Origin of the sequence: Streptomyces tendae (genome assembly GCF_014650435.1) — a bacterium.
Classification (GTDB): Bacteria; Actinomycetota; Actinomycetes; order Streptomycetales; family Streptomycetaceae; genus Streptomyces; species Streptomyces tendae.
Genome location: NZ_BMUY01000002.1, coordinates 390,689 through 621,374, shown reverse-complemented (window position 1 = coordinate 621,374; position 230,686 = coordinate 390,689). Strand labels below are relative to the sequence as shown.

Annotated in this window: 205 protein-coding genes, 4 tRNA genes and 1 pseudogene (2 of these 210 cut by a window edge); 114 read left to right on the top strand and 96 right to left on the bottom strand. The window is 70.9% G+C overall.

What is annotated here, in order from left to right; translation table 11 throughout:
• The 3 genes from IE258_RS07780 to IE258_RS07770 all read left to right on the top strand — a co-directional run.
• Positions 1-633, top strand: the final stretch of a protein-coding gene (locus IE258_RS07780; protein ID WP_189740594.1) for an AICE element replication initiation protein. It extends 843 nt beyond the left edge of the window; 633 of the gene's 1,476 nt are visible here — the last part of the coding sequence; its start codon lies off the left edge, out of view; it ends in the stop codon at positions 631-633.
• 448 nt (positions 634-1,081) lie between these two features.
• Positions 1,082-1,270, top strand: coding sequence for a helix-turn-helix transcriptional regulator (locus tag IE258_RS07775; protein ID WP_150217502.1), 189 nt, complete (start codon positions 1,082-1,084; stop codon positions 1,268-1,270).
• A gap of 60 nt (positions 1,271-1,330) precedes the next feature.
• A complete protein-coding gene (locus IE258_RS07770; protein WP_189740591.1) occupies positions 1,331-2,746 on the top strand; it encodes a tyrosine-type recombinase/integrase in 1,416 nt (471 codons plus the stop codon).
• A 137-nt stretch (positions 2,747-2,883) separates the two neighbouring features.
• On the opposite strand, the gene IE258_RS07765 is transcribed toward IE258_RS07770, so the two are convergent.
• The 4 genes from IE258_RS07765 to IE258_RS07750 form a co-directional block, all read right to left on the bottom strand.
• Positions 2,884-2,970, bottom strand: a tRNA-Ser gene (locus tag IE258_RS07765).
• A 158-nt stretch (positions 2,971-3,128) separates the two neighbouring features.
• Complete coding sequence (locus IE258_RS07760; protein ID WP_189740588.1) at positions 3,129-3,560, bottom strand: RNHCP domain-containing protein; 432 nt, start codon at positions 3,558-3,560, stop codon at positions 3,129-3,131.
• Between the two features lie 26 nt (positions 3,561-3,586).
• Positions 3,587-3,955, bottom strand: a complete 369-nt coding sequence (locus IE258_RS07755; protein ID WP_159324878.1) for an RNHCP domain-containing protein — start codon at positions 3,953-3,955, stop codon at positions 3,587-3,589.
• A gap of 318 nt (positions 3,956-4,273) precedes the next feature.
• The gene (locus IE258_RS07750) at positions 4,274-4,870 is read right to left on the bottom strand and encodes a TetR/AcrR family transcriptional regulator (RefSeq protein WP_189740585.1); all 597 of its coding nucleotides are present in this window, start codon (positions 4,868-4,870) and stop codon (positions 4,274-4,276) included.
• Between the two features lie 71 nt (positions 4,871-4,941).
• On the opposite strand from IE258_RS07750, the gene IE258_RS07745 reads away from it, so the two are divergent.
• A complete protein-coding gene (locus IE258_RS07745) occupies positions 4,942-5,835 on the top strand; it encodes an NADP-dependent oxidoreductase (protein WP_189740582.1) in 894 nt (297 codons plus the stop codon).
• A 167-nt stretch (positions 5,836-6,002) separates the two neighbouring features.
• On the opposite strand, the gene IE258_RS07740 is transcribed toward IE258_RS07745, so the two are convergent.
• Positions 6,003-7,628 carry a S1C family serine protease gene (locus IE258_RS07740; protein WP_189740579.1) on the bottom strand — a complete coding sequence of 542 codons (1,626 nt, stop codon included), beginning with the start codon at positions 7,626-7,628 and terminating at the stop codon, positions 6,003-6,005.
• A gap of 262 nt (positions 7,629-7,890) precedes the next feature.
• Here IE258_RS07740 and IE258_RS07735 point away from each other — a divergent pair, with 262 nt between their 5' ends.
• The 3 genes from IE258_RS07735 (at position 7,891) to IE258_RS07725 (ending at position 10,750) form a co-directional block, all read left to right on the top strand.
• Complete coding sequence (locus IE258_RS07735) at positions 7,891-8,718, top strand: glycerophosphodiester phosphodiesterase (RefSeq protein ID WP_159324881.1); 828 nt, start codon at positions 7,891-7,893, stop codon at positions 8,716-8,718.
• A gap of 127 nt (positions 8,719-8,845) precedes the next feature.
• Complete coding sequence (locus tag IE258_RS07730; protein WP_127896169.1) at positions 8,846-9,484, top strand: ATP-binding protein; 639 nt, start codon at positions 8,846-8,848, stop codon at positions 9,482-9,484.
• Positions 9,485-9,784: 300 nt separating this feature from the next.
• On the top strand, positions 9,785-10,750 hold the full coding sequence (locus IE258_RS07725; protein WP_087808448.1) for a DUF5926 family protein: 966 nt from the start codon (positions 9,785-9,787) through the stop codon (positions 10,748-10,750).
• A 245-nt stretch (positions 10,751-10,995) separates the two neighbouring features.
• On the opposite strand, the gene IE258_RS07720 is transcribed toward IE258_RS07725, so the two are convergent.
• Positions 10,996-11,790, bottom strand: a complete 795-nt coding sequence (locus IE258_RS07720; RefSeq protein ID WP_229891974.1) for a hypothetical protein — start codon at positions 11,788-11,790, stop codon at positions 10,996-10,998.
• Positions 11,791-11,845: 55 nt separating this feature from the next.
• A complete protein-coding gene (locus IE258_RS07715) occupies positions 11,846-12,511 on the bottom strand; it encodes a bifunctional DNA primase/polymerase (protein ID WP_189740576.1) in 666 nt (221 codons plus the stop codon).
• A gap of 648 nt (positions 12,512-13,159) precedes the next feature.
• Between IE258_RS07715 and IE258_RS07710 the strand changes: the two genes are divergently transcribed.
• A complete protein-coding gene (locus tag IE258_RS07710) occupies positions 13,160-14,593 on the top strand; it encodes a PP2C family protein-serine/threonine phosphatase (RefSeq protein WP_189740573.1) in 1,434 nt (477 codons plus the stop codon).
• Between the two features lie 134 nt (positions 14,594-14,727).
• Positions 14,728-16,203: an aminopeptidase P family protein gene (locus IE258_RS07705; protein ID WP_189740570.1), complete on the top strand. Its 1,476-nt coding sequence runs from the start codon at positions 14,728-14,730 to the stop codon at positions 16,201-16,203.
• Between the two features lie 146 nt (positions 16,204-16,349).
• Here the strand turns inward: IE258_RS07705 and IE258_RS07700 are convergent, their stop codons facing one another.
• On the bottom strand, positions 16,350-16,814 hold the full coding sequence (locus IE258_RS07700; RefSeq protein ID WP_159324886.1) for an ATP-binding protein: 465 nt from the start codon (positions 16,812-16,814) through the stop codon (positions 16,350-16,352).
• A gap of 241 nt (positions 16,815-17,055) precedes the next feature.
• Between IE258_RS07700 and IE258_RS07695 the strand changes: the two genes are divergently transcribed.
• The 9 genes from IE258_RS07695 (at position 17,056) to IE258_RS07655 (ending at position 27,176) form a co-directional block, all read left to right on the top strand.
• On the top strand, positions 17,056-17,898 hold the full coding sequence (locus IE258_RS07695) for a hypothetical protein (RefSeq protein ID WP_189740567.1): 843 nt from the start codon (positions 17,056-17,058) through the stop codon (positions 17,896-17,898).
• A gap of 129 nt (positions 17,899-18,027) precedes the next feature.
• Positions 18,028-18,789 carry a YcnI family copper-binding membrane protein gene (locus IE258_RS07690; RefSeq protein ID WP_189740564.1) on the top strand — a complete coding sequence of 254 codons (762 nt, stop codon included), beginning with the start codon at positions 18,028-18,030 and terminating at the stop codon, positions 18,787-18,789.
• Between the two features lie 131 nt (positions 18,790-18,920).
• Positions 18,921-19,571 (top strand): SCO family protein, encoded by a 651-nt coding sequence (locus IE258_RS07685; RefSeq protein WP_159324889.1) that lies wholly within the window; start codon positions 18,921-18,923, stop codon positions 19,569-19,571.
• Positions 19,572-19,615: 44 nt separating this feature from the next.
• Positions 19,616-20,107 (top strand): copper chaperone PCu(A)C, encoded by a 492-nt coding sequence (locus tag IE258_RS07680; protein WP_189740562.1) that lies wholly within the window; start codon positions 19,616-19,618, stop codon positions 20,105-20,107.
• Between the two features lie 13 nt (positions 20,108-20,120).
• Positions 20,121-22,172, top strand: a complete 2,052-nt coding sequence (locus IE258_RS07675) for a copper resistance CopC/CopD family protein (protein ID WP_189740559.1) — start codon at positions 20,121-20,123, stop codon at positions 22,170-22,172.
• Between the two features lie 8 nt (positions 22,173-22,180).
• Positions 22,181-23,485, top strand: coding sequence for an iron uptake transporter deferrochelatase/peroxidase subunit (gene efeB / locus IE258_RS07670; RefSeq protein WP_189740556.1), 1,305 nt, complete (start codon positions 22,181-22,183; stop codon positions 23,483-23,485).
• Between the two features lie 80 nt (positions 23,486-23,565).
• A complete protein-coding gene (gene pheA / locus IE258_RS07665) occupies positions 23,566-24,498 on the top strand; it encodes a prephenate dehydratase (protein WP_127892772.1) in 933 nt (310 codons plus the stop codon).
• A gap of 561 nt (positions 24,499-25,059) precedes the next feature.
• Positions 25,060-26,337 (top strand): serine--tRNA ligase, encoded by a 1,278-nt coding sequence (gene serS, locus IE258_RS07660; RefSeq protein ID WP_159324893.1) that lies wholly within the window; start codon positions 25,060-25,062, stop codon positions 26,335-26,337.
• A complete protein-coding gene (locus IE258_RS07655; protein ID WP_189740553.1) occupies positions 26,334-27,176 on the top strand; it encodes an HAD family hydrolase in 843 nt (280 codons plus the stop codon). Before serS ends, IE258_RS07655 begins: the two co-directional genes overlap by 4 nt.
• 240 nt (positions 27,177-27,416) lie before the next feature.
• Here IE258_RS07655 and IE258_RS07650 read toward each other — a convergent pair whose 3' ends face one another.
• The 4 genes from IE258_RS07650 to IE258_RS07635 are packed head-to-tail and all read right to left on the bottom strand — an operon-like array spanning position 27,417 to position 30,916.
• Positions 27,417-28,136 carry an ABC transporter permease subunit gene (locus IE258_RS07650; protein WP_127892775.1) on the bottom strand — a complete coding sequence of 240 codons (720 nt, stop codon included), beginning with the start codon at positions 28,134-28,136 and terminating at the stop codon, positions 27,417-27,419.
• Between the two features lie 11 nt (positions 28,137-28,147).
• Entirely contained in the window at positions 28,148-29,059 is a 912-nt protein-coding gene (locus tag IE258_RS07645; RefSeq protein ID WP_102932619.1) for an ABC transporter ATP-binding protein, read from the bottom strand.
• Positions 29,056-29,964, bottom strand: a complete 909-nt coding sequence (locus tag IE258_RS07640; protein WP_189740550.1) for an ABC transporter permease — start codon at positions 29,962-29,964, stop codon at positions 29,056-29,058. Before IE258_RS07640 ends, IE258_RS07645 begins: the two co-directional genes overlap by 4 nt.
• Complete coding sequence (locus tag IE258_RS07635; RefSeq protein ID WP_189740547.1) at positions 29,954-30,916, bottom strand: ABC transporter ATP-binding protein; 963 nt, start codon at positions 30,914-30,916, stop codon at positions 29,954-29,956. The genes IE258_RS07640 and IE258_RS07635 overlap by 11 nt, the downstream gene beginning before the upstream one ends.
• Before the next feature lie 279 nt (positions 30,917-31,195).
• On the opposite strand from IE258_RS07635, the gene IE258_RS07630 reads away from it, so the two are divergent.
• The 6 genes from IE258_RS07630 (at position 31,196) to IE258_RS07605 (ending at position 36,819) form a co-directional block, all read left to right on the top strand.
• Complete coding sequence (locus IE258_RS07630; RefSeq protein ID WP_189740544.1) at positions 31,196-32,047, top strand: M24 family metallopeptidase; 852 nt, start codon at positions 31,196-31,198, stop codon at positions 32,045-32,047.
• On the top strand, positions 32,044-33,801 hold the full coding sequence (locus IE258_RS07625; RefSeq protein WP_189740541.1) for an SDR family oxidoreductase: 1,758 nt from the start codon (positions 32,044-32,046) through the stop codon (positions 33,799-33,801). The genes IE258_RS07630 and IE258_RS07625 overlap by 4 nt, the downstream gene beginning before the upstream one ends.
• 110 nt (positions 33,802-33,911) lie before the next feature.
• Positions 33,912-34,460: an RNA 2'-phosphotransferase gene (locus IE258_RS07620; RefSeq protein WP_189740539.1), complete on the top strand. Its 549-nt coding sequence runs from the start codon at positions 33,912-33,914 to the stop codon at positions 34,458-34,460.
• A gap of 6 nt (positions 34,461-34,466) precedes the next feature.
• Positions 34,467-34,925 (top strand): hypothetical protein, encoded by a 459-nt coding sequence (locus IE258_RS07615; RefSeq protein WP_159324899.1) that lies wholly within the window; start codon positions 34,467-34,469, stop codon positions 34,923-34,925.
• A gap of 52 nt (positions 34,926-34,977) precedes the next feature.
• On the top strand, positions 34,978-35,883 hold the full coding sequence (locus IE258_RS07610; protein WP_189740536.1) for an LLM class flavin-dependent oxidoreductase: 906 nt from the start codon (positions 34,978-34,980) through the stop codon (positions 35,881-35,883).
• 48 nt (positions 35,884-35,931) lie between these two features.
• Positions 35,932-36,819, top strand: coding sequence for an HAD family hydrolase (locus IE258_RS07605; RefSeq protein WP_189740534.1), 888 nt, complete (start codon positions 35,932-35,934; stop codon positions 36,817-36,819).
• 46 nt (positions 36,820-36,865) lie between these two features.
• Here IE258_RS07605 and IE258_RS07600 read toward each other — a convergent pair whose 3' ends face one another.
• The 6 genes from IE258_RS07600 to hisC form a co-directional block, all read right to left on the bottom strand.
• Complete coding sequence (locus tag IE258_RS07600) at positions 36,866-37,915, bottom strand: M23 family metallopeptidase (RefSeq protein WP_189740531.1); 1,050 nt, start codon at positions 37,913-37,915, stop codon at positions 36,866-36,868.
• 122 nt (positions 37,916-38,037) lie between these two features.
• Positions 38,038-39,720, bottom strand: a complete 1,683-nt coding sequence (locus IE258_RS07595; protein WP_189740528.1) for a sensor histidine kinase — start codon at positions 39,718-39,720, stop codon at positions 38,038-38,040.
• 92 nt (positions 39,721-39,812) lie between these two features.
• Complete coding sequence (gene cydD / locus IE258_RS07590) at positions 39,813-43,331, bottom strand: thiol reductant ABC exporter subunit CydD (RefSeq protein WP_189740525.1); 3,519 nt, start codon at positions 43,329-43,331, stop codon at positions 39,813-39,815.
• Positions 43,332-43,411: 80 nt separating this feature from the next.
• Positions 43,412-44,416: a cytochrome d ubiquinol oxidase subunit II gene (cydB, locus tag IE258_RS07585; protein ID WP_159324905.1), complete on the bottom strand. Its 1,005-nt coding sequence runs from the start codon at positions 44,414-44,416 to the stop codon at positions 43,412-43,414.
• Between the two features lie 20 nt (positions 44,417-44,436).
• Positions 44,437-45,942, bottom strand: coding sequence for a cytochrome ubiquinol oxidase subunit I (locus tag IE258_RS07580; RefSeq protein WP_189740511.1), 1,506 nt, complete (start codon positions 45,940-45,942; stop codon positions 44,437-44,439).
• Between the two features lie 290 nt (positions 45,943-46,232).
• Positions 46,233-47,312, bottom strand: coding sequence for a histidinol-phosphate transaminase (hisC, locus tag IE258_RS07575; protein ID WP_159324907.1), 1,080 nt, complete (start codon positions 47,310-47,312; stop codon positions 46,233-46,235).
• Positions 47,313-47,730: 418 nt separating this feature from the next.
• On the opposite strand from hisC, the gene IE258_RS07570 reads away from it, so the two are divergent.
• The 3 genes from IE258_RS07570 to IE258_RS07560 all read left to right on the top strand — a co-directional run bounded on the left by IE258_RS07570 (position 47,731) and on the right by IE258_RS07560 (position 51,388).
• Positions 47,731-48,843, top strand: a complete 1,113-nt coding sequence (locus tag IE258_RS07570) for a LacI family DNA-binding transcriptional regulator (protein WP_087808419.1) — start codon at positions 47,731-47,733, stop codon at positions 48,841-48,843.
• Between the two features lie 383 nt (positions 48,844-49,226).
• Positions 49,227-50,333, top strand: coding sequence for a Ser/Thr/Tyr protein phosphatase SppA (sppA, locus tag IE258_RS07565; RefSeq protein WP_268256313.1), 1,107 nt, complete (start codon positions 49,227-49,229; stop codon positions 50,331-50,333).
• A 182-nt stretch (positions 50,334-50,515) separates the two neighbouring features.
• Entirely contained in the window at positions 50,516-51,388 is an 873-nt protein-coding gene (locus IE258_RS07560) for a hypothetical protein (protein WP_189740505.1), read from the top strand.
• Positions 51,389-51,412: 24 nt separating this feature from the next.
• On the opposite strand, the gene IE258_RS07555 is transcribed toward IE258_RS07560, so the two are convergent.
• Positions 51,413-52,900 carry a VWA domain-containing protein gene (locus IE258_RS07555; protein ID WP_189740502.1) on the bottom strand — a complete coding sequence of 496 codons (1,488 nt, stop codon included), beginning with the start codon at positions 52,898-52,900 and terminating at the stop codon, positions 51,413-51,415.
• A gap of 80 nt (positions 52,901-52,980) precedes the next feature.
• Complete coding sequence (gene thiC, locus IE258_RS07550; RefSeq protein ID WP_229891973.1) at positions 52,981-54,795, bottom strand: phosphomethylpyrimidine synthase ThiC; 1,815 nt, start codon at positions 54,793-54,795, stop codon at positions 52,981-52,983.
• Positions 54,796-55,048: 253 nt separating this feature from the next.
• Between thiC and IE258_RS07545 the strand changes: the two genes are divergently transcribed.
• Entirely contained in the window at positions 55,049-56,578 is a 1,530-nt protein-coding gene (locus IE258_RS07545) for a YibE/F family protein (RefSeq protein ID WP_189740499.1), read from the top strand.
• Between the two features lie 51 nt (positions 56,579-56,629).
• Here the strand turns inward: IE258_RS07545 and IE258_RS07540 are convergent, their stop codons facing one another.
• The 4 genes from IE258_RS07540 to IE258_RS07525 form a co-directional block, all read right to left on the bottom strand.
• Complete coding sequence (locus tag IE258_RS07540; RefSeq protein WP_127891967.1) at positions 56,630-57,067, bottom strand: SsgA family sporulation/cell division regulator; 438 nt, start codon at positions 57,065-57,067, stop codon at positions 56,630-56,632.
• Positions 57,068-57,167: 100 nt separating this feature from the next.
• On the bottom strand, positions 57,168-57,893 hold the full coding sequence (locus IE258_RS07535; RefSeq protein WP_159324913.1) for an IclR family transcriptional regulator: 726 nt from the start codon (positions 57,891-57,893) through the stop codon (positions 57,168-57,170).
• A gap of 317 nt (positions 57,894-58,210) precedes the next feature.
• Positions 58,211-58,423 carry a DUF5326 family protein gene (locus tag IE258_RS07530; RefSeq protein WP_007388908.1) on the bottom strand — a complete coding sequence of 71 codons (213 nt, stop codon included), beginning with the start codon at positions 58,421-58,423 and terminating at the stop codon, positions 58,211-58,213.
• Positions 58,424-58,576: 153 nt separating this feature from the next.
• Positions 58,577-58,894 carry a cupin domain-containing protein gene (locus tag IE258_RS07525; protein WP_003975009.1) on the bottom strand — a complete coding sequence of 106 codons (318 nt, stop codon included), beginning with the start codon at positions 58,892-58,894 and terminating at the stop codon, positions 58,577-58,579.
• 59 nt (positions 58,895-58,953) lie between these two features.
• Here IE258_RS07525 and IE258_RS07520 point away from each other — a divergent pair, with 59 nt between their 5' ends.
• The 6 genes from IE258_RS07520 (at position 58,954) to IE258_RS07495 (ending at position 63,607) form a co-directional block, all read left to right on the top strand.
• Complete coding sequence (locus tag IE258_RS07520; protein WP_127891969.1) at positions 58,954-59,331, top strand: phage holin family protein; 378 nt, start codon at positions 58,954-58,956, stop codon at positions 59,329-59,331.
• Positions 59,332-59,336: 5 nt separating this feature from the next.
• Positions 59,337-59,831: a low molecular weight protein-tyrosine-phosphatase gene (locus IE258_RS07515; protein ID WP_189740497.1), complete on the top strand. Its 495-nt coding sequence runs from the start codon at positions 59,337-59,339 to the stop codon at positions 59,829-59,831.
• Positions 59,828-61,006, top strand: a complete 1,179-nt coding sequence (locus tag IE258_RS07510; protein ID WP_189740494.1) for a cystathionine gamma-lyase — start codon at positions 59,828-59,830, stop codon at positions 61,004-61,006. The genes IE258_RS07515 and IE258_RS07510 overlap by 4 nt, the downstream gene beginning before the upstream one ends.
• Positions 61,007-61,204: 198 nt before the next feature.
• Positions 61,205-62,110 carry a LysR family transcriptional regulator gene (locus tag IE258_RS07505; protein WP_189740492.1) on the top strand — a complete coding sequence of 302 codons (906 nt, stop codon included), beginning with the start codon at positions 61,205-61,207 and terminating at the stop codon, positions 62,108-62,110.
• Positions 62,111-62,179: 69 nt separating this feature from the next.
• The gene (locus IE258_RS07500; RefSeq protein WP_127891972.1) at positions 62,180-62,662 is read left to right on the top strand and encodes an NUDIX domain-containing protein; all 483 of its coding nucleotides are present in this window, start codon (positions 62,180-62,182) and stop codon (positions 62,660-62,662) included.
• Positions 62,663-62,740: 78 nt separating this feature from the next.
• On the top strand, positions 62,741-63,607 hold the full coding sequence (locus IE258_RS07495) for a GNAT family N-acetyltransferase (protein ID WP_189740489.1): 867 nt from the start codon (positions 62,741-62,743) through the stop codon (positions 63,605-63,607).
• Between the two features lie 37 nt (positions 63,608-63,644).
• On the opposite strand, the gene IE258_RS07490 is transcribed toward IE258_RS07495, so the two are convergent.
• Together IE258_RS07490 and IE258_RS07485 are read right to left on the bottom strand one after the other, a co-directional pair.
• Positions 63,645-64,064, bottom strand: coding sequence for a GlcG/HbpS family heme-binding protein (locus IE258_RS07490; RefSeq protein ID WP_159324918.1), 420 nt, complete (start codon positions 64,062-64,064; stop codon positions 63,645-63,647).
• Between the two features lie 118 nt (positions 64,065-64,182).
• Positions 64,183-65,391, bottom strand: a complete 1,209-nt coding sequence (locus tag IE258_RS07485; protein WP_189740484.1) for an MFS transporter — start codon at positions 65,389-65,391, stop codon at positions 64,183-64,185.
• Between the two features lie 139 nt (positions 65,392-65,530).
• On the opposite strand from IE258_RS07485, the gene IE258_RS07480 reads away from it, so the two are divergent.
• The gene (locus IE258_RS07480) at positions 65,531-65,995 is read left to right on the top strand and encodes a MarR family winged helix-turn-helix transcriptional regulator (protein ID WP_159324920.1); all 465 of its coding nucleotides are present in this window, start codon (positions 65,531-65,533) and stop codon (positions 65,993-65,995) included.
• A 26-nt stretch (positions 65,996-66,021) separates the two neighbouring features.
• Positions 66,022-66,474: a GNAT family N-acetyltransferase gene (locus IE258_RS07475; RefSeq protein ID WP_189740481.1), complete on the top strand. Its 453-nt coding sequence runs from the start codon at positions 66,022-66,024 to the stop codon at positions 66,472-66,474.
• 81 nt (positions 66,475-66,555) lie between these two features.
• On the opposite strand, the gene IE258_RS07470 is transcribed toward IE258_RS07475, so the two are convergent.
• Both IE258_RS07470 and dnaB read right to left on the bottom strand, forming a co-directional pair.
• Positions 66,556-67,941: a serine hydrolase domain-containing protein gene (locus tag IE258_RS07470; RefSeq protein WP_189740478.1), complete on the bottom strand. Its 1,386-nt coding sequence runs from the start codon at positions 67,939-67,941 to the stop codon at positions 66,556-66,558.
• 91 nt (positions 67,942-68,032) lie between these two features.
• Positions 68,033-69,508: a replicative DNA helicase gene (dnaB, locus tag IE258_RS07465; RefSeq protein ID WP_189740475.1), complete on the bottom strand. Its 1,476-nt coding sequence runs from the start codon at positions 69,506-69,508 to the stop codon at positions 68,033-68,035.
• A 459-nt stretch (positions 69,509-69,967) separates the two neighbouring features.
• Here dnaB and IE258_RS07460 point away from each other — a divergent pair, with 459 nt between their 5' ends.
• Positions 69,968-71,305, top strand: a complete 1,338-nt coding sequence (locus tag IE258_RS07460) for an MATE family efflux transporter (protein ID WP_189740472.1) — start codon at positions 69,968-69,970, stop codon at positions 71,303-71,305.
• A gap of 155 nt (positions 71,306-71,460) precedes the next feature.
• Here the strand turns inward: IE258_RS07460 and rplI are convergent, their stop codons facing one another.
• The 4 genes from rplI to rpsF all read right to left on the bottom strand — a co-directional run bounded on the left by rplI (position 71,461) and on the right by rpsF (position 73,173).
• Entirely contained in the window at positions 71,461-71,907 is a 447-nt protein-coding gene (gene rplI / locus IE258_RS07455) for a 50S ribosomal protein L9 (RefSeq protein WP_003975023.1), read from the bottom strand.
• An 18-nt stretch (positions 71,908-71,925) separates the two neighbouring features.
• Complete coding sequence (gene rpsR / locus IE258_RS07450; protein WP_003949403.1) at positions 71,926-72,162, bottom strand: 30S ribosomal protein S18; 237 nt, start codon at positions 72,160-72,162, stop codon at positions 71,926-71,928.
• Positions 72,163-72,208: 46 nt separating this feature from the next.
• The gene (locus IE258_RS07445) at positions 72,209-72,805 is read right to left on the bottom strand and encodes a single-stranded DNA-binding protein (protein WP_109029143.1); all 597 of its coding nucleotides are present in this window, start codon (positions 72,803-72,805) and stop codon (positions 72,209-72,211) included.
• 77 nt (positions 72,806-72,882) lie between these two features.
• A complete protein-coding gene (gene rpsF, locus IE258_RS07440) occupies positions 72,883-73,173 on the bottom strand; it encodes a 30S ribosomal protein S6 (protein WP_003975025.1) in 291 nt (96 codons plus the stop codon).
• 275 nt (positions 73,174-73,448) lie between these two features.
• Between rpsF and IE258_RS07435 the strand changes: the two genes are divergently transcribed.
• From IE258_RS07435 to IE258_RS07425, 3 genes are all read left to right on the top strand, one after another.
• Positions 73,449-73,754, top strand: coding sequence for a hypothetical protein (locus IE258_RS07435; RefSeq protein WP_127891980.1), 306 nt, complete (start codon positions 73,449-73,451; stop codon positions 73,752-73,754).
• Positions 73,755-73,892: 138 nt separating this feature from the next.
• Positions 73,893-75,014 (top strand): peptidoglycan bridge formation glycyltransferase FemX, encoded by a 1,122-nt coding sequence (gene femX, locus IE258_RS07430; protein ID WP_003975027.1) that lies wholly within the window; start codon positions 73,893-73,895, stop codon positions 75,012-75,014.
• 59 nt (positions 75,015-75,073) lie between these two features.
• A complete protein-coding gene (locus IE258_RS07425) occupies positions 75,074-76,105 on the top strand; it encodes an alanine racemase (protein ID WP_061443657.1) in 1,032 nt (343 codons plus the stop codon).
• 79 nt (positions 76,106-76,184) lie between these two features.
• Here the strand turns inward: IE258_RS07425 and IE258_RS07420 are convergent, their stop codons facing one another.
• On the bottom strand, positions 76,185-77,684 hold the full coding sequence (locus IE258_RS07420; protein WP_189740470.1) for a glycosyltransferase family 87 protein: 1,500 nt from the start codon (positions 77,682-77,684) through the stop codon (positions 76,185-76,187).
• Positions 77,685-77,818: 134 nt separating this feature from the next.
• On the bottom strand, positions 77,819-80,206 hold the full coding sequence (locus IE258_RS07415; protein WP_189740466.1) for a transglycosylase domain-containing protein: 2,388 nt from the start codon (positions 80,204-80,206) through the stop codon (positions 77,819-77,821).
• Positions 80,207-80,866: 660 nt separating this feature from the next.
• Here IE258_RS07415 and IE258_RS07410 point away from each other — a divergent pair.
• From IE258_RS07410 to IE258_RS07395, 4 genes are all read left to right on the top strand, one after another.
• Positions 80,867-81,544, top strand: coding sequence for a PadR family transcriptional regulator (locus IE258_RS07410; protein WP_019324689.1), 678 nt, complete (start codon positions 80,867-80,869; stop codon positions 81,542-81,544).
• 44 nt (positions 81,545-81,588) lie between these two features.
• Positions 81,589-82,671: an inositol-3-phosphate synthase gene (locus IE258_RS07405; protein ID WP_007388938.1), complete on the top strand. Its 1,083-nt coding sequence runs from the start codon at positions 81,589-81,591 to the stop codon at positions 82,669-82,671.
• Positions 82,672-82,750: 79 nt separating this feature from the next.
• Entirely contained in the window at positions 82,751-84,028 is a 1,278-nt protein-coding gene (locus tag IE258_RS07400; protein ID WP_189740463.1) for an MFS transporter, read from the top strand.
• Positions 84,029-84,059: 31 nt separating this feature from the next.
• The gene (locus tag IE258_RS07395) at positions 84,060-84,662 is read left to right on the top strand and encodes an LppU/SCO3897 family protein (RefSeq protein ID WP_127896306.1); all 603 of its coding nucleotides are present in this window, start codon (positions 84,060-84,062) and stop codon (positions 84,660-84,662) included.
• A 74-nt stretch (positions 84,663-84,736) separates the two neighbouring features.
• Here IE258_RS07395 and IE258_RS07390 read toward each other — a convergent pair whose 3' ends face one another.
• Entirely contained in the window at positions 84,737-86,182 is a 1,446-nt protein-coding gene (locus IE258_RS07390) for a CCA tRNA nucleotidyltransferase (RefSeq protein ID WP_189740456.1), read from the bottom strand.
• Positions 86,183-86,407: 225 nt separating this feature from the next.
• Between IE258_RS07390 and IE258_RS07385 the strand changes: the two genes are divergently transcribed.
• The 7 genes from IE258_RS07385 (at position 86,408) to trxA (ending at position 96,291) form a co-directional block, all read left to right on the top strand.
• Positions 86,408-88,813, top strand: coding sequence for a DUF6049 family protein (locus IE258_RS07385; protein ID WP_189740453.1), 2,406 nt, complete (start codon positions 86,408-86,410; stop codon positions 88,811-88,813).
• A 44-nt stretch (positions 88,814-88,857) separates the two neighbouring features.
• Positions 88,858-91,350: a murein biosynthesis integral membrane protein MurJ gene (murJ, locus tag IE258_RS07380; RefSeq protein ID WP_189740450.1), complete on the top strand. Its 2,493-nt coding sequence runs from the start codon at positions 88,858-88,860 to the stop codon at positions 91,348-91,350.
• Positions 91,351-91,489: 139 nt separating this feature from the next.
• The gene (locus IE258_RS07375; protein ID WP_189740447.1) at positions 91,490-93,187 is read left to right on the top strand and encodes a protein kinase family protein; all 1,698 of its coding nucleotides are present in this window, start codon (positions 91,490-91,492) and stop codon (positions 93,185-93,187) included.
• Positions 93,188-93,215: 28 nt separating this feature from the next.
• Complete coding sequence (sigM, locus tag IE258_RS07370; RefSeq protein WP_189740444.1) at positions 93,216-93,926, top strand: RNA polymerase sigma factor SigM; 711 nt, start codon at positions 93,216-93,218, stop codon at positions 93,924-93,926.
• Positions 93,923-94,792: an anti-sigma factor family protein gene (locus tag IE258_RS07365; protein WP_506417431.1), complete on the top strand. Its 870-nt coding sequence runs from the start codon at positions 93,923-93,925 to the stop codon at positions 94,790-94,792. The genes sigM and IE258_RS07365 overlap by 4 nt, the downstream gene beginning before the upstream one ends.
• 158 nt (positions 94,793-94,950) lie before the next feature.
• Positions 94,951-95,919 (top strand): thioredoxin-disulfide reductase, encoded by a 969-nt coding sequence (gene trxB / locus IE258_RS07360; protein WP_189740441.1) that lies wholly within the window; start codon positions 94,951-94,953, stop codon positions 95,917-95,919.
• Positions 95,920-95,958: 39 nt separating this feature from the next.
• The gene (trxA, locus tag IE258_RS07355; RefSeq protein ID WP_159324936.1) at positions 95,959-96,291 is read left to right on the top strand and encodes a thioredoxin; all 333 of its coding nucleotides are present in this window, start codon (positions 95,959-95,961) and stop codon (positions 96,289-96,291) included.
• Positions 96,292-96,390: 99 nt separating this feature from the next.
• Here trxA and IE258_RS07350 read toward each other — a convergent pair whose 3' ends face one another.
• From IE258_RS07350 to rpmH, 9 genes are all read right to left on the bottom strand, one after another.
• Positions 96,391-97,008: a GNAT family N-acetyltransferase gene (locus IE258_RS07350; RefSeq protein ID WP_159324937.1), complete on the bottom strand. Its 618-nt coding sequence runs from the start codon at positions 97,006-97,008 to the stop codon at positions 96,391-96,393.
• Positions 97,009-97,319: 311 nt separating this feature from the next.
• Positions 97,320-98,426 (bottom strand): ParB/RepB/Spo0J family partition protein, encoded by a 1,107-nt coding sequence (locus tag IE258_RS07345; protein ID WP_159324938.1) that lies wholly within the window; start codon positions 98,424-98,426, stop codon positions 97,320-97,322.
• Entirely contained in the window at positions 98,423-99,496 is a 1,074-nt protein-coding gene (locus IE258_RS07340) for a ParA family protein (protein WP_161379662.1), read from the bottom strand. The genes IE258_RS07345 and IE258_RS07340 overlap by 4 nt, the downstream gene beginning before the upstream one ends.
• A 261-nt stretch (positions 99,497-99,757) precedes the next feature.
• Complete coding sequence (rsmG, locus tag IE258_RS07335; protein WP_189740438.1) at positions 99,758-100,477, bottom strand: 16S rRNA (guanine(527)-N(7))-methyltransferase RsmG; 720 nt, start codon at positions 100,475-100,477, stop codon at positions 99,758-99,760.
• Between the two features lie 125 nt (positions 100,478-100,602).
• Positions 100,603-101,115 (bottom strand): Jag family protein, encoded by a 513-nt coding sequence (locus IE258_RS07330; protein ID WP_159324940.1) that lies wholly within the window; start codon positions 101,113-101,115, stop codon positions 100,603-100,605.
• A gap of 15 nt (positions 101,116-101,130) precedes the next feature.
• Positions 101,131-102,438 (bottom strand): membrane protein insertase YidC, encoded by a 1,308-nt coding sequence (gene yidC, locus IE258_RS07325; RefSeq protein ID WP_189740435.1) that lies wholly within the window; start codon positions 102,436-102,438, stop codon positions 101,131-101,133.
• A 3-nt stretch (positions 102,439-102,441) separates the two neighbouring features.
• Positions 102,442-102,816 (bottom strand): membrane protein insertion efficiency factor YidD, encoded by a 375-nt coding sequence (yidD, locus tag IE258_RS07320; RefSeq protein ID WP_189740432.1) that lies wholly within the window; start codon positions 102,814-102,816, stop codon positions 102,442-102,444.
• Positions 102,813-103,184: a ribonuclease P protein component gene (rnpA, locus tag IE258_RS07315; RefSeq protein ID WP_037922188.1), complete on the bottom strand. Its 372-nt coding sequence runs from the start codon at positions 103,182-103,184 to the stop codon at positions 102,813-102,815. The genes yidD and rnpA overlap by 4 nt, the downstream gene beginning before the upstream one ends.
• 21 nt (positions 103,185-103,205) lie before the next feature.
• Positions 103,206-103,343: a 50S ribosomal protein L34 gene (rpmH, locus tag IE258_RS07310; RefSeq protein ID WP_003975051.1), complete on the bottom strand. Its 138-nt coding sequence runs from the start codon at positions 103,341-103,343 to the stop codon at positions 103,206-103,208.
• A gap of 377 nt (positions 103,344-103,720) precedes the next feature.
• Here rpmH and dnaA point away from each other — a divergent pair, with 377 nt between their 5' ends.
• The 9 genes from dnaA to IE258_RS07265 all read left to right on the top strand — a co-directional run bounded on the left by dnaA (position 103,721) and on the right by IE258_RS07265 (position 116,601).
• Entirely contained in the window at positions 103,721-105,712 is a 1,992-nt protein-coding gene (dnaA, locus tag IE258_RS07305) for a chromosomal replication initiator protein DnaA (RefSeq protein WP_189740429.1), read from the top strand.
• 869 nt (positions 105,713-106,581) lie between these two features.
• A complete protein-coding gene (gene dnaN / locus IE258_RS07300; RefSeq protein WP_052836777.1) occupies positions 106,582-107,712 on the top strand; it encodes a DNA polymerase III subunit beta in 1,131 nt (376 codons plus the stop codon).
• Between the two features lie 195 nt (positions 107,713-107,907).
• On the top strand, positions 107,908-108,783 hold the full coding sequence (gene gnd, locus IE258_RS07295) for a phosphogluconate dehydrogenase (NAD(+)-dependent, decarboxylating) (protein WP_159324944.1): 876 nt from the start codon (positions 107,908-107,910) through the stop codon (positions 108,781-108,783).
• 32 nt (positions 108,784-108,815) lie between these two features.
• Positions 108,816-109,937, top strand: coding sequence for a DNA replication/repair protein RecF (gene recF, locus IE258_RS07290; RefSeq protein ID WP_159324945.1), 1,122 nt, complete (start codon positions 108,816-108,818; stop codon positions 109,935-109,937).
• Entirely contained in the window at positions 109,934-110,536 is a 603-nt protein-coding gene (locus IE258_RS07285; RefSeq protein WP_189740426.1) for a DciA family protein, read from the top strand. The genes recF and IE258_RS07285 overlap by 4 nt, the downstream gene beginning before the upstream one ends.
• A gap of 434 nt (positions 110,537-110,970) precedes the next feature.
• Positions 110,971-113,031 carry a DNA topoisomerase (ATP-hydrolyzing) subunit B gene (gene gyrB, locus IE258_RS07280; RefSeq protein WP_189740422.1) on the top strand — a complete coding sequence of 687 codons (2,061 nt, stop codon included), beginning with the start codon at positions 110,971-110,973 and terminating at the stop codon, positions 113,029-113,031.
• Between the two features lie 42 nt (positions 113,032-113,073).
• Positions 113,074-115,668, top strand: a complete 2,595-nt coding sequence (gene gyrA, locus IE258_RS07275) for a DNA gyrase subunit A (protein WP_189740417.1) — start codon at positions 113,074-113,076, stop codon at positions 115,666-115,668.
• A gap of 18 nt (positions 115,669-115,686) precedes the next feature.
• A complete protein-coding gene (locus IE258_RS07270; protein ID WP_189740414.1) occupies positions 115,687-116,412 on the top strand; it encodes a DUF3566 domain-containing protein in 726 nt (241 codons plus the stop codon).
• Between the two features lie 112 nt (positions 116,413-116,524).
• A tRNA-Ile gene (locus IE258_RS07265) sits at positions 116,525-116,601 on the top strand.
• A gap of 55 nt (positions 116,602-116,656) precedes the next feature.
• Here the strand turns inward: IE258_RS07265 and IE258_RS07260 are convergent.
• From IE258_RS07260 to IE258_RS07220, 9 genes are all read right to left on the bottom strand, one after another.
• Entirely contained in the window at positions 116,657-117,814 is a 1,158-nt protein-coding gene (locus tag IE258_RS07260; protein WP_189740411.1) for a tyrosine-type recombinase/integrase, read from the bottom strand.
• Entirely contained in the window at positions 117,814-118,002 is a 189-nt protein-coding gene (locus IE258_RS07255; protein WP_007453452.1) for a helix-turn-helix domain-containing protein, read from the bottom strand. The genes IE258_RS07260 and IE258_RS07255 overlap by 1 nt, the downstream gene beginning before the upstream one ends.
• The gene (gene repSA, locus IE258_RS07250; protein ID WP_308434132.1) at positions 117,999-119,390 is read right to left on the bottom strand and encodes a replication initiator protein RepSA; all 1,392 of its coding nucleotides are present in this window, start codon (positions 119,388-119,390) and stop codon (positions 117,999-118,001) included. Before repSA ends, IE258_RS07255 begins: the two co-directional genes overlap by 4 nt.
• A 4-nt stretch (positions 119,391-119,394) precedes the next feature.
• Positions 119,395-119,574 (bottom strand): hypothetical protein, encoded by a 180-nt coding sequence (locus tag IE258_RS07245; RefSeq protein ID WP_189740408.1) that lies wholly within the window; start codon positions 119,572-119,574, stop codon positions 119,395-119,397.
• A gap of 92 nt (positions 119,575-119,666) precedes the next feature.
• Positions 119,667-119,963 carry a hypothetical protein gene (locus IE258_RS07240; RefSeq protein ID WP_189740405.1) on the bottom strand — a complete coding sequence of 99 codons (297 nt, stop codon included), beginning with the start codon at positions 119,961-119,963 and terminating at the stop codon, positions 119,667-119,669.
• 15 nt (positions 119,964-119,978) lie between these two features.
• Positions 119,979-120,161 carry a mobile element transfer protein gene (locus IE258_RS07235; RefSeq protein WP_052836926.1) on the bottom strand — a complete coding sequence of 61 codons (183 nt, stop codon included), beginning with the start codon at positions 120,159-120,161 and terminating at the stop codon, positions 119,979-119,981.
• 14 nt (positions 120,162-120,175) lie between these two features.
• Positions 120,176-120,835 (bottom strand): DUF2637 domain-containing protein, encoded by a 660-nt coding sequence (locus tag IE258_RS07230; protein ID WP_189740401.1) that lies wholly within the window; start codon positions 120,833-120,835, stop codon positions 120,176-120,178.
• 20 nt (positions 120,836-120,855) lie between these two features.
• Positions 120,856-122,190, bottom strand: a complete 1,335-nt coding sequence (locus IE258_RS07225; RefSeq protein WP_189740398.1) for an FtsK/SpoIIIE domain-containing protein — start codon at positions 122,188-122,190, stop codon at positions 120,856-120,858.
• Between the two features lie 2 nt (positions 122,191-122,192).
• Positions 122,193-122,522 carry an SCO3933 family regulatory protein gene (locus tag IE258_RS07220; RefSeq protein WP_052836754.1) on the bottom strand — a complete coding sequence of 110 codons (330 nt, stop codon included), beginning with the start codon at positions 122,520-122,522 and terminating at the stop codon, positions 122,193-122,195.
• A 157-nt stretch (positions 122,523-122,679) separates the two neighbouring features.
• Between IE258_RS07220 and IE258_RS07215 the strand changes: the two genes are divergently transcribed.
• The 4 genes from IE258_RS07215 to IE258_RS07200 all read left to right on the top strand — a co-directional run bounded on the left by IE258_RS07215 (position 122,680) and on the right by IE258_RS07200 (position 126,560).
• Positions 122,680-123,474, top strand: a complete 795-nt coding sequence (locus IE258_RS07215; RefSeq protein ID WP_189741167.1) for a GntR family transcriptional regulator — start codon at positions 122,680-122,682, stop codon at positions 123,472-123,474.
• Positions 123,471-124,136 (top strand): YdcF family protein, encoded by a 666-nt coding sequence (locus IE258_RS07210; RefSeq protein ID WP_189740395.1) that lies wholly within the window; start codon positions 123,471-123,473, stop codon positions 124,134-124,136. Before IE258_RS07215 ends, IE258_RS07210 begins: the two co-directional genes overlap by 4 nt.
• A 589-nt stretch (positions 124,137-124,725) precedes the next feature.
• Positions 124,726-125,379 (top strand): hypothetical protein, encoded by a 654-nt coding sequence (locus IE258_RS07205; RefSeq protein WP_189740392.1) that lies wholly within the window; start codon positions 124,726-124,728, stop codon positions 125,377-125,379.
• Between the two features lie 41 nt (positions 125,380-125,420).
• Positions 125,421-126,560 (top strand): helix-turn-helix domain-containing protein, encoded by a 1,140-nt coding sequence (locus IE258_RS07200; RefSeq protein ID WP_189740389.1) that lies wholly within the window; start codon positions 125,421-125,423, stop codon positions 126,558-126,560.
• 437 nt (positions 126,561-126,997) lie between these two features.
• On the opposite strand, the gene IE258_RS07195 is transcribed toward IE258_RS07200, so the two are convergent.
• Entirely contained in the window at positions 126,998-131,092 is a 4,095-nt protein-coding gene (locus IE258_RS07195; RefSeq protein WP_189740386.1) for an NACHT and WD repeat domain-containing protein, read from the bottom strand.
• A 439-nt stretch (positions 131,093-131,531) separates the two neighbouring features.
• Between IE258_RS07195 and IE258_RS07190 the strand changes: the two genes are divergently transcribed.
• Together IE258_RS07190 and IE258_RS07185 are read left to right on the top strand one after the other, a co-directional pair.
• Positions 131,532-131,738, top strand: a complete 207-nt coding sequence (locus tag IE258_RS07190) for a ferredoxin (RefSeq protein ID WP_189740383.1) — start codon at positions 131,532-131,534, stop codon at positions 131,736-131,738.
• Positions 131,739-131,806: 68 nt separating this feature from the next.
• Positions 131,807-132,682, top strand: coding sequence for an FkbM family methyltransferase (locus IE258_RS07185; RefSeq protein WP_189741164.1), 876 nt, complete (start codon positions 131,807-131,809; stop codon positions 132,680-132,682).
• A gap of 23 nt (positions 132,683-132,705) precedes the next feature.
• Here IE258_RS07185 and IE258_RS07180 read toward each other — a convergent pair whose 3' ends face one another.
• Both IE258_RS07180 and IE258_RS07175 read right to left on the bottom strand, forming a co-directional pair.
• Positions 132,706-133,545: a glycosyltransferase family 2 protein gene (locus IE258_RS07180; RefSeq protein WP_229891969.1), complete on the bottom strand. Its 840-nt coding sequence runs from the start codon at positions 133,543-133,545 to the stop codon at positions 132,706-132,708.
• Between the two features lie 219 nt (positions 133,546-133,764).
• A complete protein-coding gene (locus IE258_RS07175; protein WP_189740380.1) occupies positions 133,765-134,136 on the bottom strand; it encodes a DUF6344 domain-containing protein in 372 nt (123 codons plus the stop codon).
• 338 nt (positions 134,137-134,474) lie between these two features.
• Here IE258_RS07175 and IE258_RS41110 point away from each other — a divergent pair, with 338 nt between their 5' ends.
• On the top strand, positions 134,475-134,603 hold the full coding sequence (locus IE258_RS41110; RefSeq protein WP_003999697.1) for a DLW-39 family protein: 129 nt from the start codon (positions 134,475-134,477) through the stop codon (positions 134,601-134,603).
• Between the two features lie 164 nt (positions 134,604-134,767).
• Complete coding sequence (locus IE258_RS07165) at positions 134,768-136,129, top strand: hypothetical protein (protein ID WP_189740377.1); 1,362 nt, start codon at positions 134,768-134,770, stop codon at positions 136,127-136,129.
• A gap of 20 nt (positions 136,130-136,149) precedes the next feature.
• Here IE258_RS07165 and IE258_RS07160 read toward each other — a convergent pair whose 3' ends face one another.
• Positions 136,150-138,078 carry a serine/threonine-protein kinase gene (locus tag IE258_RS07160; RefSeq protein ID WP_189740374.1) on the bottom strand — a complete coding sequence of 643 codons (1,929 nt, stop codon included), beginning with the start codon at positions 138,076-138,078 and terminating at the stop codon, positions 136,150-136,152.
• A gap of 86 nt (positions 138,079-138,164) precedes the next feature.
• The gene (locus IE258_RS07155; RefSeq protein WP_087808365.1) at positions 138,165-138,713 is read right to left on the bottom strand and encodes a helix-turn-helix domain-containing protein; all 549 of its coding nucleotides are present in this window, start codon (positions 138,711-138,713) and stop codon (positions 138,165-138,167) included.
• Between the two features lie 180 nt (positions 138,714-138,893).
• Between IE258_RS07155 and IE258_RS07150 the strand changes: the two genes are divergently transcribed.
• Positions 138,894-138,966: transfer RNA gene (locus IE258_RS07150), tRNA-Ala, on the top strand.
• Positions 138,967-139,364: 398 nt separating this feature from the next.
• Positions 139,365-140,141: an isoprenyl transferase gene (locus tag IE258_RS07145; RefSeq protein ID WP_159324957.1), complete on the top strand. Its 777-nt coding sequence runs from the start codon at positions 139,365-139,367 to the stop codon at positions 140,139-140,141.
• A gap of 101 nt (positions 140,142-140,242) precedes the next feature.
• Here the strand turns inward: IE258_RS07145 and IE258_RS07140 are convergent, their stop codons facing one another.
• A complete protein-coding gene (locus IE258_RS07140; RefSeq protein ID WP_159324958.1) occupies positions 140,243-140,944 on the bottom strand; it encodes a DUF5324 family protein in 702 nt (233 codons plus the stop codon).
• Between the two features lie 320 nt (positions 140,945-141,264).
• Between IE258_RS07140 and IE258_RS07135 the strand changes: the two genes are divergently transcribed.
• Both IE258_RS07135 and IE258_RS07130 read left to right on the top strand, forming a co-directional pair.
• Entirely contained in the window at positions 141,265-141,798 is a 534-nt protein-coding gene (locus IE258_RS07135; RefSeq protein ID WP_127893121.1) for a peptidylprolyl isomerase, read from the top strand.
• A gap of 104 nt (positions 141,799-141,902) precedes the next feature.
• Positions 141,903-142,811, top strand: coding sequence for a rhomboid family intramembrane serine protease (locus IE258_RS07130; protein ID WP_189740371.1), 909 nt, complete (start codon positions 141,903-141,905; stop codon positions 142,809-142,811).
• Positions 142,812-143,089: 278 nt separating this feature from the next.
• Here the strand turns inward: IE258_RS07130 and crgA are convergent, their stop codons facing one another.
• Positions 143,090-143,344: a cell division protein CrgA gene (gene crgA, locus IE258_RS07125; RefSeq protein ID WP_003975080.1), complete on the bottom strand. Its 255-nt coding sequence runs from the start codon at positions 143,342-143,344 to the stop codon at positions 143,090-143,092.
• A 151-nt stretch (positions 143,345-143,495) separates the two neighbouring features.
• Between crgA and IE258_RS07120 the strand changes: the two genes are divergently transcribed.
• From IE258_RS07120 to IE258_RS07100, 5 genes are read left to right on the top strand one after another with little or no spacing between them, the layout of a single operon-like run.
• Positions 143,496-144,275 (top strand): DUF881 domain-containing protein, encoded by a 780-nt coding sequence (locus IE258_RS07120; RefSeq protein ID WP_189740368.1) that lies wholly within the window; start codon positions 143,496-143,498, stop codon positions 144,273-144,275.
• Between the two features lie 45 nt (positions 144,276-144,320).
• A complete protein-coding gene (locus IE258_RS07115; RefSeq protein ID WP_189741210.1) occupies positions 144,321-144,518 on the top strand; it encodes a hypothetical protein in 198 nt (65 codons plus the stop codon).
• Positions 144,515-145,153: an aminodeoxychorismate/anthranilate synthase component II gene (locus tag IE258_RS07110; RefSeq protein WP_127893123.1), complete on the top strand. Its 639-nt coding sequence runs from the start codon at positions 144,515-144,517 to the stop codon at positions 145,151-145,153. Before IE258_RS07115 ends, IE258_RS07110 begins: the two co-directional genes overlap by 4 nt.
• Entirely contained in the window at positions 145,150-146,223 is a 1,074-nt protein-coding gene (locus IE258_RS07105) for a class E sortase (protein ID WP_189740365.1), read from the top strand. The genes IE258_RS07110 and IE258_RS07105 overlap by 4 nt, the downstream gene beginning before the upstream one ends.
• A 13-nt stretch (positions 146,224-146,236) precedes the next feature.
• Complete coding sequence (locus IE258_RS07100) at positions 146,237-147,010, top strand: class E sortase (protein WP_189740361.1); 774 nt, start codon at positions 146,237-146,239, stop codon at positions 147,008-147,010.
• 98 nt (positions 147,011-147,108) lie between these two features.
• On the opposite strand, the gene IE258_RS07095 is transcribed toward IE258_RS07100, so the two are convergent.
• A complete protein-coding gene (locus tag IE258_RS07095) occupies positions 147,109-148,131 on the bottom strand; it encodes a restriction endonuclease (protein WP_189740358.1) in 1,023 nt (340 codons plus the stop codon).
• Between the two features lie 602 nt (positions 148,132-148,733).
• On the opposite strand from IE258_RS07095, the gene IE258_RS07090 reads away from it, so the two are divergent.
• The 3 genes and pseudogenes from IE258_RS07090 to IE258_RS07080 form a co-directional block, all read left to right on the top strand.
• Positions 148,734-149,309 carry a helix-turn-helix domain-containing protein gene (locus tag IE258_RS07090; protein ID WP_189740355.1) on the top strand — a complete coding sequence of 192 codons (576 nt, stop codon included), beginning with the start codon at positions 148,734-148,736 and terminating at the stop codon, positions 149,307-149,309.
• The gene (locus tag IE258_RS07085; RefSeq protein ID WP_229891967.1) at positions 149,222-149,860 is read left to right on the top strand and encodes a transposase; all 639 of its coding nucleotides are present in this window, start codon (positions 149,222-149,224) and stop codon (positions 149,858-149,860) included. The genes IE258_RS07090 and IE258_RS07085 overlap by 88 nt, the downstream gene beginning before the upstream one ends.
• Before the next feature lie 199 nt (positions 149,861-150,059).
• Positions 150,060-150,289, top strand: a pseudogene (locus IE258_RS07080) (class E sortase); the annotation flags it as partial.
• 1,914 nt (positions 150,290-152,203) lie between these two features.
• Here IE258_RS07080 and pknB read toward each other — a convergent pair.
• From pknB to fhaA, 6 genes are all read right to left on the bottom strand, one after another.
• Complete coding sequence (gene pknB / locus IE258_RS07075) at positions 152,204-154,225, bottom strand: Stk1 family PASTA domain-containing Ser/Thr kinase (protein WP_189740352.1); 2,022 nt, start codon at positions 154,223-154,225, stop codon at positions 152,204-152,206.
• A 190-nt stretch (positions 154,226-154,415) separates the two neighbouring features.
• Entirely contained in the window at positions 154,416-155,888 is a 1,473-nt protein-coding gene (locus tag IE258_RS07070; protein WP_189740349.1) for a peptidoglycan D,D-transpeptidase FtsI family protein, read from the bottom strand.
• On the bottom strand, positions 155,885-157,321 hold the full coding sequence (locus tag IE258_RS07065) for an FtsW/RodA/SpoVE family cell cycle protein (RefSeq protein ID WP_189740346.1): 1,437 nt from the start codon (positions 157,319-157,321) through the stop codon (positions 155,885-155,887). The genes IE258_RS07070 and IE258_RS07065 overlap by 4 nt, the downstream gene beginning before the upstream one ends.
• Before the next feature lie 27 nt (positions 157,322-157,348).
• Positions 157,349-158,896, bottom strand: a complete 1,548-nt coding sequence (locus tag IE258_RS07060; RefSeq protein WP_159324966.1) for a Stp1/IreP family PP2C-type Ser/Thr phosphatase — start codon at positions 158,894-158,896, stop codon at positions 157,349-157,351.
• Positions 158,897-159,037: 141 nt separating this feature from the next.
• The gene (fhaB, locus tag IE258_RS07055) at positions 159,038-159,556 is read right to left on the bottom strand and encodes an antibiotic biosynthesis regulator FhaB (RefSeq protein WP_003975090.1); all 519 of its coding nucleotides are present in this window, start codon (positions 159,554-159,556) and stop codon (positions 159,038-159,040) included.
• Between the two features lie 10 nt (positions 159,557-159,566).
• Positions 159,567-160,436 (bottom strand): antibiotic biosynthesis regulator FhaA, encoded by an 870-nt coding sequence (gene fhaA, locus IE258_RS07050; protein ID WP_189740343.1) that lies wholly within the window; start codon positions 160,434-160,436, stop codon positions 159,567-159,569.
• Between the two features lie 525 nt (positions 160,437-160,961).
• On the opposite strand from fhaA, the gene IE258_RS07045 reads away from it, so the two are divergent.
• Positions 160,962-161,048, top strand: a tRNA-Leu gene (locus IE258_RS07045).
• An 86-nt stretch (positions 161,049-161,134) separates the two neighbouring features.
• On the opposite strand, the gene IE258_RS07040 is transcribed toward IE258_RS07045, so the two are convergent.
• Positions 161,135-162,031, bottom strand: a complete 897-nt coding sequence (locus IE258_RS07040) for a carbohydrate-binding protein (RefSeq protein ID WP_189740340.1) — start codon at positions 162,029-162,031, stop codon at positions 161,135-161,137.
• A gap of 410 nt (positions 162,032-162,441) precedes the next feature.
• On the opposite strand from IE258_RS07040, the gene IE258_RS07035 reads away from it, so the two are divergent.
• The 6 genes from IE258_RS07035 to IE258_RS07010 all read left to right on the top strand — a co-directional run bounded on the left by IE258_RS07035 (position 162,442) and on the right by IE258_RS07010 (position 168,531).
• Positions 162,442-163,977 carry a DUF2252 domain-containing protein gene (locus IE258_RS07035; RefSeq protein ID WP_189741155.1) on the top strand — a complete coding sequence of 512 codons (1,536 nt, stop codon included), beginning with the start codon at positions 162,442-162,444 and terminating at the stop codon, positions 163,975-163,977.
• A gap of 71 nt (positions 163,978-164,048) precedes the next feature.
• Positions 164,049-164,864 (top strand): hypothetical protein, encoded by an 816-nt coding sequence (locus tag IE258_RS07030; RefSeq protein WP_159324969.1) that lies wholly within the window; start codon positions 164,049-164,051, stop codon positions 164,862-164,864.
• A 52-nt stretch (positions 164,865-164,916) separates the two neighbouring features.
• Positions 164,917-165,246, top strand: a complete 330-nt coding sequence (locus tag IE258_RS07025; RefSeq protein WP_159325151.1) for a rhodanese-like domain-containing protein — start codon at positions 164,917-164,919, stop codon at positions 165,244-165,246.
• Positions 165,247-165,440: 194 nt separating this feature from the next.
• Positions 165,441-166,430: a DUF5819 family protein gene (locus tag IE258_RS07020; RefSeq protein ID WP_189740337.1), complete on the top strand. Its 990-nt coding sequence runs from the start codon at positions 165,441-165,443 to the stop codon at positions 166,428-166,430.
• A complete protein-coding gene (locus IE258_RS07015) occupies positions 166,427-167,731 on the top strand; it encodes an HTTM domain-containing protein (RefSeq protein ID WP_189740334.1) in 1,305 nt (434 codons plus the stop codon). Before IE258_RS07020 ends, IE258_RS07015 begins: the two co-directional genes overlap by 4 nt.
• On the top strand, positions 167,728-168,531 hold the full coding sequence (locus IE258_RS07010) for a TrmH family RNA methyltransferase (protein ID WP_189740331.1): 804 nt from the start codon (positions 167,728-167,730) through the stop codon (positions 168,529-168,531). Before IE258_RS07015 ends, IE258_RS07010 begins: the two co-directional genes overlap by 4 nt.
• 29 nt (positions 168,532-168,560) lie before the next feature.
• Here IE258_RS07010 and paaN read toward each other — a convergent pair whose 3' ends face one another.
• Positions 168,561-170,252: a phenylacetic acid degradation protein PaaN gene (paaN, locus tag IE258_RS07005; RefSeq protein ID WP_189740328.1), complete on the bottom strand. Its 1,692-nt coding sequence runs from the start codon at positions 170,250-170,252 to the stop codon at positions 168,561-168,563.
• Positions 170,253-170,411: 159 nt separating this feature from the next.
• On the opposite strand from paaN, the gene IE258_RS07000 reads away from it, so the two are divergent.
• Both IE258_RS07000 and IE258_RS06995 read left to right on the top strand, forming a co-directional pair.
• On the top strand, positions 170,412-171,926 hold the full coding sequence (locus IE258_RS07000) for a 3-hydroxyacyl-CoA dehydrogenase (RefSeq protein WP_189740324.1): 1,515 nt from the start codon (positions 170,412-170,414) through the stop codon (positions 171,924-171,926).
• Complete coding sequence (locus tag IE258_RS06995; RefSeq protein WP_159324974.1) at positions 171,923-172,525, top strand: TetR/AcrR family transcriptional regulator; 603 nt, start codon at positions 171,923-171,925, stop codon at positions 172,523-172,525. The genes IE258_RS07000 and IE258_RS06995 overlap by 4 nt, the downstream gene beginning before the upstream one ends.
• Before the next feature lie 114 nt (positions 172,526-172,639).
• On the opposite strand, the gene IE258_RS06990 is transcribed toward IE258_RS06995, so the two are convergent.
• Entirely contained in the window at positions 172,640-173,143 is a 504-nt protein-coding gene (locus IE258_RS06990; protein WP_127895338.1) for an Lrp/AsnC family transcriptional regulator, read from the bottom strand.
• 189 nt (positions 173,144-173,332) lie between these two features.
• Between IE258_RS06990 and pdhA (IE258_RS06985) the strand changes: the two genes are divergently transcribed.
• The 6 genes from pdhA (IE258_RS06985) (at position 173,333) to IE258_RS06960 (ending at position 180,562) form a co-directional block, all read left to right on the top strand.
• Positions 173,333-174,499, top strand: coding sequence for a pyruvate dehydrogenase (acetyl-transferring) E1 component subunit alpha (pdhA, locus tag IE258_RS06985; RefSeq protein ID WP_189740321.1), 1,167 nt, complete (start codon positions 173,333-173,335; stop codon positions 174,497-174,499).
• Positions 174,496-175,500, top strand: coding sequence for an alpha-ketoacid dehydrogenase subunit beta (locus IE258_RS06980; RefSeq protein WP_127895337.1), 1,005 nt, complete (start codon positions 174,496-174,498; stop codon positions 175,498-175,500). The genes pdhA (IE258_RS06985) and IE258_RS06980 overlap by 4 nt, the downstream gene beginning before the upstream one ends.
• Positions 175,500-176,966 (top strand): dihydrolipoamide acetyltransferase family protein, encoded by a 1,467-nt coding sequence (locus IE258_RS06975; protein WP_189740318.1) that lies wholly within the window; start codon positions 175,500-175,502, stop codon positions 176,964-176,966. Before IE258_RS06980 ends, IE258_RS06975 begins: the two co-directional genes overlap by 1 nt.
• A 124-nt stretch (positions 176,967-177,090) precedes the next feature.
• A complete protein-coding gene (locus tag IE258_RS06970; protein ID WP_189740315.1) occupies positions 177,091-178,092 on the top strand; it encodes an NTP transferase domain-containing protein in 1,002 nt (333 codons plus the stop codon).
• On the top strand, positions 178,092-179,468 hold the full coding sequence (locus IE258_RS06965) for a molybdopterin molybdotransferase MoeA (RefSeq protein ID WP_189740312.1): 1,377 nt from the start codon (positions 178,092-178,094) through the stop codon (positions 179,466-179,468). The genes IE258_RS06970 and IE258_RS06965 overlap by 1 nt, the downstream gene beginning before the upstream one ends.
• On the top strand, positions 179,465-180,562 hold the full coding sequence (locus IE258_RS06960) for a potassium channel family protein (RefSeq protein WP_123625314.1): 1,098 nt from the start codon (positions 179,465-179,467) through the stop codon (positions 180,560-180,562). The genes IE258_RS06965 and IE258_RS06960 overlap by 4 nt, the downstream gene beginning before the upstream one ends.
• 17 nt (positions 180,563-180,579) lie before the next feature.
• Here the strand turns inward: IE258_RS06960 and IE258_RS06955 are convergent, their stop codons facing one another.
• On the bottom strand, positions 180,580-181,428 hold the full coding sequence (locus IE258_RS06955; protein WP_189740307.1) for an ABC transporter permease: 849 nt from the start codon (positions 181,426-181,428) through the stop codon (positions 180,580-180,582).
• Positions 181,425-182,447 (bottom strand): ATP-binding cassette domain-containing protein, encoded by a 1,023-nt coding sequence (locus IE258_RS06950; protein ID WP_189740304.1) that lies wholly within the window; start codon positions 182,445-182,447, stop codon positions 181,425-181,427. Before IE258_RS06950 ends, IE258_RS06955 begins: the two co-directional genes overlap by 4 nt.
• 142 nt (positions 182,448-182,589) lie before the next feature.
• Between IE258_RS06950 and IE258_RS06945 the strand changes: the two genes are divergently transcribed.
• A complete protein-coding gene (locus IE258_RS06945) occupies positions 182,590-183,570 on the top strand; it encodes an NAD(P)H-quinone oxidoreductase (RefSeq protein ID WP_189740301.1) in 981 nt (326 codons plus the stop codon).
• Between the two features lie 46 nt (positions 183,571-183,616).
• Here the strand turns inward: IE258_RS06945 and IE258_RS06940 are convergent, their stop codons facing one another.
• On the bottom strand, positions 183,617-184,378 hold the full coding sequence (locus IE258_RS06940; RefSeq protein ID WP_189741207.1) for a hypothetical protein: 762 nt from the start codon (positions 184,376-184,378) through the stop codon (positions 183,617-183,619).
• Between the two features lie 172 nt (positions 184,379-184,550).
• Here IE258_RS06940 and IE258_RS06935 point away from each other — a divergent pair, with 172 nt between their 5' ends.
• Entirely contained in the window at positions 184,551-185,090 is a 540-nt protein-coding gene (locus tag IE258_RS06935; RefSeq protein WP_052836664.1) for a bacterial proteasome activator family protein, read from the top strand.
• A gap of 86 nt (positions 185,091-185,176) precedes the next feature.
• Here the strand turns inward: IE258_RS06935 and IE258_RS06930 are convergent, their stop codons facing one another.
• The gene (locus IE258_RS06930) at positions 185,177-186,841 is read right to left on the bottom strand and encodes a Stk1 family PASTA domain-containing Ser/Thr kinase (RefSeq protein ID WP_189740298.1); all 1,665 of its coding nucleotides are present in this window, start codon (positions 186,839-186,841) and stop codon (positions 185,177-185,179) included.
• A gap of 346 nt (positions 186,842-187,187) precedes the next feature.
• On the opposite strand from IE258_RS06930, the gene IE258_RS06925 reads away from it, so the two are divergent.
• Complete coding sequence (locus IE258_RS06925; protein WP_189740295.1) at positions 187,188-188,813, top strand: protein kinase domain-containing protein; 1,626 nt, start codon at positions 187,188-187,190, stop codon at positions 188,811-188,813.
• A gap of 88 nt (positions 188,814-188,901) precedes the next feature.
• Here the strand turns inward: IE258_RS06925 and IE258_RS06920 are convergent, their stop codons facing one another.
• Both IE258_RS06920 and IE258_RS06915 read right to left on the bottom strand, forming a co-directional pair.
• Entirely contained in the window at positions 188,902-189,309 is a 408-nt protein-coding gene (locus tag IE258_RS06920; RefSeq protein WP_189740292.1) for a pyridoxamine 5'-phosphate oxidase family protein, read from the bottom strand.
• 160 nt (positions 189,310-189,469) lie between these two features.
• Entirely contained in the window at positions 189,470-190,126 is a 657-nt protein-coding gene (locus IE258_RS06915; RefSeq protein ID WP_127896312.1) for a response regulator, read from the bottom strand.
• 323 nt (positions 190,127-190,449) lie between these two features.
• Between IE258_RS06915 and pdhA (IE258_RS06910) the strand changes: the two genes are divergently transcribed.
• The 3 genes from pdhA (IE258_RS06910) to IE258_RS06900 are packed head-to-tail and all read left to right on the top strand — an operon-like array spanning position 190,450 to position 194,144.
• Positions 190,450-191,724, top strand: coding sequence for a pyruvate dehydrogenase (acetyl-transferring) E1 component subunit alpha (gene pdhA / locus IE258_RS06910; RefSeq protein WP_189740289.1), 1,275 nt, complete (start codon positions 190,450-190,452; stop codon positions 191,722-191,724).
• 1 nt (position 191,725) lies between these two features.
• The gene (locus tag IE258_RS06905; protein WP_159324987.1) at positions 191,726-192,706 is read left to right on the top strand and encodes an alpha-ketoacid dehydrogenase subunit beta; all 981 of its coding nucleotides are present in this window, start codon (positions 191,726-191,728) and stop codon (positions 192,704-192,706) included.
• Between the two features lie 10 nt (positions 192,707-192,716).
• The gene (locus IE258_RS06900; RefSeq protein WP_189740286.1) at positions 192,717-194,144 is read left to right on the top strand and encodes a dihydrolipoamide acetyltransferase family protein; all 1,428 of its coding nucleotides are present in this window, start codon (positions 192,717-192,719) and stop codon (positions 194,142-194,144) included.
• Between the two features lie 76 nt (positions 194,145-194,220).
• Here IE258_RS06900 and IE258_RS06895 read toward each other — a convergent pair whose 3' ends face one another.
• The 4 genes from IE258_RS06895 to IE258_RS06880 all read right to left on the bottom strand — a co-directional run bounded on the left by IE258_RS06895 (position 194,221) and on the right by IE258_RS06880 (position 197,798).
• Positions 194,221-195,198 carry a BRO-N domain-containing protein gene (locus tag IE258_RS06895; protein ID WP_189740283.1) on the bottom strand — a complete coding sequence of 326 codons (978 nt, stop codon included), beginning with the start codon at positions 195,196-195,198 and terminating at the stop codon, positions 194,221-194,223.
• Between the two features lie 147 nt (positions 195,199-195,345).
• Positions 195,346-196,335 carry a DUF1648 domain-containing protein gene (locus IE258_RS06890; RefSeq protein WP_189740280.1) on the bottom strand — a complete coding sequence of 330 codons (990 nt, stop codon included), beginning with the start codon at positions 196,333-196,335 and terminating at the stop codon, positions 195,346-195,348.
• On the bottom strand, positions 196,332-196,679 hold the full coding sequence (locus IE258_RS06885; RefSeq protein WP_127895128.1) for a GntR family transcriptional regulator: 348 nt from the start codon (positions 196,677-196,679) through the stop codon (positions 196,332-196,334). The genes IE258_RS06890 and IE258_RS06885 overlap by 4 nt, the downstream gene beginning before the upstream one ends.
• A gap of 183 nt (positions 196,680-196,862) precedes the next feature.
• Complete coding sequence (locus IE258_RS06880) at positions 196,863-197,798, bottom strand: D-alanyl-D-alanine carboxypeptidase family protein (RefSeq protein ID WP_189740277.1); 936 nt, start codon at positions 197,796-197,798, stop codon at positions 196,863-196,865.
• A gap of 220 nt (positions 197,799-198,018) precedes the next feature.
• On the opposite strand from IE258_RS06880, the gene IE258_RS06875 reads away from it, so the two are divergent.
• Entirely contained in the window at positions 198,019-198,669 is a 651-nt protein-coding gene (locus IE258_RS06875; RefSeq protein ID WP_189740274.1) for a GntR family transcriptional regulator, read from the top strand.
• The gene (locus tag IE258_RS06870; protein ID WP_159324992.1) at positions 198,666-199,976 is read left to right on the top strand and encodes an MFS transporter; all 1,311 of its coding nucleotides are present in this window, start codon (positions 198,666-198,668) and stop codon (positions 199,974-199,976) included. Before IE258_RS06875 ends, IE258_RS06870 begins: the two co-directional genes overlap by 4 nt.
• 140 nt (positions 199,977-200,116) lie before the next feature.
• Here the strand turns inward: IE258_RS06870 and IE258_RS06865 are convergent, their stop codons facing one another.
• A complete protein-coding gene (locus tag IE258_RS06865) occupies positions 200,117-200,941 on the bottom strand; it encodes a maleylpyruvate isomerase family mycothiol-dependent enzyme (RefSeq protein ID WP_189740271.1) in 825 nt (274 codons plus the stop codon).
• A gap of 181 nt (positions 200,942-201,122) precedes the next feature.
• Here IE258_RS06865 and IE258_RS06860 point away from each other — a divergent pair, with 181 nt between their 5' ends.
• Together IE258_RS06860 and IE258_RS06855 are read left to right on the top strand one after the other, a co-directional pair.
• A complete protein-coding gene (locus IE258_RS06860; RefSeq protein WP_189740268.1) occupies positions 201,123-201,920 on the top strand; it encodes a carbon-nitrogen family hydrolase in 798 nt (265 codons plus the stop codon).
• Positions 201,921-201,986: 66 nt separating this feature from the next.
• A complete protein-coding gene (locus tag IE258_RS06855) occupies positions 201,987-202,451 on the top strand; it encodes a DUF2867 domain-containing protein (RefSeq protein ID WP_189740265.1) in 465 nt (154 codons plus the stop codon).
• Between the two features lie 49 nt (positions 202,452-202,500).
• Here the strand turns inward: IE258_RS06855 and IE258_RS06850 are convergent, their stop codons facing one another.
• On the bottom strand, positions 202,501-202,995 hold the full coding sequence (locus tag IE258_RS06850) for an LURP-one-related/scramblase family protein (protein WP_127892544.1): 495 nt from the start codon (positions 202,993-202,995) through the stop codon (positions 202,501-202,503).
• Positions 202,992-203,996 carry a helix-turn-helix domain-containing protein gene (locus tag IE258_RS06845; RefSeq protein WP_189740262.1) on the bottom strand — a complete coding sequence of 335 codons (1,005 nt, stop codon included), beginning with the start codon at positions 203,994-203,996 and terminating at the stop codon, positions 202,992-202,994. Before IE258_RS06845 ends, IE258_RS06850 begins: the two co-directional genes overlap by 4 nt.
• Positions 203,997-204,047: 51 nt before the next feature.
• Between IE258_RS06845 and IE258_RS06840 the strand changes: the two genes are divergently transcribed.
• Positions 204,048-204,452, top strand: coding sequence for a cupin domain-containing protein (locus IE258_RS06840; RefSeq protein WP_189740259.1), 405 nt, complete (start codon positions 204,048-204,050; stop codon positions 204,450-204,452).
• A gap of 59 nt (positions 204,453-204,511) precedes the next feature.
• Here IE258_RS06840 and IE258_RS06835 read toward each other — a convergent pair whose 3' ends face one another.
• The 3 genes from IE258_RS06835 to IE258_RS06825 all read right to left on the bottom strand — a co-directional run bounded on the left by IE258_RS06835 (position 204,512) and on the right by IE258_RS06825 (position 208,101).
• Positions 204,512-204,763 carry a DUF6458 family protein gene (locus IE258_RS06835; RefSeq protein WP_189740256.1) on the bottom strand — a complete coding sequence of 84 codons (252 nt, stop codon included), beginning with the start codon at positions 204,761-204,763 and terminating at the stop codon, positions 204,512-204,514.
• Positions 204,764-204,877: 114 nt separating this feature from the next.
• Positions 204,878-206,176 (bottom strand): M18 family aminopeptidase, encoded by a 1,299-nt coding sequence (locus IE258_RS06830; protein ID WP_189740253.1) that lies wholly within the window; start codon positions 206,174-206,176, stop codon positions 204,878-204,880.
• Positions 206,177-206,274: 98 nt separating this feature from the next.
• Positions 206,275-208,101: an acyl-CoA dehydrogenase gene (locus IE258_RS06825; RefSeq protein ID WP_159324997.1), complete on the bottom strand. Its 1,827-nt coding sequence runs from the start codon at positions 208,099-208,101 to the stop codon at positions 206,275-206,277.
• A gap of 149 nt (positions 208,102-208,250) precedes the next feature.
• On the opposite strand from IE258_RS06825, the gene IE258_RS06820 reads away from it, so the two are divergent.
• The 3 genes from IE258_RS06820 to IE258_RS06810 all read left to right on the top strand — a co-directional run bounded on the left by IE258_RS06820 (position 208,251) and on the right by IE258_RS06810 (position 210,715).
• Positions 208,251-208,721: an SseB family protein gene (locus tag IE258_RS06820; RefSeq protein WP_003975142.1), complete on the top strand. Its 471-nt coding sequence runs from the start codon at positions 208,251-208,253 to the stop codon at positions 208,719-208,721.
• A gap of 75 nt (positions 208,722-208,796) precedes the next feature.
• Positions 208,797-209,558, top strand: a complete 762-nt coding sequence (locus IE258_RS06815; RefSeq protein WP_229891966.1) for a pirin family protein — start codon at positions 208,797-208,799, stop codon at positions 209,556-209,558.
• 65 nt (positions 209,559-209,623) lie between these two features.
• Positions 209,624-210,715, top strand: coding sequence for an AI-2E family transporter (locus IE258_RS06810; RefSeq protein WP_189740250.1), 1,092 nt, complete (start codon positions 209,624-209,626; stop codon positions 210,713-210,715).
• Here IE258_RS06810 and IE258_RS06805 read toward each other — a convergent pair.
• Positions 210,640-212,811: a SpoIIE family protein phosphatase gene (locus tag IE258_RS06805; protein WP_189740247.1), complete on the bottom strand. Its 2,172-nt coding sequence runs from the start codon at positions 212,809-212,811 to the stop codon at positions 210,640-210,642. The two genes, IE258_RS06810 and IE258_RS06805, sit on opposite strands and share 76 nt — an antisense overlap.
• Before the next feature lie 195 nt (positions 212,812-213,006).
• On the opposite strand from IE258_RS06805, the gene aspS reads away from it, so the two are divergent.
• Positions 213,007-214,770 (top strand): aspartate--tRNA ligase, encoded by a 1,764-nt coding sequence (gene aspS, locus IE258_RS06800; RefSeq protein ID WP_189740245.1) that lies wholly within the window; start codon positions 213,007-213,009, stop codon positions 214,768-214,770.
• 241 nt (positions 214,771-215,011) lie between these two features.
• Here the strand turns inward: aspS and IE258_RS06795 are convergent, their stop codons facing one another.
• The 3 genes from IE258_RS06795 to IE258_RS06785 all read right to left on the bottom strand — a co-directional run bounded on the left by IE258_RS06795 (position 215,012) and on the right by IE258_RS06785 (position 218,687).
• Positions 215,012-215,377, bottom strand: a complete 366-nt coding sequence (locus IE258_RS06795) for a PH domain-containing protein (RefSeq protein ID WP_052836613.1) — start codon at positions 215,375-215,377, stop codon at positions 215,012-215,014.
• Positions 215,378-215,484: 107 nt separating this feature from the next.
• The gene (metG, locus tag IE258_RS06790) at positions 215,485-217,101 is read right to left on the bottom strand and encodes a methionine--tRNA ligase (RefSeq protein WP_189740242.1); all 1,617 of its coding nucleotides are present in this window, start codon (positions 217,099-217,101) and stop codon (positions 215,485-215,487) included.
• Positions 217,102-217,217: 116 nt separating this feature from the next.
• Entirely contained in the window at positions 217,218-218,687 is a 1,470-nt protein-coding gene (locus tag IE258_RS06785; RefSeq protein WP_189740239.1) for a VWA domain-containing protein, read from the bottom strand.
• 263 nt (positions 218,688-218,950) lie between these two features.
• On the opposite strand from IE258_RS06785, the gene IE258_RS06780 reads away from it, so the two are divergent.
• A complete protein-coding gene (locus IE258_RS06780) occupies positions 218,951-221,029 on the top strand; it encodes a PhoX family protein (protein WP_189740236.1) in 2,079 nt (692 codons plus the stop codon).
• A gap of 44 nt (positions 221,030-221,073) precedes the next feature.
• Here IE258_RS06780 and IE258_RS06775 read toward each other — a convergent pair whose 3' ends face one another.
• The 4 genes from IE258_RS06775 to IE258_RS06760 form a co-directional block, all read right to left on the bottom strand.
• Positions 221,074-222,117 carry an endonuclease/exonuclease/phosphatase family protein gene (locus tag IE258_RS06775; RefSeq protein ID WP_189740233.1) on the bottom strand — a complete coding sequence of 348 codons (1,044 nt, stop codon included), beginning with the start codon at positions 222,115-222,117 and terminating at the stop codon, positions 221,074-221,076.
• A gap of 144 nt (positions 222,118-222,261) precedes the next feature.
• Positions 222,262-222,633, bottom strand: a complete 372-nt coding sequence (locus IE258_RS06770; RefSeq protein ID WP_189740230.1) for an ADP-ribosylation/crystallin J1 — start codon at positions 222,631-222,633, stop codon at positions 222,262-222,264.
• 45 nt (positions 222,634-222,678) lie between these two features.
• Positions 222,679-223,608, bottom strand: a complete 930-nt coding sequence (locus IE258_RS06765) for a hypothetical protein (protein WP_189740227.1) — start codon at positions 223,606-223,608, stop codon at positions 222,679-222,681.
• Between the two features lie 72 nt (positions 223,609-223,680).
• Entirely contained in the window at positions 223,681-224,202 is a 522-nt protein-coding gene (locus IE258_RS06760; RefSeq protein WP_189740224.1) for a hypothetical protein, read from the bottom strand.
• A gap of 90 nt (positions 224,203-224,292) precedes the next feature.
• On the opposite strand from IE258_RS06760, the gene IE258_RS06755 reads away from it, so the two are divergent.
• The 3 genes from IE258_RS06755 (at position 224,293) to IE258_RS06745 (ending at position 228,394) form a co-directional block, all read left to right on the top strand.
• Complete coding sequence (locus tag IE258_RS06755; protein WP_189740221.1) at positions 224,293-225,552, top strand: PP2C family protein-serine/threonine phosphatase; 1,260 nt, start codon at positions 224,293-224,295, stop codon at positions 225,550-225,552.
• Between the two features lie 65 nt (positions 225,553-225,617).
• The gene (locus IE258_RS06750) at positions 225,618-226,697 is read left to right on the top strand and encodes a hypothetical protein (protein ID WP_189740218.1); all 1,080 of its coding nucleotides are present in this window, start codon (positions 225,618-225,620) and stop codon (positions 226,695-226,697) included.
• 347 nt (positions 226,698-227,044) lie between these two features.
• Entirely contained in the window at positions 227,045-228,394 is a 1,350-nt protein-coding gene (locus IE258_RS06745; protein WP_159325016.1) for a helix-turn-helix domain-containing protein, read from the top strand.
• A 19-nt stretch (positions 228,395-228,413) separates the two neighbouring features.
• Here IE258_RS06745 and IE258_RS06740 read toward each other — a convergent pair whose 3' ends face one another.
• Positions 228,414-229,331, bottom strand: coding sequence for a hypothetical protein (locus IE258_RS06740; protein ID WP_229891965.1), 918 nt, complete (start codon positions 229,329-229,331; stop codon positions 228,414-228,416).
• A gap of 133 nt (positions 229,332-229,464) precedes the next feature.
• Positions 229,465-230,686 carry the 3' portion of a glycoside hydrolase family 13 protein gene (locus IE258_RS06735; RefSeq protein ID WP_189740216.1) on the bottom strand. It continues 461 nt past the right edge of the window, so 1,222 of the gene's 1,683 nt are visible here — the last part of the coding sequence; its start codon lies beyond the right edge, outside the window; the stop codon is at positions 229,465-229,467.

Sequence of the window (230,686 nt, the reverse complement as noted above, 5' to 3'; positions counted from 1 at the left end):
CGCCGCCCCCTGCTCCTGACCGGCATCGACGTCGGCGTCATCCGCCCCGACCTCGCCGAACGCCTCCTGCCGCTCCGCCTCGAACGCCCGAAGGTGCGGCGCACCGAAGCGGAGCTGTGGGCGGAGTACGCGGAAGCCCTGCCCGTCATGCTCGGCTCCCTGCTGGACCTGACCGTCACGGTCCGCGCCGCCACCGCTGAGACGCCGACCGACCTGCGGATGGCGGACTTCGCCCACCTGTGCGCGCAGCTCGACGAGGCCATGGGCCTCGGGGCGCTGGCGGCCTACCGGGCCGGACTGGACGACCTCAACGACGACGTCATCGAGGGCGACCTGCTCGCGCAGACCGTGCTCCAGTACGCCGCCGGCATGGAACCCGGGGCACAGGAGCGGATGACGTCCGCGGAGTGGCTGCACCTCCTCACCCGGCTCTACAGCGGCGAGGACTGCCGCCCGCTGCCCAAGGGGTGGCCGACCACCGGCAAGGTGCTCTCCGACCGGCTCAAGCGCCTACAGCCCACCCTCGCCGCCCGCGGCCTGGTCGTGGACTGGGGACGCACCCGCGAGGCCCGCTACATCGAACTCACCGAACCCGCGCCGGCACCCGGCCCGCAGCAGGGGGCCGCGTTCTGAACGCGAGGTCACCGCACAACGGCAAGAAGAGCACCCGGGGCGACGCGGCACTGGGTGCTCCTCTTGCCGTTCGGTGCGTAGCACCGCCCGAAGGACGTGCCGCGCAGCGGCTCCTTCTTCGCGCTCTGAGCCGCGCACAACAACAGACACCACCCCCTCTCTTTCCTAAGTAGGGGAACGCTGCGTCACCTGCGTCACAAGCGACGGAAAACGGCCCCTGACCAGCTAGAAGGAGCGTGACGCAGAGCCGGTCCGTCTGCGTCATCGTGCGTCACCTGCGTCACGCCACCGTGACGCAGGTGACGCGGCAGTGACGCACCCCCATCGTGCTGTGTCACGCATTCCCCCAGGTCAGGGCCCTGAATGACGCAGGTGACGCTGTGACGCAGAAATCCGAACCTCGGACAGGTGCCAGCCCGCCATGCCCAGAGCCTCGAAGGAGTCGACCGTGGCACGCCCTCAGATGCTCAAGCTCCCCGAAGTCCTCGCAGAGATCAAGATGAGCCGCGCCGCCTTCTACCGCATGCGCGCCCGCGGCCAAGCCCCCCGCCTCCGCAAACTCCCCAACGGCCAAGTCCGCGTCAGCCGCGCCGACCTTGATGCCTGGTGGGAGCGCTGCGAGCAGCACGCCGCATAGATCGAACCGCTTCACCGGGGCCCGCGCTGAGCGCGGGCCCCTCGTCACGTCTGGAGAGACATGCTCACGTACGACGTCGATATCTGGTCCATCCGCAAGCGCGCCGGCCGTCCCAAGCCGTGGGAACTCCGCTGGAGGGTTGGCGAGCGTCCCCACTCCCGCAGTTTCAAGCTGAAGCCGCAGGCAGATGGGCGCCGGGCCGAGTTGATGGCGGCCTTGCGGGATCAGCAGCAGTTCGACGAGGAAACGGGCCTGCCCGCACGTGAGTTGATGGCTCTGACCTCTCCGTCCTGGTATGAGCACGTGACGGAGTACGTACTCATGAAGTGGCCCCGCGCTGCAGCCAAGCACCGGGCAAGCATCGCGGAGTCCCTCGCAGTCGTGACGCCCGCGCTTGTCACGACCAAGCGGGGGGCACCCCGCCCCTCAGTGCTGCGTGACGCGCTCTACCAGTGGGCATTTCGCGCAGTTCGAGGGCCGGAGGGCACTTGGGTCCCGCGCCACGTAGCCGAGGAACCACCGGCGGAGATCCTTACTGCACTGGAATGGGTCGCCGCCCGCTCCATCAAGGTCAAGGACTTGGAGGACCCCGCCCTCCTCCGTCCCGCCCTTGAAGCCCTCTCCTTCCGTCTGGACGGTGGGAAAGCCGCGGAAAACACTGCCCGTCGTAAGCGCATGGTGCTGAGCAACGTTCTTCGCTACACAGTCGAGGAGAAGGGCCTACTCGCCTCCAACCCTCTCCCGCGAGTGGATTGGACCCCGCCCGAGAGTGACGACGAAATCGACTTCCGGTACGTACCGGACCCACGGTTGGCGCGAGCCCTGCTCGGGGCAGTCCGCGACTCTGGCCCCCGCGGCCAGCACCTCCACGCATTCTTCGGATGCCTCTACTACGCCGCCATGCGTCCTGGTGAAATCGTCGCGCTCACCGAATCCGACTGCACCTTGCCGCCTAACTCGCCCGACGCCGTGCAGGAGTGGGGCGAACTCCTGCTCGGAGAGAGCCGTCCGGAAGTCGGCGGCGGCTGGACGGATGAGGGCACGTCGTACGAGAAGCGGGGGCTGAAGCGACGTAAGCGGGGAGCGACGCGGACCGTGCCCATTCCGCCCGTTCTCGTGCACCTCCTTCGTCAGCACATCGAGCGCTACGGCACGGCCGACGACGGCCGGCTGTTCCGGGCCTCGCGGGGAGGGCGCGTCCCGTCCACCGAGTACTGCGACATCTGGGAGAGAGCGCGAAAGGTGGTCCTCACGCCCCGTGAGGTGAAGTCGGACCTCGCCGCCGTGCCGTACTCCCTTCGGCACGCGGGAGTCTCCCTCTGGATCAAATCGGGGGTGGACCCCGCGGAAGTCGCCTCGCGCGCCGGCCACAGCATCGCCGTGCTCTACCGCTTCTACGCAAAGATCCTTAAGGGCGGTCAGCAGCACTCCAACGACCTAATCTCCCGCGCGCTCGACGAAGGGGAAGGGTCCTGACCCTGGCCCACAGATGGCCCATACGTACTGGTTAACGCTGGGATATGGGCGAGAAAGGGTGAGACAGGGTCCATGCAGAAGGGGTGCCGCTCCGGAGAGTGGCACCCCTTCTGACCTGCTAGGTCTCTGACCTGCTGCGGTGGGTGTGGGATTTGAACCCACGGTGACATCGCTGCCACGACGGTTTTCAAGACCGTTCCCTTAGGCCGCTCGGGCAACCCACCTGTGCGCCGTCCACCAGGGGCGGAGCGGGTACAGCGTACCGGGCCGGGGCGCCGGGCGGGGTCTGTGGTCACCACCTGGTGCGCAGCCCCGGGACAACGGCCCGGGGCTGCGCCGGCTCTGCTGTTCCGGGATCTTCAGTGCCGGGGTTCCCTTTCTGTCACAGGGTGATCAGGGCGCGGCCGGCGTGTTTGGGGTCGGCCAGGGGTCTCAGCGCCAGGCGGACCAGGGCGAGGGGATTGTCGTCGCCGGCTATGCGGTTGGCGCTCAGCTCACCGCAGGAGGCGCACTGGTGGATGATCATCCACTCGCCGTCGGTGCGGACGGACAAGCCCAGCGCCTCCATGCGCCCACGGCAGTCCGCGTCGCGGTCCCCCGGTGTCTTCCGGTCGACGTGCAGGCTGGTCAGACAGTTCGGGCAGTGGTTGCGGTGCGCGGTGCCCGGGGCGTCCGGGGAGACGTCGAGGCGGCAGGACGTGCACCGGAAGTCGTTGGCGCGGTGGCCGCCCTGGGTGTGCAGGACGTCCTTGTGCCGCTGCGGACGCCGGCGCTGTTGCTGCTGCCCGCGGCTGCTGTGGTTGTTGCGTGGCATGGTGCCGCTCCTTTCCTGTCGGGCGGTCAGAGGGTTCCGAACGCTTCGAGCGGGAAAGGGGGTTGGGCCAGCGGGCGGACCGCCATGCGCATCAGGATGAGCTGGTTGTCGTCGGTGCGGACCGGGTTCGAGGTCAGTTCGTCGCAGCGCACGCAGCGGTGGATCACCATCCAGTCACCGGTGCGGAGCACGGCGATGGCGATCGGGGACATCCGGCCCTCGCAGTCGCTCGGGCCGCCCTCGACGTGGTCGAGAACGTGCCGGGAATGCAGGCAGGAGGGGCAGTGGTTGCGCGGCGCGCCGTCGGCGGCGTACGCGGACACGGTCAGCCCGCACCAGGCGCAGGCGAAGGTGCCGAGGTTGAGAGTGTTGTTGTTGGTGGTGTGGCTGGACACCCGGGTGCTCCTTGCTGGGAAGTGATCGAGACAGCAAGAGCAGGCCGAGTGGCCTCGTCAGAAGGCAGCCCGATGGCGCCGCAGGTCGGCGCACGGGCAGGTCAGAGCACCGGAGGAGACGTCCGGCAGCCGCCAGTGGAAGCGGGCGGCGAAAGGCGGCGGACGGTCACGCGGTGTGGCGAGGCGCACTCGGCGCGGGCCGGGTCATCAAAACACCCTCTTCTGGGGCGCAGGGGCCCATAACGAATCAGAACGATCAGCTGAAGTTAACAGGGCACCTTCCGGCGGCGTCAACGCATTATTCCGCCCGTGCGGGGCTCAGGTGTGGGTGTGGTGTGAGGGGCGGGCCGCGGCCCAGGCGGCCTCGATCATCGGGAAGATCTCGTCGAGGGCGGCCTCGGGATCGGGGGACTCGCGGGACAGGGAGTAGGCGTCGATCACGAACCTCGCGAGGGTGCGGGCGACGGTTTCGCTCCGGGTCAGGGCGGGGTCGGCGGCGATGGCCGCGGCCAGGGCCTCCGCGTGGCGCAGGCGGACCGTCTCGTCGTACTTCCGCAGGGCGGGAGACGCGTCGATCATGCGCCAGATCGGGGCGGCGCTGTCCGCGGTGCAGTGCCGGACCAGGGCCAGGACCTCGCGGCGCAGCGCGGGGATGAGCGGCTCGTTCGGGGCGCGGTCGGTGACCGCGCGCGTGAGGCGGTGCTCGAAGTCCTCGTCCTGCTCGAAGACCAGGGCCTCCTTCGACGCGAAGTGGGAGAAGAGCGTGGTGACGGCCACGTCGGCCTCGGCGGCCACGTCACGGATGCCCACCGCGTCGTATCCGCGTTCCAGAAAGAGCCGCAGCGCGGTGTCGGCGATCTTCTGGCGGGTCGCGGCCTTCTTGCGCTCACGGCGGCCCGACTGCTGCACGGTCATGAGCCGCAGGCTAGCAGGTACGAAACCATAACCGTTATGAAACGCTATCCGTTAGTGCTACGTTCGGCGGCATGAGGAAAGTGAGCTTCGCCGAGTTCGGCGGTCCGGACGTTCTGCAGTTGATCGACGCCGAGGAGCCCCACGCGGGTCCCGGCCGCATACGCATCGCCGTGCGGGCGGCGGGCGTGAATCCCGTCGACTGGCGGGTCAGGGAGGGGCAGGTGCTCGGGGCCCATCCGATCGAGTTGCCCTCCGGGGTCGGGCTGGACGCCGCCGGAGTGGTGGACGAGGTCGGCGAGGGAGTCACCGGGGTCGAGGTCGGAGACCGGGTCTTCGGCGAGGGCTCCAGCACCTACGCCGAGTTCGCCGTGCTGGGGGCCTGGGCGCGGATGCCGGAGGGGCTGTCGTTCGAGGAAGCCGCCGGGTACCCCTCCGTGGTGGAGACCGCGCTGCGCGTCATCCGCGAGGTCGGCGTGCGGCCGGGGCAGACCCTGCTGGTCAGCGGGGCATCGGGAGGAGTCGGGTCGGCGGTGCTGCAGATCGCCCGCGACCGGGGCATCAGGGTGATCGGTACGGCCGGTGCCGCCAACCAGGAGTACTTGCGCGACCTCGGTGCCGTCGCCACGACGTACGGCGAAGGCTGGGTCGAGCGGGTGCGGCGGCTAGGCGAGGTCGACGCGGCTCTCGACCTGGCCGGTTCTGGGGTGATCCGCGAGTTGGTCGAGCTGACCGGGGCGCCGGAGAAGGTCGTCAGCATCGCCGATCTGGGTGCGCCCGAGTTCGGCGTCCGCTTCTCCGGTGTGGCCGGGAGCGTGCCGGTGGCGCTCGCCGAGGCCGTCGACCTGATCGTGCGGGGGAAGCTGCACATCCCGGTCGAGAAGTCGTACGCGCTCACCGAGGCCGCGGCCGCGCACGTCGACAGTCAGGCCGGTCACACGCGCGGGCGCCGGGTCGTCGTCATCTGAACATCTGAACACCTAACCGATGGCCCGAGTCGGGCCCCCGGCCTCCCCGCCTCCTGAACGCACTTCGCCACCGGGCTGTCCCCGGTGGCGAAGTGGACGGTTCCTCACGGGCGTCCCGACGGGCTCGCGACGAGCGTCCTGACGGGCGCGGAGCGGCGGAGCGAGGGTCAGTCGTCGCCGAGCTTCGAGCCCAGGGTGACCTCGGTCGTGTGCTGCTTGCCGCCGCGCTCGTAGGTGACGGTGACCTCGTCGCCGGGCTTGTGGGTCCAGATCTCGCCGATCAGGGTCGGACCGCTGTCGATCACCCGGTCGTCGAGCTTGGTGATGACGTCACCGGGCTTGAGGCCCGCGTCGTCGGCGGGGCCGCCCTTCTCGACCGGGTCGGAGCCGCCCACGCCCTGCTCGGTGAGCTTGGCGCCGTTCGTCGTCTCCTCCAGGGAGACGGAGGCACCGATCTTCGCGTACACCGGCTTGCCGGTCTTGATCAGCTGCTGGGCGACGAACTTCGCCTGGTTGACCGGGATCGCGAAGCCCAGGCCGATGGAGCCGGCCTGGCCGGTGCCGAAGCTGCCGTTGCTGGACGACTGGATCGCGGAGTTGATGCCGATGACGTTGCCCTGCGCGTCCAGCAGCGGGCCGCCGGAGTTGCCCGGGTTGATCGACGCGTCGGTCTGCAGGGCGCTCATGTAGGACGCCTTGCTGTCGGCGCTGCCGTCGCTGGAGGCCACGGGGCGGTTCTTGGCGCTGATGATGCCCGTGGTCACCGTGTTGGACAGACCGAAGGGGGCGCCGATGGCGATCGTCGAGTCGCCCACGGCGACCTTGTCGGAGTCGCCGAGGGGGAGCGGGTTCAGGTCCGAGGGGGCGTTCTCCAGTTTGATGACCGCGACGTCGTAGCCCTGGGCGTGGCCGACCACCTCGGCGTCGTACTTCTTGCCGTTGGGGAAGGTCGCGCTGAGCTTGCCGCCGTCGACCGCCTCCGCCACCACGTGGTTGTTGGTGACGATGTGGCCTTCCTTGTCGAAGACGAAGCCGGTGCCGGTGCCGCCCTCGCCGTTGCTCCCCTCGGCCTGGATGGTGACCGTGCTGGGCAGCGCCCCGGCGGCCACACCGGCGACGGTGCCCGTGTCGCGCTTGACGGAGCCACCGGTGTCGGAGGCGGAGACCGTGGTGGAACCGCCCTCGTCGTTGTTCTTGGCCAGGGTGTAGCCGAGCCCGCCGCCCAGGCCGCCCGCGACCAGCGCGGCGATCAGGACACCGGCGACCAGACCGCCCCGACCGCGGCCCGGCTTCGGCGCGGGCTGCTGGTACGAGGCGCCCCAGCCGCCCGCTCCCCCGCCGGCCCCGTCACCGGGGCCGCCGTCGCCGAAACCGTAGCCGTAGCCATTGCCGGCGCCGTTGCCATTGCCGTTGCCGAAGTCGCTGCCGAACCCGTTGGGGCCGCTTCCGCCGTACGTCGGGGTCTGGGCGGCCGGGTTGCCCGGCGACGCGGGCGGGGGCCACGAGGCGTCGGGAGTCGTGGAGCCGTGCGGGGCCTCGCCGCCCGGCGGGACCGCGCCGCCGCCCTGAGGCACCTCGCCGCCCTGGGATGCCTGGTGGCTGTGCGGCGACGCGTCCTGCGGCGCGGCCGGGGCCTGGGCGGGGGGAGCCGCCGGGGCCTCGGGAGTGGAGGCGGGTGCCTGGTCGGGGGCGGGCGGCGCGGGAGGCTGGGCGGAGGCAGCGGGAGCATCCACCGGCACAGGAGGTGCGGACGGGGCCGGGGGTACCGCGGTGCCCTCGTTCTCGGTGCTCACAGCTTCTCTCCTCGTTCCACGGCTGTTGGTCGCCCACCCTGGTCGCGCTCAGCGACGCTCCCGCGCTGCTCCACGGTCCGGCGCGATGCGGATGCGCTGGTGATTTTGTATGCCATCAGCTTTTCCCACGGGCCGTCAGAGCACCATAAGCGGTTGCTGTGGGTCCCCGACCGTCCTTTACACAGGTCATCCAAGACTAAACGGACACGTTGCCGTTTCCGCCGATGGCACGTCTACCCGCCCACGGTGGCACCATGACGCGGTGACCCACGCACGACAGCACCGGATTCAGGTCGTCGCCCACCGGGGCGCCTCCGAGGATGCCCCCGAGCACACCCTGGCCGCGTACCGGAAGGCGATCGAGGACGGGGCCGACGCCCTGGAGTGCGATGTGCGCCTGACCGCCGACGGCCACCTCGTCTGCGTCCACGACTGGCGCGTCAACCGTACGTCGAACGGTCGCGGCGCGGTGTCCGCGCTGGAGCTCGCCGACCTCGCCGCGCTGGACTTCGGCGCCCGCCGGACCCGGGAGTTCTGGCGCACGCGCGACGAGCAGCCCGACTGGGAGCACCGGCCCGAGGACCGGGAGGAGACCTCCGTCCTGACCCTGGAGCGGCTGCTGCAACTGGTCGCCGACGCGGGGCGGCGCGTGGAGCTGGCCATCGAGACCAAGCACCCCACGCGCTGGGCGGGGCAGGTGGAGGAACGGCTGCTGCTGCTCCTGAAGCGGTTCGGACTCGACGCCCCGGCCTCGGCCGAGGAGTCCCCGGTGCGGGTGATGAGCTTCTCGGCCCGGTCGCTGCACCGGGTGCGGGCCGCGTCGCCGACGCTGCCGACGGTCTACCTGATGCAGTTCGTCTCGCCCCGGCTGCGGGACGGGCGACTGCCCGCGGGTGTCCGGATCGCGGGCCCCTCGATCCGGATCGTGCGCAATCACCCCGCGTACATCGAGCGCCTGAAGCGGGCCGGTCACCAGGTGCACGTGTGGACGGTGAACGAGGCCGCCGACGTGGATCTCTGCTCCGACCTGGGCGTGGACGCCATCATCACCAACCGGCCGCGCGCGGTACTGGACCACCTGGGCCGCTGATCCGTCCCCGGCTCTTGACCCGGCGGCGCTGCTGCCCCATTCTCCGGTCTCGGCCACACCGACCAAATCCAGCCATGCGATTACGGGGAGTGCACCGGCGCGTTCGGTACGTGTTCGACCGTGTCGAATGCGTCACCGTGCGGGGATCGGCCGGTTTCCGGCTCAGGGCGATGGGGCATCCACACCGTGGCGTGGGGCGAAGGAGGTCTCGGGGGTGGCGTTGGTGGTGGCACAGGAGGTGCCCACGTCGTCGAGCATGGCCGTGCCCCATGGCCCTGCGGGCGTGGGGGAAGCGAGACACCGCATGCGTGATCAGTTGCGCAGGGGCGGGGTGGCGGAATCGGTCATCGACGACGCTGTACTGGTCCTTTCCGAATTGCTGAGCAATGCGTGCAAGCACGGTCGCCCGCTGGGCGACGCCCTGGCCGGGGACGGCGACGTCCGGGCCGCGTGGCAGGTGGACCCGGGCGGCAGGTTGTTGGTGGAGGTCACGGACGGCGGCGGCCCGACCCGCCCGGCTCCGGCGACCCCCTCGGTCACCGCGCACGGCGGCCGCGGCCTGAACATCATCGCGGCGCTCGCCGACGACTGGGGCGTACGGGACGACGCCCGCGGTGAGGTCACGGTCTGGGTCGTCGTCCACGACGACGTGCACGACCCGGACGCCGGGCACCGACGCGACGACTTCGCCGCCCGGATCGCGGCACCGGCGGTGTCGGAGATCCCCGGCCTGGACTTCGCGGACGCCTTCGAGGACCTGGGCTGAGCTCCGTTCGACACGAGCGGTCGGCCGACCCGGGCGACGCGCCCAGGGCCGATCCCTACGCCCAGTGGGCCGACCGTCCGGGCACCCGGGCCCACCCCGTACGGCCACCGGGGCCGGAGCGACGGCCGACAGGACCGACCCGTGCCACGGCAACCGCGGCGACCCCGTGGCCGTTACCGGGCCGGGCGTCGCGGGGAGTTGTCCACAGGCGGCCCGTCGTCCACAGGATCCCGACGGGCGGGGTGGGAACGGCTAGGCTCGCGCCCGTACGAGTAGAGCCGTAACCGGGAGACACCCACGATGGCCAAGAAGCGACCCCAGACGAAGGCCAAGCGGCCCCAGCTCGACGATGCCGAGGTCCCGGTCGTCGGTGCCCGCGAGCCCTGCCCCTGCGGCAGCGGCCGCCGGTACAAGGCCTGCCACGGCCGGACCGCCGCACAGGCCACGACCGCGCTGGTCCAGCGCCCGTTCGAGGGGCTGCCCGGCGAGTGCGACTGGGTGGCGCTGCGGGAGCTGGTGCCGGCGGCCACGGTCGGGCTGACCCTGCGGGACGGCCTGCCCGAGGGCGTCCCCTCCGTCACCCTGGCCACGGTGCTGCCGATGGCCTGGCCGGCCCTGCGCCGCGACGACGGCTCGGTCCTCCTCGGTCTGCAGAACGACACGGCGTCGGGCGACATCAGCCGCGACCTCGCCGACACCCTCGCGCGGGCGCTGACCGCCGACCCGGGCACCCCGGTGCAGGGCCGCCGCGCGCCGGCCGACGGTCCCCGGCTGCAGGACCTGCTCGCACCCGAGGGCGCGTTCGAGCCGGAGGTGCACTCGGGCTTCGAGTTCTGGGTCCCGGACCCGGAGAACGCCACGCCGGACGTCACCGCCTCCCTGGAGCGGGCCAACGCCGCGGCCATCCCGACCGTCCGACTGCAGGGCGTGGACGCCGCCTACTGGTGCGAGACGCCGGACAAGAACCACCTGCGGTGGGTCATGCCGCACGACGAGGAGCGGCTTCTGGACGCTCTTGCCCGGCTGCACGCCGCGGGCCGGTCGTCCCTCGGCGAGGGCACCCGCCTCGTCGGCTCCTTCCGCGCCCACGGACTCACCGTGCCGGTGTGGGACCTGCCGAGCGAGATCACCGCGCAGGACATCGAGAAGCCGGCCGCCGAGTTCGCCGAGCGGCTCGCCGAGGCCCTGGCCACGGACGCTCCGCTCACGCACGACGAGCGCCGGGCGCGCGGCGGCCTCACCAACCGGCAGGTCACTCTCAGCTGACGCACAGCCGTGCGGGCCGCCTCCGGCTGACCGACCGGTCAGCCGGAGCGGCGGCTCGTGGACGGGTGACTCCGGTCACAACTCCCGGTAGAGACAGGCCAGTCGGTGACCGGAAAGCAAGAGATCGAATTTGCTAACCGCCGATCTCTTGTTACCGTTCCAGTAGCCCGGTTGCTGGTGCATCCCCCGTCGCCAGCAACCGGGTCTTTCCATGCGCCCGGTTGCGCACGCACCGGAGTCGCCGGTCAACTCCCCGTATCCGCAGGGCTGTTGGCGTCGTCGTGCCCGCCGTCGCCGCCCTCGATGTCCCCGGCGCTCCCGGCGCTTCCGGCGCGCAGCAGCAGCGGCCCGTACCCGGCCCGGCGGGCGAACTCCGCGAAGGCGGTGTATCCCTCCAGCCCGCCCCGGCTCGCCTCACCGGTGTCCTCCGGTGGCGTCTCGCAGGTGCCCGGCGCGTCCTCGACGCTCACCGCACAGCTCGTCCGCACGCTGTGTCCGTCGGGTCCCATGAGGCTCAGTACGGCTTCGAGCGGGCCGCCGGTGGCGTTGCGGTAGTAGGTCCGCGCCCAGGTCTCCGATCCCCGGGTCAGGACACAGGTCTGCGCCTCGACGCCCGCGGGCGAGGTGAGTTCGGGACCGCAGCGCGCGGCCAGCGCGGGGCCGGGCGGCAGCGGCGAACGGGCCGCCGCGTCCGTGTCCGTGACGCGTCCGGCTCCCCCGGACCCGGGCCCGAAATGGTCCCCCGGCTCCACCACGGGAGCGGATTCGGCTGCGGCCGAGGCTGCTGAGGACGCGGCTGAGGCTGAGGACGCGGACGCCTTGTCGTCACCGCCCCGCGCGAGCAGCGGCACGGCCGTCGACACCTCGGCGTCCGCGTCGCCCGAGGGCCCCGCGGACGCCACCGCGAACGGCAGTACGACCGCACACACCACGACACCCGCGAGCCCGTACAGACGGATCCGCCGACGGTCCGGCCCACTGCGGCGTGCCCCGGTGCGGCGCGGCCCGACGGCGCGGTGCTCCCCTGCATGAAGCGGCATGGTCGGACGATAACGACCGAGGGCGGGCGCGGACTTCCGCCCGCGCCGACACCCCCTACAACTCGGGCGCGCTCACACCCGTACGAGTGAGGGCGTCGACCACCGCGTCCACCACGGCCTCCACGTCGGGCACCCAGGGCGAGGCGGAGCCGGGCAGCGGCGCCCGCTCCCAGCGGACGGCGCCGGCCCCGGTCTCGGACGGAGGCAGCGCGAGGTAGCCGCCCTCGCCGTGGAAGCGCAGGGAGCCGGGGACGAAGTCCTTGGCGTAGAGCAGCTCGCCCAGCTGCTCCATGGAGTAGGGCCTGACCAGCAGCGACCAGCGGGTGGGCGAGGCGACGACCGGGCCGAGCCGCAGCCCGGCGCGGTCGAGCGCGGCGAGGGCGTGGGCGGCCGGCAGGGCGGGCAGCGAGACCGCGCACGGGGCACCGCCTCCGGTGGCCATGACGATCGGCGCGGTCGGCCGGTTGGTCCACCACCAGCGCACCATGCGCGCGTCGGTGGTCGCCGCGAGGAGACCGGGATCGAAGGGATGCGCGCCCGGCACCGTGCACTCGGGGTCGGGGCAGCCGCAGCGTGACCGCGCCCGCGGATCCGCCGCCGCGCCCGGGAGTACGGGCCACTGCCAATGTGTCGCGTAGGTGAGGGCCGCGCCGATCAGCTCAGGCTGCCCGTCGTCGTGCTGGGACAGGAGCCTGCGTCGCCTTCCGAGGATCTCGCGCATGAGCGCTCGTTCCTTTCCGTTGCACGCCTGGCAACACCGTGGTCTCTTCACACCATGTGTCGATCACTTCGCTGTGCGTTGCTGGTGGCGCATCACACCCCTGCCGAGAAACGTCCCCACGGGGCACGCCTCCGCCAAGGGCAAGGGAAACCCCTGTGGGTCGAGCACTGACTGCGTCCGTGACGGTACCGGCCACTGCGTCTATCAAAAGCATGGCGTGGCGCGGGGGTGGCGAAGTCTGGCGTTTTGCCGTCGCACGTATTTCTCTCCGCCTCCGCCACGGGAGGATGGGGCACGGTCGTCGGTGGATAGGACGCCCGGGTCCGTCGCCAGGTTCCCGGTGGCCCCCAACCACCCCCGGCCTTCTCCGAGTACGTACCCATCACGACCGCTGTGACGCTCCGTGAAGCACCCCCAGTCGACCGCAACAAGGCGTCCTCTGGGGCAGTTTCAAGCCAATTTCGCTTTTACGCAAGAGGTCGAGAGGAAGGCCGCTCGCACCCCATGGACACCAGGAATCCCGGCAGGACAATGCTGGACATCCCCTTACGAGTGCGTGTACATGTGGAGACACTGCTAGCGGCGCAGAATGACATGGGGGTTTGCGATGCTTTTGAGCAGTAAGCGCCGGTCGGAAGGCCGGACGCCATGAACGCCCCGCACCCTGCGAAAGTGGCCGGAATCGATTCAACGGTTCCGTCCCCCGCACACACTGTCGCGTCCGCCGCCACGGGCACCCCCCAGGCGGCCGAGCCCCCCACGACGGACGCCGCGGCCGTCACGGACGCCTCGGGCAGCCCCTGTGCCCCCGGGGCCCTGCTCCAGGACCGGCTGGCCGGCTGGGTCTCGGACCTCACGACCCTGCACGAACTGACCGAACGCCTGGTCCGCACGGACACCCTCGCCGACGGCCTCCAGGAAGTACTGCGCGCCGGAGCCGCCCTGGTCGGCGCCCGGCGCGGACTCGTCGTACTGGAACCGGCCGACGGACTCGGCCCCGCCACCACCGTCGGCCTCGGTCTCGCCCGCGCCGACCTCGGGCACATCGAGACGGTGCCCCGCAGTTCCCTGTCCTACGGGCGGATCCTGGACGGACTGCCGGTCGCGGAGGACGGCATCGCGGAACCGGACCTGCTGGCCGAGAAGGCCCTCGACCCCCGCCACCGCGAGGTCGCCGCCCGCCTCGGCTACGCCGCCAGCTACGCGCTCCCCCTGTCCGCCGAGGGCACCGGGCGCCTCGGCGCCGCCGTCTGGCTCTACGACGAACCCGCCGAACCGGGTGAACGGCAGCGCCACCTCGCCGGCCTGTACGTCCGGTACGCCACCGGGCACCTGGCGCGCCTCCTGGAGGTCGAGCGCACCCGCGCCTCCATGGCGACGATGACCGAGGAGCTGCTGCCCTCCCGCCTGCCCCGGGTGCCCGGCGTGCAGCTGGCCGTCCGGCACCGCACCGGTCCGGCGGGCGGTGGCGACTGGTACGACGCCCTGCCGCTGCCGGACGCCGCGCTCGGCCTCTCCGTCGGATCGGTCACCGGGTCGGGACCCAGCGCCGTCGCCGCGATGGGGCGGCTGCGCGCCTCGCTGCGGGCGTACGCCGTGATGGAGGGTGAGGACCCGGTCGCCGTCCTGTCCGACCTGGAGCTGCTGCTGCGGCTGACCGAACCGGCCCGCTCGGCCACCGCGCTGTTCGGCTACTGCGAGCCCGCGCTGCGCCGGATCACCCTGGCCGGCGCCGGACACAGCCCGCCCCTGCTGATCGGTCAGCGGCGCACGGAGTTCGTCGAGACCTCCGTCTCCGCGCCGCTCGGCATGCTCGCCTGCTGGGAGGCGCCCAGCGTGGAGCTGCAGGCCGAGCCGGGAGAGACGGTTCTGCTGTACACCGACGGGCTGCTGCACCGCACCGGCGACCCGGCCGACCGCGCCTTCGCCCGGCTGCACGCCGCGGCGGCCGGTGTCCCCCGGGCCGCACGGCAGGACCCGGACACGGTCGTCGAGCACGTCCTGCGCACCGTGCTGCCCGACGGGAAGGCGGAGGCGCACTCCGAGGAGGACGTCGTCCTGCTGGCGGTCAGGTTCGAATAACGGTCACTGACACCTCGCACGCTCCGCATAACGGACGGTAGTGCGCGGGGCGTAACAGGCCCTTCGGCCCTGGGCCCCCTTCCGTACGACCGTACGATGGGGGGTGGTCCAGTGCCGTATCTAGGAGGATGACCGTGGCGGAGGAGCTCACACCGGAGAATCCGGAGATCCCGGAAACCCCGGACGAGACCGAGGAGCCCATCAAGCAGCGCAAGAACGGCCTGTACCCGGGCGTGTCCGACGAGCTGGCCGAGAACATGAAGTCCGGCTGGGCCGACACGGAGCTGCACGACCTGGAGCCGATCGCCCAGGCCGCCGAGACCGCCGCCCGCCGCGCCGCCCTGTCCGCCCGCTTCCCCGGCGAGCGCCTGGTGATCCCCGCGGGCAACCTCAAGACCCGCTCCAACGACACGGAGTACCCCTTCCGCGCCTCGGTCGAGTACACGTACCTGACCGGCAACCAGACCGACGACGGCGTCCTGGTCCTGGAGCCCGAGGGCGACGGTCACACCGCGACGCTCTACCTCCTGCCGCGCTCGGACCGCGAGAACGGCGAGTTCTGGCTGAACGGCATGGGTGAGCTGTGGGTCGGCCGCCGCCACTCCCTCACCGAGGCCGGAAAGCTGTACGGCATCCCCGCCTCCGACGTCCGCGAGCTGGCCGACAGCCTGCGCGAGGCCACCGGCCCGGTGCGCGTCGTGCGCGGCCACGACGCCGGCATCGAAGCGGCCCTGACCGACAAGGTCACCGCCGAGCGGGACGAGGAACTGCGCGTCTTCCTCTCCGAGGCCCGCCTGGTCAAGGACGAGTTCGAGATCGGCGAGCTGCAGAAGGCCGTCGACTCCACCGTGCGCGGCTTCGAGGACGTCGTGAAGGTCCTCGACAAGGCCGAGGCGACCAGCGAGCGCTACATCGAGGGCACCTTCTTCCTCCGCGCGCGCGTCGAGGGCAACGACGTCGGCTACGGCTCCATCTGCGCCGCCGGCCCGCACGCCTGCACCCTGCACTGGGTCCGCAACGACGGCCCGGTCCGCTCCGGCGACCTGCTGCTGCTGGACGCGGGCGTGGAGACGCACACGTACTACACCGCCGACGTGACGCGCACGCTGCCGATCAGCGGCACGTACAGCGAGCTGCAGAAGAAGATCTACGACGCCGTGTACGACGCCCAGGAGGCCGGGATCGCGGCGGTGAAGCCCGGCGCCGCGTACCGCGACTTCCACGACGCGTCCCAGCGCGTGCTGGCCGAGCGGCTGGTCGAGTGGGGTCTGGTCGAGGGCCCCGTCGAGCGGGTCCTCGAGCTGGGGCTGCAGCGCCGCTGGACGCTGCACGGCACCGGGCACATGCTCGGCCTGGACGTCCACGACTGCGCCGCGGCGCGCGTGGAGTCGTACGTCGACGGCACGCTGGAGCCCGGCATGGTGCTCACCGTCGAGCCGGGCCTGTACTTCCAGGCCGACGACCTGACCGTGCCGGAGGAGTACCGGGGCATCGGCGTGCGCATCGAGGACGACATCCTCGTCACCGCCGACGGCAACCGGAACCTGTCCGCCGGGCTGCCGCGCCGGTCGGACGAGGTCGAGGAGTGGATGGCCGCGCTGAAGGGCTGACCGTCCGACCGCACTTGCCGTACGACGGCCGGGCACCCGCGCGGGTGCCCGGCCGTCGGCGTGTCCGGGCCCTGTCGTGCGGGACCTGTTGCCGGGACCTGTCGTCCGGATCCTGTTGTCCGGGGTCTGTTGCCCGGGGCCTGTTGTCAGACCGCCACCAGCGGGGCGTTCTCCCGCCACTTGAGGACCTTGTCGAAGCTCACGACGGCCCCGGCCCGCCCCGGCGCACTGCCGATGTGGACGTGGTCGGCCAGCTCCCGGATGAGACACAGGCCGCGGCCGCTCTCCGCCTCCGGGGACGCCGGGCGGGCGACGCCCTGCGGCCCGCCCGGGACGGGGGCGGGGAAACCGGGGCCCGTGTCGGCGACCTCGATACGGCACCGTTCGCCGTCCAGGTAGGCCGTGACGCGGTACGCCTCACCGGGGCCGCCCGCCCCGTCGTCCCCGCCGTGCTCGACGGCGTTGGCACAGGCTTCGCTGAGCGCGACGGAGAGGTCGAAGGAGATGTCGGGGTCGACGCCCGCGGTCTCCATGGTGCCGATCAGCAGCCGGCGGGCCAGGGGCACGCTCGCAGCCTCGCGCCGCAAATGGAGTGACCACCAGATGCTCATGCTCCAGCCTCCCGGCCGCGGCTCGACATACCGATACGTATTGCCCCTCACACCCGGGCGTAAGCGCGTCGCGCCCGTGACACCGCTCATCTGGCGGATGCGTCGCCGCCGCCGACCGGTGTATGCGGGATGACTCGTACCAGATGGTGATCTTCCGCCCCGTAGTTCGTCTTCCGGTCGTACGGCATCTTGTGGACCTGCCGTACGACGCCCGGGCCGTGGGTGCGATGATGAGGCCGCCATGACTGCCCCCCACCCGCCAACGGCGCGCTCCGGACACGATCTCCGGATCCTGCGGGCCGCGGTGTTCGCCGCGGTCTGCGTCGTGCTGGCCGCGGCGGGGCACACCCTGGCCTCCTGCGCCACCGTTCCGCTGTGGTCGCTGGGCGCGGGATTCCTCGGGGCGGTCCTGGTCGCCGTGCCACTCGCCGGCCGCCGGCGCTCACTGCCCGGCATCGCGATGCTGCTCACCGTCGGACAGACCGCGCTGCACGCCTTGTTCGGTCTCGGCCAGCACGGCACGGCCGCGGCCACGGCGTCCGGTACGACCGCCGCGTCCGGCGGGGCGGGCGCGCTGTCCGACGCTTCCCTCGTCCAGCAGGCCGCACGGCTGGTCTGCGGGACCACCGCGGCGGCGATCAGCCCGGCCCAGGCCGAGCGGATCCTCACCGACGCGCGGATCGCCCAGGACGTCCACGCGGGCGGGGCGCACAATCCGGCCGACGCGCTGTCCGCCGGCGCCTCCGCCTCGCTGCTGCCGTCACTGCCGATGCTGCTCGGCCACGTCCTCGCCGCCCTGGCCGCCGGCTGGCTGCTGCGTCGCGGGGACCTGGCCCTGGCCCGGCTCGTCGAACTGTCGGCGCACTCCGCCCAGTCCATGGCCGAGGCTGCGTTCGTACGCGCCCTGCGCGCGGCGCTCTCCCTGGTGCGCGCCCTGCACGCCGGGCTGGCCGGCGCCCCCGGTACGGGCCCGCGTCCGCCGCGTCCCGAACTGTGGGTGCCGCCCCGGCCCCGTACCACCGCGCTCCAGCACACGGTCGTCCGGCGCGGCCCGCCGAGTGACGCGTTCGCCCTCGCCGCCTGACACGACGCGACCGCCGTCCCGCTCCGGGAGGGGCCGCCGTCGTGCGGCACGCGCGCGTGCGCGCGCATCCCTCCTGTCACTCGGTACCGGTCCCGCACCGGTGTCCACACGAAGCGGAGTACTCCGTCCATGAAGGCTTCCCGTATCGCCGCCGCCGGCGCCGTGTCCGGCATCGCCGTCCTCGCCCTGTCCGCCCCCGCCTTCGCGCACGTCAGCGTGCAGCCGGAGGGCACGGCCGCCAAGGGCGGCTACGCGGTCGTCGACTTCAAGGTCCCCAACGAGCGCGACAACGCCTCCACCACCAAGCTGGAGGTCAACTTCCCCACCGACCACCCGCTGGCGTCCGTCATGCCGCAGCCGGTCCCCGGCTGGAAGTCCGAGGTCACCAAGTCCAAGCTCGACAAGCCGCTGGAGTCGCACGGCAAGCAGCTCACCGAGGTCGTCACCAAGGTGACCTGGACCGCCGACGGCAAGGGCGTCGAGCCCGGCTACTTCCAGAAGTTCCCGGTCTCCATCGGGGCCCTGCCCGAGGACGCCGACCAGCTGGTGTTCAAGGCGATCCAGACGTACTCCAACAAGGAGGTCGTGCGCTGGATCGAGGTGCCGCAGGAGGGCCAGGAAGAGCCCGAGTCCCCGGCGCCCGTGCTCCAGCTGGCCGCCGCCGAGGACGACGCCCACGGAGCGGCGGGCTCCTCGGACGCGAAGGCCGAGGACACCGGGGCGGACGCGCAGAACACGGCCGCCGACTCCTCCGCGTCGGACTCCGGCTCCGGCGACAGCAGTGACACCACCGCCCGGGTCCTCGGCATCGTCGGCATCGTCGTCGGTGCGGCGGGCGTCGGGTACGGCGTGCTGGCCGGGCGCCGACGCGACTCCGGCACGGCGGCGTAACAACGCCGTGCCGGTGCGCCGGCACCACCTCGTCGGCGCATCCTCTCGTCCGGTGCGCGCCGGACACCGTCCGTCGGTCCTGCGACGGACCCGGCGCGCACCGGAGCACCTCACATCTGGGACATTTTTCTATGCGCAAGAAGACGTTCGCCATGGCCGCCCTGCTCGCCGCCGCCACTCTGACGCTGTCCGCCTGCGGCAGCGGCGCCGACAGCGACAAGCCCGTGACCGTGGTCTCCGAGGACAACAGCCAGCAGGCCGCCACCGTCCTCGACAAGCCCTTCGAGAAGCCCGACCTGGTCCTCACCGACACCCAGGGCAAGAAGTACGACCTCCGCGAGCAGACCGCGGGCAAGCCCACGCTGATCTACTTCGGCTACACCCACTGCCCCGACGTCTGCCCGCTGACCATGAACAACATCGCCGTGGCCAAGAAGCAGCTCTCCCAGGCGGAGCAGGACAAGCTCCGCGTCGTGTTCGTCAGCACCGACCCGGAGCGCGACACCCCCGCCGCGCTCGGCAAGTGGCTCAAGGGCATCGACTCACAGATCGTCGGCCTGACCGGCGAGTTCGACACCATCCAGGCCGGCGCCCGCACCCTCGGCATCTCCATCGACCCGCCGACCAAGGACAAGGACGGCAAGATCGTCTCGACCCACGGCACCCAGGTCGTCGCCTTCTCCCCGAAGTCCGACGCGGGCTACGTCCTGTACGGCGAGGACGCCACGGTCGACGACTACACCAAGGACCTCCCCAAGCTCATCAAGGGGGAGAACCCGTGAGGCGCCCGGCGGGAGGTTCCGGAAGGTGGTCCGCGGGAGGACCCGTGCGGCGCGGCCCCGCGCTGGCCGCCGTCGCGGTGATCGGCGCCCTGGCCCTCGCGGGCTGCGGCGGCTCGGACTCCGGCTCCGCGGCCTCTGGTGCCGAACTCTCCGTCGACGCCGCCTACATACCGCAGCCCGTCTCCGACTCGATGGCGGCCGGGTTCCTCACGATCACCAACGAGGGCGGCACCGCGGACGAACTGACCTCCGTCACCAGCGGGGCCGGCGAGGTCACCGTGCACGAGACCGTCGACGGGACCATGAAGGAGGTCGACCGCCTCGAGGTCCCCGCGCACGGTCAACTCGTGTTCAAGAGCGGTGGGAACCACCTGATGTTCGAGAAGCTGAAGCAGCAGCCGAAGCAGGGCCAGTCCGTCACCGTCGAACTGCACTTCGCCCACTCCGCCCCCGTCACGGTCAAGTTGCCCGTGAAGGCGGCCACCTACCAGCCCACCGCCGGACACTCCGGGCACTCCGAAGACTCCGGACACTGAGGGAGGGACCACCTTGACGCAGACCATCGCCCCGCGCGTCCGGACCCTGGTGCTGCTGCTCCTGGCCGCGGCCTGCGCGCTGCTGGCCGGCGCCGGACCGGCCTCCGCGCACGCCGCGCTGACCGGCAGCGACCCCCGGGAGGGGGCGGTGGTCGACAAGGCTCCGGCCCAGGTGTCGCTCACCTTCTCCGAGTCGGTCTCCATGGACGACGACTCGCTGCGCGTCCTCGACCCCAAGGGCAAGCGCGTCGACGACGGCAAACCGTCCGGCACGGGCGGCACGACGTACTCCGTGAAACTGCACGCCGGGCTGCCCGACGGCACGTACACGGTGACCTACCAGGTCGTCTCCGCCGACAGCCACCCGGTCTCCGGCGCCTACACCTTCTCCGTCGGCGCCCCCTCCGAGACCTCGGTCACCGTCTCCGGGCAGGGCGCCGGCGGCGGATTCGTCGGCGGGTTGTACGGCGTCGGGCGGTACGTGTCGTACGCCGGGTTCGCCGTGCTGGTGGGCGGCGCCGCCTTCGTGCTCGCCTGCTGGCCGCGCGGCTCCGGAGTGCGCGTCGTGCAGCGGTTCGTCGTCTCCGGCTGGCTCTCGCTGACCGCCGCCACCCTCCTGCTCCTCCTGCTGCGCGGCTCCTACACCGGTTCCGGGAAGGTCGCCGACGTCTTCGACCTCGGCCTGCTCGGCGAGGTGCTGCAGACCAAGGCAGGCGCCGCGCTGGTCTCCCGGCTGCTGCTGCTGGCGGCGGCCGCGCTGTTCATCGCCGTGTTCTTCGGCGCGTACGACAAGCGGGAGGACGAGGAGAAGCGGGACCTCACCTTCGGGCTCGCGGTCGGCGGCAGTGTCGTGGCGGTGGGCCTCGCGGCGACCTGGGCGATGTCCGAGCACGCCTCCGTCGGCCTCCAGGCCACTCTCGCCATGCCGGTCGACGTCGTCCACCTGATCGCCGTCGCCACCTGGCTCGGCGGACTGACCGCACTGCTCGTCGCCCTGTACCGCGGCCCGGCGGACACGCCGGTTCCCGCCCTCGCCGTGAGCCGGTTCTCGCGCGTCGCCTTCGGCAGCGTGATCGCGCTGGTGGTGACCGGCACGTACCAGTCCTGGCGCCAGCTGGGCTCCTGGACGGCCTTCACCGACACCCGGTACGGGCAGCTGCTCCTCGTGAAGATCGGGCTCGTGGCGGTACTCGTCGGCGTCGCCTACTTCTCGCGCCGGTGGACGGCGCAGCTGGCGGAGGCGACGCCCGCCGTCGCGAGGGCTGCGGCCGCACGGCGCGCGGAGAAGGCGGAGAAGGGGGCCGGGAAGGCGTCCACGAAGGCGTCCGGAAACGCGTCCGCGAGGTCGGGTGCGAAGGCTGGTACCAAGGCGTCCGGAAACGCGAAGGTCGCCGAGAAGGAGTCCGGCACGACGAAGGGGTCCGGCACCGCGAAGGGATCGGGCACCGCGAAGGGGTCCGGCACCGCGAAGGGCACCGGCGGCTCCCAGCGGGCCGCACAGCTGGCCCGGCAGCGCGCGGCCGTGGACGCCGCCCGGCAGAAGCAGCAACGGGACGCCGACCCGAACCGGTTCGGACTGCGCCGTTCCGTGCTGGCCGAGGCGGGCATCGCCGTCGTCCTGCTCGTGGTGACCACCGTCCTGACCCAGACCGAGCCGGGCCGCACCGAGGAGGAGGCCAAGGCCGCCGGCACGTCCTCCGCCGGCAGCTCCGCCCCCGCCACGGGTGCGGTGACCCTGGACATGCCCTTCGACACCGGGAGCCAGAACGGCAAGGGCGTCGTACGGGTCGAACTCGACCCCGCCCGGGTCGGCGTCAACGACCTGCACCTCTACGTCGAGCGCCCGGACGGGACCGCCTTCGACATCCCCGAGGTGAAGGTGGCCCTCACCCAGAAGGCCAAGGACATCGGGCCGCTGCCCGTCGCCCCCGACCACATCACCACCGGCCACTGGTCGGCGAGCGGAGTGCAGATACCGATGGCGGGAGACTGGGAAGTCGCCGTCACCGTGCGCACCTCCGACATCGACCAGGTCACCATCTCCAAGAACACGCAGATCGGCTGAACCGCACCATGCCTGACCAGTCCAACCAGGCGACCCCCTCGGACCCCGGGATCCCTGGAAACGCCACCGCCCCCGAGGGCCTCTCGCGACGACGGCTGCTCGGCACCGCGGGTGCCACCGGGCTCGTCCTCGGTGCGGCGGGGGCCGCCGCGGGCTACGCCGCCGCGCCCTCCTCCGCCGCCACTCCCCTCACCTCGCTCGGTGGCGAGCAGGCGATGTTTCACGGGAAACATCAGCCCGGCATCACCACCCCGATGCAGGCCCGCGGCCACCTCATCGCCTTCGACCTTGCGGCCGGCGCCGGCCGCAAGGAGGCCGCCGCACTGCTGCGCCGCTGGTCGGACACGGCCCGGCGGCTGATGGCGGGCGAACCGGCCGGAACCCGTGACACGGACGTGGCCCGGGACGCCGGGCCCTCCTCGCTGACCGTCACCTTCGGATTCGGGCACAGCTTCTTCGGCCGGACCGGGCTCGGCGAGCAGCGCCCGGTCGCCCTCGATCCGCTCCCCGACTTCTCCTCCGACCACCTCGACAAGAACCGCAGCAACGGCGACCTGTGGGTGCAGATCGGCGCCGACGACGCCCTGGTGGCCTTCCACGCCCTGCGCGCCATCCAGCGGGACGCCGGGACGGCGGCCCGCATCCGCTGGCAGATGAACGGCTTCAACCGCTCGCCCGGCGCCACCGCCCACCCCATGACCGCCCGCAACCTCATGGGCCAGGTCGACGGCACCCGCAACCCGAAGCCCGCCGACGCCGACTTCGACAAGCGGATCTTCGTGCCGGAGGCGCCCGGGTCCGGCACGGGCGGGCCCGCCTGGATGGCGAACGGCTCCTACGTCGTCGTACGCCGCATCCGCATGCTCCTCGACGACTGGGAGGACCTGTCCCTCAAGGCCCAGGAGGAGGTCATCGGGCGCCGCAAGTCGGACGGGGCACCGCTGTCCGGGGGGAGCGGGGCCACCGAGACGACGGAAATGGACCTGGAGAAGACGGACGCCGCCGGGAAACTCGTCGTTCCGATCAACGCCCACGCCCGGATCACCCGCCCCGACCAGAACGGCGGCGCGGCCATGGTCCGGCGCCCCTTCTCCTACCACGACGGCTTCGACACCGACGGCGTCCCGGACGCCGGGCTGCTCTTCATCTGCTGGCAGGCCGATCCGCTGCGGGGCTTCGTGCCGGTGCAGCGCAAGCTGGACCGGGGCGACGCGCTGTCCCAGTTCATCCGGCACGAGGCCAGCGGGCTGTTCGCGGTGCCGGGCGGGGCGTCGGAGGGAGAGTACGTGGGGCAGCGGCTGCTGGAGGGGTGAATCCGGGGGCGCATCACCCCGCGGAGGGGCTTGTGCGGGACGCGTGAGCCGGGTGTCGCCGGGCCCATTAGGGTGAGGACATGCCAGCCAGTTACGCGTATCTCGGCCCTGAAGGCACCTTCACCGAAGTCGCCCTGCGCACCCTCCCGGAGACGGCGACCCGGGAACTCGTCCCGTACGTCTCGGTGCAGTCCGCGCTCGACGCGGTGCGCACCGGCGAGGCCGAGGCCGCGTTCGTGCCGATCGAGAACTCCGTCGAGGGCGGTATCACCACCACCCTCGACGAGCTGGTCGCCGGCCAGCCGCTGATGATCTACCGCGAGGTGCTGCTCTCCATCACCTTCGCGCTGCTGGTCCGCCCCGGCACCAAGCTGTCGGACATCAAGACGGTCACGGCCCACCCGGCCGCGCAGCCCCAGGTCCGCAACTGGATCAAGGCGCACCTCCCGGACGTCGCCTGGGAATCGGCCGCCTCCAACGCGGACGGCGCCCGCCTGGTGCAGGAGGGCCGGTACGACGCGGCCTTCGCCGGTGAGTTCGCCGCGGAGCGCTACGGCCTGGAGGTGCTGGAGGCCGACATCCACGACGCGGAGAACGCCCAGACGCGCTTCGTGCTGGTGGGCCGCCCGGCCCGGCCCGCGGCGCCGACCGGGGCGGACAAGACGTCCGTCGTGCTCTGGCAGCGCGACGACCACCCCGGCGGCCTGCGCGATCTGCTGGGCGAGTTCGCCACCCGTGGCATCAACCTGATGCTGCTGCAGTCCCGGCCCACGGGCGCCGGTATCGGCAACTACTGCTTCTGCATCGACGCCGAGGGGCACATCTCCGACCGCCGGGTGGCCGACGCGCTGATGGGCCTGAAGCGGACCTGCCTCCAGGTGCGCTACCTCGGGTCGTATCCCCGCGCGGAGGTCGCGCCCGCCGACGTGGACGCGCTGCGGCCGGGCACCTCGGACGAGGCGTTCGTGGCGGCGGCGGACTGGGTGGCGCGCTGCCAGGACGGACGGTTCTGACCGTCGGCTCCGGCCGTCGGTCCTGACCGCCGGTTCCGGCCATCGGAAACGACCGACGGTCCTATCTGCCGATTTTCGTTGTCCACAGGAGTTATCCACAGGTCCGCTTCTCGACCTGGGGACAAGTCGACAACGAAGCGGCATTTGGTCGACAAATCCCCCTACGGCACCTCACTTCGCCCACAGGGACCCAGGTCACCCTTCGTCCACCTGTTTCTTGCACCCCATCCTCCGGAGTGACACCCGGTGTCCCGTTTCCACTCGAAAGTGCGGGCATGAAGGGTTTGAACAACCCGCCTCCAAGAATTGGGAATGATCACTTCCGTGCATCCACAGATCTTTCGCACACCCTGTGGATAACTTTTCCGGGCTGTGGATTCCTGTGGACAGTCACGCCTCAAGTCCCGTTCCCCACAAGGAAATCCGGTCAACCCGACGCCCACGCGGCGCCTCCTTCCGGGGATGCCGCAACACTCCATTGACCAGTCGAACGGGGCGTCCGGCCCGCGTACGGCAATAGTGGGTCGAGACCCGGCACCACGCACCGGTAGCCTTGACCGCGTGATTGACCTTCGCCTGCTCCGTGAGGACCCCGACCGTGTGCGCGCCTCGCAGCGCGCCCGTGGAGAGGACGTCGCGCTCGTCGACTCCCTCCTGTCCGCCGACGAACGGCGCAGGTCGTCCGGCGTCCGTTTCGACGAGCTGCGCGCCGAGCAGAAGGGCCTCGGCAAGCTCATCGGCAAGGCCACCGGGGACGAGAAGGCCGAGCTCCTCAAGCGGGCCGAGCAGCTGAAGACCGACGTCAAGGCCGCCGACACCGAGCGTGACGCGGCCGACGCCGAGACCCAGGAGCTGCTCCAGCGGCTCGGCAACCTCGTCCACCCCGACGTGCCCGTCGGCGGCGAGGAGGACTTCGTCACGCTGGAGACGCACGGCACGCACCGCGACTTCGCCGCCGAGGGCTTCGAGCCCAGGGACCACCTGGAGCTGGGCCAGCTGCTCGGCGCCATCGACGTGGAGCGCGGCGCCAAGGTCTCCGGCTCGCGCTTCTACTTCCTGACCGGCGTGGGCGCCCTCCTGGAGCTGGCCCTGGTCAACGCGGCGATCGCCCAGGCCACGGCGGCCGGCTTCACGCCGATGCTGACCCCGGCCCTGGTGCGCCCGCAGTCGATGGCCGGCACCGGCTTCCTCGGCCAGGCCGCCCAGGACGTCTACCACCTCGACAAGGACGACCTGTACCTGGTCGGCACGTCCGAGGTGCCGCTCGCCGCGTACCACATGGACGAGATCCTGGACGCCGACCGCCTGCCGCTGCGCTACGCCGGCTTCTCGCCCTGCTTCCGCCGCGAGGCGGGCTCGCACGGCAAGGACACCCGGGGCATCTTCCGCGTGCACCAGTTCGACAAGGTCGAGATGTTCTCCTACGTCCTGCCCGAGGACTCGCAGGCCGAGCACCAGCGCCTGCTGGACTGGGAGAAGCAGTGGCTGACGTCGCTGGAGCTGCCGTTCCGGGTGATCGACGTGGCCTCGGCCGACCTGGGCTCCTCGGCCGCGCGCAAGTACGACTGCGAGGCGTGGATCCCGACCCAGGGCAAGTACCGCGAGCTGACCTCGACCTCGGACTGCACCGAGTTCCAGTCCCGCCGGCTGTCGATCCGCGTCCGCGAGGGCAAGAAGGTGCGTCCGCTGGCCACGCTCAACGGCACGCTGTGCGCCGTACCGCGCACGATCGTGGCGATCCTGGAGAACCACCAGCAGGCCGACGGTTCGGTCCGGGTGCCCGAGGTGCTGCGCCCGTACCTGGGCGGCCGGGAGGTCCTGGAGCCGGTGGCCAAGTGACTGACACCGGCACCGCCACGGTCCCCGGCACCGGCTCCGCCGGGGGCTTCCCCTACTGGCTGATCGCCACCGACCTCGACGGCACACTGCTGCGCAGCGACGACACGATCTCGCGGCGCACCCGTGACGCGCTCGCCGCGGCCACCGCGGCGGGCGCCGCCCACATCGTGGTCACCGGGCGGGCGGTGCCGTGGACCCGGCACATCCTGGACGACCTCGGCTACGACGGACTGGCCGTCTGCGGTCAGGGCGCGCAGGTCTACCACGCCGGGGAGCACCGGCTGCTGACCTCCGTGACCCTGGACCGTCAGCTGGCCGGGGTGGCACTGGCCAAGATCGAGGCGGAGACCGGCCCGCTGTACCTGGCGGCGAGCCGGGACGGCCTGGAGGGCGACGTGCTGGTCGGCCCGGGCTACGCCGTCGGGGGCGACCTGCCGGCCGTGCCGTTCACCGACGCCTCGGACCTGTGGTCGGCGCCGCTGAACAAGATCTACATCCAGCATCCGACCCTGTCCGACGACGAACTGGCCGAGGCGGCCCGACGCGCCGCGGGCGGCTTCGTCACCGTCGTCATGGCCGGCGCGGGCGTCGTCGAGCTGCTGCCCCTGGGGCTGTCCAAGGCCACGGGTCTGTCGCTGGCGGCCCGTCGGCTCGGTCTGAAGGCGGCTGACACGATCGCCTTCGGTGACATGCCCAACGACGTCCCGATGTTCGGCTGGGCGGCCCGGGGCGTGGCGATGGCCAACGCCCACGAGGAGCTGAAGGCGGTGGCCGACGAGGTGACGTCTTCCAACGACGAGGACGGCATCGCGGTGGTGCTGGAGCGGCTGGCGGCCTGATACCGGGCCGTAGCTCTTAGACGCAGCCCCTGCAGCTCTTAGCCGTAACCCCTACGACGCACGGTCCGGACGGCGCCGGCGTCCCCGTCGGTCGGCCCACGCGGGGTGTCCCGCGTGCTCGAAGCGGCCTCCCGTTGCGCCGTCGCCGTCCGGCCTCGTGCATCCCCCACAGTGCCGTCACGGGAAGCCGGGCGCCACCGATTAAAAGGGGACGTACGCCGCGTTACCGACGGCTCGCGGTCACTCCTCCCCGGCGAGCGTCAGCGACCGCAGCTTCTGGCCGGCGTACCAGGTGGCGAGCACGGTCACCACGGCGAGCAGCACTGTCGCGGTCGGCAGGCCGACGTCGGAGGTCACCAGGTTCCCGTCGGCGACCCTCTCGGCCACCGCCAGCGACCACTGCTGGACGCTCAGCGTGCGGGCGCCCGGCACCAGGGAGCCGAACAGTGCCTCCCAGACCAGGGCGTAGACGAGCCCGAAGACGACGGCGTGCCGCGACACGGTGCCCAGCAGCAGGAACAGCGCGGCGTAGGCGATGGAGGCGACCAGCGCGGCGATCGTGAAGGCGACGGCGACCTGCTGGCCGTTGCCGTTGAGGATCAGACCGGCGAGCAGCGTGGGCACGGCGGAGAAGACCATCGTCACGGCTATGGCGACGATCAGCTTGGTGAAGATGATCGTCGGCCGCTTGATCGGCTTGGACAGCAGGTACACCACCGAGCCGTCGTCGATCTCGGGGCCGATGGCGCCGGTGCCGGCGATGACGCCGATGATCGGCACCATGGTGGCGAGGGCGAAGCCGCCCAGCACGTCCGTGGCGGTCTGGTCGTCGACTCCGGCGAGCGCGCGCACCGCGACGGCGATGACGACGAGCAGCAGCGGGAGCACGCCCAGGATGAGGGCCCGGCGGCGGCCGAGCAGGGCCCGGTAGGTGAGCCGGGCGACTGTGGGGTCGTACATTCTTCGGCCTCCTACGCCGCGACGAGATACGAGAAGACGGACTCGAGGGACTCGTCCGACGGCGAGACCGTGAGCAGTCGGATGCCGTGGTCGCGGGCGACCTTCGGCAGCAGGGCCGTGAACCGGCCGAAGTCGACGGCCTGGATGCGCAGGGCGCCCTCGGCGAGGTCGACCTCGATGCCGGACGTCGACGGGTCGGCGATCAGCGCCGCCGCGAGGGCCCGGTCGTCGCTGGAACGCACCAGGTAGCGGTGGGGCCGGTCGGTCATCAGGCGGCGGATCTTGCGGAAGTCGCCGCTGGCCGCGTGGCGTCCGGCGACGATGACCTCGATGTGCCAGGCGAGCTGTTCGACCTCTTCGAGGATGTGCGAGGAGAACAGCACGGTGCGGCCCTCGTCGCCCATGCGCCGCAGCAGGTCCATCAGCTGCATGCGCTGACGGGGGTCCATGCCGTTGAACGGCTCGTCGAGCAGGAGCAGCGACGGCTGATGGACGAGGGCGGAGGCCATCTTCACGCGCTGGCGCATGCCCTTGGAGTACGTGGCGATCTTGCGGTCCTGCGCGTAGGCCATCTCCACGGTGGCGAGGGCCTCGTCGGCCGCCTTGGCACCCAGACCGTGCAACTCGGCGTTGGCGAGGACGAACTCGCGGCCGGTGAGGAAGTCGTACATCGCCTCCCGCTCGGGGACGATGCCGATGTGCTTGTAGATGTCCTCGTTGCGCCAGACCGGCTGGCCGTCGAGGGTGACGCTGCCGGTGGAGGGGGCCAGGAAGCCGCCCATCATGTTGATGAGGGTGGACTTTCCCGCGCCGTTCGGGCCGAGCAGGCCGGTGACGCCGGGGCCGATCGTCATGGTGATGTCGTTGACGGCGACCACGTTGCCGAACCAGCGGGAGACGTGGTCGATGTTCAGCGTGGTCACAGTCCCACCTTCTTGTAGCGGCGCATCAGCAGGCCGTAGCATCCGGCGATCAGGCCGAGGGTGGCGAGGACGTAAACGGCGCCCACGCCGTTGCTCGGGCTTTCCCCGCCGGGGAAGGCCGAGGTGGCCCCGAGGAAGGCGGACTGCACTCCGTCGATGAGGGTGATCGGCGAGAACAGTCCTATCCAGGCGACGGCTGCGGAGCTGCTCTGGACGTCCGCGATGGCCTGGAGCGTGGAGACCGCGCCGTAGGTGATGGTCAGGACGGCGATGACGGCCGCGATGCCGAAGCCGCGGCGCGGGGTGACCGAGGCCACGACCAGGCCGAGGCCGGCGAAGAGCAGGGAGAGCAGTGCCACGGAGACCAGTCCCTGGGCGAACCCCTTGGTCTGGTCCGCGAAGTCGAGTTTGGCGAGCAGCGCACCCACGTAGAGCACCAGCAGCGGTGCGGCGGTGAGGATGAACAGGGCGGAGGCCAGCGACGCGTACTTGGCGCGGACGTAGTCGGCGGTCTCGATCGGCCGGGAGAAGTACAGCGGCACGGTCTTGAAACGCAGGTCGCGCGAGACGGACTGCGGGGCCTGGGCCGCGACGTAGAGGCTGATGACGGCCTGCAGGACGACCGCGTAGCGCGTGTAGTCCACGGGCAGGTCGTTGGCCTTGGTGGCGACGGCGACCGCGACCATGATGCCCGCCGGGAGGCACATCACCACGAAGAGCAGCATCGGCAGCACCTTCGACTTGGCCGAGCGGCCGAGGCCGTAGGCGCCGCGCAGGGACTGCGAGTACAGCGAGCGGCGGGCGTAGGCGCGGCCGAGGCGGGGGCCGTCGTAGCTGCGGTAGCCGATGTTGTGGATGCGGGTCTGGTCACCCGGGACCGTGGCTGTGGGCTGTTCAGCTGCCATGGCCGACCGCCTCCTTTTGTGCTGCGTCGCTGTCGGTGAAGACCTCCGAGATGTGGTGCCGGCGCTGCTCCATGCGGACCAGGCCGAGACCGAGGTCGGCTATGACGTCGCGGACCAGGTCGTAGGTCTCCTCGCCCGCCGAGGTGAGCAGCAGGACGTGGCCGGCGCCGGGCAGGCCGCTGCCGTCCTGGACGGTGACCCCGCGCGCGTCGAGCGCGTCGCGCACCGCGCGGGTGCCGTCGGGGTGCTCGTCGGTGTCGGTGACCTCGATCGCGAGGGTCGTGGTGGTCTGGGTGAAGTCCGTGGTGGAGCTGGAGCGCAGCAGCTTGCCGCCGTCCACGACGACGACGTGGTCGCAGGTGCGTTCCAGTTCGCCCAGCAGGTGCGAGGTGACCAGGACGGAGATGCCGAAGTCGGTGTGGATGCGGCGGATGAGGCCGAGCATCTCGTCGCGGCCGACCGGGTCGAGGCCGTTGGTCGGCTCGTCGAGGAAGACCAGCTGGGGGTCGTGGACGAGGGCCTGCGCGAGCTTCACGCGCTGCTTCATGCCCGTCGAGTAGCCGCCGATGGGGCGGTAGCGCTCCTCGTACAGGCCGACGTGGCGCAGGGTGTCGGCCGTGCGCTCGCGAGCGGCAGTGGGCGGCAGGCCGGACATGCGTGCCATGTGGACGACGAACTCGGTGGCCGAGACGTCGGGTGGCAGGCAGTCGTGCTCCGGCATGTAGCCGACCCGCTCGCGGATGTCGGCGCCCTTGGTGGTGACATCGAGTCCGAGCACTTCGGCCCGGCCCTCGGTGGCGGGAGACAGACCCAGCAGGATCTTGATCAGGGTGGATTTGCCGGCGCCGTTGGCACCGACGAGTCCGGTCACACCGGGTCCGACGTCCACGGAGAGCCGGTCGAGCGCGGTCACCCGGGGGAACCGCTTGCTCAGGCTTTCGGTCGCGATCACAGTCACATCCACGACAGTAGTGACGTCCGCCACTGCGGTCGTCAGACCGCAGAGCCGTCTTCGCGTCAGACTCGAGTAGTACGGGCCCGTAGGGGACGCCGTACCTGAGAGCCACGGAGCGGCCTTCCGAGGCGGCATCGACCGCCCTATTGACGTTGAGTCTAACAACTGGGAGATTCGGCGACGTCACGTTACGGCCGAGTAGCACGGTCTGCGGGCAAGTGGACGGCAGGGTCGGCGCGGACCGCGCCGGAACGGCGGAACGGGGGGTGGCACGGCATGGGTGGCACGACGACGGTGCCTGCGGCAGGACTCCGCACGGAACTGCGTGGATTCCGCGAGGTGCAGCGACTCGCCTACGACTGCGCCGAGGCCGTCGCCGCCCGGCTGGAGCCGGGAGTGACCGAGCGCGAGGCGGCCCGCATGCAGCGCGCGTGGCTGCGCGAGCGGGGCGTGCGGGACTGGTTCCACCTGCCCTTCGCCTGGTTCGGTGACCGCACGGCGTTCGCGGGCTTCCGCGTGCCCCTGCAGTTCTTCCCCACGAACCGCCGGCTGGAGCCGGGCATGCCGTTCATCCTCGACATGGCCCCGGTGCACCGGGGCTTCACCGCCGACATCGGCTACTCCGGGGCGCTCGGCCCCAACCCGGTGCAGCAGCGACTGGCGGCCGACCTGGCGGCGCACCGCGAGCTGATCCTGCGCGAGGTGCGCGAGCGCAGGCCGCTGCGGGAGATCTACGAGGACGTGGACCGGCTCATGGTCCGCCAGGGCTGTGCGAACCGGCACCGGGCCTATCCCTTCGGCGTGATCGCCCACAAGGTGGACCGGGTGCGGGAACGGCGGCTGTCCCCGCGCCTGTTCGGCTTCGGCACGCAGTCGCTCAAGGGGCTGGCCGGCGACGCGCTGCACGGCCACCGCGAGGGCTGGTCCCCGCTGTGGTCGCCGTACCGCTTCTCCGACCACCCGCCCCACCCGGGGCTGTGGGCGGTCGAACCCCACCTCGGTTTCCGGGGTACGGGCGCGAAGTTCGAGGAGATCCTGGTCGTGACCGACTCCGCGGATCCCGAGGAGAGCGCCTTCTGGCTGGACGACGATCTGCCGCACGTGCGGCGCTGGACGGAGGGGACATGACGGTGCCGGACGGTGTGCGGGAGCGCTGGGTGCGCACGGGCGGGGTCGAGCTGTGCGTGGCGGAGCTGGGCGATCCGCGGCGGCCCACGGTCGTCCTGGTGCACGGCTACCCGGACAGCAAGGAGGTCTGGTCCGAGGTCGCCGCCCGCCTGGCCGACGCCTTCCACGTGGTCCTCTACGACGTCCGCGGCCACGGCCGGTCCACCGCGCCGAGCCCGCTGCGGGGCGGGTTCACGCTGGAGAAACTGACGGACGACTTCCTGGCCGTGGCCGACGCGGTCAGCCCGGACCGCCCGGTGCACCTGGTGGGCCACGACTGGGGCTCGGTGCAGTCCTGGGAGTTCGTCACGGTCAAGCGCACCGAGGGGCGCATCGCCTCCTTCACCTCGATGTCCGGGCCCTCACTGGACCACTTCGGGCACTGGATCAACAAACGCCTCAGGCGCCCCACCCCGCGGCGGGTCGGACAGCTCCTCGGCCAGGGCGCCAAGTCCTGGTACGTCTATCTGCTGCACACCCCCGTGCTCCCGGAGCTGGCCTGGCGCGGCCCCCTCGGCAGGCGCTGGCCGGGCATCCTGGAACGCGTCGAGAAGGTGCCCGGCGGCGACTACCCGACCTCCTCCCTCCCCTCGGACGCGGCACACGGGGCGTGGCTGTACCGGGACAACGTGCGGCCCCGGCTGCGCAGGCCGCGCGAGGACGCCTACGCGCACGCGCCCGTGCAGCTCGTCACGCCCCTCGGCGACGCGTTCCTGTCGGAGCGGCTCTACGACGGCCTCGAGCTGTGGGTGCCGCACCTCACCCGGCGCACGCTGCCCGCGAAGCACTGGGTGCCGCGCACCCGGCCGGACCGGCTGGCGGACTGGATCACGGAGTTCGTCACCGCCACCGAGGACGGCCGCTCCGGGACCGCGGCGAACGGGAAGCACGCGGACCGCTTCGGCGGGCAGCTGGTCCTGGTCACCGGTGCGGGCAACGGCATCGGGCGGGCGACGGCGTTCGCGTTCGCCGAGGCCGGCGCGCGCGTGGTGGCCGTCGACCGGGACGCCGAGGCCGCCGCCCGGACCGCGGAGCTGTCCCGGCTGATCGGTGCGCCGGACGCCTGGGCGGAAGCCGTCGACGTCTCCGACGAGCAGGCCATGGAGAAGCTGGCGGCCCGGGTCGCCGCCGAATACGGCGTCGTGGACGTGCTCGTGAACAACGCCGGGATCGGGCTGTCGGGCTCCTTCTTCGACACCACGCCGGAGGACTGGAAGAAGGTCCTCGACGTCAACCTGTGGGGCGTGATCCACGGCTGCCGTCTGTTCGGCCGGCAGATGGCCGAGCGCGGGCAGGGCGGCCACATCGTCAACACCGCGTCGGCGGCCGCCTTCCAGCCCTCCAGGGCGCTGCCCGCCTACGGCACCTCCAAGGCGGCCGTGCTGATGCTGAGCGAGTGCCTGCGCGCCGAACTGGCCGATCAGGGGATCGGCGTCACGGCGATCTGCCCCGGCCTGGTCAACACCAACATCACCTCCACCGCGCACTTCGTGGGCATGGACGCCGAGGAGGAGAAGCGCCGGCAGCAGCGCACCGCCCGGCTGTACGGGGCGCGCAACTACCCGCCGGAGAAGGTAGCGGACGCCGTCCTGGAGGCGGTCGTGCACAACAGGGCGGTGGTCCCGGTGACGCCGGAGGCGCGCGGCGCCCACCTCATGTCCCGCTTCGCGCCACGGGTACTGCGACGCCTCGCCCGGGTGAATCCGCCTCTGTAGTTTCCACAGGAACACCCAACCAGCCTGTGGATAACTGGACTTGACTGTGGATCAAACCTCGACGGCTAAATCGATCGCGTGATGTCCGTCTCACCGTGCAGGCTGGTGCCATGCAACGGGAACGCTCGGTGAAGGTGTCCAAGTACCTGTCGAAGCACCTGCGCCACCAGCCGGAGAGGATCGGGCTCACGCTCGACGAGGGCGGCTGGGTCGAGATCGACACGCTGATCGCCGCCGCGGCCGAGCACGGCTTCCGCTTCACCCGTGAAGAGCTCGACGACGTCGTCGCCACCAACGACAAGCAGCGCTTCGCCGTCGAGGGAGCCCTCATCCGGGCCAGCCAGGGTCACAGCATCCACGTGGATCTCCAGCTGCCGACAGCGGCCCCGCCGCCGTATCTCTATCACGGGACCGTGGCCCGGCATCTGGAGGCCATTCGTGCCGAGGGCCTGCGGCCGATGAACCGGCACGACGTGCATCTCTCGCCGGACCGTGAGACCGCGACCCGGGTCGGAGCCCGCCGCGGCCGGCCGGTCGTACTCCCGGTGGACGCCGCGGCCATGCACCGCGACGGACACGACTTCCGCGTCAGCGCGAACGGGGTCTGGCTGACGCAGCACGTCCCGTCCCGTTATCTGCGCTTTCCCGCTCCGCACTGACCCCGCATGATCGAGGGCATGGAGCACCTGCCCACCACCCAGTCCGCCGTCACCGCTCTCCGCGCCGTCGCCGAGGAGTACGCGGTGGAGATCGAGGTCACCGACGACATCGGCGCCGACCAGACCTCCCGCCACATGGCCGCGGGCATGGGGGTGACCACCGATGCCGACGGTTCCCTCCCGCACGAGGCGTTCGTCGAATTCGGCGGCGTTCCCCGGGTGAGCGTCCGGCTCTTCCACGAGGGCGATGCTCTGATCACCGTGGAGAACGTGGAGTTCCCCGATGTGGAACGCGATGACGTGCCCGCGTTCCTGCGCTCCGTCTTCGGTGGCCTCGCCCATGTCCATGGGCGCCGCTTCCCACCCGGATACCGCCTGATCGTGCCGCTGCCGGGCGACCGGGCGCACAAGGAGCACGTGTCGATGCTGCTCCTCACACCGTGGCTGAGCAGTCGCGTACGGTGACGCCTCATGCTGTTTCACGTGAAACCGACCGGGGCCGCATAGGCTCGGTGGCATGAGTCTGCGTCTGAGCACCGTGATCCTTCCGTACCGCCGCTGGCACGAAGGCGGCCGTTCGACCTGGACGCGGGCCGAGCAGCTCGGCTTCCACACCGCTTACACCTACGACCACCTCTCCTGGCGCAGCTTCCGGGACGGACCGTGGTTCGGTGCCGTGCCGACCCTCACCGCCGCCGCGGCCATGACCGAGCGGCTGCGCCTGGGCACCCTGGTCACCTCGCCGAACTTCCGGCACCCGGTGACGCTCGCCAAGGAGCTGATCTCCCTGGACGACATCTCCGGCGGGCGGATCACCCTCGGCATAGGAGCGGGCGGCACCGGCTTCGACGCCACGGCGCTGGGCCAGGAGCCCTGGACGCCGCGGGAGCGGGCCGACCGGTTCGGCGAGTTCCTCCCGCTGCTCGACCGGCTGCTGACCGAGGACGCCGTGTCGTACGAGGGCGATTTCTACTCGGCGCACGAGGCGCGCAACATTCCGGGCTGTGTGCAGCGGCCCCGGCTGCCCTTCGCGGTGGCCGCGACCGGCCCACGGGGTCTGGCACTCGCCGCCCGCCACGGCCAGGCGTGGGTGACGACCGGTGACCCGAAGCTGTTCGAGAACGGCACCCCCGAGCAGTCGGCCCGGGCGCTGCGGCAGCAGGGCGACCGGCTGGCCGACGCCTGCGCCGCCATCGGCCGCGATGCCGATGAGCTGGACAGGATCCTGCTCACCGGATTCACACCGGAGCGCAGTCGCCCGCTGGAGTCCGTGGACGCGTTCGTGGACTTCGCCGGACGCCATCGGGACCTGGGCTTCACCGAGCTCGTCGTCCACTGGCCGATCCCGGACTCGGACTTCGCCGCGGACGAGAAGATCTTCGAGCGGATCGCGATGGAAGCACTGGCGCAGCTGAAGGACTGAGCGCCGTGGCTCACATATGTGCGGACCAGCTCTCGGCCGTGCACGCATATGCGTGACAATGACCGGGTGACCTCAGCGACCCGACAGCCCGAGCCCCCGGCCGCCGCCACTCGCCCGCGGCTCATCGCCACCGACCTCGACGGCACCCTGCTGCGCGACGACAAGTCCGTCTCCCCGCGTACGGTCGCCGCGCTGGCCGCGGCGGAGAAGGCGGGCATCGAGGTCTTCTTCGTCACCGGCCGCCCCGCCCGCTGGATGGACGTCGTCAGCGCCCATGTCCACGGGCACGGCCTCGCCATCTGCGGCAACGGCGCCGCCGTGGTCGACCTGCACGGCGGCCCCGGCAAGCACCGGTTCGTGAAGGTCCGCGAGTTGCCGCAGGACAACGCGCTGGACGCCGTACGGCTGCTGCGGGAGGCGGCGCCCGGCACGGTCTACGCGGTCGAGCAGACGTACGGCTTCCACCAGGAGCCGGGCTACCCGAAACTGCACATGGAGGTCCCCGACGACCTCCTGCCCGCCGAGGAGATCCTGGCACCGGGAGGTCGCGGCGCCGCCGAGCCCGTCCTCAAGATCCTCGCCTTCCATCCGGAGCTGGACCCCGACGGCTTCCTCACCCTGGCCCGCCTCGCCATCGGCGACCGCGCCAACGTCACCCGGTCCAGTCCCAGCGCCCTGCTGGAGATCAGCGGTCCCGACGTCTCCAAGGCCAGCACGCTCGCCCTGTGCTGCGCCGAGCGGGGCATCTCGCACGAGGAGGTCGTGGCCTTCGGCGACATGCCGAACGACGTCGAGATGCTCACCTGGGCGGGGCAGTCGTACGCGATGGGCAACGCGCACCCGGACGTGATCGCCGCCGCCTCCGGGCGGACGGTCGCCAACAACGACGACGGCGTGGCGGTCGTCATCGAGCGGATGCTGGCGGACCTGCCCTGACGTCCGCCGCCGCGGGGCGCCCGGTCCCGCGGCACGTCCGGTGCCGTCACAGCGGCACCCCGCGCTGCGTCAGCCACGGCACCGGATCCAGCGCCGAGCCCATCTCCGGGGTGACCCGTACCTCGAAGTGCAGGTGGGGGCCGGTGGAGTTGCCGGTGCTGCCGGACTGACCGATCCACTGCCCGGGTTCGACCCGGTCGCCCTGGTCGACGGCGACGGCGGCGAGGTGGGCGTACTGGGTGTAGTAGCCGCCCGCGTGCTGGATGACGACCTGGATGCCGAAGGCCCCGCCGCAGGACACCTTCACGACGCGGCCCGTGCCGACCGAGCGCACCGGTGTCCCGACCGGCACCGCGAAGTCCTGGCCGGTGTGCCGGTGCGCCCACCGCGATCCGCCGCTGCCGAAGGACGCCGACAGCTCATAGGTCTCGACCGGGGCCATCCAGGTCGGGCCGGCGGGTACGTCCGGCTGGTCGAGGCGGACGGCGCCGGGGCACGAGCCGGCCGCGACGGAGGAGTCCGCCTGTCCCTCCAGCCGTGACCGGGCCGCCTCCAGCTTGTTCTCGATCTTCTTCTTCAGCTTCACCAGGTCGGCGTTGCGTTTCTCCAGTGCCTGCCAGGCCGCCTGTGCCTTGGCCTCCTCGGCGGCGAGCCGGGCCTCGGCCCGCAGATTCGCGCCGATGGCCCTGTCCACGGCGCTGTTCGCGCGGGAGACCACCCGCTGACCCCGCATCAGCTCCTCGGGGTCGTCGGCGAGGAGCATCCGCGCGGTGAGCGGGAGTCCGCCGCCGTCGCGGTACTGGGCACGGGCGATGCGTCCCAGGTCCTCGTGCATGGCGTCGATCTTCTGCCGTTGCCGGTCGAGCCGCCGCTCGTACTCCAGGGCCTTCGACCGCTGCGCCTCCGCCTCGCGCCGTCCGTCCTCGTACGTGCGGGTCGCCTTCGCCGCGTCCTCGTACAGGCGCACCACCTGCGGGGCGAGATCGGTGCCGGGTCCGCCGTCCCCGTCCATGCCGTCGGTGGGGCGGGCCGCGAGCACGGCCAGCGCGCACAGCAGCACCGGAACGAGCAACGGACGTCGGCGGGATGAGCGCATGTCAGCGATCGTGGACCTGCGCGGCGCCCGCGGTCGCGTTCACGTCGTACGAGTGGGGGACCCGTTGCTGCACACGGCTCAGTGCGGCTGCTGCACACGGGGCAACACGGTGTCGGCGGCACTCAGTACGGCGCTTCCCACAGCACCGTCGTGCCACCGCCGTCCGCCCCGATGCCCGGTCCGAGCCGACTGGCACCGCCCACGGTCTCGGCGCGGCGCTCCAGGTTGTGCAGGCCGCTGCGCCGGCCGCCCTCGGGGACGCCGACCCCGTCGTCCGCGACGGTCAGGCGGACGCCCGGCCGGCCGTCCGGCAAAGTCGCGGTCGCGTCCACGACCACTTCGATGCGGTCGGCGTGGGCGTGCCGGAAGGCGTTGGACAGGGTCTCGCGCAGCGCGGCGATGAGGTTCTTGCCGGTCAGGTCGCCGACGGCGGTGTCGACCGGGCCGACGAAGCGGTGCGAGGGCGTGAAGCCCAGCGGGACGGCGGCCATGGTGATCTCGCGCAGGACCCGGGTGCGCAGGCCCGTGGGCGCCTCGGCCGGCTGTTGCAACGCGAAGATCGCCGAACGGATCTCCTGAATGGTGACGTCGAGTTCGTCGACGGCCCGGCCCACCCCGTCGCGCACCTCGGGCACCGCCGACCTGCGCTGGGCGCTCTCCAGCATCATCCCCGTCGCGAACAGCCGCTGGATGACGAGGTCGTGCAGGTCCCGGGCGATCCGGTCCCGGTCCTCGTACACGGCGAGCCGTTCCCGGTCGCGTTGAGCCTCGGCCATGGTCAGCGCCAGCGCCGCCTGGGAGGCGAACCGGTCGCCGAGCGCGCGCTCGGTCCGGGTGAACGGGCCCTCGCCCCGGGCGCGGGGCATGACGAGGCACCCGAGGACCTTCCCGTCCCTGCACAGCGGCAACAGCATGACCGGCCCGTAGGAGCGCACCGGCCCGTCGTCCAGGCGGGGGTCGGTGCCGGCGTCGTCCACAAACACGGGCCGCCCGGCGAGCACTTCCGCCACGACGGCGTTCTCCGGTGGGACGACCGCGCCCAGAGCGTTCGTGGGGCCCGGCGCGTCGACGGCCACGATCTCCAGGCCGCCCCCGTCGGCCGGGAGCAGCACGATCCCGGCGGCCGCCCCGGAGACGCGGCGGGCCTGCTCGGCGACGATCTGCAGGGCGTCGTCGGTGTCACCGCCGGCGAGCAGGGCGGTGGTGACGGCGACCGACCCGTCGATCCACCGCTCCCGCTGCTGGGCCGCCTCGTGCAGTCGCGCGTTGCCGATGGCGATACCGGCCTCCGTGGCCAGGACCCGGACCATGGCGAGGTCGTAGTCGTCGAAGGGCTCACCCGCGTGCTTGTCGGTCAGGTAGAGGTTGCCGAAGATCTCACCCTGCACACGGATGGGAACTCCCAGGAAGCTGCGCATCGGCGGGTGGTGCTCGGGAAAGCCGCACGAGCGCGGGTCCGCGGTCAGGTCGGTCAGCGGGACCGGCTCGGGATCGCGGATGAGCGCGCCGAGCAGACCCTTGCGACCGTCCGGGAGGTGGCCGACGTGCCGGACGGTCGCCTCGTCGAGGCCGTGGTGGACGAAGTCGGTCAGGCCGTCGCCGTCCTCGTCGACGACGCCGATGGCCGCGTACCGGGCGTGCGCCAGCTCGGCGGCCGTCTCGCAGATCCGGTTCAGCGTGGAGTGCAGTCCCAGTCCACTGCCGACGGAGCGCATCGCGTCCAGCAGTTTCGGCACCCGTGCCAGGAGCTCGGCCGAGGCCCCCTCACGAGGCGGCGGGGAGCCGGGAGGCGGGGCTGGGGACATGACCCGAGCCTAATGAGACCTTTTTGTTCAGGAAAGTCGGATTACCGGAAACTTTTCGCGAGCCCTTGGCCGAGTAGCCGCCGGGTGGCCGGTCACACCGCTCCCACCAGCAGTTCCGCCGCCGCCTCCCGTCCGGCCATCTCCCGCAGCGGCCCCGGTACGGCCGCCAGCTCCGCGTACGTACCGCGCTGCACGACCCGGCCCCGGTCCAGCACGATCACCTCGTCCACGGCCCCCAGTCCCGCCAGCCGGTGCGTGATCAGCAGGCTCGTGCGGCCCTCGGTGGCGGCCAGCAGATCGGCGGTGAGCGCGTCGGCGGTCGGCAGGTCGAGGTGCTCGGCGGGCTCGTCGAGCACGAGGACGGGGAAGTCGGCGAGCAGCGCCCGGGCCAGGGCGAGCCGCTGACGCTGGCCACCGGACAACCGGGCCCCGTGTTCCCCGACCAGTGTGTCCAGGCCGTCGGGCAGGCTGTCGGCCCAATCCAGCAGCCGGGCTCGCGCCAGCGCGTCGCGCAGTTCGCCCTCGGTGGCGTCCTTCCTGGCCAGGAGCAGGTTCTCGCGGACCGAGCTGTCGAAGAGGTGCGCGTCCTGGGCGCACAGCCCGACGAGCCGCCGTACGTCGTCGCCGGCCAGGGCGCAGGCGTCGACACCGGCCAGCGTGTAGGAGCCCGCGTCCGGGTCGAGGAAGCGCAGCAGCACCTGGGCCAGGGTCGTCTTGCCGGACCCGGACGGCCCGACCACGGCGACGCGGCGCCCCTCCGCCAGCGTCAGGTCAAGCCCCGCCAGCGCGTCCCTGTCCTGCCCGGCGTGACGCGCGTCCAGCCCCTTGAGGACCACCGGGAACGGCGACGCGGGCGCCTGCCGGGGCAACTCCGGCTCCCGCACCGGCTCCGGGGCGTCGAGCACCTCGTACACGCGCTCGGCGCTCCTGCGCACGCGCTGCCGGTACTGCACGGCGAGCGGCAGTCCGAGTACGGCCTCGAAGGCCGCCAGCGGGGTCAGGACGACGACGGCCACGGCCACCCCGGCGAGCCGGCCGTCGGCGACCGCCTGGACCCCGACGAGGGCGGCGCCCGCGACGGTCAGACCGGAGACGAGCGCGGTGAGCCCGTCGCCCAGCGCGGTGGCGGTCGCGGCCCGCGAGCCGATCCGGGTGAGGATGCCGTCGGCCCGCCGCGCCTCGGCGGCACGACCGGGCAGGGCACCGGCGACGGTCAGCTCGGCCGTGCCGGTGAGCAGGTCCGTCACCCGGGTGGCGAGCACGCCCCGGGCGGGGGCGAGCCGACGCTCGGCCCGCCGGGCCACGGCCGCGGTGACCAGTGGAACGCCGACACCGGCCGCGAGCAGGCCGGCCGCGAGCACGGCGCCCGCCTCCGGCAGCAGCCAGGCCGTGAAGCCGACCGCCGCGACGGAGACGAACAGCGCGCTGCCGGCGGGCAGCAGCCAGCGCAGCCAGTAGTCCTGCAAGGCGTCGACATCGGCGACGAGCCGGGACAGCAGGTCGCCCCGGCGGCTGCGGTGCAGCCCCGCGGGGGCCAGCCGCTCCAGCCGCCGGTACACGGCGACCCGCGTGTCGGCCAGCATCCGCAGCACGGCGTCGTGCGAGACGAGTCGCTCCGCGTAGCGGAACACGGCCCGGCCGATGCCGAAGGCACGCGTCGCCGTCACGGCCACCATCAGGTACAGCACCGGCGGCTGCTCGGAGGCCCGCGAGATGAGGTAGCCGGAGGTCGCCATCAGGCCGACGGCGCTGCCGAGCGCCAGAGAGCTGAGCAGCAGCGCGAGAGTGAGCCGCCCGCGCCGCGCGGAGGACATGGCACGGACCCGGGACAGTACGCCCCCGCGCGCCTGCGCAGCGGACTCGGCGGGATGAGCGGCCACGGCGGCCGGCTCGTCGGAGAGGCCCGGAGCGGGAGAGCGGGTGCCCGCCTCCGCGGCGGCCGGCAGCACGCTGCTGTCGCCGGATGCGACGACGGTTGCCGGGGTGTCCAGCCGCACCACGCGGTCGGCCACCTCCAGCAGCGCCGGGCGGTGCACCACCAGCAGGACCGTCCGCCCCTTGGCCAGCCTGCGCACGGCGTCCACGACCTCGGCCTCGGTGGCCCCGTCCAGAGCCGCCGTCGGTTCGTCGAGCAGCAGCACCGGCCGGTCCGCGAGAAACGCGCGGGCCAGCGCCAGCCGCTGCCGCTGTCCGGCGGACAGGCCGGTTCCGTCCTCCCCGAGGACGGTCGCCGGGCCCTCGGGCAGCGCGTCCACGAACTCCAGCGCGCCCGCGTCCCGCAATGCCCGGCGGACGGCGGTGTCGTCGGCGTCGGGTCGGGCCAGCCGTACGTTCTCCGCGATGGTGCCGGCGTACAGGTGCGGGTGCTGCGGCACCCAGGCGACGCGGGCGTGCCACTGCGCCCGGTCGAGGGAGGCGAGGTCGGCTCCGCCGACCAGGACCCGTCCGCCGGTCGGGGAGACGAAGCCGAGGAGGGCGTGCAGGAGGGTCGACTTGCCCGCCCCGCTGGGGCCGACCAGCGCGACCGTCTCCCCGGGCTCGACGGTCAGGTTCACGTCCGCGACAGCCGCCGCGGCGCGACCCGGGTAGCGGACCGTCACGTCCTCGAAGGCCAGCGCACCGTCCGCCGGTACCGGCCCGGTCCCCGACGCCGGTACCGGGCGCTCCAGCACCGAGAAGATGTCCTCGGCGGCGGCGAGCCCTTCGGCCGCCGCGTGGTACTGCGCCCCCACCTGCCGCAGCGGCAGATACGCCTCGGGAGCGAGGACCAGCACGACCAGGCCGTCGTACAGGGCCATGTCGCCGTGGACCAGGCGCATGCCGATGGTGACGGCGACGAGTGCGACGGACAGCGTGGCCAGCAGTTCCAGCGCGAAGGACGACAGGAAGGCGATCCGCAGGGTCCGCAGGGTCGCCCGCCGGTACTCGCCGGTGATGCGTTTGATCGACTCGGCCTGTGCCTTGGCCCGGCCGAAGACCTTCAGCGTGGGCAGCCCCGCGACCACGTCCAGGAAGTGTCCGGACAGCCGTGACAGCAGCCGCCACTGGCGGTCCATCCGGGACTGGGTGGCCCAGCCGATCAGCATCATGAAGATCGGGATGAGGGGCAGCGTGCCGACGATGATGGCCGCCGAGACCCAGTCCTCGGTGACGATGCGGGCCAGCACCGCCACCGGCACGACCACCGCCAGGCCCAGTTGCGGCAGATAGCGCGAGAAGTAGTCGTCCAGGGCGTCGATGCCCCGGGTGGCGAGGGCGACCAGCGAGCCGGTCCGTTGTCCGCCCAGCCAGCCGGGGCCGAGGGCGGTGGCCCGCTCCAGGAGCCGGCCACGCAACTCCGACTTCACCGCCGCGCTCGCCCGGTGCGCGGCCAGTTCGGTGAGCCAGCCGACCAGCGCCCGGCCGCAGGCGACGGCCACCAACAGCAGGAGAGGGGTACGGAGCCCGGCGACCGGAGTGCCGTGCTGGAAGGCGCCGACCACCACCTCGGCGATGAGCATCGCCTGCGCGACGAGCAAGCCGGCCCCGACGGCCCCCAGAGCGACGACCGCTGCCAGGAAGAACCGGGTGGCGCGGGCGTAGCGCAGAAGACGTGGATCGATGGGTTTCACGTGAAACAGGCCTTCCTGCCTCGGGGATGCCGTTTCACCGTGTTTCACGTGAAACGCAGTGAAACGGCATCCCGTTGGACTCAGTGCGCGGCGTCGGCGAGGTGCTGGGTGCCGATGCGCTTGCGGAACACCCAGTACGTCCAGCCCTGGTAGAGCAGGACGACGGGCGTGGCGATCACGGCCAGCCAGGTCATGATCTTCAACGTGTAGGCGCTGGACGAGGCGTTGGTGACGGTGAGGCTCCAGTCCGCGTTCAACGTGGACGGCATGACGTTCGGGAAGAGCGTCAGGAAGAGCATCGCCACGGCGGCCACGATGGTGACGCCGGACAGGGCGAACGACCAGCCCTCGCGCCCGGCCTGGTTCGCCGTCAGCGCGGCGGCCAGGGCGGCAACGGCCACGACCAGGGCGACCAGGCTCTTGGCGTCCCCGCTGTCGGCCTGCGTCCAGATCAGGAAGGCCAGCGCCAGCACGGCCGTGACCAGGCCGACCCGCAGCGCCAGGGTCCGCGCCCGCTCACGGATCTCACCGACGGTCTTGAGCGCGGTGAACACCGTTCCGTGGAAGGTGAACAGCGTCAGCGTCACCAGACCGCCGAGAAGGGCGTACGGGTTGAGCAGGTCCCAGACCGAGCCGACGTACTCCAGGTCCCGGTCGATCTCCACGCCGTGGACGATGTTGCCGAAGGCCACGCCCCACAGGAACGCGGGGATCAGCGAGGTCCAGAAGATCGCGGTCTCCCAGTTGCGCTGCCACCTCTCCTCGGGCCGCTTCACGCGGTACTCGAAGGCCACTCCGCGGACGATCAGGCAGACCAGGATGACCAGCAGGGGGAGGTAGAACCCGGAGAAGAGCGTGGCGTACCACTCGGGGAAGGCGGCGAAGGTGGCACCGCCGGCCGTGAGCAGCCACACCTCGTTGCCGTCCCACACGGGGCCGATGGTGTTGATCAGCACCCGCTTCTCGGCCCGGTTCCGGGCGAGCAGCTTGGTCAGCACACCGACCCCGAAGTCGAAGCCCTCCAGGAAGAAGTAGCCGGTCCACAGGACGGCGATCAGAACGAACCAGACGTCGTGCAGTTCCATGACTGTGCAGCTCCCTCGGCCTAGTACGAGAAGGCCATCGGCTTGTCGGCGTCACGGAGATCGCCGCCGATCTTCGTGGGCGGATTGAGGTCGGCCTCGGTCAGCTCGGGCGGTCCCGCCTTCACGTACTTCGCCAGCAGCTTGACCTCGATGACGGCCAGGACGGCGTACAGCAGGGTGAAGACGGACATCGAGATGATGACCTCGGTGGTGGACACACCGGGGGAGACCGCGTCGCGCGTCTGCATCACGCCGTAGACGACCCAGGGCTGGCGGCCCATCTCGGTGAAGATCCAGCCCCAGGAGTTGGCGATCAGCGGGAACGCCATCGTCCACAGCGCCAGCAGCCAGTACATCCGGGTGAGCTTCGCCCCGAGCGGCTTCTTCAGCAGCACCAGGTGCGGGACCTCGTCCTCCCCGGTGCGCAGGGCCGGTGGCAGCAGGAACCGCTTCCGGGTCAGCCACAGGCCGAGCAGGCCGAGGGAGAAGGACGCCATGCCGAACCCGATCATCCACCGGAAGCCCCAGTAGGCGACGGGGACGATGGGCTTGTAGTCGCCGGGGCCGAACTGCTCCTGGAGGGCCTTGTTGGTGTCGTTGATGCCGGGCACGTAGGACTCGAAGTCGCTGTGCGCGAGGAACGACAGCAGTCCGGGGATCTCCAGGGCCACCTTGTTGTGCCCCTTGTCGACGTCCCCGTAGGCGAACACCGAGAAGGGCGCCGGTTCCTCGCCGTCCCACAGGGCCTCGGCTGCGGCCATCTTCATCGGCTGCTGCTCGTACATGACCTTGCCGAGGGTGTCGCCGCTGACCGCGGTGAGCAGGCCGCCGACCGCCAGGGTCACCAGGCCGAGCCGGAGCGAGGTGCGCATCACCGGGACGTGCTTCTTGCGCATCAGGTGGAAGGCCGCGATGCCGACCATGAAGGCGCCACCCGTGAGGAAGGCCGCCGAGAAGCTGTGGAACACCTGGTTGAGGGTGGTGTTCTGGGTGAGGACCTGCCAGAAGTCGGTGAGTTCGGCGCGGCCCTTCTCCTCGTTGATCCGGTAGCCGACGGGGTGCTGCATCCAGGAGTTGGCCGCGAGGATGAAGTACGCCGACAGCAGCGTGCCGATCGAGACCATCCAGATGCAGGCCAGGTGGATCTTCTTGGGCAGCTTGTCCCAGCCGAAGATCCACAGGCCGATGAAGGTGGACTCGAAGAAGAAGGCGATCAGCGCCTCGAAGGCGAGCGGAGCGCCGAAGACATCACCCACGAAGCGGGAGTAGTCGGACCAGTTCATACCGAACTGGAACTCCTGCACGATGCCGGTGACGACACCCATCGCGATGTTGATCAGGAAGAGCTTGCCCCAGAACTTGGTCGCCCTGAGGTACTTCTCCTTCTCCGTGCGGACCCAGGCGGTCTGCAGTCCGGCCGTCAGCGCGGCCAGCGAGATCGTCAGCGGGACGAACAGGAAGTGGTAGACGGTCGTGATGCCGAACTGCCATCGCGCCAGCGTCTCCGGCGCCAGAGCCAAGTCCACGTCGTCACTCTCCTCACCTCGCCACACCGCCGTGGTCAGCGGCGGTTTGAGCGCGTTTGTCACACCCAACGCGGGCGCAATCGGGACACGCTTGTGAACGCGTTCACATTCACAAGCAATTATGACCTACTGCTTTTCGACACCGGAAGGGGGGTCCCCTGTGACGTCAACCCCTCTGCCGGATCTTCAACAAACCGTTGAGTTCCAGGGACGGGCGGAGCTCCCGCGGCATGCGAAAGCGCGGGACGGCACCTGCCGACCCGCGCTTCGTCGTCCCGCCCCGGCGGGGGCTACAGCTCCTTGCGGAAGTCCTCCGACACCTTCAGGAAGATGTCGTTCGCCTCGCTCTCCCCGACCGTCACGCGCACGCCCTCACCCGCGAAGGGGCGGATGACCACGCCGGCCTGCTCACAGGCGTCCGCGAAGGCGAGCGTGCGCTCCCCCAGCCGCAGCCAGACGAAGTTGGCCTGGGTCTCCGGCACCGTCCAGCCCTGCGCGCGCAGCGCGTCGACGACCCGGGTGCGCTCGCACACCAGCGAGCCGACCCGGCCGATCAGCTCGTCCTCCGCGCGCAGCGAGGCGATCGCCGCCTCCTGGGCGATCTGGCTGACCCCGAAGGGCACCGCCGTCTTGCGCAGCGCCGCCGCCACCGGCTCGTGGGCGATCGCGAAGCCGACCCGCAGACCAGCCAGGCCGTAGGCCTTGGAGAAGGTGCGCAGGACGCAGACGTTGGGCCGCTCACGGTAGAACTCGACGCCGTCGGGGACCTCGGCGTCGCGGATGAACTCGCGGTATGCCTCGTCGAGGACCACCAGCACATCGCTCGGCACCCGGTCCAGGAACCGCTCCAGCTCGGCCCGCCGTACGACCGTGCCCGTGGGGTTGTTGGGGTTGCAGACGAAGATCAGCCGGGTCCGGTCGGTGATCGCGTCCGCCATCGCGTCCAGGTCGTGCACCTCGCCCGGCGTCAGCGGCACCTGCACGGACGTCGCGCCGCTGACCTGGGTGATGATCGGGTACGCCTCGAAGGAGCGCCAGGCGTAGATCACCTCGTCGCCGGGGCCCGAGGTCGCCTGGATCAGCTGCTGGGCCACACCGACCGACCCGGTGCCGGTGGCCAGATGGGCCAGGGGCACCCCGAAGCGGTCCGACAGCTCGGCCATCAGCGACGTGCATGCCATGTCCGGGTACCGGTTGAAGGAGGCCGCGGCGGCCGTCACCGTCTCCATCACCCCCGGCAGCGGCGGGTACGGGTTCTCGTTGGAGGACAGCTTGTAGGCCACCGGGCCGTCGGCCGCGGCGGGCTTGCCCGGCTTGTAGGTGGGAATCCCCTCCAGCTCGGCGCGCAGCTTGGGGCTCTTCTCGCTCACCGCAGTCCTCCTCGTGACCACCACCGGCATCGAATACTTCTCACCTTATGAGGATTCGCCGCCGCTGCGTATAGGTGGGAGAGAGGGGCGAGGTGGGGCAGACCTCGTCCGTCACACCGGCATCAAGGGCATCAAGGCACGAAGGCGCACGATTCGGGGGGCGCGCCGCACATATATCTACGCGCCGGTGGCTCACGCCGTGGCGCGCATCCCTCGTGCAGGTGAGTTGAGACCTCTTCGCAACATCCGCCACCCCGCAGGCACTCACCGGTCAACACGTCAGGTAATGGGATGAGTGGACCCAACTGGCTTACTTTCCAAGGCTGTTCACTGTTTATGATCATGCAGAAACGTGACTGTCAACGCGTGCATATGCGTCCGCACTACCCCACCCCATGAGCCCTACTATCGGCTCGCCATGACAGCAGCAGGGAAGCACCAGGTGAGCCGCGCGGAAACCTCACGTCGAGGCAGCCGGCCGGGCCGGGCGGGCATCAGGGACGTGGCCGCCGCCGCCGGAGTATCCATCACTACCGTCTCCGACGCCCTCAACGGCAAGGGCCGACTCCCGGATGCCACCCGGCGCCATGTGCGCGAGGTCGCCGACCGACTGGGCTACCGGCCCTCGGCCGCCGCCCGCACGCTCCGCACCGGCAAGTCCGGACTCATCGGCCTGACCGTGACGACGTACGGGGATGAACCTTTCACCTTCACCGAGTTCGCGTACTTCGCCGAGATGGCGCGCGCCGCCACCTCCGCCGCGCTCGCCCGCGGCTACGCCCTCGTCATCCTCCCGGCGACCTCCCGGCACGACGTGTGGTCCAACGTCGCGCTCGACGGCACGGTCGTCATCGACCCCTCCGACCACGACCCGGTCGTCAGCGAACTGGTCCGCCAGGGCCTACCCGTCGTCTCCGACGGCCGCCCGGCCGGCTCGCTGCCGGTCACCGCCTGGGTCGACAACGACCACGAGGCGGCCGTACTCGGCATCCTCGACCACCTCGCCGACGCCGGCGCCCGCAGGATCGGCCTGCTCACCGGCACCACGACCGACACGTACACCCATCTGTCGACCACCGCCTACCTGCGCTGGTGCGAACGCGTCGGCCAGGACCCGGTCTACGAGGCATACCCGGCGCACGACCCGTGTGCCGGCGCGGTCGCCGCCGACCGGCTGCTCGCCCGTCCGGACCGGCCCGACGCCGTCTACGGCCTCTTCGACCCGAACGGCACCGACCTCCTCGCCGCCGCCCGCCGCTACGGACTGCGCGTCCCCGAGGACCTGCTGCTGGTCTGCTGCAGCGAGTCCACCGTGTACGCCAGCACCGAGCCCCCCATCACCACCCTGTCGCTGAAGCCCCGCCGTATCGGCACCGCCGTGATCCAGGTGCTCATCGACGCCATCGAGGGGCTGCACTCCGACCAGCCGGTCGAGCAGGTGATACCGACCGAGCTGATCGTGCGCACGTCGTCGCAGCGGCGCCCGCCGCGTACGACCGTCAGCCCGCCGCGGTCGCCGGAGCGCGAATAGGGCGGACCTGGGGCCTCACCGGGTCGCGTTCGCACGCATGACCCGGCCGGCACCCCCTGCGGCGGCGACGGACGACGGCGGAGGAGCAGGAGGACGACGGACGAGGACGGCGAAGGACGGCGGCGGAGGACGGCGACGGTCGGCGAAACAGGGCGCCGAAACGGGGCGGCGAAGCCACACACGGCACATCCGGAACACCGCCGAGCCCCGGTTGCGGACGGGCGAAGCCAGGCCCAATCGGGGCGAAAGCCGCAGTGAACCAGTGTCCTGTCCTGATTCACCACCCCTGGGTCATCACACAGCGCGATCCGCATTCCTATGATGGGCCCACACACCGCGGGCCGCTGCGACCAGGCAGTCCGAAGCGGTGCAGATGCGGCGCGATGGTGGAGGGGTCGATGACTCAGGGGGCCGGTCAGGGACCCGAGGTGGAGCGGACGGCGACGGTGCGCGACTTCCGGGTACCCGCGTACGTCCACGAGACCGCTCCGTACGCTGCCCCCGGCGCGCACGCGAGCGAGCCCGAGCCGCCCTCTGAGGAGGGGCCCGAGGAGGCCCTGCCCGAGGGCTACACGCCCACTCAGCGCGATCTGCCGGTCATCCGTCGGGGTGACACGGTCCAGGTCGCGGTCGACCCCGCACCGGCCGCGGTGCAGCAGCCGGCCACCGGCCAGGGCCCCCTGTTCGTCGTCGGTGACGTGCACGGCTACCTCGACGAGCTGTTGGCCGCCCTGCGCGAGAAGGGCCTCGTCGACGACGCCGGCCAGTGGTGCGCGGGCACCTCCCGGCTGTGGTTCCTCGGCGACTTCACCGACCGCGGCCCGGACGGCATCGGCGTCATCGACCTGGTGATGCGGCTGTCCGCCGAGGCGGCCGCGGCCGGGGGCTACTGCAAGGCGCTGATGGGCAACCACGAACTGCTGCTGCTCGGCGCCAAGCGGTTCGGCGACACGCCCGTCAACTCCGGCGCGGGCACCGCCACCTTCCAGGCCGCCTGGCTGCTGAACGGCGGCCAGAAGACCGACATGGACCGCCTCCAGGACCACCACCTCCAGTGGATGGCCCGCCTCGACGCCATGGAGGAGGTCGACGACCACCTCCTGGTCCACTCGGACGCCACCACCTACCTCGACTACGGCCGCTCCATCGAAGAGGTCAACGACACCGTCCGCGAGACGCTCACGCGCAACGACGCGGAGGAGGTGTGGGACCTGTTCCGCAAGTTCACCAAGCGCTTCTCCTTCCGCGACGAGGGCGGCGCCGACGCCGTGCGCTCACTCCTGGATACGTACGGCGGCACCCGGATCGTTCACGGCCACAGCCCCATCCCCTACCTGCTGGGTGAAGTCGGCTCCGAGGACGGCGAGGACGACACCCGTACCGTGGTCGAGGGTCCGCACGTCTACGCGGACGGCCTGGCCATCGCGATGGACGGCGGCGTGACCATGGCCGGAAAGCTGCTGGTCCAGCAACTTCCGCTGGGCGCCTGACCGTTCCTCGGACGGCTTTCGCGGTGGTGCCGTCCGTACGGACCGGCACTCAATTTCTGGAAACCCCCTGTCACCCTCCACCGTCACCGCTCTACCATCGGCTTATCCGTAGCAGGCTCCCCTCCGTTTCTGCCCGACGGCTCGTTGGCATGCGAGCCCCAAGCCCTACGGAGCATCGGGGGATGCACATGAACAGCGTTCCGCAGCACCTGCCGAACGAGGACCGCCAAGAGTACGAGCGGATCCTCGACGAGGCGCTGCGCTCCGCACCACACCGCCCGGAGCTGGCCGCTGTCGGACAGCGGCTCAACTCCGAACAACTGCGCACCATGGCACTCAACGCCACCGCCCTCATCACGGCGGCGGCCACGACCGAGTACCAGCACTACGTGAAGGTCCGCGAGGAATCGCGCCGCCCGGCGCCCTCGGGCCCGTCCTCCACCACCCGCGAACCCGGCTCCCAGGAGCAGGGCTCGGGTGCGGGAGGACTCGCCGCCACCATGGGCGAGATGGCCGAGGCGACCGGTGCGGGGGCCGTCGCCGTCGTCGCCGTCCTGGCACCGGTCCTGGCCGGCACCGCCGCGGCCATATTCCTGCTGGTCGGCTACCTGCTGAAGATGCTCGACCCGGGGCAGACCTTCGCGCAGACCATGCTCACCACGGGCTGGGTGTTCGGCGCCGTGACCGCGGTGGCGATCCTCGTCGCCGCGGTGGGGCTGCTGCTCACCGCGCTGCGCAACCGCCCCTCGGCCGAGTCCGGCTTGTACAGCGCCCGCGACGAGGAGGTGGCCCGGGCCAGGGATGCCTGGCACGAGGCCCTGCTGGAACGGGGCATCCTGCCCTTCCTGCGGGAGGCGCTCGCCGAATCAGGAACGGCGGCACTGCACCGCACGGGACCGACGGCCCCGAGCAGCAGCCGCATGCCTCACCTGGGGTACGGCCGTCCCGGGTTCACCAGCCCCGACGGCGGCCCCGACGCGGGACCGCGTCCGAGCTACTCGAGTCCGGACTACAGCAGCCCGGACTTCGGTGGCCCGGAACACCGGCCCGAGTAGCCACCGGCACGGGCGGGCAGCGACTCAGAGGATGCCCGCCCGGCCGGCGGCAGTGATCCAGGACGGGAACTCGGACAGCAGACGGTCGTACAGCTCCGGGTCCGGTACGGTGCCGATGTCGTCGACGGCGAAGAAGCCGACGTTGTCGACGCGACGGCCCGGCAGGGTGTCGAACCGCTCCAGCACCCCGTAGTTGGCGCGCCCGAGCCCCACGAACTGCCAGAAGATCGGTTCCTCCACCGCCTCCCGCAGCTCCCGCTCGATCTCGGCGTTGCGGTAGACACCGCCGTCGGAGAAGAACAGCACCAGGGTCGGAACCGGTGCCGGATTCTCCCGGACGAAGGCCCGGACCTCGGCGATCACCTTCTGCTCCTCGTTCTGGATGCCGACCGCCCGCATGTCGACCTGCTCGGGGTGCAGGCCCTTCTTCCTGCCTCGCCGGAACAGACTGATCTCCCCCACGCGTACGTGCAGCCGCAGCCACTCGGGCAGCTCGCCCAGACTCAGGTCCGGCAGGCGCGCCGGGTTGGAGGCGAAGGTCCATGCCTGCATCTCCCCGTCGTCGTCCAACTGCGCGGCGACGGCGGCCATCCGCTCCACGACGTCCGCGACGACGCCCTTGGAGTAGAGGAGGGACATGGACCCGGAGGCGTCCAGTACGAGGACGACGCGCGCCGTGACCCCGGCCGCCCCGTGCTTGCTCAGGCTGACCGCGACCTGCTCCTTGCGCAGGGAAAGCCGCTTGCGCATGTCCACGGGCAGGCGTTCCTCGCCCTTGGTGAGACGGGGGCCGGTGACGGCCGGCGCCGGGGTCGGCGGCACTGGTGGTGCGGGCGGCGCTGGCGGCGCTGGCGATGCAGACGGTGCCGGTGGGGCAGGCGGTGCGGCGGCCGTCGGCGGTGGGGTCGGCATCCGGGGAGCCGTCGGCCGGGTGGTGGCCGGGGCTGCGGCATCCGCCGGGGGAGCGTCGTCGTCCACGGTGATGCCGAAGTCGGTGGCCAGCCCCGCGAGTCCGGCCGCGTACCCCTGTCCGACGGCACGGAACTTCCACCTCCCCTGGCGCCGGTACAGTTCGCCGCCGACCAGCGCGGTCTCCGGCCCGGCCGTGATGTCGAACCGGGCCAGCCCGGTGCCGGTGGCTGCGTCCAGCACTCGCAGCGACAGCCCCGGTACCAGGCCGAACGTCCCGCCGTCCGCCGAGGCGCACAGGACGATGCGCTCGACAGCCGTCTCCACCGACCTCAGGTCCACCTCGACGGCATCGCTCGTGACACCCGCGTCCGCACCGGAGCCGCCACGCTTGCCCAGGTGCCGCACCGCGCCGGACGTGTGACGGGGCTGGTTGTAGAAGACGAAGTCACCGTCGTCCCGCACTCGTCCGGCCGAGGTGAGCAGCAGCGCGGAGGCGTCGAGCTCCGGAACGCCCGGCCCGGCGGACCACACGAGTTCGACGCGCACCGCGGGGGAGTCGACGGGAACGTTGGCACCCTTGCTCAGGGAGGTGACTGTCATGCGTCCAGTCTGCCGAGCGGCGCCCCGCCGGGGGGAGAGGGCGGACCCTGCGGCCTGTCCCCCTCCCCGCGCCGGTGCTCTCAGTCCGCGATCGGCAGGTACACGCGGTTGCCCGCCGCCGCGAACTCCTTCGACTTCTGTGCCATGCCCTCCTCGATCTCGCTCTTGCTGCCCCCGTGCTCCCGGCGGATGTCCTGCGAGATCTTCATCGAGCAGAACTTGGGACCGCACATGGAACAGAAGTGGGCAGTCTTGGCGGGCTCGGCCGGCAGTGTCTCGTCGTGGAACTCCCGTGCCGTGTCGGGATCGAGGGCCAGGTTGAACTGGTCCTCCCACCGGAATTCGAACCGGGCGTCCGACAGCGCGTCGTCCCACTCCTGTGCACCTGGGTGACCCTTGGCGAGGTCGGCGGCATGGGCGGCGATCTTGTAGGTGATGACGCCGGTCTTGACGTCGTCACGGTTGGGCAGGCCCAGATGTTCCTTGGGCGTGACGTAGCAGAGCATTGCCGTGCCCCACCAGGCGATCATCGCGGCACCGATGCCGGAGGTGATGTGGTCGTACGCCGGCGCGACGTCCGTCGTCAGCGGGCCGAGCGTATAGAACGGAGCTTCATCGCAGATCTCCTGCTGAAGGTCGATGTTCTCCTTGATCTTGTGCATCGGGACGTGTCCCGGGCCCTCGATCATGGTCTGTACGTTGCAACGCTTGGCGATCCGGTTGAGTTCCCCGAGGGTGCGCAACTCGGCGAACTGCGCCTCGTCGTTGGCGTCCGCGATCGACCCCGGACGCAGGCCGTCGCCGAGCGAGTAGGTGACGTCGTAGGCGGCGAGGATCTCGCAGAGTTCCTCGAAGTTCTCGTAGAGGAACGACTCCTTGTGGTGCGCCAGGCACCATGCCGCCATGATCGATCCGCCGCGCGAGACGATGCCGGTCTTGCGGTTCGCGGTCAGGGGTACGTACGCAAGGCGCACACCGGCGTGGACCGTCATGTAGTCCACCCCCTGCTCGGCCTGTTCGATCACGGTGTCCTTGTAGATCTCCCAGGTCAGCTCCTCGGCCCGGCCGTCGACCTTCTCCAGGGCCTGGTAGAGCGGCACGGTCCCGATGGGGACGGGGGAGTTGCGCAGGACCCACTCGCGCGTGGTGTGGATGTTGCGGCCGGTGGAGAGGTCCATGACCGTGTCGGCGCCCCACCGGGTCGCCCAGGTCATCTTGTCGACCTCCTCCTCGATGGAGGACGTCACCGCCGAGTTGCCGATGTTGGCGTTCACCTTCACCAGGAACCGCTTGCCGATGATCATCGGCTCGATCTCCGGGTGGTTGACGTTGGCGGGCAGCACGGCACGCCCCGCCGCGATCTCCTCGCGGACCACCTCCGGGGAGACGTTCTCCCGGACGGCCACGTACTCCATCTCCGGCGTGATCTCGCCCCGCCGCGCGTACGCGAGTTGGGTCACGGCCTTGCCGTCCCGGCCCCGGCGGGGCTGGCGCGGGCGACCGGGGAAGACGGCGTCGAGGTTGCGCAGGCCGCCACGCGGCGAGGTGTGCTTGATTCCGTCGTCCTCGGGGCGGACGGGCCGGCCCGCGTACTCCTCGGTGTCGCCGCGGGCGATGATCCAGTTCTCCCGCAGTGGTGCGAGCCCCCTGCGGACATCGGTGTCGACCAGTGGATCGGTGTACGGACCCGAGGTGTCGTACAGCGTGACGGACTGGCCGTTGGTGAGGTGCACCTGACGGACCGGCACCCGCAGATCGGGGCGCGAGCCCTCGATGTACGCCTTGTGCCAGCCGATGGACTTCCCGGCCTCCGTGGTCTCCGCGGTGTCCTCCTGGACGGAGCTCTGTGCGGAGTTCTGTGCGGAGGCAGGCGTGCGTGCGTCCTTGATGGTCATGAGACCTACTCCCTACGCCGGCATTACCCGGTAACAGGTTCGGCGGTCGACGCAGCGGATTCCGTCGGTCGACGCTTCGTGGGATACATCACTCGACTTCGGTGACGTTTCCCGTGAAACATCGCTGGGACGGAGGTCAGCGCCCTCTCAGCCCGGTGCTCCGAGCTCCCGCGTGTACAAAGGTGCCTCCACGCTAGCGCCCATTCGGGCGCGGTGAACAGAGGGCCCCCCTCGTTCTTGCGATGATCGGGCGGTGACCACACCGCAGCATCCCTCCTTCCCGCCGCGTCGGCCCGGCCGCGGACCGCACGCCGAAGAGGGCGACGGCCGGGCAGTCGGCCACGTCCCCGTCGACGCTCACGGCACGAGGGACGGCAGACATGGGACTGATCACGGGCACGGCGCGGGGGACGGTCACGGCGCGGGCGGCGGGCACGGCGCGGGCGGCGGTCACGGTGCGGGCGGCGGTCACGGTGCGGGCGGCGGTCACGGGCACTCGCACGGCCACGGACCGGCGGCCCCCGTCTCCCGGCATCTGCGGAAGGTCATCGCCGCGATCCTGATCCCCTTCGCGGCGGCCGTGGTGGTCGGACTCGCGGTGCTGTGGCCGGGCGGCGCACCGCCGCACGAGCGCACCGGGGTCGGCTTCGACCGGCAGACGCAGCAGGCCACCGTGACCAAGGTGGTCAAGCTGAGCTGCCAGTCCGTCAACGCCTCGGGCGGTACCCCGACCGGCGACACCTCCACCGCCGAGGGTTCCTCCGCGGTGCAGCAGGCGGAGGGCGAGTGCAAGCGGGCGACCATCCGGGTCGACACCGGGGACGACAAGGGCCGTACGTTCGACGAGATCGTGCAGCCGGACCAGTCACGGCAGTTGCACGAGGGCCAGAAGGTGGTGGTCGCCTACGAGCCCTCCGCGCCCAAGGACCTGCAGTACTCGGTGACCGACATCAACCGCCGGCTCCCCCTGGCCCTGCTCGCGGGCATCTTCGCCCTGGCCGTCGTGGTGGTCGGACGGCTGCGCGGCCTGATGGCACTGGTCTCGCTGGCCATCAGCTTCCTGCTGCTGAACTTCTTCATCCTGCCCGCCATCCTGCAGGGCTCGAACCCACTGGTCGTGGCGGTGATCGGGTCCAGCGCCATCATGCTGATCGCGTTGTACCTGTGCCACGGGCTGTCGGCCCGCACGTCCGTGGCGGTGCTCGGCACCCTGATCTCGCTGTTGCTGATCGGCGTGCTCGGGTCGCTCTTCATCGGCTGGGCCGCGCTCACCGGCAACACGGACGACAACACCGGCCTCATCCACGGCCTGTACCCGTCGATCGACATGAGCGGTCTGCTGCTCGCCGGGGTCATCATCGGTTCGCTCGGTGTCCTCGACGACGTGACGGTCACGCAGACGTCGGCGGTCTGGGAACTGCACGAGGCCAACCCCACGATGGGCTGGCGCGGTCTGTACCGCGCTGGCATCCGCATCGGCCGCGACCACATCGCCTCGGTCGTGAACACGCTCGTCCTCGCCTACGCGGGCGCGGCGCTGCCCCTGCTGCTGCTGTTCTCGATCGCGCAGAGCGGTGTGGGGACGGTCGCCAACAGCGAACTGGTCGCGGAGGAGATCGTGCGGACGCTGGTCGGATCGATCGGCCTGGTGGCTTCCGTGCCGGTGACCACGGCCCTCGCCGCCCTGGTCGTGTCGGCGGACCGACCGGCTCAGGGTCAGGGGACGGCAGCGGGAGCGGGAGCGTCCGCACGCGGTGGGCGGGGCCGTCGCCGTAAGCGCTGAGGCCCCGCCCGGCGAAGCGTTACGTCATCGCCGCGGGGCTGCCGTAACGGTTCAGCCCGCGCTCTGTTCCTCTGCCAGGATGCGGTCCAGGGCTTCGTCGAGGTGGCTGTCGAAGTCGGCGAGCGCACCCTCCTGGCCCAGAGGCACCAGTTTGTCGGTGCGGTCGAGGAAGGCCACCAGGGGCGCGGCCGAGGAACGGAACAGTGCCTGGTCGCCGCCGACCTGAAGGCGGATCAGCACCTCGGCCAGCGGCTCGGGGTCCACCGGTGCGATGCGCACGTCACCGTCGCCGCACGGCCGGCCCACCCCGTCGACCAGCAACTCCCGGCCGAAGGCCCAGGTCACCGGCGCGTCTCCGGGCAGATGGAAGGTCAGGCGTACGGCATAGGGATCCCGGGTCTCGTAGCGCAGCTCCACCGGGATGCGGAAAGAGAGCTCCTCGGACACGAGAAAGCTCATCATGACCTCTGCCTGTACGGACTCGCCCATTCGCCTACCCCGTCATTCGCCGTCGACTGTCCGGGAATCAAACCTCTAACACTGGTGGCATCTTGCTCAACGTACACACCAGATCACAAGGAGTGAGTTTTCAGATACTGATAGAGAGCGCGAGTGAGCCCAGCCGTCGCCCCACCTCGTTCTGCAGACGCTGTGCCGCGGGCAGCAGCCGGTCGGCCTGGTGGAGGGGCAGTGAGATGGCCATCGTGGCGGCCGTGGTGCCGACGGTGATCGGGATGGCCGCGCAGACCGTCCCCAGCGCGTACCCCTGGCGCTCGGTCACCGGCGTCATCCGGGGCATGCGCTCCAGTCGCCTCAGCAGGCTGTGGCCGTCACGCACCGTGTACGGCGTCAGGGGTCGTACCGGATAGCGGTCCAGGTGGTCGCGGCGGGCGTCCTCGTCGAGTTGGGACAGCAGGCACTGCCCGATGGCGTGGGCGTGTCCCGTCTCGCGGAAGTCCGCCCACTCCTCGACCGCAGGAGTGCCCGGAGTGTCGGAGACGCACATGACCTCGATCTCGCCGTCCCGGTACATGGCGTAGTACACGGGGACGCCGATCGCGTCCCGCCAGCGCGCCATGGTGTCGACCACCGTGCTGCGACGTTTCTGCTCGGCCCCGCTGCTGCTCAGCCGCTCGGCGGCCTCGCCGAGGAAGAACAGCCCCTTCTCCCGGCGCAGATAGCCCTCGTGCACCAGGGTGCGCAGCAGGTGGTACGCCGTGGGCAGCGCCAGCCCCGTCTCACGGGCCAGTTGTTTGGCCGGGGCTCCGTACTCGTGCTCGGCGACACGTTCGAGCAGGCGCATGGCTCGCTGCACCGAGCCGATCAGCGTCGCGGAAGGCGGGTCGGCGGAGACCGACGCGGGGGGTGTCCGAGGCGTCGGGCAGGGCTGCACGGGAAGGCTGTGCAGCTGAGCGATTGCGGTGTCAGCCGTGGCCAAGGGTCACTCCCGGAACGCGAGGTGGCAGCCGTGCGGAGAACACGGGTGGGGGTGTACGCCGTTCGCGAGGTCGCCCCCGCGTGGAGTTCCGGACTCTAACCGCCGGTCACCGCTCACCGACGGTCCGTCCGGGAAACTTCCCTCGCCCGAGGGAACCGGTGGTTCCTGTTACCGCCACCGGTGTCCCACGGCTCTCACCAGTCGCTGCGTGACGACGAACTCGACATGAACTTGCGTACGACGTAGATCAGTCCGCCGACGAGCGCGACGAAGACCAGCAGCTTGAACAGCAGTCCGATCACGAACCCGACCACGCTGGCGATCAGCCCGCCGAACACGACCAGGGCGATGACCGGCACCGCGATCCACTTCACCCACCACGGCAGTCCCGTGAAGATCTCTCGCATCGCCCTTGCCCTCACCTCTCGGGGAGCCCCGGGCAGTCCCGGGGAGTCCTCTGATGTCCTGCACTCGATGCTAGAGCCGCGAGCGCCACGGCAGGGACCTCGCATCCCTTGTCTCCCCCTGACCGATCCCCTAGGGAACCCGGGGGTCGGGCCTCAGCTCTCCGGCGGAGAGAACACCACCAGCACCCGCAGGTCCTCGCTGATGTGGTGGAACTTGTGGGCGACCCCGGCCGGCACGTAGACCACGCTGCCGCGGGCGACCTGGGTGGTCTCCATGCCCACGGTGATCGCGGCCCGCCCGCTCACCACGAAGTACACCTCGTCCTGAGCGTGCGGCTTCTGCGGGTCGGTCGTCCCCGCGTCGAGGGCGTACAGACCGACCGACATGTTCCGCTCCCGCAGGAACTGCAGGTAGGCACCGTCGTTGGCGGCGCGCTCCGCCTCCAGTTCGTCCAGCCGGAATGCCTTCATCGCCTCGTCCGCCCCTGCCTCGCCGTTCGTGTCCGATCGCGTCTGCCACGATCAGACACATGAAGAATTTCCTAGTCAAGACGATCGCCAACGCCGGCGCCCTCGCCGTCGCCGTGTGGCTGCTCGACAAGATCACTCTGACCGGCGGCAGCACCGGGGAGAAGGCCCTCACCCTGATCGTGGTCGCGCTGGTCTTCGGCCTGGTCAACATGGTCGTGAAGCCGATCGTGCAGGTGCTGACCTTCCCGCTGTTCATCCTGACCCTCGGCCTGTTCACGCTGGTGGTCAACGCGCTGATGCTGTTGCTCACGTCATGGGTGGCCGACAAGCTCGACGTGAGCTTCCACGTCGACGGGTTCTGGACCGCCGTCCTGGGCGGCCTGATCGTATCGATCGTGTCCTGGGCCCTGAACGCGTTCCTGCCCGACGGGGACTGATCCCGATGACCTACCGCGTCTGTTTCGTGTGCACGGGCAACATCTGCCGCTCCCCGATCGCCGAGGCCGTCTTCCACGCGCGCGTGGCGGACGCCGGGCTCGACGGCCTCGTCGAGGCCGACAGCGCCGGGACCGGCGGCTGGCACGAGGGCGAGGGCGCGGACCCGCGCACCGTGGCCGTACTGACGGAGCACGGTTACGGTCTCGACCACACGGCCCGGCAGTTCCAGCAGTCCTGGTTCTCCCGTCTCGACCTGGTCGTCGCCCTCGACGCCGGGCACCTGAGGGCCCTGCGGCGTCTCGCCCCCACGGAGCGGGACGCGGCCAAGGTGCGCCTGCTGCGGTCGTACGACCCCGCCGCCGAGGGCGGTGACCTGGACGTCCCGGACCCGTACTACGGGGGCCAGGACGGCTTCGAGGAGTGCCTTGAGATGGTGGAGGCGGCGAGCACCGGACTGCTCGCCACGGTACGCGAGCAAGTGGAAGGACGGGCGGCATGAGCGATTCCGCTACGAACGGCGGGGGCGGAGCGGGCACGGGGAGGGCCGCTTCCGGACCCGGTGACGGCACCCGTGCGGTGCGGGCCGGACTGCCCGAACCCGTCAAGCACGAACCCACCCTGCCCGGTCCGGTGTTCGCCGCCCACTTCCACCTGCCGGGCGACCCGACCGGGCCGTACACCTACGGCCGCGACGAGAACCCCACCTGGACCCACCTGGAGCGCGCCATCGGCGAGCTGGAGGCGCCCGGGCGGTCCGACGTGGAGACGCTCGTCTTCGCGTCCGGCATGGCCGCGATCTCGTCCGTGCTCTTCTCGCAGCTGCGCGCCGGCGACACTGCCGTCCTGCCCGACGACGGCTACCAGGCGCTGCCGCTGGTCCGCGCACAGCTGGAGGCGTACGGCATCGAGGTGCGCACCGCGCCGACCGGCCGGGACGCCCAGCTCGACGTGCTGGACGGGGCGAAGCTGCTGTGGATCGAGACGCCGTCGAACCCCGGGCTCGACGTGTGTGACGTACGGCGGCTCGTCGAGGCGGCGCACGCGCGCGGTGCCCTGGTGGCCGTCGACAACACCCTCGCCACACCGCTCGGGCAGCGCCCGCTGGAGCTCGGCGCCGACTTCTCGGTGGCGAGCGGCACCAAGCAGCTCACCGGCCACGGCGACGTCCTCCTCGGCTACGTGGCCGGTCACGACGCCGGGGCGATGGCCGCCGTACGGCGCTGGCGCAAGATCGTCGGTGCGATTCCCGGCCCCATGGAGGCATGGCTCGCGCACCGCTCGATCGCCACCCTCCAGCTGCGCGTGGACCGGCAGGACGCCACCGCGCTCAGGGTGGCCGAAGCGCTCCGGTCGCGGCCCGAGATCACCGGCCTCCGGTACCCCGGGCTGCCCGACGACCCGTCCCACAAGATCGCCTCGCAGCAGATGCAGCGCTACGGCTGCGTCGTCTCCTTCACGCTGCCCTCGCGCGCGCGTGCCGATCGCTTTCTCGAAGCGCTCCGGCTCGTCGAGGGCGCGACGAGCTTCGGCGGGGTGCGGTCCACCGCGGAGCGGCGCGGACGCTGGGGCGGCGACGCGGTCCCGGAAGGCTTCATCCGGCTCTCGGTCGGTGCTGAGGACCCGGACGACCTGGTGGCGGACCTGCTGCGCGCGCTGGACGAAACGGCGGACTGACGCCGGACGCACGGACGGTCCGAGCCTCCCCCCTCGTGGCTCGGACCGTCCTCCGGTTCCGCGCGCGAAGAACCGCGCGACCAAGGCTAGTTGACTCAGTGTCAGTGTCCAATCACAGTAGCGACAGCGCGCTATCGACATATTTATAGTTGAGGACGAGCGGGGGCTGGAGAAGAACAGAAGAGGGGACGGGTTTTCGTGGATCTGGCCTTGCTCCGCACCTTCGTCACCGTGCACCGGGCCGGTTCCTTCACCCGCGCGGCTGCTCTGCTCGGCCTCTCCCAGCCCGCCGTCACCTCGCAGATCCGCACGCTGGAGCGTCAGCTCGGCCGCCCGCTGTTCCTTCGGCAGGCCCGCGGCGTGACCCCGACGAGCATCGGCGACGAACTCGCCCACAAGACCGCACCGCACCTCGACGCCCTGGTGGAGATCGCCGAGAGCGGGCTGACCGACGATTCCTCCCTGCGGACCCTGCATCTGGCCGGACCGCCCGAGTTCACCGTCGAGCGCGCACTGCCCTCGCTCTCCCGGCTCACCGGCGAGGACGGCCGGGCCTTCGCCCTGCGCGCCTCCTTCGGGAACGCCGAGGAGACCCTGGAAGGCCTGGCCGCCGGGCATCACGATCTGGCCATCGGCACGGCTCGTCCCCGCGGCCCTCTGCTCACGGCGACTGCGCTCTGCGACGAGGTGCACGTCCTGGTCGCCGCGCCGCACTGGGCGGAGCGTGCCGGTGTCGAGAAGCTCAGCGACACCGATGCGCCCGCACTCAAGAACATCCCCGTGGTCGAAGTGCACGAGTCACTGCCCTTCGTCGCCCGCTACTGGGCCTCCGTCTTCGACGCCCGACCGTCCGGCCCGGCCACGGTCGTCGCCCCCGACCTGCGCGCGGTTCTCGCCTGCGCGGTGGCAGGAGCGGGACTCGCCGTCCTGCCCCGCTATCTGTGCGCCGAGGCGCTGCAGCGCGGGGACGTCGTCGCCCTGCACGATCCGCCCGTGCCGCCGCTGCGGACGTACTTCCTGGTGGTGCGCACCGGCACGTTGGTGATGCCGCACATCGCCCGGGCCCACGAGTGGCTGCTGCGCACGGCCGCCGACTGGAACTGAGCCGGCGGCCTCTCAACCGGCCCTGCGTCACGATGTTTCACGTGGAACCAGCCGGGCCACATTTCTCCCATGACCGTCCGACCCGTGGTCAAGCGCACCGCTCGCGCCGTCCTGCTGGACGGCGACCACCTGATCCTGATCAAGCGGACCAAGCCCGGCGTCGATCCGTACTGGGTCACTCCCGGCGGCGGGGTCGAGCCGGACGACAGCACCGTCGTGGACGCCCTGCACCGCGAGGTGTACGAGGAACTCGGAGCCAAGATCAGCGATGTGGTGCCCTGCTTCGTGGACACCGTCGAGCACATCGGCGAGGACGGTGGCGCGACCGGCGTGAAGGTGCAGCACTTCTTCGTCTGCCACCTGGAATCCATGGATCCGTCCCTGCGGCACGGTCCCGAGATCGACGAGCCCGCCGGTGAGTACGAGATCGTCAGAGTGCCGTTCACCCGGGTCGGAATCGCCTCCGTCCACCTCGTACCGCTGTCGCTGCGGCACTACCTGGACGGCAACATCGAGGGCGTGCGCGCCCTGCACGCCTCTGACCTCGGCTGAACCGACGTGGCCGAAAGCCCGCAGATTCCACCGGAAAGAGGTGGACGCGGACGGCCACTGTCGGACAGCCTGACCTGCGTGCCGACACCTTTCCTCGCCTCTGCTCCGATCCGCCGTCTGACGCTCCGCGATCTCACCGCCTGCGCCGACCTGTCCGAGGACCGGGGGTGGCCGCGCGAGGAGCACAAGTGGGGATTCCTCCTCACCGCCGGAAAGGGGTACGGCATCGACGACCCCGGCGGCGGTCTCGTCGCCGCCTGCACCGTCACCGAGTACGGACCGCAGGAGCGCCCCGCGCTCGCCGGCATCGGCATGGTGCTGGTCGCCGAGCGGCACTCCCGCCAGGGCGTCGGACGCCGTCTGATGCGCCACGTCGTCTCCGGCCTGGGCACCGTTCCGCTGACCCTGCACGCGACGCCCTACGGCCGGCCGCTCTACGAGGAGCTGGGTTTCAAGGTGACGGGCGGGGCGGAGATGGTGCGCGGCCGCTTCGTGCCGGGCGGGCCGGAGCCGAGGACGGCCACTCGTGCGGCCACGGCCGAGGACCTGCCCACGATCCTCCGGCTCGACGGGGAGGTGTTCGGCGAGGACCGCACCCACATCGTCACCCGGCTGCCCGCCTTCGCCGACCAGCTGCGCGTCGCCGAGGAGGACGGCCGGATCACCGGGTACGCGGCGGCCTGGCCGAACATGGACACCCACGTCGTGGGCCCGCTGATCGCCCGCGACACCGAGACGGCCAAGGCCCTGATCTGCTCGCTCGCCGCCCGCACCGACCGACCGCTGCGCACGGACATCGACGTACGGCACGAGGAGCTGCTGGCCTGGGTGAACGAGCGCGGCCTCTCCCGGGTCGCCCCAAACGCGGTCATGACCTACGGGATCACCGAGCTGCCCGGGGACTGGACCCGGCGGTTCGCACCGCTGACGGTGGCGGCGGGCTGACCCCGGGACGGCCGCCCCGTCGGTGGCCGACCCCGAGTCAGGCGAGCACTCGTACGGCGGCCGAGGCGAACCCGTGGTCCTGCTCGGGTGCGCCGCCGCCCACGCCGATCGCGCCGATCAGCCGGCCCTCCCGGTGCACGGGCACACCGCCCGCGATGAACAGCAGCGGCCTGTCGAGCGCGGTGGGCAGGGTGTGGAAGAGGCCCCCGGGCTGCACGGCGTCCACGAGGTCAGCGGTGGGAGCGTTCAGCTGGAGCGCCGTGTATGCCTTGCGCGTGCTGGTCTCTCCGGAGATCAGCACGGCGCGGTCGTCGCGCCGGAAGGCGAGCAGGTGGCCCCCGGCGTCGAGGACCGTGACGCTGACGGTGACGCCGGCGGCCTCGGCGGCGCGGTGGGCCGCGGTGACGAGCTCTTCGGCGTCCTGGATCGTCAGCGGGGCGACAGCGGTGGTGCTCATGGGTCTTTCTCCTTGATTGTGCTGGGTGGTGCGGTGCCTCGGCGGTCGACGAGGCGATGGTGGCCGCGGAGCGCGGGGACGGCCCTGGCCCCGCACTGCGCGGCCCTGGGTGGGTCGTTCAGTGGTGGACGGCGGCCCGCTGCTCGGCGGGTACGGAACCCGCGACGACTGTGCCGGGAGCACTGCCGCGCCGTTCCAGGGCGGCCGAGAGGACCGCGAGGACCAGAGCGGATGCGGCGAGCACGGCGCCGACCCAGTTGGGGGCGGTGTATCCGAAGCCGGCCGCGATGACGACGCCGCCGAGCCAGGCGGAGAGCGCGTTGCCGAGGTTGAAGGCGCCGATGTTCACCGCCGAGGCCAGCGTCGGGGCACCGTGGGCGTGGTCCAGGACGCGCTTCTGCAGCGGCGGGACGGTGGCGAAGCCCAGGGCCCCGATCAGGACGACGGTCACGGCGGACGCGATCTTGTCGTGCGCGGTGAGGGTGAAGAGGGCGAGCACGACGGACAGTGCGCCCAGGGAGATGTACAGCATGGGCATCAGGGCGCGGTCGGCGAACCGGCCCCCGACGAGATTGCCACCCACCATGCCGAGGCCGAAGAGGACCAGCAGCCAGGTGACCGAGCCGTCGGCGAAGCCCGCGACATGGGTCATCATCGGCGCGATGTAGGTGATGGCCGCGAAGACCCCGCCGAAACCGAGGACGGTCATGGCCATCGCGAGCAGGACCTGCACGTTCTTGAACGCGGCCATTTCGTGGCGCAGCCGCACTCCCTCGGCCCTGGGCACGTCGGGGACCAGCTTGGCGACTCCGGCCAGGCCGACGACTCCGAGCGCGGCGACGACGGCGAAGGTGACGCGCCAGCCGACGGACTGCCCGATCAGCGTGCCCAGCGGGACGCCGACGACATTGGCGACGGTCAGGCCGGTGAACATCATCGCGATGGCACCGGCCTTCTTGTGCGGGGCGACCAGACCGGCCGCGACGACCGACCCGATGCCGAAGAAGGCGCCGTGGGCGAGCGAGGCGACCACGCGGCCGATCAGCATGACGGAGAAGGCGGGGGCGAGGGCGGACAGCAGGTTGCCGACGATGAACAGGCCCATCAGCAGCATCAGCATCCGCTTGCGCGGAACCTTGGTGCCGAGCACGGTCATCAGCGGGGCGCCGAACATCACGCCGAGCGCGTAGCCGGTCACCAGGTAGCCGGCGGTGGGGATGGAGACCCTGTAGTCGCTCGCGACCTCGGGCAGCAAGCCCATGATCACGAACTCTGTCGTTCCGATCCCGAAGGCCCCGATCGCGAGGGCCAGAAGCGCGAGAGGCATGGAGGGGTACACCTTCCAGGTGATTGCAGGAGCGCTTTACGTTCGCCCACAATAGTTGCATACGCGGGCTATCCGCAAACGCCGACAATTGCGTTGCTGGTCTACCCTGGTCTCAGCCGCTCCTGGACGGAGGAACCACATGACAGCGACGGACCCCGCGCTCATCGCCCTCTCCCAGGGCTGGTGCGCGCTCTCCCTGCTGCACGGGAGGATCGAGGCGCACATCGAGCGCGCTCTGCAGACCGGGCACGATCTGAGCGTCCGTGAGTACTCCCTGCTCGACGTCCTCAGCCGACAGCACGACGGCGACGGAGGACATCTGCAGATGAAGCAGGTCGCCGACGCCGTCGTCCTCAGTCAGAGCGCGACCACCCGGCTGGTCACCCGGCTCGAGGACCGTGGCCTGCTCGAGCGCTACCTGTGCCCCACCGACCGGCGCGGCATCTACACCAACGTCACCGCGACGGGCCTGCAACTGCTGGACGAGGCACGACCCACCAATGACGCCGCCCTGCGCGAGGCCCTCGACGAGGCAGCCACGAACCCCGACCTGGCCCCGCTGGTCCGGGCGGTGGAGACCCTGAAGGCACCGGTACCGGCGTAGGGCCTGTCCGGTTCTAGAGTGCGGGCATGGGAGATCTCGACATACGCCCCGCCACCGCCGAGGACGTCCCGGCGGTCGTCGCGATGCTGGCCGACGACCCACTGGGCGCACAGCGCGAATCACCGGACGACCTGGGGCCGTACCTGGCAGCGTTCGAACGAATCACGACAGACCCGAACCAGCATCTTGTGGTGGCCGTCCGTGACGGCCGTGTCGTCGGCACGCTCCAGCTGACGATCGTCCCGGGACTGTCCCGCCGCGGCGCCACTCGTTCGATCATCGAAGGCGTACGCATCCATGGCGACGAACGCGGCAGCGGACTGGGCACCCAGCTGATCGAGTGGGCGATCGACGAGTCCCGACGGCAGGACTGCAGCCTGGTGCAGCTCACCTCCGACAAGACCCGTACCGACGCCCACCGCTTCTACGAGCGTCTCGGCTTCACGGCCTCGCACACAGGCTTCAAACTCCAGCTCTGAGTACGCGGCTCCCCTCACACATACTCGACAGCGCGCGGCCCTGTTTCACGTGAAACAGGGCCGCTTCCATGCCGACGACTCCTAGCCGATCCCCTGCCACCCCTGCGGGTCCACTCCGCCCGGGACAACGGCACCCTCGTCGTACGGCTGTCGCGTGAAGACGAACGACCCGAGGTCCAGGTGGCTCACGGTTCCGTCCGGGCGCCGCACCGCTCGCAACGACTCACCCGCGTAGTACCCCTCGAGTCCCGTCCAGCTGCCGTCACCGTTCGCCCGGAAACGCGAGCGGCGCCCCTGACCCGACAGCGGCCCCAAGGAGACCCCTCCGTCGGGCGTCAGCCGCAGGGCAAAGGCGTGCGTGCCCCAGTACCACTGCCCCGCCAGCTCCAGAACGGCGGCATCGACCTCGCGCAGCGGCCGCCACGGTTCGGGGATCCGGGGTTCGGCCTCGGCGACGATGCGCACGAGGTCGGACCCGACCCCGGCGAGCAAGGGCCCGGAGGTGCAGTTGGTCAGGACGACCGCGGCCACGTCGTCCTCCACGCCGATGGTGAGATTGGCCAGGAAGCCCGGCAGGGAGCCGGAGTGCCCCACGAGCAGCCGACCGTCGCGGTGCTGGAGCTGCAGCCCCAGTCCGTACGCAGCGCCGTCCACGACGTCCGTGGCCTCGGCCGGTGCGGCGGGCGCCCGCATCTCCCGCACGGTCTCCGCCCCCAGCACCTTGTCGTCCCCCTGCGTCAGAAAGACGGCGAACCGCGCCAGGTCCCCGGTGGTGGACCAGAGCTGGCCGGCCGGGGCCATCCGCCCGAGGTCCTCGGTGGGCTCCGCCAGCATCACATCGGCCCAGGGATGCACCGCCCAGCCACCGGCATGCGGGGCACTGGGCCGGGTCGCCGTACGCTCCAGGCCCAGCGGGTCCAGCACCTCCCGCTGCAGCACTTCCTCCCACGAAGCGCCGCGCACCTTCTCGACCAGCGCTCCGAGCACGGTGTAACCGGGGTTGGAGTAGTGGTGGCGGCGGCCCACCGGGTGCAGGAGCGGCTGTTCGCCCAGTACATCGGCGAGCTCGGGGCGCAGCGAACCCGGCGTCCGCTCCCACCAGGGCGCCGGTGACTCGGCGGCCAGCCCGCCCGAGTGCGCGAGCAACTCGGCGATCGTGGCCTCCCCCACACCGGTGCCCGGCAGATGCTTCTCCAGCGGGTCCCCCAGGTCGAGCATGCCCTCGTCGCGCAGCCGAAGGACCAGGACGGCGGTGAAGGTCTTGGTGATCGAGCCGATCCGGTACTGCACGTTCTCGTCCGGACCGTGCCCGTCGACCGAGGTCCGCGCACCGTGCCACACGGTCCGCCCGCCCCGGACCACCGCCGCGACGAGTGACGGCGTACGCCCTTCGGCCTGGGCCACGGCGATCCGGTGCGTCAGCGCCCGGCAGGTGGTGGGGAGCAACTCTTCCTGAGGTGTCGTCATGGGTCCAGTCCACCGGTCCGCACACCGCACGTCGAGCCGATTTCCCCCGGGCCCCGTCTCCGGCCAGGGAGTGAACCCACCTGGCCGTCGGTCAGGTCTGTGCCATGTCCACGAAGCGCGAGTAGTGGCCCTGGAACGCGACCGTGATGGTCGCTGTCGGGCCGTTGCGGTGCTTGGCCACGATCAGGTCCGCCTCACCCGCGCGCGGGGATTCCTTCTCGTAGGCGTCCTCACGGTGCAGCAGGATGACCATGTCCGCGTCCTGCTCGATGGAGCCGGACTCACGCAGGTCGGACACCATGGGCTTCTTGTCGGTGCGCTGCTCGGGACCGCGGTTCAGCTGGGAGAGCGCGATCACCGGGATCTCCAGCTCCTTCGCCAGGAGCTTGAGGTTTCGGGACATGTCGGAGACCTCCTGCTGGCGGCTCTCGGCACGCTTCGAACCGCCGGACTGCATCAGCTGGAGGTAGTCGATGACTACCAGCTTGAGGTCGTTGCGCTGTTTGAGGCGACGGCACTTGGCGCGGATCTCCATCATCGACAGATTCGGGGAGTCGTCGATGTAGAGCGGCGCGGCCGACACGTCGGGCATCCGGCGTGCGAGCCGGGTCCAGTCGTCGTCCGTCATCGTGCCCGACCGCATGTGGTGCAGCGCGACGCGGGCCTCGGCGGACAGCAGTCGCATCGCGATCTCGTTGCGTCCCATTTCGAGGGAGAAGATGACGCTCGGCAGGTTGTTCTTGATGGAGGCGGCTCGCGCGAAGTCCAGTGCGAGGGTCGACTTGCCCATCGCGGGACGGGCGGCGATGACGACCATCTGACCGGGGTGCAGCCCGTTGGTCAGTGAGTCGAAGTCCGTGAAACCCGTCGGCACACCGGTCATCTCGCCGCTGCGCGACCCGATCGCCTCGATCTCGTCGAGCGCGCCCTCCATGATGTCGCCGAGCGGCAGGTAGTCCTCACTGGTGCGCTGCTCGGTGACGGCGTAGATCTCGGCCTGGGCGCGGTTGACGATCTCGTCGACGTCGTCGTCGGCCGCGTATCCCATCTGGGTGATGCGGGTGCCGGCCTCCACCAGGCGGCGCAGGACCGCCCGCTCGTGCACGATCTCCGCGTAGTACGCGGCGTTCGCGGCCGTCGGCACGGTCTGAACGAGGGTGTGCAGATAGGAGGCGCCGCCGACCTTGTTGATCTCGCCGCGCTTGGTGAGTTCGGCGGCGATCGTGATGGGGTCGGCCGGCTCGCCCTTGGCGTAGACGTCGAGGATGGTCTGGTAGACCGTCTCGTGGGCCGGCTTGTAGAAGTCGTGGCCCTTGAGGATCTCGACGACATCGGCGATGGCGTCCTTGGACAGGAGCATTCCGCCCAGGACGGACTGCTCGGCGTCCAGGTCCTGCGGCGGCACTCGCTCGAACGCCGTGCCCCCGCCGTCCCACCCGCCGTCCGAGCCCCGCTCGTGCTGCTCGTCCCGGCTGCGGCCACCCTCACCGCGACGGCGGGAAGCGGGCAGACGATCACTGGGACCGCTGTCGGCCCACGGGTCGTCCAAGGGCTCGGAAATGCTCACCGAGCCACCTCCTCCCGTCCGCCGAGCGGACCTCGCCGTGCCCCTCATTTCTACGGCACGGCACTGACAAATAAGACGCCCAACTCCGGTTCTGGCGCGTCGGTTTTGTGACGGTTCACCGGCCGACGGACGGAGCGGGCGCCGGATAACCGTAGGCCCGCGGGCACCGTCAGCCAATCTGGTTATCCACAGGCCATGTGGACGACTGGCCAGATGCTGTGGAGAACTCCGCCAAACCTGTGCACGACCCGGTGGACAGCCCTGTGAACAAGCCCGCACCCCTACCCGGGAAGCGCTCCTGAACTGCACCTTTACCGTCCACCGCCTGTGCAGAAGAAAAACTTCCCCAGTCGGACCAAGATCCTTTCGAACCGTGCCCAGAAGTGCACGGGGCGAGAGCAGAGGTAAGGGTCACGAAAGCTTTGCATCTCTTACCTGTGGACGATTAGATTAGTGCTCATGACACAGGCCCCCGTGCGTACCCGAACCGACCGGCGCCGGCACGACCGAGAGATCGTCGCGCTGGCAGTCCCGGCCTTCGGCGCACTCGTCGCCGAGCCTCTCTTCGTCATGGCCGACAGTGCCATCGTCGGCCATCTCGGAACCGCTCAGCTCGCCGGACTCGGCATCGCCTCGGCCCTGCTCACCACAGCCGTCAGCGTCTTCGTCTTCCTCGCCTACGCGACCACCGCGGCCGTCTCCCGTCGCGTCGGCGCGGGCGACCTGCAAGCAGCGATCCGCCAGGGGATGGACGGCGTCTGGCTCGCACTGCTGCTCGGCGCCGCCGTCATAGTGGTTGTCCTGCCCACCGCTCCCTCGCTCGTGGAACTCTTCGGCGCCTCCGACACCGCGGCCCCCTATGCCACGACCTATCTGCGGATCTCCGCCCTCGGCATCCCCGCCATGCTCGTGGTGCTCGCCTCGACCGGTGTACTGAGGGGGCTGCAGAACACCCGGACCCCGCTCTACGTGGCCGTCGCCGGCTTCATCGCCAATGCCATCCTCAATGTCGTGCTGGTCTACGGCGCCGGACTCGGCATCGCGGGCTCCGCCTGGGGCACCGTCATCGCTCAGTGCGGCATGGCCGCGGTCTACCTGTGGGTGGTCATCCGCGGAGCCCGGCGACACGGCGCCTCCCTGCGCCCGGACCTGGCCGGGATCAGGGCTTCGGCTCAGGCCGGGATGCCCCTGCTCGTGCGCACGCTGTCCTTGCGGGCGATTCTCATGATCGCGACGGCCGTGGCGGCCCGCCTCGGCGACGCCGACATCGCCGCGCATCAGATCGTCCTGTCCCTGTGGAGTCTGCTCGCCTTCGCTCTCGACGCCATCGCCATCGCCGGGCAGGCCATCATCGGCCGCTATCTGGGCGCGGACGATGCCCAGGGAGCGCGCGACGCCTGCCGCAGGATGGTGGAGTGGGGTGTCGCCGTCGGCGTCGTACTGGGTCTGCTCGTGGTGCTGTCCCGTCCGGCGTTCCTGCCGCTGTTCACCGGTGACTCCACGGTCAGGGACGCCGCCTTGCCCGCGCTGGTGATCGTGGCCGTCGCACAGCCGATCTGCGGCGTGGTCTACGTGCTGGACGGTGTCCTCATGGGTGCCGGCGACGGTCCCTACCTCGCCTGGGCCATGCTGCTGACCCTGGCGGTCTTCACTCCCGCGGCACTTCTCGTCCCGACGTTCGGCGGCGGGCTCACCGCCCTGTGGGCGGCCATGACGCTGATGATGGCGATGCGCCTGGTGACGCTGTGGCTGCGCACCCGATCAGGACGCTGGATCGTCACCGGTGCGACGCGCTGACCGTTTCACGTGAAACGGTAGAACGGCGAAACGCGACGTTTCACGTGAAACATGGCCACAGCTACGCCCACACCCACCCCCCAGCCCCACGAAAGAAGGGCCGCATCCCCTGACGGGAAGTGCGGCCCTTCTCATCGCTTCAGCGAGAGCAGTGCTCAGGCAGCGACGACCTCGATGCTGACCTTGGCGTCAACCTCGGGGTGCAGACGCACGGACGTCTCGTGGGCGCCCAGGGTCTTGATCGGCGAGCCCAGCTCGATGCGGCGCTTGTCGACCTCGGGGCCACCGGCGGCCTTGATCGCCGAAGCGACGTCGGCCGGAGTGACGGAACCGAAGAGACGACCGGCGTCGCCGGAGCGGACGGCCAGACGGACCTTCACACCCTCGAGCTGGGCCTTCACCTGGTTGGCCTGCTCGATGGTCTGGATCTCGTGGATCTTGCGAGCGCGACGGATCTGCTCGACGTCCTTCTCGCCACCCTTGGTCCAGCGGATCGCGAACTTCCGCGGGATCAGGTAGTTGCGAGCGTAACCGTCCTTGACGTCGACGACGTCGCCCGCGGCACCGAGGCCGGAGACCTCGTGGGTGAGGATGATCTTCATGTTTCGGTCACCCTTCCCTTATCGCGCGGTGGAGGTGTAGGGCAGCAGCGCCATCTCACGGCTGTTCTTCACGGCCGTGGCGACGTCACGCTGGTGCTGGGTGCAGTTGCCTGTCACGCGGCGGGCACGGATCTTGCCGCGGTCGGAAATGAACTTCCGCAGCATGTTCGTGTCCTTGTAGTCCACGTACGTGACCTTGTCCTTGCAGAATGCGCAGACCTTCTTCTTCGGCTTGCGCACAGGCGGCTTAGCCATGATGTTTCTCCTGTGTGATCAAGAAGTGTGGGTAGAGCCCGTCCCCTTAGAAGGGGGGCTCGTCCGAGTAGCCGCCACCGCCGCCGGAGCCACCGCCCCAGCCGCCGCCACCCTGGCCGCCACCACCCTGCTGGCCACCGGCGGGAGCACCACCGGTCGCCCAGGGGTCGTCGGCCGGTGCGCCGCCGCCCTGCTGACCGCCACCGGGGCCGCCGCCCCAGCCGCCGCCACCCTGGCCGCCACCGCCGCCGTAACCGCCCTGGCCGCCGCGGCCCTGGCCCGAGGTCTTGGTGACCTTGGCCGTGGCGCTGCGCAGGCTGGCGCCGACCTCGTCGACGTCCAGCTCGTAGACCGTGCGCTTGACGCCCTCACGGTCCTCGTAGGACCGCTGCTTCAGCCGGCCCTGCACGATGACGCGCATGCCTCGCTGGAGCGACTCGGCGACGTTCTCCGCCGCCTGACGCCAGACCGAGCAGGTCAGGAACAGGCTCTCGCCGTCCTTCCACTCGTTCGTCTGGCGGTCGAAGGTGCGGGGGGTCGACGCGACGCGGAACTTCGCGACGGCCGCACCGGACGGGGTGAAGCGCAGCTCGGGGTCGTCGACAAGATTGCCGACGACCGTGATGACGGTCTCGCCTGCCATGGGGAACCTCTCGGCGGGTTTGCTCTGGCTGCTTGGTTGCTGCTACTCGAATCCCGGGATCAGCTGAGCGGGAAGGCTCAGTGCATCTCGGGACGGAGGACCTTGGTCCGGAGGACCGACTCGTTCAGGTTCATCTGGCGGTCGAGCTCCTTGACGACCGCAGGCTCGGCCTGCAGGTCGATGACCGAGTAGATGCCCTCGGGCTTCTTCTTGATCTCGTACGAGAGACGACGACGGCCCCAGGTGTCGACCTTCTCGACCTTTCCGCCGCCGTCACGGACGACAGAGAGGAAGTTCTCGATCAGCGGGGAGACAGAGCGCTCCTCGAGATCGGGGTCGAGGATGACCATCACCTCGTAGTGACGCATGTGGAACCCACCTCCTTTGGACTCAGCGGCCACGGTCGTTCCGTGGCAGGAGGGTTGCGATGCGTTCGCACCGGCATCAATGAGTAAACCAGGACCCACTGACAATCGGGCCTCCTCCGAGGAGGCGGCCCGGCCGTGGCCGGCAACAGACACCGGTGCGGAAGGTACAGCGTACCCGGCCGTCGCCTTGCGGTTGAAATCCGGCCCCGAGGGGACACAATCGGTAGTCAGGGATGTGAGGGCTAAAACACACTGCCTTCGGCAGGAGGTTCTCCATGGCACAGATCATGCGACCCGCCAAGCCCCGGACCGGCCTGCTGGCCACCGACGGCAAGCGACACCCCCTCCAGGACGCGCTCCTGGCCGTGACCGTGGTGCTGGGTGTGCTCGCCCTGGCCACCGCGAGCTTCCGCGGGCTGCACGTCCTGACCTCCTGGGCGGGGCTGCTCGGTGTCCTGACCGGCGGATACGGTCAGTACGTGTCGGAGACGACACGGGAGCGCTTCGGCCTGGTCCTGGGGCTCGGCGCCTCCGCACTCGGTCTGTTCTTCGGCATCTACCACGGCGGGCTCGTCGGCTGATCCATGTCGGCGGGACGCCCGCCGGCCAAGCCCTTCCGGCCGTACGCCGGACGGGGCGCTCACAGGGCGCAGTAGGCTTCGCGCGAGAGCCGGAGCCCCTGTACCCATGGGGACACACCAGCCCGAGGAGCGCCCCGAATGAGCCTGACCCTGAGGACCATCAGTCGCGAGCAGCATCTGGCGTACATCCAGAGCCTGCCGGCGGCGAGTCACATGCAGGTCCCGGCATGGGCGGACGTCAAGGCGGAATGGCGCTCGGAGAACCTCGGCTGGTTCGACGACCGGACCGGTGAGCTGGTCGGCGTGGGCCTCGTCCTCTACCGGCAGCTGCCCAAGATCAAGCGCTACCTCGCCTACCTCCCCGAGGGTCCGGTCATCAACTGGTTCGCGCCGAACCTCCAGGACTGGATGGAGCCGATGCTGGCGCACCTCAAGCAGCAGGGCGCCTTCTCCGTGAAGATGGGCCCGCCGGTGATCATCCGGCGCTGGGACGCGACATCGATCAAGAAGGGCATCCAGGACCCCGACGTCAAGCGACTGCGGGACATAGAGGCGGACCACATCGAGCCGCGCGCGTTCGAAGTGGCCGACAAGCTGCGCCGCATGGGCTGGCAGCAGGGCGAGGACGGCGGCGCCGGCTTCGGTGACGTGCAGCCCCGCTACGTCTTCCAGGTGCCGTTGGCCAACCGCTCCCTGGAAGAGGTCCACAAGAACTTCAACCAGCTGTGGCGCCGCAACATCAAGAAGGCCGAGAAGGCCGGTGTCGAGGTGGTTCAGGGCGGCTACCACGACCTCGAGGAGTGGCAGCGCCTGTACGAGATCACGGCCGTGCGTGACCACTTCCGGCCGCGCCCGCTGTCGTACTTCCAGCGCATGTGGGCGGCCCTCAACAACGAGGACCCCAACCGCATGCGGCTGTACTTCGCCCGGCACAACGGGGTGAACCTGTCTGCGGCGACCATGCTGGTCGTCGGCGGGCACGTCTGGTACTCCTACGGCGCCTCCGACAACATCGGCCGCGAGGTCCGACCTTCGAACGCCATGCAGTGGGCCATGCTCCGCGACTCCTACGCGCTGGGCGCCACCGTCTACGACCTGCGCGGCATCTCCGACTCGCTGGACGAGAGCGACCACCTCTTCGGCCTGATCCAGTTCAAGGTGGGTACGGGCGGTCAGGCGGCCGAGTACCTCGGCGAGTGGGACTTCCCGCTGAACAAGCTGCTCCACAAGGCGCTCGACATCTACATGTCGCGCCGCTGACCCACAGCGCATCCCGATCCGCATCTCTGACAGCCACGAGAAAGGTCCCAGGTCCGGCCATGGCGCTCACGCTCTACGTCGACACCGCGCGCTGGCGGGCGCACCACAAGCACGTGCAGGAGCAGTTCCCCGGGCTGGTCCCGGTCTGCAAGGGCAACGGCTACGGATTCGGTCACGAGCGGCTGGCGGAGGAGGCGACGCGGCTGGGCTCGGACGTGCTGGCCGTCGGCACCACCTACGAGGCCGCCCGGATCAAGGACTTCTTCGGCGGTGACCTGCTGGTCCTGACGCCGTACCGGCGCGGCGAGGAACCCGTTCCGCTGCCCGACCGGGTCGTGCGCTCGGTGTCGTCCATCGACGGCGTGTACGGCCTGGTGGGCGCGCGCGTGGTCATCGAGGTGATGTCCTCGATGAAGCGGCACGGCATCAGCGAGCAGGACCTGCCGCAGCTGCACGCCGCCATAGAGAACGTCCGGCTGGAGGGCTTCGCCATCCACCTGCCGCTGGACCGTACCGACGGCTCGGACGCCGTCGAGGAGGTCATCGGCTGGATGGACCGGCTGCGCGCGGCCCGGCTGCCGCTGCACACCATGTTCGTCAGTCATCTCAAGGCCGACGAGCTGGCCCGGCTCCAGCAGCAGTTCCCGCAGACTCGCTTCCGCGCCCGGATCGGCACCCGGCTGTGGCTGGGGGACCACGAGGCCACCGAGTACCGCGGCGCCGTCCTGGACGTCACGCGCGTCGCCAAGGGCGAGCGTTTCGGCTACCGGCAGCAGAAGGCGGCCTCGGACGGCTTCCTGGTGGTTGTGGCGGGCGGTACGTCGCACGGAGTGGGGCTGGAGGCCCCGAAGGCGCTGCACGGCGTCATGCCGCGCGCCAAGGGCGTCGCCCGGGCCGGCCTCGCCACGGTGAACCGGAACCTCTCGCCGTTCGTCTGGAGCGGCAAGCAGCGCTGGTTCGCGGAGCCGCCCCACATGCAGGTGTCGATCCTGTTCGTACCCTCGGACGCGACGGAGCCCAAGGTGGGTGACGAGCTGGTGGCCCATCTGCGGCACACGACCACGCAGTTCGACCGCATCCTCGATCGCTAGCGAGCAGCCGTACCCGCACCGTGAGAAGGCCGTACACGAGGTCTTCGTGATCCTCGTGTACGGCCTTTCGCACGTTCACTCAGAGCGAACTGTTCGGCTGACGGCCCTTGCCCCAGTGCACCTCAGGCCCCTCGAAGTGGGCCGCGGGCTGCTCGGTGCGAGCCGCGGGCCCCAGCACGAAGACGTCCTGGGCACCGTCCAGCACTCCGCCCGAGGGATCGTCGTCGCCCGTCCGCCGGACGGGGTCCCGGTCCGGCATCAGGATGTCGCGCACCACCATGGCGCAGAGGAACAGCGTTCCCAGCAGGTGCAGGCCGATGGCCCAGTGGTAGCCGTCCGTCGGCAGGCCCTTGTGGGCGTCGCCGCTGGTCGTGTAGGCGAGGTACATCCAGATGCCGAGGAAGTACGCCACCTCGCACGCCTGCCAGATCAGGAAGTCCCGCCACTTCGGCCGGGCCAGCGCGGCCAGCGGCACCAGCCAGAGCACGTACTGCGGTGAGTAGACCTTGTTGGTGAGGATGAACGCAGCGACGATCAGGAAGGCGAGCTGGGCGAACCGCGGGCGCCGGGGTGCGGTCAGCGTGAGTGCCGCGATGGCGCCGCAGCACAGCAGCATGAGAAGTGTGGCGAGGGTGTTGACGGTCTCGGTGCTGAGCGGGTTGTCGGAGTTCTGCCCCAGGATCAGCCAGAACGATCCGAAATCCACACCGCGTTCCTGGCTGAACGTGTAGAACTTCGACCAGCCGTCAAAGGCGAAGAGCATCACCGGCAGGTTCACCACGAGCCAGGCGACGGCCGCGCCTCCCAGTGCTGTTCCGAACGCCCGCCATTTGCCCGCCCGCCAGCACAGGACGAGCAGGGGGCCGAGGATCAGGAAGGGATAGAGCTTGGCGGCCGTCGCGAGGCCCAGCAGTACACCGAAGGCCAGCGGGCGCTCCCGGGACCACATGAGAACGGCGGCGGCTGTCAGGGCGACCGCCAGGAGGTCCCAGTTGACGGTGGCGGTCAGCGCGAAGGCGGGGGCCAGGGCGACCAGCAGACCGTCCCAGGGGCGCCGGGTGTGCGTGCGGGTCACGCAGACCGCGATGACGGCCGCACAGACCATGAGCATCCCGGCGTTGACCATCCAGTACCACTGCTCCTGGTCCTGGATGGTGCCGCTGCCCGGAGTGAGCCAGGACGCGACCTCCATGAACAGGCCGGTCAGCACGGGGTACTCCAGGTACTCCATGTCGCCGGGGAGCTTGTCGAAGTACGGCACGAGCCCGTCGACGAACCCGCGTCCCTGGTAGAGGTGCGGGATGTCCGAGTAGCACGCGTGTGTGTACTGGGAGCTGGCCCCGAAGAACCAGGCACCGTTGTAGCAAGGTGCCTTCTGGACCAGTCCTAGGGCGAACATGCCGATCGCCACGAGCGCGATCACACGCACGGGGGTCCACCAGGACGTCCCGAGCAGGGCACGTCGGCCCAGCGGGCCGCCGATCAGCTCGCTGCCGGCTGCGGCGACCGTGTCTTCCCTGGTCGGCCGCACCGGGTCCGGCTCGTGCACGCTCGCTGGCGTCGATTCTGCACTGGGCATGGGGCACATCCTGCCGTACACGGCTGAGAACACGCCGGGGCCGCCGCACCCTCGTGGATGCGGCGGCCCCTGTTTCACGTGAAACTTGCGGGTGTTTCACGTGAAACACCCATTCTCGGCGACTCCGGGAACAGCTAGCCGTTTGGCCCCAAGATGGAGTTTCCACGGCTGTTTCCGTTGTTGTCGCCGTCTCCCTCCGTCTCGCTGGCCGATGGGGATGGCGATTCGCTGCCCTCGGAGCCGCCTGGGCCGGTGCCCGCGTTGCCGTTGCCGGCGTTGCTCCCGTCGTCGCAGTTCCAGTCCCAGACGCCGCACGTCTCAGTTGCGGAAGGCGAGGGGCTGGTCCCCGTGTCGCTGGGCGACGGAGTCGGCGACGGGGTGACCTCCTCGGTCTCGGAAGCAGAGGGGGAGGGGGAGGGCGTCGGGGTCGGCGACGGCTCGTCGTTGACGACCTCGCCGATGGGCTCCGGCTCCGGGAACTTCTCCACCTTCATGCCCTTGACCGCGTCCGACATGTAGTCCTGCCAGATCGTGGACGGGAAGGAGGCACCGTGGATCTGCTTCTCGCCACCCGTTCCGTACATCTCCAGGAACGTGCGGTCCTTGATGGTCTCGTCGTCCGGATAGCGGTACATGCTGATCGCGGTCGACAGCTGCGGGGTGTAGCCGACGAACCAGGCGGACTTGTTGCCGTCGGTGGTACCGGTCTTGCCCGCCACCTCGCGGCCGGGGAGCTGGGCGTTGGTGCCCGTGCCCTTGTCAACGACGGTCTTCAGGACGTCCGTGACGTTGTCCGCGACCTTCGCTGTGAATGCCTGCTTCTCCTCGACCTTGTGCGTGTAGATCGTGCCGTTCCTGTTCGTCACCTTCGTGACGGAATACGGCTCGCGCTGCTTGCCGCTTTCCGCGAAGGTGGCGTACGCGCCCGCCATGCGGATGGCGCTGGGGTCCGAGATACCGAGGGAGAAGGACGGGAAGCTGGCGCCCGTCAGGCTGTCCTCCAGAAGCCCCGCGTCGACGGCGGCCTCCTTCACCTTGTCCAGGCCGACGTCCATGCCGAGCTGCACATAGGCGGAGTTCACCGACTCCCGCATCGCCTCACGGAGGTCGATCTTGTAGTCCGGCGGGTCACCGATCGAATCCTGGCCGTCATTTTCCTGACGCCACTGTTCGCCCTTCTCGTTCTCCCAGATCGACCCGTCGTAGTTGTTGATCTTGAGGTTGTTCTCGCCGCTGTAGAGGCTCTTCGGGGAGACGACGGTGCGCTCGTCCTGGGCCTGGACCTGGCCGAGGTCCGGGTCGCGCACGCCCCACTTCATCGCCGCCGAGAGCACGAACGGCTTGAAGGTCGAACCAACCTGGGCACCGGTGACGTCGGCGTTGTTGGTGAAGTGCTTGGTGGCGTCCTCACCGCCGTAGATGGCCTTGATCGCCCCGGTCCGGGTGTCGATGGACGCCCCGCCGAACTGGACGTGGGTGTCCGTCTCGGGTCGCTTCTTGGGGTCGATCTTCTCCTTGTAGACCTTCTGGACCGCCTTCTCCATCTCGTCGACCTTCTTCTTGTCGAAGGTCGTGTAGATGGAGTAGCCGCCCTTCTCCAGCTGCTGCTCCGTCACCTTGCCGCTCTTGAGCACGGAAGACTTGGCGAGCCTGACGAGGTAGCCGATCTGGCCGCCCAGCTTCGCGTTCGACTGCGGGTTCTGCGTGGTGGGGAGCTCGGGGTACTTGGCCCGTTCCGCCTGACTCAGATGCCCGTACTCCACCATCTTGTCGAGGGTGTCCTGCATCTGGGAAAGGGCCCGCTTCTTGTTGGCCTCCGGCGTGGCCCCCGTCGGGTCGATCGACACCGAGCCCGCCGGGTCGTAGTAGGTGGCGCCCTTGAGCACCGCCGACAGGAAGGCGCACTGTCCCGGGTTGAGGTCGACGGCGTCGACGTTGAAGTACGCCCGTGCCGCCGCCTGGATGCCGTAGGCGCCGCGACCGTAGTAGGCGGAGTTCAGATAGCCCGCGAGGATGTCGTCCTTGGAGACGTCGGTGCCGACCTTGATCGAGACGAAGATCTCCTTGACCTTGCGGGAGATCGTCTGCGACTGGTCGTTCAGCATCGCGTTCTTGACGTACTGCTGGGTGATGGTGGAGCCACCCTGCGTCTCACCGCCCTTGGCCATGTTGAACACGGCGCGGGCGATGCCCTTGGGGTCGATGCCGCTGTCGGAATAGAACGTCTTGTTCTCCTGCGAGATGACGGCGTTGCGCATCGCCTTCGGGATCTGCGAGAGATCGACGCTCTGGCGGTTGCGGTCACCGCCCGTGGCCACCATCTGGGTGTTGTCGGCCCAGTAGTAGACGTTGTTCTGCGCCGTGGCGCTCTCGTCGATGACGGGGACGCTCACCATGGCGTACGCGAGACCGGCCGCACCCACGAGGCAGCCGAAGAACGCGATGCACAGACCGGAGACGAGCCGCCAGGACGGCACCCAGCGTTGCCAGCCGTCCCTGTCGTGACGCGGGTAGTCGATCATGCGCTTCTTGCCGGGCGCTGCGGCGCGTCCTCGTCCGGGCCCTGCCGAGCCGCCGGGCGCCCCTCGCCGGCCGCGGCCGGGCTCGGCCGCTCTGCGACGGCCGCCCCCGCTCCGCTGTGCCGCGCGCCGGGCCTCGGCGCGGCTGCCGTACGCACGCTCCTCGTTCTCCGGACCGTAAGAGCCGGACGGCGACCCTGTGGCGCCTCGCGGTGCCGCACGGCGGCCGGAGGACGAGCCGGACTGACCGCGTCGGGCCGCGGCACGTCCGCCTCCCTGCGGCTGCGGCGGTTTGCGACGGTGCTCGCTCATCGAACGACTACTCCTCGGGCAGGCGCACCTTTGCGCGCCTGGTAAAGGCGGCTGGTTTCCGGTCCCCCCGAAGTACGGATGCGGCCCCTTCCGCATTCACCCGTACTGCACCGGGGACAGGGACGCCCCCAGACGTCACTCGGTTCCCGGTGGTCTGCATGGCGCACACACTACGCACCGTCAAAACCCCCGCGGCCCGAAGTTCACCTCAAATCAGGCAACTTGCTCGCGATGAAACCGTGATGTGATCCCGTTCACCAGTTCCCCCCTTGTCGCACGCAGAAGGGCGTTCTATCGTGCTGATGTATCGACTCGATACATCAGCGCGGCATAAGGCGAGAGGAGGCGACGATGAGCCGGAGATCCGGCATCCTCGAGTTCGCCGTACTCGGCCTGCTCCGCGAGTCCCCGATGCACGGCTATGAGCTGCGTAAACGGCTCAACACGTCACTGGGTGTGTTCCGGGCGTTCAGCTACGGGACGCTCTACCCCTGCCTCAAGACGCTGGTCGCCAACGGCTGGTTGATCGAGGAACCGGGGAACGTCGGCGAGGCCGCCGCTTCCCTCACGGGACGCCGCGCCAAGATCGTCTACCGGTTGACGGCCGACGGCAAGGAACATTTCGAGCAGCTCCTCTCCCAGACGGGCCCGGACGCGTACGAGGACGAGACCTTCGCCGCTCGCTTCGCGTTCTTCGGCCAGACGTCGCGAGACGTACGCATGCGCGTGCTCGAGGGCCGGCGCAGTCGGCTGGAGGAGCGCCTGGAGAAGATGCGGGCCTCCCTGGCCCGCACCCGGGAGCGACTCGACGACTACACGCTTGAGCTGCAGCGCCACGGAATGGAGTCCGTGGAGCGCGAAGTGCGCTGGCTGAACGAGCTCATCGAGAGCGAGCGGGCGGGGCGGGACCTCAGGGGTTCCGCCGCCGAGGGGACCGCTCAACAGGACACGACATCTGGAGCGACGGGCGGCCTGCCCCGGCCGGGGGACGACCCCCGGCCGGATACGCCCGGCGACACCGCCACGTGAGCGCCCAGTCAGGGCCTCACTCGTACACACAGGGAGCAACCGGAATGGGTTCGGTTCGCGTAGCCATCGTCGGTGTGGGCAACTGCGCCGCATCGCTGGTGCAGGGCGTCGAGTACTACAAGGACGCCGACCCGGCGGCCAAGGTCCCCGGCCTGATGCACGTCCAGTTCGGCGACTACCACGTCAGTGACATCGAGTTCGTCGCCGCCTTCGACGTGGACGCCAAGAAGGTCGGCCTGGACCTCGCGGACGCCATCGGCGCCTCCGAGAACAACACCATCAAGATCTGCGACGTGCCGAACAGCGGCGTCCAGGTCCAGCGCGGCCACACGCACGACGGTCTCGGCAAGTACTACCGCCAGACCATCGAGGAGTCCGCCGAGGCGCCGGTCGACGTCGTCCAGGTCCTCAAGGACAAGCAGGTCGACGTCCTCGTCTGCTACCTGCCCGTCGGTTCCGAGGCCGCGGCGAAGTACTACGCCCAGTGCGCCATCGACGCCAAGGTCGCCTTCGTCAACGCCCTCCCGGTCTTCATCGCCGGCACCAAGGAGTGGGCCGACAAGTTCACCGAGGCGGGCGTCCCGATCGTCGGCGACGACATCAAGTCGCAGGTCGGCGCCACCATCACGCACCGCGTCATGGCGAAGCTGTTCGAGGACAGGGGCGTCGTCCTGGACCGCACGATGCAGTTGAACGTCGGCGGCAACATGGACTTCAAGAACATGCTCGAGCGCGAGCGCCTGGAGTCCAAGAAGATCTCCAAGACGCAGGCCGTCACCTCCCAGATCCCCGACCGCGACCTGGGTGCGGACAACGTCCACATCGGCCCGTCCGACTACGTCGCCTGGCTGGACGACCGCAAGTGGGCCTACGTCCGCCTCGAGGGCCGCGCCTTCGGTGACGTCCCGCTGAACCTGGAGTACAAGCTCGAGGTCTGGGACTCCCCGAACTCGGCCGGCGTCATCATCGACGCGCTGCGCGCCGCGAAGATCGCCAAGGACCGCGGCATCGGCGGCCCGATCCTGTCGGCGTCGAGCTACTTCATGAAGTCCCCGCCGGTCCAGTACTTCGATGACGAGGCCCGCGCCAACGTCGAGAAGTTCATCGCGGGCGAGGTCGAGCGCTGACAAGCCGCTGACCCCGGTCTGCCGAGGGTCCCCGGGTCGCATGACCCGGGGACCTTTCCCGTATGTGAGGCTGTGCCCCATGGCCGTCGTCCGTGACCTGCGCATCCTGCTGCGTCTGAAGGGGTTTCGGCACCTGCTCGCCGTTCGCCTGCTCTCCCAGGGCGCCGACGGTGTCTACCAGGTCGCGCTCGCCACCTACGTCGTCTTCTCCCCGGAGAAGCAGACCTCGCCGGCCGCGATCGCCTCCGCGATGGCGGTCCTGCTGCTCCCCTACTCTCTGGTGGGGCCCTTCGCGGGTGTGCTGCTGGACCGCTGGCGACGCCGCCAGGTCTTCCTGTACGGCAACCTGCTGCGTGCCGTACTGGCCTCGGTGACGGCGGTGCTGATGATCGCTTCCGTCCCCGACTGGCTCTTCTACGTCTCGGCCCTCTGTGTCACGGCCGTCAACCGTTTCGTGCTCGCCGGCCTGTCCGCGGCGCTGCCCCGGGTGGTCGACGCCGAGCGGCTGGTGATCGCCAACTCGCTCTCCCCGACGGCCGGGACCCTGGCGGCCACGGCCGGCGGTGGCCTCGCGTTCGTCGTGCGCCTCGCGGTCTCGGACTCCGACGCCGCCGTGGTGCTGCTCGGCGCCGGCCTCTACCTGTGCGGGGCACTGGCGTCGCTGCGGATCGCCGTGGAGCTGCTCGGCCCGGACCCGGCACGGGTGCCGCCCACACTCGCCTCGGCGCTCACCGGTACCGCCCGCGACCTGGTGGCGGGCGTACGCCATCTCGCCGCGCCCGCCCGCCGGGAAGCAGCCTGGGCGCTGGCCGCCATGACGCTGATGCGGTTCTGCTACGGCGCCCTGCTGGTCATGCTGCTGATGCTGTGCCGATACTCCCTGACCTCGGACACGGAGGAGGGGCTGGCCCTGCTGGGGCTCGCGCTGGGGGTCTCCGGAGCCGGATTCTTCGCGGCGGCGGTGGTCACTCCCTGGGCGGCGGGACGGCTCGGCCCCGGTCGCTGGATGGCCGTCTGCGCGGCGGTCGCCACCGTGCTGGTGCCGGCGCTGGGCCTGCCGTTCGTCACGGCGCCCCTGCTCGCCGCCGCGTTCGTGCTGGGCCTGACGACGCAGGGGGCGAAGATCGCGACCGACACGGTCGTGCAGTCCTCGGTCGACGACACCTTCCGCGGCCGGATCTTCTCCGTCTACGACGTGCTGTTCAACGTGGCCTTCGTCGGCGCGGCCGGAGTGGCAGCGCTCATGCTGCCGCCCGACGGGCGATCGGTACCGCTGGTCGTGACCGTCTCCGCGATCTACGGAATGGTTGCGGTGGCTATGGCCCAGTTTGAGAGCCGGTATGTGTCACATCAGTGACACAGAGCCTCACTGGACTACAGAGTTGTCAGTGGGACCCGGTAGCTTACGTGCGTCTTATCTCGCGGCATGTCCGCGACACGCACCTATTCCAGGGGGACCCCCAGTGACCACCCAGCCGCCGCCTCAGGGCAACCCGTTCGCGCAGAACCAGCCGCAGGCTCCGCAGCAGCCTCAGGGGCAGAACCCCTACGCCCAGGGGCAGCCGGGCTTCCCGCAGCAGGCCGGCCAGCCCGGTCAGCCCGGTTTCCCGCAGCAGGGTGCGCCGTACGCCCCGGTGCCGCCGCAGCCCGCTCGCCGCAAGCCGAGCTTCAAGATGATCAAGAACATCGTCATCGCGGTGGTCGTCGTGGGTGTCGCGGTCGGCGGTTACATCGCCAGCCGGGACGACGCCGACACGGCTGCGGTCGGCGACTGCATGCACCGGGGCAGCAGCAGCGACACCAACCCGGACCTCGAGGTCGTCGACTGCGGTGACGCGAAGGCCCAGTACGTGGTGCTGGCCAAGATCAAGGGCTCCTACTCCGCCCTCACCGCTGAGAGCAAGTGCTCGGAAGAGGCCAAGGACTTCCAGTACTCGTACACCGAGAGCGGCAGCGGCAGCGACTTCCTGCTCTGCCTGAAGGACAAGTAAGGGCGCAGTCCCCTACGGCGAAGGGGCGATGTTTCACGTGAAACATCGCCCCTTCGCCTGTCCGTCACCTTCGGTCACGACTCCTGAGCGGCCCACCACTCCTTGAGTGCCGCCACTGCCGCGTCGTGATCCATCGGTCCGTTCTCCAGGCGAAGCTCCAGCAGGTGCTTGTACGCCTGCCCCACGGCCGGCCCGGGACGGATGCCGAGGATCTCCATGATCTCGTTGCCGTCCAGGTCCGGGCGGATCGCGTCCAGCTCCTCCTGCTCCTGAAGCTGTGCGATCCGGTCCTCCAGGCCGTCGTAGGCGCGGGAGAGGGCCGTCGCCTTGCGCTTGTTGCGCGTCGTGCAGTCCGACCGCGTCAGCTTGTGGAGACGGTCGAGCAGCGGTCCCGCGTCCCGGACGTATCGGCGGACCGCGGAGTCCGTCCACTCGCCCGTGCCGTAGCCGTGGAAGCGCAGGTGGAGCTCGACCAGGCGCGAGACGTCCTTCACCAGCTCGTTGGAGTACTTGAGCGCCAGCATGCGCTTCTTCGTCATCTTCGCCCCGACCACCTCGTGGTGGTGGAACGAGACCCTGCCGTCCTTCTCGAAGCGACGGGTGCGCGGCTTTCCGATGTCGTGCAGCAGGGCGGCCAGGCGAAGGGTCAGGTCGGGTCCGTCGCTCTCCAGCGCCATCGCCTGCTCCAGGACGATCAGCGTGTGGTCGTAGACGTCCTTGTGCCGGTGGTGCTCGTCACGCTCCAGCCGCAGGGCCGGCAGCTCGGGCAGGACCCGTTCGGCGAGGCCGCTCTCCACCAGCAGACTCAGGCCCTTGCGCGGGTGCGAGGAGAGGATGAGCTTGTTCAGCTCGTCCCGGACCCGCTCGGCCGAGACGATGTCGATGCGCCCGGCCATGTCGTGCATGGCCTTGACGACCTCAGGCGCCACCTCGAAGTCGAGCTGCGCGGCGAAGCGCGCGGCCCGCATCATCCGGAGCGGGTCGTCCGAGAACGAGTCCTCGGGAGTCCCGGGGGTGCGCAGCACGCGGGCCGCGAGGTCGTCGAGTCCACCGTGCGGGTCGATGAACGCCTTCTCCGGAAGCGCCACGGCCATCGCGTTCACCGTGAAATCGCGCCGGACGAGGTCCTCCTCGATGGAGTCGCCGTAGGACACCTCCGGCTTGCGCGAGGTGCGGTCGTACGCCTCCGACCGGTAGGTGGTCACCTCGATCTGCCAGCCGTCCTTCTGCCCCCCGACCGTGCCGAAGGCGATCCCGACCTCCCAGACCGCGTCGGCCCAAGGACGCATGATCTTCAGTACGTCCTGGGGGCGGGCGTCGGTCGTGAAGTCCAGATCGTTGCCGAGCCGTCCGAGCAAGGCGTCCCGGACCGAGCCGCCGACCAGGGCGAGCGAGAATCCGGCCTCCTGAAAACGGCGGGCGAGATCGTCGGCGACAGGGGCGATCCGCAGCGGCTCACTCACCGCGCGGGGCTGCTCCCGACTCAGGGCACTGGGGCTGACTTCGTTGGCGTTCGGCACAACAGGACAGGGTACGTGGCCCGGGCGGAGACAGGCGCCCCGATTGATCGCGCACCGAATCCCCCACTTCCGTACCGCTCCCTCTATAGGCACACATAGACGGAAGCCCGGCCCCGCTGCGGATCTTGTGGCGTACTCCGCGGCACTTCCCCTCGCCGCACATCGTTACCATGCGTGGACGCACATTCCGACGACCACTGATCACGACGAGGGACGGGCGAGCGCGTGGCCGAGGCGGCAGACTTCCAGGGGACCAGTGCCTCACCTGCCCGCCGGTGGCTGCGGCGCACCACGGCACTGCTCGCCGGGGCGCCGCTGCTGGCCGGCCTGGTCCAGCTGCCCGCCGCCGGCTCGGCGCACGCCGAAGAGGCGACCGCCGCCCTGGCCGACGCCGACTCGGGCTCGGTGGCCGTGGCCGTCGACTCGCTCACGCCCTCCACGCCCACGGACGGGGACACGGTGACCGTGTCGGGCACCGTGACCAACAAGGGCAAGCGGACCGTCACCGACGCGCACGTCGGCCTGCGCGTGGGCCCACCGGTCGACACCCGCTCGTCGGTCGACGCGATCGCCAAGGACAGCGACGATCTCCAGGGCTCCATCGCCCCGGAGATCGACAACAAGTACACCGAGAAGTTCTCCAAGCTCACCCCCGGTGTCGCGGAGCACTTCAACATCTCCGTGCCGGTCGACGACCTGAACCTCGGCAACGACGGCGTCTACGAATTCGCCGTCTCGCTGTCCGGTGAGACGTCCGCACAGCCCTGGGAGCAGATCCTCGGCATCCAGCGGACCTTCCTGCCGTGGCAGCCCGACGAGGCCGCCACCAGGACCAAGACCACGGCGCTGTGGCCTCTCGTCTCGACGACGCACATGGCCGCCGAAACGGGGCCGAACGAGGAGCAGACCCCTTTCTTCCTCAACAACGACCTGGCGAAGGAGATCTCCCCCGGCGGCCGCCTGAACCAGATGGTGACGCTGGGCAAGGACCTCGACGTCACCTGGGTGGTCGATCCGGACCTGCTGGCCTCCGTCGACGCCATGACGGGGAGCTACCGCGTCCGGGACGGGGACAAGACCACCGCCGGCACCCAGCAGGCGGTCGCCAAGCAGTGGCTGGCCGACCTGCAGGACGCGGTGGCCGACAAGGAGGTCGTCGCCCTCCCCTTCGCCGACCCCGACCTGGCGTCCCTGGCCCACAACGGCACGGACGTCACCGGCTCGCTGAGTCAGCTCAAGGACGCGACGGACGTCGTCGACAACACGGTCGAGCCGATCCTCCACGTGAAACCCAACACCGACTTCGCCTGGCCCGTGGACGGGGCCGTCGACCGGTCGATCGTCAAGGTCGCCACCTCCGCGGGCGCCGACAAGGTGATCGCGCGCAGCGACAGCCTCCAGGAGACCAACGGTCTGCCCTACACACCGTCCGCTGCCCGCCCCATCGGCGGTGGCACCACGGCCGTCGTGGCGGACGCCCGGCTGTCCACGGCGTTCGAGGGCGACCTGACGAACGCGTCCGCGTCCACGCTCGCCGTGCAGCGCTTCCTCGCCCAGAGCCTGGGCCTGGGTCTCCAGACCGACAAGCAGCGCAGCGTCGTCATCGCCCCGCAGCGCACGCCCTCCGGAAGCCAGGCGCGCGCGATGGCCGAGGCGCTGCGGGCGCTCCAGAGCGGCACCTGGTCCCAGTCCCAGAAGCTGGCGGCTGCCTCAGCGGCCAAGCCGGACCCGGACGCCACCACCAAGGTTCCGGGGAGCTCCTCCTATCCGTCGGCGCTGCGCAAGAAGGAGCTGCCGCGGTCGGCCTTCGTGGAGAGCGCGCAGACGCAGGACGCGCTGGACAGCTTCAAGGTCGTGCTCTCGGACCCGTCCCGAGTGGTGACCCCCTTCGGACGCGCCCTGAACCGGGAGATGTCCGTGTCGTGGCGCGGCCGGGCCGCCGAGGCGGAGTCGTTCCGCGCCGGAGTGAAGTCGTACCTCGACGGTCTGACCGGCCGGGTCAGACTGATCGACAAGTCGGAGACGAAGCTCTCCGGCCGCAGCGCCACGATCCCGGTCACGGTGCAGAACAACCTCGTGCAGGACGTCGGCCCCCTGGTCCTGCGCCTCACCTCGACGAACCCGACGCGCCTGGAGATCGACGGCGACCGCTACCAGGAGCAGCCGATCTCGGTCTCCGGCGGCCACAGCCAGTCGGTGAAGTTCACCACGTCGGCCAACGCCAACGGCCGGGCGACGGTGATCGCCCAGCTGTACACGCAGGACGGGCGCCCGTACGGCAAGCCCGTGACCTTCGACGTGAAGGTCACCGAGATCACCGCCACCGTGATGCTCGTCATCGGCGGCGGCGTCCTGCTGCTCGTCCTCGCCGGTTTCCGGATGTACACCCAGCGCAAGCGTGCCGCCGCCCGCGCCGCCGAGAAGGGCGAGGAGGACGACTCCGAGGAGCCGGAGGCGTCGGAGAACTCCGAGAACGACCCGGAGAACCCGGAGCGCCCCGAGGGACGTCCCACGGAGGAGTCCGCGGCACCGGCCCGGGCAGACGACCCGGAGCAGCCGAGTGACCCGACACCGGACACCGCAGCGGAAAGCACCGACCCGTCCGGCACGGGTGAGAGAGTGGACCGTTGAGGATGTCGTGGCCGGTCGGCCCGGGACGATGAGGTGGGGTAACCATGAACGCGCCGTACGACGGTGACCGCGGTCAGGCCGTGGACGGCTCGGGTCACCCCCAGGGTCCGCCGCCGGACCCCGGACAGACGCCGCCGCAGCAGCCCGCGGACATGTACCTCCAGGACGCCTACGACCAGGATCCCTACCGGGCGCAGGACCTCTCCGCCCAGGACCCGGTCTCCGAGGCGCTCTACGACCGCGCCGCGCACCCTCCGCCGCCGCCGGGCACCTACCCTCCGCAGCAGCCGCTGTACTCCCAGCCTCCCCAGTCGCCCTACGCCCCCGATCCCCGCGTCTGGGCCCCGACCCCGGCACCCGAACCGGAGGGCCCGACGCAGTACCTGCCGTACGGCGACGACCCTCGGACCACCCAGTTCGTGGGCGTCGACGACCTGGTCGGGCAGTCCGGCGACCAGCGTCACGAGCCGGACGCCTTCGCGCACCTCTTCCGCGACCAGCAGCAGGGCGGCGGCCACCCCTCCTACGACGACCCGGCGGCCGTGCCCTCACCGGCCCCGCCGCCGGGGCCGTACGGCGGGGCGGCGGGCCCGGGGCAGTACGGCACGACACCCGCTCCGGGTCAGTACGGCGGGCACCAGGAGCCCACCTCGTACGGGAACGCCCCGGCACACGGCCAGTACGGTGATCCGGCTCCGGCACCCGGCCAGTACGGCGGCGCGGCTCCCTCGCCCGGTCAGTACGGCGGCCACGCTCCAACGCAGGGCCAGTACGGGAACGCTCCGGCACCCGGTCAGCACGCGGCGCCCGCACCGGGCCAGTACGCGGTGGCCCCGACGCCCGAGGCGGCCGAGGCTCCCCTCCAGGAGCCCGAGCCCGCCCCTGCGGCCACCGCGCCCAAGAAGGGCGGGCGTGCCGGGGGCCTGCTGAAGTCGAGCGCCGTGATGGCGGCGGGCACGATGGTGTCGCGGCTGACCGGGTTCATCCGGTCGGCGATGATCGTCTCCGCCCTGGGTCTCGCCCTGCTGGGCGAGTCCTTCCAGATCGCCTACCAGCTGCCGACGATGATCTACATCCTCACCGTCGGCGGTGGCCTCAACTCGGTCTTCGTTCCCCAGCTCGTCCGCGCCATGAAGGACGACGACGACGGTGGCGAGGCGTACGCCAACCGGCTCCTGACCCTGGTCATGGTGGCCCTCGGCGTCCTCACCGCGCTGGGCATGCTGGCGGCTCCGCTGCTGGTGCGCGCGCTGTCGAACCCGGTCGCCTCGGACCCGGCGGCCAACGAGACGGCCATCACCTTCACCCGGTACTTCCTGCCGTCCATCTTCTTCATGGGCGTCCACGTCGTGATGGGGCAGGTCCTCAACGCCCGCGGCCGGTTCGGCGCGATGATGTGGACCCCGGTCCTGAACAACATCGTCATCATCGTCACCCTCGGCATGTTCCTCTGGGTCTACGGCACGGCCGCCGACTCCGGGATGACGGTCGCGACCATCCCGGAGGAGGGCAAGCAGCTCCTCGGCATCGGCATCCTGCTCGGCCTCGTCGTCCAGTCCCTGGCGATGATCCCGTACCTGCGCGAGACCGGGTTCAGGCTCCGGCTGCGGTTCGACTGGCGGGGCCACGGTCTGGGCAAGGCCGCGATGCTCGCCAAGTGGACGATCCTGTTCGTCCTCGCCAACCAGGCGGGCGCCCTCGTCGTCATCCAGCTCGCCACCGCGTCGGTCACGGACACCGACCTCGCCGGCACCGGTTACAGCGCCTACGCCAACGCCCAGCTCATCTGGGGCCTGCCGCAGGCCATCATCACCGTCTCCCTGATGGCCGCCCTGCTGCCCCGCATCTCCCGCTCGGCGTCCGAGGAGGACGGGGGAGCGGTCCGCGACGACATCTCCCAGGGACTGCGCACCACCGCCGTCGCCATCGTGCCGGTGTCCTTCGGCTTCGTCGCGCTCGGCATCCCGATGTGCACACTGATCTTCGGCTCCTCGGGCACGGGCGCGGCCACCAACATGGGCTACATGCTGATGGCCTTCGGCCTCGGCCTCATCCCGTACTCCGTGCAGTACGTCGTCCTGCGCGCCTTCTACGCCTACGAGGACACCCGGACGCCCTTCTACAACACAGTCATCGTGGCCGTGGTCAACGCCGCCGCCTCGGGCCTGTGTTACCTGCTGCTGCCCTCCCGCTGGGCCGTGGTCGGCATGGCGGCCTCCTACGGGCTGGCCTATGTGATCGGCGTGGGCATCGCCTGGCGCAGGCTGCGCAAGCGGCTGGGCGGGGACCTGGACGGCGCCCGGGTGCTGCGGACCTACGCCCGGCTGTGCATCGCGTCCGTACCGGCCGCCCTGCTCAGCGGCGCCGCCTGCTACGCGATCAGCCGCGCGCTCGGCCAGGGCGTCGTGGGATCGTTCGCCGCGCTGCTGGCCGGTGGAGTGCTCCTGTTCGGTGTCTTCTTCGTCGCCGCCCGCCGCATGCGCATCGAGGAGGTCAACTCTCTGGTCGGCATGGTGCGCGGACGCCTGGGACGCTGAGACCCGGGGTAGGCGCACAACCATCGTCCGCCGCTGTGTGTCGTGCATAGCGGCGGACTGTGGGCACAATTGGGTTCGGCGTCGGACGCGCGGATCGGGAGTCGGCCGACGCGCACGGAATGGGGAGGCAGGAACGACGGTGGCGGAACGGAGCACAGCTGCCGTCGACGTGGCAGACAACAGCGGCGATGAGCCGCTGACCGCACAGGCGGACCAGTCCACGGCCGACGGGGTGGCCAACAACCGGGAGCGGGACACGGACAGCGACGAGGCACAGGGGAACCCCACGAGCGAGGAATCCGGCAAGGCCTCGCCTCCCGAACTGCACAGCGGGCACAAGCTCGCCAGACGCTACCGCCTCGAGGAGTGCGTCACCCGTCTGGACGGCTTCAGCAGTTGGCGGGCCGTCGACGAGAAGCTGCGCCGCGCGGTCGGAGTCCATCTCCTCCCCGCGGACCACGCGCGAGCCCGGTCCGTGCTGGCCGCGGCACGCTCCTCCGCCCTGCTCGGCGACCCCCGCTTCGTCCAGGTCCTGGACGCCGTCGAGGACAACGACCTCGTCTACGTCGTGCACGAGTGGCTCCCCGACGCCACCGAGCTGACCGCCCTCCTCGCCTCCGGACCTCTGGAGGTGTACGACGCCTACCAGATGGTCAGTCAGGTCGCCTCGGCCATGGCGGCCGCCCACCGCGAGGGCCTCGCCCATCTGCGCCTGAGCCCCAACGCGGTGCTGCGCACGTCGACGGGACAGTGGCGGATCCGCGGGCTCGCCGTCAACGCCGCGCTGCGCGGCATCAGTTCCGACACCCCGCAGCGCACCGACACCGAAGCCATCGGCGCCCTCCTGTACGCCGCGCTCACCCAGCGCTGGCCGTACGAGAGCGACGCGCACGGCCTGGCGGGTCTGCCCAAGGACATCGGGCTGATCCCGCCGGACCAGGTACGTGCCGGCGTCCACCGCGGCCTGTCCGAGCTGGCGATGCGGGCGCTCGCCAACGACGGCGCCACCGCCTCCCGCCACGAGGCTCCGTGCACCACGCCGGAGGAACTGGTGAAGGCGATCGGCGAGATGCCGCGCATCCGCCCGCCGGAGCCGACGTACGCCGCACCGCCGCAGTACCAGCGCACGGCCTACCAGCAGGGCGGGTACGGACGCCCGGCACCGCACCCCGGTGTCACCCAGCCCGCGCCGACGCCGCCGCCCCCGCTGCAGAGCCGTACCGGCAAGGCCCTGAAGTGGGGCGTCTCGGCCCTGCTGATCGCCGCGCTCGGCCTCGGCAGCTGGCAGCTCGCGGACGCCCTCATGGAACGGGGCGGCAAGGCCGACGACCCGAACCAGACGCAGACGGTGGACGGCGACAACGACAAGGGCACGAAGCCCCCTGCCTCCGGCAAGGCGGTCCCGATCGTCGGTGCGCGGGACTTCGACCCGTTCGGCGACCAGTCCGAGAAGCCGTCCGAGATAGGGAATGTCTACGACGGCAGCGCGTCCACCTACTGGCAGACGGACTACTACCTCAGTTCCGACTTCGGCCGCCTCAAGCCCGGGGTCGGCGTCATCCTGGACCTCGGCAAGGTGCAGCAGGTCGGCAAGGTGACCGTCACGTTCGTCGGGAACACATCCGTCGAGCTGCGCAGCGCGAGCAAGGACGCCACGGCGGAGCCCACCTCCTTCGACCAGTACGAAAAGGTCGCCGGGGGCTCGGGCACGACGGTGGAGCTCAAGCCCGGCAAGGCTGTCCAGAGCCGGTACCTCCTGGTGTGGCTCACCGATCTGCCGGTGCAGTCGGACGGGAACTGGCGCGGTCGACTGGCCGACGTCAAGGTGACCAGCTGACGGCATCTACCGCGGGGAGAGGGGTGTGATGGCGGGCGGCGCGACTCACGACGGAGTGACCGACCAGGATCTGCTCGCCCGCCACGTCGAGGGCGACCCCGACGCCTTCGGTGAGCTGGTGCGCCGTCACCGCGACCGTCTCTGGGCGGTGGCTCTGCGGACGCTGGGGGACCGCGAGGAGGCCGCCGACGCCGTCCAGGACGCCCTCGTCTCCGCCTACCGCGCCGCTCACACCTTCCGCGGGCAAGCGGCCGTCACCACCTGGTTGCACCGGATCACGGTGAACGCCTGTCTGGACCGTGCCCGCAAGGCCGCCTCGCGGAAGACCGCGCCCGTCGACGACACCGAGCGCATGGAGCAGCTACTGGAGCCGCACGAGTCGGCCTCCGCCCCCGCCGAGCGCAACGATCTGCACCGCCAGCTGCTGGAGGCCCTGGGCACCCTGCCGACCGACCAGCGGGCCGCTCTCGTGCTCGTCGACATGCAGGGCTACCCCGTCGCGGAGGCCGCCCGCATCCTCGACGTACCGGCCGGAACGATCAAGAGCCGCTGTGCCCGGGGCAGAGCCAGGCTCCTTCCGCTGCTCGCCCACCTGCGTCCGGACGGCAGCGGGGAGAGCAGGAAGCCCGGCCCGGAACGGAACCGGACGCAGGGGGCATCCGTCCCACCCGCAGCGGGACCATCGGAAGCAGGGCCAGGCGATTCAACCGCAGTGAAGGGCGGAGGTGGACGAGCGTGACGTCGTCGACGACAGACATGACCGGGCACCCGGATGTCGCGGAGATCGCCGACCTCGCCGAAGGGCTCCTGCCGACCACACGGACCACCGAAGTACAACAGCACCTGGACGGCTGCGAGCTCTGCGCGGACGTCTTCGCCTCGCTCACGGAGATCCAGGGACTGCTCGGCACCCTGCCTGCCCCGGCACCCATGCCGGACGACGTGGTCGCCCGTATCGACGCCGCTCTGGCAGCCGAGCCACCGCTGGGGATCGCCGACGGCACCCGTGTTTCACGTGAAACATCGGCACCCGCCGACCGGCCCGCCGGGCACGCCCGCCCCTCCTCCACGGGTCCCGGCCGCAAGGACCGCCGTCGAGGCGGGCGACGAAGGATCGCTGTCCTCGGCGCCGTGGCCGCCGCTGCCGCCATCGGAATCGGCTCGGTCGTCGTCTCCTCCCTCACCGAGGACAGCCCCTCCGGGAACACCGCCCGCGAGCAGCAGACCGCGATCGCGGACACCTTCTCCGAGGGTCGGCTCAAGGACAAGGTCACCAACCTCGTCGCGGACGGCAGTGCCGAGAACGGGTCCCGCACACCGCGCAGCTTCGGCATGGAGTCCGAGAACGGTGGCGAGACCGCCGAGAACCATGTCTTCAAGCAGCCGACCGTCCCGGAGTGCATCCGCAAGGGCATCGGTCGCGACGACGCTGTGATCGCCACGGAGTCGGGCGTCTACAAGGGCAAGGAAGCCCTGCTGGTGGTGCTGCCCGATGCCACCAACGACACCCGGGTCACCGCCTACATCGTCGAGACGGCGTGCGTGGATCAGCCCGCGGTCGGCAAGGCCAAGATCCTTCTCAAGCACTCCTACGCGCGTTCGTAGCGGTCTTCCCTTCCCCTCTACCAGCGAGCCGGATACTGCCGCCGTGTGCCCGGGCACGGCGGGAATGCGCGCCCCGTAGGATCCGTTAGGTGGGGTGAGAGTCTGAGTGCAGCTCCACCCGGCCCTGAAGACGCAGTCCAGAGACGAGGAATGAAGCCGTGAGCGACGTCCGAAACGTGATCATCATCGGCTCCGGGCCCGCCGGCTACACGGCGGCGCTCTACACCGCGCGAGCGTCCCTGAAGCCGCTGGTGTTCGAGGGTGCCGTCACCGCGGGCGGAGCGCTGATGAACACCACCGAGGTGGAGAACTTCCCCGGCTTCCAGGACGGCATCATGGGCCCCGAGCTCATGGACAACATGCGGGCCCAGGCGGAGCGCTTCGGTGCCGAGCTGATCCCGGACGACGTCGTGGCCGTCGACCTCAGTGGCGAGATCAAGACCGTCACCGACACCGCGGGCACGGTCCACCAGGCCAAGGCCGTGATCGTCACCACCGGCTCCCAGCACCGCAAGCTCGGCCTGCCCAACGAGGACGCCCTGTCCGGCCGCGGCGTCTCCTGGTGCGCGACCTGCGACGGCTTCTTCTTCAAGGACCAGGACATCGCCGTGATCGGCGGCGGTGACACCGCGATGGAGGAGGCCACGTTCCTCTCCCGCTTCGCGAAGTCCGTGACGATCGTCCACCGTCGGGACACCCTGCGCGCCTCCAAGGCGATGCAGGAGCGTGCCTTCGCCGACCCCAAGATCTCGTTCGTGTGGGACAGCGAGGTCGCCGAGGTCCAGGGCGAGCAGAAGCTCGCGGGCCTGAAGCTGCGCAACGTCAAGACCGGCGAACTCTCCGATCTGCCGGTGACCGGCCTGTTCATCGCGATCGGCCACGACCCGCGCACCGAGCTCTTCAAGGGCCAGCTCGACCTGGATCCGGAGGGCTACCTGAAGGTCGAAGCGCCTTCGACCCGCACCAACCTGACGGGTGTCTTCGGCGCCGGTGACGTGGTCGACCACACCTACCGCCAGGCGATCACCGCCGCGGGCACTGGCTGCTCCGCCGCTCTCGACGCCGAGCGCTACCTCGCCGCCCTCAGCGACGAGGACAAGGCGGAGCCCGAGAAGACCGCCGTCTGACCCACCCCAACCCCGCACCGACCCCTTAAGGAGCCCGCCGTGGCCGGCACCCTGAAGCATGTAACCGACGACTCCTTCGAGCAGGACGTCCTCAAGAACGACAAGCCCGTCCTGGTTGACTTCTGGGCCGCCTGGTGCGGTCCGTGCCGCCAGATCGCGCCGTCCCTCGAAGCGATCGCCGCCGAGTACGGCGACAAGATCGAGATCGTCAAGCTGAACATCGACGAGAACCCGGGTACGGCCGCCAAGTACGGCGTCATGTCCATCCCGACCCTGAACGTCTACCAGGGTGGCGAGGTCGCCAAGACCATCGTCGGCGCGAAGCCGAAGGCCGCGATCGTCCGCGACCTCGACGAGTTCATCGGCGACTGACGATCGCCGACCGACGTTTCACGTGAAACACGAATGGGCCGACCCGGACGGGTCGGCCCATTCGGCTTACTGCGCTCTCCGGTCTCTCCGGTGCCGTCACTACAGCGGACGCAACACCGGCTCCTTCTGAACAGCGCCGAGAAGGCGGTCCAGCGCCATCTCCACGTCTTCCTTCCAGGACAGCGTCGACCTCAGATCCAGCCTCAGTCGCGGATGCCGGGCATGCGGCCGGACCGTCTTGAAGCCCACCGCAAGGAGATGGTCCGCCGGCAGGACACAGGCGGGCTCCTTCCAGCGGGCGTCCCCGAACGCCTCGATCGCCTTGAAGCCTCGCCTCAGGAGATCCTTGGCGACCGTCTGGACCATCACCCGACCCAGTCCCTGCCCCTGGTAACCCGGCAACACGAACGCGGTCATCAGCTGGACCGCGTCGGAGGAGACCGGACTGGTGGGGAAGGCCGTTGAGCGCGGTACATACGCGGGCGGTGCGTAGAGAACGAAGCCCACCGGCACGTCATCGACATAGACCACCCGGCCGCACGACCCCCAGTCCAGCAGAACGGCGGAGATCCAGGACTCCTTCTCCAGGGCCGGCGTACCCGCCTTTACCGCGGCCTCGCCACTGACGGGATCCAGTTCCCAGAAGACGCACGAGCGACAGCGCTGGGGAAGGTCCTGAAGGTTGTCCAGCGTGAGCGGTACGAGCCGGCGCCCCATGAAGGCTGTCCCTCGCTTCCTTCCCCTGCCGCGTCGCGGGCGGCTGTCAGAGCGCTCCGTTCCCTGAGCAGGCTACCGAGGAACCCACCGACCGCGCCCAGTCCCAAGCCCGCGCTCACCAGTCCAGTGCGGCTCATCGATCGCATGGCCCCTGCCTTCCCCTCAGAGAGGTACTGCCAGGTACTGCCCAGGTGACAACGCCATCCCGATCGCATCGTATCCACGATGCGACGGCCCCGACACCGACGCAAAGCAAAGGGCGGGCCGTGTTCCGGTATGCACCGGACACGACCCGCCCTCAGGCCAGCCGATCAGGACTCGACGTCTCCGTCCCCGTCCCCGTCCTCCAGGAGGCCCTTCTGCAGCACGGGGCCCTCGCCCGGAGCGAGGCTTCCGAGGATCCGCTCAAGGTCGTCCATGGAAGCGAACTCGACGGTGATCTTGCCCTTCTTCTGTCCCAGGTCGACCTTCACACGCGTCTCGAAGCGGTCCGAGAGTCGCGTTGCCAGGTCCGAGAGCGCCGGGGACACCAGCGAGCCGGCCCTCGGGCCCTTCGCGCGCTGTGGCTTCTGCGGCCGGGACCCCATCAGGGTCACGATCTCCTCGACCGACCGCACCGAGAGCCCTTCAGCCACGATGCGATGCGCCAGCCGGTCCTGCTCCTCCGGGTCGTCGACGGACAGCAAGGCTCGGGCGTGCCCCGCGGAGAGGACGCCTGCGGCCACCCGGTTCTGCACCTTCGGAGAAAGCTTCAGCAGACGCAGTGTGTTGGACACCTGCGGGCGCGAGCGACCGATACGGTCCGCCAGCTGGTCGTGCGTGCAGTTGAAGTCCTTCAGCAGCTGGTCGTAGGCGAACGCCTCCTCCAGCGGGTTCAGCTGAGCGCGGTGCAGGTTCTCCAGAAGCGCGTCCAGAAGGAGCTTCTCGTCCTCCGTCGCCCGCACGATCGCCGGGATCGCGTCCAGCTCCAGCTCGCGGCAGGCACGGAAGCGCCGCTCACCCATGATGAGCTCATAGCGCCCGGGCTCCGTCGGCCGTACGACGACCGGCTGGAGGAGACCTACTTCCCTGATGGAGGTGACGAGCTCGGCCAGTGCGTCGTCGTCGAAGTCCTTGCGCGGCTGCTTCGGGTTCGGCGTGATGGCGTCGAGAGGGACCTCGGCGAAGTGCGCACCCAGGGGCGGCCGCAGCCCCTCCGCACCGTACGGTGCGGCCGGCTCTTCTGTTTCACGTGAAACATGCGGCAGCGTGGCCACCTTCGCCGCGGCCACTCCCCGCTCGTTCGGCAGCAGCGGCATGGTCCCGGGAGACGCGGAGGCCGCGGTTCCCAACGCCGCCGAGGCAACCGACTTCTCGGTCGGGGCGTTGGGGATCAGTGCGCCCAGACCACGACCCAACCCCCTCCGTCGCTCACTCACTGGATCCCCTCCACCATGCTCGGATCATTCTGGGCGCCGAGATGAGCGTGGGTCGCGTCGTAGTTGACGCCCACGCCCTTCAGCGCGATTTCACGGGCCGCCTCCAGGTAGGAGAGGGCTCCACTTGATCCTGGATCGTAGGTCAGCACCGTCTGCCCGTAGCTCGGGGCCTCGGAGATACGGACCGAGCGGGGAATGCTCGTCCGCAGCACCTCCTCGCCGAAGTGGCTGCGCACCTCGTCCGCGACCTGCGACGCGAGCCGCGTCCGTCCGTCGTACATGGTGAGGAGGATGGTCGAGACATGCAGCGTGGGGTTGAGATGTCCCCGCACCAGGTCGACGTTGCGCAGCAGCTGTCCCAGACCCTCCAGCGCGTAGTACTCACACTGGATGGGGATCAGGACCTCCTGGCCCGCGACCAGCGCGTTGACCGTCAGCAGGCCCAGGGAAGGCGGGCAGTCGATGAGGATGTAGTCCAGCGGCTGTTCATATGCCGTGATCGCCCGCTGGAGACGGCTCTCACGTGCGACCAGAGAGACCAGTTCGATCTCCGCACCGGCGAGATCGATCGTGGCGGGTGCGCAGAAGAGACCCTCTACATCAGGGACCGGCTGGACCACTTCCGACAGCGGTCGGCTCTCGACCAGCACGTCGTAGATGGAGGGCACATCCGCGTGATGGTCGATGCCCAGCGCGGTAGAGGCGTTGCCCTGCGGGTCGAGGTCGACGACCAGGACTCTCGCACCGTGCAGGGCGAGTGACGCGGCAAGGTTGACGGTCGTCGTCGTCTTGCCCACACCGCCCTTCTGGTTGGCTACGACCATGACCCGGGTCTGCTCGGGTCGAGGCAACCCCTCGCCGGCGCGACCCAGAGCCTCCACCGCGAGTTGGGCAGCACGACCGATCGGAGTGTCGTCCATCGGAGGCGGTGTTTCACGTGAAACATCCGCTCCCATCGACTCGGTACGGGGACCGGGGACCGGATCGGTCATCGGTCCCGCGATATTGGCGTCGGACCGCAAGGATTCACTCTCCTCGACTTCAGGCTCGCAATGAACAGAGCCTCCCATGCCTTCGGGGTCATGAACCAGTGAGGCCTGGTCTTCTGTGGAGAAATCCACCTCTGTGGACAACTCCGTACCCTCTCCGAGCGACCCGAGAGGCTTTCGGTCGCGGGGGTCGGCCGCGGCGCGGCCGCGGCTGATGATGCCGTGCAGCAGTGAGCGACGTTTCACGTGAAACACGATGCAGCGCAGCCCACGCCGAACTGTCGCGACACTCCGTCATACGCAAGCAGGGCAGCTTGTGTGGAGTACGGCGGGCCCTCGAGGCTATCCGCGGCGGCGGCGTGTCCGTCCGGTCCGGGCAGCCTTGGCCCGCTTGGCCGCGAAACGCACGCCACCGGGGCTCTCACCGACCTCGACCCGCACCACGGTGGACATGGGATCCACGACACCCTCCCCGACGTGCAGGATGGACGTCTCCTCCGCACCGAGCTTGCTCAGCGCCGCGGTCGCCGCCTTCAGCTCTTCCTCAGCCGTGTCGCCCTTGAGGGCGAGCATCTCGCCGTACGGGCGCAACAGCGGAATTCCCCAGGTGGCGAGGCGGTCCAGCGGAGCGACGGCGCGGGCCGTCACCACATGCACCGGTGGCAGCTTCCCCATGACCTCCTCGGCCCGGCCCCGCACGACGGTGACATGGTCCAGGCCCAGCAGCTCCACGACCTCGGCCAGGAAGTTCGTGCGGCGCAGCAGCGGCTCGAGAAGCGTGATCTTCAGGTCGTCCCGCACGAGCGCCAGCGGGATCCCGGGCAGGCCGGCTCCCGAGCCGACGTCGCACACCGTCACTCCCTCGGGCACGACCTCGGAGAGCACCGCGCAGTTCAGCAGATGCCGCTCCCAGAGCCGGGGCACTTCACGCGGACCGATCAGACCGCGCTTCACCCCCGCCTCGGCAAGCAGTTCCGCGTAGCGGACCGCGTCCGCGTAGCGATCACCGAACACGTCACGTGCCTGCTCGGGTACAGGGGGAAGCTCCGCTGCCTCCGACACGGGGACCGTCCTTCCGTACGGCACCGACGCCAGGGGCACCGGTGCCAGAACCACCAGAACTATCAGGCTGACAAAATTCGGCCCCGCCTGCGCAACAGACGGGGCCGGAGAAACGAGAGGACCGATCAGGCGGGAAGCACGACGACGAAGCGCTCCGGCTCCTCGCCCTCGGACTCACTGCGCAGCCCCGCGGCCTTGACCGCGTCGTGCACGACCTTGCGCTCGAAGGGCGTCATCGGCTGCAGCCGCACGGACTCGCCACTGCTCTTGGCCTCGGCCGCGGCCTTGGCGCCCAGCTCGGACAGCTCGGCGCGCTTGCCCGCCCGGTACCCGGCGATGTCGAGCATCAGTCGGCTGCGGTCGCCGGTCTCCCGGTGCACGGCCAGGCGCGTGAGCTCCTGCAGAGCCTCCAGCACCTCACCGTCCCGGCCGACCAGCTTCTGCAGATCCCTGCTCTTGCTGTCGCTGATGATCGAGACGGAGGCACGGTCGGCCTCGACGTCCATGTCGATGTCGCCGTCGAGGTCGGCGATGTCGAGCAGACCCTCCAGGTAGTCCGCGGCGATCTCGCCCTCCTGCTCGAGGCGGGTGAGGATGTCTGCACCCTCGGCAGCGGCGGAGGTGGTGCCTTCCGTCACGGGATGGACTCCTTCTTACTTCTTCGACGGGGACTTGGGCCGCTGCGGGCCCTTGCGCTGTCCGGACTGGGCCTTGCTGCGGCCACCGCCTCCGGACTTCTGCGCCGGCTTCTTGGCACCGGCGGCAGGCTTGGCCTGCTGCTTGGCGTCCTGCTTGCCGGCCGGCTCGGCGTCCTGCGGCTCGTCCGACTTGGTCAGCGACGTCTTTGCGTCGGTCTCACCGGCGGGCTTGGCCTGGCGCTGGGACTTGCTCTGCCGCTTGGGCTGCTGACGCTTGGGCTGGCCCGCGGGCGTCACGGTCGAGCCGTCCGCGCTCTGGGCGGCCACGGCGGTGTCGCTCTTCACCACGTTGCCGTCGGCCTGAGCCGCCAGGCCCGCCTTGTTCAGACCGTTGATGAACTTCCGCTCGGCCTCGTTGCGGTCCCGGCCCTTGGCGACGATGGCCTTCACGATGGCCTTCTCGCCTCGGCGGCGGGTCTTGCCGTGCTCGGTGACGCTCTTGTGCAGCCGCTCCAGGTAGGAGGCCTGCGCCTTCGAGCCCGGCGTCGGGTTGTTGCGGATGACGTACATCTGCTGGCCCATGGTCCACACGTTCGTGGTCAGCCAGTAGACGAGGACACCGACGGGGAAGTTGACACCGAAGACGGCGAACATGACGGGGAAGACGTACATCAGCATCTTCTGCTGCTGCATGAACGGCGTCTTCACCGTGGTGTCGACGTTCTTCGTCATCAGCTGGCGCTGGGTGAAGAACTGCGAGGCCGACATCAGCACGATCATGATCGCGGTGACCACGCGGACATCGGTCAGGGAGGCGCTGAGGGCGGCGACGTCGCTCTCGCTGCTGAAGAACTTGGAGGCCAGCGGGGCCCCGAAGATGTGCGCCTTCTGCGCGCTCTCGAGCAGGTCCTGGTTGACCGCACCGATGGTGTCGCCGGACGCGATGCCGTTGAGCACGTGGTACAGGGCGAAGAAGAACGGGGACTGCGCCAGGATGGGAAGGCACGAGGAGAGCGGGTTGGTGCCCGTCTCCTTGTACAGCTTCATCATCTCTTCGGACTGACGCTGCTTGTCGTTCTTGTAGCGCTCCTGGATCTTCTTCATCTCCGGCTGGAGCGTCTGCATCCCGCGCGTCGCCTTGATCTGCTTCACGAAGAGCGGGATCAGGCAGATACGGATGAGGATCACCAGGGACACGATGGACAGGCCCCAGGCCCATCCGGTGTCAGGTCCGAAGATCGCCCCGTACACCGTGTGGAACTGGACGATGACCCAGGAGACGGGCCAGGTGATGAAGCTGAAGAGGCTGGCAATCGTGTCCACTAATCATGCTCCTTGGGCATGGGGCGAGGTCTCTGCGGCCGGGCTCGAAGGCTCGGACCGGCTCGGATGAGCAGACCGTCCTTCGGTGGCCGGTTCGGCGGCGGAGGTCCCGCCCTTGCGTGCCCGCCAGGCGGCACGCAGCATTTCGTGCCACCGCGGGCGCTTGCGCGGCGGAACATGGTCCACGCCGCCCAGCGACCACGGATTGCACCGCAGGATGCGCCAGGCGGTGAGTGCCGTGCCCTTGACGGCTCCGTGCCGGTCGATGGCCGTGTAGCCGTAGTGGGAACACGACGGGTAGTACTTGCACACCGGCCCCAGCAGCGGACTGATCGTCCACTGGTAGAGCTTGATCAGAGCCAGCAGCGGGTACTTCATCGCGCGCCCCCTCCCAGTAGCCGCGCCAGGGCGGCGTCCAGGTCTCGGGCCAGCTGTGCATGGTCGGCGTCACCCGCACCGGGCAGCGCTCGTACGACTACCAGGCTACCGGGGGGCAACAGGTCGATCCGGTCGCGCATCAGATGGCGAAGCCTGCGCTTCACCTTGTTGCGCACGACCGCACCACCCACGGCTTTGCTCACGACGAAACCCGCACGTGTCCGGGGAGCGCTCTCCCCAGGCGCGTGCGGGTCCGTGGCACCGCTTCGTAGGTGGACGACGAGGGCCGGGCGGCCGGCCCGGCGGCCTCGTCGAACCGCGGTCGCGAAGTCCTCGCGCCGCCTCAGCCGGTTCTCGGTGGGCAGCACGATGTCATGACCTGACCGGGATCAGGCGGACAGACGGGCGCGGCCCTTGCTGCGGCGGGTCGCGAGAATCGCGCGGCCGGCACGGGTACGCATACGCAGCCGGAAGCCGTGGGTCTTCGCGCGGCGACGGTTGTTCGGCTGGAAGGTGCGCTTGCTCACTCGGGGGCTCCAGAAAGATTCGGGTGTTGGCGGGGTGCCGTCCTGGCTGTCACCGTGCGCCCACGAGTAGCTCGCGTTACGCCCGAGTGCACCGCTTTTCGATCACCTTGGACGTGACCTGTGCCCATCGGAGGCAGGCGGCAGCAGCCATCGACAACTCGACCTGGTTACGGTACGTGCGACTGCGCCATTCGGTCAAACCAGCGGTGACCGGGAGACACTTGTCCACAGGCTGGGGACAACAACTTGAACCCTACCCGTCGCGCTGACTACCGTGACTGGACTCCGATTCGTTCCCTTATCCCTGCCCCACCCGAGTTTCATCCCGACCCGTCCCCGAATCACACCTTCGAGGGACTCGTGAGAGAGCGTGCCCTGTGGCTGACGTACCTGCCGATCTTGCCGCAGTGTGGCCACGCGTATTGGAGCAACTTCTCGGAGAGGGCCGCGGGCAGGGCGTCGAGTCGAAGGACGAGCACTGGATCCGGCGCTGCCAGCCGCTCGCGCTGGTCGCCGACACCGCCCTGCTCGCCGTACCGAACGAATTTGCGAAGGGCGTACTGGAGGGCCGCCTCGCACCGATCGTCAGCGAGACCCTGACCCGCGAGTGCGGGCGCCCGATCCGCATCGCGATCACCGTCGACGACACCGCGGGCGAGCCCGCCGGCCCCGCCGCCCCCGCTCCGCAGGCGCCTCCCTCCCGCCCCCAGCCCCGTTACGAGGAGCCCGAGCTCCCCGCCCCCGGACCGGGCGGCCGCGAGGAGTACCGCGACCGGGACGAGTACGAGGGATACGGCCGAAACCGCGCCGACCAGCTCCCCACCGCGCGGCCCGCCTACCCGCAGGAGTACCAGCGCCCCGAGCCCGGCTCCTGGCCCCGCCCCACGCAGCAGGACGACTACGGCTGGCAGCAGCAGCGCCTCGGCTTCCCGGAGCGGGGCCCCTACGCGTCCCCGGCGCAGGAGCCGTACGGCCAGGAGCCGCCGCCGTACCCCCACGAGCCTCACACCCCGTACCAGCAGGACTACCGCCCGCAGCCCCCCGAGCGCCCCTCGTACGACAGCCAGCGCGGCGAGTACGAACAGTCGCGGGGCGACTACGACAAACCCCGCGGCGACTACGACCAGCAGCGCGGCGGGGACTACGACAAACCGCGCGGGGACTACGACCAGCAGCGCGGCGACTACGAGCAGCGCGGCCCGCGCCGCGAGCTGCCCGATCCCCCGGCCGGTTCCGGACACGTCCACCGCGGCGGCCCCGTCGGCCCCGGACCCGCCACCGGGGCGCCCGGACCGCTGGCCGCGCAGCCCGCGCCGGCGACCGGCCCCGGCGAGCCGACCGCGCGCCTGAACCCGAAGTACCTCTTCGACACCTTCGTCATCGGCGCCTCCAACCGCTTCGCCCACGCGGCGGCCGTCGCCGTCGCCGAAGCGCCCGCCAAGGCCTACAACCCCCTCTTCATCTACGGGGAGTCGGGACTCGGCAAGACCCACCTCCTGCATGCCATCGGGCACTACGCGCGCAGCCTCTACCCGGGCACGCGTGTGCGCTACGTCAGCTCGGAGGAGTTCACCAACGAGTTCATCAACTCCATCCGCGACGGCAAGGGCGACAGCTTCCGCAAGCGCTACCGCGAGATGGACATCCTGCTCGTCGACGACATCCAGTTCCTCGCGGACAAGGAGTCGACGCAGGAGGAGTTCTTCCACACCTTCAACACCCTCCACAACGCCAACAAGCAGATCGTGCTGTCCTCGGACCGGCCGCCCCGGCAGCTGGTGACCCTGGAGGACCGGCTGCGGAACCGTTTCGAGTGGGGCCTGACCACCGACGTCCAGCCGCCCGAGCTGGAGACGCGCATCGCGATCCTGCGCAAGAAGGCGGTGCAGGAGCAGCTCAACGCCCCGCCGGAGGTCCTGGAGTTCATCGCCTCCCGTATCTCGCGCAACATCCGCGAGCTTGAGGGGGCGCTGATCCGGGTGACGGCCTTCGCGTCGCTCAACCGGCAGCCGGTCGACCTGGGCCTCACCGAGATCGTCCTCAAGGACCTGATCCCGGGCGGCGAGGACTCCGCCCCCGAGATCACGTCCACGGCCATCATGGGCGCCACCGCCGACTACTTCGGCCTCACCGTCGAGGACCTGTGCGGCACCTCGCGCGGGCGCGCCCTGGTGACGGCCCGCCAGATCGCCATGTACCTCTGCCGCGAGCTGACGGACCTCTCGCTGCCGAAGATCGGCGCCCTGTTCGGCGGCCGCGACCACACGACGGTGATGCACGCCGACCGCAAGATCCGCAATCTGATGGCCGAGCGGCGCTCGATCTACAACCAGGTGACCGAGCTGACCAACCGCATCAAGAACGGCTGACGACCGCCGGCCACCGGCCACGAGGGCGCTCCTGGATCCGCAGGAGCGCCCTTCGCGTGTCCGCGGGCCCGCACTGCTGTCCTGACCGCTGTTCGAATACCTGCCGGGTTACGGGCGTCCTCCACAGATTGGGCCACTTTTTTCCGTCCACACCTTGGGGACTGGGAAGTTGTCCCGATCCTGTCCACAGGCCAGGCTGGTGAGGGATCATCAGGGCAGGTCAGCTCCCTGTGGATTCGTGGACGAAGGATCTCCACAGGCTGTGGACAAAGAAATGATCCACAGGCTGTGCATCCAGTTGTCCACGGGCAACCCACAGGAAGGACGGGGTTGTCCCCAGCGATCCCCAGCTTCTCCACATGCTTGTCCACTGTTCGGCAACGTGACGCGCCCCGTCACCGCGTCGAGTGAAAGCCGTCACACCAGGCTGCCTGGTTGGGCTGTGGGAAACGTGGGTAAAGCTGGGGACGGCGTTGGGGAGAAGTCGCCTCTCCCTGTGCACGGTGTGTGCAGAACTTTCCGTTCTCCACAGAAGGGCCCGGTTGTCCACCGGCTCCGCCCACAGGGTCCGTGGACAAAATCTACGGGCTGACCTGGGCAAACGAGGTTATCCACGGTATCCACAGGCCCTACTACTACTGACGACTAGAGAGAGAGCGGAATTCGTTTCGAAGCGGGTCCTGTGCACAACTCGCCCTCTCGAGCCCGACCGCCCCTCGTCACGACTTGACCCCGAACGGCACCTACTGTCAGTGGGGTGCGTCAGACTGGTCCCCGGTGTTCTGCCCCTCACAGCGGCGGACGACACCGGTCAGACGACGAAGGCGAAGCAGGGCGAGCAGCGCCGGCAACAGCAGGAGGCGGCAACAGTGAAGATCCGGGTGGAACGCGACGTACTCGCGGAGGCAGTGGCCTGGGCGGCTCGCAGCCTCCCGGCCCGTCCGCCGGCGCCGGTCCTCGCGGGCCTGCTGCTGAAGGCCGAGGAGGGGCAGCTGAGCCTGTCCAGCTTCGACTACGAGGTCTCGGCGCGGGTGTCCGTGGAGGCGGAGATCGAGGAGGAGGGCACCGTCCTCGTCTCGGGTCGGCTGCTCGCGGACATCTCCCGCGCCCTCCCCAACCGGCCGGTGGAGATTTCCACAGACGGTGTACGGGCGACGGTGGTCTGCGGCTCCTCGCGGTTCACTCTCCACACCCTGCCGGTGGAGGAGTACCCGGCGCTGCCGCAGATGCCGGAGGCGACCGGCACGGTCCCGGGCGAGGTCTTCGCCTCGGCCGTGCAGCAGGTGGCCATCGCCGCGGGCCGCGACGACACGCTGCCCGTCCTGACCGGTGTGCGCATCGAGATCGAGGGCGACTCGGTGACGCTGGCCTCCACCGACCGCTACCGCTTCGCGGTCCGCGAGTTCCTGTGGAAGCCGGAGAACCCGGACATCTCCGCGGTCGCCCTGGTGCCCGCCAAGACGCTCCAGGACACCGCCAAGGCGCTGACCAGCGGTGACCAGGTGATCCTGGCGCTGTCCGGTTCGGGCGCGGGCGAGGGTCTGATCGGTTTCGAGGGCGCGGGCCGCCGGACGACGACGCGACTGCTGGAGGGCGACCTCCCGAAGTACAAGACGCTCTTCCCGACCGAGTTCAACAGCGTCGCGGTGATCGAGACCGCCCCCTTCGTGGAGGCCGTCAAGCGCGTGGCCCTGGTCGCCGAGCGCAACACCCCGGTGCGGCTCAGCTTCGAGCAGGGCGTCCTCATCCTGGAGGCCGGCTCCAGCGACGACGCACAGGCTGTGGAAAGGGTCGACGCCCAGCTGGAGGGCGACGACATCTCGATCGCCTTCAACCCGACCTTCCTGCTGGACGGTCTGAGCGCGATCGACTCCCCGGTCGCCCAGCTGTCCTTCACGACCTCCACGAAGCCGGCCCTGCTCAGCGGCAAGCCCGCGGTGGACGCCGAGGCGGACGAGGCCTACAAGTACCTGATCATGCCGGTGCGGCTGAGCGGCTGAGCCGCGTCAGGCCGGTGGCTGTCCACAGGGTGGGGAAGAACCCGCAGGTGGGGGCATACGTCTGAGCGCGTATGCCCACAGCTGTGCACGGGCGTGCGGGTTTAGGCTCGACGCGGGTACGAAAGTGCCGCGGCACGCATCCGGCGGGTTCGGAGGTGCCGCCTTGCCACCTCGCACACCTAAGGAACGCAACTGATGGAGCTCGGTCTCGTCGGCCTCGGCAAGATGGGCGGCAACATGCGCGAGCGGATCCGCCGCGCGGGCCACACCGTCGTCGGATACGACCGCAATCCGGACCTCGCCGACGTCCACAGCCTGGAAGAGCTTGTGGGCAAGCTCAGCGCACCGCGCGTGGTGTGGGTGATGGTCCCGGCGGGCGAGGCCACCCAGGCCACCGTCGACCGGCTCGGCGAGCTGCTGGAGCCCGGCGACGTGGTCGTGGACGGCGGCAACTCCCGCTGGACGGACGACGAGAAGCACGCCGAGGAGCTGGCGGCCAAGGGCATAGGCTTCGTCGACTGCGGCGTCTCCGGCGGCGTGTGGGGCCTGGAGAACGGCTACGCGCTGATGTACGGCGGCGACGCGGAGAACGTCGCCAAGGTGCAGCCGGTCTTCGACGCCCTCAAGCCGGAGGGCGACTTCGGTGCCGTGCACGCCGGCAAGGTGGGCGCCGGCCACTTCGCGAAGATGGTTCACAACGGCATCGAGTACGCGATGATGCAGGCCTACGCCGAGGGCTGGGAGCTGCTGGAGAAGGTCGACTCCGTGGAGAACGTCCGCGAGGTCTTCCGTTCCTGGCAGGAGGGCACGGTGATCCGTTCCTGGCTGCTCGACCTGGCGGTCAACGCGCTCGACGACGACGAGCACCTGAACGGGCTCCGGGGTTATGCACAGGACTCCGGTGAGGGACGCTGGACTGTGGAGGCGGCGATCGACAACGCGGTGCCGCTGCCCGCGATCACGGCCTCCCTCTTCGCGCGGTTCGCGTCCCGGCAGGACGACTCGCCGCAGATGAAGATGATCGCCGCGCTGCGGAACCAGTTCGGCGGCCACGCGGTCGAGAAGAAGTAGGCACCACCAGTTGGGGAGGTCGGCGAACGACCATGCACGTCACGCATCTGTCGCTGGCCGACTTCCGTTCGTACGCCCGGGTCGAGGTGCCCCTGGACCCGGGCGTCACCGCCTTCGTCGGCCCGAACGGGCAGGGCAAGACGAACCTGGTCGAGGCGGTCGGCTACCTCGCCACCCTCGGCAGCCACCGGGTCTCCTCCGACGCGCCGCTGGTGCGCATGGGCGCCGAGCGTGCCGTGATCCGCGCCCAGGTCCGGCAGGGCGAGCGGCAGCAGCTGATCGAGCTGGAGCTGAACCCGGGCAAGGCCAACCGCGCCCGCATCAACAGGTCCTCGCAGGTCAGACCGCGTGACGTACTGGGCATCGTGCGCACCGTGCTGTTCGCGCCGGAGGACCTCGCCCTGGTCAAGGGCGACCCCGGTGAGCGGCGCCGGTTCCTGGACGAGCTGATCACCGCACGCTCCCCGCGGATGGCCGGGGTGCGCGCCGACTACGACCGGGTCCTCAAGCAGCGCAACACCCTGCTGAAGTCGGCCGCGCTGGCCCGCCGGCACGGTGGGCGGACGATGGACCTGTCCACGCTCGACGTCTGGGACCAGCACCTCGCGCGCGCGGGCGCCGAACTGCTCGCCCAGCGCCTGGACCTGATCGCGGCCGTGCAGCCGCTGGCCGACAAGGCGTACGAGCAGCTGGCCCCGGGCGGCGGCCCCCTCGCCCTGGAGTACAAGCCGTCGGCGCCCGGCGAGGCGCACACGCGTGAGGACCTGTACGAGCAGCTGATGGCGGCGCTCGCCGAGGCGCGCAAGCAGGAGATCGAGCGGGGCGTCACCCTGATCGGTCCGCACCGGGACGACCTGCTGCTCAAGCTGGGCTCCCTGCCCGCCAAGGGGTACGCCTCCCACGGGGAGTCGTGGTCGTACGCGCTGGCGCTGCGGCTGGCCTCGTTCGACCTGTTGCGGGCCGAGGGCAACGAGCCGGTGCTGGTGCTGGACGACGTCTTCGCCGAGCTGGACGCGCGGCGCCGGGAGCGGCTGGCCGAGCTGGTGGCGCCCGGGGAGCAGGTGCTGGTGACGGCCGCGGTCGACGACGACGTGCCGCATGTGCTGGCGGGAGCGCGGTTCACGGTGGCGGAGGGGACGGTGGAGCGCGTATGAGCGCCGACGAGCCGGCCCCCAGGCGTCCCGGCGACCCCGGAAAAGCCCCCGAAGCCCCCAATGCCTCCAAAGCCCTGGGGAAAGGCGGCCGGGAGCCCTCCGGCGTCGACCTCGCGCGCGTGGCGCTCAGGGCGGCGCGGGAGGCGGCACGCGCGCGTGGGGACGTGGCCCAGCAGAAGAAGCAGGCGCGGCGCGGGGGCCTGCGCTCCGGGGCGCGGGCCGACGGCCGTGACCCCATGGCGCTGGGTTCCGCGATCAACCGGCTGATCACCGAGCGCGGCTGGGAGACACCGGCGGCGGTGGGCGGGGTGATGGGCCGCTGGCCGCAGATCGTCGGCGAGGACGTGGCGAAGCACTGTGTGCCCGAGCGCTACGACGAGGACGAGCGGGTGCTGGTGGTGCGCTGCGACTCGACGGCGTGGGCGACGAACCTGCGGCTGCTGGCGCCGACGCTGGTGGCCCGTCTCAACGAGGACCTCGGGCACGGGTCGGTGCGGCTGATCAAGGTCCTGGGACCCGGTGGTCCGGCTGGTCCGGGCCGGCGCTACGGGCCGTTGCGGGCGCCCGGCAGCCAGGGTCCGGGCGACACCTACGGGTGATGCGCGGGCGGCCTGGCACCCCGTCAGGCATGCGTGATGTACCTCACAAAAATCGGCGCCGCCGACCGGACGAAACGGCCGGGGCGTGCTCTGTCGTACCCCTGCGCGGGGCTTCGGAGCGGGATCTGACTCCCAAGTAGCAAAGGGTTGACGCCTCGAAGCGCTGAGTGCCGTTGTGAGCCTCTTGAGGCCCCCATCCGCATATCGGGAGTCGGACGAGCCTCGTTCAGGGCGGCACATGCGGACTCAGGTACCGGCAAACCCCCATCAGTGTCAGTGGTACCGGTAGAATGAGAGAGAATCCCGCCCCGACCGTGGGGACCGTCCGGGACTAGCTGAGCAACGCTGATCAAGGCTTACCAACGCAACATGCCGCAGCCGCTCCGGCAACCTGCCGACGAGCCCGGCTCGTGCTGTGCCAGAAAGGGCGCTTCGTGGCCGATTCCGGCAACCCCAACGAGAACAACCCGTCCACCGACACCGGCGTGAACGACGCGGTGAGCACCCCGCACGGCGATGCTTCCGCGTCGTACGACGCCAGTGCCATCACCGTCCTCGAGGGTCTGGACGCGGTCCGCAAGCGACCCGGTATGTACATCGGTTCGACCGGTGAGCGGGGCCTGCACCACCTGGTGCAGGAGGTCGTGGACAACTCCGTCGACGAGGCACTCGCCGGTCACGCGGACACGATCGACGTGACGATCCTCGCCGACGGCGGCGTCCGGGTCGTCGACAACGGACGCGGCATCCCGGTGGGCATCGTCCCCTCCGAGGGCAAGCCCGCCGTCGAGGTCGTGCTGACCGTGCTGCACGCGGGCGGCAAGTTCGGCGGCGGCGGCTACGCGGTCTCCGGTGGTCTGCACGGCGTGGGCGTCTCCGTCGTCAACGCCCTCTCCACGAGGGTCGCGGTGGAGGTCAAGACCGACGGCTACCGCTGGACGCAGGAGTACAAGCTGGGCGTCCCCACGGCGTCGCTCGCCCGGCACGAGGCCACCGAGGAGACCGGCACGACGGTCACCTTCTGGGCCGACGGCGACATCTTCGAGACCACGGACTACTCCTTCGAGACGCTCTCCCGGCGTTTCCAGGAGATGGCCTTCCTCAACAAGGGCCTCAGGATCAACCTCACCGACGAGCGCGAGTCGGCGAAGGCCACCGCCGGTGCGGACGAGGCGGGCGAGGACGAGAAGCACGAGGACAAGAGCGTCTCGTACCACTACGAGGGCGGCATCGTCGACTTCGTGACGTACCTCAACTCCCGCAAGGGAGAGCTGGTGCACCCCACCGTGATCGACCTGGAGGCCGAGGACAAGGACAAGAGCCTGTCCCTCGAGGTCGCGATGCAGTGGAACGGCGGCTACACGGAGGGTGTGTACTCCTTCGCCAACATCATCCACACGCACGAGGGCGGTACGCACGAGGAGGGCTTCCGCGCGGCGCTCACCTCGCTGATCAACAAGTACGCGCGGGACAAGAAGCTGCTGCGCGAGAAGGACGACAACCTCACGGGTGACGACATCCGCGAGGGTCTGACGGCGATCATCTCGGTGAAGCTGAGCGAGCCCCAGTTCGAGGGCCAGACCAAGACGAAGCTGGGCAACACCGAGGTGAAGACCTTCGTCCAGAAGGTCGTCTACGAGCACCTGACGGACTGGCTCGACCGCAACCCCAACGAGGCCGCGGACATCATCCGCAAGGGCATCCAGGCGGCCCACGCGCGCGTGGCGGCGCGCAAGGCCCGCGACCTGACGCGCCGCAAGGGCCTGCTGGAGTCGGCCTCGCTGCCGGGCAAGCTGTCCGACTGCCAGTCGAACGACCCGACCAAGTGCGAGATCTTCATCGTCGAGGGCGACTCCGCCGGCGGCTCGGCCAAGTCCGGCCGGAACCCGCAGTACCAGGCGATCCTCCCGATCCGCGGCAAGATCCTCAACGTCGAGAAGGCGCGCATCGACCGGATCCTGCAGAACCAGGAGATCCAGGCGATGATCTCCGCGTTCGGCACCGGTGTGCACGAGGACTTCGACATCGAGAAGCTCCGCTATCACAAGATCATTCTGATGGCGGACGCCGACGTGGACGGCCAGCACATCAACACCCTGCTGCTGACCTTCCTGTTCCGCTTCATGCGGCCGCTGGTCGAGTCCGGGCACGTGTACCTGTCCCGCCCGCCGCTGTACAAGATCAAGTGGGGCCGGGACGACTTCGAGTACGCGTACTCCGACCGCGAGCGCGACGCGCTGATCGAGATGGGCCGCAACGCGGGCAAGCGCATCCGCGAGGACTCCGTGCAGCGCTTCAAGGGCCTCGGCGAGATGAACGCCGAGGAGCTGCGCATCACGACCATGGACCAGGAGCACCGGGTGCTCGGCCAGGTCACGCTCGACGACGCCGCGCAGGCCGACGACCTGTTCTCGGTGCTGATGGGCGAGGACGTCGAGGCCCGGCGCGCGTTCATCCAGCGCAACGCCAAGGACGTCCGCTTCCTCGACATCTGAGTCGGTCTCAGCTGACCGCACCAGGAAGGACCTTCACCAGCAATGACCGACGAGAACACTCCTGTGACCACGCCCGAGGGTGACGCCCTGGCGATGCGTGTCGAGCCCGTCGGGCTCGAGACGGAGATGCAGCGCTCGTACCTCGACTACGCGATGTCCGTCATCGTCTCGCGTGCGCTGCCCGACGTCCGCGACGGCCTCAAGCCCGTGCACCGCCGGGTGCTGTACGCCATGTACGACGGCGGCTACCGCCCCGAGCGCGGCTTCTACAAGTGCGCCCGCGTCGTCGGCGACGTCATGGGCAACTACCACCCGCACGGCGACAGCTCCATCTACGACGCGCTGGTCCGCCTCGCCCAGCCCTGGTCGATGCGGATGCCGCTCGTCGACTCCAACGGCAACTTCGGCTCGCCGGGCAACGACCCGGCGGCGGCCATGCGCTACACCGAGTGCAAGATGGCGCCGCTGTCGATGGAGATGGTCCGCGACATCGACGAGGAGACCGTCGACTTCACGGACAACTACGACGGCCGCTCCCAGGAGCCGACCGTCCTGCCCGCCCGCTTCCCGAACCTGCTGATCAACGGCTCGGCGGGCATCGCGGTCGGCATGGCGACCAACATCCCGCCGCACAACCTGCGCGAGGTCGCGGCGGGCGCCCAGTGGTACCTGGAGAACTACGAGGCATCGCACGAGGAGCTGCTCGACGCGCTCATCGAGCGCATCAAGGGCCCCGACTTCCCCACCGGCGCCCTGGTCGTGGGCCGCAAGGGCATCGAGGAGGCGTACCGCACCGGCCGCGGCTCGATCACCATGCGCGCGGTCGTCGAGGTCGAGGAGATCCAGAACCGCCAGTGCCTGGTGGTCACCGAGCTGCCCTACCAGGTCAACCCGGACAACCTCGCGCAGAAGATCGCCGACCTGGTGAAGGACGGCAAGATCGGCGGCATCGCCGACGTCCGCGACGAGACGTCGTCCCGCACCGGCCAGCGCCTGGTGATCGTCCTCAAGCGGGACGCGGTCGCCAAGGTCGTCCTGAACAACCTGTACAAGCACACCGACCTGCAGACCAACTTCGGCGCCAACATGCTGGCCCTGGTCGACGGCGTGCCGCGCACCCTGTCCCTGGACGCGTTCATCCGCCACTGGGTGAACCACCAGATCGAGGTCATCGTCCGCCGTACGCGCTTCAGGCTGCGCAAGGCGGAGGAGCGGGCACACATCCTGCGCGGTCTGCTCAAGGCCCTGGACGCCATCGACGAGGTCATCGCGCTGATCCGCCGCAGTGAGACCGTCGAGATCGCGCGTGGGGGCCTGATGGACCTCCTGGAGATCGACGAGATCCAGGCCAACGCGATCCTGGAGATGCAGCTGCGCCGCCTGGCGGCCCTGGAGCGGCAGAAGATCGTCCGTGAGCACGACGAGCTGCAGGCGAAGATCACCGAGTACAACGAGATCCTCGCCTCGCCGGTCCGCCAGCGCGGGATCGTCAGCGAGGAGCTGACCGCGCTCGTCGAGAAGTACGGCGACGACCGCAAGACCAAGCTGATCCCGTACGAGGGCGACATGTCCATCGAGGACCTGATCGCCGAGGAGGACATCGTCGTCACGGTCACGCGTGGCGGCTACATCAAGCGCACCAAGACCGACGACTACCGGGCGCAGAAGCGCGGCGGCAAGGGCGTGCGCGGCACGAAGCTCAAGGAAGACGACATCGTCAACCACTTCTTCGTGTCCACCACGCACCACTGGCTGCTGTTCTTCACCAACAAGGGCCGCGTCTACCGCGCCAAGGCCTACGAGCTGCCGGACGCCGGCCGGGACGCGCGCGGCCAGCACGTGGCGAACCTGCTGGCCTTCCAGCCGGACGAGACGATCGCTCAGATCCGCGCGATCCGCGACTACGAGGCGGTTCCGTACCTGGTCCTGGCCACGAAGGCCGGTCTGGTGAAGAAGACGCCGCTGAAGGACTACGACTCGCCGCGTTCGGGCGGTGTCATCGCCATCAACCTGCGGGAGCAGGCGGACGGAAGCGACGACGAACTGATCGGCGCCGAACTCGTCTCGGCCGAGGACGATCTGCTGCTGATCAGCAAGAAGGCGCAGTCGATCAGGTTCACCGCGTCGGACGACACGCTGCGTCCGATGGGGCGTGCCACCTCGGGCGTCAAGGGCATGAGTTTCCGCGAAGGGGACGAGCTGCTCTCGATGAATGTTGTTCGAGCCGGTACGTTCGTGTTCACTGCCACCGACGGCGGTTACGCGAAGCGGACCTCCGTCGACGAGTACCGCGTCCAGGGTCGCGGCGGCCTCGGCATCAAGGCCGCCAAGATCGTCGAGGACCGCGGGTCGCTCGTGGGCGCGCTGGTGGTCGAGGAGCACGACGAGATCCTCGCCATCACACTCTCGGGCGGTGTGATTCGTACGCGAGTCAACGGGGTCAGGGAGACCGGCCGTGACACCATGGGCGTTCAACTGATCAATCTGGGCAAGCGCGATGCCGTCGTCGGCATCGCACGCAACGCCGAGGCGGGACGCGAGGCGGAGGAGGTCGACGGCGATGTGGTCGTCGACGAGACCGCCGAGGGTGCCGCGACCACCGGCACGGACGAGGACGAGGCGCCCTCGGCCGAGTAGCACGAGGAGAGAGTCATCGTGAGCGGAGCCACGGGCGCCGGATCGGCCGGTACCCCGACGGGTACGGAAACGGGCGGCGGCGGCCGTGGCTCAGCCGCGCGTGCGACGGATTCGCACACGACTCAACTGCGCAAGATCGACGACGGAGCGACCGACTCGCACTCGGGGAGCTCGTCCTCAACGCATGGATCCCAGGGGGGAACTGTGACGGACACCCGAGGCCAGCGGACTCAGCAGGCGGCCTCGCCGCTGCCGGGAGAGCGGCAGCCCCAGCAGCCCGGCGGGCCGTACCACCCGCCGCAGGCCTACCAGACGCAGGGCGGCAACGCGTCGGCCGTGCGCCGCCCGCGCACCGGCGCCCGCACCACGCCCCGTGTGCGCAAGGCGCGGCTGCGCGTCTCGAAGGCCGACCCGTGGTCGGTGATGAAGGTCAGCTTCCTGCTCTCCATCGCGCTCGGCATCTGCACCATCGTGGCGTCCGCCGTGCTGTGGATGGTCATGGACGCCATGGGCGTCTTCTCGACGGTCGGCGGCACGATCGCCGAGGCCACCGGCTCCAACGAGTCCAACGGCTTCGACCTGCAGTCCTTCCTGTCGCTGCCCAACGTGCTGCTGTTCACGACGATCATCGCGGTGATCGACGTGGTCCTCGCGACGGCCCTGGCGACCCTCGGCGCGTTCATCTACAACCTGTCCGCCGGCTTCGTGGGCGGTGTGGAGCTGACGCTCGCCGAGGACGAGTGATCCGCGGGGCCGGCCCCGCTCTCCGGCGGTGCGACAACCGATTTTGGGACTGCCCGCCTCGTGCGCTAATCTTCAGGAGTCAGCGCGCGGGACATACACCGCAGAGCGCGGCGGGGCTATAGCTCAGTTGGTTAGAGCGCATCCCTGATAAGGATGAGGCCACAGGTTCAAATCCTGTTAGCCCCACCAGCGAAAAGACCCCCAGTCGGCAACGGCTGGGGGTCTTTGACATCCACGGCTGACATCAGCCGATGAGTGGATCTTCCAGAAGCTCGGCGAGCATGCCCACTGCTTCGCGCTCACTGTCGCCGACCACGTGCGTGTACACGTCCATGGTCATGCTGATCTGGCTGTGCCGGAGGATCGCCTGTGCGACCTTGGGATGCACCTTCAGGAAGGCCAGCAGGGTCCCGCAGGTGTGCCGAGCCAGGCGGACCGTGATCCGGCGGACGCCGGCGCGCTTGACGAGCCGATCGAAAGTGCGGGAGAAGCCCACCGGGTCGATCATGCCGCCGTGCTCGGAGGAGAAGATCAGGTCATGGTCCGGCTCCTGAGACCAGTGCTCACCGGCGATCTTCTGTTCCAGCGCTTGCAGCTCCCGGCGCTCATCCAGGACCCGGGCGCAGAACTCGGGGAGCGGGAGCACGGCCTGTGAGGACTCTGTTTTGAGGTCCTTGAGAACCAGGCCAGCGCCCTTGACGCGCTGCACCTGCTTGACCGGGGTGAAGCGGCCAGCCTCGAAGTCGATGTCCTGCCAGCGCAGACCGAGCACCTCGCTGCGGCGGAGCCCGAGGACCAGGACGAGGACGCAGGCCGCGTAGAGCCGGTGGGCGCGCACGGAGCGCAGGAAGGCGATCGCCTCGCGGGCGTTCCACGCCGCGCCCCTGTCCTTGCTGACCTTGGGCATGTCGACCAGGAGAGCGACGTTCCGCGTGATCAGCTCCTCGCGCATGGCCCGGTTGAGGGCGTTGCGGAGGACGCGCAGGACCTCGAAGCGGGCCGAGGCGCCGACCTTCTCCCGGGTCAGCGTGGCCATGAACGCCCGGATCTGCGCCGGGGTGAGCTTGACCAGCGGTTTCTTGCCGAGGTGAGGCAGCAGGTAGAGCCGCACCTTGGACTCGTACTTCACGTACGTGTTGTGCTCGCGCTCCGGAGCGACGATGTGCTCCAACCAGTAGCCCAGCCACTCGCCGAGCGTCCAGGACCGCGAGGGAACGGGGATGCCGTTGCGCTCCTGGTCCTGGAGCTTGCCCAGCTTCTCGTTCGCTTCGTCCCACGTCCGGCCGTACACGTACTTCCGCACCCGGTTGCCATCCGTGTCGGTCACGTACGCGGCGCCCTGATACCGGCCGTCGGACCGCTTGGTGATCGTGCCACCGCCGTTGGGCCGACGCTTCGCCATCAGGCAGCCTCCCCGATCTGGCCGACGATGAAGTCGCGGACCGCGTGGTCGGGGATGCGCCGGCACCCGTCGACCTTGATGGACACGAGGCGATGGGTGCGGATCAGGTCGTAGACCTTGGTACGGCCCACCTTCAGCCGCGCCATGACCTCGGGCACGGTCAGCAGCTCCGGGGCAGCGGTGGTCATGTAGCGGCTCCTTCCAGGTCGAGCAGGGCGGGTAGTTCCTCGCGGGCGGTTTCGCGGTTGTGCTGGATGTCGCGGCGGATATTGGCGGCGAGCCAGGATTCGCCGGGGGTATGGCCGTGGCCGGCGTAGGTCCAGTGGGCGAGGGTGAGCGTGGTGGCTTCCTCGTCGTCTGGGTCGGGCAGGCCGAGGGCGGCGCGTTGCTGGGCGGCGCGGTAGTCGGCGCGGGCCTGGCGCAGCTCGCCGAGGGTGGTGGAGTAGCGCCGGGACTTGGTGGAGAAGTGGCCGCGGAAGCCGAGCATGTGGGCCCAGTCGCGCAGCTTGCGGTCGGGGTAGAGCGCGTGGAGGTCGAGGCATGCGGCGATGAGCCGGGCGGGGTGGTCGGGCACGCCGAGCAGGACGAGGGCGTCTTTACTGCCGATGCGGCGGTCTACGGTGCCGGTCGTCTCGGCGGCTTTGGTGGCGTATTTGGCGACGTAGGAGGCGACCGCCTGTTCGGTGATGTCCTCGCCGTCACCGAAGGCCCGGATGGGGCGTACGTCGAGCTGCGTGCCCCACCGCAGCGTCCGGGCGGGCTGGTCTCCGGCGGGTTCTACGTCGACTTCCACGCGGGCGGCGGCGCCGTGGATCGCGTCGGTGAGAAGGTCGATGGTCGCCCACGCGGGCGGGGCGTCATCCGGGCCGTCGGGTCCGTCGAAGCGGATCACAGCGTGGAAGTGCACGGCGCCGCGCCTCTGGTACTCGGCCACCTTGCCGAAGGACACTCGCGACTGCTCCTTCGCCGCCTTCTGAGTGAGCCCGGCGCGCTTGGCGATCTCGCGGCGAAGGTAGATCGTGAAGTAGCGCCACAGCTCGGAGGCGTGGTTGTTCCAGAGCACAGCCCCGGCGTAGTCGTACGTCTCGGGGTCGAGCGGGGTGCCCAGTTCCGGGGCGTCCTCTGCGTGGCGGACACCGCAGCGGCAGGGCCGGTTTCCGGGGCGATTGTGGACCGGGCCGAACGACGGGGCAGTCAGGGTGGCGAACACCCGCGGGTGGTCCCGGATCGTTTCGGGGGTGCCCTTGGCGGGGTCGCCGACGAGGCCCGCGCGAATGAGGTGGTAGGTGTCGCCGGCGTAGGTCCAGGCGCAGGCCGGGCAGCGGGAGGCCCGCCGGTTGCCGCAGGCGAGGCGGAGCCGTCCGCCGGGTTCGGTGTCGGTCGAGTAGGAGTGCAACACCTTGCCGGTGGTGGCGTCGCGGGTGACGGTCGAGCCGGTCAGGTGGATGGGGTCGGAGCAGCCGCCGGTGCGGCGGATCTGGTCCTGGATGCGGTCGAAGCCGGTGGACCCGGCCAACCTCAGCACGTCGGCGAGGGTGGCCGGGTCCAGGCCCGCCATGGTGGCGGTGTCGGTCACGTGGTCACCGCCCGATGCGGTGCAGGGCGGCGGGGATGGTGCGTCCGGCGCCCTTGCAGGCCGGGCAGGTGATCCGGAGGGTGGCGCGGGAGCCGTCGGCGTGGCGGGTGCCGGTGGTGATGGCGACCATGGCGAAGCCGTCGCAGTCGCGGCAGACGCGCGTGTTCCGGGCGGGCTGGGGCATGATGAGGCTTCCCTTTCGGGTCCATTGGGGCCTGGAAGTGGTGGCCGTCCGGGGCGGCGGATCTTTGGCGAGAGAGGCCGCCCCGGAGGGCGCTACTTGCTGCGGAGGGTCTTGCGCTTGGACGTGCGGTTGATCGTGTAGCTGAGTCCGCCGGTGGCCGACAGGACCGCTACGGCGGCGCCTGCGACGATCTGAACGACGAAAGCGATGACCAGCAGCACCGCGACCGATCCCGTGAGGACGACCAGCGTGAGGACGATCGGGCCTTTGTACGAACGCGGGGCCTCTTGGACGATCACGACGCGTCGCATGTCGGTGCCGGGCGGGATCTGCCGGTAGAGGTCGGCGGGGATGTGGCCGGCGCGGATCTGGTCTTCGGGCAGCTGCATGGCTCAGTCCTCCTTTCAGGCGCAGCGGTGAGTGCGGGCTGCGAGTTCTGCGGCCGAGCGGTCGCCGTATTCGTTGGAGAAGCCGCACTTCGGGGCGGTGCAGGCGGCAGTGTGCCGGGTCTGGCCCCGGCCGTTGTTGAACGAGGCCACTCGGACCGGGCCAACGCGGATGACGTCGTAGAAGCGGTTCGGGCGCACGCAGGTCATTCCCTTCAGGCGAGTTGGGCAACGATGGCGCCGGCGAGGTCTTCCGGGATGCCGAGGCGATCGCGCAATGCGGCCGTGTCGATGTCGGCTCCGGTGCGGGTGCGGTGTTCGGTGGCGACCTTTCGGGCGTGGTCGACCAGCGCAGGCGGGACCGCGGGAGTCGAGGCCGGGGCCTGCGGCAGGGCCGGGGCAGGCTCCGGTGTCGGGATCTCCGGGACCGGAGCAGCCGTCTGGGTCGGTTCGGGAGCCGCGGGTCGGTCGACGACCGGTACGGGCCGAGGCTCGGGCGCCGGGGCCGGTGCATGGTCGGTCGGGGTGTGGGCCAGCAGGGTGCCGCCGAGGAACGCCAGCGCGGGCCAACCGGCCACGAGGATGCGCAGCCAGGCCGGAACATGGTCCAGGTCGAGGAGCCCGGCGGTCGCGATGTTCGCGCCGAGAGAGGCGACCAGGGCAACCAGGAACCAGAACCAAGCCAGCTTCGAGCGCTCAGTGCGCAGCCGACGCCACACGGCGACCAAGAGCAGGTCGACGGAGACGGGATAGGCCCATGCCTTCCACCCGGTCTGGCCAGCCGCTTCGGCGAGGTCGTGCAGGTGGGCGAAGGACAGAGCCCCGGCAATTACGGCCTGGATGAGTACGGCGTCGATGCGGATCGAGCGGATCACGGCTCTTCACCTCCCTCCGGTCAGGGCTGCGGGGACACCAGCGGCGGAACGGTGGGCATCGGCGGCATCTGCCGGGCCGGGGGCCGGAACGGGGCCAGGAACGGCAGCTCCGGAGTGAGATGCGCGAACTCCCGGCACACGGCCGCCGCATCGGCCGGCGAAGTCTCCGGGGTGCGGATGCGGGACCAGCCACCGGAGGTGTCACCGGCCACCGCGACACCGGGACGATCGGCCCGGATCGAGGTCGCCGCCATCACCGCATCCGGAGCGATGTCACCCAAGCCCATTTCAGCGGTCTGCTTGTCGTTGACCCGGTGGACCACACGCCCGGTGAGCTGGGCACGCAGCGCGGTGGCACCCTTGCCGAGGTCGGAGCCGAAGCGCTGCCCGCAGACCTCCAGGTAGATGCCGACCGCACGGGCCATCTGACCCAGCCGCACCAGTTGCATGACCGTCCGGTCCCGCGCTGCCTCATCTTTCTTCGAGGTGACGAAGAACAGCTCTGCCACCTCATCGATCAGGACGACCAGCGGCACCGGCCGCAGCTTCGCGGGCAGGTCCCACACGTCCGAGACCCCGTGCAGGGCGAGGAGATCGAAACGCTCGCCCATCTCCAGGACCAGCGCGTCTATCAGCCGTCCCGCCATGTCCGGGTCGGTGGCCAGAGCCGACAGGCGGGGCGCGTACCGGCTGTGCTCGACGCCGCGCTTGCAGTCGATGCCGATCAACCCGACCGGGAGCTGTGCCAGGCCCTTGACCAGATTGCGCTGGTAGACGGACTTCCCGGACAGCGTGGCCCCGAGGGTCAGCGCCATCGGAACCGCGCGGTAGTCCCGCTCGAAGACCGTGCCGTCCTCCCGCAACGCCACCGGAACCCGCAGCCCGCGGGGCTGTGCGGAGCGCGGAAGACGGACCCGGCGCAGCACGTCGTAGCCCGTCATCCGCAGCTCTACGAAGCCGGGCTTGGTCTCCGCGACGGTGACCGACTGGACGCCGAAGGCGTGGCGCAGCCGTTCCGAGGAGGTGGCCACGTCGGCGGGCTCCAGGCCGGCCGGGAGGCGCAGCGTGATGCGCAGCCCGGTCGAGGTGGGCCGGACCCGACGGACCTTCGGCGGCACCGGCCGCACCTCACGGCGGGACAGGTTGCGCGTCATGAAGGCCCGCAGCCCGGACGGTTGCACGGTCAGCCCGCACACGTCCATCGTGGACCGGTAGGACCAGGTGAACCGGCCCCACGTCAGCGGCAGACCCACCGTCGACCAGTACAGGCGCGGCGCCCGGTGCTTCGCGTAGCTGACACCACCGGCACCCGCCAGGGCCCCCGTAGCCTCGATCAACAGCGTCAGGTCAGCCATGGTCAGGCCGCCGAGGTGATCGCGACCGCGCGGAACGAGATCCCGTGCCGCTTCTGGCCGTTGAACTCGTTCTCCCAGTCACGGGCCTTGAGGCCGACCACCCGGACCGGCATGCCCGGGGCCAGACCCTCGGGGTAGCCCGTCTCCGGGATAGTTACCTGGTAGAGGTTGCCCTCCCCCTCGTCCGAGACCAGCAGGCCCACGGTGGACAGTCCCGCACCGGTGTCCCGGTCGACGGCCCGCTCTCCGGTCTTCTTGTTGGCCATCTTCGGTTCCGGCGCGGTCGCGACGAACACCACGGCGGTGGAGAGGTCGATCTTGAAGGACGGCATGAGAACTCCTTGTTCGACGACAGAGCAGCCCAATAGAGAGCTGCACATCCCCGCTGTCCTAGGACTGCGAGCGACAAGAGAGATAGTGCCCCGCAGTCCTAGGACTGTCAACAGTCCTAGGACTATGTTTCACTGGACCTCGTAGAGAGGGGTCGTGATGGCGCCGAAGTGGCGGGAGCTGGCGGACAAGCTGGCTGAGCAGATCAAGGGGGGCGAGTACGCCCCGGGCCAGCAGTTGCCGCACATCAGGGAACTGGTCGAGGCAGGCGAAGGCTCCAAGGCGACCGTTCACGCCGCCTACAAGGCGCTGGAAGCCGAGGGCCTGGTCACCTCGTCACGAGGTCACGGCACGGTTGTCCGGCAACAAGTCCCGCTCAAGCGACTCGGTATCGCCAGGTACGACAAGGCGAAGTGGCGGGACGGCGACGAGGTGGCGTTCATCGCGGACCGTGTGGCTTCGGGGCGGCCGTACCGCCGCAATGAACAGACCCAGACGGTCAGCCTCGTCGAAGCGCCGGCGGAGGTGGCAGCCGCACACAGCCTGCCGGTGGGCGCCCCGGTCTACGCCCGCGCACGGCTTGTAAAGGAAGGCGACCAGCCGACGCACACTCTGACCAGCTACTACCGGCCCGAGCACGTCGAGGGCACGCGCATCGTTGACCCGACACCGGGACCCGCCGGTCGGGGTGGTGGCTTCCGTGTGCTGTACGACGCGGGCTACGAGATCGATCACATGCAGGAGAGGATCTTCGCCCGCGCCCCGAAGGCCGACGAAGTGAGCCTTCTGCAGCTGCCGCCTGGGGAACCGGTCGTCGAGCTGCATCGCACCACCTACACGGCGGACGGCACCGTGGTGGAGTTCGCCATCGGTGTGCATGCTGCGTCACGCTTCGCGTGGGAGTACGACTTCAAGGTGCCAGACTCAGCGAAGGAGAGGGAAGACCAGCCGTGATCTCGACGCAGAACTGGGCCGACACACGACGTCTGTGGGACTACCACCAGATGGGCCATACGCCCCGGCCTTGTTCTGTCGCGATCGGACTCGGCAGTCACGACCTGGGCGTCGCCGACACGGCGGCCGAGCTGTACGAACGTGGCATGGCTCCGCTGATCGTATTCACGGGCGCCACCAGCCCCACGACGCGAGAGCGCATGCCGCGGGGCGAGGCGGTCCACTACCGGGAGCGGGCTCTTGAGCTTGGCGTCCCCAGCTCAGCCGTTTTGGTGGAGCCGCGGGCACGGAACACGGGGGACAACATCCGCTTCTCGCGGGAGCTGTTGAAGGAGGCCGACGTTGATGTGTCCTCGGTCTTGCTGATCAGCAAGCCGTACGAGGAGCGTCGGGCATACGCCACGGCGCGCAAGCTGTGGCCCGAAGTCGAGATCATCAGCGCATCCAGCCCGATGACGCTGAACGAGTACGTCGACTCCATCGGCGATGCCCGCATGGTGATCGACATGCTTGTCGGCGCACTACAGCGTCTGCTGGTCTACCCGGAACAGGGCTACCTGATCAGCCAGCCCGTACCGGCCGACGTGATCGAGGCGTACGAGCGCCTGTGCCAAGCCGGATTCACGAGCCGACTCCTGACCGCCGACGCACCCTCGTCCTGACCAGGCAACAGCGTGGGCTGTTACAGGTTTCTCTACCTCATCAAGCCCCGGCTGCGCTCCGCTCCGCCGGGCGCGCTTCCCGGCTCCGCTCCGGGCGCCGCTCCTGCCTTCGGCCCGCTCCGCCCGCGCTGCGCCGACGCGCGCCCACATGTGGATAGGGCCGGAAGCCATGAGTCGATCACCGCATAGAACGGGCGCGGTCAAAGTCGATGCCTCCGGCGGGGGATCGGCCGGCACCGGGATGGAGGGGGCGCCGTCGCCGACTGCGGGTCCGTAGGGGCGTGCGTGGGGTGCTCCCATCCCGTCCACCGCCGACCCAGGCAGAGCCGAGCAGACGCGGCCCAGGGGCGTCAAGGTCGTTCGTACAGTGGCGCGCTCCACCTTGACGCCCCTGAACCACGCCCGCTCCACGGTGTGTGGGTCGACGGCGGACGGGATGGGAGCCGGGAGGTGGGTGGTGAAGGACTCGGTGCTCTGCTCCAACTCCGTGCGAAAACAGGGAACAGACGCTGTGTCAGTGGGGCGGTGTAGACTCCGGCTTATTGTTTTGCTGCCTCAGATGAGGGAGTAAATCCCTAAGGGAGGGAGAGTGGCCTTGGTAGAGGTTCCTGCGGATGACGTCGATCGTCTCGCGACTCTCGGGATCAAGTGGGAGTACTGCGAGCGGGCCATCCGGGCCGGCGAGGCAGCTCGGCGAGAGTCCACGCCGACCGAGCCGCCCACGGCACCGGGCTTGCGCGACTGGATCGCCCGCGTTGGCATGCTCCGCCACACCATGATCATCGAAGAGGGGTGGACCCCCCTCAACCACAAGAACATGGCACTCGTGGTCGACCCCTCCCAGGCCATCGCCGTTGGCGTGCTGGCGGGGGACGCGGGCACTGGATGGCCTGCTCCGCACAAGCCGAAGAGCCGGTACCCAAAGGGGCAGGCGTTCGCGAATGCGGTAGCTGGCGAAGACCTGACGCTGTTCAGCAACGCTGATTTTGGGCACCCCGAGATCCTGGAGCCCGAGCGGATCGAGGCGCTGGACCTCTGGTTGCTGCTGACCAATCGAGTGCGGCAGAACGACACCGTGACCATCTTCAGCGAGTTGTCCCGCCCCGAGGCTGTCAGCAGCTCGGGGTACATTGTCGACTGGCTTGATCGAGTGATCTTGCCCCGACTGACGTTCGAGGCGGTCATCGAGGACGATGGCCGTGACGACGACGGCAGCATCGATGTTCCTGTGGAGGAGATCTAGCCAGATTGGCAGCTCCCGCAACTGGGTGGAGAGAAGATCGCATGGTTACACCATCGCGGCTGACACTAGCGCGAAAGCGACGCGGCATGACCATCGTGGAGCTTGCGCGCAGGGTGGGCGTAAGCGCCCAAAGTCTCTCCAACTACGAGCACGGCAGGCAGCGCCCGTCGAGTGACACTCTCAACAAGATCTCAGATGCCCTAGGCTTCCCCTCTGGGTTCTTCACGGGTGTCGAGGTCGAAGAAATTCCATCCGAGGCCGTCGCATTTCGCGCCCGCAGTAAACTTACCGCCGGGCGCCGCGACGTTGCCCTATCGGTCGGTCGACTGGCAGTCGAACTTCAAGGAATAATCTCCGCACGCTTCAGGTTGCCAGTTGCTGATCTGCCATCCCTTGACAAGCCTGACCCCGAGAGTGCTGCAGAGATGGTGCGCTCTCGATGGGGGCTGGGGCAGGCCCCCATTTCCAATATGGTTCATTTGCTTGAGTCCAAGGGTGTGAGGGTATTTAGTCTCGCGCCTGAATATGCAGAGATTGATGCCTTCTCATTCTGGCACGACGGATCCCCGTTTGTATTCCTTAATACGCTCAAGTCGGCCGAGCGAAGTCGGTTCGATGCCGCCCATGAACTGGGGCACCTTGTCATGCATGGCCCAGTTCGCAGCCTAGCGGGAGCCGAGGCTGAACAGGAAGCAAACGCGTTCGCGAGTTCCTTTCTCATGCCTCGCCGGAGTGTAGTTGCGCACATGCCCAAGGGTGCCTTCCTAGATCAAGTGCTCAAGGGGCGGAAGATTTGGAAGGTGGCGGCCCTAGCGCTCACATATAGGCTTCACGATCTGGAAATGCTATCTGATTGGCAATATCGCAGTCTCGTTGTTGAACTCAGTAAGCGCGGTTATCGAAGCGGTGAACCCGGCGGAATTCGCCGTGAAACATCGCAAGTATTCGAGAAGGTTTTCAAGTCCCTAAGGTCACGTGGAGTGAGTCCAGCTGATATTGCTGATGAGCTATGTGTGCGTTCTGAAGAACTAAGTAAACTGGTGTTCGGTCTGACGTTGACTGCTCAAGGAGGCGAAGGACTTCGCTCTCTGCCTGTGCGACCAGCACTTAAGCTGATCACTTCGGAAGAAGAGAGCGCCCCATCTCGTCGGGTCGACCAACCCATGCAGCGGAGGATGTGAGGGTTGCTTCTGTCAAGCTCCGGCGCCTGCCTGACATCAACGTCTGACACCAACAACAGCGAACTGGCTCGGACGGTAGCGATCCTCGGCAACCGTCGGCCACCGTCCAGCTACGGGCTTTTGCGACCTCACTGTGGTAAGTGATCGACCTGATAAGGATGAGGCCACAGGTTCAAATCCTGTTAGCCCCACCAGCACGAAGACCCCCAACCGGTAGCGGTTGGGGGTCTTTGGCGTTCGGGTCGTCCGCTGTGTCGGTGGGGTTCGTTGCGTCCGCGGGGCCTTGCGGTGGGCAGGAAAAGACCCGACCGCTGGCGACGGGGGATGCGCCAGCGGTCGGGCTGTGGCCAAGGCTAACAAGGCCGGGTGGCCGGTGGGTGCCGACTGGTCGGTCGGGTGTCGATGATGTGACAGGGATCACGTAGCCGGTGGGGGTTTCACCGGTCGCACGGCGGCTCGTAGTCCAGGCGCGGCAGGTACTCGTGCCACTTCTCCTCGGTCAGCACACCCCGGGTGGCCGAGCAGATCCGGTCGATGGCGTCGTCCACGCCCAGGCTCCACAGCCGGACGGTGTCCGTGCCGCTGGAGACCCCGAGCATGTGGTGCACGGGGCTGAAGGACAGGAAGGTGCCCGTCTTGGCGTTGGGGCTCATCGCCTGGCCGATGGGGGCGGCCTCGGCGGGGTCGGTGACGTTCCAGAGCCGGACCGTGTTGTCGTTGGCGCCGCTGGCCAGGGTGGCGCCGTCCCGGCTGAACGTCAGCGAGACCACCGAGTCGGTGTGTCCGGCGAGCGTGGTCCCGCCTCCGTCCTCGCCCCCGGACGCCTCGGCGGGGGCGGTGACGTCCCAGAGCCGGACCGTGCCGTCGTCGCTGCCGCTGGCCAGGGTGCGGCCGTCGGGGCTGTAGGCGAGGACGTTGACGGGCCCCAGGTGCCCGGTACGGGGTACGCCGAGGCGGGTGGCGTGCGCGGGATCGGTGACGTCCCAGAGGCGTACGGCGTCGTCGGCGCCGCCGCTGGCCAGGGTGCGGCCGTCCGGGCTGAACGCGAGCGTGTTCACGTAGCCCGTGTGGCCGGTGAGCGGGTCGCCCAGACGGCGGGGGTGGGCGCGGTCCTCGGCGTTCCACAGCTGGATGGTGCGGTCGTCGTGGGCCGTGGCCAGGGTGCGGCCGTCGGGGCTGAACGCCAGCGTGTCGGGGCCGGCGTACCGGGTGCGCAGGGCCACGGGCGGTCCGTGTGCCCGGGGCCGGGCCGGGTCCGTGACGTCCCACAGCTGCAGCGCGCGGCCCCCCACGAGCACCGCGAGTGTCTCGCCGTCCGGGGAGAACACCAGGGACCGTATGTCTCCCTCCCCCGGTGTGAAGGGGGCGCTCAGCGACACGGGCCGGGCGGGGTCCGCCACGTTCCACAGCCGGACCCGGCCGTCGCGGGCCGCCGTGGCCAGTACCCGCCCGTCCGGGCGGAAGGCTCCGATACGGCCGATCATGTCCGACGTCGGCAGCGACCACAGGCGGACCTTGCTGTCGCCGCTGCCGGTGGCGAGGGTGTGGCCGTCGGGGCTGAAGCCGAGGGCGTACATCTCGCCGCTGCCTCCGGCCAGGGGCACGCCGATCTGCGAGGGGTAGGCCGGGTCGCTGATGTTCCACAGGCTCGCCGTGCTGTCCGCGCTGCTGGCGGCGAGCATGTCGCCGTCGGGGCTGAACGCCACCGCCCAGACGGGTCCGCTGTGACCGGTGAGCGGTGCGCCGACGGGCTTCGCCCCGGCGGGGTCGGTGACGTCCCAGAGCCGTACGGTGTCGTCCGCGCTGCCGCTGGCGAGGGTGCGGCCGTCGGGGCTGAACGCCACGGAGTGCACCAGAGCGCTGTGGCCGACGAGCGGTGCGCCGACCGGCTCGGGGCGGCGCGGGTCCGCGACGTCCCAGAGCCGCACCTCGTCGTCGTCGCCGCCGGCCGCGAGCGTGTGGCCGTCGGGGCTGAAGGCCACCGAGCGCACCGCCGCGGTGGACCCGGTCAGGGTGTCGAGCGCCTCGGGGGCGCGCGGGTCGGCCACGTTCCACAGGCGGACGGCGTGGTCGTCGTGGGCGGAGGCCAGGGTGCGGCCGTCGGGGCTGAAGGCGAGCAGGTAGACGGTGCCGCCGCGGCCGGTCAGGGGAGCGCCGAGCGGGCGCGGACGGCGCGGGTCCCGCACGTCCCAGAGCCGGATCGTGCCGTCGTCCGATGCGCTGGCCAGGGTGCGGCCGTCCGGGCTGAACACCGCGGTGCTCACCCAGCTCGTGTGTCCGGTGAGCGGCTTTCCCAGCTGCTTCGGCCGGGCGGGGTCGGTGACGTCCCAGAGGCGGACGGTCCGGTCGTAGCTGGCCGTCGCCAGGGTCCGTCCGTCGGGGCTGAACGAGGTGAGGTAGACGGCGCCCGTGTGCCCGAGGAGCGGGGTGGCCAGAGGTGCGTTCACGATCGAGATCAGCCGGTTCCTGACGTCCTCGTCGTCCGGGCGCAGACGGTGTGCGGCCAGGTCGAGCTGGGCCGACAGGGAAGGGTCCGTGTCCTCGACCCGGTCCGCCTCGGCGACCACCTGCTCGAACACGGCGTCGTTGCGCTGCTGCCAGGCGAGCACCGCCGAACCGACGGCCAGCAGGGCCAGGACGACCAGCGCCGACACCGCGGCACGGCTGATCATGACGGTGCGCCGGCGCAGCCGGACGGCGGCGGCCAGGAACTCCACCGCGCTGCGGGTCAGCAGGGCGTCGTCGGCCGACTTCGCCCAGCCGCCCGCCTGCGCCAGCCGGGAGCCCCGGTAGAGGAGAGCGGGGTCGCGGTCCGACTCCTCCCAGGCCAGGCCGTCCTCCTCCAGCCGCTGGCGCAGCAGGTTTCCGGCGCGGTCGTCGTCGATCCAGTCGCGCAGCCGGGGCCAGGCGTGCAGCAGCGCCTCGTGGGTGATCTCCACCGTGTCCGCGTCGAGCGTCACCAGCCGGGCCCGCACCAGGGCTTCGAGGGACTCCTCGGTCTTGTCCGGGTCCCCCGACTCCTCGGCCAGTCGGCGCCGGGTGCTGCGCCTGCGGGTGGCCTGGGTGTCCTCGCTCAGCCGGACCAGCCTGAGCAGCAGCAGCCGCGCGGCCGTGCGGGCCGCCGGGTCGAGACCGGACCAGGCCCGCTCGGCGGTCGCGGCCACCGCACCCTGGATGCCGCCGGCCGCGCGGTACCCGGCCAGGGTCAGCCGGCCCGCCTTGCGCCGCTGCCAGGTCGCGAGCAGGGCGTGGGAGAGGAGCGGCAGCACGCCCGCGTCGTGTGCGCCCTGCGGGCCGTCGGTGCTCACCTCGCGGATGATCAGCTCGGCGAGTCCCGGTTCGAGTTCCATGCCGACGGCCCTGGCGGGAGCGGTCACGGCCTCGCGCAGTTCCGCGGTGGTCAGCGGCCCGAGCACCATGTGCCGGTGCTGCAGCGCGTCGGCCAGCTCGGGATACCGCAGGCACCGGTCGTAGAAGTCGGCGCGTACGCCCAGGGTCACCAGCACGGGCGGCGGGTTCCCGTCGGCGCCGGGTGTGCAGGCGGCCTGGAGCAGCCGGATGAACACGCGCCGGTCCGCCTCGTCGGCGCAGAGGGTGAAGAGCTCCTCGAACTGGTCCACGATGACGACCGGAGGGGCGCCCGGGCCCTGCGGGCCCTCCGTGGATGCCGCCGCCCATGCCGCCCATGCCGCCCGCGCCGCGCAGGCGTCCCTGGTGGTGCCCTCCGCCTGTGGGTCACCCGTCGGGCGGGCTCCGGGGGAGTCCGGCTCCGGGGACGACGTCTCCCGGGCCGCCGCCTCTCTTATGGCGCCGACGACGGGCGCGAGCCGCGGTACCAGGCGGGTCAGCTCGCCGAGCGGGTCGGCCCCCGGCACGAACTGGAGCACTCGTCCGGACGGACCGTCCCAGGCGTCCGGCGTACCGGTGCGCAGGGCGGGCACCAGGCCGGCGTTCAGCAGGGAGGACTTCCCGGCCCCGGAGGCGCCCACGAGCATGACCAGGCCGCCGCTCTCGCGCGTCGCGTGGAGCTGGGCGACCAGTGCCCGGGTGCTCCGGTCCCGTCCGAAGAACCAGTCGGCGTCCTGCCGGCGGTAGGCGGCCAGTCCCCGGTAGGGACAGACCCCGCCGGGGGCCGCCGGAGCCTCGGCGGGGGGCTGTTCCGCGGCCGCGGGCGGCGCGGGGCGTTCACCGGTCGGGTCGGCCACCGCCCGCTCCCACAGGCGCTGCCACTGGACCAGGTCGTACAGGCCGGCGGAGACCGGTACGGGCCGTGCGCGCCGCGCCTGGGGTATGAGGACGTGCAGGACGGCCGCGAGGGCGGGAAACTGGGCGGGCACGTTCTTGGCCCGCCGCCAGTCGCTGATCCGCTGGGCGGAGACCTGTACGGGCCGCCCTCGTTCGTCGACCCGCTGGAGCCGGACGACGGCCTCGGACACACGTTTGAGGGGAGGGTTGCCGGCCTCCCTGTACAGCAGTGCGAGGCGTTCTGCGAAGGCCGTGCGTGCCCCTGAGTCGAAACTCAAGGTCTCCACTCCTTACTTCCCCCGCACCTGGACGTCCGGACCGGAAAACTCACTCTATACGGCTGACCTGCGGCTACCGGGGTCGTATGAAACCGGAACCTCCTCTGCGGCGACCGCGGGTGGCAGGATCGCGTCGCAGTGGCGAGGCGGCCCCGCGGCACCCGGACAGGTCAGCGGCTCAGTACTCGGAGAGCCACCCCATGAGGCCGCATGTTCTCGGTCAGCTTTCGGTGGCCCGTCCCTCCCGACCCGGCCCGCCCCGCCCGCGAAGAACGGCGCCGGCATGGTTTGGCACCGGTCCCCACGAGGGGAGGGACCGGAGCCAAACCATGCCGACGCGCACGTGTCCCGCGGGAGCGACGGACGAGCGGGCAGGGCGGATTCAACGCGCCGCTCCATGGGCAGGCAGGTCGTGAAGGCTCCGCCACCGACCGCCGCTGGAGTGCGCATGAGGATCTCCGTCGACCCCGAGCAGTGTTACGGCTCCGGAGACTGCGTCCACCGGGCCCCTGCCGTCTTCACCCAGGTGGACGGCCTCGGCGCGGTCATACCCGGCCGGGAGCACGACGTCGACGCTCCCCGGGTGCGGGAGGCGGCCGAGGGGTGTCCGTCCGCCGCGATCACCATCGCGCGCGCGGAAACGGAAGGGTTCTGACGCCGATCCCCCGGGGCGGGCCGGGTGCCGCCGCCACCGAGGCCCTGGTCGGCCTCGCCGTCCGGTACGTGCGGGGCGGCCCCGGAACCTTCGGGAAGGCGGCCCTCGCCACGCGCTGGCTGAACCCGCGGCTGCGTGAGCACCCCCGCCGGGCCGTCGTCGAAACGCGGACCGGCGAGCTGTTCGTCGTGGACACGCAGGACCTCATCCAGCGGTACCTGTACCTCTTCGGCGCCTGGGAGCCGCACCTGACGGGCTGGCTGCGGCGTCGGCTGCGGCCGGGGGACGGCTTCGTCGACGTGGGGGCCAACATCGGCGCCTTCAGCGTCCTGGCCGCCCGGCTCGTCGGTGCCGAGGGCCGGGTCGTCGCGATCGAGGCGTCGCCCGACCTGCACGGCAGCCTGGTGCGCAACGTCCGGCTCAACGCCCTCGGCAACGTCCGCGCGCTCAACGCCGCCGTCTCCGACCGCGCCAGGACGCTGACCTTCGCGCTCGCCAGCTCACGGAACACGGGGGCGAACAGCATCGTCCCTTACGACGGGCCGGTGGAGTCCAGCTTCCGGGCCCGGGCCCGGCCGCTGCCGGAGCTCCTCGACGCGGCGGAGATCGCGAGCGCACGGGTGATCAAGATCGACGTCGAGGGCGCCGAGGGGAGCGTCGTACGTGGTCTCGCGCCGCTGCTGAGTGCCCTGCGGCCCGACGCGGAGATCACGGTGGAGGTGTCGCCCGAGCGCATGTCCCGGCTCGGGGACCGGGCCGACGACCTGCTGGCGGTGATGCGGAACGCCGGTTTCCATGTCTACCGGCTGGCCAACGACTACGCGCCCGGGAGCTACCCCCCGGCACTGCGCGGCGCGCCCCGGGCGCCGGTCCGCCTGCGGGGGCCGGTGACCGAGGAGAGCGATCTGATCTTCTCCCGGGTCGACGCGGAACGGCTGCCCTGATCCCTCGGCGCTCCCGGCCCCCGTCAGCCACGCCCGCGCGGGCCGTCGAAGCCCTCGGCACCGTCCGGCGGACGCCACCCGAAGGACGCGAGCGCCCGCGCCCTGGCCTCCACCACCGCCATCCGGGCAGTGCGTTCCGCGGGGTCGGTGTGGGTCGGCCGGCCGGTCTCCTGGCCCTCCCACTTGCGGTACAGCAGACCGACCTCCGCCGAGAACCAGCCCCGGCTCACGCTCCCCAGCGCCAGCAGCAGACCGGTGTCCTCGGACGCGGGCAGGGCCATCCAGCCGCCGAGGGCGAGCAGCAGGTCGCGCCGGACGAGGAGCGTCGCCGGGTGGACCTGGGCGCGGAAGGCGTTCGCCTTCCAGAAGTCGAGCACCACCCCGCGCTCGATCGGCCCGTGCGCCGGGTCGCCGGGAAAGCCGGCCGTCGAACCGTCGGGCAGGAGGTCCAGGGCCCGCGAGGTCGCCCACCCGATCGACGGGTCGGCCTCCAGGGCGGCCAGGTCGCGGGCCAGGGCGCCCGGAGTGAGCCGGTCGTCGGCGTCCAGCACCTTCACGTACGGGCCGTCGGCGTGGGCCAGGGCCATCGTGCGTGCCAGCCCGGGTCCGCCCTGCCGGCCGTGGCGGCCCTGGTGGAACGCGACCCGCGGGTCGTCGGGCACGTACGGCCGGACGTCCCGCGTACGGCCGTCCTCCTGGATCACCCAGCGCCACTCCCAGCCGGCGGGCAGTTCCTGTGCGCACAGCGAGGCGTATGCCTCGGGGAGGAAGGGGGCGGAGGGGCCGTGGACGGCCGTGAGGATGGTGACGCGCCGGTTCACGGCGGCACTCACCACCTTTCCCTGATCGCTCTCCTCGGTCATGGCCGCAGGCTACGACTCCTCGGGAGGTTGTGAGGAGTTGAGGGTGGGGGTGGAGGTGGGGGTGGGGCGGTCAGGTGCGACCGGGGACCTCCCTGTTCGTTCATGTTCCGGCACACACGGCGGCGGCCCGGCTGCTCTGTCGAGCTGCCGGGCCGTTTCTCGCGTGTGGTGCGGTACGCAGATCGCCGTTACGTCAGGGTCGGGGGTGGCGCGGGCCGCTCAGCGCTGGAGCGGGATGGTGTGCTGGGCCCGAGGCTCGGCGACGGTGTCGTCGCACGGGAGGCCGGTGGTCGTGGCGGTGGCCGCGGCGGCGTCGGCGAGCGGACGGTGGCGGCAACTGGGTGCCGCGCCGTGGGCCTCGGCGCGGATGCGCTGCTTCATCGTGGGGGGCAGGGAACCGGTTCGGGACCGGGGCAGGGGGACCGCGGCCGCGGGTGCCGCCTCGGGCGAGGCGCTCTCGGTGTTGCTCTGCGTCTTGGTCTGCGGTACGGCCGCGGCGGCCGTCGTCGTGATGAGTCCGAGCGCCGTGCACAGCGCGAGGAAGGCGGTGACGATGGTGGTCCAGAGCGTCAGGACCTTGTTCCGGGCCATGGCCCCTCACTTTCGGGTTGGGCGATTTGCGTACTTTCCTCATGATGTGTATGAGGCTCGCGAAGTGGTGGACCTACGCCCGTGGCGCGTCGATGTTCAGATGAACACCACCCGAATAGCCGCAAGGGGCTTGAAAAGGTGCCCAGACGGGAGGGAGGCGGGCAAAAGTCACCGCACGTGAGGGTGTGATCACCCTCCGATCAGAATGGGTTCGTCCACTTCTAAAGGGCCCCGGCGACGGGCAGTTGACCGCCGACGCAGGTCACCGATCGGTATCGGCCGGTGTGTATAGTCGGGCGCCAGAAGTCCCCAACGCCAAGGAAAGACGAGGTCGCGCGGTGAAGAAGCTTCTCCTGGTCGCACTGGCCGCCATCGGCGGGCTCCTCGTGTACCGCCAGATCCAGGCGGATCGCGCCGAGCAGGATCTGTGGACGGAGGCGACCGACTCCGTGCCCACGGGTTCGTGAGAACGACCGACATCCGGTCCTGAGCAGACCCCGGCCGTCAAACGGTCGGGGTTTTGTGTTGCCCCGACGGGGCACGGTCCGCTGGGGGCGGACGGCTGGGCTGCTGGGGCGGGCGGCTCGGGGCGGGCGGCGACAGGGCCGGTGAGCGCGAGGGGTGGCGGGTCATGGAACGGTGGTGTACGGCTCGGCGGCGCGCCGGAACGGGGCGGGCGCGGCCGACGGTGTCCGTGCGGCCGACGGTGCCCGCGCGGTTGGCCGTGCTGGCGGCCGTACTGATGACGACCGCTGCCCTGCCCGGGGCCACGGCCCTGGCCACCGGCGACCTCGGCAGCACGGCCGGTGCCACCGCCGGGTACGACTTCGCCGACGACGCCGTGCGGGTCGCGGGCGCGAGCACCACCGCGGGCGCCGAACCGCTGGAGGCCGGCTCCACGTACCGCAGCACCCTGCCGAGGAACGGTGTCCTCTACTACCGCCTCGACCTCGACGACGCCTCCGACGCCTACGTCTCCGTCACCGCGGTACCCGGTGCCGACGGCGAGGTCACCGCCGTCGACGGCATCCGGGTCTCCGTGCAGGACGCCGACGGCGGCTCGTGCTCGGTGCAGAGCACGACCTTCGGCGCCGCCCGCAGCCCGCGCCCGGTCACCGCCTGGGGCATGCGCGAGATCGACCCCGGCGCCAACCGGTGCCAGGACCCCGGCACCTACTACGTCGGCGTCGAGCGGACCCGCCCCCAGGACTCCCCGCCGGACGACTGGGACCTGGAGATCACCGCCGCCGCCGAACCCCGCCCGCGGCAGGGCGGCGCCACCAAGGCGCCCGAGACGTGGGACTCCGCCTCGCCCGAACCGCTCGCCGGCGAGCCGGAACGTCGGCCGGGCGGCAACGGCTTCGCCCACGCCACCCCCGTCGGGCAGGGCGTCTGGCGCGACGACATCCGGCCCGGGGAGACCCTTTACTACAAGGTGCCGGTCGACTGGGGCCGCCAGGTGTCCGCCACCGCAGAACTCGCCGGGTCCGCGGACGCCTCCGGCTATGCCACCGGGGCCCTGCGGCTGGCCCTGCACAACCCCGTGCGCGGCGAGGTGGACGACGCCGCCAGGGGCTACACCGGACGCCGGACCAGTGTCGGCCTCGCCCCCCTGCCGCCCGTGGCGTACCCCAACCGGTACGCCACCGCCGGGCAGGTCGGCGCGCTGCGGTTCGCCGGTGACTACTACCTCGTGGTCCACCTCGCGGCGCAGGTGGCCGACGACTTCGGCCAGGGCCCGTTCGCCTTGACGCTGCGCGTGCGGCTCGGCGGAACGGCGGACAGCGGCCCCGGCTACGCGGGGGAGTCCAGGCCGAAGGGCCTCTTCGAGGTCTCCGCGCAGGACCGGGCGGCCGCGCCCGCGAGCGGGTCCACGGGTGGTGCGGACGAAGACCTCGCCATGAAGGCGGTCGCCGTCGGCGGGATCGGCACCGGCAGCCTGCTGCTCCTCGGCCTGGCCGTGTGGACGGCGACGGCCCGACGCCGGGCCTAGGCCCCCTTCCGGCGCCGGACTCAGATACGGGTCAGCGCCCAGAACCCCACGGCGTAGCAGGCCAGCGCCAACAGCAGCAGCGGCACGGCCACCCGGGCCGGGGGACCGGGACGGCGGCGCCGCCGTGCCCCGCGGTGCTGGGCGGGAGGGGCGGACCGCGGGTTCCGTGCGGTGTACGCGGCGGTGGGGACGTCGGCGCGCTGGGGCGGGGACGGCGCGAGGGCCTGGGCGGGGAGCGGCGGCCCGTGCGGCGCCCGGTACGGCGCGCCGTCCGGCGGCGAGTTCTGCGACTGGGGCTGTGGCAGCAGGTGGTGTGGCAGGTGCTGCGGTGTGTCCGTGAACGCCCGCTGCTGCGTGGGCGGTTGCGCCGGGTCGGCTGCCGAGGTCGACTGCGAGGTGGTGGTCGGCTGCGGGGGCGGCAGGTGGAAACTGCCGGTCTCCGACATGGCCCCGTCCCGCTCGGCCCCGGGAACCTCCGCCGACGGCATGCCGCCCGGGTCCGGGTGCGCCGGACCGGACGCCGACGGCGACGCGGCGGGGACGGAGGGCGTCCAGCCCTGCCCGGACGAGGGCGTGTGCCCGGTGGGGCCGCTCGGTGGTGCGGGCGGGGCGGATGGTGACCAGCTGTGGGGGGTGGGCGTGCCGGTCGCCGTCGGCGGTACCTGTGGTGGTGCGGGCGCCGGGTCCGGGGAGGCGGGCGACATGCGGTGCCGGTCGGCTGGCGGGCCGGTCGGCGGTGCGGGCGGGGCTGTCGAACCCGGGGCGATGGGCGACGGGTGGTTCCGGTCGGGCGGTGTGCCGGTAGCCGGCGTGGGCGGGGTGGAGGGTGTCCCGGCCCCGGTCGGGGACCGGTCGGGCGGGGGCGTGGCCGACCAGGAGGGCGTCGGCGGGGTGGCGTACGGGGACGGGGTCGCGTCGCCCGGGAGGTGGCGAGGGCCCGTGGAGGCGTCGGCCGGGAGGTGGCGAGGGCCCGTGGGGGCGTCGGTCGGGAGGTTGCGGGGGTCCGTGGGGGCGTCGGTCGGGAGGTTGCGGGGGTCCGTGGGGGTGTCGTCCACGCCGGAGGCCCTCTTGAGCGGGCCCTCGGGGCCGAACCCCGGCGGCAGCGGGCCCACTTGGTCGAAGATCTCGATCAGCTCGTCGTCGGGTCCGGGCTCCGGCAGCAGCTCCACCGCCGCGGCCAGCGCCTTGCGCGCCCCCGTCGCGGTACGGAACCGCGCCGACGGGTCCGGCTGCAGCAGCGTCGCCACGACCTGCCACAACGGCTCGGACATCCCCCGCGGCGCGGGCGGCGTACCGTGCTCGGCGAAGTGCTGCACGAGTGTCTTGGCGTCCGGCTTGGCCCCCTCCAGCAGGTACAGGGCGACCAGACCCACCGCGAACAGGTCCGCCGGGAAGTCCGGCTCCGCGCCCATCATCTGCTCCGGCGCCAGGTAACCCGGCGTCCCCACCACGAGGTTGGTCTCCGTCAGCCGCGGCTCACCCAGCCGCATCGCGATGCCGAAGTCGGACAGCCTGAGGCGCGGACGGCCCGTCCCCGTCGCCTCGAGGAGCAGGTTGGCGGGCTTGATGTCACGGTGCACCACACCCTCCCCGTGCACCGCGGCCAGCCCCGACAGGAGCTGGTCGAGCAGCGTGCACACGAAGTCGGGCGGCAGGGGACCGTAGTCCCCGACCAGGTGGACCAGCGAACCGCCCGTGACCAGGTCCATCGTGAACAGGACCTGGTCGTCGTCCGCGGCCCAGCTCGCCGGCGCCAGCACATGGGGGTGATCGATCCGCAGCGCCTGCTCGCGGACGAACCGCAGCAGCGAGTGCGCGTCCCGCTGCTGCAGCACCTTCGCGGCCACATAACGCCTGCGCCGGTGGTCCCAGGCGCGCCAGACGGCACCCACCCCGCCCCGGCCGATCGGGTCGACCAGCTCGTAACGGCCCGCGAAGACCTCACCCATGGCTGTGCGCCGCTCCTCCCCTGGGACCTGTCGCGCCACTCCCGCCGGCCCGGCCGCCGACCCCCTCGGCGACCGGACCCACGGGATCAGTTCTGGTGGGACTGGTAGTGCGCGACCGCGTCCGAGGTGCGGCCCGCGCCGTACACCCGCAGGAACTCCGCCAGCTCCGGATGCGAGGAGGAGAGGGCGTCCGCCGCGTCGATGATGTCGCCCGCGGCCGCCACCGAGCGCAGCAGCGACTGGATCTCACGGACCACCCGCTTGACTGTGGGCGCGCCCGAACTGCTCGTGGTCGTCGTGGTGTTGCTGAGCACCGAGCCCCCCTGCGACTTCTTGATCTCGTCCATGCGCTCCGTCGCCTCGGCCGCGCTCACACTGCCGTCGGCGACCTGCCCCGCCAGGTCCTGCAGCAGCTGGACCCGCTGGACCACCGCGGGATTGCCGATCTTCGCCCGCTGGCCGCTCATCAGCTGCGACAGCATCGGTGCGGACAGCCCCAGTACCCCCGCGAGACGAGCCTGGTTGAGACCGAGATCATCGATAAGCCTGCGGAAGAGCGCCCCCAGCGGCTCCCCGTACCAGTTCCGCTGCAGTTCCCGCGCTCTTGCGGTGGCTTCCTGCTGTGCGGCGTCCATTGCGTCTCCCCATCGCTTCCCCAAAAACCGCAGTTCGCTCCAGCGAACCACGCCGAGCATCTTACGGAGCGTGGTCGTTCCCCGGGACCCCCAATCATTTGTGAGATACGGGGGGCGACCCGGTACTCTGGTCCCCGGCGCCCGACGGTCCGTGGCACAAGGACCGGCGGCGCCTCACGAGGGGCCTTAGCTCAGTTGGTAGAGCGCTGTCTTTGCATGGCAGATGTCAGGGGTTCGACTCCCCTAGGCTCCACCGTCAAGTACACCTCCGACCTGCGGAAACACGGGTCGGAGGTGTTCTGTTCTCGCCAGGCGGTGCGCAGCGGTCCCGCGGCGCGTGCCCCGGCGGACGGAGAGGTTGCTCACCGTCGTCGCCCTAGCACCGTGCCCCGCATCGCCCGCACCGGCCGGGTGATCAACAACAACCGGAGGGAAAGGGCCAGTTGAGCACGTGGAACAACGCCCCGGCGCCCGCGCCGCCGCATGATGCGGCGCACGGACGGGCCCCTCTCGGCGCCCCGGCGGCGCTGTCTGCTCTTGATATCGTCACCCCACAGGGCATCAGCGCCACACCCCTGCGGGGCGGTGCCACGTGGCTCATCGCCGTCGGAGCCGTCCGGTCGCTACCGACGAGGTGGAAGGGGTAAGACCATGCGGGCGAAGGTACGAGCCGCTCTCGACGCGCTCTACAGGAAGCGGCTGGTCAGGGAGTTGGAAGGACGCCCACGCCCCCAGCACATCGGCATCATGCTCGACGGCAACCGCCGGTGGGCCAAGATGTCCGGCATCGACGACCCCCGCGAGGGCTACCGGGCCGGCGGTGCGAAGGTGCTGGACTTCCTGCGCTGGTGCGACTCCGCGCAGATCGAGCACGTCACCCTGTTCATGCTCTCCGACGACAACCTCGCCCGGCCCGAAGAGCAGCTGAACCCCCTCATCGACATCATCGCCGAGGTCGTCGAGCAGCTGGCCGCGCCGGGCAACCCCTGGCCCGTCGAGGCCGTCGGCGCACTGGACCTGCTGCCCGCGGAGTCGGCGAGCCGCCTCAAGACCGCCACCGCCGCCACCCAGGGCCGCAAGGGCGGCACCAAGGTCGACGTCGCCGTGGGCTACGGAGGCAGACGCGAGATCGTCGACGCCGTGCGCTCCGCCCTGACCGAGCACAGCTCCCAGGGCGGCGACATCGACGAGTTCATCGAGACCTTCACCATGGAGCACATCTCCAAGCACCTGTACTCCAAGACACGGTCCGAGTCCGACCTCATCATCCGCACCTCCGGCGAGCAGCGGCTCTCCGGATTCCTGCTCTGGCAGTCCGCCTATGCAGAGGTCCACTTCTGCGAGACCTACTGGCCGGACTTCCGTGAGATCGACTTCCTGCGCGCCCTGCGCTCCTACTCCCTCAGGGAACGCCGCTACGGCCGCTGAGCGCCGTTTCACGTGAAACATCGCCGCGGGGCGGGAGACTCAGGGTCTCCCGCCCCGCGGCGGTAAGAAGCAGTGGCCGGTACTAGTACGTCGAGCGGCGATCAGCGGGGCTCGTCGCCCTCCGCCGCCTCCTCCTGGGCCTGCTTGGCCTGCACCTCGGGATCGAGGATCGCCTCGCCGGTACCGTCCACGGACGTCAGCCGACCCGACTCGGGAACCTCCGTCGCCTCCGGCGGCTCCACCAGCCAGTCCGGGTTGGCCTGCTTGTCCCACCACTTCCAGGCGGCGAAGGCGCCGCCCGCGACGATGCCGACCACCGCGAAGACCTTGGCGACCCGGCCGGCCCTGGCCCGGCGCTGGTGCTTGCGCGTCAGCCGCTGGATCTCCTTGGCCGTGACCTGACCACGCAGTGCGGCCAGCGCGGCGGCACCACGCGCCGTGGCCTCTTCGCGCACGGGACCGGCCGCGGCCACCGCCTGCTCGATCCTCGGTCGGGAATAGTCGGCCGCCTGCCTGGCGGCCAGACGCGTACGGATCGCGGCCTCCTGCGCGGCCGCGTCCATCTTCGGCGGCACATGCGTACGAGCCTGTTCCAGCCGCGGCGCGACATGCGTGCCGTACTGCTGACGCGCCTGGCACGTGGCCTGGGACACCTTGGGCGCCAGCCGTACGCGCGCCTCCTGTGCATAGTGAGCGGCCCTGTCCTTGGCCGTGTCGGCGTAGGGCGCCACCACTTCCGCGGCGTGCAGCACGCTGTCCTTCGCCGAACCGGTCGCGGCGCGCACGCTGTCGATGCGGGTCACGGGTTCCTCCTCCTCGGTGGCGTACGGTAATTCGACTTTCCACCCTTTTACGGATCATGCCTGGGGACGCACCGCCAGGCATGCGAGGGCGGGCATCCGGGTCACGGGCGATGCCGCCGTGGCCTCTGGGACAAGTAGTGATGAAGTTGCGAACAAGCACTGATCGACATCAATAACGGATGAATGCCGGGCAACACGCGCCTGTCCCCGACGATGCCACGTATCGGCGCCGCATGCTCGTGACCCAGCGGTATGAGCGACGAACGCACCCCCGACCGTGCGAGGATCGGTGCGCACAACAGGACGAGGGAAGGCACATCGTGGCCGAGCAGCTCTACGCCACCCTGAAGACCAACCAAGGTGACATCGAGGTCCGGCTGCTGCCGAACCACGCGCCCAGGACCGTCAAGAACTTCGTCGAGCTCGCCCGCGGCGAACGGGAGTGGACCCACCCGGCCACCGGCGAGAAGTCCACGGCCAGGCTCTACGACGGCACCGTCTTCCACCGGGTCCTCAGCGGCTTCATGATCCAGGGCGGCGATCCGCTGGGCAACGGCACCGGCGACCCCGGCTACCAGTTCCCGGACGAGTTCCACCCCGACCTCGCCTTCGACAAGCCCTACCTGATGGCCATGGCCAACGCCGGCCCGGGCACCAACGGCTCGCAGTTCTTCATCACCGTCTCCCCGACGACCTGGCTGAACCGCAAGCACACGATCTTCGGCGAGGTGACCGACGCGGCCAGCCAGAAGGTCGTCGACACCATCGCGGCAGCCCGGACCAACCCCCGCACCGAGCGCCCCCTGACCGACATCGTCATCGAATCGGTCGTCGTGGAGACGCGCAACGCCTGAGAGCCCCGTACACCGGGCAGGAACCAAACGCCCCGCCCATCCGTAGAGAAGGGCGGGGCGGTGCATCTGCACACACCGCCCGCAGGGACGACCGAGGGGATGCCATGGACCACGCGGCCGCCGGCCCACCGGACGCCGGCTCGCCGGGAGCCCACAGCCTGCCCGGCTGCTATCGCCACCCCGACCGCGAGACCGGCATCCGCTGCACCCGCTGCGAACGCCCCATCTGCACCGACTGCATGGTCAACGCCTCCGTCGGCTTCCACTGCCCCGACTGCGCGGCGGGCCGCACACCGGGGGCCACCGGCCCCGCCCCGAGTGCCTCCCGGCCCCGCACCCTCCCGGGCGGCACCGTCGCGGCCGACCCCCACCTCGTCACCAAGATCCTGATCGGGATCAACGTGGCGGTGTTCATCGCCGTCCAGGCACTTCCGTCGTCCTTCCTCGGCGACATGGTGCTCATCGGACGCTGGCCCCCCGCCCCCTTCGTCCCGACCGAGGGCGTCGCGGAGGGCGAGTGGTACCGCCTGGTGACCACGATGTTCACCCACGAGGAGATCTGGCACATCGGCTTCAACATGATCAGCCTGTGGTTCCTCGGCGGGCCCCTGGAAGCGGCCCTCGGCAGAGCCCGCTACCTCGCGCTCTACCTCGTCTCCGGCCTCGCCGGCAGCGTCCTCGCCTATCTGCTCGAGTCACCCACCACGGCCACCCTCGGCGCCTCGGGTGCGATCTTCGGCCTCTTCGGTGCCACCGCCGCGCTCGTCCGCCGGCTCAACGCCGACATGCGACCGGTCGTCATCCTGCTGGCCATCAGCCTGATCTTTACCTTCACCCGGGGCAACATCTCCTGGCAGGCCCACGTCGGCGGCCTCGTTGCGGGCGCCGTGATCGGCTACGCCATGCTCCACGCCCCGCGTGAGCGGCGCGCGCTCGTCCAGTACGGCACCTGTGCGCTGGTCCTCGTGGTCGTCGTAGGACTGACCCTGTTGAGGACGATGCAGCTCACCTGAGCGCCAGTTGTCCACAGTAGGTGGCGGATCTTGTGCACAGCGTGCGGGAACACATGTGCCCCCTGTCGCTGACCAGTGTTCTCGCAGGTCAGGCAGGGGGCGAACATGTTTTCGGAACTGTGGTCCAGCCAGTACTTCCGTCACACCGGCGTCAATGTCCGGCGGGTTATCCACAGATCGTCTTTCTTTTCCCCAACGTGTGGACAGTGCCTGTGGATAACTCCGTGAATACCCCTGGGCAGAGCTGATACGGAGCTACTGGGCGGCCACCGCCGGGGCTACTTCCACTGCGTCGAGACGCCGAACCCCGCGGCGATGAAACCGAAGCCCACCACGATGTTCCAGTTGCCCAGCGAGTCGATGGGCAGGGAACCGTCGGTGACGTAGAAGACGACGATCCAGGCCAGGCCGATGACGAACATGGCCAGCATGACCGGCGCCACCCAGCCGCGGCTGGTCAGCTTGATGCTGGTCGCCTGCTTCGAGGGCGGCGGCGTGTAATCGGCCTTCTTGCGGATACGTGACTTCGGCACGAGGGTCTCTCCTGTCGATGCGCTGCGTGGCCGCGCAGGGAACGGGGCTCGGTCTCGGTGGGCGGCGTACATGGGACAAGGGGACTCTGAGCGCTCCCCCGGGCGTCCGTTAGCGTAGTCCTTCCGTGGCGCCGAAGGAGATAAGGGTACGTTGAGCAATTCTGCCGACTCCCCCGGGACGGGATCCAGCCCTGTCCGCCGACGCCGTTTCCGGCCCGTGCGGATACTCACGGCGGCCGTCTTCGCACTCGCCGGACTTATCTTCTTCACCAGTTTCAATACGGCGAAGGGCACCAATATCCGTACGGACGCCTCTTTGCTCAAGTTGTCCGATCTCATCCACGAGCGCAGCCGGGAGAACGGCGATCTTCAGGAGTCCAACGGAGCCCTGCGCGAGGACGTCGAATCGCTCGCCGAACGCGACGACGGCCGGACGAAGTCCGAGGACGACGAACTGGCGGCGCTGGAGGAGAAGGCGGGCACGCAGAAGCTGAAGGGCAAGGCGATCACCGTCACGCTCGACGACGCCCCGCCGGACGCCACCGCGAAGCTCCCCGGCTATCCGGAACCGCAGCCCGACTACCTGGTGATCCACCAGCAGGACCTCCAGGCCGTGGTGAACGCCCTGTGGCAGGGCGGCGCCAAGGGCATCAAGGTCATGGACCAGCGGCTGATCTCCACCAGCGCGGTGCGCTGCGTGGGCAACACCCTGATCCTCCAGGGCCGCGTCTACTCACCGCCGTACAAGATCCAGGCGGTCGGGGACCCGGAGGACCTGAAGGACGCGCTGGCGAAGTCGCCCGCGATCCAGAACTACATGGTGTACGTCAACGTGTACGGGCTCGGCTGGAAGGTCGAGGACGACGGGCGGGTGACGCTGCCGGGCTACTCGGGCACGGCGGACCTGCACTATGCCCAGCCTGTGGATTAGGGCCGTTCCCCGGCCCCCGGCGCCGCTAGTCTGGTGCGGTACGGCGTGAGTCTGGCGCCGTGGTGCGACGGAAGGGACGGCATGTACGGCTGGATCTGGCGGCATCTGCCGGGCAACGTGTGGGTGAAGGCGCTGCTCTCGCTCATGCTGGCGATGATCGTGGTCTACGTCCTGTTCCAGTACGTCTTCCCGTGGGCCGAACCGCTGCTGCCCTTCAACGATGTGACGGTGGACAACCAGTGAGCGCGCGCATCCTCGTCGTCGACAACTACGACAGCTTCGTCTTCAACCTGGTCCAGTACCTGTACCAACTCGGCGCCGAGTGCGAGGTGCTGCGCAACGACGAGGTGTCGACGGCACACGCCCAGGACGGCTTCGACGGCGTGCTGCTCTCGCCCGGCCCGGGTACGCCGGAGCAGGCCGGGGTGTGCGTCGAGATGGTGCGACACTGCGCGGCCACCGGGGTTCCGGTCTTCGGCGTGTGCCTGGGCATGCAGTCGATGCAGGTGGCGTACGGCGGCGTGGTGGACCGGGCGCCCGAGTTGCTGCACGGCAAGACCTCGCCGGTGGAGCACACCGGCCGGGGCGTTTTCGCCGGGCTGCCCTCGCCGTTCACGGCGACGCGGTACCACTCGCTGGCGGCGGAGCCGGCCACGGTGCCGCCGGAGCTGGAGGTGACGGCCCGCACGCCGGACGGGATCGTGATGGGCCTGCGCCACCGGGACCTGCTGGTGGAAGGCGTGCAGTTCCATCCGGAGTCGGTGCTGACCGAGCACGGGCACCGGATGCTGGCCAACTGGCTGGTGGAGTGCGGCGACCAGGACGCGGTGGCGAGGTCGGCGGGGCTCGCCCCGGTGGTGGGCAGGGCCACGGCGTGACCGCGCTGCGCCCCGAGCGCGACTCCGGCACGGCCGGTGACCAGGGATCCTCGTACGGGCAGCCGTACGGGGATTCCGGTGCGTTCGGGGACGGTTGGTACGAGGAGTCCGGGTCCGGGGAATCCGGGGACGAGTACCGGCCGCCACTCGCCGACGACGAGACGGTGGCGCTGCGGGTTCCACAGCCCCCTGCGCGGCGGACACCCGCCGGGACAGCCTCCGCCTCCGCGGGGGACGGCCCCGTGGGCGGCGGACGGGCGGCCCGCAGGAAGGCCGCGAAACGGCGTCACGGGCGCCGTGGGGCGCCCCGGGGCCCGTCGGTGGAGGCGGAGGCCGAGGGGACCGCGAAGGCGCCTCTGTCGCGCGTGGAGGCCCGCCGGCAGGCACGGGCGCGCAAGCCCGGCGCCGCGGTGATCGCCAGCCGGGCCATCGGTGAGATCTTCATCACGACCGGTGTGCTGATGCTGCTGTTCGTCACCTACCAGCTGTGGTGGACGAACGTGCGGGCGCACGCCCAGGCGAACCAGGCCGCGAGCGACCTCCAGGACGACTGGGCGAACGGCAAGCGCAACCCGGGGGCCTTCGAGCCCGGGCAGGGGTTCGCGCTGCTGCACATCCCCAAGCTGGACGTGGTGGTGCCGATCGCGGAGGGCATCAGCAGCAAGAAGGTGCTGGACCGGGGCATGGTCGGGCACTACGCGGAGGACGGGCTGAAGACCGCGATGCCGGACGCCAAGGCCGGCAACTTCGGGCTCGCGGGGCACCGCAACACGCACGGCGAGCCGTTCCGGTACATCAACAAGCTGGAGCCGGGCGACCCGATCGTGGTGGAGACGCAGGACAAGTACTTCGTGTACAAGATGGCGTCGATCCTGCCGGTGACGTCACCGAGCAACGTGAGCGTGCTGGACCCGGTCCCGAAGCAGTCGGGCTTCAAGGGACCCGGCCGCTACATCACCCTCACCACCTGCACGCCGGAGTTCACCAGCAAGTACCGCATGATCGTGTGGGGCAAGATGGTCGAGGAACGGCCGCGCAGCAAGGGCAAGCCGGATGCGCTCGTCAGTTAAGGGCGGATGACCAGTGGCAGCGACCACCGACACGGATCAGCAGGAGCACGCCGGCGAGGACGGCCCACCGGATCCCGGGGCGGGCCGCCGCGGGCGCGGTCCCCGGCGGATCGTCGCGCAGGCGGTCAGCGTCTTCGGCGAGCTGCTCATCACCGCGGGCCTGGTGATGGGCCTGTTCGTCGTCTACTCGCTGTGGTGGACGAACGTGGTCGCCGACCGCGCGGCGGACAAGCAGGCCGAGAAGGTCCGCGACAACTGGGCCCAGGACCGGGTGGGCGGGGGCGGCCCGGGCGCGCTGGACACCAAGGCGGGCATCGGCTTCCTGCACGTCCCGGCGATGGGCGAGGGCGACGTCCTGGTGGAGAAGGGCACGTCGATGAAGATCCTCAACGACGGCGTGGCCGGCTACTACACGGACCCGGTCAAGGCGACGCTGCCCACCTCGGACAAGAAGGGCAACTTCTCGCTCGCCGCCCACCGGGACGGGCACGGCGCCAAGTTCCACAACATCGACAAGATAGAGAAGGGTGACCCGATCGTCTTCGAGACGAAGGACACCTGGTACGTCTACAAGACGTACGCCGTGCTGCCCGAGACCTCGAAGTACAACGTCGAGGTGCTCGGCGGCATCCCCAAGGAGTCCGGCAAGAAGAAGGCCGGCCACTACATCACCCTGACGACCTGCACCCCGGTCTACACGAGCCGCTACCGGTACGTGGTCTGGGGCGAGCTGGTCCGCACCCAGAAGGTGGACGAGGACCGCACGCCGCCGGCGGAGTTGCGGTGAGGTGACTGAGGTCCTTAAGGGATCTCAGTCACCCTTAGGATGGCGTAGGCCCGAAGCCGCAACTTCCTTTTGCGGCTTCGGGCCTTTTGCCGTGTCGCTTACTGGAGCTCCTTGAGCAGCACTCCGGCGCTCCAGGCTTCCAGCTCCTCGCGGTTCACGGTGACGACGCCGCTGAGTTTGGCGACAGCCTCTGATTCGTGGCTGAAGTTGCAGGTGGCGACGAACAGGGCGATGTCCACGTGGTCGATGGCGCGTGCCGCGCCCGCGAACTTCTGCATGTCCGCGCTGGGTACGGTCGAGCGGCCGGATCTGTTCTTGCACTGGACGGCGACGGTGCGCCCGTCGGCGGTGCGGCCAGTGATGTCGATACCGCGGTCGGTTCGGGCTTGTCGTACGACGACGTCGACGCAGCCGTCTCGGCGCAGCAGGTCGGCGACGTGGTGCTCGAATGCCTGCCAGGTCATCGCCTTCAGTTTCGCCCTGACGTCGTCGGCAGGGGTGTCTCCTTCCAGGGTGGCGAGGCGCTTGTGGTGCCAGCACAGCTTGCGTTCGACGTTCTCGATGTCCCTGCGAAGTTCGATGAGCTCGCGGCGGTGTTCGCCGGACGTGGCGATGAGGGCGTTGAACATCGGCACGACGGTCCGGCCGAGGATGTGGGTGATGCGCTGGTCGATGCGGGCATCTTGGGCGATGGTGTCTGTTGGGGCTGGGTTGTCCACAGGCTGTGCGCGCGCCACGTACTCCATGTCCAGGAGGTAGACACGTACCTGGCGTGCGACTTCGCTGTCGCGGAGCAGCATGGCGATGTTGAGGACGGCGCGGCGAGAGTACAGCGCGAGGGAACGGGAGCGGGACTGGATCCCACTGGCCCTCTTAAGGAGGGCCAGTCGCGTACCCGTCAAGACCTGGTAGCCGCTGGCCAGCAGTTCTTCGCGATGGTCCTCGACGGAGGACTCGAGCGTCTTCACGGTTACCTCGAAGTACGCCGCCACCATCGCCGTGGTCACGTGCATGCCGTCCGGCAGCAGGGACAGCGCCTTCACGCGATCGAGTACGTCCGTGCGTTCGAGGACGCCGCTGCGTAGGGTTCGCGATTCCAGTAGAGCCGTCTCGTTGATCATCGCCCGGCCTTCCTTCCCTCTTGGGATGATGTGGTCAACCGGACTTAACGAGTTGTGACATATGAAGACACGTTCGATGCCGTTGTGCTCCCGGCCTGAGCGGCTCGCCTACCTGGGCGGACTGGCGGTGATGGGAGTGGCCCTGGTGTTCCTGCTCGGCACCGTCGTGGCCGTCGTGGTGGCGATGTTGTGCGTCGGGATGGCCGCCGAGGGGGGCGCGTTAGCGTCCGGGCAGTCCGTGAGAGGGCGTGGGAGCGGCCCCGTACCTGGCTGTCGCTGGGTGTGGTCGGTGTCTCGGCGGGTGTGGCGGGACTCGCTGTCGCCTGCCTGACCGGGATTCTCTCCGGGGGCCTCGATGTCGGGGAGGCGTGTGTTCATGGTCACGGTGTCCGCTATGACGAGGCCTATCGGGCAGCGCACGCGGAGGAGTTCGACCGTTGGTTTCGGCTGCGCGGCAAGTGCAACGAGAACTTCGACCTCGTTCCCTCCTGGGTCAACCCGGCCATCGTGTTCTTCGTGCTGCTAGTGCTGGGTTCCTCTTTCGTTGGGTATATGTGCTGGTGGCGGGATAGTTGAGGGTGCTCGGGGGCGGGTGCTGGAGGATGGTTTTACGGGCACGACCGGGGTGCGATGAGGACGAGCGGACCGTCGTTCGCCGCTTGTCGCGGGCGCGGAAGGCTCCGCAGGATGCAGTGATACGGGCTCGGATGATCGAGCTGAGCTGGTCGGGGCTGCGCGTGCCGGCGATCGCTGTTGAGCTGGGCTGCAGTCAGAAGACGGTCCGGTGCTGGCTGCACCGCTTCAACCGCTCGGGCCTGCAGGTGCTGGATGACCTGGGCGGGCAGGGCCGCAAACGGCGGATCACCGAGGAGGAACGATCTCGGATCATTTCCGTGGTCAAAAGCGTGCCGCCGGGGTGGCTGAGGTGGGAGACCGTCGGGGAACTGTGGGCCTTCGACGAGTCCGGGCCATCTGAGTGGACCCTGGATTCCCTGACCGCGGCAGCGCGGGCCACAGGGATCGAGGTGGGCCGCTCACAGGTGCGCCGCATCCTGCTCGCCGAGGGCGTGCGCTGGCGTCGTACCCGGTCTTGGACGCGCTCGAAGGACCCGGACTTCGTCCCAAAAGGACACGGATCATCGACCTCTACACCCACCCGCTCGTCGGCGCGACGGTGATCTGCGCCGACGAGCTGGGGCCGGTGATCCCGCGAACTTTCCCGCCCGCACCTGCCTGGTCACCGGACGGGCACCGGATCAAAGCGGAACTCGACTACGGCCGAGGACCGGAGAAGACCTGGGTCCATGGCGGTCTGCGGCCAGCAGATGGCCAGACCCTCACGATGACCGCATCCTCCCGCAACAGCGTCTTCTACCAGCAGTTCCTGCAACAAGTCGAGGACGCCAACCCCGACGGGGAGATCTGGATCATCACCGACAACCTGTCCAGTCACAACAGCCTGTCCACCCGAACCTGGCTCGAGGACCATCCCCGCATCCACCACGCTTTCATCGCTGTCGGCGCGTGCTGGCTCAACCTGCAGGAAGGCTGGTGGCGCATCTTCCGCAAGGCCGCCCTCGCCGGCCAGTCCTTCGCCAACCGCGACGACATCACATACACCACCACCCTGGCGACCGACCAGCTCAACTCGCGGGCCAACCCATGGATCTGGGGCCGACCCGCACCGCCAACCCGCCGACGACGGCGCCGATATGTGTACACCGTTTGAGGAACCCAGCACTAGCGGCGGCCGGTGTGCTCTGTCTCGCCTCCGCGGTCGCTACTGCTGTGTGGCGATGACCACGACGGTCGGTCGGGGTGGTGGTGACGCACCCTTGTCGCGAAGCCCGCGAGATCGTGCGCGACGACAAAGTCCCGGGTTCTCGGCAAAGGGGCGGAACGCTCCCTTCCGAGGGGCGCGGCACGTGTCAGTCGGCGCCGACCGGGCGGCGGACAAACAGGCCGACAAGGTCCATGGCAACTGGGCCCAGGACCGCGGGGGCCCGGGTGGCCCCCAGGCGCCGGACACCAAGCGGGCATCGGCTTCCTGCACGTCCCGGCCATGGGCAAGGGCGAGATCCTGGTGGGAAAGGGCACGTCGATGAAGATCCTCAATGACGACGTGGTCGGCTACTACACGGACCCGGTGAAGGAGGCCCCGGGCAGTGTGACTTAGGTTTGAGAAATCTTAGTCAACGGCTTGGGGGCCTCACCTGATCAGCGGCGGTAATTAATTCAGCCGCAATGAACGCCAACCGCTACCTGTTGGGCCAGTTGTGTATGTGCGGGATTCCAAACTACCCCGTTAATGCTTATGCAGCGACCGGCGGCGCTTATGGAAGCAGGCCCCGCGTAAGAGGAGTAGTTACCGGAGTCGCTGTCGGAGTCCCCGCCGCCGGTGACGTTCAAGTAGATCGCGGTGAGGCTTGGGGTGCCAACATAAGCACTCTTCACTGTCACGGCACAGTTTTGGCCATTCGAAGCGTTGTAGTAAAGATGGACGGTGCCCCAGGTGCTGCCGCTGGAAGTCTTGACAGGGTAGGTGTCGATCTCTGCGCCAGTGCAGCCGTAAGCGCCGGCGGCGGCAGCGCTGGCGGATGGTGCTCCCACTACAGCTAGTCCGAGGACTGAGGCGGTCGAAGCGAGCACTGCAAGAACTTTCTTATTCACCAACGACACTAGAAAATCCTCCCCTTAGGATTGCGTGCAAGCGCCATGATCATGGCATTGCAGTAGCGGCGCTGCAATATAGCCAGAGTAGACAAAAGGTGCATTCGATCTAGGTTATTGTGTGACATGGATCACTGCCAAGGGGTGTTTGAGATCCGCCATTGCCGGCGTCCTTGGTTGCAGTCGGAAAAGTTGCGTCACGCCAACGCTGACGATCGAGCAAGAAAGTATTCATCGGCCTTAAGGTGAAAATTTGCCACCTTAAATTAGCTTGTTCAAGGCGACCGCTGAGCGGCTGAGTGCCCACGCGCGCTGGAGCCTCTGGTGCATCTGCGGAAGTACGTCACCCTGGCGAAGATCGCTGTCGGGTTCGCGGTCAGCGGAGTTCTCCACTCACGCCCATACCAGTGCATGTCCGCCTGCTCACCGAAGAACCGCCGCCTCTGACTGAGCGGCCTGTGTGAGGCGGCCTGCCTCTTCCTGCTGGACGGAACATGCGCCGAGTACGCCCCACTCGGTGACTCACGCCCGCTCTTTAGCCGTCCCAGACCTGACCACGCCGTCGAACGGCGCTGACTATCGGTGCGTCGGCGCACAGGCTCCGTGTCTACCATCAGCCTGCCGGCCGCCTTCTTTGCTGCCGTCCCTGCTGTCCGCGCTGTCAAGGCCGCGGCTGAGACTTGCGTGGGCGTGCTTGGTGTGGCCACTCGCCAGGCCGTGCAGCCGCCGCTGCCCCTTGATCACATGGAGGGGGCTGCGCAGCAGGTCCGCGAATCGGCGGGATCACGTCGCGCGGGGACAGCAGATGAGTGACGTCGTTACGACTGCCACCGGCGAACAGGACCGCGAGCGGAATGTCATGCCTGTCGGTGGTTACAGTTGGACAGCTTCGAGTGGATCGGCCACATCGAGTGGGGACGGGCCCGTGCCCTGCCCCCATTAGTGCTCTTACGTGTGACGAGTCGACCAGGCAGGCGGCACCAGACCGGACGGAGGTCGCGTTGAGGCCAGCGAGCAGGGCTTCGAGTAGTTCACCACGCCCGCCTAGTTCCCAGTCCCGCAAGCGTTGCCAGCAGGTCGTACCCGAGTCGAAGCCGGGTTCCGTGGTCTGCCGATACTTCACTGGATCCCGGCAGCACGTACACGACGCTGCACGGCAGATCCCTGTCACGCGATGGCTTGCTCCCTGTATTGGCCGTGCCACCGCCCTGTGACAGCAGCGGTGCAGGCGTTCGCACAGCTCATCCGGGCGCGCTCGAATGCGACGTCTCCAAACCGGACCGAACGCTCAACTCCTGCGTTGGAAAGGTCATCAGCGCCGACCTATGTTGCCCTAGGTGCTTGAGCATGGCGGACGGACCTGGCCCTCCTCCGCAGAGACTGAGGAGGGCCACTGCTGGTGTCAGTCGCCGAAGCCGGGAAGGCCGGCGATGGTGCCGCCGTTTCCGTTTCCGCCGTTGTTGTTGTTTCCGCCGTTGCCACCCACCGTGGTGAGGGTGATCTGCGTGGCGGCGGGGTCGTCGACCTCGCTGTTGGCCGGCGGGTTCTGCCCTATGACGACCGCGTTGCCGTCGTTCGGACCGTTGACCTGGATGTTGGTGAAGCCGGCCTGCTGCAGGGTCTGCTGGGCCTGCCCCAGGGGCGTGCCGAGCTTGATCTCGGGCACCTTCGTCTTCTCCACGGCCTTGCCGACGACGATCGTGACCTGCGAGCCCGGGTCGACCTGCTGTCCTCCCTGCGGCGTGGTGGAGATCACCTTGTCGACCTGGTTGGGGTCGTTGGTGGGCTGCTCCGTGCAGGTGGCCTGGAGATTCTCGTCCTCCATCCGGGACTTGGCCTGGTCGCAGGACTGGCCTACGACGTCCGGCACCGTGGCCTTCTCCTCGGCCTTGGCGACCTCCAGGGTCACCGTCGAGCCCTTCTCCAGCTCCTTGCCCGGGTCCGGATCCTGGCTGAGGACGGTGCCCTCGTCCTGGGAGGACTCGGTCTGCTTGGTCTCGACCTGGAAGCCCTTGTCCTCGAGCTGCTTGGTGGCTTCGTCGACGTTCTTGTCGATCACGTTCGGGACGGCGACCTTGGGCGCGCCGGTCGAGACCACCAGGTTGACGGTGGACTCCTTGTCGACCGAGGTGCCCTGCTTGGGGTCCTGGTCGCAGACGCTGCCCTTCTTCTGGTCCTCGCAGGGCTTCTGCTCGACCGTGCCCAGCTTGAGGTCGGAGTTGGTGAGCAGCTGCTCGGCGTCGTTCTGCGTCTGACCGATCAGGGCGGGCACCTCGACCGTGCCGTTGCCCGCACCCCCGCCCCCGCTGAACGCGTACTTGCCGATCAGGATGGCGCCGACGAGGACGAGGACGCCGGCCAGCACCAGGAAGATCGTGGAGGTGTTCTTCTTGCGGGGCTGCTGGCGGCGCCGGTCGGGGCGCTCGTCGTAGCCGTAGCCGCCGTCGTCCGGGTTCATGGGCGGCAGCATGGTCGTGGCGCCGCCGCCCCCGTCCGAGCGCAGGGCGGTGGTCGGCTGGTCGTCGGGGTAGGCGCCGTAGCCGCCGGCGGCCATGGCGCCCAGCGCGGCGGTGGCACCGACGGGCTGGCCGTCGAGGCATGCCTCGATGTCGGCGCGCATCTCGTCGGCCGACTGGTAGCGGTAGTCCGGATCCTTGACCAGGGCCTTCAGCACGATCGCGTCCATCTCGGGCGTGATCTCGGGGTCGAAGACGCTCGGCGCCTGCGGTTCCTCGCGCACGTGCTGGTAGGCGACGGCGACCGGGGAGTCGCCGACGAAGGGCGGGCGGACCGTGAGCAGCTCGTAGAGCAGGCAGCCCGTGGAGTACAGGTCGGAGCGGGCGTCGACCTGCTCGCCCTTGGCCTGCTCCGGGGAGAGGTACTGGGCGGTGCCGATCACGGCGGCGGTCTGGGTCATCGTCATGCCGGAGTCGCCCATGGCGCGGGCGATGCCGAAGTCCATGACCTTGACCTGGCCGTTGCGGGTGAGCATGACGTTGGCCGGCTTGATGTCGCGGTGGACGATGCCAGCCCGGTGCGAGTACTCCAGGGCCTGGAGGATGCCGATCGTCATCTCCAGCGTCCGCTCCGGCAGCAGCTTGCGGCCGGAGTGGAGCAGCTCACGGAGTGTGGAGCCGTCCACGTACTCCATGACGATGTACGGGATCGACACGTTGTCGATGTAGTCCTCGCCCGTGTCGTAGACCGCCACGATCGCGGGATGGTTGAGCGAGGCGGCCGACTGGGCCTCCCGGCGGAAGCGGGCCTGGAAGGACGGGTCGCGCGCGAGGTCCGCGCGGAGCGTCTTCACTGCCACGGTGCGGCCGAGCCGGGTGTCGTGCGCGAGGTAGACCTCCGCCATGCCACCACGGCCGAGCACCTGGCCCAGCTCGTACCGGCCGCCGAGGCGACGCGGCTCTTCCATGGTTACCTACCAGCCCTCTCCGTCGGTCCCGACCGGCATGCTTGTACGGTCGGAGGCTGCCGTCCGGCCTACCGTACCCGGCTCGCTCCGGCCCCCTTGGCCGAGCCGGGCAGCCGATACAGGACCGGTATCGCAACGTGCGCCGATGTGAAGGGGACGTGACCGGAGTCACGCCCCGTTCATGGCGCGGTCACTTCTTGCTGTCGATGACGGCCTCCATGACGTTCTTCGCGATCGGTGCCGCGAGGCCGCCGCCGGAGATGTCGTCGCGGACGGCGTTGTCGTCCTCGATCACCACGGCCACGGCGACGGGCGAGCTGCCGTCGTCGGCCTTGGCGTACGAGATGAACCAGGCGTAGGGGTTCTTGCTGTTGTTCTCGCCGTGCTGTGCGGTACCGGTCTTGCCGCCCACCTTGACGCCGTCGATCTGGGCGTTGGTTCCCGTGCCGTCCTCGACGACGGTCTCCATCATCGACTGGAGGATCTGGGCGTTGTCCGCGGACAGCGGCTTGCTCATCTCCTCGGGGTCCGTCTTCTCGATGGTGTCGAGGTTGGGGGCCTGGAGCTCGTCGACCATGTACGGCTTCATCAGGGTGCCGTTGTTGGCGATGGCCGAGGTGACCATGGCCATCTGCAGCGGGGTGGCTGCGGTGTTGTACTGGCCGATGGAGGAGAGCGCGACCTGCGAGTCGTTCATGCCGTCGGAGAAGACGGAGGCGCTGGAGCGGACCGGGACGAACTGCTCCTCGGTGAAGCCGAACTTCTTGGCGGTCTCCAGCATCTGGGCGTTGCCCAGGTCGTAGCCGAGCTTGCCGAAGACGGTGTTGCAGGAGACGCGCAGGGCCTCGCGGAGGGTGGCGTCCTCGCAGGGGATGTTGCCCTCGTTCTTCAGCTCGGTGGTGGTGCCGGGCATCGTCCAGGGCAGCGGGGAGTCGGTCTTCTCGTCGGCCGAGTCGTACTTCCCGTGTTCCAGGGCCGCGGCCGCGGTGACCACCTTGAAGGTGGAGCCGGGCGGATAGACCTCGCGCAGCGCGCGGTTGAGCATCGGGTCGTCGGGGTTGTTCTTCTTCTGGAGCTTGTTCCAGGCTTCGCCCGCGGCCTCGTTGCTGCCCGCGATGGAGGTGGGGTCGTACGAGGGGTACGAGGCCATCGAAAGGATCTTGCCGGTGGACGGCTCGATCGCGACGACGGCGCCCTTGGCGCCCTGCTTCTTCAGACCGTCGTAGGCGGCCTTCTGGGCGGCGCTGTTGAGGGTGGTGACGACGTTGCCGCCCTCGCGCTTCTTGCCCGTGATCATGTCGAGGGTGTTGCGGAAGAAGAGCCGGTCGTCGTTGCCGGTGAGGATGCCGTCGTCGATGGACTCGAGCTGGGTGGCGCCGAAGGCCTGGGAGACGTACCCGGTGACGGGCGCCCACATGGCGCCGTCCTTGTAGGTGCGCTTGTACTTGAAGTCGCCCTCGGTGGTGGCGTGTGAGGTGATGGCCTTGCCGTCGACGATGATGTCGCCGCGCGGGCTGGCGTACCGCTCGATGGCGACCCGGCGGTTGTGCTCGTCCTCCTTCAACTCGTCGGCCTGGACGTACTGGAGCCAGTTGTCCCGGATGAGGAGGGTGAGGACCAGGAGGCCGCAGAAGATCGCGATTCGGCGCAGTGGCTTGTTCACGGTCGGACCACCTGGGTCATCTCGGCGTCGGGGTTGGCGGGCGCGGCGGGTGCCGGTCTGCGCGCGGTGTCGCTGATGCGCAGCAGAATGCCGATCAACGCCCAGTTGGCGATGACGGAGGAACCGCCGTAGGCCAGGAAGGGCATGGTCATACCGGTGAGCGGGATGAGGCCCATGACACCGCCGGCGACGACGAAGACCTGGAGGGCGAAGGCCCCGGAGAGGCCGATGGCGAGGAGCTTGCCGAAGGGGTCGCGGGCGGCGAGGGCGGTGCGCACGCCGCGTTCCACGATCAAGGCGTAGAGCAGGAGCAGGGCCATCAGACCGGCCAGGCCCAGTTCCTCGCCGAAGGTGGCGAGGATGAAGTCGGAGTTGGCGGCGAAGCGGATCAGCTCGGAGTGGCCCTGGCCCCAGCCGGTGCCGAGGGTGCCGCCGGAACCGAAGGCCCACAGGGCCTGCTGGGCCTGCTCGGAGTGGCCGCCGACGCCCGCGCGGGAGAGCGCGTACTCCTTCATCGGGTCGAGCCAGGCGTCGACGCGCTGCTGGATGTGCGGTTCGAAGCTGGCGACGCCGACGGCGCCGACCGCGGACATCATCAGGCCGAAGACGATCCAGCTGGTCCGCTCGGTGGCGACGTACAGCATGATCACGAACATGCCGAAGAACAGCAGCGAGGTGCCGAGGTCGGTCTCGAAGACCAGGATGAGGATCGAGACGATCCAGACCACCAGGATGGGGCCGAGGTCGCGGCCGCGCGGCAGGTAGAGGCCCATGAAGCGGCGGCTGGCCAGGGCGAGCGCGTCCCGCTTCACCATCAGGTAGCCGGCGAAGAAGATCGCCAGGACGATCTTGGCGAACTCACCGGGCTGGATGGAGAAGGAGCCGACCTGGATCCAGATCTTGGCGCCGTAGATGTTCTTGCCGAGGCCCGGTACGAGCGGGAGCAGCAGCAGGAACAGGGCGCCGAGCATGGAGATGTAGGTGTAGCGCTGCAGGACGCGGTGGTCCTTGAGGAAGATCATCACGGCGACGAACAGGGCGATGCCCATCGCGGTGTACATCAGCTGGCGGGGCGCGGCGGTGCCTGCCTGCTCGATGTCCTGGAGCAGTTCGGACTGGTCCAGGCGCCAGATGGCGACCAGCCCGAGGCCGTTGAGCAGCGTGGCCAGCGGCAGCAGCAGCGGATCCGCGTACGGGGCGAACTTGCGCACGACGAGGTGGCCGACGCCGGCCAGCAGGCCGAGGCCGAAGCCGTAGCTCAACAGGCCCGCGGGCACCTCGTCGTTGATGGCAAGGCCCACGTTGGCGTAGGCGAAGACCGGGATGAGGACGGCGAACACGAGCAGAGCCAGCTCGGTGTTGCGCCGGCTCGGGGCGCCGATGGCGCCGATCGTGGACGTGTGGTGCGTCGGCGGGTTGGTAGTACTGCTCATCGTGTGACAGGGCCTCTCACGGCTTGCCTACTGCTTACCGCACAGCGAGACGACCTTCTGCTCTTCCTCCGAGAGGGTCGGTCCTGAGCCTGGAGTGGGTGCGGTCGTGGACGGGGACTCGGACGATTCGGGTGCCTCGGGCGAGCCCGACGGGTTCGGGCTGGGTGAGGCCTTGGACGTGAAGGAGGCAGGGCTGGTTCCCGTGGTGCCTCCGGCCTCGCCCTCGCCGGTCTTCGCGTTCTTCTCGGTCTCCGCGGTGCGCCGGTCGGCCTGCTTCTTGCAGGCGGAGGCCTGTACCGCCAGTTCCTCGATCTTGGCCCGGGCGTCGTTGAGGTCGCCCTCGGGGATGGTGGCCTCGACCAGTTTCTGCTGGTAGGGCGGCAGGTACTTGAGTTCGATCTCGGGGTGGTCCTTCTGGACCTTCGAGAGCGAGACCCAGGCGAGGTCCTGGCTGATACCCCGGTACAGCGCGAGGTGGTCGTCGTTGGTGCCGACGTAGTACTGGGTCTGGGTCCAGCGCCAGCCGCCGTAGGTGCCGCCGCCGATGACGGCGAGGGCGAGGGCGGTGTAGAGGGACCGCTTGAGCCACTTGCGGTTCTTGCGGGGCTTGACGAAGTCGTCGGGGCCGTAGTCGTCGAAGCCGCCGGTGGGGATGAAGCCGGTGACGTCGCCGCTGCCGGGCGGGCCGAACTCGCCGCCTCCGCCGCGCTGTCCGCCCTGCCGGCCGAGGCCCGCGGCGCGCCCGGCCGGGGTCTGCATGATGCCGTTGTCGCCCATCTGGGCCTGGTTCTCGGCGACGGCGCCGACGACCACGGGGGTGTCGGAGAGCTGTCCGGCGAGGGTGTCGCCGGTGTCGAGGTCGAGGACGTCGGCGACGATGACGGTGATGTTGTCGGGGCCGCCGCCGCGCAGCGCGAGCTGGATCAGCTCCTGGACGGTCTCCTGGGGGCCCTGGTAGCTGGCGAGGGTGTCCTCCATCGTCTGGTGGGAGACGACGCCGGAGAGCCCGTCGGAGCAGATCAGATAGCGGTCGCCGGCCCGCACCTCGCGGATGGACAGGTCGGGTTCGACGTGGTCGCCGCTGCCGAGGGCGCGCATCAGCAGGGAGCGCTGCGGGTGGGTGCCCGCCTCCTCCTCGGTGATCCGGCCCTCGTCGACGAGGCGCTGCACCCAGGTGTGGTCCTGGGTGATCTGGGTGAGGACGCCGTCGCGCAGCAGGTAGGCGCGGGAGTCGCCGACGTGGACCATGCCCAGGCGCTGGCCGGTCCACAGCAGGGCGGTGAGCGTGGTGCCCATGCCCTCCAGTGCGGGGTCCTCCTCGACCATCTGCCGCAGCTGGTCGTTGGCGCGCTGGACGGCGTGGCCGAGGGAGGTGAGGACGTCGGAGCCGGGCACGTCGTCGTCGAGGGCCACGATGGTGGAGATCACCTCGGAGGAGGCGACCTCACCGGCGGCCTGGCCGCCCATGCCGTCGGCGATGGCGAGCAGGCGCGGACCGGCGTAGCCGGAGTCCTCGTTGCCCTCCCGGATCATGCCCTTGTGGGAACCGGCGGCGAAGCGCAGTGACAGACTCATGCGCACCTCGCCCGTCGGCTCCGACTGCAGCCGGTCGTGTCGAGCCACACTGCCCACCCTCCGGTCGGGAGCGCGCCGGGGCCCGGGGTGCCGGCCGCCGCTGCGTGCTCGCTCCGCTCGCGCTCATTCATTGGTGTAGCACTACTTCCGCAGCTCGATGACGGTCTTGCCGATGCGGATCGGCGCCCCGGGACCAATCGGTGTCGGGGTCGTCAGCCGGGCCCGGTCCAGGTAGGTGCCGTTGGTGGAGCCCAGGTCCTCGACGATCCACTGGCCGTTCTGGTCCGGGTAGATCCTGGCATGGCGGCTGGAGGCGTAGTCGTCGTCCAGCACGATCGTCGAGTCGTGTGCCCGGCCGAGCGTGATGGTCTGGCCCTGGAGGGCAACGGTGGTGCCGGTGAGGGTGCCCTCCGTCACGACCAGCTTGGTGGGCGCGCCCCGGCGGCCGCGGCCCCCGCCGGACTGCTGGCGCTGCGGTGGAGGCGCCTGGCCCTGGCGCGTGGCGGTCTGCTGCGGTCGGGCGGCGTCGCGCCGCGCGCCGCGCTGGGTGACCCGCGTACCGAAGAGGTCGCTGCGGATGACCTGCACGGCCACGATCACGAACAGCCACAGTACGGCGAGAAAACCCAGCCGCATGACCGTGAGGGTCAGCTCTGACATTGCCCCCGGATCACCCTTCGGCTTGCCTGTAGATAACGGTGGTGCTGCCCACGACGATCCGTGAGCCGTCGCGGAGCGTAGCGCGGGTGGTGTGCTGCCCGTCCACCACGATGCCGTTGGTGGACCCGAGATCCTGGATCGTCGAGGGCGTTCCGGTCCGGATCTCGCAGTGCCGGCGGGAGACGCCGGGGTCGTCGATCCGCACGTCGGCCTCGGTGCTGCGGCCCAGCACGAGCGTCGCGCGGGAGATCTGGTGGCGGGTGCCGTTGATCTCGATCCAGTGGCGGGTGCGTCCGCCGGGTGCGGGTGCGGCCGAGGGCTGCTGGCCGCCGGCGGGCTGCGGGTAGCCGTAGCCGCCGGGACGGCCGGGTGGCGGCGCGGACGGCATGGGCGGGGCGCCCGCGGGGGCGGCGGCCGGCGGATAGCCGTACCCACCGCCCGGTGCGGCGGGCCGCGCGGGCGGTGCCGGGGGTGCGGCGGCGCCCGGGCCGCCCTGGTGGCTGGTGGAGGAGGCGAGCGTACGGCTGCGCACCCGGTACAGGCCGGTGTCGAGGTCGTCCGCCTTCTCCAGGTGGACCTTGATCGGTCCCATGAAGGTGTAGCGCTGCTGCTTGGCGTAGTCGCGGACCATGCCGGCCAGCTCGTCGCCGAGCTGCCCGGAGTAGGGGCTGAGGCGCTCGAAGTCGGGTGTGCTCAGTTCCACGATGAAGTCGTTGGGCACGACGGTGCGGTCGCGGTTCCAGATGGTCGCGTTGTTGTCGCATTCGCGCTGGAGCGCTCCCGCGATCTCCACGGGCTGCACCTCGGACTTGAACACCTTCGCGAAGGTGCCGTTGACCAGACCTTCGAGACGCTGCTCGAACTTCTTCAGGACTCCCATGGGGCACCTCCTCCGTCGCTGCCGTCCTGTCGACTGCCTTGCGTACTGCTGCCTCGTACCGTGCCGTGCTGCGTCGTGCCGTCTCGCGCAGTGCCGTGCGGTCCTGCACTGCCCACCTGGTACTGCTTACTGATCGTATCCACGCGCCGGTCGATCGGCTGGTTCCCCCTGTCGGCCCGGTCGACGGGTGTCGACGCCTCTCGGAGTTCCCGCCGGAGCTCCCCTTCGAACTCCCGCGGACCTTCGGGATGTGCTCCCGCAGGTACTCATGCCCAGGATCGTAGAGGCGGCCGCAGACCAGTGTCCCGCACCTGACCGCGGTCCCCCACCGGCTCCTGGGGAGACGGGCCGGACCGGTACGAGGTTGATACGTGAACGGCCCAGGACCGGGACGAGTGCCCGAAGGAGGGCGTGCGCCCCGGTCCGCCGGGGGAAAGGGATGTGAATCGACCCGTTCCAGCGTGCTAATGTTCTCGTGTCGGAAGGCGCCGCACCGCAAGGAAAGGCCCGGAAGACACACCCAATGCGCGGGTGGCGGAATAGGCAGACGCGCTGGATTCAGGTTCCAGTGCCCGCAAGGGCGTGGGGGTTCAACTCCCCCCTCGCGCACCAGCCGGAAGCCCTCCAGGTCTCGGACCTGGGGGGCTTCCGCATGTCCGGGCGCGGTGGCCCGCGATGCGCGCGTTGTGAGGAAGGTCTCAGGACTCCGACTGCCACAGGGCCGGCACGTTCGGCGGCTCCCAGCCCGTCATCGAGGTGTGTGCCTGGAGGCAGCGGTAGGACCGGCCGCTGTATGTCACCCGGTCGCCGGAGGTGTAGGCGTGGCCGCTCGCCCAGGTGCCGCCCGGCGGGTCGGTGGGCGGGTCGGTGGGCGGATCCGTGGGGCCGGTGTCGCCGTCCACGTTCAGGACGAAGTCGAAGGTGCCCTCCTTGCCGCCGCCGGCGCCGCGGACGTTCATCAGCAGCGCCGGGTCGAAGATCATGTCCGTGCTGTTGCGGGGCTCGCCGGGGAAGTAGAGCTGGGTGGTCAGCACGGGCTCGCCGGGGGCCTGCACCTTGACGTGGATGTGCCGGGTGCGGCCGGGATAGAGGCCGGGGACGATCGTCTTCAGGGCGAAGGCGCCGGTGGCGTCGCTGAACTGGTGGCCGCGGAAGGTGTACCCGGCCATGTCGTAGTCGCCGTTGTCGTCGGCCTGCCAGAAGTCGAGGAGCACGCCGGACAGCGGGACGCAGTTGCGGCCGAAGACGTAGCCGCTGACGGTCAGCGCGGTGCCCGGGGTGCCGGGGGTGACCAGGTTGCTGCGCAGCGGGGAGTTCGGCTTGAAGTACGGGCCCTCCATCTGGTCGGGCGTCAGGTCGTCGCCGTCGTCGCAGTACGGGGTCGGCGTCAGCCGCTGCCCGTCGCCCGAGCGGGCGGCGTCCCGGGCCAGCGCGACGCCGCCGGTGGCGAGCAGCGGGACGGCGGCACCGGCGGCGACGGCCGCCCTGAGCAGCGTCTTGCGGCTGATGCCGCGGTCGCCGCCGGAACCCTGGCCCGGTCCGGGCCTGGGCCCGGGCTTGGGCGCGTCGGGAGTGGTGGGGGTGTCGGAGGTCATGGCGGTTCCTCGGTCTCCTCGGTGGTTGGTCCCTCGGGGAAGCTGAACGGGACGTGCGACATCCGGGACGTCGGGGACAGGGAGCGCGCCCGCCGGCGCGGGGCAGGCTGCTGTTGGGTGCTTCGGCGGGCGCGCTCCGTGGTGATCGCTGGCCACCGTAGGCGCGCCGGAGGGGGTCGGGGCACCTCCTGTTTCGCCCCCTGCGCGGCGTTATGCGGGCGGCGGACAGGGGGCGGTGTACGGGAGGTGCGGCCGGGGGTACGGTCGTGGCGCCCCGGCGCCGGGGCGGGGACCGGCTCGACCTCGACCTCGACCGGGACCGGCTCGGCGAGGAGGGGCAGTACGAGGCGCAGGCACGGACGAGTCCGACGGGTACGACGAGTCCGACGAGCACGGGGAGGGCGGCCGGGATGACCGGGGCGACGGCGGGGGCGGGCACGGAGGCGGCGGCGACCGGGGAGGTGGCCGGGGCGGTGCCGACGGCGCGTGCGGGCGCGGACGCGGAAGGGGCGCGAGGGACGGCCTACGGGACGGGAGGGCACGCCGACGGGGCGGTACCGGGCGGGCGGCTGCCGGTCGTTCCCGGGTTCGCGCGGTGGCCCGTGGCCGGCTCGCCGAAGGCCGACGGCAAGGCGCTGCGCACGCGCGTCCCGCGGTCCGCGCACGCCGCGCTCGACCCGGACGCCGCCCGGCCGGACGCGGTGAGCGCGGTCGAGGAGTCGAACCGCGGCCGGATACCGGGGCTCACCCCGATCCGCGCCGGGCGGATGGCGGCCACGCCGTTCGCGTTCCTGCGCGGGTCGGCGGGCCTCATGGCCTACGACCTGGCGCGCACGCCGGTGACCGGGATCGGCGCCCAGATCTGCGGGGACGCGCACGCCGCCAACTTCGGTCTCTACGGCGACGCCCGCGGCGGCCTGGTCATCGACCTGAACGACTTCGACGAGACGGTCCACGGCCCCTGGGAGTGGGACCTCAAGCGGCTCGCCGCCTCGCTCGTGCTCGCGGGCCGGGAGGCCGGCGCCGACGAGGACACCTGCCGCGAGGCAGCCCACGACGCGGCCGGCGCCTACCGGCGCACCATGCGGCTGCTGGCGAGGCTCCCCGCGCTGGACGCCTGGAACGCCATCGCGGACGAGGAACTGGTCTCCCACACCGACGCCCACGACCTGCTCGGCACGCTGGAGCGGGTGTCCGAGAAGGCGCGGGCCAACACCAGCGGGCGCTTCGCCGCGAGGTCCACCGAGTCCACCGAGGACGGCGGGCGGCGCTTCGTGGACGCGGCGCCGGTGCTGCGCCGGGTGACGGACACCGAGGCGGCGGCGGTCGCGGGCGCCCTGGAGGCGTACCTGGCCACCCTCTCCGAGGACCGGCTGCCGCTGCTGGCCCGGTACGCGGTGCACGACGTGGCCTTCCGGGTCGTCGGCACCGGCAGCGTGGGCACGCGCTCGTACGTCGTGCTGCTCCTGGACCACCGGGGCGAACCGCTCGTGCTCCAGGTCAAGGAGGCCCGGCCCTCCGCGCTGCTGCCGCACCTCGCCGCCGCCGGCTTCGAGGCTCCCGAGGCCGTGCACGAGGGCCGCCGGGTCGTCATGGGGCAGAAGCGGATGCAGGTGGTCAGCGACATCCTGCTGGGCTGGACCTCGGTCGACGGGCGGCCCTTCCAGGTGCGGCAGTTCCGCAACCGCAAGGGCAGCGTCGACCCCGCGGCCCTGGCCGCCGACCAGCTGGACGACTACGGCCGGATGACCGGCGCCCTGCTGGCCCGGGCCCACGCGCACAGCGCCGACCCGCGGCTGATCGCGGGCTACTGCGGCAAGAACGGCGAGCTGGACGAGGCGGTGGCCGCCTTCGCCGTCGCCTACGCCGACCGCACGGAGGCGGACCACGCGGAACTGGTGGGCGCGGTGCGCACGGGGCGGATCGCGGCGGAGCTGGGGGTGTGAGCGCGGCCGGGGTGCGGGGGACGGGGACCGCGTGGGCGGCTCCCCGTGTCCACAGGCCCTAGGCTGGTCGGGTGACGACGCCGGAAGCTGAGCCCGAGCAGGGGGGTGCGCCGCGTCCCGAGGAACGGCTGGAACAGGCCGTACGGGCCGCCGAGCAGGCACTCATCGAGTACGAGATCGCCCTGGAGACCTTCCGCGTGGAGGTCGAGAACTTCTCGCGGCTGCACGAACAGCGGCTCGGCCCGGTGTACGCCCGGCTCGAGGAGCTGGAGGCGCAGATCCTGGAGGCCCGGGCGGCCCGCACGGGCGACGCCGACGACCTGCGCCGGGCCGACGAGGCGCGGGCCCGCCTGATGCCGATCCCCGGGGTCGAGGAGCTGCTGAACGGCTGGATGGACGGGGACGGGCTGTTCCCCGAGGCCACGGCGATGCTCACGGACCAGGCGGTACGGCCCCCGCAGCGGGTCAGGCCCAGCGAGGAGGCCCGCAGGCTCTACCGCGAGCTGGCCCGCAAGGCCCACCCCGACCTGGCGCAGGAGGAGGCCGAGCGGGTCCGGCGCGAGGAGTTCATCACCCGCGTCAACGCCGCCTACGCCCGCGGCGACGAGGCGGAGCTGCGCGAGCTGGCCGAGGAGTGGGCCGCCGGGCCGGTGCCCGAGCGGCGCCCGAGCCGCGGCGAGGAGCTGTACGCCCGCCTCGAATGGCTCGACCGGCGCAAGGAACTGCTCACCCTGCTCGCCAAGGAGCTGGAGGAGAGCGCGATCGGCGCCATGCTCCGGCTCGCCCCGGACGACCCCGACCGGCTGCTCGAGGAGATCGCCGAGCAGCTGGCGACGCAGGTGCGCGAGCGGGAGGCGGAGCTGGCGGGGGTGCTCGCCCAGGACTGAGCCGCCGGGTGGTGGCTCGGGTAGCGTCTGGGGCATGAGTTTCGGAGCTGGTGTGCCCACGGTCGGGATCGAGGACCTCGCGGACGGCGACTTCCTGCTGGACGTCCGCGAGGACGACGAGTGGCAGGCGGGTCATGCCGCCGGGGCGCTGCACATTCCCCTCAGTGAGTTCGTGGCCCGGTACGGTGAGCTGGCCGAGGCCGCGCCGCAGGACGGCCGGGTGCACGTGCTCTGCCGCGTCGGGGGCCGCTCGGCGCAGGTCACCATGTACCTGGTCCAGCAGGGTGTCGACGCGGTGAACGTCGACGGGGGCATGCAGGAGTGGGTCGCGGCCGGGCGTCCCGTGGTGGACGACAAGGGCGAGCCGGGGCACGTTCTCTAGGCTGTCCCCGCCGGATGTGGCGACGGCCACGGTGCGGCCGGTCCGCCGGGTGCTGTGCGCATGGCCGGTCCTGAGTACCGTTCCGGTTCGAACGTCGCCGAGCAGTCGCACGGGTGGCGCCTGGGCCTCCTGTGGCGCGCGGGTGTGCCGTGGCGGGGCGGGCGGATGGACGGATCGGGACCGAACGGGGCGGAATGGACGCGTACGACAAGGGCTCGGACGCCCGGCAGGGGCAGGACGGGCCCGGCGGGCCCGGCGGGCCCGCCGGGCCCGACCGGCCGGACGGCGAAGCCGATGCGGCGGAGACCACCGCCCCGGAGGCAGATGGAGCCCCAGAGGCAGCCGGTGCCCGTGAGGCCGCCGATGTCCCAGAGGTAGCCGTTGTTCCAGAGGCCGTTGGTACCGCGGAGGTGGCCGGTGCCGCAGAGGCCGCTGGTGCCCCGGAGGCCGCCGGTGTCGTGCGCCCTGCGCCGCCCGGCACCGCGCAGCCCCCCGCCCCCCGTACCGGGGTCGCCGCGCTCTCCCCGCGCTACCAGGTCGGTGCCGTGGTCGCCCTCGCGGTGGTCGCGGTCGCCGTCTGCGCCCACATAGGCATGGTGTTCCTGCACCTGGCCCCGTCCAACACCCTCACCAAGCAGCACGGTGACGTGGTGGACGAGTGGGTCTTCCCGGAGTTCGAGCAGAACTGGAAGCTCTTCGCGCCCAACCCGCTCCAGCAGAACGTCTCCGTCCAGGTCCGTGCGGAGGTCAGCACGGCGGACGGCGAGATACGGACGACCGGCTGGTACGACCTGTCGGCCGAGGACGGCCGGGCCATCGACGGCAATCCGCTGCCGAGCCACACCCAGCAGAACGAACTGCGCCGGGCCTGGGACTTCTTCGTCGCCAGCCACGACTCCGACGACCGGCCGGTGGGCCTGCGGGGCACCCTCTCCGAGACGTACCTGCGGCGCATCGCGCTGCTGCGCCTGGACCGCGACGGCGCCGCCGGACCCGGCGGTGTCGTCGAGCGCGTGCAGTACCGTTCCCGGACCACCAACGTGGAACCGCCCCCGTGGAGCGGCGAGAAGGTCTCCGACCGGCCGACCGTCCGTGAACTGCCCTGGTGGTCCGTGTCCGCGGAGACCCGGGGCGCGAAGTCGGGGCAGGCCGGGCAGGCCGCGCGGGAAGGGGGCGCCGCGTGAACGCCGCCGTCCTCTGCGTCTCCCGCGGCATCGCCCGTGTCACGGGCGCCGCACTCGGCCCGTACCAGACCGCCGTGATCCGTATCGGCTTCAGCGCCACCTGGCTGCTCTTCCTGCTGCGCGAACTGCCGCACCGGGGCGAGCTGTACGGGCCGGACGGGCCCTGGGGACACGACCTCGCCGAGCAGCTGATCGCGGACAACGGCGCCTTCACGGCGCTGATGTGGTCGGACGGCCGGGCCTGGTTCGAGGTCGTCTACGCGCTGGCCGTCCTGAGCAGCGTGCTGCTCCTGCTCGGCTGGCGCACCCGGACCATGTCCGTGCTGTTCATGGTCGGGGTGCTCTCGCTGCAGAACCGCAGCGTCTTCATGGGGGACGGCGGCGACAACGTCATCCACCTGATGAGCATCTACCTGGTCCTCACCCGGTGCGGCCAGGTGTGGTCGCTGGACGCGCGCCGCGCCCGGCGGGCGGCCGCGGCCCGCGCGCGGGGCGAGCGGGTCGTGGACCGGGTCGGTCCCGTGCTGTGGTGCGTGTGCGGGTTCCTGCTGCTCACGGTGACGCTGGCGGGCGGTTTCGACGGCGACTGGTTCGTCCCGGCGCTGCTGTGGGCGGTGTGGGTCGCGCTGGGCCTGTGGTGGGCCGTGGGGCGGGGCGCGGAGGGCAGCCAGCCGCGGATCCTGCTGGACGTGGTCACCAACATCGTGCACAACGGCGCGCTGGTCGTGATCATGGCCGAGGCGTGCCTGATCTACGCCACGGCCGGCTGGTACAAGATCCAGGGTTCGCGCTGGCAGGACGGCACGGCCGTCTACTACCCGCTGCACCTGGACTACTTCTCGCCGTGGCCCGCGCTCTCCGACGCGCTGGCCGCCAACGGCACGATGGTCATGCTCATCACGTACGGCACGGTCGCCGTGCAGGTCGCCTTCCCGTTCACGCTGTTCAACCGGCGGGTCAAGAACGTGCTGCTGGCCGCGATGATGATCGAGCACGCGGTGATCGCCGTGACGCTCGGGCTGCCGTTCTTCTCGCTGGCGATGATCGCCGCCGACGCGGTCTTCCTGCCGACCTCGTTCCTGCGCCGGCTGGGCGGCTGGGCGGCACGCGCGCGTGGCCGGCTGTCCGGCCGGGGACCCGCGGGGGGCCTGGCCAAGGCGCCGGACGGGCACGGGGACGGTCGTACGGCGACGGCGACGGTGCCCGGACCCAGGGCCCGGGAGACCGAGGGGGCGATGGACGGAGCGGGTGCGGTGGAGGGGAAGGGCCCTGACCCCGCGCACGTAGGCTTCCGGGCATGACCGACTCCGGCCCCGGTTCCGGCCCTGGCCCCGGCTCCGTCCCTGCCCCCGGCCCGCCGGCCGCCTGGCACCGGCACGCCGGCCGGTGCGTGCTGCTGGACGGCTTCCACGCCCTCAAGCACGCGCTCCGCTTCGGCGCCGAGGTGCCGGTGGCCGTCACCAGCGACCGCGCTGGCGCCCTGGCCCTCGCCGACGAGCTGGCGCCGGACGTGCGCGAGGCGCTGGCGGGGCTGCTGACCGAGGTGCCGCACGCGACGTACGCGTCGCTCGTGGCGCGGCCGCACCCCACCGCGGTGGCCGCCCTGGCCGTACGGCCCGCCCGGGCGGCGGGCCTGGAGGCGCTGGCGCGCACGCCCCGCAGCGCCCCCGTCGTGGTCCTCGACCAGCCGCGCAACCTCGGCAACGCGGGGGCGGTGATCCGGCTGGCCGCCGGTTTCGGGGCGACCGGCGTGGTCACCACCGGCACCCTCGATCCCTGGCACCCCACGGTGGTGCGCGGTGGGGCGGGGCTGCACTTCGCGACCGTCGTGGAGCGGCTGGAGGTCGCCGATCTGCCGCCGGGGCCGGTGTTCGCGCTGGACCCGGAGGGCGAGGACATCAGGGGGCTGAAGCTGCCGGACGAGGCGCTGCTCGCGTTCGGCTCCGAGCGCAGCGGGCTCTCGCACGAGCTGCGCGCCCGGGCCGACCATCTGGTGGCGCTGCCGATGCGCCCTCAGGTCTCCAGCTACAACCTCGCGACCAGTGTGGCCATGACGCTGTACCACTGGAGTGCCGGTGGGGGCGCACCGCAGACGCCGTAGTGCCGTGGGGCCGCCGTGGTGCCGTCGGCTCAGGCCGGGCGGCGGACCTCCACCACCCGGAAGCGGTTGGCCACGAAGGCGCCGTCGCACAGGGCCGCGTTGGCCGCCGGGTTGCCGCCGGAGCCGTGGAAGTCGGAGAAGGCGGCCGTCTGGTTGACGTACACCCCGCCGGTCAGGTTCAGCGAGAGCTGGGCCGCCTCGTCCAGGCAGACCTCCTGCACGGCCTCCTCGACCTCCGGGTCGGTCGTGTACGCGCCCACCGTCATCGCGCCCTTCTCGCGGACGCTGCGGCGCAGCAGCTCCACCGCGTGGTCGGCGGAGTCGACGGCGACGGCGAAGGAGACCGGGCCGAAGCACTCGCTGGTGTAGGCGGCCTCGTCCTCGGGCTTGGCGCCGTCCAGCTTGACGATCACCGGGGTGCGCACGACCGCGTCCGGGAACTCCGGGTTGGCCACCTCGTGGGAGGCCAGGGCGACCTCGCCGAGACCGGCGGCGGCCTCCAGGCGGGCCTTGACGTCCGGGTTGACGATGGCGCCGAGCAGGGCGTTCGCGCGGGCGTCGTCGCCGAGGAGGCCGTCGACGGCGCGGGCCAGGTCGGCGGTGACCTCGTCGTAGGTCTTGTCGCCCTGGTCGGTGCGGATGCCGTCGCGGGGGATCAGCAGGTTCTGCGGGGTGGTGCACATCTGGCCGCTGTACAGGGAGAGCGAGAACGCCAGGTTGGCGAGCATGCCCTTGTAGTCGTCGGTCGACTCCACGATCACCGTGTTGACGCCGGCCTTCTCCGTGTACACCTGGGCCTGGCGGGCGTTGGCCTCCAGCCAGTCGCCGAAGGCGGTGGAGCCGGTGTAGTCGATGATCCGGATCTCCGGGCGGGTGGCCAGGGTCTTGGCGATGCCCTCGCCGGGGCGCTCGGCGGCCAGCGCGACCAGGTTCGGGTCGAAGCCGGCCTCGGTGAGGACGTCGCGGGCGACCTGGACGGTGAGCGCGAGCGGCAGCACCGCGCGGGGGTGCGGCTTGACCAGGACCGCGTTGCCGGTGGCGAGGGAGGCGAACAGGCCCGGGTAGCCGTTCCACGTCGGGAAGGTGTTGCAGCCGACGACCAGGCCGATGCCGCGCGGGACCGGGGTGAACCGCTTGGTGAGCGCGAGCGGATCGCGCTTGCCCTGGGGCTTGGTCCACTCCGCCGTCTCCGGGGTGCGGGACTGCTCCACGTACGCGTAGGCCACGGCCTCCATGCCGCGGTCCTGGGCATGCGGGCCGCCCGCCTGGAAGGCCATCATGAATGCCTGTCCCGAGGTGTGCATGACCGCCTGGGCGAACTCCATGGTCCGGTCGGCGATCCGCCTGAGGATCTCCAGGCAGACCATCGCGCGCAGCTCCGCGCCCGCGTCCCGCCACGCCTTCTGGCCGGCCTGCATGGCGGGCAGCAGCACGTCGAGGTCCGCGTGCGGGTACTCGACGCCCAGCTCGATCCCGTACGGGGAGACCTCGCCGCCCACCCAGCCGTCGGTGCCGGGCTGGCCGAGGTCGAGGCGGGTGCCGGACAGGGCGTCGAAGGCGGCCTTCCCGGCGGCCGTGTCCAGGCTGCCGTTCTCCCCGTATGCCTTGGGGTGCTCCGGGTGGGGGGACCAGTACGCGCGCGTGCGGATCGTCTCCAGCGCCAGGTCCAGGGTCGGCCGGTGCTGGGCGATCAGCTGGTGTGCGGTGAGTTCGGCGGCCATGCGGGACCAACTCCTCGTCTCACGAGCTCTCCGTCGAGTCGTGACCTGGGGGGAAACCTGGGCAGGAACAGGCGGACACGGCTAGAGTAACCGAACGATCGGTCGGGACAAGGGGGACCGCCGCATCTGTGGAAAACCCCGTGCGGGAGGATCGCGCACATGACAGCACTCGACCTCAGCAGCCCCGTGGCCGTCGTCGGCACCGGCACCATGGGCCAGGGCATCGCCCAGGTGGCGCTGGTCGCGGGCCACCCCGTGCGGCTGTACGACTCCGTCGACGGGCGCGCCCGGGAGGCGGCCGACGCGATCGGCGCCCGGCTCGACCGGCTCGTCGAGAAGGACCGCCTCACCGGCGCCGAACGGGACGCCGCCCGGGCCCGGCTCACGTCCGCCGAGTCCCTCGACGCGCTCGCCGACTGCGCGCTCGTCGTCGAGGCGGTCGTGGAGCGTCTCGACGTCAAGCAGGAGCTGTTTCGCGCGCTGGAGGACGTCGTCGGCGACGACTGCCTGCTCGCCACGAACACCTCCTCCCTGTCCGTCACCGCCGTCGGCGGCGCGCTGCGCGTCCCCGGCCGCTTCGTCGGCCTGCACTTCTTCAACCCCGCGCCGCTGCTCCCGCTGGTGGAGGTGGTTTCCGGGTTCGCCACCGACCCCGCGTCGGCCACGCGCGCGTACGAGACGGCCCGTGCCTGGGGCAAGACCCCGGTCACCTGTGCCGACACCCCCGGCTTCGTCGTCAACCGCGTCGCCCGGCCCTTCTACGCCGAAGCCCTCGCGGTCCACGAGCTGCGGGCCGCCGACCCGGCCACCATCGACGCCGTGCTGCGCGAGTCGGGCGGTTTCCGGATGGGCGCCTTCGAGCTGACCGACCTCATCGGCCAGGACGTCAACGAGTCCGTGACGCACTCCGTGTGGCAGGCGTTCTTCCAGGACGTGCGCTTCACCCCGTCCCTGTCCCAGCGCCGCCTGGTCGAGTCCGGCCGGCTCGGCCGCAAGAGCGGGCAGGGCTGGTACGACTACCGCGAGGGCGCGGAGCGCCCTGGGCCGCACACCGCCCCACCGGCCGAGGCGCCCGCGTACGTCGTCGTCGAGGGGGACCTGGGACCGGCGGCCGAACTGGTCGAGCTGATCCGGGAGGCGGGCGTCGAGGTGCGTCCGGCGGACGGGTACGGAGCGGGACGGATCGTCCTGCCGGACGGCGGCACGCTGTGCCTCACCGACGGTGGGCTGCCCGGGTCCGAGGACCTCGTCCACTTCGACCTCGCCCTCGACTACCGCGCGGCCACCCGGATCGCCCTGTCCGCGTCCGCGGGCGTCCGTCCGGGCCTGCTGTCCGGGGCCACCGGCCTGTTCCAGGCGCTCGGCAAGAAGGTCAGCGTCGTCGGCGACGTCCCCGGCATGATCGTGGCCCGGACCGTCGCCCGGATCATCGATCTGGCGTTCGATGCCGTGGCCAGGGGCGTGGCCACCCCGGATGACGTCGACACGGCGATGCGACTGGGTGTGAACTACCCCCTCGGCCCCTTCGAATGGAACCGTCGGCTCCGTGACACCTGGGCCCGCGACCTGTTGTCCCACATCCATGAGTGGGAACCGTCCGGGCGCTGCGCCCCGTCCCTCGCGCTCCACCGCCACGCCGCCGCCGCCGACGCACGGGAGGGCACCCCCTCATGACCACCGCCAAGCGCGACACGTACACGCCCGAGACGCTGCTGTCCGTCGCCGTGCAGGTCTTCATCGAGCGCGGCTACGACGGCACCTCCATGGAGCACCTGTCCAAGGCGGCGGGGATCTCCAAGTCGTCGATATACCACCACGTCACGGGCAAGGAGGAGTTGCTGCGCCGGGCCGTGAGCCGGGCCCTGGACGAGCTCTTCGGGATCCTCGACGAGGAGCACGCGCGCGTGGGGACCGCCGCCGAGCGCCTCGAGTACGTCGTGCGGCGCATGGTCGAGGTGCTCATGGCCGAGCTGCCCTACGTGACGCTGCTGCTGCGGGTGCGCGGCAACACCGGCACCGAGCGGTGGGCGCTGGAGCGGCGGCGCGAGTTCGACCACCGGGTCGCCGCGCTGCTGAAGGCCGCGGCGGCCGAGGGGGACGTGCGTGAGGACGTGGAGGTGCGACTCGCGACCCGCCTCGTCTTCGGCATGATCAACTCGATCGTCGAGTGGTACCGGCCCGAGGGTCCCGACGGGCGCGGCGGGGCCGGCGAGCGCGAGGTGGTCGACGCGGTGGCGCGGCTGGTGTTCGGGGGACTGCGCAAGGCGTCCTGAGCCGTACGGGCCGGTCGGAGCGGCACCGGGCCGGTCGCAGCGGCACCGGGCCGGTCGGGCCGGTCTCGGTCCTGGCCCCGGTCACGGTTCCGGCCCTGGTCTCGGCCCCGCCGGTCAGCTCTGCGGTTCCAGGTCCTCGGTCTCGAAGACCAGCAGGGTGCGCGTGCTGAGCACCTCCGGGATGGCCTGGAGGCGGCTGAGGACCAGCTCGCGCAGGGCGCGGTTGTCCGGGGTGTGCACCAGCAGCAGGACGTCGAAGTCGCCGCCCACCAGGGCGATGTGCGAGGCCCCGGGCAGCTGCCGCAGCTGGGCGCGGACCGTCCGCCAGGAGTTCTGGACGATCTTCAGCGTGATGTACGCCGAGGTGCCGTGCCCGGCGCGTTCGTGGTCGACGCGGGCGCCGAAACCGCGGATGACGCCGTCCTCGACGAGCCGGTTGATGCGTGCGTAGGCGTTCGCGCGCGAGACGTGCACCCGCTCCGCGACCGACCGTATGGAGGCCCGGCCGTCCGCCTGGAGCATGCGCAGGATGTCCTGGTCGATGGCGTCCAGCGGACGCGGGGGCGGCGGGGTGCCGGCCTCGTCCGCGCCGCCGCCCTCCCCGGGGCGGTCGGCCATTTGTTCAGCTGCCACGTGCCCCCGCCTTCCCCTCATGGACGTACTGCGTCCATCTCAGGCTGTGGAGAACCGTTTGTCCACAGCCTGGGGCCGCATGTAGCCAAAATGTGCCGGCGACCGAACAATCGGTAGGTGAGGCCCGTCACACCCGTGGCGAGCCCGGAGCCGTCTCCCACGAGGAGGTGCGTCATGACGGTCATGGAGCAGCGGGGCGCGTACCGGCCCACACCGCCGCCCGCCTGGCAGCCCCGAACCGACCCCGCGCCGCTGCTGCCCGACACGGAGCCCCACCGCGTCCTCGGCACCAAGGCCGCGGACCGCGCCGACACCGAGCTGCTGCGCACGCTGTACGCCCGGCTGGTGCGCGGCCGGCGCTACAACGCGCAGGCCACGGCGCTGACCAAGCAGGGCCGGCTGGCCGTCTACCCCTCCAGCACCGGCCAGGAGGCGTGCGAGATCGCCGCCGCGCTGGCCCTGGAGGAGCGCGACTGGCTCTTCCCCAGCTACCGCGACACCCTCGCGGTCGTCTCCCGCGGCGTCGACCCCGTCGAGGCCCTCACCCTGCTGCGCGGCGACTGGCACACCGGCTACGACCCCTACGAGCACCGGGTCGCCCCGCTGTCCACGCCGCTGGCCACCCAGCTGCCGCACGCCGTGGGTCTCGCCCACGCCGCGCGCCTCAAGGGCGACGACGTGGTCGCCCTCGCCATGGTCGGCGACGGCGGCACCAGCGAGGGCGACTTCCACGAGGCGCTCAACTTCGCCGCCGTCTGGCGGGCCCCGGTCGTCTTCCTCGTGCAGAACAACGGCTTCGCGATCTCCGTCCCGCTCGACAAGCAGACCGCCGCCCCGTCGCTGGCCCACAAGGCCGTCGGCTACGGGATGCCCGGCCGCCTGGTCGACGGCAACGACGTCGCCGCGGTGCACGAGGTCCTGTCCGACGCCGTGCGCCACGCGCGCGCGGGCGGCGGCCCCACCCTGGTGGAGGCGGTGACGTACCGCGTCGAGGCGCACACCAACGCCGACGACGCCACGCGCTACCGCGGCGACGCCGAGGTGGAGACCTGGCGCCGGCACGACCCGGTCGAGCTGCTGGAGCGGGAGCTGACCGAGCGCGGCCTGCTCGACGAGGACGGCATCCGCGCCGCCCGCGAGGACGCCGAGACCATGGCCGCCGACCTGCGCGCCCGTATGAACCAGGACCCGCAGCTGAACCCGCTGGACCTCTTCGACCACGTCTACGCCGAGCCCACACCGCAGCTGCGCGAGCAGCGGGACCAGCTCCGCGCGGAGCTGGCCGCGGAGGCCGAGACCACGGCAGGGCAGACCGGAGCACCGGAAGGGGGACGTCGATGACCACCGTCGCCGCCAAGCCGGCCACCATGGCGCAGGCCCTCACCCGCGCGCTGCGCGACGCCATGGCCGCCGACCCGGGCGTGCACGTCCTCGGTGAGGACGTCGGCACGCTCGGCGGCGTCTTCCGGGTCACCGACGGGCTCGCCGCGGAGTTCGGCGAGGACCGCTGCACGGACACGCCGCTCGCCGAGGCGGGCATCCTCGGCACCGCCGTCGGCATGGCGATGTACGGGCTGCGCCCGGTCGTCGAGATGCAGTTCGACGCCTTCGCCTACCCGGCGTTCGAGCAGGTCGTCAGCCATGTCACCAAGATGCGCAACCGCACCCGCGGAAAGATGCCCCTGCCGCTGACCATCCGCGTCCCCTACGGCGGCGGCATCGGCGGCGTCGAGCACCACAGCGACTCGTCCGAGGCGTACTACATGGCGACTCCGGGGCTCCATGTCGTCACGCCCGCGACGGTCGCCGACGCCTACGGGCTGCTGCGCGCGTCCATCGCCTCCGACGACCCGGTGGTCTTCCTCGAACCGAAGCGGCTGTACTGGTCGAAGGACTCGTGGAACCCCGAGGAGCCGGCGTCCGTTGAACCGGTGGGCCGCGCGGTGGTGCGGCGTTCCGGCCGGAGCGCCACACTCATCACGTACGGACCGTCGCTGGCCGTCTGCATGGAGGCGGCCGAGGCGGCCCGGGCCGAGGGCTGGGACCTCGAAGTCGTCGATCTGCGCTCCCTGGTGCCGTTCGACGACGAAACGGTGTGCGCTTCGGTGCGGCGGACGGGACGCGCGGTCGTCGTCCACGAGTCGGGTTCCTTCGGGGGCCCGGGCGGGGAGATCGCGGCCCGGGTCACGGAGCGCTGCTTCCACCACCTGGAGGCGCCGGTGCTGCGTGTGGCCGGGTTCGACATCCCGTATCCTCCGCCGATGCTGGAGCGTCACCACCTGCCTGGTGTGGACCGGATCCTGGACGCCGTGGGGCGCCTGCAGTGGGAGGCCGAAAGCTGATGGCACACGCTTCTGACGGGCGCAGCCTGGAGTTCAGGCTGCCCGACCTCGGCGAGGGACTCACCGAGGCGGAGATCGTGCGCTGGCTGGTCGAAGTCGGCGACGTGGTCGCCGTGGACCAGCCGGTCGTCGAGGTCGAGACGGCCAAGGCGATGGTCGAGGTGCCCTGCCCCTACGGCGGTGTGGTCACCGCCCGCTTCGGCGAGGAGGGCGCGGAGCTGCCGGTCGGGGCGCCGCTGGTGACCGTGGCGGTCGGCGAGGTCGACGGCGCGGAGGACGCGGCGGCCGACGGCCCGGCGCGGGACACTGGTGCCGCCGAGGCACCGGCCGCCAAGACGCCCGCCGCGGAGAAGAAGGCGGAGGGCTCCGGCAACGTCCTGGTCGGCTACGGCACCTCCGAGGCACCCGCGCGGCGCCGCAGGGTGCGGCCCGACCGTCCGGCGGCCACCGGCGTCTCGGGGCGGGCGAACGGCAGGGTCCGCGCTGCCGGCCCGGTGGACGGCCCGGTCCGTGTCGCCGAGCCCGCGGACGGCCCGGTCCCCGTCATCTCCCCGTTGGTGCGCAGGCTGGCCCGGCAGCACGACCTGGACCTGCGCGAGCTGGCCGGTTCGGGTCCGGACGGGCTGATCCTGCGGGCGGACGTGGAGTACGCGCTGCGTGCCGCCGCCGCGCAGGGCGGCCGTACGGCGGACCAGGAGGCCGGGGCGATCCGGGTGCCGGACGCCGCGTCCGCGTCCTCCGGTGCCTCCTCGTCCACCTCCGCAGTCCCGCACCCCGACGGCACCCGCGTGCCCCTCAAGGGCGTGCGCGCCGCCGTCGCCGACAAGCTCGCCCGCAGCCGGCGCGAGATCCCGGACGCGACCTGCTGGGTGGACGCCGACGCGACCGAGCTGATGCGGGCGCGCACCGCGATGAACGCGTCCGGCGGGCCCAAGATCTCCCTGATGGCCCTGCTGGCCAGGATCTGCACGGCCGCCCTGGCCCGCTTCCCGGAGCTGAACTCGACGGTCGACACGGAGGCCCGGGAGATCGTCCGGCTCGACCGCGTCCACCTGGGCTTCGCCGCGCAGACGGACCGGGGGCTGGTCGTGCCGGTCGTCCGGGACGCGCACGCGCGGGACACCGAGGGGCTCACCGCGGAGTTCACCCGGCTGACCGAGGCGGCCCGCGCGGGGCGGCTGACGCCGGGCGACCTGACCGGCGGCACCTTCACGCTGAACAACTACGGCGTGTTCGGCGTCGACGGCTCCACACCCATCATCAACCACCCCGAGGCGGCCATGCTCGGCGTCGGCCGCATCGTCCCCAAGCCCTGGGTGCACGAGGGCGAGTTGGCCGTGCGTCAGGTCGTACAGCTCTCGGTCACCTTCGACCACCGGGTGTGCGACGGCGGCACGGCGGGCGGTTTCCTGAGGTACGTGGCGGACTGCGTGGAACAGCCGGCGGTGCTGCTGCGCACCCTGTGACCGGGGCGACGACGCCTGCGACCGGGGCGATGACGCCCGCAAGGTGACGGTGTGTCCGCACGCCCGCCGATCGCGCGGGCTCCCCTGCGTTCCCTGTGATCGCCGAGGGCCCCATACTCGGGGGGTGACCGCGTACGAGCCCCCCGGCGACCCAGGCGCCGACACCGACCCCGCGCCGGATCCCGGGCCGACGGAACCCGGCCGCGCCGGGTACGACGCCGTCGTGCTCGCCGGCGGGGCCGCCCGGCGGCTCGGGGGCGTGGACAAGCCCGGTCTGCGGGTGGGCGGGCGCGCGCTCCTCGACCGGGTGCTCGCCGCCTGTGCCGGAGCCGGGACCACCGTCGTGGTCGCCGAGCCCCGGCCCACCGCCCGCCCGGTGACCTGGGCGCGCGAGGACCCGCCGGGCGGTGGACCGCTGGCCGCCCTCGCCGCCGGGCTGCGGCACACCGCCGCGGAGCACGTGGTGGTGGTCTCCGCCGACCTGCCGTTCCTCGCCCCGGCGACCGTCGCGCGGCTGCTGGCGTCCCTCGCCGCGGGCGATGCCGACGGGGCGCTGCTCACCGACGCCGACGGCCGCGACCAGCCCCTCGTCGCCGCGTACCGCGCGCCCGCACTGCGCCGCGAACTCGCCGCGCTCGCCCGCGACCGGGCGGCACGGGACGGAGAACCGGACCTCACCGGGCTGCCGCTGCGCCGCCTGACCGGCGCTCTGCGCCTCACCCGCGTCCCGGACGCCGTCGCCTCCTTCGACTGCGACACCTGGGACGACCTGGCCACCGCAAGGGCACGCATCAGGGAGCATGGTCACGTGTTGGATGAATGGATTTCCGCAGCGAAGGACGAGTTGGGCATCGACCTGGACGTCGACACCAAGGTCCTGCTCGATCTCGCGCGCGACGCCGCCCACGGAGTGGCCAGGCCGGCCGCCCCGCTGACCACCTTCCTCGTCGGTTACGCGGCCGGGCGGGCCCAGGGCGGCCCCGAGGCCGTCGCCGAGACCGCCCGCAAGGCCGCGGCCCTCGCCCTGCGCTGGGCCGAGGAGGCCGCCGACGCCGGTGCCGCCCCGGGGAAGGACACGCCCGACGTGGCTCCCGACGCCACCCCCGACACCCGCCCGGACGCGTGATGACCTCCCCCGGCACGCGGGCCGACACGGAGGCCGAGGACCTCGACGTCGAGGAGGCGCTCGCCCTCGTGAAGGAGAACCCGGGCCCCGCCCACCGCGGCCCCGCCCACCCGGGCCGCGGCGGACACGGCACGCCCGCCCCGCACCACCCGGCGGACTCCCACCACGGCGCGACCCCCTGGCCCGAGGCCCGGGCGACCGCCGAGCGCGCCGCCCGCGCCGCGGCCCGCGCCGCCCGCCGCACCCCCGTCGCCGTGCCCCTCGACGCCGCCCTCGGCCTCACCCTGGCCGCGCCCCTGGCCGCCCTCACCGACCTGCCCTCCTTCGACACCTCCGCGATGGACGGCTGGGCCCTCGCAGGACCGGGCCCCTGGGAGGTGCGCGACGAGGGCGTCCTGGCCGGACACGCGGAACCCGCGCCCCTCACCGACGGCGAGGCCGTCCGCATCGCCACCGGCGCGCGGATCCCCGCTGACACCACCGCCGTACTGCGCACCGAGCACGGCCGCACCGACGAACGCGGCCGCCTGCACCCCACCCGCGAGGTCGGCCACGGTCAGGACATCCGCCCGCGCGGCCAGGAGTGCCGCAGCGGCGACCAGTTGCTGCCCGTCGGCACCCTCGCGACCCCGGCGGTGCTGGGCCTCGCGGCCGCGGCCGGGTACGACACCCTCACCGCGGTCCCCCGCCCCCGCGTCGACGTCCTCGTCCTCGGCGACGAACTGCTCACCGAGGGCCTCCCGCACGACGGCCTCATCCGGGACGCGCTCGGCCCGATGCTGCCGCCCTGGCTGCGCGCGCTGGGCGCCGAGGTCCGCGCCGTGCGCCGGATCGGCGACGACGCCAAGGCGCTGCACCGTGCCGTCACGGCCTCCGACGCCGACCTGATCGTCACGACCGGCGGCACCGCGGCGGGCCCCGTCGACCACGTCCACCCGACCCTGCGCCGGATCGGCGCCGAACTCCTCGTGGACGGCGTGGAGGTGCGCCCCGGGCACCCCATGCTGCTGGCCCGCCTCAAGGGCGACCAGCACCTCGTCGGACTGCCCGGCAATCCCCTCGCCGCCGTCTCCGGCCTGCTCACCCTCGCCGAGCCGCTGCTGCGCACCCTCGCGGCCCGTCCGGCGCCCGAGCCGTACACGCTGCCGCTGCGGGACGCGGTGCACGGGCACCCGTATGACACCCGGCTCGTGCCCGTCGTGCTGCGCGACGAGGGTGCCGTGCCGCTGCACTACAACGGCCCCGCGATGCTGCGCGGTGTCGCGGCCGCCGACGCCCTGGCCGTCGTACCCCCTGGCGGTGCGCGGTCCGGCCAGGAGGCCGAACTGCTCGACCTGCCCTGGGCGGCCGGCGGAATCGGGGTGTGTTTCACGTGAAACTTCCGGGCCAGGACGCGATCGCTCGGCAGGCGGACGAGCACTTCGTGACCCACAAGGTGAAACTCCCCAGGAAGCTGGTGGAGCACCCGTTCCGGCAGGTCGCCAAACGGCTGTCCATCGCCCTGCTGGTCCTCGTGGTGACGGCCGTCATCGTCTACGCGGACCACGACGGCTACACCGACAACTCCGACGGTTCCGTCGACCTCCTCGACTCCTTCTACTACGCCACCGTCACCCTCTCCACCACCGGCTACGGTGACATCACGCCGGTCAGCGACGCCGCCCGGCTGACCAACATCTTCGTCATCACGCCGCTGCGCGTGCTCTTCCTGATCATCCTGGTCGGCACCACGCTGGAAGCCCTCACCGAGCGCACTCGGGAGGAGTGGCGCCTGAACCGCTGGAGGTCCGCCTTGCGCGATCACACCGTCGTCGTCGGCTTCGGAACCAAGGGGCGGTCGGCGATCCAGACCGTCTGCGCGACGGGGCTGCGCAAGGACCAGGTGGTCGTGGTCGACCCCAGCGGAAAGGCCATCGAGGCCGCGACGGCCCACGGCTACGCGGGTGTGGTCGGTGACGCGACCCGCAGCGACGTGCTCAACCGGGCCGAGGCGTACCGGGCGAAGCAGATCATCATCGCCACCCAGCGCGACGACACGGCCGTGCTGGTCACACTGACGGCCCGCCAGCTCAACCGCGGCGCGAAGATCGTGGTCGCGGTCCGCGAGGAGGAGAACGCGCCGCTGCTGAAGCAGTCCGGCGCCGACGCGGTGATCACCAGCGCCAGCGCCGCCGGCCGGTTGCTGGGGCTCTCCGTGCTCAGCCCCGCCGCCGGCATGGTCATGGAGGATCTGATCAGCCAGGGCAGCGGGCTCGATCTCATCGAACGGCCCGTCATAAAGGCCGAGGCGGGCAAGAACCCGCGGGAGGTGGAGGACCTGGTGGTGAGCGTGATCCGCGGCCACCGGGTCCTGGGCTACGACGACCCGGCCGTCGGCGGGCTGGAGCTGACGGACCGCCTGATCACGATCGTACGGGCGACGCCGGCCACCCATGTGACGCCCGACGCCCGCCCGTTCCCCCGCGACTGAGCCGCCCTTCTCCCCTGTTACTTGCGGTTGTAGAGCCGCATCGTGACCGGGCCGAAGACCAGCAGGAACAGGCCCGCCCAGCCCAGCGTCCAGGCGATCTCGACGCCGGGCCAGTCGCCCGCCATCAGCCCGCGCACCGCGGACGCCAGGTGGGTGATCGGGCTGTTGTTGACGAAGGCCTGCAGCCAGCCCGGCATGGTCTTCGGGTCGACGAAGACGTTGGACAGGAAGGTGAGCGGGAAGATCACCATCATGCTGACGCTCATCACGGACTTCTCGGTGCGCAGCATCAGCCCGAACATCGTCCAGATCCACGAGAAGGCGAACGAGAAGATCAGCAGCAGGGTGATCCCGGCGACCACGCCGACGAACCCGCCGTCGGGCCGGTAACCGAGCAGCAGTCCGACGGCGAGCATGACGATGGACGCGATGGTGTAGCGCAGGGCGTCGCCGAGGAGGTAGCCGACCATCGCCGAGGGCCGCCAGATGGGCAGCGAGCGGATGCGGTCGAAGACGCCCTTCTCGATGTCGATGTTCACCGAGACCCCGGTGTACATCGTGATCATCACGACCGACATCACGAGGATGCCCGGCAGTACGAACTGGATGTAGTCACCGGGCGAACCCGCCAGCGCACCGCCGAAGAGGTACGTGAACATCAGCAGGTTCATGATCGGGAAGGCGGTGACGTCGAAGAGCTGCTCCGGCACGTGCTTGATCTTGAGGATCGCGCGCCAGCCGAAGGTCAGGGACGTGGACCAGGCGCTGGGCCGCGGCGGCCGCTCCCTGGTCACCAGCAGGGCCGCCAGCGACTCGGTGCTGACCGCGGAGAGACCCTTGTCCTCGGTGCTCGTGGCCGTGCTCATGCCGCCACCTCGCCCTTCGTGTCAGTGCCGGAGCCGCCGTCGGTGCTCTGGCCGGTGTCGTGCCCGGTCAGCGCCAGGAAGACCTCGTCGAGGCTGGGCTGTCCCAGGGAGAAGCTGTCGACGGTGATGCCGGCCCGGGCCAGCTCACCGAGCGCCTTGGCCGCCTGGTCGGCGGCGGTGTCACTGGCCGCCGCCCCGAGGCGTGCGGTCAGCGCCACCGGGTCGGGCTCCAGCTGCACCTCGGCCACCAGCAGGTTCCGCAGGACGCGCTCGGCCTCGGGCCGCTCCTCCGCGTCCCGCAGCCGCAGATGGACGGAGCCGGCGCCGACGGAGGACTTCAGCTCGCCCTTGGTGCCCTCGGCGATCACCCGCCCCTTGTCGATGACGGCGATCCTGGACGCCAGCTGATCGGCCTCGTCCAGGTACTGCGTGGTCAGCAGCACGGTCGTGCCCTGGGCGACGACCGCGCGCACGATGTCCCACACCTGGTTGCGGCTGCGTGGGTCGAGCCCGGTGGTGGGCTCGTCGAGGAAGAGCAGGTCGGGGGTGTTGAGGATGGAGGCGGCGATGTCGATGCGCCGCCGCATGCCGCCCGAGTAGTGCTTGACCTGCTTCGCCGCGGCGTCCGTCAGCCCGAAGGCCGCCAGCAGCTGGTCGCCGCGCTCCCGCGCCGCCGCCTTGCCGTGCCCGAGGAGCCGGCCCAGCAGGACCAGGTTCTCGCTGCCGGTGAGGTCCTCGTCCACGGACGCGTACTGCCCGGTGAGGCTCACCCGGCCGCGTACCTCGTCGGCCTCGCGCACCACGTCGTGACCGAAGACGCGGGCCTGGCCGCCGTCCGGCCGCAGCAGGGTGGCGAGCATCTTCACCGTGGTGGTCTTGCCGGCGCCGTTCGGGCCGAGAACGCCGTAGACCGTGCCGGCGGGCACCGCGAGGTCCACCCCGTCCACGGCCCGGGTCTCACCGAACGTCTTCACCAGGCCCTCGGTCTGAATGGCGAGTCCGGACGTGTGCGTGCTCATGCTGTGGGTCCTTCCGCGTTCTTCGTGTACGCGTTCTTGGGCTACGCATGGGAAGACCTTTACCGTCGCGCAAACTCATCGCCGACGCACGGGGATTTTCCGGCGGGGAGGGGGACGGGGGCACAGGAGTAGCGTCGGCCCCATGCATGCGATCACGATTCCCGAACCCGGAGGCCCCGAGTCGCTGGTGTGGGCCGAGGTTCCCGACCCGCAGCCCGGCGAGGGCGAGGTCCTGGTCGAGGTGGCGGCCAGCGCCGTCAACCGCGCCGACATCATGCAGCGCCAGGGCTTCTACGACCCCCCGCCCGGCGCTTCCCCCTACCCGGGCCTGGAGTGCTCCGGACGCGTGGCCGCGCTCGGCCCCGGCGTGTCCGGCTGGGCCGTGGGCGACGAGGTGTGCGCGCTGCTCTCGGGCGGCGGCTACGCCGAGAAGGTCGTCGTCCCGGCCGGCCAGCTGCTGCCGGTGCCGCAGGGCGTCGACCTGAAGGGGGCGGCGGCACTGCCCGAGGTGGTCTGCACCGTCTGGTCAAACGTCTTCATGGTCGCCCACCTGCGCCCCGGCGAGACGCTGCTCGTGCACGGCGGCTCCAGCGGCATCGGCACCATGGCGATCCAGCTCGCCAAGGCCGTCGGAGCGAAGGTCGCGGTGACGGCGGGCACCAAGGAGAAGCTGGAGCGCTGCGCCGAGCTGGGCGCGGACGTCCTGATCAACTACCGGGACCAGGACTTCGTCGCCGAGGTGAAGGACGCCACCGGCGGCGCCGGCGCCGACGTCATCCTCGACAACATGGGCGCGAAGTACCTGGACCGCAACGTCCAGGCCCTCGCCGTGAACGGCCGTCTCGCGATCATCGGCATGCAGGGCGGCCGGAAGGGCGAGCTGAACATCGGCACGCTCCTGGCCAAGCGCGCCGCCGTCAGCGCCACCTCGCTGCGGGCCCGGCCCCTGGAGGAGAAGGCGGCGATCGTGGCGGCCGTCAAGGAGCACGTCTGGCCGCTGTTCGCCGGGGGACACGTCCGCCCGGTCGTCGACCGAGAGATGCCGATGAGCGAGGCCGCCGAGGGCCACCGGGTGGTCGAGGAGAGCGGGCACATCGGCAAGGTGCTGCTGGTCGCCCCGTAGGCGGCGCACGGCCGGTGCCGGGGTGGGCGCCTGGGCTGTGCGGGGGTCACCCCCGGCGCAGGCGCAGCCCCGCGAGGCCCAGGGCCAGGCCGAGGCCGATGAGCACCAGCCCGCTGCCGAGCGGGAGGACTCGCAGGACGGGCTCGGCGGCCGCCCGGGTGGGCGTGCCGCTCTGCGCCGGGGACCGGGACGGGGCGGCCGGGGACACCTCGGCGGCCTCGGTCGCACCGGGCGGCGCGGCGGTGGCCGGGTCCTCGGGGACGCCGACGGCGGCGTCGTCGTCCGGGTACCGGTCGGCGTTCTCGTCCCTGCCGTCCCGCTCCCGCCCGCGCTCCTCGTCGCGTCCGGGCCGTTGCCTGCCCTCACCCGGCTGCTTTCCGCCCCGGGAGGGGCCGGGGTCGGCCGTGCCGGACGCCGACGGTGAGGCGGCGGAGGTAGTGGAGGACGAGGGGGACGAGGACTTGGGTGGCCGGCGCCCCGCTCCATCTCCGGGGCCGGAGTTTTCGGTGGGCCGGGAGGAGGGTCCGGCGTCCGGCCGGTCCGGCCGCTCCGTGCGGTCGTGGCCGTCGGCGCGCCCGGGACGTTCGTGACCGCCCCGCCCGTCATGGGTGCCGGAGCCGTCCGGGACGGCGACCGCCCCCGGCGCGGAGGGCCCCGGCGACGGCGCCGCCACCACCACCGCGACCGGTGCCGACGCCGGCAACCCGGCACCGTGGGCCGGCCCCGCCGCGTACGGCGCCACCACCGCGCCGGCCCCCAGGGCACCCGCCAGCCCCGTCGCCCGCAGTGTGCGCAGCCATGGAGTCACGTCCGTGACCCCCTCCCGGTGATGAGCGGTCGTGGAAAGCGTCGGGGAAATCGACGGAACAAGCCTCACACCGGTCGGTGAGACCGGCATTCCGGGCGCCGCCGAACGCGTCGGGGCCGTTTCCGCGGGGGCACCACCCGTCCGCGCCTCCCGGGTGCGCGACAATGGCCACATGGAGATGCCGAGGAACGACAGGTCGCCGGAGAACCCCCAGATCCTGGTCGTCGGCCAGGACGGAATGGCGCTCAGCGGCGGCGGGGACGACGACTCCCGCGAGATTCCGGTGACCGAGCAGGTGGAGCAGCCCGCCAAGGTCATGCGGATCGGCAGCATGATCAAGCAGCTGCTCGAAGAGGTGCGGGTCGCGCCCCTGGACGAGGCGAGCCGGGTCCGGCTCAAGGAGATCCACGCCAGCTCGGTGAAGGAGCTGGAGGACGGTCTGGCCCCGGAGCTGGTGGAGGAGCTGGAGCGGCTCTCGCTGCCCTTCACGGACGACGGCACCCCGACCGACGCCGAACTGCGGATCGCGCAGGCACAGCTGGTCGGCTGGCTGGAGGGCCTCTTCCACGGCATCCAGACCACGCTGTTCGCCCAGCAGATGGCCGCCCGGGCCCAGCTGGAGCAGATGCGCCGCGCGCTGCCGCCCGGCACCGCCCCGGAGGGCGAGGAGCCCCCGCACCCGGGCGGCCGTTCCGGCGGCCCCTACCTCTAGTCATGTAGGCACGGATATCGCGAAGGGCCCGGCAGCGTGTGCTGCCGGGCCCTTCGGCGTCAGCCGTCCGTCACGTCGTCACGGGCTCACTCGGAGGGCGGGTTGCCCGTCGAGACCTTGAGCTGGATCTCCGGCATGTTCTCCGGGTCGACGTCCGTGCCCGCCGTGGGGAACTGGTCCCGGACCGAGCCCTCGCCATAGGTGTTCTCGTCGACGTCGACGACCTTCATCCGCCAGCCCGCGGCGTTGAAGCACTCCTTGACCGAGCCGATGTACTTGAAGGTGAAGTCCGGCACCTTGATCTTGTCGGGGTCGTTGTACGACTCCTCAGGCTCGGTGCACTCGTCCTTCTCGATGGTCCTTTCCGTGTCCGGCCCGCGGTAGCCCGCCGCCTTCGACGGCGACGCCGACACGCTCGCCGTGCCGCCCCCGCCGGCCTCCGGGTCCTCGTCGCCGCCGCTGTTCATCAGCAGGGCGCCGACCAGCGCGCCGACGGCCACGACGGCGACCACGATCGAGCCGATGATCACCGGCTTGTTGCTCTTGCCGCCGCCCGGGGAACCGGAGCCCTGGGCCGACGGTGTCAGGTTGTACGGCGGCGGCGTCGACGCCCCCTGCTGCTGCCCGTACGGCGACGGGGCCGGCGTCTGGTATCCGCCCTGCTGCGGATAGCCGTACGCCGGGGAGTGCGCCGCCGGGGCCGGGGTGCCGTACGGGTTCGGGCCGGGGGCCGGCGTCGGCTGGTACGGCGTCTGCACCGGGCCCGTGGGCGCCGGCGTGCTCTGGTCGACCGGCGGGAAGACCGCGGAGCCGACCCCCGCGCCGTTCGACGTCTGGGCGCCGGGCACGATGCTCGGCGGGGCCGCCTGGAAGGAGGCCGCGACCCGCAGGCACTCGTCGCGCATGGCCTCGGCGCTGGGGAAGCGTTCGTTGGGGTTCTTCTTCAGCGCGCGGGCCACCAGCGCGTCCACCGCCGGGGGCAGGGCGCGGTTGACGGTGGACGGGGCCACCGGCTCCTCCTGCACGTGCGCGTACGCGATCGCGAGCGGCGAGTCGGCGTCGAACGGCAGGCGCCCGGTGACCAGTTGGAACAGCATGATGCCGACCGAGTACAGGTCGGAGCGGGCGTCGACGCCGCGGCCGAGGGCCTGCTCCGGCGAGAGGTACTGCGGGGTGCCGACGACCATGCCGGTCTGCGTCATCGAGGTCACGCCGGACTGCATGGCGCGGGCGATGCCGAAGTCCATCACCTTGACCACGCCGCGCTTGGTCATCATCACGTTGCCCGGCTTGATGTCCCGGTGGACCAGGCCCATCTCGTGGCTGATCTCCAGGGCGGCCAGCACGTCGGCGGTGATCTTCAGTGCCTTGTCGGCGGGCATCGCGCCCTGCTGCCGCACGTCCTCGTCGAGCACGGAGCCCAGCGGCCTGCCCTCGACGTACTCCATGACGATGTACGGCGTCGTCATGCCGTCCAGATCGTCCTCGCCGGTGTCGAAGACCGAGACGATGTTGGTGTGCGTGAGCTTGGCCACGGCCTGGGCCTCGCGGCGGAAGCGCTCACGGAAGGCCTGTTCGCGACCCAGCTCGGTGTGCAGCGTCTTGATCGCGACCTGGCGGTCGAGGACCGAGTCGTACGCCAGGTGCACGGAGGCCATACCGCCCTCGCCGAGCAAGTCGCGCAGCTGGTAACGGCCGCCGGCGAGCGCCCGCCCCGCGTACCGTCCCTGTCCGGCGGCGTCCTGGCTCATGTCTCTGCGTCCCCCATAGACGGCGGGCGCCGGTGGCAGCGGCACGCGCGCTCGTGATCGAAAGTGCTATTCCCGGCCAAGTCTGCCCCAGGGCACCGACACGTCAAGCGCGGTGCCCGTTCCGTGACCGTACGCGAAAGAAGCGTCGCGGAAGCGTTACAGCGGGCGTACCGCCGGTACACGGAATTTGCACGACAGTACGGAACCAGGGTTTCATGACCGGTCCGTCTCATGTCCGGTCCCGGCGCCCATCTCGGACCGGAGGCCCCCGCGAAGGCTGTAGCGTGGCCGACGGAGACCGTAACAACACCGCGCGTACCGCGGGCAGAAACGACGGCGAGGACTGATGGCACAGCAGCAGCGCGCCCAGGGCCCGTCCGAACCCGAGGCATCTGGCGGCGGTATGTCTGACGCGCCGGAGAACTGGGGCAACGGCGGCCTGGTCGGCGACGGCCGGTACCGGCTGACCCGCAGGCTCGGGCGGGGCGGCATGGCCGAGGTGTTCGCCGCCGAGGACGTCCGCCTCGGGCGCACCGTGGCGGTCAAGCTGCTGCGCGCGGACCTCGCCGAGGACCCGGTCTCCAAGGCCCGCTTCACACGCGAGGCACAGTCGGTGGCCGGTCTCAACCACCACGCCATCGTGGCCGTGTACGACTCGGGCGAGGACGTCGTCGGCGGCCAGTCCGTGCCGTACATCGTGATGGAGATCGTCGAGGGGCGCACCATCCGCGACCTCCTCCTCAACGCCGAGGCGCCCGGCCCCGAGCAAGCGCTGATCATCGTCTCCGGGGTCCTGGAGGCTCTGGCCTACTCGCACCAGCACGGCATCGTGCACCGCGACATCAAGCCCGCCAACGTCATCATCACCAACGCCGGCGCGGTCAAGGTGATGGACTTCGGCATCGCGCGCGCCCTGCACGGCGCCCAGTCGACGATGACGCAGACCGGCATGGTCATGGGCACCCCGCAGTACCTCTCCCCCGAGCAGGCCCTCGGCAAGGCCGTCGACCACCGCTCCGACCTGTACGCGACCGGCTGCCTGCTCTACGAACTCCTCGCGCTGCGGCCCCCGTTCACCGGCGAGACCCCGCTGTCGGTGGTCTACCAGCACGTGCAGGACATTCCCACGCCCCCGTCCGAGGTCTCCGACGCCACCCCGCCGGAGCTGGACGGCCTGGTGATGCGCTCGCTGGCCAAGGAGCCCGACGACCGCTTCCAGACCGCCGAGGAGATGCGCGGCCTGGTCCAGTACGGGCTGCAGATGCTGTACGAGCAGGGCGGCCACACCGGTACCTGGAACACCGGCCCGGTCGCCGCGCACGACGGCCGGCACACCCCGTCGGCCGGTCTCGCGGGTACGACGGTGATGCCGCACCCCGCCGACCACGGGGCGTCCGGCACCCAGCAGATCCCCCAGCCGATCCTGCCGGGCCGCTACGACGGGGACGACGGCGGCTTCGAGGGCCGCGGCAACAAGGGCAGCGGTCGCGGCAAGCTGTGGATACTGGCCGTCCTCGCGGTGATCGCCATCGCGGCGGGCGTCGCGCTGGCCCTGAACAACGGCGACGACGGCAAGGGCGGCACCGAGACGGACAAGAGCCCGTCGGCGACCACCTCCCAGAGCACCGGCGAGGAGTCGCCGAGTTCCTCGCCCAGCGACGAGCAGACGCAGGAGACCACCGACCCGGGCACCGAGCAGGGCTCGGGCGGGGGCGGCACCGGCGACGGGGGCTGGGAGCAGCCGGACACGCCGTCGTGGACGCCTTCGCACACCGAGACGAACGATCCGACCGGTGACCCGACCGGCGATCCCACGGGTGACCCGACCGGCGATCCGACGGGTGAGCCGACCGGCGGCGGTGAGCCGACCGGCGGTGGCGAGCCGACCGGCGGCGGCGACCCCACGGGCGGTGGCGAGCCGACGGGCGGCGCGACCGGCGCCCCGGGCGGTTCCGAGGGGGGCGAGGGCTGAGGCCCCTATAACGATCCCCACGCGCGCGTGTGGCCCGGAAACGGGCTCCACGCGCGCGTCGCGTTGCGGGGACGCCGCTGCGGGGAGGTCAGAGGGGCCCCGCCGACCCGTCCGTGAAGTGCACCGTGCCGAACTGCGGGTCGACGCACAGGTAGGCGGGCTCGAAGGGCTCGCCGTCCACCCGGTCCGGCGTCGGACCGAACCGCTCCAGCTCGGCGGTGCTCGGCTCGTGGTCCTCGCAGCGCCCCACGACCTGTACCGTCCACAGGCTCTCGCCGGGTCGCGCGGAGGTCAGGTTGTCCGCCCCGTACGCGACGACGCTCCCGGCGCACACCCGGTGGTACCCCCAGCTCCTGGGCATCCGCAGCAGGATCCGGCCGTCGGCCACGATGTGCCGCGCGTGGGCGAGGAAGGGCAGGGCGCGCAGGGTGGTGGCCGCCCGGCCGTAGGCGGTACGGCCGAGCAGGCCGACGGCGAGCTGTTCGTCGGAGGGCATGGTCTCACTGTGCGCGAGCGCGGGGCACGCGACCAGGGTCGCCCGCCCCGGCGGGAAGGGACGTAAGTCCCGAGTAAGTTCCTCCCGAGCACGTCGAGCACGTCGAGCACGTCGAGCACGTAGTCACGTAGTACGGAGCAGTGGCCGGGGGAGCGTGTCCTCAGCGGTTCTCGGCCTCCAGGCGGGCCACGAAGGCCGCCGCCTGCGAGCGCCGCTGCATCCCCAGCTTGCCCAGCAGGCTCGACACGTAGTTCTTGATCGTCTTCTCGGCCAGGTGGAGCCGCTCGCCGATCGCGCGGTTGGTCAGTCCCTCGCCGATCAGGTCCAGGATGCGGCGCTCCTGCTCGGTGAGGTGGGCCAGCCGGTCGTCGGGCTTCGCCCCGCCGTCGCGCAGCCGCTCCAGCACGCGCGCGGTGGCCACCGGGTCGAGCAGCGACTTCCCGGCCGCCACCTCCCGTACGGCGCCGAGCAGCTCGGCGCCGCGGATGTCCTTGAGGACGTAGCCGGACGCGCCCGCCATGATCGCGTCGAAGAGGGCCTCGTCGTCGGCGAAGGAGGTCAGCATCAGACAGCGGACGGACTCGTCCCGGGAGCGGATGTCGCGGCAGACCTCCACACCGCTGCCGTCCGGCAGCCGTACGTCCAGCACGGCGACGTCCGGACGGGTGGCCGTGACCCGCGCCTGCGCCTCGGCGGCCGTACCGGCCTCGCCCACCACCTCGATGTCCGCCTCGCCGGCGAGCAGATCGTGCACCCCGCGCCGGACCACCTCGTGGTCGTCGAGGAGGAATACCCGGATTTTTCCGTCTTCGCGCACGCGGTCAGTGTCACACACCGGCTCTTCCCGTGCCCGGGGTGGCCGGGATAACGTGCCGTTGTTCCGGCCCCCTGCAAGGCTGTGACCAGTAAAACTTCCGCCCTACGCCGATTTACTTGGAAATCCGAGTAAAAACGCAGGTCAGGAGGGGTTTCACAGAAATGTGGAGCACTGGGTAACGTGCTGTTCGCAGGGCGCTCGCCGGGGCACCTGTCACGCCTGTTCCCGATCGGGCCGCACCCACCCTTGTGCGTCCGCCGGGCCGCAGGTGAGCCGCACTGGCTTCCGGCGAACCCGGGGGCCGGACCGACGGAGGAGCACACGTGACCGAGAGCACTGCCGCGCGCAAGCCGCGACGCAGCGCCGGAAGCAAGGCGGCCGGGACCACCGGCACCAAGGCGGCCGGGACCACCGGCACCAAGGCCGGCACCGACGCCAAGCGCACCACTGGCACCAAGCGCACCACCAGCACCACCCGTACCGCTGCGAAGAAGGGCTCCGAGACGGAGCTGGTGCAGCTGCTGACGCCCGAGGGCGAGCGGGTCGGGACCGCCGCGAACTCCGCCTACGCCGAGTACGCCTCGTACGTCGCCGACATCACCCCCGACGAGCTGCGCGGCCTGTACCGCGACATGGTGCTCACCCGACGCTTCGACGCCGAGGCCACCGCGCTGCAGCGCCAGGGCGAGCTGGGCCTGTGGGCCTCCCTGCTCGGCCAGGAGGCCGCCCAGATCGGCTCCGGCCGGGCCACCCGCGAGGACGACTACGTCTTCCCGACCTACCGCGAGCACGGCGTCGCCTGGTGCCGCGGGGTCGACCCGACCAACCTGCTCGGCATGTTCCGCGGTGTGAACAACGGCGGCTGGGACCCCAACAGCAACAACTTCCACCTCTACACCATCGTCATCGGCTCGCAGGCGCTGCACGCCACGGGCTACGCGATGGGCGTGGCCAAGGACGGCGCCGACTCGGGAGTGATCGCGTACTTCGGTGACGGCGCCTCCAGCCAGGGCGACGTCAGCGAGGCGTTCAACTTCGCCGCCGTCTACAACGCGCCCGTGGTGTTCTTCTGCCAGAACAACCAGTGGGCGATCTCCGAGTCCAACGAGAAGCAGACCCGCGTGCCGCTCTACCAGCGCGCCCAGGGCTTCGGCTTCCCCGGCGTCCGCGTCGACGGCAACGACGTGCTGGCCTCCCTCGCGGTCACCCGCTGGGCCCTGGACCGCGCCCGGCGCGGCGAGGGACCGGCCCTGATCGAGGCGTACACGTACCGCATGGGTGCGCACACCACCTCGGACGACCCCTCCCGCTACCGGCACGACGACGAGCGCGCCGCCTGGGAGGCGAAGGACCCGATCCTGCGCCTTCGCCGCTTCCTGGAGTCCGCAAACCACGCGGACGAGGGATTCTTCGCGGAACTTGAGGCGGAGAGCGAGGCGTTGGGCAAACGAGTACGCGAGGTGGTCCGTGCCATGCCGGACCCGGACCGGTTCGCCATCTTCGAGCACGCGTACGCGGACGGGCACGCGCTCGTGGACGAGGAGCGGGCGCAGTTCGCCGCGTACCAGGCATCGTTCGCAGACGCAGAGGGGGTCTGACATGGCAGCGGAAAAGATGGCGCTGGCGAAGGCGATCAACGAATCGCTGCGCCGCGCGCTGGAGTCGGACCCCAAGGTCCTGATCATGGGCGAGGACGTCGGCAAGCTCGGCGGTGTCTTCCGGGTCACCGACGGCCTGCAGAAGGACTTCGGCGAGGACCGGGTCATCGACACCCCGCTGGCCGAGTCCGGCATCGTCGGCACCGCCATCGGCCTGGCCCTGCGCGGGTACCGCCCGGTGGTGGAGATCCAGTTCGACGGCTTCGTCTTCCCGGCCTACGACCAGATCGTCACCCAGCTGGCGAAGATGCACGCCCGCTCGCTGGGCAAGGTCAAGATGCCGGTCGTCATCCGCATCCCCTACGGCGGCGGCATCGGCGCGGTCGAGCACCACTCCGAGTCCCCCGAGGCGCTGTTCGCGCACGTGGCGGGCCTGAAGGTGGTCAGCCCGTCCAACGCGGCGGACGCGTACTGGATGATGCAGCAGGCCATCCAGAGCGACGACCCGGTGATCTACTTCGAGCCCAAGCGCCGGTACTGGGACAAGGCCGAGGTCGACCGGGAGGCCATCCCGGGCCCCCTGCACGCCGCGCGCGTGGTGCGCGAGGGCACCGACCTCACGCTGGCCGCCTACGGCCCGATGGTGAAGCTCTGCCAGGAGGTCGCCGACGCGGCCGCCGAGGAGGGCCGCTCCCTCGAGGTCGTCGACCTGCGCTCGATCTCGCCGGTCGACTTCGACACCATCCAGGCGTCGGTGGAGAAGACCCGCCGCCTGGTCGTGGTCCACGAGGCGCCGGTGTTCCTGGGCTCGGGCGCGGAGATCGCGGCCCGGATCACGGAGCGCTGCTTCTACCACCTGGAGGCCCCGGTGCTCAGGGTCGGCGGCTACCACGCGCCGTACCCGCCGGCGCGTCTGGAGGAGGAGTACCTGCCCGACCTGGACCGGGTGCTGGACGCCGTCGACCGCTCGCTGGCGTACTGAGGAGGGGAGCGTGACGACGATGACGGACAGTTCCGTGCGTGAGTTCAAGATGCCCGACGTGGGCGAGGGGCTCACCGAGGCCGAGATCCTCAAGTGGTACGTCCAGCCCGGTGACACGGTCACCGACGGCCAGGTGGTGTGCGAGGTCGAGACGGCCAAGGCCGCCGTCGAACTGCCCATCCCCTACGACGGCGTGGTCCGCGAGCTGCACTTCCCCGAGGGCACGACGGTCGACGTGGGTACGTCGATCATCGCGGTGGCCGTCGGCGACGGCGCGGCGGCGGCCGCGGAGCCGGTGCAGGAGGCCGTGGCGGAGGAGCCCAAGCCGGAGGGCCGCCAGCCGGTCCTGGTCGGGTACGGGGTCTCCACCTCCTCGACCAAGCGCCGCCCCCGCAAGGGCACGGAGGCCCCGGCCGCCGCGCAGGCGCCGTCGGCGGCGATCCAGGCCGAGCTGAACGGCCACGGACCGGCAGCACCTGCGGCACCTGCGGCACCGACAGCACCGGCCGCCCCGGTCACCGGCGACCGCCCGCTGGCCAAGCCCCCGGTGCGCAAGCTCGCCAAGGACCTCGGCGTCGACCTGGCGACCGTGGTCCCGTCCGGCCCGGACGGCATCATCACCCGCGAGGACGTCCACGCGGCCGTGGCGGCGCCCGAGCCGGCCCAGACGGCGGCCCCGCGTTCCGAGCCGGCCGCGCCCGCCCCGTCCCCGTCGGCCCCGACGTCGTACGACACGACGCGCGAGACCCGTATCCCGGTCAAGGGCGTGCGCAAGGCGACGGCGGCGGCGATGGTCGGTTCGGCGTTCACGGCGCCGCACGTCACCGAGTTCGTGACGGTCGACGTGACGCGCACGATGAAGCTGGTCGAGGAGCTGAAGCAGGACAAGGAGTACACGGGCCTGCGGGTGAACCCGCTGCTTCTGATCGCCAAGGCCCTGCTGGTCGCGATCAAGCGCAACCCGGACATCAACGCGTCCTGGGACGAGGCCGCCCAGGAGATCGTGGTCAAGCACTACGTCAACCTGGGCATCGCCGCCGCCACCCCCCGGGGCCTGATCGTCCCGAACATCAAGGACGCCCACGCCCAGACCCTGCCGCAGCTGGCGGGATCGCTCGGCGAGCTGGTGTCGACGGCCCGGGAGGGCAAGACCTCCCCGGCCGCCATGCAGGGCGGCACGGTGACCATCACCAACGTCGGCGTCTTCGGTGTCGACACCGGTACGCCGATCCTCAACCCGGGCGAGTCCGCGATCCTCGCGGTCGGCGCGATCAAGCTCCAGCCGTGGGTCCACAAGGGCAAGGTGAAGCCGCGTCAGGTCACCACCCTCGCCCTGAGCTTCGACCACCGCCTGGTCGACGGCGAGCTGGGCTCCAAGGTCCTCGCCGACGTGGCAGCGGTCCTGGAACAGCCCAAGCGGCTGATCAGCTGGGCCTGACAGCCACGAACCGGTAGTTTCATGACGGAGGGGCGCCGCAAGCTCGAGTTGCGACGCCCCTCTTGTCGTGCCGGGCTCAGCCCCGATGCAGCACGTACACCGGGGCCCCGTCATCGGCCCCGCCCCGCGAGCGGATGCAGGCGTGGGTGCCCAGCAGCCGCAGGCATTCGTTGACCCGCCGCACGGGGAGCCCCGTACGGGCGGCGATCGACTCCAGCGGCTCCCGCAGCTCACCCTTCTCTACGAGCACCGGTGCGATGGCCCGGGCGACCGTCCACACGTCCTCCGTCACGGACAACCGCTGCCGCCAGTCGGCCAGCACGGACTCCGTGGTCGGTACCGGAGCGAGGTGGCCGCGGAGTGCCCCTTGGTGGAGAACCAGGGTGTCGAACCGGTCCGCGATGCGCTCCAAGGCGTGCACCATGGCCTGTTGCACGGCGAGGGTGGACTGCTGGACGGCGAGAGTGGCCTGCTGCGTGGCCAGCATCTCCCGCTGCAGCGCGATCGACGTGCGCTGGCCCTCGGCCAACTCCTCGTCCAGCTTCAGGTTGTGCGCCTCCAGCCGGACGATGGCATCGGCCACCTGGTCCGGCATGGCGTAGGCGATGGGGGCACCGGGTTCGGTGGGCTGCACCTCCGCCTCGTCCAGAGTGTACGAACCCTCGCGCTGCACGGTCTCGACCACTTCGGCGACCCATTGTTTGAAGGGGGCGCAGGCCGGTTTGGTGCAGGCGTTGACCAGCAGGATGAGACCTTGCAGATCAATGAGTTGCAAGTCTCGTCGCCACTGCCTACCTGCGGGAATGCTGAGACTGTGACTTCCAGTCACAGTCTCGAGACTGTCTCGGTGTTCCTCCGGTACGTGGTCGAGAAGGGCCTTTCGGGTCGTGGTGTATCCCAACTCCTTGCACACGTCCGCCGCCGGAAACCAGTGGCTTCCCCCCGGCATGGTCAGCCTGCGCACCCGGACGCCGGTCGCCGCGTAGACGAAGTCGCTGACGTCGATCGCGTCGTTCTGCTCGGCGAAGTTCTTTCGTTCGCTCGGTTCGTTCATGTGAACCACCTCCGTCGCGGAACGTAGGACGGAGTCATGGGCATATGCCAGCCAGGTACGCAGATGTTCACGACTGCGAGCGAAGATGATCGAAAGAGCTGCGGCGGCCCCCGGGGGGCGTGTAACAGGCCCCAGGGGCCGCTGTGTTCAGCCCCGGGTCCGGTCCGTGCGCAGGGCGTTGAGGAGGGCCGCGCCGCGTTCGGCGTCGTCGATGCTGATGGCGAAGTCGGTTCGGCGGCCGTGGGGGCGTATGACCAGGCATTCGCCGGCGCGCAGCATCACCGTGGTGCCGAGGCCGCTGAGGCGGTAGCCCCAGCCACCGACCTCGGCGGGGCTGCGGACCTCCATCCGCGCCGTGTCGATGTCGCCGGGTGCCCAGCGGCGTCCGGGCCAGCCGAGCGGGCCGAAGGAGACCTCCAGGCCCCGCTCCGAGACGCGGGCCTGGACCGAGGAGAACATGCCGCAGGCGAGGGAACCGGCGCCGCAGCCGGCGAACACCGCCCACAGGGTGCCCGGGGCGGCCAGGCCGCCGACCAGGGCGACGAGCGCGCCCGCGGCCACCAGGCCGATCGCGGCGGCCAGCAACTGGAGCCAGGGGTTGGCGGTGCGGGAGAACCAGACCAGGCGCCGGCCCTTCGGGATGTCCAGCGCGGGGGCGGCTTCGTCGGACGTCGTGGTGTCGTCGGAGGCGCCGCGTCGCCGGGAGACGAGCAGCCATCCGGCCACTCCCGCGAGTACGGCCGCGACGAGGATCGCGACGACCCACGTGGTGGGCTGACGGGCCTCGTGCCAGTCGGCGCGGTCCAGGTTGGCCCGGACGACCGCGGCCTGCGCGCCGGTGAGGAGGATGCCCAGGGGGAGCAGGGTCACGGTGGTCCAGGGGTGGATCGGCGGGCCCGCCCGCATCAGGGGGACGGTGACCGCGGCCGCCGTCACCAGCCAGATCAGCGCGGGGACGAGGGCCGCCGCCCACAGGGGCATGGAGCCGTCGGGGCTCTCGCCGCTCAGGCCCCAGTGGGTCGCCAGCCGGTCGGGCAGCCGGTCCCGCGCGAGGAGCGGCATCCCGGCGAGCACGGCGGTGACCCCGGCCGTCCAGACTGCCGCCGTCATACGCCGTGCCGTGGTCGTGTCCCTCATGGCATCCCCCTGATCATGTCGATGAGATCGGTCCTGCTGTAGCCCAGCCGGGCCGCCTCGGCGAGCAGCTCCCCGACCCGGATCTGCAGCTCGGAGTGCGGCCGGGCGCCCGCGGCCACCGTCACCCCCCGGCCCCGGCGGAACTCCAGCAGGCCCTCGTCCCGCAGGCCGCGCAGCGCGCGCAGCACGGTGTTGACGTTGACGTCCAGGGCCTCGGAGAGGTCGCGGGCCGAGGGCAGGCGGTCGCCCGGGGCGCACTCCCCCTCGGCGATGGCGCGCCGGACGGCGCCGGCCACCTGTTCGTGGAGCGGGCGGGTGTCGGTCTTGTCCAGACTCAGCAGCATGGTGCTAATGACACTATCACCATGCGTGCCATTTGTGTCGGAGGTGCCCGGGCAGCGCGAAGGGCCCGTCGCCTCGGCGAAGGGCCCTTCTCGGCAGAGCGGCAGAGCGGCAGAGCGGCAGAGCGGTGGTGCGGTGGTGCGGTGGTGCGGTGGTGCGGCGGTCGGCGGGGAGCCGGCCCGGGGCTACTTCTTGAAGGCGTAGTCCATGAGCTTGGTGGCGTCCTTGGCGCGCTGTGTCGTCGACGAGGACGCCAGTACCGTGCCGATGACCGTCTTCCCCTTCCGGGTCGCGGCGAAGACCAGGCAGTACTTGGCCTCCGGACCCGAACCGGTCTTCACGCCGATCGCTCCGCTGTAACTGCCCAGCAGCGTGTTGGTGTTGGTCCAGGGCGCCATCGTGCGGGTGCCGCCCTTCTTGGTCTTCGTCTTCGCCGTGTACTTCTTGGTCTTCACGATGGTGCGGAAGGTGGAGTTCTTCATCGCGCTGCTCGCGAGTTTCGTGAGGTCGCGCGGTGTGGAGTAGTTCTTGCCGTTGCCGATGCCGTCGAACGAGTCGAAGTGCGTGTTCTTCAGGCCGAGGCTCTTGGCGGTCGCGTTCATCTTGCCGATGAACGACTTCACCCGCGCCGCCCGCGTCTTGCCCGAGCCGAATTTGTCGGCCAGCGCGTACGCCGCGTCGCAGCCGGAGGGCAGCATCAGCCCGTACAGCAGCTGGCGCACCGTCACCTTGTCGCCGACGATGAGCCGGGCGGAGGAGGCGTTCTTCGACACGATGTAGTCGCTGTACGCCATCTGGATCGTCACCTTGGCGTCCAGGTTCAGCTTCGGCTGGGCGAGCACGACCTTGGCGGTCATGATCTTGGTCGTGGAGCCGGTGGAGCGCTTGGTGTCGGCGGCCTTGGTGTAGAGCGACTTGCCGGTCGCGTTGTTCATCACGAAGCCGCCCTTGGCGGCGATCGAGGGCGCGGTGGGCGCCCGCACGGCGGCGGCGGGTACGACCCGCTCGGGTGCGGCGGCCTGCGCGGGTGCGGTGGCGAGGGCTCCGGTGGCGAGGACGGCGCCGCCGGTCAGGGCGACGGAGAGGGCCCTGCGCAGACGGACGCCCGAAATGTTGTTCATTGAGTTGATTACCCCGATTGTGGTGAATTCCCCGGAAGTGCGGCCGAGTTGTGGTCGGTGCAGCGGTGGCCGCGACAGTGCGACATCCGAAGGGGGTAAATGGTTGCGCGGTGGCCCGGGGGAAGTTCTCCGGCTCCCCCTGGAGGGTGAGCGGGGCGGACCGGCGTCCGGATGCTGGACCGGATCCCTCTTGTGTCCCTGTTGTATCTATCCTGTCGGCATGACCACGGCAGTGAAGCAACCCCCCGCGGCGGACCGCGTCTACACCCACGTCAAACAGGGCGTCCTGGAGCGCCGTTACGAGGGCGGGACGCTGCTCACCGAGGGCGAGCTGGCCGAGGCCGTGGGCGTGTCCCGCACCCCGGTGCGCGAGGCGCTGCTGCGGCTCGAGGTCGAGGGCCTGATCCGGCTCTACCCCAAGAAGGGCGCGCTGGTCCTGTCCGTCTCCGCGCAGGAGATCGCGGACGTGGTGGAGACGCGGCTGCTGGTCGAGGAGCACGCGGCCAGGAAGGCCGTACCCGCCCCGCCGGGGCTCGTCGAACGGCTGGAGGAGCTGCTCGCCCGGCAGAAGGAGCAGGCCGCCGCCGGTGACTTCGCCGCCGCCTCCGTCACCGACCGCTGCTTCCACGCCGAGATCGTCCGCAGCGGCGGCAACGAGATCCTCTCCCGCCTCTACGACCAGCTCCGCGACCGCCAGCTGCGCATGGGCGTCGCCGTGATGCACTCCCACCCCGACCGGATCGCCCACACCCTCGCCGAGCACGAGGAGATCCTCGACGCGCTGCGTGCCGGGGACGCGGAGGCGGCCGTCGCAGTGGTGGGCCGGCACGTGGGCTGGTTCTCGAACCTGGCTCGGGGGGAGGTCCGATGAGTACGGCCACCTCGGCCGGCCGTGCCCTGCCCGGCGATCCCCCGGGCGGCCGCCGCGCGATCGCCGTGTGGAGTGTCGGCGTCTCCGTCTACTTCGTCGCCGTCATCTTCCGTACGTCCCTGGGGGTCGCCGGACTCGACGCCGCCGACCGCTTCCACGTCAACGCCTCCGCCCTGTCCACCTTCTCCATCCTCCAGCTGCTGGTCTACGCCGGCATGCAGATACCCGTCGGCCTGCTGGTCGACCGGCTCGGCACCAAGAAGGTGCTGGGCCTCGGCGTCGTGCTGTTCACGGTGGGGCAGCTGGGCTTCGCCTTCTCGCCGTCGTACGGCATGGCGCTGGCCTCTCGGGCGCTGCTGGGCTGCGGGGACGCGATGACGTTCATCAGCGTGCTGCGGCTGGGCACCCGCTGGTTCCCGGCCCGGCGCGGGCCGATGGTGGCCCAGCTCGCCGGTCTCGTCGGCATGGCGGGCAACCTGGTCTCCACCCTCGTTCTGGCCCGGCTGCTGCACGGCATCGGCTGGACGGCGGCGTTCGCGGGCAGTGCGCTGGCGGGCGCGGTCGTCTTCGTCCTGCTGCTGCTCTTCCTCAAGGACCACCCCGAAGGGCACGAGCCGGAGCCGATGCCGCACCAGGGGGCCGCGTACGTACGGCGGCAGATCGCGATGTCCTGGCGGGAGCCGGGGACGCGGCTCGGGCTGTGGGTGCACTTCACCACCCAGTTCCCGGCGATGGTGTTCCTGCTGCTGTGGGGGATGCCGTTCCTGGTCGAGGCGCAGGGGCTGTCCCGGGCCACGGCGGGCACGCTGCTCACCCTCGTCGTGCTCTCCAACATGACGGTCGGTCTGGTCTACGGCCAGGTCATCGCCCGGCACCACGCGGCGCGGCTGCCGCTGGCGCTCGGCACGGTGGGGGCGACGGCGCTGCTCTGGGCGGCGACGCTGGCCTACCCGGCCGAACACGCGCCGATGTGGCTGCTGGTGGTGCTGTGCACGGTGCTGGGGGCGTGCGGGCCGGCGTCGATGATCGGCTTCGACTTCGCGCGGCCGGCGAATCCGCCGGAGCGGCAGGGGACGGCGTCCGGCATCACGAACATGGGGGGCTTCGTGGCGTCGATGACCACGTTGTTCGCGGTGGGGGTGCTGCTGGACGCGACGGGGGACGACTACGGGGTGGCGTTCTCGTCGGTGTTCGTGTTGCAGGCGCTCGGGATCACGCAGATTCTGCGGTTGCGGAAGCGGGCCGCGCTGCGGGAGCGGGAGCGGTTGGTTGCGAGCCGGGTGGAGAAGGTGCACGTGCCGGTGTAGGCACCCGGCGTGGGTGCGGGCGTGAGGGCGGGGCGGGGGCGGGCCGCGCTGCCGGGTGCCTCCCCCACTCTCGGCTTCGCTCGAGCGGGAGGTGCCCCCACCGCCCACCCGTGCCGCCCCAGCGGCACGACTGCCCGCAGCTACGGCGTCACCGTGAAATGGCGCAGGATCGCCGCCGTCAGGTCCGGGTCGCCCTCCGTCTTGATGCGGTCCTTCGCCGCCTCCGGGGTCACCCGGCCGCAGGCCAGGCGGAAGTACGTCTCCCAGTCGAGGGTGAGGGTGGCGGCGGGGCCGAGGGCCGGGGACGATTCGAGGGTGCCGCGGCCCTGGATGTCGACGCGGATGGTGCGCAGGAACTCGACCGGGCCGTGCACGTCGAAGACGACCGCCGAACTGCGCGGCGCGTCCGCCCGCTCGGCGACGACGGCGGGCAGCTCGCCGAGCAGCACGTCGCGGGCGACGTGCGCGCCGGGGGAGTCGAGGTTGCCGGGGCGGCCGAGGGTGGTGCGCAGGTCCTGTTCGTGCGCCCACACGTCGAAGGCGTGCCGGCGCATGGCCTCCTCGAGGGTCAGCTCGGTGCCGAGCGGGCCGCGCACCTTCGTGCCCGGGTCCCGCGACTCGTTCCGCAGCTGGCGGTTGCGCCGGATGATCATGTACTCCAGCTCGGACGTCATCTCCGGCGCCGTGTGGTGGCGGCGGACGTCGACCTGCATCTCCATGTACCGCTGGTGGTCGTTGGTGACGTGGTAGAGGTCGCGCGGGAGGGTGTGGATGGGGCGGGGGTCACCGAGCATCTCGGAGTCCAGGCCCATCACGTGCGAGACGATGTCGCGCACCGACCAGCCCGGGCAGGGGGTCCGGCGGTTCCACTCTGCCTCCACAAGCGGCTGGACCAGCTCGGATATCGCCTCGATGGAGTGAGTCCAGGCGTCGGCGTAGGGCTGGAGGGTGGGATGCAGACTCACGGAACGGGACCCCTCGGCGGTCGGTACACGGGCGGTTGGTGGCGGCGGTGCCAGTGGCGGCGGCGGCAGTCGGCGGGCGTCTTGGGAGGCTAAGTTACGCTGCTGTGCGGCACCCCGGCAGTGCTTTCGTGTGACGATCGTAGGCCCGTGTGGACGGCTCGAATGCCAGGACGGTGGTAGTGTGCGCGCCTCTTTGATCCAAATCGCCGTGAACGAGGACGAAACGGTCGAAGCGCGTCGCCTCCGGGCGGCGGCTCTGGTAAGGGAGCAGGCGGGCGCCGATCTGGTGGTGCTGCCGGAGCTGTGGACCACGGGCGCGTTCGCCTTCGAGGAGTTCGACGCGGCGGCCGAGCCGCTGCGGGGTCCGACGCACGAGGCGATGGCGAAGGCGGCGAGCGACGCGGGCGTGTGGCTGCACGCCGGGTCGATTCCCGAACGCGGCCCGGACGGGCGGCTCTACAACACCTCTCTCGTCTTCTCCCCCTCCGGTGACCCGGCCGCCTCCTACCGCAAGATCCACCGCTTCGGCTTCGACAAGGGCGAGGCCGTACTGATGGGCGCGGGGCGCGAACCGGTGACGGTCCCCCTGGCGGACACCACCACCCTTGGCGTGGCGACCTGCTACGACCTGCGCTTTCCGGAACTCTTCCGCGCCCTCGTCGACGCCGGCGCCGAGATCCTCGTCGTGCCGGCGGGCTGGCCGGAGCGCCGCCGGTCGCACTGGACGCTGCTGGCCCGGGCGCGGGCCGTGGAGAACCAGGCATTCGTGCTCGCCTGCGGAACGGCCGGGACGCACGCCGGAGTTCCGCAGGCAGGTCACTCGATCGTGGTGGACCCGTGGGGCGAGGTGCTCGCGGAGGCTGGCCCGGACGAGGAGGTCCTCACGGTGGAGTTCGACCCGGCGAAGGTGGCGCGGACCAGGGAGCAGTTCCCGGCACTGAAGGACCGGGTGCTGGGGCTGGAGCCGCCGCGCGGCTGAGCGCGGAGTGTGAGGGGAAGTGACGCCGCGTGTTTGACGTGGTGTCACGCTGCCCAGTATGCCGGTATGACACGGACGCGTACCGGTACCTCCGCCATTCGCCGGGTGCGGGTGGACCCTCTCGGCGCCCCTTTCGCGACGGCTTTCGAGCTTCCGGCGGCGGGACTTCCCCCGCTGACGCCCGAGGAATGGGTGCGCGCCAGCTTCGAGGACGTCCCGTTGATACTGCGTGAGCTGCTCCGGACCGGGTGGGCGGGCGTGCTGGGGCTGCGACTGGGGCCGCGCACCTCGCGACGGCACGTGGTGGGCTGGCGCGTGCTGGAGACCGGGCCGGGCAGGATCGCCCTGGAGGCCCGCGCGCCGTCGCTGACCGTGCGCAACGTCGTGACCGTGGACGGCGCGCGGCTGCTCTGGGCGACGTACGCGTTCTACGAGCGCCGGGCCGGCCGGGTGCTGTGGGCCGTGGCGGCCCCCGTGCACCACCTGGCCGTGCCGCTGCTCCTCGGCCGCGCCGTCCGCCGCATGGCCTGAGAGCCGCCGGTCCGCCGCACGGCGTGAGGCGCCGCCGGGTCGCCGGTCCTCAGTCGTCCTCCCGTTCCTTCTCCGCCAGGTGGATCACGCACACCGTCAGGGCGATCAGCAGCGCCGGGTCCGCGTCGTCCCGGACGACGTCCACGCCGTAGGTGTCCCGGAGGGTGAGCCACCGCCGGGAGACGACGGCCAGCAGTTCGCCGTCGTACTCGACGGCGAACTCCCGGTCGAGGATCTTGCCGCTGACGTCCAGTTCGGTGCCGTCGGCCAGGGTGACCCGGTAGTGGTTGCGCAGCAGGGAGAGACGTTTCCGCTTGATGCGTGCCAGCGGCTCGCCGGCCCGTTCGATCACCATCGTGTCGCGCAGGGCGAACATCTTCTGGTGGATGTCGATGAGCACGCGCCCCTGGGCGTCCTTCAGCTCCCAGGTGTCCCGCAGCCGCATCGCCTTGCCGTCGACGAGGAAGACCTTGTTGCCGTGGTCGTCCTCGATCCAGTAGTCGTCACCGATACCGAGGAGCCGGTCGTACACGAGGAATCTCATACTCTGACCGGTTCCCCCGGACCCGTCCCGAAACGCCGCCGGTAGGCCGACGGGCTGAGTCCCGTCTCGCGTCGCAGCCGCGCCCTGAGGTTCGCGGCGGTCCCCAGTCCGCTGCGGGCCGCCACCGCGTCCAGCCGCTCCTCCCCGCGCTCGATCAGCCGCCGCGCGAGGGTCACGCGCTCGGCGGTCAGCCAGGCGAGGGGCGTCGTCCCGAGCTGCGCCCGGAACCGCCGGTGCAGCGTGGCCGGGGAGACCGCCGCGCGCGCCGCCAGGTCCGCCACCGTCAGCGGCTCGCTCAGATGCTCCTGCACCCACGCCAGCAGGGGCGCGAGCGACTCGTCCGGCACGTCCGGCACCGGCCGCTCCACGAACTGGCGCTGCCCGCCGTCCCGGTGGGTGGCGAACACCAGCCGTCGGGAGACGGCGTTCGCGATCTCGGCGCCGTGGTCCCGGCGCCAGAGGTGCAGTCCGAGGTCCAGTGCCGCCGCGCTGCCGGCGGCGGTGAGAACGTCGCCGTCGTCCACGAACAGCACGTCCGGTTCGAGCAGGACGCGCGGGTGCAGCCGGCGGAAGGATTCCGCCCACAGCCAGTGGGTCGCGGCCCGCCGCCCGTCCAGGAGACCGGCCTCGGCGAGTGCGAAGCTGCCGGTGCACAGGCTCACCACGCGTGCGCCGCGGGCGTGTGTGCGCCGGATGGCGTCGAGCACGGCGGGGACGCGCGGCACCACGTTGTCCGGCCGGCCGGGCACGACGAGCGTGTCCGCGTCGTCCACGGCGTCCAGTCCCGGCACGTCGGTGAGCGTGAAGAACCCGTGATTCATGCGGATCCCGGGATTCGGAGCGCACAGCGTCACCTCGTACAGCGGCCCCGGCAGCCCCAGCTCGGGCCGCGGCAACCCGAACAGCTCGGTGGCGCAGCCGACCTCGAACGGGTTGGTGCCCTCGTCGACGATCACCGCGACACGATGAGGGCGCGAGGGCTGAGAGGATCCTTGCGACATATGCGATTCCTAGCACTCGTCCGCACCCCCGTCACCCCGGACGATGGCGCCATGACTCAGGAACCGATCTCCTTGACCTCCGCCCTCGCCTCCTTCGCCGAGCAGTGGAGCCCCCGTATCGTCACCGCCGTCAACGACTACGACGTCCGCATCGCGAAGGTCGAGGGCGAGCACGTCTGGCACGTGCACGACCACACCGACGAGTTCTTCCTCGTCCTCGACGGCGAACTGCACATCGGCCTGCGCGAGCCCGCCGGCGAGCGCGTCGTCGTCCTGCCGAGGGGCTCCGTCTTCACCGTCCCGCGCGGCACCGAACACAAGCCGTACGCGCCCGTTCCCACGGCCATCCTGCTGTTCGAACCGACCGGGACCCTCACCGTCGGCGACCGGCACGACGAGGTGCCGGGCCATGTGGACGCGACCAGCGGACACGCGCTGACACCGGGCGCCTGCTGACGGAACCGCGAGGAGGCGGGGCGAAGTCGGGGGCGGCGCCGGTGGACTCCCCGGCGCCGTCAGGCGCCGTAGCCGTTGTGGTAGCCGTCCTGCGTGGGGTGGTGGGGCCGTTCCTCGACGACCGGGGTCGACGGCGGCATCACGACGCGGCGGCGCCGGGCGATGCTGCTGAACGTCGCGACGCCGATCAGACCGACGACCATGAAGATCACACCGACCAGGTCGAGGTTGACGCCCTGCATGTCCCAGTCGGTCGCGAACGTGAGGATGGCTCCCACGGCGATGAGGATGATGCACCCGCCGAGGCCCATGAGTGTTGCCTCCCTGTCAGATCCGGTCGGTTCCGGGTTTCCGGCCGATCCGGTTCCGTGCGGGTACCCCGGGCCTCAACCCTCATGCCGTGGGGCGGTGTTCCGCGTTCCGGTCTACGGCTGGAGGAAGGCCACCAGCGCGTTGGCCAGCAGGTGCGGGTCGTCGGCGCCGCACAACTCCCGGGCGCTGTGCATCGACAGGATGGCCACGCCGATGTCGACGGTGCTGATGCCGTGCCGGGCCGCGGTGATGGGGCCGATGGTCGTGCCGCACGGCATGGAGTTGTTGGAGACGAAGGTCTGGAAGGGGATGTCCGCCTTCTCGCAGGCGGCGGCGAACACCGCGCGGCCCGAACCGTCGGTGGCGTAGCGGTTGTTGACGTTGACCTTGAGGATGGGGCCGCCGTTGACCCGCGGGTGGTGCGTCGGGTCGTGCCGTTCCGCGTAGTTGGGGTGGACGGCGTGGCCCGTGTCGGAGGACAGGCAGACGGTGCCGGCGAAGGCGCGCGCCCGGTCCTCGTAGGAGCCGCCGCGGGCGAACACCGAGCGTTCCAGCACGGTGCCGAGGAGCGGTCCGTCGGCGCCGGTGTCCGACTGGGAGCCGGTCTCCTCGTGGTCGAAGGCGGCGAGCACGGGGATGTAGGGGAGGCCGGCGCCGGAGGTCGCGACCGCGGCCAGCGCGGCCGTCCCGGCGTGCACGGACAGCAGGTTGTCCATCCGCGGGCCCGCCACCAGCTCCCGGTCGCGGCCCAGGTACGCCGGGGGCTCCACGGAGTGCGTCATCAGGTCCCAGCCGGTGACCTCGCCGCGGGCGAGGCCCGCCTCGTCCTCCAGGAAGGCGATCAGGTCGCCGTCGCGCACGGTGTCGCCCAGGCCCCAGACGGGCTGGAGGTGGCGCTGCTTGTCGAGCTTGAGGCCGTCCGCGGTGACGTTGCGGTCCATGTGGATGGCGAGCTGCGGCACGCGCAGCAGCGGCCGGTCGACGTTCACCAGGCGCGTCGAGCCGTCGCGCAGCGAGAGGCGTCCGGCCAGGCCCAGGTCGCGGTCGAGCCAGGAGTTCATCAGCGGGCCGCCGTAGATCTCCACGGCGACCTGGCGCCAGCCGTGCGAGCCGGTGTCCGGGCGGGGCTTGACGCGCAGGTTGGGGGAGTCGGTGTGGGCGCCGACGATGCGGAAGGGGGTGTGGGCCGCGGCACCCTCCGGCACGTACCAGGCGATGATCGCGCCCCCGCGCAGCACGTAGCGGCCGCCGCTCGTCCCGTCCCAGGCGTCCGTCTCCGCGACCTGCCGGAAACCGGCCTTCTCCAGGCGCTCGGCGGCGTTCGCCACGGCGTGGTACGGGGTCGGGCTCGCCGACAGGAAGGTCATCAGGTCGTCGGTGTGGCCGCGGTCGAAGCGGGAGGGTGCGCTCATGGGGTTCACCTTAACGACGTACGAGGGCCCGCTTCCCGTCTGGCGGGAGCGGGCCCTCGTGGGGGTGTGCGGAACGGACTTTCGGCGCGGGGCCCGTCCTAGAACGCGGCCTCGTCCAGCTCCATCAGGTCCAGCTCGACGCCCTGGGCGACCTTGCGGGCCAGGGTGAGGCCGGGCAGGACGTTCGCGGCGAAGAACTTCGCGGCGGCGATCTTGCCGGTGTAGAACGCCTTGTCCTTGGCGGAGGCGGTCGGCAGCTTCTCGGCGGCGATCGCGGCGCCCTTGAGGAGCAGGTAGCCGACGATCACGTCGCCGGAGGCCAGCAGCAGGCGGGTGGTGTTGAGGCCCACCTTGTAGATGTTCTTGACGTCCTGCTCGGTGGCCGCGAGGTCGGTCAGCATCAGGCCGACGATGGCCTCCAGCTCGACGGCGGCCTTGGCCAGGTGCTCGCGGGCGCCGGACAGCTCCTCGCCGCCGGTGCCGAGGGCGAGGAACTTCTTGATGTCCTCGGCGACCGAGTTCAGCGCGGCGCCCTGGTTGCGGACGATCTTCCGGAAGAAGTAGTCCTGGCCCTGGATCGCCGTGGTGCCCTCGTAGAGGGTGTCGATCTTGGCGTCCCGGATGTACTGCTCGATCGGGTACTCCTGGAGGAACCCGGAGCCGCCGAAGGTCTGCAGCGACTGGGCGAGCTGCTCGTAGGCCTTCTCCGAGCCGTAGCCCTTGACGATCGGCAGGAGCAGGTCGTTGAGGGCGTGCTCGGCCGAGGCGTCCTCGCCGTTCGCCTCCTTGACCTGGATCTCGTCCTGCACGGAGGCGGTGTACATGACGAGGGCGCGCATGCCCTCCGCGTACGCCTTCTGCGTCATCAGGGAGCGGCGCACGTCCGGGTGGTGCGTGATGGTGACCTTGGGGGCCGACTTGTCCATGAAGTTGGCGAGGTCCGGGCCCTGGACGCGCTCCTTGGCGTACTCCAGGGCGTTGAGGTAGCCCGTGGAGAGGGTGGAGATCGCCTTCGTGCCGACCATCATGCGGGCGAACTCGATGATGCGGAACATCTGGCGGATGCCGTCGTGCTTGTCGCCGATCAGCCAGCCCTTGGCGGGGTGGCGGTCGCCGAAGGTCATCTCGCAGGTGTTGGAGGCCTTCAGGCCCATCTTGTGCTCGACGTTGGTGGCGTAGACGCCGTTGCGCTCGCCCAGCTCGCCGGTCTCGAAGTCGAACTCGTACTTCGGGACCAGGAAGAGGGACAGGCCCTTGGTGCCGGGTCCGGCGCCCTCGGGGCGGGCGAGGACGTAGTGGAGGATGTTCTCCGACATGTCGTGCTCGCCGGACGTGATGAAGCGCTTCACGCCCTCGATGTGCCAGGAGCCGTCGGCCTGCTCGACTGCCTTGGTGCGGCCGGCGCCCACGTCCGAACCGGCGTCCGGCTCGGTGAGGACCATGGTGGAGCCCCACTGCTTCTCGACGGCGATCGAGGCGATGTGCTTCTGGACCTCGTTGCCCTCCTCGAAGAGGATGCCGGCGAACGCCGGGCCCGAGGAGTACATCCACACGGCCGGGTTGGCGCCGAGGATCAGCTCCGCGTAGGCCCAGATCAGGGAGCGCGGCGAGGTGGTGCCGCCGATCTCCTCGGGCAGCCCGAGCCGCCAGTACTCGGAGTCCATGAAGGCCTGGTAGCTCTTCTTGAAGGACGCCGGGACCGGCGCGGTGTTGGTCTCCGGGTCGAAGACCGGCGGGTTGCGGTCGGCGTCGGCGAAGGACTCGGCCAGCTCGTTCTCCGAGAGGCGGGTCAGCTCCTCGAGCACGCTCTTGGCGGTGTCCGTGTCCATCTCCGCGAACGGGCCGCTGCCGTAGACCTTGTCGCGGCCGAGCACCTCGAAGAGGTTGAACTCGATGTCCCGGAGATTCGGCTTGTAGTGCCCCATGGCGACGGCTCCGTTGAGAGATCGGCGAGGCACTCGCTCCTCGCATCCGTACACATACCAACTAGTAGCTCCGATGATGCTACCCGTCGGTAATAAGAAGCAACCCCGAGCCGCCCATCTGTGACTCGTTACTCGTTACTCTGTGCTGCATGTACGGCTACGACCAGACCGCGGGCCAACAGCAGCAGCAGTACGCCCCGCCCCCGCAGCAGCCGATGGGCGGCGGATACGGGCAGCAGCCGCCGCTGTACCCCGAGCCGTCCCCGCCCTCGCTCGCGGACGCGGTGCGCGCCTTCACCACCGGGCAGATGTCCGCCGAGGACTTCCAGCAGATCTTCGCGACCTCGAAGGTCTACTGCCCCCGCGGCGACAATCCCGGCTTCCTCGCGCTGCACAACACCCAGCAGCCGGTGATCCCGATGTTCACCGGCCTGAAGGAGCTGCGCAGGTACGCGGGCAAGGAGTCGAAGTACTTCGTGATCACCGGGGCGGAGGTGATCGACCTGCTGCCGACCGGCTACGGCTTCGTCCTGGACATGGAGGGTGAGCACCGGATGGTCTTCGACGCCAAAGCCGTCGAACAGATGGTCGATTTTGCGATGCGCCGGATGTACGGCTAGACGCCGTTGCCGCGCAGACGGCCGATCGACGCCTCGGGAATCCGTGAGCCCGGAGGGAATGCCCTCCGGGCTTTCGTGGTTCCAGGTGGCAAGAAGTTCAATGCTCAACTAAAGTGGGGCGCACGCCGCCCGAGGAGGGGGATCTTCGACCACCAGGACTCCAACGGTGGCGGCGGCACCATCACCAACGGCGACACCCAGTGGATGACGGCGGGCTCCGGCCTGCTGCACATCGAGGCGCCGCCGGAGCAGCTGGTCATGTCCGGCGGGCTCTTCCACGGACTCCAGCTGTGGGTGAACCTGCCGGCCAAGGACAAGATGATGGCCCCGCGCTACCAGGACATCCGCAGCGGCTCCGTCCAGCTGCTCACCTCCCCCGACGGCGGCGCGCTGCTGCGCGTCATCGCCGGTGAGCTGGACGGGCACGACGGCCCCGGCATCACGCACACGCCGATCACGATGGTGCACGCCACGCTGGCGCCGGGCGCCGAGGTCACCCTGCCCTGGCGGGAGGACTTCAACGGCCTGGCGTACGTCATGGCCGGGCGCGGGTCGGTGGGTGCCGAGCGGCGTCCGGTGCACCTCGGGCAGACCGCGGTCTTCGGCGCCGGGGGCTCGCTGACCGTCCGCGCGGACGAGAAGCAGGACTCGCACACCCCGGACCTGGAGGTCGTGCTGCTCGGCGGCCGGCCGATCCGGGAGCCGATGGCGCACTACGGCCCGTTCGTGATGAACACCAAGGACGAGCTGATGCAGGCATTCGAGGACTTCCAGAAGGGCCGCCTCGGCACCGTCCCGGCCGTGCACGGCATGTCGGGCGAGGGCCCCGGGGCCTGACAGCACGTCACCCGGGCGGGCCGTCCGCGCAGGACAGCCCGCCCGGCGCGTGATCGGGTGGAGCCGTGCAGCTGCTCCCCGGTCCGGTCCGCCGGTTCGCCGCCTGGTGCGCCGTCATCCTGCTCGCCAGCGGCGTCGTCTACGTCGCGATCCGGCTCTGCGTCGAGTTCCGCACCGCCGTGACCCCGGCGCTGCTCGCGCTGCTCGGCACCGCCCTGCTCCGACCGCTGCACGCGCGGCTGGTGAAGGCCCACGTGCAGCGGTCGCTGGCCGCGGGGCTGACCTGTGCGGCCGTGCTGGCCGTGGTCGGCGGGGCCGTGTACATCGTGGTCTCCGCGCTCGTCGAGACCGGCGACCAGATCGTCGCCTCGCTGCGGGACGCGGCCCAGGGCATCGCCGACCACTTCGGCGCCGCCGGGACCTCGCTGGACGACCTGGCCTCCAACGCCCGCGAGCTGCTGGGCAAGTTCGGCGGCACGGCCGCGTCCGGCGTGGTGACCGGGATCAGCGTCGTCGGCGAGATGATCGCCATGGCCGTGCTCGCCCTGCTGCTCGTCTTCTTCTTCCTGCGCGACTCCGACCGGGCCGTCGGCACGGTGCGCGCCCTCGCCCCGCCCGGCGCCGCCGACACGGTCGAGGCCATGGCCCGGCGGGCGTTCGGCGCCGTCGAGGGCTTCATGCGGGGTACGACCCTGATCGCCCTCATCGACGCGCTGTGCATCACCGTCGGGCTGCTCGTCCTGCGCGTCCCCGGCGCGGTCGGGCTCGGGGCGCTGGTCTTCGTCGGCGCCTACATCCCGTATCTGGGCGCGTTCATCTCCGGTGCCGTGGCGGTGCTGGTGGCGCTGGCCGACCGGGGCTTCGTCATCGCGCTGTGGGCGCTGGGCGTGGTGCTGGCCGTACAGGTGCTGGAAGGACACGTGCTCCAGCCGATGATCCAGAGCCGGACGGTGCAGATGCACCCGGCGGTCGTGCTGCTGGCGCTCACCGCGGGCGCGTCGGTGGCCGGCATCCTCGGGATGCTCCTCGCCGTGCCCCTGACCGCGGCGGCGTTCGGGGTGGTGCACGAGCTCCAGGGTCGCTACGGGGCTTCCGGTTCCGGAGCCTCCGGGCCGGCCGCGGGACCGGCTCCGTCCTCCGGGGCGGCGGACTCGTAGAGCTCGTACCAGATGCTCTTGCCCTCGCCGCGCGGGGCGACGCCCCATGCGTCAGCGAGCAGTTCGACCAGCATCAGCCCGCGTCCGGAGGACGCCATCTCCCCCGGCCTGCGCTTGTGCGGGAGGTCGTCGCCGTTGTCGGTGACCTCCACCCGGATCCGCCGCTCGCCCGGCTCCCCGGCGACCTCGGCGACCAGCAGGGCGTCGGTGTCGGTGTGCACCAGGACGTTCGTCAGCATCTCGGAGAGCAGGAGTACCGCCGCGTCGCGCTGCTCCTCGCCCGGCCAGTCGTGCAGCAGGTCGCGCAGATGCTGACGGGCGGTGGCGATCCGGGCGGGCTCGGCCTGGGCGACGGACAGCATCGTGCGGCGCACCGGCGCCCGGGTCGCGGTGGATTCGCCGCAGCCGCAGCCCTCGCCCTGCCGGCACAGCAGCACCAGCGCGATGTCGTCCTCCCGGCGGTCGGACAGCGGGCCGACGGTGTGGTGCGAGGAGGGGCCGTGCACGGCCTGGACCAGCGCGTCGGCCAGCTCCTCCAGGCCGCCGGTGTGCTCCTCCAGGATCACCCGCAGGCGGTGCCAGCCGCTCTGCAGATCGTGGCCGCCGGTCTCGACCAGGCCGTCCGTGCACAGCATCAGGGTGTCCCCGGGTTCCAGGGCGAGCCGCGTCGTCGGGTAGTCGGTGTCCGGGTCGATGCCCAGCGGCAGCCCGCCCGCCGTGGCGAGGATCAGCGCCGTTCCGTCCGCCATGCGCACCACCGGGTCCAGGTGGCCCGCGCGGGCGCTCTCCACGGTGCCGGTGGCGGGGTCGACCTCGGCGTAGTAGCAGGTCGCGAAGCGCAGGTCGCCGGGGTCGTCCTCGCCCGTGGCGAGACCGTGGAAGAAGTGGGAGGCGCGGGCGAGCACCGCGTCGGGGCGGTGGCCCTCGGAGGCGTAGGCGCGCAGGGCGATGCGCAACTGGCCCATCAGTCCGGCCGCGCGCACGTCGTGCCCCTGGACGTCGCCGATCACCAGGGCGAAGCGGTCCCCGGGCAGCGGGATCATGTCGTACCAGTCGCCGCCGACCTGGAGGCCGCCGCCGGTGGGGACGTAGCGGGCGGCGACGTCCATGCCGGGGATCTCCGGGCCGAGCATGGGCAGCATCGAGCGCTGCAGCCCCTCGGTCAGCTCCCGCTGGTTCTCCGCGGCGCCGGCCCGGGACAGGGCCTGGGCGAGCATCCGCGCCACCGTGGTCAGCACGGAGCGCTCGTCCGGCGTGAACGCGACCGGATAGGCGAAGGCGGCCATCCAGGCGCCCATGGTGCGGCCCGCCACGGTCAGCGGCAGATAGGCCCAGGAGCGGCGGCCGAAGCGCTCGGCGAGCGACCATGTCATGGGGTAGCGGGACCGGTACTGCTGCGGGGAGGAGAGATAGACCGCGCGGCCGGTGCGGACCACCTCGGCGGCCGGGTAGGCGGTGTCCAGGGACATGTCCACGAACGGGTTGGACTCGTTCTCCGGCTGCCCGTGGTGGCCGATGACCGTGAGGCGGTCCCCCGAGACCCCGAACACCGCGAGGCCGTCCGGGGAGAACCCCGGCATCGACAGCCCGGCCGCGACCCGCAGCACCTCCTCGGTCGACCGCGCCTCGGCCAGCGCCCGGCCCGCGTCCAGCAGGAATGCCTCCCGCGAGCGGCGCCACTCTCCGGTGACCGCGCTGCGCCCGGCGGGCGTGCCCGGCCGCGGTTCGGCGACCTCCTGGAGGGTGCCGGTCAGCACGTACGCCTTGCGCTCGGGGTCGAAGGAGGGCTTGGAGCGGCTGCGCACGACCCGGACGACATGACCGCGTTCGTCCATGATCCGGATCCGGACCTCGGCGAGGGTGCCCTCGGCGACGGCGAGCTGGACCACGCCGGTGATCTCGTTCCAGTCCACCGGATGCAGCCGGGCCCTCACCTGCGCCTCCGTGAGGCATGCCGGTTCCGCGGGCAGCCCGAGCAGACGGGCGGCCTCCGCGTCCACCACGACCTCGCCCGTGGCGGTGTCCCAGTGCCACAGTCCGGTCGCGAGGGAGGCGAGGACGTCCCCCACCTCGGGCAGGGGCTCACCAGTACGCATTGCCCCACTTTAGGAAGATGTGCTCGGACAGTGCCACCGCTCGCCGTGTTGCCGAGGCGGGCGGGGAGCGGGCTCCCGGCGGGCCGGTCACGCGTCAATGGGGAGGAAGGCAGCCGTTGCTGCCCGGTACGCTGGGGTTGTTTCACGTGAAACGCGAAACGCCATCCCCGATCCGCGAAGGCTGGATGAACGACGATGCATCGGTACAGGTCCCACACCTGCGGCGAGCTCCGCTCCTCTGACGTCGGCACCGACGTCCGACTGAGTGGCTGGCTGCACAATCGGCGCGACCTGGGCGGCATCCTCTTCATCGATCTGCGCGATCACTACGGCATCACTCAGCTCGTCGCCCGTCCGGGCACCGAGGCGTACGAGGCGCTGGACAAGCTGACCAAGGAATCGACCGTTCGGGTCGACGGCAAGGTCGTCTCCCGCGGCGCCGACAACATCAACCCGGACCTGCCCACCGGCGAGGTCGAGGTCGAGGTGGGCGAGGTCGAGCTGCTGGGCGCCGCCCAGCCGCTGCCCTTCACCATCAACACCGAGGACGGGGTCAACGAGGAGCGGCGCCTGGAGTACCGCTTCCTGGACCTGCGCCGCGAGCGCATGCACCGCAACATCATGCTGCGCACCTCGGTCATCTCCGCGATCCGCAGCAAGATGGTCGCCCTCGGCTTCAACGAGATGGCCACGCCCATCCTCACCGCCACCTCCCCCGAGGGCGCGCGGGACTTCGTGGTCCCCTCCCGCCTGCACGCGGGCCGCTTCTACGCCCTGCCGCAGGCGCCGCAGCAGTTCAAGCAGCTGTTGATGATCTCGGGCTTCGACCGGTACTTCCAGATCGCGCCCTGCTTCCGTGACGAGGACGCCCGTGCCGACCGCTCGCCCGGCGAGTTCTACCAGCTCGACGTCGAGATGAGCTTCGTCGAGCAGGAGGACGTCTTCCAGCCGGTCGAGCGGCTGATGACGGAGCTGTTCACGGAGTTCGGCGGCGACCGTGAGGTGACCTCCCCCTTCCCGCGGATCCCGTTCCGCGAGGCGATGCTGAAGTACGGTTCCGACAAGCCGGACCTGCGCGCCCAGCTGGAGCTGGTCGACATCACCGACGTCTTCGAGGGCTCGGAGTTCAAGGCCTTCGCCGGCAAGCACGTGCGCGCGCTGCCCGTTCCGGACGTCTCGGCGCAGCCCCGCAAGTTCTTCGACCAGCTCGGCGACTACGCCGTCTCGCAGGGCGCCAAGGGCCTGGCCTGGGTCCGCGTCGGTGAGGACGGCAAGCTGTCCGGCCCGATCGCCAAGTTCCTCACCGAGGCCAACGTCGCGGAGCTGACCAAGCGGCTCTCCCTGGCCCCCGGCCACGCGGTGTTCTTCGGCGCGGGCGAGTTCGACGAGGTCTCCAAGATCATGGGCGCCGTCCGCGTCGAGGCCGCCCAGCGCGCCGGGCACTTCGAGGAGAACGTCTTCCGGTTCTGCTGGATCGTTGACTTCCCGATGTACGAGAAGGACGAGGAGACGGGGAAGATCGACTTCTCCCACAACCCGTTCTCGATGCCGCAGGGCGGCATGGACGCCCTGGAGAACCAGGACCCGCTGGACATCCTGGCCTGGCAGTACGACATCGTCTGCAACGGCGTCGAGCTGTCCTCCGGCGCGATCCGGAACCACGAGCCGGAGATCATGCTCAGGGCCTTCGAGATCGCGGGCTACGACGCGGAGACCGTTGAGCGCGAGTTCGCCGGCATGCTGCGCGCCCTGCGCTTCGGCGCCCCGCCCCACGGTGGCATCGCCCCGGGCGTCGACCGCATCGTCATGCTGCTGGCCGACGAGCCCAACATCCGCGAGACCATCGCCTTCCCGCTCAACGGCAACGCCCAGGACCTGATGATGGGCGCCCCGACCGAGCTGGACGAGACCCGGCTGAGGGAACTGCACCTTTCGGTGCGCAAGCCGCAGCCGAAGTAGCCCGCCGACGGCACGCACAGGGGCCCGGCACCGGTTCGACCTCCGGCGCCGGGCCCTTCGCCGTCGCGTCACCCCTGGCCCTGACCTTCCTCCTGGTAGAGCGGCAGGTTCTGGGTCGAGACGGTCCAGTCGGCAATGGTGACGTCCCCCCCCCCCCGTAGACGAAGTCCTTGCGGGTGGCGTAACGGGGGCCGTCGGGGGCGTGGCGTACGCGGTCGGGAGCTGACGACCGGGCGCGGGTCTAGCGGGCCACGAACTGGGTCAGGATGGCCTGGACCTCGTAGATGTCGACGCCCTTGGTGAAGGTCTTCTGGATGGGGGCCTGGGAGCCTGAGAGCCAGATCTTCAGTTCGGCGTCGAGGTCGAAGTGGCCGGCCGTCTCCACCGCGAAGTGCGTGATGCTGCGGTACGGGATCGAGTGGTACTCGGTCTTCTTGCCGGTGATGCCCTGCTTGTCGACCAGGATCAGACGGCGGTCGGTGAACAGGATGGTGTCGCGGATCAGCAGGTAGGCCGCGTGGACCTGCTCGCCCTGGCCGAGCAGACGCGCGTACTCCTGCTGCGCCTGGCCCGGGTCGATGCTGTGCGCGTTGCCGAAGAGTGCCATGGATGTCCCCCCACGTGACGTGATGTGGTTCTTTGTTCGATCTTCGCAAACGCGGAGGGCCCGGGAGAAGCTTCCGCCTCTCCCGGGCCCCTGCTGTAGCGAGCGCGTTACGCGGTCGGCTTCTCCTCGAGACGGGGGAAGAGCACCGCGCCCTTGGTGACCGTGGCGCCGGCGGGCAGGCGGCCCCAGTCCGCCGCGTCCTGGACCTTCTGGTCCGCGAGGGCGCCCAGGGAGGGCTCGGCGCCGAGGGAGTCCCAGAGCTTCCGGGAGGTGTCCGGCATGATCGGGTTCAGGAGGACCGCCACCGCGCGCAGGGACTCCGCGGCCGTGTAGAGGATCGTCGCCAGGCGGGCCTTGCCCTCCGGGCTGTCGTCCTTCGCGACCTTCCAGGGCTCCTGCTCGGTGATGTAGCCGTTGACCTGCTTGACGAAGTCGAAGACCGCCAGGATGCCGCCCTGGAAGTCCAGTTCCTCGCCGATCTTCCGGTCGGCCTCCGCGACCGCCTTGGCCAGGCCGGCGTGGATCGCCTGCTCCGCGTCCCCGTCGGCCGCTGCGGCCGGCAGCTCGCCGCCGAAGTACTTGTTGACCATGGCCGCCACGCGGGAGGCGAGGTTGCCGTAGTCGTTGGCCAGCTCACTGGTGTAGCGGGCCGAGAAGTCCTCCCAGGAGAAGCTGCCGTCCTGGCCGAACGCGATCGCGCGCAGGAAGTACCAGCGGTACGCGTCCACGCCGAAGTGCGAGGTCAGGTCCTGCGGCTTGATGCCGGTCAGGTTGGACTTCGACATCTTCTCGCCGCCGACCATCAGCCAGCCGTTGGCCGCGACCTTCCCGGGCAGGGGCAGGCCCTGCGCCATCAGCATGGCCGGCCAGATGATCGCGTGGAAGCGCAGGATGTCCTTGCCGACCAGGTGGACGTCGGCGGGGAACGTCGACTCGAACTTCTCGGGGTTCTCGTTGTACCCGACCGCCGTCGCGTAGTTCAGCAGGGCGTCGATCCACACGTAGATGACGTGCTTGTCGTCCCAGGGGACCGGGACGCCCCAGTCGAAGGTCGAGCGGGAGATGGAGAGGTCCTGGAGGCCCTGGCGGACGAAATTCACGACCTCGTTGCGCGCGGACTCGGGCTGGATGAAGCCCGGGTTGGCCTCGTAATGCGCGAGCAGCTTCTCGCTGTACTCGCTGAGCTTGAAGAAGTAGTTCTCCTCGCTGAGGATCTCCACCGGCTTCTTGTGGATCGGGCACAGCTTCTGGCCCGCGTACTCGCCCTCGCCGTCGAGCAGCTCGCCGGGGAGCTTGTACTCCTCGCAGCCCACGCAGTACGGGCCCTCGTAGCCGCCCTTGTAGATCTCGCCCTTGTCGTACAGGTCCTGCACGAACTCCTGGACGCGGTCGGTGTGCCGCTTCTGCGTGGTGCGGATGAAATCGTCGTTCGCGATGTCGAGGTGCTCCCACAGGGGCTTCCAGGACTCCGTGACGAGCTTGTCGGCCCAGGCCTGCGGGGTGACCCCGTTCGCCTCGGCCGTGCGCATGATCTTCTGACCGTGCTCGTCCGTGCCGGTGAGGTACCACACCTTCTCGCCGCGCTGGCGGTGCCAGCGGGTGAGCACGTCGCCTGCGACGGTCGTATAGGCGTGGCCCAGGTGAGGAGCGTCGTTGACGTAGTAGATGGGGGTCGAGACGTAGTACGCCCTCGCCCCCTGCTTCTCGGTTCCAGTGGCCGCCATGGTCGAAATCCTACTGGGCCCGTGGAGATCGACTCACACGCGTTTCGCGGGGTGGACGGAGGGCTTCCCCTTCGTCCACCCCCCCGAGGGGCCGTGCGTGCGGCTGCTGTGACCGGCTACGGGCGCCAGGTGGCCAGTACGGCCTCGTACAGCTCCTTGTCGGTGAGCTCCTTCGGGGTCTCGCCGGCCAGGAAGTGGGAGGCGTTGCCCGTCTTGAGCTTGCGGAGGTAGTCGAAGGCCCTGTTCTCCGGGTCACCGAAGGCGACGAAGGAGAAGTGGACGTTCGGGTGGTCCGCGGCCGCCTTGGTGAGGGCCTGGGTGGCGGGGGTCTTGGCGTCGGGGGCGCCGTCGGTCTGGAAGACCACGAGGGCGGGGGTGCCGGGGGGTGCCTGTTCGGTGTGGTGGGCGAGGACGGCCTCCACGGCGGCGTGGTAGCTGGTGCGGCCCATGCGGCCGAGCGCCGCGTGCAGCTCGTCGATCTTGTTCTCGTGGTCGGTGAGGGTGAGGTCGCCGGTGCCGTCCACTTCCGTGGAGAAGAACGTGACGTGGACCGTGGCCTCGGGGTCGAGGTGCGCCGCGAGTGCGAGGGTCTGCTCGGCGAGGGCCTGGGCGGAGCCGTCCTTGTAGTACGGGCGCATGGAGGCGGAGCGGTCGAGGACGAGGTGGACCTTGGCGCGGGTGCCGGTGAGGTCGTGCTTCTTGAGGGCGGTGCCGGCTGCCTTGTAGGCGGTGGTGAGGCCGGGGGCGCGGGAGCGGAGCCTTGCGGGGGGTGTGGCCGGCTTCGACGCCTCGGCTTCGCCTTCGGCGTCCGTGTTCCCACCCGCACCGCCCGTGCTGCCTTCGTTGTCTGGTGCGGGTGGCCCCTGTGGGGTGTCCTCGCCGTCGGCGGCTGCCGGTTCCGGGGTGGTGGCGGGCGGGGCGGCCGACGGCTCCGCCTTGGCCTCCGGCTCCGCCTTGGCCTCCGGCTCCGCCTTGGCCTCGGGCTTCGGCTCCGGCTCTGGCTTCGGCTCCGCCTTGGCCTCGGGCTTCGGCTCCGGCTTCGCCTCGGCCTCCGGCTTCGCCTCGGCCTCCGGCTTCGCCTCGGCCTCCGGCTTCGCCTCGGCCTCCGGCTTCGCCTCGGCCTCCGGCTTCGCCTCGACCTCCGGCTTCGCCTCGACCTCTCGCTCCGCCTCAGCCTCCGGCTTCAACTCCGGCTCAGCCTCAGCCTCGGCCTCCGGCTCCCGCTCTGCCTCCGGCTCGGGCTGCGGCTTGGCCTCTGGGGTGGGGGGCGTCTCCGCGTCCGGGGCCGGGGTCGGGGCGGTGGTCGTCGGGGGCGTTGGCTTGGGGACCGTGATGTTGGTGAAGGCGGCCTTGACGAGGTCGTGCTCGTCCGGGGTGGATTCCGAGCGGGGCTCGGGGATCTGGGAGGACTCCGGCTCGGCCGAGGTGGTCTCGGCCGGCTCCGCGGGTGCGGTGGGCTGGGACGGGAGCTTCGGCTCCGGTGCGGTGACCGGCGGTGCCGTCTCCTGCGTCGCACCCTCCGCCTGTGCGGTCCGTTCCTTGCGTGAGCGGCCGAACGCGTTCCGCAGGAGAGTGAGAATGCCCATGTGCGCAACCCTTCGAGTGAGTTGGTGCCGTCAATCCCTGGCCAGGACGGACACGTAAGGTTAGCGGTCCCGGCTTGTGATCTTGTGCAGGGTCTGACATGCGGGCGGCGAGGCGTCAAGGCCGGATCCGGTCGTCGCCGCAATTCCACCAAGGATTCCGCGGGTTCACCCGGCGTTCACCGCGACGCCCGGTCCCCGCACGTATGTGCACCTACGGTCGCGCTGACACCAGGGCATACAGGGATTCTCAAGGGGAGAACACAGTGCGCAAGCTCCTGCCGTTGATCGGAACGCCGTCCGGCCCGCATCCGGGCGGCCGGTCCGCGATGACCTGCCGTTTCCGGTGTGGTGACGCCTGCTTCCACGAGGTGCCGAACACCAGCTCCAACGAGTACGTCGGCGATGTCATCGCCGGTGCGCTCAGCCGCCGTTCCATGATGCGTGCCGCCGCCGTCGTGACCGTCGCCGCGGCCGGCGCCGGCGCGGTGGGCGTGGCGGGGGCGCCCTCGGCCCAGGCCGCGCCCGCGGCCGGAAAGGGGCACGGGAAGCCGTCCCGGACACAGGGAGCACGTGGGCTGCGGTTCACGCCCGTCGCGCCCAACACGGACGACGCCGTGACCGTCCCGGAGGGGTACCGGCAGGACGTCGTCATCCGTTGGGGTGAACCCATTCTGCGTGGGGCGCCCGCCTTCGACGCCGAGAAGCAGACCGCCAAGGCGCAGGCCGGGCAGTTCGGGTACAACAACGACTTCCTCGCGCTGCTGCCGCTGCGGGGCGAGCACGACCGCCAACTCCTCGTCGCGAACCACGAGTACACCGACGAGGTGCTCATGTTCCGCGGCTACGACCCCGAGAACCCGACCCGTGAGCAGGTCGAGATCGCATGGGCCGCGCACGGGCTGTCGGTCGTCGCCGTGGAGGAGGAGAAGAGGAGCGGGCGGCTCACGGCCGTGTCGCGGCACCGGCTCAACCGGCGGGTCACCGCCACCAGCGAGTTCCGGCTGACCGGCCCGGCCGCCGGGTCCGACCTGGTGAAGACCTCCGCCGACCGCAGCGGCCGCAAGGTGCTCGGCACCCTCAACAACTGCTCCGGCGGCACCACCCCGTGGGGCACCACGCTGCACGGCGAGGAGAACTTCAACCAGTACTTCGCCAACGCCTCCAGCGACACCGACAAGCGGTACGGGATCGGGACCGGCGCCACCGAGCGCAAGTGGGAGCGGTTCGACAAGCGGTTCGACGTCGCCCAGGAGCCGAACGAGGTGCACCGGTTCGGGTACGTCGTCGAGCTGGACCCGTACGACCCGGAGTCGACGCCGCGCAAGCACACGCTGCTCGGCCGGTTCAAGCACGAGGCCGCGACCGTGCGGCTGACGAACGACGGGCGGCCGGTCGTCTACACCGGCGACGACGAGCGGTTCGACTACTTCTACAAGTTCGTCGGCAGCAAGCGCATGCGCCACGGCAACTCCCGCTGGGCGCGCGAGTACAACCTCTCGCTGCTCGACGAGGGGACCCTGTACGTCGCCAAGCTCAGCGGCGACTCCCCGGCCATCGAGATCGACGGGTCGGGCACCCTGCCGCGCGACGGTGAGTTCGACGGGGGCGGCGAGTGGATTCCGCTGGTCACGGCCACGGAGCGCGGTGCCGTCTCGCACGTCGACGGGATGAGCGCCGAGGAGGTGTGCGTCTTCACGCGGCTCGCCGGGGACAAGGTCGGCGCCACCAAGATGGACCGTCCCGAGGACATCGAGCCGTCGCCCACCACCGGCAAGGTGTACGTCGCCCTCACCAACAACACCAACCGGGGCAAGAGCGGCTACGCGGGCCCCGACGAGGCCAACCCGCGCAACTCCAACAAGCACGGCCACGTTCTGGAGCTGACCGAGCGCTGGAACCGGGCCGACGCCACCACGTTCGGCTGGTCGCTGTTCCTGGTCGCCGGTGACCCGGAGGACCCGGCGACCTACTTCGCGGGCTTCCCCAAGGACCGGGTCAGCCCGATCTCCTGCCCGGACAACGTCGCCTTCGACGACCACGGCAACCTGTGGATCTCCACCGACGGCAACGCGCTCGGCACGCACGACGGCCTCTTCGGCGTGGCGACCAAGGGCGACCGGCGCGGTGAGCTGAAGCAGTTCCTGACCGTGCCGACCGGCGCGGAGACCTGCGGGCCGCTCGTCCAGGACCGGCGGGTGCTGGTCGCCGTGCAGCATCCGGGCGAGGTCGACGGCGCCTCCGTGGAGCAGCCGGCCAGCACCTGGCCCGACGGACCCGGGAAGATCGTGCGCCCGGCGGTCGTGGCGGTGTGGCGCGCGGACGGTCGCGACATCGGCGTCTGAGCCCGTCCCGCAAGGCTCAGAAGCAAGCAGGAGCAGGAGCGGGGTCAGCCTTGCGCCGCGTGCAGGGTCAGGTCGACGACCAGCGCGCGGTGGTCGGTGCCGGCCAGGTCCAGGAACCGGGCGTCGCGCGCGGCGAAGTCCTCGGACACCAGGACGTGGTCGATCTGCACGCCGAACACGCCGAACACGGGGAGGGCCCTCGCGGGCCAGCTGGGCGTGCGGTCCTCGCCCGCGAGCCGGGCCGCGTCGCGCAGTCCCGTGTCGAGGATGCGGCGGAAGGCGGCGTGGTCCTGGGAGGCGTTGAAGTCGCCGGCCAGGACCACGGGCGGCCCGCCGTCGCCGTCGCCGGTGACGGCGGTCGCGGCCGCGTCGCGCAGGGCGGCCAGCTCCTCGCGCCACCGGCCCACCCGGTCCGCCAGCGGCGGCATCGGGTGGGCGAGCTGCAGGCGTACGGGGTGGCCGCGCACGTCGGCGACGGCGCCCGGCATGCCCATGGTGCCGGGGACGGCGGGGGCGGCCCTCAGCGGGAAGGCGCTCAGGATCACGGAGCCCTTGGAGCCGTCGCCCTCGGCGGCCCGCCGGTGCGGATAGTCGGCGGCCAGGTCCCGCCGCAGCGCCGCGTCACACGTGGACTCGCACTCCTGTACGAACACGAGGTCGGGCTTCTCCCGGCGCACGGTGGCGATCAGCGCGTCGGTGCCCTGCCCGAACTCCACGTTGGAGGTCAGCACCCGCACCTCGGCCACCGGCGGCCCGGTGGGCTCCACGCTCTTGCCGTACGGCTCGATGAACCACGCCAGCAGTCCGAGCAGCGCGACGCCCCACACCGCGCCGGTCCACCACCGGGCGAGCAGTGTGAGCAGCAGCCCGGCACCGGTCGGCACCAGCAGCCAGGGCAGGAAGGCGAGGAGCTGCGGCACGGGGGTGACGCCGTCGGTGTCGGCGACCCGGCAGCCGACGACCGCGCTCACCCCGGCGAACAGCAGCCCGGCGCACCAGGCCCCGAGGCGCCGTCCGGTGCGGCGGGGCGCCCACCCGTCGTCGGGGCCCGTCCACGCGCCGTTCGCCGTGTCGGTCTCCGTGTCCACGTCCCGGCCCTCCGCTCGCGGGTGCGATGCCGAATCCTCCCTCAAGGACGGGACCGGGCAGCCGGAAGTTGCCCAGGGCCCCGGCCGGCCCGGCCCCCGCCCATGGCTCCCAGCCCCGGCCCGCCCCGCCTCCCGCCCCCGGTGCTACGACTGCGCGTGGAACTCCCGTACGACCTCGATGCGGCCCACGATGTGCCGGTTGAACTCCGCCAGCTCCTCCGCCGGGACCCACAGTTCCAGGATGGTCTCGCCGCCGGCCTGCCGTACCGGGTAGCGCGTGAGGAAGGCGGTGTCGACCTCGAAGCGGGTGACGTAGCCCGAGCCGGAGGCCGGGACGTTCCAGTCGCGGGCGATCCGGACGGCGTAGTCCTCGTTGAGGACCGGGTAGAAGATCGGCTGCTCGGGCAGGCGCGGCGGCCAGGCCGTCCAGCCGGAGGCCTCGATGAGCGCCAGCTCCTCGGGGCCGGTGGGGCGCCACAGGGTCGTCGTGCTGGTCTCGGTCCGGTGCTCGGTCATGGTCGGCGACGTTAGCCGCCGGGGCGCGGGCCCCGCCAAGTGGTTTCAGAGCCGGGTGCCGGTCGGCCGGGGTGGGGTGGGACCGGTGGCTTCGGGGGTGGGTCTCGCGGGGGGCCGGCGGCGCGCCGGACGTCCGTACCGGCCCGTGAGCCAGGAGGCCAGGGCGACGGTGAGGCCGAGGGCGACGAGGAGCCAGGAGGCGGTGCGCAGCGTTTCGGTGAGGGCGTCGTACACGGCGCCCGCGGCGGGGCCGTCCACCGGGCCGGGGAGTTCGGCGACGGTGAGCCGGCGGCCGACCAGCACGGCGAGGGCGAGCAGGGCTCCGCCGAGGGCGGTGCCGATCCCGGCGGCGGTGACGGCCCGGCGGCGGCAGGCGGCGACGGCGATGCCGGTGACCGCGAAGACGACGGCCGCGAGCGGCAGCCAGAAGGCGGCGACGTCGAGCACCTGGTAGCCCTTCCTGAGCCGGTCCGCCTCGTGGGCCGGGAGCACGGTGACGGCGGTGTGCCGGACGGGGATGCGCCGGGCGAAGGGCACGTGGTCCTCGGCGAGCCGGTCCCGCACGCGCTCGGTGACGGGGGCCAGATCGACGGTGACCGCGTGGCCGGCGGCGCCGTCGTCGCGCAGGGCGCGCAGTACGGCGGCGTGGACGGTGCGGTTGGCCGCGTCCCAGCCCTCGTGGAATGCCTCGGTGCGGGTGAACGACCGGGCCGCGTCCCGCACGAAGAGCCGCACGGCGCCGTTCACGGGGCCGGCCGTGGCCTCGTCGACGAACCCCGCGAACCCGGCGCCCAGCGTGTCGGCGGCCGCGTCCCGTACGGCCGGGTCGTCGGCGAGCGGGGCCACGGCCGCGACGTACCGCCCCGTGTCGGCCGGCCCGTGCATCGCCCAGCCCGCCAGCGTGGCGCACGGTGCGAGCAGGCTGGCGAGGGCGATGAGGACGGCCGACAGGGCGCTCCGGGAGCGGGGGGACACCCTCCCAGGCAAACCCCCGCGCCCTCGCCGGGCGACCGGCGTGACTGCAGATGGCCCCGCGTCGCGAGCCGGTCAGGTGGTCCCGGCACGGGCCGGGTTGCGGGTGCGGGCCGTCCGTGCCTCCTCGGCGTCCTGGTGGGTGGCGTAGTGGTAGTACAGCCCGGCCGTCACCGCGGCCGCGAGCAGCAGGGACACCAGGATGCAGGTGAACATGGCCACGCCGCTGCCCGAGTACAGGAAGCCCAGCGCGCTGCCCGCGAACGCCCCCCACAGCACCGCGTGGCCCTCGCGCGGCAGCCGGTCGGCCACCGTGCGGACCACGTACCAGAGGATGGCGAACGCGAGCACCGTCATGAAGCCGAACAGCAGGTTCCAGCCGGTGATGGGGCCGCCGTGGCGGCGGATGGACGCGGCCCAGTAGCCGTAGACCAGGCCGATCGCGAGGGGCATCGCCCACTTCGCCAGCAGGTGGGTCCGCGCGCCGAAGACGTCGGGCGGTGTGTGCCCGGACGCACCGGACGCACCGGACGCGCCCGTGCCCGCGCCGGTGCGGACACCGGTGGACGTTCCGCGTGTGGGTACCGCGTGAGCCATGGGAGCACTCCTCTCGCTCGCCCCCTTTCCCCCGTCTACCAGGGCACACCTGGGCCCGCCGACTGGCAAGTCAGGACGCGGGCGGTCGGGATGCGGGCCGGTCGGGCGCGTGTTTCGCTGGGGCCCGTGAGGGGTCGTGTCCGCAGGCCGGTGCGCGCCCGGTGGCGGCCGCTCGGCCGGCTCGTGCACGCCGCCGGACGGGGCGACGCCGTGTCCCGGCACGAACTGCTCAGCGTGCGCGGCCGCACGGTGGCCTGGGTGTTCCCGCTGCTGCTGCTCATCGGCATCGCCGCGGGCGACATCACCACCGGCGCCTTCGAGATCATCTCCTGGACGGTGCTGGTGCCGGGGGTCGCCGCTGCGATCTGCGGGGTGTGGGGGACGGCCGCCTTCGCGCTGCTCGCGCTCGTCGTCTACGTCATGGCCGACACCGTCTGGCAGCACCGGGAGGAGACCGGGCTGCCCGGCCTGGTCCTGGTCGCACTCGGCGGGGCCATCGCCGTGGTGGCCGCCGGGTACCGGGTCGGCGGGGAGCGGCGCATGCTGCACATGCGGGACATCGCCGACACCACCCGCCGCACCGTGCTGCGTCCGCTCCCGGTGGGCTTCGGCGGTATGGACCACGCCGCCGTGTACCTCGCCGCGGACAGCGTGGCCCGCGTCGGCGGCGACTTCTACGACATCCAGCCGGGACCGCACGGCACCCGCGTCCTCGTCGGCGACGTGCAGGGCAAGGGCCTCGGCGCGGTGGAGACGGCCGCCGCGCTGCTCGGCACCTTCCGCGAGGCGGGCTACCACGAACCGGACCTCGCGACGGTCGCCGAGCGCCTGGAGATCCGCATGGTGCGCCACCGCGCGCACACCGCCGCCCTCGGCCGGTCCGACGGCGACCGGTTCGCCACCGCCGTGCTGATCGGGTTCTCCCCCGGCCTGCCGGACGTCGTGGAGGCCGTCGTCTTCGGCCACGAACCGCCCATGGCGGTCGGCCCCCGCGGGGTGCGCGTGCTGCCGGTCGTGGGCGGGCTGCCGCTGGGCATGGCCGAACTGGCGCCCACCGGCCGGTCCGGGACGCCGCCGGTGCACCGGCTGCGCCTGGCCGAGGACGAGACACTGCTGCTGGTCACCGACGGGGTGACCGAGGCCCGGGACCCCGCCGGGGTCTTCTACCGGCCGGCCGACGACATCGCCCCTGCCGTCGCCGCCGACGCGCGCAGCGCCGCACCGACGCGGCTGGTGTCCCTCGTACGGGACGGCACGCTGCGGCACTGCCGGGGGCGGGTGGCCGACGACACCACGGTCTTCGCGGTACGGCGGACAACGGGCGGCCGGGAACCCGGCGCCGACTGCTGAGTGCCCCGCTGCGCGGCCGCAGCGGTTACGGTGCTGCGGTACGTGATCGACATGGGGGAGGGGACATGCCCGGAACCGTGCTGCTGCTCGCGGCGGCACCCGTGGGCCGTGGGTGCCTGGTGGACGCCGCCTCCGTGCTCCCCGTGCTCGCGGCCGTGCCGCCCGCCGTGCTCGCCGGCACGGACACGGCGAACGTCGTGGAACTCGCCGACCCGCTGGAGCCGCAGGCGGTCCTCACCCGGCTGCGGGCCGCGGCGGCGGCACCCGGACCGCTCACGGTCTACGTCGCCGGACAGCTCCAGCTGGACCGGCGCCAGCGCATGCCGCACCTGGCGCTGGCCCGCACGACGCCGTCGACCGTCCGCTACACCGCCCTGCCCTGGCACTGGATCCGCGAGGAGCTGCGGCTGCGGCCGAGCGGTGCGACGACGCTGCTGCTCGATCTGCACGCCGACCAGGAGACCTGGGAGTGGCTGCGGACCCGTCCGCTCGACTCGGGGCGCAACAACGCCGTCTACGGCCGCATCGCGCCGCCGCCCGCGCGGCGGACGGTGGCCGTCCCGTCGTACATGCGGGGCGTCGCGACGATCCTGCGCAGCGGGCACCGGCCGCCGGCCGACGAGCTGCACCAGCAGGCGCTGGCCCGCGCCGCCGCCGACGCCCCGGGCAGCGGTGCGGTGACCGGCGCCGACCTGGTGCTGACGGCGCCGGGGCCGGTGGCGGGTGACCCGCACGCCGTCATCGCCGCGGCCGTGCGCTCCGGGCGGCACGGGGACGCCGACGCGCTCGCCGCCCGGCACGAGCGGGTCGCGGCCCACGCGCAGGGGCCCGCCTCCGAGGACGCGCTGCACTGGACCGAGGTCCGGGCCGACCTGGCGATGTTCGCGGGCGACCCGGTGCGCAGCTGCCGGACCTGGCTGACGGTGGCCGAGGCCCGGCTCGGCGCCGGGCAGCCCCCGCAGGCGCCCGCGGTGGAGGCGGCCGTCGACCGGGCCCACCACCAGTGGGGGCTGATCCGCGACGCCGGACGGGCCCGCGAGCTGGGCGCGGCCCTCGCCGCGCTGCGCGGCCGCGTACCGGGCCGCCGCGAGGGCGCCCTGGACCACGTCCAGCGCGAACTGAGCCGCCTCCAGACCCAGGGGTGAGGGCATCCCCTCCCGGCGGGTGGTGCGGGTGGTGCGGGTGGCGGGTGGCCGGGGAGGACTAACCGTCCGACGAGGCCAGCTCCTCCGCGGGCGGGGCGATCTCGTGGGCCGGGGCCGGGGCGTGGGCCGAGTCCGTCGGGCCCGCGTTCGCGGCCAGCAGCAGGCAGGCCACGGCGGCCAGGGCGGCGGCGACTGCTCTGGCGTAACGTTCGGCTGCGCGGGTGCGTACGGGCACGGTGTCCTCTGCGGGATCAGGGATTGTGTCAAGCGCGGTTAAGCACGCTTAATACCCGGTTTAACCTAGAGCCGTCCGAGCCGAACGGCAAGAGCCTCATGGGGAGTTGGCAGTGGGGGACCGTGACGACCGAAACGCCATCGGGCGCCGGGTGCAGCGGCTGCGGGCCGAGCGCGGGATGACCCAGCGCCAGCTCGCGGAGCCGGCGTACACGCCCGCCTACATCTCCACCCTGGAGGCCGGCCGGGTCCGCCCCTCCGACGAGGCGCTGCGGCACCTCGCCGACCGGCTCGGCGTCGGCTACGAGGAGCTGGCCACCGGACGCCCCGCCCGCCTCGCCACCGACCTGCGGCTGCGGCTCACCGAGGCGCAGCGCACGCTGGCCACCGAGGGCGCCGAACAGGCGGCCGGCCAGTACGCCGGGCTGCTCGCCGAGGCCGAGGCGTACGAGCTGGCCGAGGAGCGGGCCGCGGCGCTGCTCGGACTCGGGGAGTGTGCCGTGGAGACCGGCGAACTGGCGGCCGGGCGGCAGTACTTCGAGCGGGCCGAGCAGTGCCTCGTGGAGGCCGGCGCCCCGCTGCCCGCCCGGGTTCCCGCTTTGCGCGGGCGGGCGCTGTCCCACTACCTGGCCGGTGAACTGCGGTACGCCGTCTACCTGCTGGAGACCACCCTCGACGAGCTGAACCGCGGCGGCCTGCACGACCCCGACGCGCTGCTGCTGCTCTACGCCAGCGCGATCGGCCCGTACATGGACATGGGCGCCCACGCGCGCGCCGCCCAGGCCGCCGAACTCGCCCTCTCCCTCGCCCCCAGCGCCGGGGACCCCGCACTGGTGGCCCGGATGCACCGGTCCGTGGCCCGCACGCTGCTCGCCGAGGGCCGTCTCGCCGACGCCGACGCCTCGCTGGCCAAGGCGGCCGAGCTGTACCGCACGCTGCAACTCCGCACCGAGCTGGCCAACTGCCACTGGATGCGCGGCTACGTCTGCGCCCAGAACGGCGAACTGCCGCGCGCCGAGGCGGAGATGCGCGAGGCCCTCGGCATGCTCTCGGCCACCCGTGCCGCCCTCTACAGCAGTCAGGTCGCGGTCGAGCTGGCCGACGTACTGCACCGGCGCGGCAAGTCGGAGGAGGCCGCGGAGCTGCTGCACGGGGTTCTCGACGACCTCTCCTCCGAGCGCGGCGCCGTGCACTCCGCGGGTGCGCACCGGCTGCTCGGCATCATCGCCGAGGACGCCCGGGACACCGAGGCCGCGGAGGAGCACTACGTCCGTGCGCTGAGCCTGCTGGAGCGGGCCGGTGCGGTCGGTGACCTGGCCGACCTGTGCCGGCTCCTCGGCGACCTGCTGCGCCGCACCGGCCGCGTCGAGGCGGCCCTGGACGCGTACCGCACCGGCCTCGGGCACCGCACCGCCCCCGGCACCACCACCCTGGGCCCGGCCCCCGCCCAGCCGCCGCTCTAGGCCCGCGGGTTCCCTGGCCCTAGACCTGGGCCCGGCCCTGGCGTCGGGCCTCCGTCAGGCGGTCGGCGCCCACCTCGACGGAGGTCCGGGTGGCGTCGTCGGCCGGTGTGCCGAGGGTGCCGTTGGTGAGGCTGATCGCGTCGTCGCCGACGCGGACGGCGACCAGGTCCACGGTGAGGACCCCGCCCGCGGTGTCCGTCCCGGTGTCCGCCCGGGGGTCCTCCCCGTCGTCCGGTGCCGTGTCGCCCACCGTCACCCGCAGGCCCCGGCGGGCGTCCCCGGCCTCCGGCAGGGGCAGGCCGGTGACCCGGACGTCCCGGGCGGTGCCGTGGGCGTCCCGCGCCTCGAAGCGCCCGCACGTGTCCGGCAGCGTCCCGAGCCACGCCAGGGTCCGGTCCAGGTCGGTGGCGCGGTAGGAGGTGACCCGGTAGTGCAGCTGGGCCCCGCCGTCCACGTCGTCCAGGGCGGCCGTGGCCCGGGGCGCGGTGGCGGCGCCGGTGCCGAAGAGCTCCTCGGTGTAGAGGACGTCCAGCAGCCGCCGGCAGTCGGTCCGCTCGGCGGTGGCCTTGAGCAACGCGTCCCGCCAGGTCGCGGCCCCCCGGGTCGGCTCCCACGTCTCCCCCAGGTCGTCCGCCCCGACCAGGGCCGCCCGCGCCTGCCCCCGGGTGAGCACCGGCGGCAGCTCGGCCGACGGAAGCACGGCCGGTGACTGCGCGGTCGGCGGCACGGGGCCGACCGGCCCCTCCGTCCCCCGCCCACCCTCGACGCAGGCGGACGCCGCCAACGCCAGCACCGCGGCGATCGCGGCGGCGAGCAGCGGGCGGGTGGCCGTGCGGTGCGACGCGGTGGTGGTGCCGGGCCGCGGGCGGGTGGTGGTGCCCGGCGGCAGGTGGGGCGCGGGGGTGGGTGACGGTCGGGCGGCGGGGGCGTGCTGCATCGGTGCCTCCTGGAGGGCCGGTGCGACCGGCGCCGTGCCGGATCGGTCACCCCTCCACGGCACCACCGTCCCCGCCCCGCCACCAGCGTGCGCGGCCGTCCGGGTGAGCGCGCCGGGCGGCCGCGCGGGCCGGTTACAGCCCCAGCCACACCGTCGTGTCCGGGCCCAGCCGGCCGCCGTCCTCCAGGGGCGCGCTGCTCAGCAGCACCTCACCGGCCGGCAGGTCGACCGCGGCTCCGGTGAGGTTGGTGACGCAGCGCCAGCCGTCCGAGCGGTCGAACCGCAGCACCCCCGCCGGTACGTCGTCCGACCAGGTCAGCGACTCGCCGTCGAGCAGCTTGCGGCGCAGGCGCAGCGCCGTGCGGTACAGCTCCAGCGTCGAGCCCGCCACCCCGTCCTGGGCCTGGACGGCGTACGCCGCGAAGCCCGGCGGCTGCGGCAGCCACGCCCCGCCCGCGCCGAAGCCGTACGAGGGCCCATCCGTCGTCCAGGGCAGCGGCACCCGGCAGCCGTCGCGGCCCTTGCGGACGTGTCCGGTCTGTTCCCAGATCGGGTCCTGGAGGACCTCGGCGGGCAGGTCGGCCACCTCGGGCAGCCCCAGCTCCTCGCCCTGGTAGAGGTAGGCCGAGCCGGGCAGCGCCAGCATCAGCAGCGTCGCCGCGCGGGCCCGGCGCAGCCCGGCCGCCGGGTCGACGGCGGGTGCGTGGCCGCCGGACAGCAGCCAGGCGTCGGTGTCCGTGTCCGGCGGCAGGACCAGGCGGGTGGCGTGCCGGACGACGTCGTGGTTGGACAGCACCCAGGTCGCCGAGGCCCCCGCGGCCCGCGCGTCGGCCAGCGAGCCGGTGATGACCTCGCGCAGCTCGGCCGCGTCCCAGCCGGTCTGCAGGTACTCGAAGTTGAAGGCCTGGCCGAGTTCGTCGGGCCGGGCGTACAACACGCGCCGGGGGCCCGGGACCCATGCCTCGGCGACGGCCGTGCGGGGCGGGGTGTAGGCGTCGAGGATCTTGCGCCAGTCGCGGTAGACCTCGTGGACGTCGTCGCGGTCGTAGAAGGGGTGGGTGCCGGGCGCGAACTGCGCGAGGGCCGCCTCGCCGCTCAGTTCGGGGGCGCCGAGGTCGCGCAGCGGCTCGGTCAGGTCCTTGACCAGCGCGTGCGCGACGTCGACGCGGAAGCCGTCGACGCCCCGGTCGCACCAGAACTTCAGCGTGGTGCGGAAGTCGGCGCGGACCTGTTCGTTCTCCCAGTTCAGGTCGGGCTGTTGGGGTGCGAACAGGTGCAGGTACCACTGGCCGTCGGGCACCCGCTGCCAGGCGCTGCCGCCGAAGACGGACTGCCAGTCGGTGGGCGGGAGTTCG

Bases quoted from the DNA above. Each gene is read 5' to 3' on its own strand.
- IE258_RS07770 (WP_189740591.1), top strand. From the start codon at position 1,331: ATGCTCACGTACGACGTCGATATCTGGTCCATCCGCAAGCGCGCCGGC.
- IE258_RS07760 (WP_189740588.1), bottom strand. From the start codon at position 3,560: ATGCCACGCAACAACCACAGCAGCCGCGGGCAGCAGCAACAGCGCCGG.
- IE258_RS07750 (WP_189740585.1), bottom strand. From the start codon at position 4,870: ATGACCGTGCAGCAGTCGGGCCGCCGTGAGCGCAAGAAGGCCGCGACC.
- IE258_RS07745 (WP_189740582.1), top strand. From the start codon at position 4,942: ATGAGGAAAGTGAGCTTCGCCGAGTTCGGCGGTCCGGACGTTCTGCAG.
- IE258_RS07730 (WP_127896169.1), top strand. From the start codon at position 8,846: ATGCGTCACCGTGCGGGGATCGGCCGGTTTCCGGCTCAGGGCGATGGG.
- IE258_RS07725 (WP_087808448.1), top strand. From the start codon at position 9,785: ATGGCCAAGAAGCGACCCCAGACGAAGGCCAAGCGGCCCCAGCTCGAC.
- IE258_RS07720 (WP_229891974.1), bottom strand. From the start codon at position 11,790: ATGCCGCTTCATGCAGGGGAGCACCGCGCCGTCGGGCCGCGCCGCACC.
- IE258_RS07715 (WP_189740576.1), bottom strand. From the start codon at position 12,511: ATGCGCGAGATCCTCGGAAGGCGACGCAGGCTCCTGTCCCAGCACGAC.
- IE258_RS07710 (WP_189740573.1), top strand. From the start codon at position 13,160: ATGAACGCCCCGCACCCTGCGAAAGTGGCCGGAATCGATTCAACGGTT.
- IE258_RS07700 (WP_159324886.1), bottom strand. From the start codon at position 16,814: ATGAGCATCTGGTGGTCACTCCATTTGCGGCGCGAGGCTGCGAGCGTG.
- IE258_RS07695 (WP_189740567.1), top strand. From the start codon at position 17,056: ATGACTGCCCCCCACCCGCCAACGGCGCGCTCCGGACACGATCTCCGG.
- IE258_RS07690 (WP_189740564.1), top strand. From the start codon at position 18,028: ATGAAGGCTTCCCGTATCGCCGCCGCCGGCGCCGTGTCCGGCATCGCC.
- IE258_RS07685 (WP_159324889.1), top strand. From the start codon at position 18,921: ATGCGCAAGAAGACGTTCGCCATGGCCGCCCTGCTCGCCGCCGCCACT.
- efeB (WP_189740556.1), top strand. From the start codon at position 22,181: ATGCCTGACCAGTCCAACCAGGCGACCCCCTCGGACCCCGGGATCCCT.
- pheA (WP_127892772.1), top strand. From the start codon at position 23,566: ATGCCAGCCAGTTACGCGTATCTCGGCCCTGAAGGCACCTTCACCGAA.
- IE258_RS07650 (WP_127892775.1), bottom strand. From the start codon at position 28,136: ATGTACGACCCCACAGTCGCCCGGCTCACCTACCGGGCCCTGCTCGGC.
- IE258_RS07640 (WP_189740550.1), bottom strand. From the start codon at position 29,964: ATGGCAGCTGAACAGCCCACAGCCACGGTCCCGGGTGACCAGACCCGC.
- IE258_RS07630 (WP_189740544.1), top strand. From the start codon at position 31,196: ATGGGTGGCACGACGACGGTGCCTGCGGCAGGACTCCGCACGGAACTG.
- IE258_RS07625 (WP_189740541.1), top strand. From the start codon at position 32,044: ATGACGGTGCCGGACGGTGTGCGGGAGCGCTGGGTGCGCACGGGCGGG.
- IE258_RS07620 (WP_189740539.1), top strand. From the start codon at position 33,912: ATGCAACGGGAACGCTCGGTGAAGGTGTCCAAGTACCTGTCGAAGCAC.
- IE258_RS07615 (WP_159324899.1), top strand. From the start codon at position 34,467: ATGATCGAGGGCATGGAGCACCTGCCCACCACCCAGTCCGCCGTCACC.
- IE258_RS07610 (WP_189740536.1), top strand. From the start codon at position 34,978: ATGAGTCTGCGTCTGAGCACCGTGATCCTTCCGTACCGCCGCTGGCAC.
- IE258_RS07605 (WP_189740534.1), top strand. From the start codon at position 35,932: ATGCGTGACAATGACCGGGTGACCTCAGCGACCCGACAGCCCGAGCCC.
- IE258_RS07600 (WP_189740531.1), bottom strand. From the start codon at position 37,915: ATGCGCTCATCCCGCCGACGTCCGTTGCTCGTTCCGGTGCTGCTGTGC.
- IE258_RS07595 (WP_189740528.1), bottom strand. From the start codon at position 39,720: ATGTCCCCAGCCCCGCCTCCCGGCTCCCCGCCGCCTCGTGAGGGGGCC.
- cydB (WP_159324905.1), bottom strand. From the start codon at position 44,416: ATGGAACTGCACGACGTCTGGTTCGTTCTGATCGCCGTCCTGTGGACC.
- IE258_RS07570 (WP_087808419.1), top strand. From the start codon at position 47,731: ATGACAGCAGCAGGGAAGCACCAGGTGAGCCGCGCGGAAACCTCACGT.
- sppA (WP_268256313.1), top strand. From the start codon at position 49,227: ATGGTGGAGGGGTCGATGACTCAGGGGGCCGGTCAGGGACCCGAGGTG.
- IE258_RS07560 (WP_189740505.1), top strand. From the start codon at position 50,516: ATGCACATGAACAGCGTTCCGCAGCACCTGCCGAACGAGGACCGCCAA.
- IE258_RS07555 (WP_189740502.1), bottom strand. From the start codon at position 52,900: ATGACAGTCACCTCCCTGAGCAAGGGTGCCAACGTTCCCGTCGACTCC.
- thiC (WP_229891973.1), bottom strand. From the start codon at position 54,795: ATGACCATCAAGGACGCACGCACGCCTGCCTCCGCACAGAACTCCGCA.
- IE258_RS07540 (WP_127891967.1), bottom strand. From the start codon at position 57,067: ATGGGCGAGTCCGTACAGGCAGAGGTCATGATGAGCTTTCTCGTGTCC.
- IE258_RS07530 (WP_007388908.1), bottom strand. From the start codon at position 58,423: ATGCGAGAGATCTTCACGGGACTGCCGTGGTGGGTGAAGTGGATCGCG.
- IE258_RS07525 (WP_003975009.1), bottom strand. From the start codon at position 58,894: ATGAAGGCATTCCGGCTGGACGAACTGGAGGCGGAGCGCGCCGCCAAC.
- IE258_RS07520 (WP_127891969.1), top strand. From the start codon at position 58,954: ATGAAGAATTTCCTAGTCAAGACGATCGCCAACGCCGGCGCCCTCGCC.
- IE258_RS07515 (WP_189740497.1), top strand. From the start codon at position 59,337: ATGACCTACCGCGTCTGTTTCGTGTGCACGGGCAACATCTGCCGCTCC.
- IE258_RS07510 (WP_189740494.1), top strand. From the start codon at position 59,828: ATGAGCGATTCCGCTACGAACGGCGGGGGCGGAGCGGGCACGGGGAGG.
- IE258_RS07500 (WP_127891972.1), top strand. From the start codon at position 62,180: ATGACCGTCCGACCCGTGGTCAAGCGCACCGCTCGCGCCGTCCTGCTG.
- IE258_RS07490 (WP_159324918.1), bottom strand. From the start codon at position 64,064: ATGAGCACCACCGCTGTCGCCCCGCTGACGATCCAGGACGCCGAAGAG.
- IE258_RS07485 (WP_189740484.1), bottom strand. From the start codon at position 65,391: ATGCCTCTCGCGCTTCTGGCCCTCGCGATCGGGGCCTTCGGGATCGGA.
- IE258_RS07480 (WP_159324920.1), top strand. From the start codon at position 65,531: ATGACAGCGACGGACCCCGCGCTCATCGCCCTCTCCCAGGGCTGGTGC.
- IE258_RS07475 (WP_189740481.1), top strand. From the start codon at position 66,022: ATGGGAGATCTCGACATACGCCCCGCCACCGCCGAGGACGTCCCGGCG.
- IE258_RS07470 (WP_189740478.1), bottom strand. From the start codon at position 67,941: ATGACGACACCTCAGGAAGAGTTGCTCCCCACCACCTGCCGGGCGCTG.
- IE258_RS07460 (WP_189740472.1), top strand. From the start codon at position 69,968: ATGACACAGGCCCCCGTGCGTACCCGAACCGACCGGCGCCGGCACGAC.
- rplI (WP_003975023.1), bottom strand. From the start codon at position 71,907: ATGAAGATCATCCTCACCCACGAGGTCTCCGGCCTCGGTGCCGCGGGC.
- rpsR (WP_003949403.1), bottom strand. From the start codon at position 72,162: ATGGCTAAGCCGCCTGTGCGCAAGCCGAAGAAGAAGGTCTGCGCATTC.
- IE258_RS07445 (WP_109029143.1), bottom strand. From the start codon at position 72,805: ATGGCAGGCGAGACCGTCATCACGGTCGTCGGCAATCTTGTCGACGAC.
- rpsF (WP_003975025.1), bottom strand. From the start codon at position 73,173: ATGCGTCACTACGAGGTGATGGTCATCCTCGACCCCGATCTCGAGGAG.
- IE258_RS07435 (WP_127891980.1), top strand. From the start codon at position 73,449: ATGGCACAGATCATGCGACCCGCCAAGCCCCGGACCGGCCTGCTGGCC.
- femX (WP_003975027.1), top strand. From the start codon at position 73,893: ATGAGCCTGACCCTGAGGACCATCAGTCGCGAGCAGCATCTGGCGTAC.
- IE258_RS07425 (WP_061443657.1), top strand. From the start codon at position 75,074: ATGGCGCTCACGCTCTACGTCGACACCGCGCGCTGGCGGGCGCACCAC.
- IE258_RS07420 (WP_189740470.1), bottom strand. From the start codon at position 77,684: ATGCCCAGTGCAGAATCGACGCCAGCGAGCGTGCACGAGCCGGACCCG.
- IE258_RS07415 (WP_189740466.1), bottom strand. From the start codon at position 80,206: ATGATCGACTACCCGCGTCACGACAGGGACGGCTGGCAACGCTGGGTG.
- IE258_RS07410 (WP_019324689.1), top strand. From the start codon at position 80,867: ATGAGCCGGAGATCCGGCATCCTCGAGTTCGCCGTACTCGGCCTGCTC.
- IE258_RS07405 (WP_007388938.1), top strand. From the start codon at position 81,589: ATGGGTTCGGTTCGCGTAGCCATCGTCGGTGTGGGCAACTGCGCCGCA.
- IE258_RS07400 (WP_189740463.1), top strand. From the start codon at position 82,751: ATGGCCGTCGTCCGTGACCTGCGCATCCTGCTGCGTCTGAAGGGGTTT.
- murJ (WP_189740450.1), top strand. From the start codon at position 88,858: ATGAACGCGCCGTACGACGGTGACCGCGGTCAGGCCGTGGACGGCTCG.
- sigM (WP_189740444.1), top strand. From the start codon at position 93,216: ATGGCGGGCGGCGCGACTCACGACGGAGTGACCGACCAGGATCTGCTC.
- IE258_RS07350 (WP_159324937.1), bottom strand. From the start codon at position 97,008: ATGGGGCGCCGGCTCGTACCGCTCACGCTGGACAACCTTCAGGACCTT.
- IE258_RS07340 (WP_161379662.1), bottom strand. From the start codon at position 99,496: ATGGGAGGCTCTGTTCATTGCGAGCCTGAAGTCGAGGAGAGTGAATCC.
- yidD (WP_189740432.1), bottom strand. From the start codon at position 102,816: ATGAAGTACCCGCTGCTGGCTCTGATCAAGCTCTACCAGTGGACGATC.
- gnd (WP_159324944.1), top strand. From the start codon at position 107,908: ATGGAGCTCGGTCTCGTCGGCCTCGGCAAGATGGGCGGCAACATGCGC.
- recF (WP_159324945.1), top strand. From the start codon at position 108,816: ATGCACGTCACGCATCTGTCGCTGGCCGACTTCCGTTCGTACGCCCGG.
- IE258_RS07285 (WP_189740426.1), top strand. From the start codon at position 109,934: ATGAGCGCCGACGAGCCGGCCCCCAGGCGTCCCGGCGACCCCGGAAAA.
- gyrA (WP_189740417.1), top strand. From the start codon at position 113,074: ATGACCGACGAGAACACTCCTGTGACCACGCCCGAGGGTGACGCCCTG.
- IE258_RS07260 (WP_189740411.1), bottom strand. From the start codon at position 117,814: ATGGCGAAGCGTCGGCCCAACGGCGGTGGCACGATCACCAAGCGGTCC.
- IE258_RS07255 (WP_007453452.1), bottom strand. From the start codon at position 118,002: ATGACCACCGCTGCCCCGGAGCTGCTGACCGTGCCCGAGGTCATGGCG.
- IE258_RS07245 (WP_189740408.1), bottom strand. From the start codon at position 119,574: ATGCCCCAGCCCGCCCGGAACACGCGCGTCTGCCGCGACTGCGACGGC.
- IE258_RS07240 (WP_189740405.1), bottom strand. From the start codon at position 119,963: ATGCAGCTGCCCGAAGACCAGATCCGCGCCGGCCACATCCCCGCCGAC.
- IE258_RS07225 (WP_189740398.1), bottom strand. From the start codon at position 122,190: ATGGCTGACCTGACGCTGTTGATCGAGGCTACGGGGGCCCTGGCGGGT.
- IE258_RS07220 (WP_052836754.1), bottom strand. From the start codon at position 122,522: ATGCCGTCCTTCAAGATCGACCTCTCCACCGCCGTGGTGTTCGTCGCG.
- IE258_RS07215 (WP_189741167.1), top strand. From the start codon at position 122,680: ATGGCGCCGAAGTGGCGGGAGCTGGCGGACAAGCTGGCTGAGCAGATC.
- IE258_RS07200 (WP_189740389.1), top strand. From the start codon at position 125,421: ATGGTTACACCATCGCGGCTGACACTAGCGCGAAAGCGACGCGGCATG.
- IE258_RS07190 (WP_189740383.1), top strand. From the start codon at position 131,532: ATGAGGATCTCCGTCGACCCCGAGCAGTGTTACGGCTCCGGAGACTGC.
- IE258_RS07180 (WP_229891969.1), bottom strand. From the start codon at position 133,545: ATGACCGAGGAGAGCGATCAGGGAAAGGTGGTGAGTGCCGCCGTGAAC.
- IE258_RS07175 (WP_189740380.1), bottom strand. From the start codon at position 134,136: ATGGCCCGGAACAAGGTCCTGACGCTCTGGACCACCATCGTCACCGCC.
- IE258_RS07165 (WP_189740377.1), top strand. From the start codon at position 134,768: ATGGAACGGTGGTGTACGGCTCGGCGGCGCGCCGGAACGGGGCGGGCG.
- IE258_RS07160 (WP_189740374.1), bottom strand. From the start codon at position 138,078: ATGGGTGAGGTCTTCGCGGGCCGTTACGAGCTGGTCGACCCGATCGGC.
- IE258_RS07155 (WP_087808365.1), bottom strand. From the start codon at position 138,713: ATGGACGCCGCACAGCAGGAAGCCACCGCAAGAGCGCGGGAACTGCAG.
- IE258_RS07145 (WP_159324957.1), top strand. From the start codon at position 139,365: ATGCGGGCGAAGGTACGAGCCGCTCTCGACGCGCTCTACAGGAAGCGG.
- IE258_RS07130 (WP_189740371.1), top strand. From the start codon at position 141,903: ATGGACCACGCGGCCGCCGGCCCACCGGACGCCGGCTCGCCGGGAGCC.
- IE258_RS07095 (WP_189740358.1), bottom strand. From the start codon at position 148,131: ATGATCAACGAGACGGCTCTACTGGAATCGCGAACCCTACGCAGCGGC.
- IE258_RS07090 (WP_189740355.1), top strand. From the start codon at position 148,734: ATGGTTTTACGGGCACGACCGGGGTGCGATGAGGACGAGCGGACCGTC.
- pknB (WP_189740352.1), bottom strand. From the start codon at position 154,225: ATGGAAGAGCCGCGTCGCCTCGGCGGCCGGTACGAGCTGGGCCAGGTG.
- IE258_RS07065 (WP_189740346.1), bottom strand. From the start codon at position 157,321: ATGAGCAGTACTACCAACCCGCCGACGCACCACACGTCCACGATCGGC.
- IE258_RS07060 (WP_159324966.1), bottom strand. From the start codon at position 158,896: ATGAGTCTGTCACTGCGCTTCGCCGCCGGTTCCCACAAGGGCATGATC.
- fhaB (WP_003975090.1), bottom strand. From the start codon at position 159,556: ATGTCAGAGCTGACCCTCACGGTCATGCGGCTGGGTTTTCTCGCCGTA.
- fhaA (WP_189740343.1), bottom strand. From the start codon at position 160,436: ATGGGAGTCCTGAAGAAGTTCGAGCAGCGTCTCGAAGGTCTGGTCAAC.
- IE258_RS07040 (WP_189740340.1), bottom strand. From the start codon at position 162,031: ATGACCTCCGACACCCCCACCACTCCCGACGCGCCCAAGCCCGGGCCC.
- IE258_RS07035 (WP_189741155.1), top strand. From the start codon at position 162,442: ATGACCGGGGCGACGGCGGGGGCGGGCACGGAGGCGGCGGCGACCGGG.
- IE258_RS07020 (WP_189740337.1), top strand. From the start codon at position 165,441: ATGGACGCGTACGACAAGGGCTCGGACGCCCGGCAGGGGCAGGACGGG.
- IE258_RS07010 (WP_189740331.1), top strand. From the start codon at position 167,728: ATGACCGACTCCGGCCCCGGTTCCGGCCCTGGCCCCGGCTCCGTCCCT.
- paaN (WP_189740328.1), bottom strand. From the start codon at position 170,252: ATGGCCGCCGAACTCACCGCACACCAGCTGATCGCCCAGCACCGGCCG.
- IE258_RS07000 (WP_189740324.1), top strand. From the start codon at position 170,412: ATGACAGCACTCGACCTCAGCAGCCCCGTGGCCGTCGTCGGCACCGGC.
- IE258_RS06995 (WP_159324974.1), top strand. From the start codon at position 171,923: ATGACCACCGCCAAGCGCGACACGTACACGCCCGAGACGCTGCTGTCC.
- IE258_RS06990 (WP_127895338.1), bottom strand. From the start codon at position 173,143: ATGGCCGACCGCCCCGGGGAGGGCGGCGGCGCGGACGAGGCCGGCACC.
- pdhA (WP_189740321.1), top strand. From the start codon at position 173,333: ATGACGGTCATGGAGCAGCGGGGCGCGTACCGGCCCACACCGCCGCCC.
- IE258_RS06980 (WP_127895337.1), top strand. From the start codon at position 174,496: ATGACCACCGTCGCCGCCAAGCCGGCCACCATGGCGCAGGCCCTCACC.
- IE258_RS06975 (WP_189740318.1), top strand. From the start codon at position 175,500: ATGGCACACGCTTCTGACGGGCGCAGCCTGGAGTTCAGGCTGCCCGAC.
- IE258_RS06965 (WP_189740312.1), top strand. From the start codon at position 178,092: ATGACCTCCCCCGGCACGCGGGCCGACACGGAGGCCGAGGACCTCGAC.
- IE258_RS06955 (WP_189740307.1), bottom strand. From the start codon at position 181,428: ATGAGCACGGCCACGAGCACCGAGGACAAGGGTCTCTCCGCGGTCAGC.
- IE258_RS06950 (WP_189740304.1), bottom strand. From the start codon at position 182,447: ATGAGCACGCACACGTCCGGACTCGCCATTCAGACCGAGGGCCTGGTG.
- IE258_RS06945 (WP_189740301.1), top strand. From the start codon at position 182,590: ATGCATGCGATCACGATTCCCGAACCCGGAGGCCCCGAGTCGCTGGTG.
- IE258_RS06935 (WP_052836664.1), top strand. From the start codon at position 184,551: ATGGAGATGCCGAGGAACGACAGGTCGCCGGAGAACCCCCAGATCCTG.
- IE258_RS06930 (WP_189740298.1), bottom strand. From the start codon at position 186,841: ATGAGCCAGGACGCCGCCGGACAGGGACGGTACGCGGGGCGGGCGCTC.
- IE258_RS06925 (WP_189740295.1), top strand. From the start codon at position 187,188: ATGGCACAGCAGCAGCGCGCCCAGGGCCCGTCCGAACCCGAGGCATCT.
- IE258_RS06920 (WP_189740292.1), bottom strand. From the start codon at position 189,309: ATGCCCTCCGACGAACAGCTCGCCGTCGGCCTGCTCGGCCGTACCGCC.
- IE258_RS06905 (WP_159324987.1), top strand. From the start codon at position 191,726: ATGGCAGCGGAAAAGATGGCGCTGGCGAAGGCGATCAACGAATCGCTG.
- IE258_RS06895 (WP_189740283.1), bottom strand. From the start codon at position 195,198: ATGAACGAACCGAGCGAACGAAAGAACTTCGCCGAGCAGAACGACGCG.
- IE258_RS06890 (WP_189740280.1), bottom strand. From the start codon at position 196,335: ATGAGGGACACGACCACGGCACGGCGTATGACGGCGGCAGTCTGGACG.
- IE258_RS06885 (WP_127895128.1), bottom strand. From the start codon at position 196,679: ATGCTGCTGAGTCTGGACAAGACCGACACCCGCCCGCTCCACGAACAG.
- IE258_RS06880 (WP_189740277.1), bottom strand. From the start codon at position 197,798: ATGAACAACATTTCGGGCGTCCGTCTGCGCAGGGCCCTCTCCGTCGCC.
- IE258_RS06875 (WP_189740274.1), top strand. From the start codon at position 198,019: ATGACCACGGCAGTGAAGCAACCCCCCGCGGCGGACCGCGTCTACACC.
- IE258_RS06870 (WP_159324992.1), top strand. From the start codon at position 198,666: ATGAGTACGGCCACCTCGGCCGGCCGTGCCCTGCCCGGCGATCCCCCG.
- IE258_RS06855 (WP_189740265.1), top strand. From the start codon at position 201,987: ATGACACGGACGCGTACCGGTACCTCCGCCATTCGCCGGGTGCGGGTG.
- IE258_RS06850 (WP_127892544.1), bottom strand. From the start codon at position 202,995: ATGAGATTCCTCGTGTACGACCGGCTCCTCGGTATCGGTGACGACTAC.
- IE258_RS06845 (WP_189740262.1), bottom strand. From the start codon at position 203,996: ATGTCGCAAGGATCCTCTCAGCCCTCGCGCCCTCATCGTGTCGCGGTG.
- IE258_RS06840 (WP_189740259.1), top strand. From the start codon at position 204,048: ATGACTCAGGAACCGATCTCCTTGACCTCCGCCCTCGCCTCCTTCGCC.
- IE258_RS06835 (WP_189740256.1), bottom strand. From the start codon at position 204,763: ATGGGCCTCGGCGGGTGCATCATCCTCATCGCCGTGGGAGCCATCCTC.
- IE258_RS06830 (WP_189740253.1), bottom strand. From the start codon at position 206,176: ATGAGCGCACCCTCCCGCTTCGACCGCGGCCACACCGACGACCTGATG.
- IE258_RS06825 (WP_159324997.1), bottom strand. From the start codon at position 208,101: ATGGGGCACTACAAGCCGAATCTCCGGGACATCGAGTTCAACCTCTTC.
- IE258_RS06820 (WP_003975142.1), top strand. From the start codon at position 208,251: ATGTACGGCTACGACCAGACCGCGGGCCAACAGCAGCAGCAGTACGCC.
- IE258_RS06805 (WP_189740247.1), bottom strand. From the start codon at position 212,811: ATGCGTACTGGTGAGCCCCTGCCCGAGGTGGGGGACGTCCTCGCCTCC.
- aspS (WP_189740245.1), top strand. From the start codon at position 213,007: ATGCATCGGTACAGGTCCCACACCTGCGGCGAGCTCCGCTCCTCTGAC.
- IE258_RS06795 (WP_052836613.1), bottom strand. From the start codon at position 215,377: ATGGCACTCTTCGGCAACGCGCACAGCATCGACCCGGGCCAGGCGCAG.
- metG (WP_189740242.1), bottom strand. From the start codon at position 217,101: ATGGCGGCCACTGGAACCGAGAAGCAGGGGGCGAGGGCGTACTACGTC.
- IE258_RS06785 (WP_189740239.1), bottom strand. From the start codon at position 218,687: ATGGGCATTCTCACTCTCCTGCGGAACGCGTTCGGCCGCTCACGCAAG.
- IE258_RS06770 (WP_189740230.1), bottom strand. From the start codon at position 222,633: ATGACCGAGCACCGGACCGAGACCAGCACGACGACCCTGTGGCGCCCC.
- IE258_RS06760 (WP_189740224.1), bottom strand. From the start codon at position 224,202: ATGGCTCACGCGGTACCCACACGCGGAACGTCCACCGGTGTCCGCACC.
- IE258_RS06755 (WP_189740221.1), top strand. From the start codon at position 224,293: ATGCGGGCCGGTCGGGCGCGTGTTTCGCTGGGGCCCGTGAGGGGTCGT.
- IE258_RS06750 (WP_189740218.1), top strand. From the start codon at position 225,618: ATGCCCGGAACCGTGCTGCTGCTCGCGGCGGCACCCGTGGGCCGTGGG.
- IE258_RS06740 (WP_229891965.1), bottom strand. From the start codon at position 229,331: ATGCAGCACGCCCCCGCCGCCCGACCGTCACCCACCCCCGCGCCCCAC.